The organism is Prescottella soli, from assembly GCF_040024445.1.
GTDB classification, from domain to species: Bacteria; Actinomycetota; Actinomycetes; order Mycobacteriales; family Mycobacteriaceae; genus Prescottella; species Prescottella soli.
Genome location: NZ_CP157276.1, coordinates 2,853,798 through 3,084,483, shown reverse-complemented (window position 1 = coordinate 3,084,483; position 230,686 = coordinate 2,853,798). Strand labels below are relative to the sequence as shown.

The 230,686-nt window shown below is 69.2% G+C and carries 213 protein-coding genes, 3 tRNA genes and 1 pseudogene (2 of these 217 only partly in view); 121 read left to right on the top strand and 96 right to left on the bottom strand.

Annotated features, from left to right (window positions below; genetic code table 11):
- The 3 genes from ABI214_RS14405 to ABI214_RS14395 form a co-directional block, all read right to left on the bottom strand.
- Positions 1-560, bottom strand: the start of a protein-coding gene (locus tag ABI214_RS14405) for a hypothetical protein (protein ID WP_408586951.1). 1,111 nt of this gene lie to the left of the window's left edge; only the first 560 of its 1,671 coding nucleotides appear in the window; its start codon is at positions 558-560; its stop codon lies beyond the left edge, outside the window.
- A gap of 90 nt (positions 561-650) precedes the next feature.
- Entirely contained in the window at positions 651-2,273 is a 1,623-nt protein-coding gene (locus ABI214_RS14400; protein ID WP_408587040.1) for a hypothetical protein, read from the bottom strand.
- A 142-nt stretch (positions 2,274-2,415) separates the two neighbouring features.
- On the bottom strand, positions 2,416-4,560 hold the full coding sequence (locus ABI214_RS14395; protein ID WP_348603214.1) for a transglycosylase domain-containing protein: 2,145 nt from the start codon (positions 4,558-4,560) through the stop codon (positions 2,416-2,418).
- 175 nt (positions 4,561-4,735) lie between these two features.
- Between ABI214_RS14395 and ABI214_RS14390 the strand changes: the two genes are divergently transcribed.
- From ABI214_RS14390 to ABI214_RS14375, 4 genes are all read left to right on the top strand, one after another.
- Positions 4,736-5,137: a GntR family transcriptional regulator gene (locus ABI214_RS14390; protein WP_348603213.1), complete on the top strand. Its 402-nt coding sequence runs from the start codon at positions 4,736-4,738 to the stop codon at positions 5,135-5,137.
- On the top strand, positions 5,134-5,991 hold the full coding sequence (locus tag ABI214_RS14385; protein ID WP_348603212.1) for an ABC transporter ATP-binding protein: 858 nt from the start codon (positions 5,134-5,136) through the stop codon (positions 5,989-5,991). The genes ABI214_RS14390 and ABI214_RS14385 overlap by 4 nt, the downstream gene beginning before the upstream one ends.
- A complete protein-coding gene (locus tag ABI214_RS14380) occupies positions 5,988-7,058 on the top strand; it encodes an ABC transporter permease (protein ID WP_348603211.1) in 1,071 nt (356 codons plus the stop codon). Before ABI214_RS14385 ends, ABI214_RS14380 begins: the two co-directional genes overlap by 4 nt.
- A gap of 367 nt (positions 7,059-7,425) precedes the next feature.
- Positions 7,426-8,955, top strand: coding sequence for an MFS transporter (locus ABI214_RS14375; RefSeq protein ID WP_408586955.1), 1,530 nt, complete (start codon positions 7,426-7,428; stop codon positions 8,953-8,955).
- Positions 8,956-8,997: 42 nt separating this feature from the next.
- On the opposite strand, the gene ABI214_RS14370 is transcribed toward ABI214_RS14375, so the two are convergent.
- The 7 genes from ABI214_RS14370 to ABI214_RS14340 all read right to left on the bottom strand — a co-directional run bounded on the left by ABI214_RS14370 (position 8,998) and on the right by ABI214_RS14340 (position 16,930).
- Positions 8,998-11,295 carry a transglycosylase domain-containing protein gene (locus ABI214_RS14370; protein WP_348603210.1) on the bottom strand — a complete coding sequence of 766 codons (2,298 nt, stop codon included), beginning with the start codon at positions 11,293-11,295 and terminating at the stop codon, positions 8,998-9,000.
- A 240-nt stretch (positions 11,296-11,535) separates the two neighbouring features.
- Complete coding sequence (locus ABI214_RS14365) at positions 11,536-11,733, bottom strand: hypothetical protein (protein ID WP_348603209.1); 198 nt, start codon at positions 11,731-11,733, stop codon at positions 11,536-11,538.
- Position 11,734: 1 nt separating this feature from the next.
- Positions 11,735-12,706 carry a carbohydrate ABC transporter permease gene (locus ABI214_RS14360; protein ID WP_348603208.1) on the bottom strand — a complete coding sequence of 324 codons (972 nt, stop codon included), beginning with the start codon at positions 12,704-12,706 and terminating at the stop codon, positions 11,735-11,737.
- Complete coding sequence (locus tag ABI214_RS14355) at positions 12,706-13,797, bottom strand: carbohydrate ABC transporter permease (RefSeq protein WP_431357151.1); 1,092 nt, start codon at positions 13,795-13,797, stop codon at positions 12,706-12,708. The genes ABI214_RS14360 and ABI214_RS14355 overlap by 1 nt, the downstream gene beginning before the upstream one ends.
- Positions 13,798-13,833: 36 nt before the next feature.
- Positions 13,834-15,120: an ABC transporter substrate-binding protein gene (locus ABI214_RS14350; protein ID WP_348603207.1), complete on the bottom strand. Its 1,287-nt coding sequence runs from the start codon at positions 15,118-15,120 to the stop codon at positions 13,834-13,836.
- Positions 15,121-15,252: 132 nt separating this feature from the next.
- Positions 15,253-16,335: an ABC transporter ATP-binding protein gene (locus ABI214_RS14345; RefSeq protein WP_348603206.1), complete on the bottom strand. Its 1,083-nt coding sequence runs from the start codon at positions 16,333-16,335 to the stop codon at positions 15,253-15,255.
- Positions 16,336-16,435: 100 nt separating this feature from the next.
- A complete protein-coding gene (locus ABI214_RS14340; protein ID WP_348603205.1) occupies positions 16,436-16,930 on the bottom strand; it encodes a nitroreductase family deazaflavin-dependent oxidoreductase in 495 nt (164 codons plus the stop codon).
- An 87-nt stretch (positions 16,931-17,017) separates the two neighbouring features.
- Between ABI214_RS14340 and ABI214_RS14335 the strand changes: the two genes are divergently transcribed.
- The 4 genes from ABI214_RS14335 to ABI214_RS14320 all read left to right on the top strand — a co-directional run bounded on the left by ABI214_RS14335 (position 17,018) and on the right by ABI214_RS14320 (position 21,570).
- Positions 17,018-17,812 (top strand): LLM class F420-dependent oxidoreductase, encoded by a 795-nt coding sequence (locus ABI214_RS14335; RefSeq protein ID WP_348603204.1) that lies wholly within the window; start codon positions 17,018-17,020, stop codon positions 17,810-17,812.
- Between the two features lie 15 nt (positions 17,813-17,827).
- Complete coding sequence (locus ABI214_RS14330; protein WP_348603203.1) at positions 17,828-19,630, top strand: ABC transporter substrate-binding protein/permease; 1,803 nt, start codon at positions 17,828-17,830, stop codon at positions 19,628-19,630.
- Positions 19,631-19,633: 3 nt separating this feature from the next.
- The gene (locus ABI214_RS14325; protein ID WP_348603202.1) at positions 19,634-20,365 is read left to right on the top strand and encodes an amino acid ABC transporter ATP-binding protein; all 732 of its coding nucleotides are present in this window, start codon (positions 19,634-19,636) and stop codon (positions 20,363-20,365) included.
- Positions 20,366-20,514: 149 nt separating this feature from the next.
- On the top strand, positions 20,515-21,570 hold the full coding sequence (locus ABI214_RS14320) for a beta-mannosidase (protein WP_348603201.1): 1,056 nt from the start codon (positions 20,515-20,517) through the stop codon (positions 21,568-21,570).
- A gap of 91 nt (positions 21,571-21,661) precedes the next feature.
- Here ABI214_RS14320 and ABI214_RS14315 read toward each other — a convergent pair whose 3' ends face one another.
- Both ABI214_RS14315 and ABI214_RS14310 read right to left on the bottom strand, forming a co-directional pair.
- Positions 21,662-23,128, bottom strand: a complete 1,467-nt coding sequence (locus ABI214_RS14315) for a glycosyltransferase (RefSeq protein ID WP_348603200.1) — start codon at positions 23,126-23,128, stop codon at positions 21,662-21,664.
- Positions 23,125-24,591, bottom strand: a complete 1,467-nt coding sequence (locus ABI214_RS14310; RefSeq protein WP_348603199.1) for a hypothetical protein — start codon at positions 24,589-24,591, stop codon at positions 23,125-23,127. Before ABI214_RS14310 ends, ABI214_RS14315 begins: the two co-directional genes overlap by 4 nt.
- Before the next feature lie 496 nt (positions 24,592-25,087).
- On the opposite strand from ABI214_RS14310, the gene ABI214_RS14305 reads away from it, so the two are divergent.
- The 7 genes from ABI214_RS14305 (at position 25,088) to ABI214_RS14275 (ending at position 33,238) form a co-directional block, all read left to right on the top strand.
- Entirely contained in the window at positions 25,088-27,052 is a 1,965-nt protein-coding gene (locus ABI214_RS14305) for a hypothetical protein (RefSeq protein ID WP_348603198.1), read from the top strand.
- A 134-nt stretch (positions 27,053-27,186) separates the two neighbouring features.
- The gene (locus ABI214_RS14300) at positions 27,187-28,788 is read left to right on the top strand and encodes an ABC transporter (RefSeq protein WP_348611626.1); all 1,602 of its coding nucleotides are present in this window, start codon (positions 27,187-27,189) and stop codon (positions 28,786-28,788) included.
- Between the two features lie 127 nt (positions 28,789-28,915).
- Positions 28,916-31,006 carry a PhoX family protein gene (locus ABI214_RS14295; RefSeq protein WP_348603197.1) on the top strand — a complete coding sequence of 697 codons (2,091 nt, stop codon included), beginning with the start codon at positions 28,916-28,918 and terminating at the stop codon, positions 31,004-31,006.
- 117 nt (positions 31,007-31,123) lie between these two features.
- Positions 31,124-31,630: a COG4315 family predicted lipoprotein gene (locus tag ABI214_RS14290; RefSeq protein WP_348603196.1), complete on the top strand. Its 507-nt coding sequence runs from the start codon at positions 31,124-31,126 to the stop codon at positions 31,628-31,630.
- A gap of 92 nt (positions 31,631-31,722) precedes the next feature.
- Positions 31,723-32,280, top strand: coding sequence for a sigma-70 family RNA polymerase sigma factor (locus ABI214_RS14285; RefSeq protein WP_348603195.1), 558 nt, complete (start codon positions 31,723-31,725; stop codon positions 32,278-32,280).
- Entirely contained in the window at positions 32,270-32,944 is a 675-nt protein-coding gene (locus ABI214_RS14280; protein ID WP_348603194.1) for a zf-HC2 domain-containing protein, read from the top strand. Before ABI214_RS14285 ends, ABI214_RS14280 begins: the two co-directional genes overlap by 11 nt.
- Before the next feature lie 75 nt (positions 32,945-33,019).
- A complete protein-coding gene (locus tag ABI214_RS14275; protein ID WP_348603193.1) occupies positions 33,020-33,238 on the top strand; it encodes a hypothetical protein in 219 nt (72 codons plus the stop codon).
- A 16-nt stretch (positions 33,239-33,254) separates the two neighbouring features.
- Here the strand turns inward: ABI214_RS14275 and ABI214_RS14270 are convergent, their stop codons facing one another.
- From ABI214_RS14270 to ABI214_RS14260, 3 genes are all read right to left on the bottom strand, one after another.
- Complete coding sequence (locus ABI214_RS14270) at positions 33,255-33,989, bottom strand: glycoside hydrolase family 25 protein (protein WP_348603192.1); 735 nt, start codon at positions 33,987-33,989, stop codon at positions 33,255-33,257.
- An 82-nt stretch (positions 33,990-34,071) separates the two neighbouring features.
- The gene (gene ggh / locus ABI214_RS14265; RefSeq protein WP_348603191.1) at positions 34,072-35,409 is read right to left on the bottom strand and encodes a glucosylglycerate hydrolase; all 1,338 of its coding nucleotides are present in this window, start codon (positions 35,407-35,409) and stop codon (positions 34,072-34,074) included.
- Positions 35,410-35,425: 16 nt separating this feature from the next.
- Positions 35,426-36,442 carry a PHP domain-containing protein gene (locus tag ABI214_RS14260; protein ID WP_348603190.1) on the bottom strand — a complete coding sequence of 339 codons (1,017 nt, stop codon included), beginning with the start codon at positions 36,440-36,442 and terminating at the stop codon, positions 35,426-35,428.
- 101 nt (positions 36,443-36,543) lie between these two features.
- Between ABI214_RS14260 and ABI214_RS14255 the strand changes: the two genes are divergently transcribed.
- The 3 genes from ABI214_RS14255 to ABI214_RS14245 are packed head-to-tail and all read left to right on the top strand — an operon-like array spanning position 36,544 to position 37,962.
- The gene (locus ABI214_RS14255) at positions 36,544-36,891 is read left to right on the top strand and encodes a hypothetical protein (RefSeq protein ID WP_348603189.1); all 348 of its coding nucleotides are present in this window, start codon (positions 36,544-36,546) and stop codon (positions 36,889-36,891) included.
- A gap of 14 nt (positions 36,892-36,905) precedes the next feature.
- Positions 36,906-37,256, top strand: a complete 351-nt coding sequence (locus ABI214_RS14250) for a hypothetical protein (protein WP_348603188.1) — start codon at positions 36,906-36,908, stop codon at positions 37,254-37,256.
- A gap of 22 nt (positions 37,257-37,278) precedes the next feature.
- Entirely contained in the window at positions 37,279-37,962 is a 684-nt protein-coding gene (locus ABI214_RS14245; RefSeq protein ID WP_348603187.1) for an SDR family oxidoreductase, read from the top strand.
- Positions 37,963-37,993: 31 nt separating this feature from the next.
- Here ABI214_RS14245 and ABI214_RS14240 read toward each other — a convergent pair whose 3' ends face one another.
- Both ABI214_RS14240 and ABI214_RS14235 read right to left on the bottom strand, forming a co-directional pair.
- Positions 37,994-38,542: a HutD family protein gene (locus ABI214_RS14240; protein ID WP_348603186.1), complete on the bottom strand. Its 549-nt coding sequence runs from the start codon at positions 38,540-38,542 to the stop codon at positions 37,994-37,996.
- A 315-nt stretch (positions 38,543-38,857) separates the two neighbouring features.
- On the bottom strand, positions 38,858-39,229 hold the full coding sequence (locus ABI214_RS14235; RefSeq protein WP_348603185.1) for a nuclear transport factor 2 family protein: 372 nt from the start codon (positions 39,227-39,229) through the stop codon (positions 38,858-38,860).
- Positions 39,230-39,392: 163 nt separating this feature from the next.
- Here ABI214_RS14235 and ABI214_RS14230 point away from each other — a divergent pair, with 163 nt between their 5' ends.
- Positions 39,393-40,904, top strand: coding sequence for a lipase family protein (locus ABI214_RS14230; protein WP_348603184.1), 1,512 nt, complete (start codon positions 39,393-39,395; stop codon positions 40,902-40,904).
- Positions 40,905-40,976: 72 nt separating this feature from the next.
- Here the strand turns inward: ABI214_RS14230 and leuS are convergent, their stop codons facing one another.
- The gene (gene leuS, locus ABI214_RS14225; protein ID WP_348603183.1) at positions 40,977-43,817 is read right to left on the bottom strand and encodes a leucine--tRNA ligase; all 2,841 of its coding nucleotides are present in this window, start codon (positions 43,815-43,817) and stop codon (positions 40,977-40,979) included.
- Between the two features lie 114 nt (positions 43,818-43,931).
- Between leuS and ABI214_RS14220 the strand changes: the two genes are divergently transcribed.
- Together ABI214_RS14220 and ABI214_RS14215 are read left to right on the top strand one after the other, a co-directional pair.
- Positions 43,932-44,327 carry an SdpI family protein gene (locus tag ABI214_RS14220; protein ID WP_348603182.1) on the top strand — a complete coding sequence of 132 codons (396 nt, stop codon included), beginning with the start codon at positions 43,932-43,934 and terminating at the stop codon, positions 44,325-44,327.
- 17 nt (positions 44,328-44,344) lie between these two features.
- Positions 44,345-45,325: a DUF1648 domain-containing protein gene (locus ABI214_RS14215; protein ID WP_348603181.1), complete on the top strand. Its 981-nt coding sequence runs from the start codon at positions 44,345-44,347 to the stop codon at positions 45,323-45,325.
- Positions 45,326-45,378: 53 nt separating this feature from the next.
- Here ABI214_RS14215 and ABI214_RS14210 read toward each other — a convergent pair whose 3' ends face one another.
- Positions 45,379-46,221: a LysR family transcriptional regulator gene (locus tag ABI214_RS14210; protein ID WP_348603180.1), complete on the bottom strand. Its 843-nt coding sequence runs from the start codon at positions 46,219-46,221 to the stop codon at positions 45,379-45,381.
- Positions 46,222-46,305: 84 nt separating this feature from the next.
- On the opposite strand from ABI214_RS14210, the gene ABI214_RS14205 reads away from it, so the two are divergent.
- From ABI214_RS14205 to ABI214_RS14195, 3 genes are all read left to right on the top strand, one after another.
- Positions 46,306-47,292, top strand: coding sequence for a bile acid:sodium symporter family protein (locus tag ABI214_RS14205; RefSeq protein WP_348603179.1), 987 nt, complete (start codon positions 46,306-46,308; stop codon positions 47,290-47,292).
- Positions 47,293-47,402: 110 nt separating this feature from the next.
- Complete coding sequence (locus ABI214_RS14200) at positions 47,403-48,791, top strand: glutamate decarboxylase (RefSeq protein ID WP_408586966.1); 1,389 nt, start codon at positions 47,403-47,405, stop codon at positions 48,789-48,791.
- Between the two features lie 47 nt (positions 48,792-48,838).
- Positions 48,839-49,450 (top strand): AAA family ATPase, encoded by a 612-nt coding sequence (locus tag ABI214_RS14195; protein WP_348603178.1) that lies wholly within the window; start codon positions 48,839-48,841, stop codon positions 49,448-49,450.
- A 43-nt stretch (positions 49,451-49,493) separates the two neighbouring features.
- Here ABI214_RS14195 and ABI214_RS14190 read toward each other — a convergent pair whose 3' ends face one another.
- The 4 genes from ABI214_RS14190 to ABI214_RS14175 form a co-directional block, all read right to left on the bottom strand.
- On the bottom strand, positions 49,494-50,099 hold the full coding sequence (locus ABI214_RS14190) for a YqgE/AlgH family protein (protein ID WP_348603177.1): 606 nt from the start codon (positions 50,097-50,099) through the stop codon (positions 49,494-49,496).
- Between the two features lie 64 nt (positions 50,100-50,163).
- The gene (locus tag ABI214_RS14185; protein ID WP_348603176.1) at positions 50,164-50,424 is read right to left on the bottom strand and encodes a YgaP family membrane protein; all 261 of its coding nucleotides are present in this window, start codon (positions 50,422-50,424) and stop codon (positions 50,164-50,166) included.
- A 29-nt stretch (positions 50,425-50,453) separates the two neighbouring features.
- Positions 50,454-50,789: a rhodanese-like domain-containing protein gene (locus tag ABI214_RS14180; protein WP_348603175.1), complete on the bottom strand. Its 336-nt coding sequence runs from the start codon at positions 50,787-50,789 to the stop codon at positions 50,454-50,456.
- Positions 50,790-50,889: 100 nt separating this feature from the next.
- Positions 50,890-51,582, bottom strand: a complete 693-nt coding sequence (locus ABI214_RS14175; protein WP_348603174.1) for a TetR/AcrR family transcriptional regulator — start codon at positions 51,580-51,582, stop codon at positions 50,890-50,892.
- A gap of 140 nt (positions 51,583-51,722) precedes the next feature.
- Between ABI214_RS14175 and ABI214_RS14170 the strand changes: the two genes are divergently transcribed.
- Complete coding sequence (locus ABI214_RS14170) at positions 51,723-52,670, top strand: NAD-dependent epimerase/dehydratase family protein (RefSeq protein WP_348603173.1); 948 nt, start codon at positions 51,723-51,725, stop codon at positions 52,668-52,670.
- 9 nt (positions 52,671-52,679) lie between these two features.
- A complete protein-coding gene (locus ABI214_RS14165) occupies positions 52,680-53,984 on the top strand; it encodes an MFS transporter (RefSeq protein WP_348603172.1) in 1,305 nt (434 codons plus the stop codon).
- Between the two features lie 4 nt (positions 53,985-53,988).
- Here ABI214_RS14165 and ABI214_RS14160 read toward each other — a convergent pair whose 3' ends face one another.
- The 10 genes from ABI214_RS14160 to ABI214_RS14115 all read right to left on the bottom strand — a co-directional run bounded on the left by ABI214_RS14160 (position 53,989) and on the right by ABI214_RS14115 (position 63,335).
- Entirely contained in the window at positions 53,989-54,510 is a 522-nt protein-coding gene (locus tag ABI214_RS14160) for a hypothetical protein (protein ID WP_348603171.1), read from the bottom strand.
- 23 nt (positions 54,511-54,533) lie between these two features.
- On the bottom strand, positions 54,534-56,270 hold the full coding sequence (locus ABI214_RS14155) for an alpha/beta hydrolase (RefSeq protein ID WP_348603170.1): 1,737 nt from the start codon (positions 56,268-56,270) through the stop codon (positions 54,534-54,536).
- Positions 56,267-56,584, bottom strand: a complete 318-nt coding sequence (locus ABI214_RS14150; RefSeq protein ID WP_348603169.1) for a hypothetical protein — start codon at positions 56,582-56,584, stop codon at positions 56,267-56,269. The genes ABI214_RS14155 and ABI214_RS14150 overlap by 4 nt, the downstream gene beginning before the upstream one ends.
- Positions 56,585-56,771: 187 nt before the next feature.
- Entirely contained in the window at positions 56,772-57,503 is a 732-nt protein-coding gene (locus ABI214_RS14145) for a glycerophosphodiester phosphodiesterase (protein ID WP_348603168.1), read from the bottom strand.
- A 154-nt stretch (positions 57,504-57,657) separates the two neighbouring features.
- Positions 57,658-58,764, bottom strand: coding sequence for a sulfate/molybdate ABC transporter ATP-binding protein (locus ABI214_RS14140; protein ID WP_348603167.1), 1,107 nt, complete (start codon positions 58,762-58,764; stop codon positions 57,658-57,660).
- Positions 58,761-59,567 (bottom strand): ABC transporter permease, encoded by an 807-nt coding sequence (locus tag ABI214_RS14135; RefSeq protein ID WP_348603166.1) that lies wholly within the window; start codon positions 59,565-59,567, stop codon positions 58,761-58,763. The genes ABI214_RS14140 and ABI214_RS14135 overlap by 4 nt, the downstream gene beginning before the upstream one ends.
- Positions 59,564-60,361, bottom strand: coding sequence for a molybdate ABC transporter substrate-binding protein (modA, locus tag ABI214_RS14130; RefSeq protein ID WP_408586972.1), 798 nt, complete (start codon positions 60,359-60,361; stop codon positions 59,564-59,566). Before modA ends, ABI214_RS14135 begins: the two co-directional genes overlap by 4 nt.
- A complete protein-coding gene (locus ABI214_RS14125; RefSeq protein WP_348603165.1) occupies positions 60,358-60,765 on the bottom strand; it encodes a TOBE domain-containing protein in 408 nt (135 codons plus the stop codon). Before ABI214_RS14125 ends, modA begins: the two co-directional genes overlap by 4 nt.
- 79 nt (positions 60,766-60,844) lie before the next feature.
- Positions 60,845-61,840, bottom strand: coding sequence for a cytochrome c oxidase assembly protein (locus tag ABI214_RS14120; RefSeq protein WP_348603164.1), 996 nt, complete (start codon positions 61,838-61,840; stop codon positions 60,845-60,847).
- 40 nt (positions 61,841-61,880) lie between these two features.
- A complete protein-coding gene (locus ABI214_RS14115; RefSeq protein WP_348603163.1) occupies positions 61,881-63,335 on the bottom strand; it encodes a CCA tRNA nucleotidyltransferase in 1,455 nt (484 codons plus the stop codon).
- 112 nt (positions 63,336-63,447) lie between these two features.
- On the opposite strand from ABI214_RS14115, the gene ABI214_RS14110 reads away from it, so the two are divergent.
- From ABI214_RS14110 to ABI214_RS14090, 5 genes are all read left to right on the top strand, one after another.
- Positions 63,448-64,002 carry an NUDIX hydrolase gene (locus ABI214_RS14110; protein WP_348603162.1) on the top strand — a complete coding sequence of 185 codons (555 nt, stop codon included), beginning with the start codon at positions 63,448-63,450 and terminating at the stop codon, positions 64,000-64,002.
- A gap of 68 nt (positions 64,003-64,070) precedes the next feature.
- The gene (locus ABI214_RS14105) at positions 64,071-66,482 is read left to right on the top strand and encodes a glycoprotein (RefSeq protein WP_408587043.1); all 2,412 of its coding nucleotides are present in this window, start codon (positions 64,071-64,073) and stop codon (positions 66,480-66,482) included.
- Between the two features lie 434 nt (positions 66,483-66,916).
- The gene (gene murJ / locus ABI214_RS14100) at positions 66,917-70,645 is read left to right on the top strand and encodes a murein biosynthesis integral membrane protein MurJ (protein WP_408586975.1); all 3,729 of its coding nucleotides are present in this window, start codon (positions 66,917-66,919) and stop codon (positions 70,643-70,645) included.
- Between the two features lie 59 nt (positions 70,646-70,704).
- Entirely contained in the window at positions 70,705-71,286 is a 582-nt protein-coding gene (gene sigM, locus ABI214_RS14095; RefSeq protein ID WP_348603159.1) for an RNA polymerase sigma factor SigM, read from the top strand.
- 64 nt (positions 71,287-71,350) lie between these two features.
- A complete protein-coding gene (locus ABI214_RS14090; RefSeq protein ID WP_348603158.1) occupies positions 71,351-72,109 on the top strand; it encodes a hypothetical protein in 759 nt (252 codons plus the stop codon).
- Between the two features lie 6 nt (positions 72,110-72,115).
- Here ABI214_RS14090 and ABI214_RS14085 read toward each other — a convergent pair whose 3' ends face one another.
- Complete coding sequence (locus ABI214_RS14085) at positions 72,116-72,745, bottom strand: helix-turn-helix domain-containing protein (protein WP_348603157.1); 630 nt, start codon at positions 72,743-72,745, stop codon at positions 72,116-72,118.
- A 91-nt stretch (positions 72,746-72,836) separates the two neighbouring features.
- Between ABI214_RS14085 and ABI214_RS14080 the strand changes: the two genes are divergently transcribed.
- The 8 genes from ABI214_RS14080 (at position 72,837) to ABI214_RS14045 (ending at position 80,143) form a co-directional block, all read left to right on the top strand.
- On the top strand, positions 72,837-73,364 hold the full coding sequence (locus tag ABI214_RS14080) for an NmrA family NAD(P)-binding protein (protein WP_348603156.1): 528 nt from the start codon (positions 72,837-72,839) through the stop codon (positions 73,362-73,364).
- A 32-nt stretch (positions 73,365-73,396) separates the two neighbouring features.
- A complete protein-coding gene (locus ABI214_RS14075; protein WP_408587045.1) occupies positions 73,397-74,584 on the top strand; it encodes an NADH:flavin oxidoreductase in 1,188 nt (395 codons plus the stop codon).
- A gap of 139 nt (positions 74,585-74,723) precedes the next feature.
- Positions 74,724-75,851 (top strand): ABC transporter permease, encoded by a 1,128-nt coding sequence (locus ABI214_RS14070; RefSeq protein ID WP_348603154.1) that lies wholly within the window; start codon positions 74,724-74,726, stop codon positions 75,849-75,851.
- Entirely contained in the window at positions 75,848-76,579 is a 732-nt protein-coding gene (locus ABI214_RS14065) for an ABC transporter ATP-binding protein (RefSeq protein ID WP_348603153.1), read from the top strand. Before ABI214_RS14070 ends, ABI214_RS14065 begins: the two co-directional genes overlap by 4 nt.
- 31 nt (positions 76,580-76,610) lie before the next feature.
- Positions 76,611-77,204 carry a TetR/AcrR family transcriptional regulator gene (locus tag ABI214_RS14060; RefSeq protein ID WP_348603152.1) on the top strand — a complete coding sequence of 198 codons (594 nt, stop codon included), beginning with the start codon at positions 76,611-76,613 and terminating at the stop codon, positions 77,202-77,204.
- Positions 77,205-77,427: 223 nt separating this feature from the next.
- Positions 77,428-78,417 (top strand): thioredoxin-disulfide reductase, encoded by a 990-nt coding sequence (gene trxB / locus ABI214_RS14055; protein ID WP_348603151.1) that lies wholly within the window; start codon positions 77,428-77,430, stop codon positions 78,415-78,417.
- A gap of 47 nt (positions 78,418-78,464) precedes the next feature.
- Complete coding sequence (trxA, locus tag ABI214_RS14050; RefSeq protein WP_280763965.1) at positions 78,465-78,788, top strand: thioredoxin; 324 nt, start codon at positions 78,465-78,467, stop codon at positions 78,786-78,788.
- 152 nt (positions 78,789-78,940) lie between these two features.
- Positions 78,941-80,143, top strand: a complete 1,203-nt coding sequence (locus ABI214_RS14045) for an N-acetylmuramoyl-L-alanine amidase (protein ID WP_348603150.1) — start codon at positions 78,941-78,943, stop codon at positions 80,141-80,143.
- Positions 80,144-80,183: 40 nt separating this feature from the next.
- Here the strand turns inward: ABI214_RS14045 and ABI214_RS14040 are convergent, their stop codons facing one another.
- The 4 genes from ABI214_RS14040 to rsmG (ABI214_RS14025) form a co-directional block, all read right to left on the bottom strand.
- Entirely contained in the window at positions 80,184-80,873 is a 690-nt protein-coding gene (locus ABI214_RS14040; RefSeq protein WP_348603149.1) for a GNAT family N-acetyltransferase, read from the bottom strand.
- Positions 80,874-81,088: 215 nt separating this feature from the next.
- The gene (locus ABI214_RS14035) at positions 81,089-82,243 is read right to left on the bottom strand and encodes a ParB/RepB/Spo0J family partition protein (protein WP_348603148.1); all 1,155 of its coding nucleotides are present in this window, start codon (positions 82,241-82,243) and stop codon (positions 81,089-81,091) included.
- 2 nt (positions 82,244-82,245) lie between these two features.
- Entirely contained in the window at positions 82,246-83,271 is a 1,026-nt protein-coding gene (locus tag ABI214_RS14030) for a ParA family protein (protein WP_348603147.1), read from the bottom strand.
- Positions 83,272-83,341: 70 nt separating this feature from the next.
- Complete coding sequence (gene rsmG / locus ABI214_RS14025) at positions 83,342-84,022, bottom strand: 16S rRNA (guanine(527)-N(7))-methyltransferase RsmG (RefSeq protein ID WP_348603146.1); 681 nt, start codon at positions 84,020-84,022, stop codon at positions 83,342-83,344.
- A gap of 661 nt (positions 84,023-84,683) precedes the next feature.
- On the opposite strand from rsmG (ABI214_RS14025), the pseudogene ABI214_RS25500 reads away from it, so the two are divergent.
- A pseudogene (locus tag ABI214_RS25500) lies at positions 84,684-85,588 on the top strand (esterase/lipase family protein).
- Positions 85,589-85,637: 49 nt separating this feature from the next.
- On the opposite strand, the gene rsmG (ABI214_RS14010) reads toward ABI214_RS25500, so the two are convergent.
- The 6 genes from rsmG (ABI214_RS14010) to rpmH all read right to left on the bottom strand — a co-directional run bounded on the left by rsmG (ABI214_RS14010) (position 85,638) and on the right by rpmH (position 89,075).
- The gene (gene rsmG, locus ABI214_RS14010) at positions 85,638-86,321 is read right to left on the bottom strand and encodes a 16S rRNA (guanine(527)-N(7))-methyltransferase RsmG (RefSeq protein ID WP_348603143.1); all 684 of its coding nucleotides are present in this window, start codon (positions 86,319-86,321) and stop codon (positions 85,638-85,640) included.
- Between the two features lie 97 nt (positions 86,322-86,418).
- Positions 86,419-86,988 (bottom strand): protein jag, encoded by a 570-nt coding sequence (locus tag ABI214_RS14005; RefSeq protein WP_348603142.1) that lies wholly within the window; start codon positions 86,986-86,988, stop codon positions 86,419-86,421.
- A 21-nt stretch (positions 86,989-87,009) separates the two neighbouring features.
- Positions 87,010-88,116: a membrane protein insertase YidC gene (yidC, locus tag ABI214_RS14000; RefSeq protein ID WP_348603141.1), complete on the bottom strand. Its 1,107-nt coding sequence runs from the start codon at positions 88,114-88,116 to the stop codon at positions 87,010-87,012.
- A gap of 75 nt (positions 88,117-88,191) precedes the next feature.
- Positions 88,192-88,530, bottom strand: a complete 339-nt coding sequence (gene yidD / locus ABI214_RS13995) for a membrane protein insertion efficiency factor YidD (protein WP_348603140.1) — start codon at positions 88,528-88,530, stop codon at positions 88,192-88,194.
- A complete protein-coding gene (rnpA, locus tag ABI214_RS13990; protein WP_348603139.1) occupies positions 88,527-88,904 on the bottom strand; it encodes a ribonuclease P protein component in 378 nt (125 codons plus the stop codon). The genes yidD and rnpA overlap by 4 nt, the downstream gene beginning before the upstream one ends.
- Before the next feature lie 27 nt (positions 88,905-88,931).
- The gene (gene rpmH / locus ABI214_RS13985; RefSeq protein WP_005516618.1) at positions 88,932-89,075 is read right to left on the bottom strand and encodes a 50S ribosomal protein L34; all 144 of its coding nucleotides are present in this window, start codon (positions 89,073-89,075) and stop codon (positions 88,932-88,934) included.
- 689 nt (positions 89,076-89,764) lie between these two features.
- Here rpmH and dnaA point away from each other — a divergent pair.
- The 17 genes from dnaA to ABI214_RS13900 all read left to right on the top strand — a co-directional run bounded on the left by dnaA (position 89,765) and on the right by ABI214_RS13900 (position 110,101).
- The gene (dnaA, locus tag ABI214_RS13980; RefSeq protein ID WP_348603138.1) at positions 89,765-91,357 is read left to right on the top strand and encodes a chromosomal replication initiator protein DnaA; all 1,593 of its coding nucleotides are present in this window, start codon (positions 89,765-89,767) and stop codon (positions 91,355-91,357) included.
- Between the two features lie 694 nt (positions 91,358-92,051).
- Positions 92,052-93,236 (top strand): DNA polymerase III subunit beta, encoded by a 1,185-nt coding sequence (gene dnaN / locus ABI214_RS13975; protein WP_348603137.1) that lies wholly within the window; start codon positions 92,052-92,054, stop codon positions 93,234-93,236.
- Between the two features lie 82 nt (positions 93,237-93,318).
- On the top strand, positions 93,319-94,242 hold the full coding sequence (gene gnd / locus ABI214_RS13970; RefSeq protein ID WP_348603136.1) for a phosphogluconate dehydrogenase (NAD(+)-dependent, decarboxylating): 924 nt from the start codon (positions 93,319-93,321) through the stop codon (positions 94,240-94,242).
- Positions 94,242-95,468, top strand: a complete 1,227-nt coding sequence (recF, locus tag ABI214_RS13965) for a DNA replication/repair protein RecF (RefSeq protein WP_348603135.1) — start codon at positions 94,242-94,244, stop codon at positions 95,466-95,468. Before gnd ends, recF begins: the two co-directional genes overlap by 1 nt.
- Positions 95,465-96,010 (top strand): DUF721 family protein, encoded by a 546-nt coding sequence (locus tag ABI214_RS13960; RefSeq protein ID WP_348603134.1) that lies wholly within the window; start codon positions 95,465-95,467, stop codon positions 96,008-96,010. Before recF ends, ABI214_RS13960 begins: the two co-directional genes overlap by 4 nt.
- Positions 96,011-96,124: 114 nt before the next feature.
- Positions 96,125-97,048 (top strand): metal-dependent hydrolase, encoded by a 924-nt coding sequence (locus ABI214_RS13955; RefSeq protein WP_348603133.1) that lies wholly within the window; start codon positions 96,125-96,127, stop codon positions 97,046-97,048.
- Positions 97,045-98,166 carry a PDR/VanB family oxidoreductase gene (locus ABI214_RS13950; RefSeq protein WP_348603132.1) on the top strand — a complete coding sequence of 374 codons (1,122 nt, stop codon included), beginning with the start codon at positions 97,045-97,047 and terminating at the stop codon, positions 98,164-98,166. The genes ABI214_RS13955 and ABI214_RS13950 overlap by 4 nt, the downstream gene beginning before the upstream one ends.
- A 24-nt stretch (positions 98,167-98,190) precedes the next feature.
- Positions 98,191-99,114 carry an alpha/beta fold hydrolase gene (locus ABI214_RS13945; RefSeq protein WP_348603131.1) on the top strand — a complete coding sequence of 308 codons (924 nt, stop codon included), beginning with the start codon at positions 98,191-98,193 and terminating at the stop codon, positions 99,112-99,114.
- A 231-nt stretch (positions 99,115-99,345) separates the two neighbouring features.
- Positions 99,346-101,382 (top strand): DNA topoisomerase (ATP-hydrolyzing) subunit B, encoded by a 2,037-nt coding sequence (gene gyrB, locus ABI214_RS13940; protein ID WP_348603130.1) that lies wholly within the window; start codon positions 99,346-99,348, stop codon positions 101,380-101,382.
- Positions 101,383-101,570: 188 nt separating this feature from the next.
- A complete protein-coding gene (locus ABI214_RS13935; RefSeq protein ID WP_348603129.1) occupies positions 101,571-104,297 on the top strand; it encodes a sensor histidine kinase in 2,727 nt (908 codons plus the stop codon).
- A gap of 17 nt (positions 104,298-104,314) precedes the next feature.
- A complete protein-coding gene (locus ABI214_RS13930; RefSeq protein ID WP_348611617.1) occupies positions 104,315-104,734 on the top strand; it encodes a roadblock/LC7 domain-containing protein in 420 nt (139 codons plus the stop codon).
- Between the two features lie 8 nt (positions 104,735-104,742).
- The gene (locus ABI214_RS13925; protein ID WP_348611614.1) at positions 104,743-105,117 is read left to right on the top strand and encodes a DUF742 domain-containing protein; all 375 of its coding nucleotides are present in this window, start codon (positions 104,743-104,745) and stop codon (positions 105,115-105,117) included.
- A 16-nt stretch (positions 105,118-105,133) separates the two neighbouring features.
- Entirely contained in the window at positions 105,134-105,685 is a 552-nt protein-coding gene (locus ABI214_RS13920; RefSeq protein ID WP_348611611.1) for a GTP-binding protein, read from the top strand.
- Positions 105,686-105,893: 208 nt separating this feature from the next.
- On the top strand, positions 105,894-108,407 hold the full coding sequence (gyrA, locus tag ABI214_RS13915; protein WP_348603128.1) for a DNA gyrase subunit A: 2,514 nt from the start codon (positions 105,894-105,896) through the stop codon (positions 108,405-108,407).
- Positions 108,408-109,718, top strand: a complete 1,311-nt coding sequence (locus ABI214_RS13910; protein ID WP_348603127.1) for a DUF3566 domain-containing protein — start codon at positions 108,408-108,410, stop codon at positions 109,716-109,718.
- 75 nt (positions 109,719-109,793) lie between these two features.
- Positions 109,794-109,867: transfer RNA gene (locus ABI214_RS13905), tRNA-Ile, on the top strand.
- Positions 109,868-110,028: 161 nt separating this feature from the next.
- Positions 110,029-110,101, top strand: a tRNA-Ala gene (locus tag ABI214_RS13900).
- A gap of 132 nt (positions 110,102-110,233) precedes the next feature.
- Here ABI214_RS13900 and ABI214_RS13895 read toward each other — a convergent pair.
- Positions 110,234-110,608: a nuclear transport factor 2 family protein gene (locus ABI214_RS13895; RefSeq protein WP_348603126.1), complete on the bottom strand. Its 375-nt coding sequence runs from the start codon at positions 110,606-110,608 to the stop codon at positions 110,234-110,236.
- 353 nt (positions 110,609-110,961) lie between these two features.
- Between ABI214_RS13895 and ABI214_RS13890 the strand changes: the two genes are divergently transcribed.
- From ABI214_RS13890 to ABI214_RS13875, 4 genes are all read left to right on the top strand, one after another.
- A complete protein-coding gene (locus ABI214_RS13890) occupies positions 110,962-111,516 on the top strand; it encodes a hypothetical protein (protein WP_348603125.1) in 555 nt (184 codons plus the stop codon).
- Between the two features lie 287 nt (positions 111,517-111,803).
- Entirely contained in the window at positions 111,804-112,334 is a 531-nt protein-coding gene (locus tag ABI214_RS13885) for a hypothetical protein (RefSeq protein WP_348603124.1), read from the top strand.
- A gap of 604 nt (positions 112,335-112,938) precedes the next feature.
- Entirely contained in the window at positions 112,939-114,174 is a 1,236-nt protein-coding gene (locus ABI214_RS13880) for a TetR/AcrR family transcriptional regulator (protein WP_348603123.1), read from the top strand.
- Positions 114,175-114,202: 28 nt separating this feature from the next.
- Positions 114,203-115,459: a lipase family protein gene (locus tag ABI214_RS13875; RefSeq protein WP_348603122.1), complete on the top strand. Its 1,257-nt coding sequence runs from the start codon at positions 114,203-114,205 to the stop codon at positions 115,457-115,459.
- A gap of 3 nt (positions 115,460-115,462) precedes the next feature.
- On the opposite strand, the gene ABI214_RS13870 is transcribed toward ABI214_RS13875, so the two are convergent.
- Positions 115,463-115,645, bottom strand: a complete 183-nt coding sequence (locus ABI214_RS13870; RefSeq protein ID WP_280761671.1) for a hypothetical protein — start codon at positions 115,643-115,645, stop codon at positions 115,463-115,465.
- 58 nt (positions 115,646-115,703) lie between these two features.
- On the opposite strand from ABI214_RS13870, the gene ABI214_RS13865 reads away from it, so the two are divergent.
- Together ABI214_RS13865 and ABI214_RS13860 are read left to right on the top strand one after the other, a co-directional pair.
- Positions 115,704-116,225, top strand: coding sequence for a peptidylprolyl isomerase (locus ABI214_RS13865; RefSeq protein WP_348603121.1), 522 nt, complete (start codon positions 115,704-115,706; stop codon positions 116,223-116,225).
- A 15-nt stretch (positions 116,226-116,240) separates the two neighbouring features.
- Positions 116,241-117,143, top strand: coding sequence for a rhomboid family intramembrane serine protease (locus tag ABI214_RS13860; protein ID WP_348603120.1), 903 nt, complete (start codon positions 116,241-116,243; stop codon positions 117,141-117,143).
- A 10-nt stretch (positions 117,144-117,153) separates the two neighbouring features.
- Here ABI214_RS13860 and ABI214_RS13855 read toward each other — a convergent pair whose 3' ends face one another.
- A complete protein-coding gene (locus ABI214_RS13855) occupies positions 117,154-117,621 on the bottom strand; it encodes a PH domain-containing protein (protein ID WP_348603119.1) in 468 nt (155 codons plus the stop codon).
- Between the two features lie 107 nt (positions 117,622-117,728).
- Entirely contained in the window at positions 117,729-117,992 is a 264-nt protein-coding gene (crgA, locus tag ABI214_RS13850; RefSeq protein ID WP_348603118.1) for a cell division protein CrgA, read from the bottom strand.
- Between the two features lie 170 nt (positions 117,993-118,162).
- Here crgA and ABI214_RS13845 point away from each other — a divergent pair, with 170 nt between their 5' ends.
- Positions 118,163-118,927: a DUF881 domain-containing protein gene (locus ABI214_RS13845; protein WP_348603117.1), complete on the top strand. Its 765-nt coding sequence runs from the start codon at positions 118,163-118,165 to the stop codon at positions 118,925-118,927.
- Between the two features lie 44 nt (positions 118,928-118,971).
- Positions 118,972-119,637, top strand: coding sequence for an aminodeoxychorismate/anthranilate synthase component II (locus ABI214_RS13840; protein ID WP_348603116.1), 666 nt, complete (start codon positions 118,972-118,974; stop codon positions 119,635-119,637).
- Positions 119,638-119,692: 55 nt separating this feature from the next.
- Here ABI214_RS13840 and pknB read toward each other — a convergent pair whose 3' ends face one another.
- From pknB to ABI214_RS13805, 7 genes are all read right to left on the bottom strand, one after another.
- On the bottom strand, positions 119,693-121,624 hold the full coding sequence (pknB, locus tag ABI214_RS13835) for a Stk1 family PASTA domain-containing Ser/Thr kinase (RefSeq protein ID WP_348603115.1): 1,932 nt from the start codon (positions 121,622-121,624) through the stop codon (positions 119,693-119,695).
- Positions 121,621-123,003: a serine/threonine-protein kinase gene (locus ABI214_RS13830; RefSeq protein ID WP_348603114.1), complete on the bottom strand. Its 1,383-nt coding sequence runs from the start codon at positions 123,001-123,003 to the stop codon at positions 121,621-121,623. The genes pknB and ABI214_RS13830 overlap by 4 nt, the downstream gene beginning before the upstream one ends.
- Before the next feature lie 4 nt (positions 123,004-123,007).
- Positions 123,008-124,495: a peptidoglycan D,D-transpeptidase FtsI family protein gene (locus ABI214_RS13825; protein ID WP_348603113.1), complete on the bottom strand. Its 1,488-nt coding sequence runs from the start codon at positions 124,493-124,495 to the stop codon at positions 123,008-123,010.
- Positions 124,492-125,937, bottom strand: a complete 1,446-nt coding sequence (locus ABI214_RS13820; RefSeq protein ID WP_348603112.1) for an FtsW/RodA/SpoVE family cell cycle protein — start codon at positions 125,935-125,937, stop codon at positions 124,492-124,494. Before ABI214_RS13820 ends, ABI214_RS13825 begins: the two co-directional genes overlap by 4 nt.
- Entirely contained in the window at positions 125,937-127,370 is a 1,434-nt protein-coding gene (locus tag ABI214_RS13815) for a PP2C family protein-serine/threonine phosphatase (protein WP_348603111.1), read from the bottom strand. Before ABI214_RS13815 ends, ABI214_RS13820 begins: the two co-directional genes overlap by 1 nt.
- The gene (locus ABI214_RS13810; RefSeq protein WP_348603110.1) at positions 127,367-127,834 is read right to left on the bottom strand and encodes an FHA domain-containing protein FhaB/FipA; all 468 of its coding nucleotides are present in this window, start codon (positions 127,832-127,834) and stop codon (positions 127,367-127,369) included. The genes ABI214_RS13815 and ABI214_RS13810 overlap by 4 nt, the downstream gene beginning before the upstream one ends.
- 163 nt (positions 127,835-127,997) lie before the next feature.
- Positions 127,998-129,305, bottom strand: coding sequence for a DUF3662 and FHA domain-containing protein (locus ABI214_RS13805; RefSeq protein ID WP_348603109.1), 1,308 nt, complete (start codon positions 129,303-129,305; stop codon positions 127,998-128,000).
- Positions 129,306-129,502: 197 nt separating this feature from the next.
- Between ABI214_RS13805 and ABI214_RS13800 the strand changes: the two genes are divergently transcribed.
- Positions 129,503-129,585: transfer RNA gene (locus ABI214_RS13800), tRNA-Leu, on the top strand.
- Between the two features lie 124 nt (positions 129,586-129,709).
- Here ABI214_RS13800 and ABI214_RS13795 read toward each other — a convergent pair.
- Positions 129,710-130,120: a RidA family protein gene (locus tag ABI214_RS13795; RefSeq protein WP_348603108.1), complete on the bottom strand. Its 411-nt coding sequence runs from the start codon at positions 130,118-130,120 to the stop codon at positions 129,710-129,712.
- 83 nt (positions 130,121-130,203) lie between these two features.
- Here ABI214_RS13795 and ABI214_RS13790 point away from each other — a divergent pair, with 83 nt between their 5' ends.
- Together ABI214_RS13790 and ABI214_RS13785 are read left to right on the top strand one after the other, a co-directional pair.
- Positions 130,204-130,599, top strand: a complete 396-nt coding sequence (locus ABI214_RS13790) for a winged helix-turn-helix transcriptional regulator (RefSeq protein ID WP_348603107.1) — start codon at positions 130,204-130,206, stop codon at positions 130,597-130,599.
- 119 nt (positions 130,600-130,718) lie between these two features.
- The gene (locus ABI214_RS13785) at positions 130,719-131,555 is read left to right on the top strand and encodes an alpha/beta fold hydrolase (protein ID WP_348603106.1); all 837 of its coding nucleotides are present in this window, start codon (positions 130,719-130,721) and stop codon (positions 131,553-131,555) included.
- Positions 131,556-131,632: 77 nt separating this feature from the next.
- Here ABI214_RS13785 and ABI214_RS13780 read toward each other — a convergent pair whose 3' ends face one another.
- Complete coding sequence (locus ABI214_RS13780; protein ID WP_348603105.1) at positions 131,633-132,088, bottom strand: MarR family winged helix-turn-helix transcriptional regulator; 456 nt, start codon at positions 132,086-132,088, stop codon at positions 131,633-131,635.
- Between the two features lie 184 nt (positions 132,089-132,272).
- On the opposite strand from ABI214_RS13780, the gene ABI214_RS13775 reads away from it, so the two are divergent.
- The 6 genes from ABI214_RS13775 to ABI214_RS13750 all read left to right on the top strand — a co-directional run bounded on the left by ABI214_RS13775 (position 132,273) and on the right by ABI214_RS13750 (position 145,335).
- Complete coding sequence (locus ABI214_RS13775; protein WP_348603104.1) at positions 132,273-133,715, top strand: MFS transporter; 1,443 nt, start codon at positions 132,273-132,275, stop codon at positions 133,713-133,715.
- 617 nt (positions 133,716-134,332) lie between these two features.
- Positions 134,333-138,919 carry a glutamate synthase large subunit gene (gene gltB, locus ABI214_RS13770; RefSeq protein ID WP_348603103.1) on the top strand — a complete coding sequence of 1,529 codons (4,587 nt, stop codon included), beginning with the start codon at positions 134,333-134,335 and terminating at the stop codon, positions 138,917-138,919.
- Positions 138,912-140,363 carry a glutamate synthase subunit beta gene (locus ABI214_RS13765; RefSeq protein WP_348603102.1) on the top strand — a complete coding sequence of 484 codons (1,452 nt, stop codon included), beginning with the start codon at positions 138,912-138,914 and terminating at the stop codon, positions 140,361-140,363. The genes gltB and ABI214_RS13765 overlap by 8 nt, the downstream gene beginning before the upstream one ends.
- Before the next feature lie 220 nt (positions 140,364-140,583).
- On the top strand, positions 140,584-142,386 hold the full coding sequence (locus ABI214_RS13760; protein WP_348603101.1) for an Ig-like domain-containing protein: 1,803 nt from the start codon (positions 140,584-140,586) through the stop codon (positions 142,384-142,386).
- A 22-nt stretch (positions 142,387-142,408) separates the two neighbouring features.
- Positions 142,409-144,151 carry an Ig-like domain-containing protein gene (locus ABI214_RS13755; protein ID WP_348603100.1) on the top strand — a complete coding sequence of 581 codons (1,743 nt, stop codon included), beginning with the start codon at positions 142,409-142,411 and terminating at the stop codon, positions 144,149-144,151.
- Between the two features lie 269 nt (positions 144,152-144,420).
- Entirely contained in the window at positions 144,421-145,335 is a 915-nt protein-coding gene (locus ABI214_RS13750) for a cutinase family protein (RefSeq protein WP_348603099.1), read from the top strand.
- 25 nt (positions 145,336-145,360) lie between these two features.
- Here the strand turns inward: ABI214_RS13750 and ABI214_RS13745 are convergent, their stop codons facing one another.
- Complete coding sequence (locus ABI214_RS13745) at positions 145,361-145,882, bottom strand: DoxX family protein (RefSeq protein ID WP_348603098.1); 522 nt, start codon at positions 145,880-145,882, stop codon at positions 145,361-145,363.
- A gap of 212 nt (positions 145,883-146,094) precedes the next feature.
- Entirely contained in the window at positions 146,095-146,682 is a 588-nt protein-coding gene (locus ABI214_RS13740) for a DUF732 domain-containing protein (RefSeq protein ID WP_348603097.1), read from the bottom strand.
- Between the two features lie 336 nt (positions 146,683-147,018).
- Here ABI214_RS13740 and ABI214_RS13735 point away from each other — a divergent pair, with 336 nt between their 5' ends.
- Positions 147,019-147,963 carry a hypothetical protein gene (locus ABI214_RS13735; RefSeq protein WP_348603096.1) on the top strand — a complete coding sequence of 315 codons (945 nt, stop codon included), beginning with the start codon at positions 147,019-147,021 and terminating at the stop codon, positions 147,961-147,963.
- Between the two features lie 58 nt (positions 147,964-148,021).
- Here ABI214_RS13735 and ABI214_RS13730 read toward each other — a convergent pair whose 3' ends face one another.
- Genes ABI214_RS13730 through ABI214_RS13720 form a run of 3 tightly spaced genes read right to left on the bottom strand, consistent with a single transcriptional unit; the run spans position 148,022 to position 151,143 of the window.
- Entirely contained in the window at positions 148,022-148,825 is an 804-nt protein-coding gene (locus ABI214_RS13730; RefSeq protein ID WP_348603095.1) for an SDR family oxidoreductase, read from the bottom strand.
- On the bottom strand, positions 148,822-150,483 hold the full coding sequence (locus tag ABI214_RS13725; protein WP_348603094.1) for an FAD-binding dehydrogenase: 1,662 nt from the start codon (positions 150,481-150,483) through the stop codon (positions 148,822-148,824). Before ABI214_RS13725 ends, ABI214_RS13730 begins: the two co-directional genes overlap by 4 nt.
- Positions 150,484-150,486: 3 nt before the next feature.
- Positions 150,487-151,143, bottom strand: a complete 657-nt coding sequence (locus tag ABI214_RS13720; RefSeq protein WP_348603093.1) for a TetR/AcrR family transcriptional regulator — start codon at positions 151,141-151,143, stop codon at positions 150,487-150,489.
- An 81-nt stretch (positions 151,144-151,224) separates the two neighbouring features.
- Here ABI214_RS13720 and ABI214_RS13715 point away from each other — a divergent pair, with 81 nt between their 5' ends.
- The 4 genes from ABI214_RS13715 to sigJ all read left to right on the top strand — a co-directional run bounded on the left by ABI214_RS13715 (position 151,225) and on the right by sigJ (position 154,321).
- On the top strand, positions 151,225-151,719 hold the full coding sequence (locus ABI214_RS13715; RefSeq protein WP_348603092.1) for a hypothetical protein: 495 nt from the start codon (positions 151,225-151,227) through the stop codon (positions 151,717-151,719).
- Positions 151,720-151,775: 56 nt separating this feature from the next.
- Positions 151,776-152,069, top strand: a complete 294-nt coding sequence (locus tag ABI214_RS13710; RefSeq protein ID WP_348603091.1) for a putative quinol monooxygenase — start codon at positions 151,776-151,778, stop codon at positions 152,067-152,069.
- 117 nt (positions 152,070-152,186) lie between these two features.
- The gene (locus ABI214_RS13705) at positions 152,187-153,422 is read left to right on the top strand and encodes an NAD(P)/FAD-dependent oxidoreductase (RefSeq protein WP_348603090.1); all 1,236 of its coding nucleotides are present in this window, start codon (positions 152,187-152,189) and stop codon (positions 153,420-153,422) included.
- Positions 153,419-154,321 (top strand): RNA polymerase sigma factor SigJ, encoded by a 903-nt coding sequence (gene sigJ / locus ABI214_RS13700; protein ID WP_348603089.1) that lies wholly within the window; start codon positions 153,419-153,421, stop codon positions 154,319-154,321. Before ABI214_RS13705 ends, sigJ begins: the two co-directional genes overlap by 4 nt.
- Positions 154,322-154,333: 12 nt before the next feature.
- Here sigJ and ABI214_RS13695 read toward each other — a convergent pair whose 3' ends face one another.
- Both ABI214_RS13695 and lysX read right to left on the bottom strand, forming a co-directional pair.
- Positions 154,334-155,011 (bottom strand): DUF998 domain-containing protein, encoded by a 678-nt coding sequence (locus tag ABI214_RS13695; RefSeq protein WP_348603088.1) that lies wholly within the window; start codon positions 155,009-155,011, stop codon positions 154,334-154,336.
- 7 nt (positions 155,012-155,018) lie between these two features.
- Entirely contained in the window at positions 155,019-158,378 is a 3,360-nt protein-coding gene (gene lysX / locus ABI214_RS13690; RefSeq protein ID WP_408587000.1) for a bifunctional lysylphosphatidylglycerol synthetase/lysine--tRNA ligase LysX, read from the bottom strand.
- Between the two features lie 85 nt (positions 158,379-158,463).
- Between lysX and ABI214_RS13685 the strand changes: the two genes are divergently transcribed.
- On the top strand, positions 158,464-158,697 hold the full coding sequence (locus ABI214_RS13685; RefSeq protein WP_127917901.1) for an RNA-binding S4 domain-containing protein: 234 nt from the start codon (positions 158,464-158,466) through the stop codon (positions 158,695-158,697).
- 33 nt (positions 158,698-158,730) lie between these two features.
- On the opposite strand, the gene ABI214_RS13680 is transcribed toward ABI214_RS13685, so the two are convergent.
- Positions 158,731-159,528: an enoyl-CoA hydratase/isomerase family protein gene (locus ABI214_RS13680; protein WP_348603087.1), complete on the bottom strand. Its 798-nt coding sequence runs from the start codon at positions 159,526-159,528 to the stop codon at positions 158,731-158,733.
- Positions 159,525-160,958, bottom strand: a complete 1,434-nt coding sequence (locus ABI214_RS13675) for an acyl-CoA synthetase (protein ID WP_348603086.1) — start codon at positions 160,956-160,958, stop codon at positions 159,525-159,527. Before ABI214_RS13675 ends, ABI214_RS13680 begins: the two co-directional genes overlap by 4 nt.
- Before the next feature lie 145 nt (positions 160,959-161,103).
- On the opposite strand from ABI214_RS13675, the gene ABI214_RS13670 reads away from it, so the two are divergent.
- On the top strand, positions 161,104-161,841 hold the full coding sequence (locus ABI214_RS13670; RefSeq protein WP_348603085.1) for an IclR family transcriptional regulator: 738 nt from the start codon (positions 161,104-161,106) through the stop codon (positions 161,839-161,841).
- 12 nt (positions 161,842-161,853) lie between these two features.
- Here ABI214_RS13670 and ABI214_RS13665 read toward each other — a convergent pair whose 3' ends face one another.
- On the bottom strand, positions 161,854-162,504 hold the full coding sequence (locus ABI214_RS13665) for a winged helix DNA-binding protein (protein WP_348603084.1): 651 nt from the start codon (positions 162,502-162,504) through the stop codon (positions 161,854-161,856).
- 287 nt (positions 162,505-162,791) lie between these two features.
- On the opposite strand from ABI214_RS13665, the gene ABI214_RS13660 reads away from it, so the two are divergent.
- The 9 genes from ABI214_RS13660 (at position 162,792) to ABI214_RS13620 (ending at position 173,151) form a co-directional block, all read left to right on the top strand.
- Positions 162,792-163,985, top strand: coding sequence for a Rieske 2Fe-2S domain-containing protein (locus tag ABI214_RS13660; RefSeq protein ID WP_348603083.1), 1,194 nt, complete (start codon positions 162,792-162,794; stop codon positions 163,983-163,985).
- Positions 163,986-163,987: 2 nt separating this feature from the next.
- Positions 163,988-165,040: a 2Fe-2S iron-sulfur cluster binding domain-containing protein gene (locus ABI214_RS13655; protein WP_348603082.1), complete on the top strand. Its 1,053-nt coding sequence runs from the start codon at positions 163,988-163,990 to the stop codon at positions 165,038-165,040.
- Positions 165,041-165,093: 53 nt separating this feature from the next.
- Positions 165,094-165,972, top strand: coding sequence for a VOC family protein (locus tag ABI214_RS13650; protein ID WP_348603081.1), 879 nt, complete (start codon positions 165,094-165,096; stop codon positions 165,970-165,972).
- A 5-nt stretch (positions 165,973-165,977) separates the two neighbouring features.
- Positions 165,978-167,294 (top strand): amidase, encoded by a 1,317-nt coding sequence (locus ABI214_RS13645; RefSeq protein ID WP_348603080.1) that lies wholly within the window; start codon positions 165,978-165,980, stop codon positions 167,292-167,294.
- Positions 167,287-168,621 (top strand): M20 family metallopeptidase, encoded by a 1,335-nt coding sequence (locus tag ABI214_RS13640; RefSeq protein ID WP_348603079.1) that lies wholly within the window; start codon positions 167,287-167,289, stop codon positions 168,619-168,621. Before ABI214_RS13645 ends, ABI214_RS13640 begins: the two co-directional genes overlap by 8 nt.
- A complete protein-coding gene (locus ABI214_RS13635; RefSeq protein WP_348603078.1) occupies positions 168,618-169,373 on the top strand; it encodes an aspartate/glutamate racemase family protein in 756 nt (251 codons plus the stop codon). The genes ABI214_RS13640 and ABI214_RS13635 overlap by 4 nt, the downstream gene beginning before the upstream one ends.
- Positions 169,374-169,381: 8 nt before the next feature.
- Positions 169,382-170,221, top strand: coding sequence for an alpha/beta fold hydrolase (locus tag ABI214_RS13630; RefSeq protein WP_348603077.1), 840 nt, complete (start codon positions 169,382-169,384; stop codon positions 170,219-170,221).
- Positions 170,218-171,711, top strand: coding sequence for a flavin-containing monooxygenase (locus ABI214_RS13625; RefSeq protein ID WP_348603076.1), 1,494 nt, complete (start codon positions 170,218-170,220; stop codon positions 171,709-171,711). The genes ABI214_RS13630 and ABI214_RS13625 overlap by 4 nt, the downstream gene beginning before the upstream one ends.
- Positions 171,712-171,849: 138 nt before the next feature.
- A complete protein-coding gene (locus ABI214_RS13620) occupies positions 171,850-173,151 on the top strand; it encodes an alpha/beta hydrolase family protein (protein ID WP_348603075.1) in 1,302 nt (433 codons plus the stop codon).
- A gap of 1 nt (position 173,152) precedes the next feature.
- On the opposite strand, the gene rraA is transcribed toward ABI214_RS13620, so the two are convergent.
- Genes rraA through ABI214_RS13600 form a run of 4 tightly spaced genes read right to left on the bottom strand, consistent with a single transcriptional unit; the run spans position 173,153 to position 175,726 of the window.
- Positions 173,153-173,623, bottom strand: a complete 471-nt coding sequence (gene rraA / locus ABI214_RS13615) for a ribonuclease E activity regulator RraA (RefSeq protein WP_348603074.1) — start codon at positions 173,621-173,623, stop codon at positions 173,153-173,155.
- A 60-nt stretch (positions 173,624-173,683) separates the two neighbouring features.
- A complete protein-coding gene (locus ABI214_RS13610) occupies positions 173,684-174,064 on the bottom strand; it encodes a DUF5313 family protein (protein WP_348603073.1) in 381 nt (126 codons plus the stop codon).
- A gap of 25 nt (positions 174,065-174,089) precedes the next feature.
- A complete protein-coding gene (locus ABI214_RS13605; RefSeq protein WP_348603072.1) occupies positions 174,090-175,127 on the bottom strand; it encodes a phosphotransferase family protein in 1,038 nt (345 codons plus the stop codon).
- Between the two features lie 14 nt (positions 175,128-175,141).
- Positions 175,142-175,726, bottom strand: a complete 585-nt coding sequence (locus tag ABI214_RS13600) for a TetR/AcrR family transcriptional regulator (RefSeq protein ID WP_348603071.1) — start codon at positions 175,724-175,726, stop codon at positions 175,142-175,144.
- A gap of 141 nt (positions 175,727-175,867) precedes the next feature.
- Between ABI214_RS13600 and ABI214_RS13595 the strand changes: the two genes are divergently transcribed.
- The 10 genes from ABI214_RS13595 (at position 175,868) to ABI214_RS13550 (ending at position 184,262) form a co-directional block, all read left to right on the top strand.
- Positions 175,868-176,695 (top strand): sugar phosphate isomerase/epimerase family protein, encoded by an 828-nt coding sequence (locus ABI214_RS13595; protein ID WP_348603070.1) that lies wholly within the window; start codon positions 175,868-175,870, stop codon positions 176,693-176,695.
- 90 nt (positions 176,696-176,785) lie between these two features.
- A complete protein-coding gene (locus tag ABI214_RS13590) occupies positions 176,786-177,649 on the top strand; it encodes a CoA transferase subunit A (RefSeq protein ID WP_348603069.1) in 864 nt (287 codons plus the stop codon).
- A complete protein-coding gene (locus ABI214_RS13585) occupies positions 177,646-178,404 on the top strand; it encodes a CoA-transferase subunit beta (protein WP_348603068.1) in 759 nt (252 codons plus the stop codon). The genes ABI214_RS13590 and ABI214_RS13585 overlap by 4 nt, the downstream gene beginning before the upstream one ends.
- Positions 178,401-179,486 (top strand): NAD(P)H-dependent flavin oxidoreductase, encoded by a 1,086-nt coding sequence (locus ABI214_RS13580; RefSeq protein ID WP_348603067.1) that lies wholly within the window; start codon positions 178,401-178,403, stop codon positions 179,484-179,486. The genes ABI214_RS13585 and ABI214_RS13580 overlap by 4 nt, the downstream gene beginning before the upstream one ends.
- 30 nt (positions 179,487-179,516) lie before the next feature.
- Positions 179,517-180,392, top strand: a complete 876-nt coding sequence (locus ABI214_RS13575) for an SDR family oxidoreductase (RefSeq protein ID WP_348603066.1) — start codon at positions 179,517-179,519, stop codon at positions 180,390-180,392.
- Positions 180,385-181,170: an SDR family oxidoreductase gene (locus ABI214_RS13570; protein WP_348603065.1), complete on the top strand. Its 786-nt coding sequence runs from the start codon at positions 180,385-180,387 to the stop codon at positions 181,168-181,170. The genes ABI214_RS13575 and ABI214_RS13570 overlap by 8 nt, the downstream gene beginning before the upstream one ends.
- 27 nt (positions 181,171-181,197) lie before the next feature.
- The gene (locus ABI214_RS13565; RefSeq protein ID WP_348603064.1) at positions 181,198-181,647 is read left to right on the top strand and encodes an FAS1-like dehydratase domain-containing protein; all 450 of its coding nucleotides are present in this window, start codon (positions 181,198-181,200) and stop codon (positions 181,645-181,647) included.
- Positions 181,644-182,051 (top strand): MaoC/PaaZ C-terminal domain-containing protein, encoded by a 408-nt coding sequence (locus ABI214_RS13560; RefSeq protein ID WP_348603063.1) that lies wholly within the window; start codon positions 181,644-181,646, stop codon positions 182,049-182,051. The genes ABI214_RS13565 and ABI214_RS13560 overlap by 4 nt, the downstream gene beginning before the upstream one ends.
- Positions 182,048-183,028: an NADPH:quinone oxidoreductase family protein gene (locus ABI214_RS13555; RefSeq protein WP_348603062.1), complete on the top strand. Its 981-nt coding sequence runs from the start codon at positions 182,048-182,050 to the stop codon at positions 183,026-183,028. The genes ABI214_RS13560 and ABI214_RS13555 overlap by 4 nt, the downstream gene beginning before the upstream one ends.
- A gap of 34 nt (positions 183,029-183,062) precedes the next feature.
- Positions 183,063-184,262 (top strand): acyl-CoA dehydrogenase family protein, encoded by a 1,200-nt coding sequence (locus ABI214_RS13550; protein ID WP_348603061.1) that lies wholly within the window; start codon positions 183,063-183,065, stop codon positions 184,260-184,262.
- A gap of 52 nt (positions 184,263-184,314) precedes the next feature.
- On the opposite strand, the gene ABI214_RS13545 is transcribed toward ABI214_RS13550, so the two are convergent.
- The 4 genes from ABI214_RS13545 to ABI214_RS13530 form a co-directional block, all read right to left on the bottom strand.
- Positions 184,315-186,156 carry an AMP-dependent synthetase/ligase gene (locus ABI214_RS13545; RefSeq protein WP_348603060.1) on the bottom strand — a complete coding sequence of 614 codons (1,842 nt, stop codon included), beginning with the start codon at positions 186,154-186,156 and terminating at the stop codon, positions 184,315-184,317.
- 97 nt (positions 186,157-186,253) lie between these two features.
- The gene (locus tag ABI214_RS13540; protein ID WP_348603059.1) at positions 186,254-187,885 is read right to left on the bottom strand and encodes an ABC transporter permease; all 1,632 of its coding nucleotides are present in this window, start codon (positions 187,883-187,885) and stop codon (positions 186,254-186,256) included.
- Positions 187,882-188,781: an ABC transporter ATP-binding protein gene (locus ABI214_RS13535; protein WP_348603058.1), complete on the bottom strand. Its 900-nt coding sequence runs from the start codon at positions 188,779-188,781 to the stop codon at positions 187,882-187,884. The genes ABI214_RS13540 and ABI214_RS13535 overlap by 4 nt, the downstream gene beginning before the upstream one ends.
- Positions 188,778-189,413, bottom strand: coding sequence for a TetR/AcrR family transcriptional regulator (locus ABI214_RS13530; protein WP_348603057.1), 636 nt, complete (start codon positions 189,411-189,413; stop codon positions 188,778-188,780). The genes ABI214_RS13535 and ABI214_RS13530 overlap by 4 nt, the downstream gene beginning before the upstream one ends.
- A gap of 185 nt (positions 189,414-189,598) precedes the next feature.
- On the opposite strand from ABI214_RS13530, the gene ABI214_RS13525 reads away from it, so the two are divergent.
- The 9 genes from ABI214_RS13525 to ABI214_RS13485 all read left to right on the top strand — a co-directional run bounded on the left by ABI214_RS13525 (position 189,599) and on the right by ABI214_RS13485 (position 201,113).
- Entirely contained in the window at positions 189,599-191,197 is a 1,599-nt protein-coding gene (locus ABI214_RS13525; protein ID WP_348603056.1) for an acyl-CoA synthetase, read from the top strand.
- 138 nt (positions 191,198-191,335) lie between these two features.
- Entirely contained in the window at positions 191,336-191,863 is a 528-nt protein-coding gene (locus tag ABI214_RS13520; RefSeq protein ID WP_348603055.1) for a hypothetical protein, read from the top strand.
- A gap of 69 nt (positions 191,864-191,932) precedes the next feature.
- The gene (locus tag ABI214_RS13515) at positions 191,933-192,859 is read left to right on the top strand and encodes a hypothetical protein (RefSeq protein WP_348603054.1); all 927 of its coding nucleotides are present in this window, start codon (positions 191,933-191,935) and stop codon (positions 192,857-192,859) included.
- A 73-nt stretch (positions 192,860-192,932) separates the two neighbouring features.
- Positions 192,933-194,486, top strand: a complete 1,554-nt coding sequence (locus tag ABI214_RS13510) for a succinic semialdehyde dehydrogenase (RefSeq protein WP_348603053.1) — start codon at positions 192,933-192,935, stop codon at positions 194,484-194,486.
- A 95-nt stretch (positions 194,487-194,581) separates the two neighbouring features.
- Positions 194,582-195,241 (top strand): response regulator transcription factor, encoded by a 660-nt coding sequence (locus ABI214_RS13505; protein WP_348603052.1) that lies wholly within the window; start codon positions 194,582-194,584, stop codon positions 195,239-195,241.
- Positions 195,238-196,947, top strand: a complete 1,710-nt coding sequence (locus ABI214_RS13500) for a hypothetical protein (protein ID WP_348603051.1) — start codon at positions 195,238-195,240, stop codon at positions 196,945-196,947. The genes ABI214_RS13505 and ABI214_RS13500 overlap by 4 nt, the downstream gene beginning before the upstream one ends.
- Before the next feature lie 117 nt (positions 196,948-197,064).
- Positions 197,065-197,742 (top strand): GAP family protein, encoded by a 678-nt coding sequence (locus ABI214_RS13495; protein ID WP_348603050.1) that lies wholly within the window; start codon positions 197,065-197,067, stop codon positions 197,740-197,742.
- Between the two features lie 29 nt (positions 197,743-197,771).
- On the top strand, positions 197,772-199,319 hold the full coding sequence (locus tag ABI214_RS13490) for a carboxylesterase/lipase family protein (RefSeq protein WP_348603049.1): 1,548 nt from the start codon (positions 197,772-197,774) through the stop codon (positions 199,317-199,319).
- A 147-nt stretch (positions 199,320-199,466) separates the two neighbouring features.
- The gene (locus tag ABI214_RS13485) at positions 199,467-201,113 is read left to right on the top strand and encodes a DHA2 family efflux MFS transporter permease subunit (protein WP_348603048.1); all 1,647 of its coding nucleotides are present in this window, start codon (positions 199,467-199,469) and stop codon (positions 201,111-201,113) included.
- A gap of 89 nt (positions 201,114-201,202) precedes the next feature.
- On the opposite strand, the gene ABI214_RS13480 is transcribed toward ABI214_RS13485, so the two are convergent.
- Complete coding sequence (locus ABI214_RS13480) at positions 201,203-201,640, bottom strand: SPW repeat protein (RefSeq protein WP_348603047.1); 438 nt, start codon at positions 201,638-201,640, stop codon at positions 201,203-201,205.
- A 529-nt stretch (positions 201,641-202,169) separates the two neighbouring features.
- On the opposite strand from ABI214_RS13480, the gene ABI214_RS13475 reads away from it, so the two are divergent.
- Entirely contained in the window at positions 202,170-202,712 is a 543-nt protein-coding gene (locus ABI214_RS13475; RefSeq protein ID WP_348603046.1) for a hypothetical protein, read from the top strand.
- A gap of 52 nt (positions 202,713-202,764) precedes the next feature.
- Here ABI214_RS13475 and ABI214_RS13470 read toward each other — a convergent pair whose 3' ends face one another.
- Complete coding sequence (locus ABI214_RS13470) at positions 202,765-203,625, bottom strand: SDR family NAD(P)-dependent oxidoreductase (RefSeq protein ID WP_348603045.1); 861 nt, start codon at positions 203,623-203,625, stop codon at positions 202,765-202,767.
- A gap of 238 nt (positions 203,626-203,863) precedes the next feature.
- Between ABI214_RS13470 and ABI214_RS13465 the strand changes: the two genes are divergently transcribed.
- The 3 genes from ABI214_RS13465 to ABI214_RS13455 all read left to right on the top strand — a co-directional run bounded on the left by ABI214_RS13465 (position 203,864) and on the right by ABI214_RS13455 (position 206,259).
- Entirely contained in the window at positions 203,864-204,391 is a 528-nt protein-coding gene (locus ABI214_RS13465) for a hypothetical protein (RefSeq protein ID WP_348603044.1), read from the top strand.
- 66 nt (positions 204,392-204,457) lie between these two features.
- On the top strand, positions 204,458-205,486 hold the full coding sequence (locus tag ABI214_RS13460; RefSeq protein WP_348603043.1) for a hypothetical protein: 1,029 nt from the start codon (positions 204,458-204,460) through the stop codon (positions 205,484-205,486).
- 17 nt (positions 205,487-205,503) lie between these two features.
- Positions 205,504-206,259 (top strand): hypothetical protein, encoded by a 756-nt coding sequence (locus ABI214_RS13455; RefSeq protein WP_348603042.1) that lies wholly within the window; start codon positions 205,504-205,506, stop codon positions 206,257-206,259.
- Positions 206,260-206,269: 10 nt separating this feature from the next.
- Here ABI214_RS13455 and ABI214_RS13450 read toward each other — a convergent pair whose 3' ends face one another.
- The 5 genes from ABI214_RS13450 to ABI214_RS13430 are packed head-to-tail and all read right to left on the bottom strand — an operon-like array spanning position 206,270 to position 209,651.
- Positions 206,270-207,223: a copper resistance D family protein gene (locus ABI214_RS13450; protein WP_348603041.1), complete on the bottom strand. Its 954-nt coding sequence runs from the start codon at positions 207,221-207,223 to the stop codon at positions 206,270-206,272.
- A gap of 8 nt (positions 207,224-207,231) precedes the next feature.
- Positions 207,232-207,783 (bottom strand): copper resistance CopC family protein, encoded by a 552-nt coding sequence (locus ABI214_RS13445; protein WP_408587020.1) that lies wholly within the window; start codon positions 207,781-207,783, stop codon positions 207,232-207,234.
- Positions 207,780-208,433 carry a YcnI family copper-binding membrane protein gene (locus ABI214_RS13440; protein WP_348603040.1) on the bottom strand — a complete coding sequence of 218 codons (654 nt, stop codon included), beginning with the start codon at positions 208,431-208,433 and terminating at the stop codon, positions 207,780-207,782. The genes ABI214_RS13445 and ABI214_RS13440 overlap by 4 nt, the downstream gene beginning before the upstream one ends.
- A 44-nt stretch (positions 208,434-208,477) precedes the next feature.
- Entirely contained in the window at positions 208,478-209,005 is a 528-nt protein-coding gene (locus tag ABI214_RS13435) for a hypothetical protein (RefSeq protein ID WP_348603039.1), read from the bottom strand.
- 16 nt (positions 209,006-209,021) lie between these two features.
- A complete protein-coding gene (locus tag ABI214_RS13430; RefSeq protein WP_348603038.1) occupies positions 209,022-209,651 on the bottom strand; it encodes a DUF6474 family protein in 630 nt (209 codons plus the stop codon).
- A 210-nt stretch (positions 209,652-209,861) separates the two neighbouring features.
- Here ABI214_RS13430 and ABI214_RS13425 point away from each other — a divergent pair, with 210 nt between their 5' ends.
- Positions 209,862-211,418: a TM0106 family RecB-like putative nuclease gene (locus ABI214_RS13425; protein WP_348611605.1), complete on the top strand. Its 1,557-nt coding sequence runs from the start codon at positions 209,862-209,864 to the stop codon at positions 211,416-211,418.
- A 423-nt stretch (positions 211,419-211,841) separates the two neighbouring features.
- On the opposite strand, the gene ABI214_RS13420 is transcribed toward ABI214_RS13425, so the two are convergent.
- The 7 genes from ABI214_RS13420 to ABI214_RS13390 all read right to left on the bottom strand — a co-directional run bounded on the left by ABI214_RS13420 (position 211,842) and on the right by ABI214_RS13390 (position 222,738).
- A complete protein-coding gene (locus tag ABI214_RS13420) occupies positions 211,842-212,609 on the bottom strand; it encodes an SDR family NAD(P)-dependent oxidoreductase (RefSeq protein ID WP_348603037.1) in 768 nt (255 codons plus the stop codon).
- A 91-nt stretch (positions 212,610-212,700) separates the two neighbouring features.
- On the bottom strand, positions 212,701-213,888 hold the full coding sequence (locus ABI214_RS13415; RefSeq protein ID WP_348603036.1) for a VWA domain-containing protein: 1,188 nt from the start codon (positions 213,886-213,888) through the stop codon (positions 212,701-212,703).
- Complete coding sequence (locus ABI214_RS13410) at positions 213,885-216,113, bottom strand: DUF5682 family protein (protein WP_408587049.1); 2,229 nt, start codon at positions 216,111-216,113, stop codon at positions 213,885-213,887. The genes ABI214_RS13415 and ABI214_RS13410 overlap by 4 nt, the downstream gene beginning before the upstream one ends.
- The gene (locus ABI214_RS13405) at positions 216,092-217,195 is read right to left on the bottom strand and encodes an ATP-binding protein (RefSeq protein ID WP_348603034.1); all 1,104 of its coding nucleotides are present in this window, start codon (positions 217,193-217,195) and stop codon (positions 216,092-216,094) included. The genes ABI214_RS13410 and ABI214_RS13405 overlap by 22 nt, the downstream gene beginning before the upstream one ends.
- A complete protein-coding gene (locus ABI214_RS13400; protein ID WP_348603033.1) occupies positions 217,192-218,610 on the bottom strand; it encodes a DUF5691 domain-containing protein in 1,419 nt (472 codons plus the stop codon). Before ABI214_RS13400 ends, ABI214_RS13405 begins: the two co-directional genes overlap by 4 nt.
- Entirely contained in the window at positions 218,607-219,896 is a 1,290-nt protein-coding gene (locus ABI214_RS13395; protein WP_348603032.1) for an SWIM zinc finger family protein, read from the bottom strand. The genes ABI214_RS13400 and ABI214_RS13395 overlap by 4 nt, the downstream gene beginning before the upstream one ends.
- Before the next feature lie 151 nt (positions 219,897-220,047).
- Positions 220,048-222,738, bottom strand: coding sequence for a hypothetical protein (locus tag ABI214_RS13390; protein WP_348603031.1), 2,691 nt, complete (start codon positions 222,736-222,738; stop codon positions 220,048-220,050).
- 149 nt (positions 222,739-222,887) lie between these two features.
- On the opposite strand from ABI214_RS13390, the gene ABI214_RS13385 reads away from it, so the two are divergent.
- The 5 genes from ABI214_RS13385 to ABI214_RS13365 all read left to right on the top strand — a co-directional run bounded on the left by ABI214_RS13385 (position 222,888) and on the right by ABI214_RS13365 (position 226,290).
- Complete coding sequence (locus ABI214_RS13385; RefSeq protein ID WP_348603030.1) at positions 222,888-223,475, top strand: hypothetical protein; 588 nt, start codon at positions 222,888-222,890, stop codon at positions 223,473-223,475.
- A gap of 1 nt (position 223,476) precedes the next feature.
- Positions 223,477-224,118 carry a DUF6308 family protein gene (locus ABI214_RS13380; RefSeq protein ID WP_348603029.1) on the top strand — a complete coding sequence of 214 codons (642 nt, stop codon included), beginning with the start codon at positions 223,477-223,479 and terminating at the stop codon, positions 224,116-224,118.
- A gap of 65 nt (positions 224,119-224,183) precedes the next feature.
- Positions 224,184-224,399, top strand: coding sequence for a hypothetical protein (locus tag ABI214_RS13375; protein WP_348603028.1), 216 nt, complete (start codon positions 224,184-224,186; stop codon positions 224,397-224,399).
- A 76-nt stretch (positions 224,400-224,475) separates the two neighbouring features.
- Entirely contained in the window at positions 224,476-225,303 is an 828-nt protein-coding gene (locus tag ABI214_RS13370) for a hypothetical protein (protein ID WP_348603027.1), read from the top strand.
- A gap of 60 nt (positions 225,304-225,363) precedes the next feature.
- Positions 225,364-226,290 (top strand): hypothetical protein, encoded by a 927-nt coding sequence (locus ABI214_RS13365; RefSeq protein WP_348603026.1) that lies wholly within the window; start codon positions 225,364-225,366, stop codon positions 226,288-226,290.
- A 36-nt stretch (positions 226,291-226,326) separates the two neighbouring features.
- Here the strand turns inward: ABI214_RS13365 and ABI214_RS13360 are convergent, their stop codons facing one another.
- The 4 genes from ABI214_RS13360 to ABI214_RS13345 are packed head-to-tail and all read right to left on the bottom strand — an operon-like array spanning position 226,327 to position 228,223.
- A complete protein-coding gene (locus tag ABI214_RS13360) occupies positions 226,327-226,695 on the bottom strand; it encodes a hypothetical protein (protein ID WP_348603025.1) in 369 nt (122 codons plus the stop codon).
- 16 nt (positions 226,696-226,711) lie between these two features.
- Positions 226,712-227,239, bottom strand: coding sequence for a DUF3558 family protein (locus tag ABI214_RS13355; protein ID WP_348603024.1), 528 nt, complete (start codon positions 227,237-227,239; stop codon positions 226,712-226,714).
- A gap of 55 nt (positions 227,240-227,294) precedes the next feature.
- On the bottom strand, positions 227,295-227,666 hold the full coding sequence (locus ABI214_RS13350; protein WP_348603023.1) for a hypothetical protein: 372 nt from the start codon (positions 227,664-227,666) through the stop codon (positions 227,295-227,297).
- Positions 227,667-227,683: 17 nt separating this feature from the next.
- A complete protein-coding gene (locus ABI214_RS13345) occupies positions 227,684-228,223 on the bottom strand; it encodes a DUF3558 domain-containing protein (protein WP_348603022.1) in 540 nt (179 codons plus the stop codon).
- 168 nt (positions 228,224-228,391) lie between these two features.
- Between ABI214_RS13345 and ABI214_RS13340 the strand changes: the two genes are divergently transcribed.
- Together ABI214_RS13340 and ABI214_RS13335 are read left to right on the top strand one after the other, a co-directional pair.
- Positions 228,392-229,030 carry a PadR family transcriptional regulator gene (locus ABI214_RS13340; RefSeq protein WP_348603021.1) on the top strand — a complete coding sequence of 213 codons (639 nt, stop codon included), beginning with the start codon at positions 228,392-228,394 and terminating at the stop codon, positions 229,028-229,030.
- On the top strand, positions 229,027-229,485 hold the full coding sequence (locus ABI214_RS13335; RefSeq protein ID WP_348603020.1) for a hypothetical protein: 459 nt from the start codon (positions 229,027-229,029) through the stop codon (positions 229,483-229,485). Before ABI214_RS13340 ends, ABI214_RS13335 begins: the two co-directional genes overlap by 4 nt.
- Here ABI214_RS13335 and ABI214_RS13330 read toward each other — a convergent pair.
- The 3 genes in view from ABI214_RS13330 to ABI214_RS13320 are tightly spaced (at most 2 nt apart) and all read right to left on the bottom strand, a layout consistent with a single transcriptional unit that may run on beyond the window.
- Entirely contained in the window at positions 229,477-230,016 is a 540-nt protein-coding gene (locus tag ABI214_RS13330) for a hypothetical protein (protein WP_348603019.1), read from the bottom strand. The two genes, ABI214_RS13335 and ABI214_RS13330, sit on opposite strands and share 9 nt — an antisense overlap.
- Positions 230,017-230,018: 2 nt before the next feature.
- The gene (locus ABI214_RS13325; protein WP_348603018.1) at positions 230,019-230,639 is read right to left on the bottom strand and encodes a response regulator transcription factor; all 621 of its coding nucleotides are present in this window, start codon (positions 230,637-230,639) and stop codon (positions 230,019-230,021) included.
- Positions 230,636-230,686, bottom strand: the 3' portion of a protein-coding gene (locus tag ABI214_RS13320; protein ID WP_348603017.1) for a sensor histidine kinase. 1,098 nt of this gene lie beyond the right edge of the window; 51 of the gene's 1,149 nt are visible here — the last part of the coding sequence; its start codon lies beyond the right edge, outside the window; it ends in the stop codon at positions 230,636-230,638. Before ABI214_RS13320 ends, ABI214_RS13325 begins: the two co-directional genes overlap by 4 nt.

Sequence of the window (230,686 nt, the reverse complement as noted above, 5' to 3'; positions counted from 1 at the left end):
CCGCCGAGCAGCTGCTTGCCGCCGCCGGTCCAGATCGGGGCACCGAATGCGGACGTCCAGTTCCACGTGAGCGGGGTCTGCGACGCGTTGTCCATCGTGTAGATCCAACCGTCGGCGTCGATTGCAGCCAGCTCGTCGTCGTCGGCGGAGATGCCGACCAGCCTGCCCCGCAGGCACTCCGGCAGCGGCGCGTATCGCCAGGGCTCCGTGTTGCCGCCGGTCCACGATCGCGGCCGGGTCAGCAGCGCGCCGTCGACCAGGGAGAAGTCCCAGAACTTGTTGAACTGCGTTGTCTGCGTGCGCAACTCGACCGACGACGGAGCGTTGTTGCCCACGAACACAGGAAGGTTGACGAGACCGTCGCGCGCGCCCATCGAGGGCAGGCCCGGGGGCAACTGCGCGGTGCCGAACGGTACACACGACGCCGGTCCGCTCGATGCGGGCTCCGCAACGGCGACGGGCGCCGTCGTCACCAACCCGGCGACCACCGCAGCGCACGCGAGGGGCGCACGGAGACGAAGACGGGACGGGAAACGCGTATGGCGGGCACGATCACTCACGCTCTCGGATATATCAGCCGACCGACCGTTTGTTACATTTCAACACCCGTGTGTGACGCACACCATTCGCGAACTCGTAACCTCGCCAGGTCAGCGCACCACCAGGTCGTGGTCCGTGGCACTCAGGGTAATCGGGGCAATCCGCTTGTCGCGCATCCAATCCCGCACGAAAGCGTCCAGCACCGGATCGCCGCCGCGGGAGTCGAACGCCGACTGCGGGATCTCGATCGCACCCACGAGATGCCGTGGCTGCGAATCCAGTCCGGCACCCCGCGGCGCGAACCGCAGACCGTCCGCGGTGTGCACGACCACCGGGATCCGCGTCCCGTCCGGCGCCGTCACCGTGGCCTCACGCGTCGTCGCGACGGGATCGAAGTGATCGATCGAGAGCCGGTACCCGGACGGACCGGCCTGCAGCCCAGCCTGATCGAGCAGACGCGGATCGATCAGCGAATACGGCAGACCCACGTCGATGAGGAACTGCCCGTCGACGAGCGTGTCGCGAGCGGGGAGCGACGCGGACAGGTTCCACGGCGCCGGTGGCGCCAGCGTCTCGGCGGAACGGTCCCGCGGCGAGTTCTCGAGCGGCGTGCCCGGCAGGTCGGCCCCGGTCGCGGTGAATTCCCACGTCGGCGCGTTCAGGTCCTTGTGCCAGAAGCCCGTCGAGCCGTCGTTCCTCCCCGCGACCCGCAGCTCCCGGGCCCCGGGTCCGACCCCGGTCGAGTGCACGCTGATCGCCGAGGTGATCTCTCCGGGGATCTTGGGCTGACGCACCCAGTCCTGCGCCGGCAGCCGGATCGCCGCGTAGTCCCGATCCAGGTACTCCGCGAACAGGTTCGGGGCGGTCGGCTTGCCGTCCTGGCCGTCCCAGCTGTAGCGGAAGAACACCGAATCCGAACCGGCGGCATCGAAATCGAAGCTGCGCGTGAACATGTCGCCGTACTCGTTCGTCACGAACGTGGTCGACCCCGCCGACGACAACGCGACCGACCGGAACCGCCCACCGAGCGGTCCACCGATCTCGTAGCTGTCGTCGTTCGGCAGCCACGGGTCAGCGTACGTGATCCGGCTGCCGTCCCCGGTGAGCGACGGCACCATCGTCATCTTGCCCAGCCCCACATGGTGGATGCGGCCGTCGGCGTCGACGTAGGTCTGGTTGTCCCAGGGAGACGAGACGCTGAGCGCCCAGGTGCCCGACGCCTGCCCGGCGACGCGTTGCCCCTCCCCGAACCACAGCGGTGCCCCGAACGCCGACGTCCAGTTCCACAGCAGCGGCGCGTGGGCCACGTTGTCCATCGTGTAGATCCAGCCGTCCGCGTCGACGGCGATCAGTTCGTCGTCGTCCACCGAGATGCCCACCAGGCGGTTGCGCAGGCACTCGGGCAGCGGTGCGTACCGCCACGGCTCGGTGTTCGCACCGGTCGACGCCCGCGGCCGGGCGAGTAGTGCGCCGTCGACCAGGGAGAAGTCCCAGAACCCGTTGAACTGGGTTGTCTGCGTGCGTAGCTCGACCGACGCGGGCGCGTCGGCGCCGGTGAACACGGGCAGCATCTCCAGCCCGTCCCGCGCCCCGGTCGCCGGCGTGCCGGGCGGAAGCTGCGCGGTGCCGAACGGGACACAGGACGCCGGCCCCGTCGCCGGGTCGGCGCCGGCGACCGGCGCGGAGACCAGGAGCCCGGTCACCGCGGCGGCGGCCGCCAGCGGCGCGCGCAGACGGGATACGGACGACGTACGACGACGCGCAGATTCGGACACGACCACGAGTAGACCCTCCGTTCATTGAAACTTCAATCAGAGATAGGCCACGTGCGGCGTGGAACTTGACCCATGTCACTACCGCGGGTCGCCCGCCGGATCACCCCGGCAGGGTGATCTTGACGCCCGGCAGGATCTCGATGACACGACCCGGCGGCGGGGCCGGCAGCTGCGGCATCGGCGGCAACTGAGGCAGCGCCGGCGGGCTCGCCGCGCCCGGGGCGGGGGTGGGCGTCGCCGTACCCGAGCCGACACCCGTGTAGGCAGGAACACCGGCCTGGCCGCCGATCGGAGCCGGCCACGGGAACTTCTCGACCGGGGCGTCCTCGAGCGCACCGTCCATCGTCTTCTTCCAGATGTCCGCCGGCAGACCCGAGCCGTACACCAGCCCGCCCCAGCTGTTCTCGATCGCCTTCGCGTCGGCCGTGCCGACCCACACCGCGGTGGACAGCTGCGGCGTGTAGCCGACCATCCACGCGTCCTTGTTCTTTCCGGTGTCGCCGAGCTGCGCGGTGCCGGTCTTCGTCGCCGACGGGCGACCGCCGGCCAGCCCGTGTCCGCGCGAGTACGCCGCGATCGGCAGCATCGCCTGGGTGGTGTTGTCGGCGACCGCGGCGTCGAGCCTGCGCTCGCCCTCCGACGCCGGACGGTCGAGCAGCACCACGCCGTCCGCCGTCACCACCTTCTGCACGAAGTACGGCTGGTGGTAGATGCCCGACGCCGCGAGCGTCGCGTACGCCGACGCCATGTCGATGGGCCGGGACAGATACTGGCCCAACACGATTCCGTTCTCCGGCGACTCACCTTCCTGCGTGAGCGTCGGGTACTGCCAGCCGGGGACCGTCTCGGGGATGCCGGCCTGGTGGGCGGCGTCCGCGATCTTCTGGGCGCCGTCGTCCATCCCCAGCGTCAGCCGGTAGAAGCTCGTGTTGAGGGAGCGCTTGAGCGCCTCGGCGATGGTGCACTTGCCGCACGACTCGCCCTCGACGTTGTTGATCGTCACCCCGTAGACGGAGAGCGGGGAGCTGTCGTACGTCTGGGACAGCGGAATGTCCTGCTGCAGTGCCGCAACCAGGCCGAACACCTTGAACGACGATCCCGTCTGCAGGCCGGCCTGCGCGAAGTCGAAGCCCTTGCCGTCCGCGCCGCCGTAGTAGGCCCGCACCGCACCCGACTTCGGATCGATCGACACCACGGCGGTCCGCAGATTCTCCGGTTCACCCTCGAAGGTGTCGGCGACGGCGTCGATCGCGGCCTGCTGTGCCCTCGGATCGATGGTCGTGGTGATCTGGAGGCCCTCGGTGTTGAGGTCCTGCTCGCTCACCCCGGCAGCCGCGAGCTCGCGCAGCACCTGCGCGCGGATGAGCCCCTCCGGCCCCGGCGCCTCGCCCGAATCCGCCGCCGGGGCGGCCGGCAGCGCGGACGGGAACTCGATGGACTGGCGTTCGGCCGACGAGAGCGCCGACATCGACACCATGCCGTCGAGCACGTAGTTCCAGCGCGCCTTCAGCGCCTCGGGGTTCGTGACGGGGTCGAGGCTGGACGGGCTCTGGATCACCGCGGCGAGCACCGCCGCCTCGCTCACCGTCAGGTCCGCGAGCTGCTTCCCGAAGTACGCGTTGGACGCGGCGGCGATGCCGTACGCACCGCGACCGAAGTAGATCGTGTTGAGGTACGCGGCCAGGATCTCGTCCTTGGACCACTCGCGGGCCATCTTCGACGAGATGACCAGCTCCTTCATCTTGCGGCTCACCGACCGCTCGGATCCGACCAGCGTGTTCTTGACGTACTGCTGGGTGATCGTGGAGCCACCGCCGGCGCTGTCGCGACCGAGGACGTTGTCGCGCGCGGCCCGCGCGAACCCGGAGATCGAGAAGCCGGGGTTGGTGTAGAAGTCGCGGTCCTCGGCGGACAGCACGGCGTTACGCACCGGCAGCGGGATCTGGTCGATCGAGACCTCGGTCCGGTTGCCCTCCGGCGGCACGATCCGGGCGATCTCGGTGCTCCCGTCGGCCGCGAGGATCGTCGACACCTGGTTGGTCTTCATGTCGCCCGGGCGCGGCACGTCTGCGTCCTTGTACGCGACACCGAAGGCGACGAGCGGCGTGACGATGAGCAGGACCAGCACACACAGGCTCACCCACAGCGCGATCCGGCGGCCCTTGCGGCGAGGTTTCCGGCGTTTGGCCTTCGGGTCCGGCGCAGTCTTGCGCTTGGCGGCGCCGCCGGTGTTGGTTGAATTCACAATCGAACTTCCGTCCCAATCAGTACACTCGTCCGAATTTTCGCACTGCCCAGTGCGCTCGGGCCGCATTTGCCGCGACACGCAGTGACCCCCGCAAACCTCCCGAACAGGTTGACATCGGGCGGCGACCAGTGCAACCTCTATTTCACTATTGTTGTAGTGAAATGGAGATTCGATGGTGGAGTTCCACATCAACCGTCGATCCGGGATCCCCGCGTACGTCCAGCTGGTGCTCCAGGTGAAGCAGGCCCTGCGGCTGGGCGACCTGAAACCGGGCGACCGACTTCCGACCGCGAAGGACGTGGTCGCCGCCGTGACGATCAACCCCAACACCGTGCTCAAGGCCTACCGGGAACTCGAGAACGAGGGACTCGTCGAAGCCCGGCCCGGGCTGGGCACGTTCGTGACCCAGTCGCTGCTCAAGCCCGGCATGGCCGAACGGCAGGCGCTGCAGGCGGAGCTGGCGACGTGGGCACGTCAGGCCGCGGCCGCGGGGCTCGAGCGGTCGGACCTCGAGGCCCTGGTGACGGCGGCATTGGACAGCGAATTCGGCGAGGACACAGGAGAGTTCACATGAGCGAGGCAGGCAGCGCGCTGACGGTGCGCGACGTACACAAGAAGTTCCGCCGAACGGAAGCACTGCGGGGCTGCTCATTCGACGTCGAGCGCGGCAGCATCACCGCGCTCGTCGGCGCCAACGGGGCCGGCAAGTCCACACTCATGTCGATCGCCGTCGGCCTGCTCGAGCCCGACGCCGGAGAGGTGACGGTGCTGGGACGCAGCCCCGGCCGAAACGGGATCGTGCCCGGACTCGCCTACGTCGCGCAGCACAAGCCGCTGTACCGCGGGTTCACGGTCGCCGACACCCTCCTGTTCGGCGAGAAGTCGAACACCCAGTGGGACAACGACTATGCGACCTCACTGGTGACCGAGGCCGGGATCCCGCTGTCGGCACGCGTGAAGACGCTGTCGCCCGGACACCGCACCCGCATCGCGCTGGCACTGGCACTGGGCCGCCGCCCCGATGTGCTCCTGCTCGACGAGCCACTGGCCGAACTCGACCCGCTGGCACGACGATCCGTCGTCCGCACGCTCATGGAAGACGCCGCCGAGCGCGGCACCACCATCGTGCTGTCGTCCCACGTCCTGTCGGAGGTGGCCGAGATCGCCGACCGGCTGGTGATCCTCGGAGCCGGCCAGGCCCGGCTCACCGGGGCGCTCGACGACCTCCTCGACGGGCACTACCTCCTGACCGGCACATCCGACCCGTCCGACGTCATCGGCACCGGCGCGGTCGTCGAGTCGAGAGGACGCACCCACCTCGTGCGCGGTCCGCGCCCCACGGCCGGCAACGGCTGGCGCGTGGCGCCCCCGAACCTCGACGACATCGTCCTGGCCTACCTCACCACCATCAACGAAGAGGCAGCATGATCTGGGTTACCTGGCGGCAGCATCGGACGACGATCCTGGCCGCGGTCGGCGCGATCCTGGCACTGACAGTCGTGGCACTCGTCTGCGGACTGATTGTCCGGGCATCCGAGAACCCAGCGGCATTCGGCAACATGTTCCGGTGCACAACGGCCGATGACTCGCGCACCTGCTGGGCCGCGTCGACGCTCACCACGATCAGCCTCGTCACGGTGACGTTGCCAGTACTACTCGGTGTGCTCGTCGGAGTCACCGCGTTCTCCCGCGACATCGAGCGCGGAAGCCATGTCCTGGGACTGACCCAAGATGTCAGCCGCACGCGCTGGTATTGGATGCGGGTGCTGGTCGTCTTCGGTCCCGTCACCGGCGCAATGGCGCTCCTCGGGTCGGCCCTCGAATGGTCCTTCACCCCATCGGAGTCGTCGAACCTCGCGTTCGGCACAGGCCGGTTCACCGGCGGTCACTCCCAGTTGACCTTCCCCTTGTTCCAGTCCTCAGGACTCGTCGCGGGGGCGTACACACTGCTGGCGCTGATCCTCGGCAGCTGCGTCGCACTGCTGCTCCGCAACACGCTCGGGGCAATGTCGGTGACGGTGATCGCGATGGCGGCGGTGCTCGTCGGATTCCAGGCCGGGGCCCGACCGCACTATGCGGAGGCGACCGTCGACAGCCATGCGCTGGACTCGCGCACCGGACGCTACGTGTCGTACGAGCCCTCCAACGACGGCTTCGCGTCGTGGATTCTGAGCTCGGGTCTCGTCGATGTCGGCGGTCGGCCCGTCCGGATCGACTACGACACGTGCGATCTGTCCTACTGGTCCTCCGAGGAGAACGAACGGCCCGACGAGACTCTCGCCGCCTACAACGCCCGGATGGACGCAGTCTGGGCTGCGCAGGAGCGACAGTACACCGACTGCCTCCGCGAACACGGCGCCGACCACTACGAGGTCCGCTACCACTCCGACAGCCTCTTCCGCCGCTTCCAGCTGACGGAAGCCGCACTGGCCCTCGCACTCTCAGCCCTGCTGCTGATCCCCTCGATGTGGGCGCTGCGCAGACTGCGCCCCTGACGCACCGCCCGATCGCCAAACAAACGCTCGACGCCGGATACCGGCGTCGAGCGTTTTCTTGTACGGCGCGTGGCAATTCCGACAAATCGCTCGAATACGACCACTTGTGGCACTCAGGCGCTCAATAGCGCTGACGGCGAGGCGAATTCGTTAGGTAGAGCACCGATCTGATCGCGGCCACGAATTGTCCCACTGAACGGGCATGTGACTGGCGTCACTGTTTGGACGCCAGTGTGATGTGAGGGCACCGTCAGCCGGCCGAGGGTGCCACGGTGGGCGTGGTCGCACGTCCATCTGCTCCAGAGACTCCCCCCTGCCCGAAAACACTTGGGCCTGTTTCTTATTGGCATCTGAAAGGATTCCACGGATGGTCACCACCCACTCAGACGGCGAGATGTCGCCGCCCGTCGCCCCGACGGTTGCCACCCGAGAGGGGGGTTGGACGCCCCGACTCGTCCTCTCCCTGGCCTCGCTCGTGCTGCTACTCGAAGTGCTCTCCGTCAGCTACCAGATGGTTTCGACCGCCCTGCCGGAGATCGCAGGGCACTACCAGACCACCCAGGGTGCCTGGATGCTGACGGCGTTCCTGCTGGTGGGCGCGGTGGCCGCGCCTCTCCTCGGCAAGTTGGCCGACATGCACGGCAAGCGCCTGATGCTGCTGGCCTGCGTCGCAGTGTCCATCGTCGGCTCGTTCGTCTCCGCGATCGCACCGAGCTACGGCGTCATGATCGCCGGCCGTGCGATGGCCGGCCTCATGGTTCCGACGCTGTTCCTCAGCTACTCGCTCATCCGTGACGTCTTCCCGGCGAAGTCGGTGGCACTCGCTGTCAGCATCGCGACCAGCGGCATGGGCCTCATCGCGGTTCCCGCACCGTTCCTGACGGGCTGGCTGCTCGACAACTGGGGCTTCCGCAGCATCTTCTGGTTCTTCGTGATCTGCCTGGTCGTCATCGGCGCTCTCATCATCCTCTCGACCGACGAATCCAATCTGCGGACGCCGGCTCGCCTCGACTTCGTCGGCGCACTACTCCTCGGCGCCGGTGTCGCCGGCGTGCTCGTCGCCGTCAGCTTCGGCCCGACATGGGGCTGGAAGGCCGGCTCGACCCTGGCCTTCCTGATCGGCGGCCTGGTCCTGCTGGCAGCGTGGATCGTGTCTGCGCGGATGCTGCGTGATCCCCTCATCGACCTCGACGTCCTCAGCCGCCGTCCCATCCTGCTGACCACGCTCGGCGCGGGCCTGGTCTACGGCTGTAGCGCCATCTTCACGATCCTGCTCCCGATGATGGTGATGACCCCGGAGGTCCTGGGCCTCGGCTACGGATTCGGTGTCGACGCAGAAGGTTTCGCAATGTTCAACGCCCCGATCGGCCTGATGGTGGTCATCGGTGGCCTCATCGTCGGCATGCTGGTCGGACGCAACGTCCGCCCGCGGCCGCTGATGATCATCGGCCTGGTGCTCATGGCTGTCGCCTTCGCGCTCGTCTCGAACATCCACGACTCCAAGCCGACGCTGATCCTGTTCGCCGGCATCTTCGGCCTCGGTATGGGCATGGGCTACGCGGCCATCCCGAACCTGCTCATCGAGGCCGTCCCGCCGCAGCTTCAGGCCAGCACCGCGTCAGTCGTCGCGCTGTCCCAGTCGATCTTCCCCGCGATCCTGCCGGTCATCGTCTTCACCGTGATGAACAACTCGCACATCGCGCCGATCCCGCCGGAGATGACGGGCGGCTACACGTTCTACCTCGAGTCGGGCTTCCAAGTGGCGTTCATGATCGGTGCGGTCGTCGCGGTCATCGGTGCCGTCGTCGCCCTGCTGCTGCCCCGCCGCATCGAGCAGGTGCAGGTTCCGGGCGACGCAGGCAGCGCAGCCGACACCGTGTTCGTCGGTGGCCACTGATCGCCCTGCTGTCTTCCGAGTTATCCACTCGGCGAATCGAACTCAGCCCGGGAGCGGAATAGTCACCCCGGGGAGGATCTGAATCCCCGGCGCCGGCGCGGGCGCCGGTGCCGGTGCCGGTGCCGGGGGTCGGGGAGCGGGAGCAGGCGCCTGCGGAGCGGGGACAGGCGCCTGCTGCTGTTGTGGCACAGGAGCATTCCACTGCTGTTGCGGTGGAATGCTCTGCTGTTGGGGGACCGGCGCCTCCTGCACCGGTGCCTGTGTCCGTGCCGGGGGAGCGGACCACTCCGGCTCCTCCTCAGACGTCTGCGTGGACCGCTGCCGGGTCGGCGCCTGCTCGGTGTAGCCCTGTTCGGTGGTGCCGACCGCGGAGTTTCCGGCCGAGGAGGAGCCGGTCGAGGGGGTACCCGTCGACGGCGCCCCGGACTGCTGGGGCGACGCGAACTGCTCGTTGGCGGTGCCCGCCAGTGCGCCGTCCATCGTCTCCTTCCAGATGTCCGAGGGGAGACCGGAGCCGTATATCGCTCCGCCCCCGCTGGTCTCGATGGCCTTGCCCTCCGCGGTCCCCACCCACACCGCGGTGGACAGCGACGGCGTGAACCCGACCATCCACGCGTCCTTGTTCTCGCCGGTGTCACCCAGCTGCGCGGTGCCGGTCTTCGCGGCGGACGCCCGGCCGCCCGCGAGATTGTGGTTCCGCGAATAGCCGGCGATGGGCACCATCGCCTGCGTGACGGTGTCCGCGATGGCCGGATCGATCCGCTGTTCGCCGTCGGACGGTTGGCGGTCGAGCAGGACCCGGCCGTCCGCGTCGACCACCTTCTGGACGAAGTACGGCGGGTGGAACTTCCCCGACGCCGCGAGCGTCCCGTACGCCGACGCCATGTCGATGGGCCGGGTCTGGTACTGACCCAACACGATTCCCGTCTCCGGGGGACCACCGAGCTGGGTGAGGCTCTCGTGGTCGACTCCCGGGATCTGCTTGGGGATGCCGGCCTGGTGGGCGGCGTCGGCGATCTTCTGCGCGCCGTCCTCCATCGACAGCGTCAGCCGGTAGTAGCTGGTGTTGAGCGACCGCTTCAGGGCCTCCGCGAGGCTGCACGTCCCGCAGGTGTCGCCCTCCACGTTCTTGATGGTCAGGTCGCCGACCGTCAGCGGCGCGCTGCTGAACTGGGTGGTCAACGGCACCTTGTCCTCGAGGGCCGCGACCGCGGCGAAAACCTTGAACGACGAGCCCGTCTGCAGCCCGGCCTGCGCGAAGTCGAAGCCCGCACCCTCCGCGCCGCCGTAGTACGCCCGCACCGCCCCCGACCGGGGGTCGATCGACACGACCGCCGCCCGCAGCTGGTCGGGCTGCTTGGCCAGGGTCCGGTCCACCGCGTCCACCGCGGCCTGCTGCGCCTTCGCGTCGATCGTCGTGGTGATCTGCAGCCCGCCGGTGTCGAGGTCGCGCTGGCTGATCCCGGCCGCCTGCAGTTCCTGAGCCACCTGCGTCCGGATCAGCCCCTCAGGTCCCGGCGCGACGTCGGACGGCGGCGCCGGCAGCACCTCCGGGAACTGGGTGTTCGCACGCTCGGCGGCGGCGAGCACCCCCATGTCGACCATCCCGTCGAGCACGTAGTTCCACCGCGCCCTGAGCCCGTCCGGGTCGGTGGCGGGATCGAGCGCGGACGGACTCTGGATCACCGAGGCCAGCACCGCGCCCTCCGCGAGCGTCAACTGGTCGACCGGCTTGCCGAAGAACGCGTGGGACGCCTCCCCGATGCCGTACGCGTTGCGTCCGAAATAGATCGTGTTGAGGTAGGCCTCCAGGATCTCGTCCTTGGACCACTGGCGCGCCATCTTCGCCGACACCACGAGTTCGCGGGCCTTGCGGATCACGTTCCGGTCGGTGCCGACCAGCGCGTTCTTCACGTACTGCTGCGTGATCGTCGAACCGCCGCCGGCGCTCGCGCGCCCCAGCACGTTGTCGCGCCCGGCCCGCAGGAACCCGGAGATCGAGTACCCGGGATTGGAGTAGAAGTCGCGGTCCTCCGCCGAGAGCACCGCATTGCGGACGTACCCGGGGACCTTCTCGAGCGGCACCTCGCTGCGGTTGCCCTCCGGTGGCACCACCTTCGCGACCACCGTCGAACCGTCGGACGCCAGGATCGTGGCCACCTGGTTGGGACGCATCTGCCCCGGGCTCGGGACATCGGCCAGTAGATACGCGGCAACCAGCAGGACCAGCGGCGCGATCACGATCAGTGCGACGATCCGCAGGGCGGTGCGGCGGCGGGATCGGTGGCCACGCCGGGGCCGTCGGGGTTTATCGGGCTTCGTGCTGCTCGTGGGATTCACGCGCGTGAGCTTCCGGTCCGCAGGCGGCGACTCAACCGGTCCCCAACCGGGGTCAGTCGAATCCGGTCGTCCCTCGATCGTTGCACTTCGACGCGTGGACGGCACGCCAATCACCGGAGGAGCGAGGACGGACGCGACATACCCGACGCGCTGCCATCACGTTTTGCGCACTTATCGCTGCCCCGAGGGCCCGTTCAGCACCGATAAGTGCGCAAAACGCGGGAAGGGGGAGTGCCGGGGTCAGCTCCGACGATGCAGCACGATCGCGCCGCCGAGCAGGACGACGCACGCCAGCAGCACCAGCGACGCCGTCACCGACGGCTCGCCGCGCACGATCGGGACGACCGCCGCGACGAACGACATGAAGGTGAAGAAACCGAGGATGCCGATGAGCATCTCGAGGGACTGGCGTCCCCGTGACGGCCTGCCGGAGGGCATGTCAGCTCTTCACGCCGCCCGCGGTGAGACCGGAGACGATGCGGCGCTGGAACACGAGCACCATGATCACCAGCGGGATCGTCACGATCGTGCCGGCGGCCATGATCGCCGCGTACGGCTGCTCCCACGCGTTGGCACCCGCGAACCGGGCGATCGCCACCGTGACCGGTTCGGTCTTCTCCGTCGACAGCAGGCTCGCGAGCATGAACTCGTTCCACGTCGCGATGAACGCGAGGATCGCCGTGGTGAACAGCGCCGGCGCGGCCAACGGCAGGATCACCAGGCGGAACGCCTGGAAGCGGCTCGCGCCGTCGATCCGGGCGGCCTCCTCGAGTTCCCACGGCAGGTCCGCGAGGAACGACGTGAGCGTGTAGATCGTCAGCGGCAGCACGAACGAGATGTTCGGGATGATCAGCGCCTGGTACTGGCCGATCCAGCCGAAGTCGCCGAAGAGCTGGTACAGCGGCGTCATCAGCGCGACGGTCGGGAACATCGACGCGCCCAGGATGACGCCGGTGACGATGTACTTGCCACGGAACTCGATCCGGGCGAGCGCGTACGCGGTGAACACACCCAGGAGCAGACCGACGGCCGTCGTCACCGCGCCGATGACGAGGCTGTTGACGATCGCGCCGAGGAAGTCGTTGCCCTTGTCGGTGGCCAGCGCGGCCCGGAAGTTGTCGAGCGTGAGGTACGTCGGCCACGGCGTCGTGTCGAAGGTGTGGTCGGAGCGCCGGAACGCGGTGACGACCATCCAGTAGAACGGCGCCAATCCCCAGATGAGGATGATCGCGACACCGAGATAGGTGCGCGCGGCCTTTCCGCGGTCGGTGCGACGGCGCGGCTTGCTCGGGGCCGGTGCGGCGACCGGCGGCTCGGCGACGGCCACCGAGGTCGACGTCGACCGCTCGACGGCAGCCTCCGGACCGACCTCGTGATCGTCGAGGTCTTCGGGCTTGCTGTGGCGTCCCATCAGTGATCAGCCCCCTTCCGCTGCTCGTCCTGGGTGCGCACCGCGTTGGCGCCGAGGAACTTCACCATCACGAACGCGACCGCGAAGATCAGCAGGAAGATCAACGTCGACAGCGCCGACGCGCTCTGGAAGTGGCCCTGCCGGATGTCGGCGACCACCAGGATCGAGAGCGTCGTGTTCGGGGTGGCACCGGAGGTGCCGGACAGGATGGCGGGCAGGTCGTACATGCGCAGCACGTCGAGAGTGCGGAACAGCACCGCGACCATCAGCGCCGGCTTGACCAACGGCAAGGTGATCTTGGTGAACCGCTGCCACGCGGTTGCGCCGTCGACCTTGGCGGCCTCGTAGACGTCCTGCGGAATCATCTGCAGGCCGGCGAGGATCAGCAGCGCCATGAACGGTGTCGTCTTCCACACGTCGGCGATGATGACCGCGAACCGCGACGCCCACGGGTCGGTGGTCCAGGCGATCGAGGTGCCGAGCAGCTTATTGGCGATGCCGTTCTCGGCGAAGATGAAGAACCACAGCTTCGCGGTGACCGCCGTGGGAATGGCCCACGGGATCAGCACGCTCGCGCGGAGCAGGGAGCGCCCCCAGAACGTCTTGCCCATGATCGTCGCCATCCACAGACCGAGGAGGACCTCGATCGTGACGGTGACGACGGCGAAGAAGAGGGTCACGCCCAGCGCGGGCCAGAAGTCGTGCGCCAGGGTGCCGGGCGGACACGAACCGGCGCCGGCGCCGCAGTCCTGCACGAGCCATTGCAGGTAGTGCTTGAATCCGGCAAACCCGCCCTGGACGAAGACCCCGGTGTCGGGGTCGACGTGCTTGTTGTCCTGGAAGGACAGGATCACCGCGCGGATCACCGGGTACACGATGACGACGGCCAGGATCGCCATCGTCGGCGCGATCAGCCAGATCGGACGCAGGTCGCGCTTGCGCGGCGCGCTCGTCGGAGTTTCGTCGTCGTGACCCGTGCGCCCGGAACCGGGCGCCTCGCGCTCGGAAGCGCGGTCGCCGTGGTCGGAGTCGTCGACTCCGACCACGGCGCGGGCCTCGTCTGCTCGCCTCAGCTCAGCAGAGTCAGCCATCGTGCGTTACCTGATCTCTCGTGATCGAACGGGTGCCTACTGGTTCGCGGCGGTGATCGCTGCGGCCATGTCGGTGGCGGCCTTGTCGACGGTCACCGCACCGGTGAGCGCCGAGTTGGCATTGTCCTGGATGGCCTTCGAGACCTGCTTGTAGTTCGGGGTGACCGGACGCGGCTTCGCGTTCTCGAGGGCTGCCTTCAGCGCGGGCAGGTACGGGTACTTCGCCTGCAGGGCGGGGTCGTCGTAGACCGACTTCAGGACCGGCGGGAACGACGCGTCCGCGAACGACATCTGGTTCTCGTCGTTCTGGACGAACGCGATGAAGTCACGCGCGGTCGCCTTGTTCTTGGAGAACACGTTGATGCCGTTGTTGTAGCCACCGAGGGTCGACGCACCTGCGCCGGCGGGGCCGGCGATCGGCGCGACGCCGACGTTGCCCTTCACCTTGGAGCCGTCCTTCTGCGCGTTGTCCCACATGTACGGCCAGTTGTAGGCGTACATCGCCTCGCCGCCGACGAACGCGAGGTTGGTCTCCTCCTCGGTGAAGCCGGTGGAACGCTTCGCGATCTGGCCACCCTGGTAGGCGTCGACCAGCGCCTGCATGCCGGCCTTGGCCTGCGGCGACGTGACCTCGGGGGTCTTGCCGTCGGAGCCGACGACCGCGCCGCCCCACGAGTTGATGAACTGCGTGGTGTTGACCGTCAGGCCCTCATACTGCTTGAGCTGGGTGACCATGCAGTCCTGGACGCCCTTGTCCTTGGCGACGGCGCAGCTGTCGGTGAGCGCCTTCCAGTCCGCGGGCGCCTGCGGCGTCAGGTCGGTGCGGTAGTACAGCAGCTGCGCGTTGGTGTTCTGCGGACCCGCGACCAGCTTGCCGCGGTAGGTGGCCGTCTCGACCGTCGACTGCAGCAGGTTGGTGGTGTCGATGGCCAGCGAGCCCTCGAGCGGCTGCAGCCAGCCGTTCGCGGCGAAGCCGGCCGTCCAGACGACGTCGAGCGCCATCACGTCGTAGTCGGAGTTACCGGCCTGCAGCGACTGGACGAGCTTGTCGTACTGGTCGTCCGCCTCGCCGGGCAGCTCCTTGAGCGAGACCTGCTCGTTCGGGTGCGCCGCGTTCCACTTCGCGATCACCGGCTGCAGCTTGTCGGTGTCGTTCTTGCCCATAGCGAACGAGATCGCGCCGCGGCCGTCGAGGTTCTGCGTGGCAGCGTCGGCGGCGCTGGTGCCGCCCCCACCGTTGTCACTCGAGCAACCGGCCAGCGCGAGCAGCGTGACAGCCGAGGCCGCAACCGCAACCCTCGTACGCGTATTGAAAGAACGCATGGTCCACCTTTCAGATAGACGTCTCCGGCCCTGCGGACAAGAGCTCCACCGGACCGAGGCATATGTCGCCGCTCACTCTCGCACGAACGGGACCCGATTTCGGTCATTACCCCCAGACTGGATCGGTCAGGATCACCCCAGGCGACGACCGTCGGTAACGGAGAACAGGTGCACCGCGGACGGCTCGACGTGCAGGTTCACGCGGTCACCGCGGCGCGGGGGCTTCCGCCAGTCGGCCCGCGCGACCAGCTCGTGCTGTCCGGGTCCGCCCAGACCGGTGCGCCCGTACACGAAGGCGTCCGCGCCGAGTTCCTCGACGACGTCGACGTCCATCTGGATGCCCTCGCCGTTCGGCGCCAGCTCGAGGTGCTCGGGCCGGATGCCCAGCACGACCTGCCCCTCGGGGATCTCGGCGATGGTTTCACGGGAAACCGGGATGACCGTCTCGCCGATCACGACCCCGGCGTCGCTGACCGGCAGGGTCAGCAGGTTCATCGACGGCGAGCCCATGAATCCGGCGACGAACTGGTTGACGGGTCGGGTGTAGAGCTCACGCGGCGGGGCGCACTGCTGCAGGATGCCGTCCTTGAGGACCGCCACCCGGTCGCCCATGGTCATGGCCTCGACCTGGTCGTGGGTGACGTAGACGGTGGTGGTCCCGAGTCGGCGCTGCAGCTGCGCGATCTGGGTGCGGGTCTGCACGCGCAGCTTCGCGTCGAGGTTCGACAGCGGCTCGTCCATCAGGAACACCTGCGGCTGCCGCACGATCGCGCGGCCCATCGCGACGCGCTGCCGCTGGCCACCGGACAGCGCCTTGGGCTTGCGGTCCAGGTACGGCTCGAGGTCGAGCATCTTCGCCGCCTCCTGCACGCGGCGCTTGATCTCGTCCTTGGGTGTCTTGGCGAGCTTGAGCGCGAAGCCCATGTTCTCGGCCACCGACATGTGCGGGTAGAGCGCGTAGTTCTGGAACACCATCGCGATGTCGCGTTCCTTGGGTTCCTGCGCGGTGACGTCCCGGTCGCCGATGAGGATGCGACCGTCGTACACCTCCTCGAGGCCCGCGAGCATGCGCAGCGAGGTGGACTTGCCGCAGCCCGACGGGCCGACGAGCACGAGGAACTCGCCGTCCTCGATGTGCAGGTCCAGCTTGTCGACCGCGGGGGTCGTCGCGCCCGGGAAAAGGCACGTGGTCTTGTCGAATGTCACCGAAGCCATGTGGAGCGGTCCCTTCACCGGCAGGAACGTGCCGGACGATCCGAGTGAGGGTGCACGGGTGTGCGGGGCACAGCATAGGCATACGCGGCGGCGCGAATCATCACCCGCGCACGGGCCGCAGCCGCACGAAATGAATGTTCCGGCCCGCCTCACGGAAGTCGGCCTCGCTGCCGTCCACCTCGAAGCCCATCGTCGAGCACAGCCGCGCCCCGAGTCCGGGGTGGGCACTGCCGTAGTGCGCCATGAGCTCGCCGCCGGCATCGGCGTCCAGGAACTCGGCGTCGACGGCGGTCGTGTCCCGACCCACCTGGGCGCGCGCCCGAGGATGTGCGTGCAGGTTGCGGTACCAGTCCGACGTCGTCCCGAACCCGGCGGCGACCACCCAGCCGTCGGGCGCGCCGTGGCGCACCTCGTCGTGGTTGACCACTTCGAGGACCACCTGCCGCGTCCGGCCGCTGCGGCGCCCGACGTGTTCGACAAGTACGAACCGGCGCCCGAGCAGCGCACCGAGATGCCACCGGTAGAGCGTGATGGGCATGCGGAAGAACCGCCGCTTCCAGCCGGTGGGCGGGTTGGGGCGCTCGGTGATCCGCACGTCTCCCAGTGTGCGCCTCCAACTGCGTGCAGCGGATCGATCGCGGGGATACCGTGAGATGCGAGTCCCGGCGCGAAGGAGTTCCGCATGACCCGTCCCGTGCGTATCGGCATCCAGTTGCAGCCCCAGCACGCCCCCGACTACGGCATGATCCGCGACGCCGTGATGCGCGCCGAGGACGCCGGCGCCGACGTCGTCTTCAACTGGGATCACTTCTTCCCCCTGTACGGCGATCAGGAGGGCGCGCACTTCGAGTGCTGGACGATGCTCGGCGCGTGGGCCGAGCAGACCGAGCGGGTGGAGATCGGCGCGCTCGTCAGCTGCGGCGGCTACCGCAACCCGGACCTGCTGGCCGACATGGCTCGCACCGTCGACCACATCAGCGGCGGACGGCTGATCCTCGGCATCGGCGCCGGCTGGTTCGAGAAGGACTACGACGCGTACGGCTACGAGTTCGGCACCCCGGGAGCGCGGATCAAGCTGCTCGGGGAGTACCTGCCGCGCATCACCTCCCGGCTCGGCAAGCTCAATCCCGCTCCGACGCGCGACATCCCGATCCTGATCGGCGGCAGCGGCGAGAAGAAGACGCTGCGCCTGGTCGCCGAGTACGCCGACATCTGGCACGGCTTCGGTGAGCGTGACGAGTTCGTCCGCAAGTCCGCGATCCTCGGCGAGCACTGCGGCGACGTCCAGCGCGATCCGCACGAGATCGAGCGGTCGACGTGGTGGCCGGGCGCGGATCTCGCGCCGGCGTACGTCGATGCCGGCGTCACGCTGTTCACCACGAACTGCAGCGGACCCGACTACGACCTCACCACGCTCCGCGAGGCGATCGCGTGGCGCGACGAGCACACGCCACCGCAACTGTCCGGACTCGCGTAGACCGGGACTGCCCCGATGTCCGCCGCCGCTTCCCGATCCCGAGCGGCGGCGGTGCTGCTGGTGATCCTCCTTCCGGTGCTCGCGCTCGCGGCGTGCTCGTCCGGCCGGAACACGTCGGGGACCACCGATCTGTGCGCGCCGCCCGGCGTCGACAGCGCATCGGCGCTGCCCGCCAACCTCGACACCGCAGCCGCGACGGCCGCCGAGGACAAGTACACGACCCCGAACACGCCGCCGCTCACCGACATCGACCCCACGAAGCTCGGCCTCGTCAAACCCGGCACGCTCACGGTCGGGACCCTGTCGGACGCGCCGCCGAGCATCTGCGTGAACTCGCACAACGTGTTCACCGGCTTCGACAACGAACTGTTGCGGGCCGTCGCCGCGAAGCTCGGACTGCAGGTGGAGTTCGTCGGCACCGACTTCGCGGGGCTGCTGGCACAGGTGGCCGGCCACCGGTTCGACGTGGGGTCGTCGTCGATCACCACCACCGACGCCCGCCGGGGACTGGTCGGCTTCACCAACGGCTACGACTTCGGCTACTTCGCGCTCGTGGTGCCGAACGGCAGTGCGATCAAGGGCTTCTCGGATCTGAATTCGTCGGTCCGCATCGGCGTCGTGCAGGGCACCGTGCAGGACGACTACGTGGTCAACACCCTCGGTCTGGATCCGGTCAAGTTCCCGGACTACAACACCGCCTACGCGAACCTGAAGACCGGGCAGATCGATGCGTGGGTGGCGCCGTCGCAACAGGCGGAGGGCGCGATCAAACCGGGTGATCCCGCGTCGATCGTGCAGAACACCTTCAGCCTCAACAACTTCGTGGGCTGGGCGGTCGCGAAGGACCACCGGCCGCTGATCGACGCACTCAACTCGGGACTCGACGCCGTCATCGCCGACGGCACGTGGGCGCGGCTGTACTCGGACTGGGTGCCGCGTCAGCTTCCGGCCGGCTGGAAGCCGGGCAGCAAGGCCGCACCGGAACCCGTGCTCCCGGACTTCGCGGCCATCGCCGCGCAGAAGGCAACCACATCGGAACCGTCGACCGCCGAGCCGAAGTCGACACTGCAGCAGCTCGGGGAGACCTTCTTCGACTGGGAACTGTACAAACGCGCGTTCCCGGATCTGCTGCGCACCGGCCTGCCGAACACGTTGATCCTGGCGTTGTCGTCGGGCATCGCGGGCACGGTGATCGGCATGCTGCTCGCGGTCGCCGGGATCTCCCGAACCCGCTGGCTGCGTTGGCCGGCCCGCGTCTACACCGACATCTTCCGCGGGCTACCCGCGGTGGTGATCATCCTGTTGGTCGGACTGGGTCTCGGCCCGGTCGTCAGGGGACTGACCGGCAACAACCCCTACTGGCTGGGCGCCGCGGCGCTGTCGCTGCTGGCCGCCGCGTACATCGGCGAGATCTTCCGGTCGGGCATCCAGAGCGTCGAACCCGGCCAGATGGAAGCCGCTCGCGCCCTGGGCTTCTCGTACCGGCGCTCGATGTCGCTCGTGGTGATCCCGCAGGGCGTGCGCCGGGTGCTGCCGGCCCTGATGAACCAGTTCATCTCGCTCATCAAGGACTCGTCGCTGATCTACTTCCTGGGCCTGCTCGTCACGCAGCGGGAGCTGTTCGCCGTGGGCCGGGACCTCAACGCGCAGACCGGCAACCTGTCGCCGCTGGTCGCGGCCGGCCTGTTCTACCTGGCACTGACCATCCCGCTCACGCACCTGGTGAACTACATCGACCGGCGCCTGCGCACCGGACGCGCCGACACGTCCGGCACGCTCGACGACCTCGAGCAGTCGATCATCGTCGAGGGGGGCTGACGCATGCCCGATTCCGTCTCCCTCACCGGCACCGGCCTGCACCTCGCGTTCGGCGCCAACCGGGTCCTGCGCGGGGTGGACCTGCACGTCGACGCCGGCAAGACCGTCACGGTGATCGGGCCGTCGGGCTCCGGGAAGTCCACTCTGCTGCGGGTGCTCAACCGACTCCACGAGCCCGACGCCGGCGACGTCCTCCTCGACGGACGCTCGGTGCTCCGCGACAACCCAGACCTCCTGCGCCGGCGGATCGGCATGGTGTTCCAGCACTTCAACCTCTTCCCGCACCGCACGGTCGCCGACAACATCGCCCTCGGGCCGCGCAAGCTCCGGAGGATGTCGAAGGACGCGGCCCGCCGACTCGCACTCGACCAACTCGAACTGGTCGGCCTGGCGCACAAGGCCGACGCGCGTCCGGGGAACCTGTCGGGCGGACAGCAGCAACGCGTCGCGATCGCCCGGGCACTGGCGATGCAGCCGCAGGTGATGTTCTTCGACGAGGCGACGTCGGCGCTCGATCCCGAACTCGTGAAGGGCGTGCTGGCGCTGATGACCGACCTCGCGAAGGGCGGCATGACGATGGTGGTGGTGACCCACGAGATGGGGTTCGCGCGGTCGGTGTCGGACACTGTTGTGTTCATGGACCGCGGCGCGGTGGTCGAGTCGGGCGCGCCCGACCAAATGTTCGACAGCCCCGAAACGCCTCGACTGCAGACCTTCCTGTCCGAAGTTCTCTAGAGTTGTCGCCCGGATGGGTCCGAACATCGTGGACAGCCGGGGAGGTGCTCGCAACCCGTCCGGGGTCCACGCCTTGACGAAGCGAGGCTGCTCTGAAAAGGACACCGAGTTTGAGATGGATACTGATAGCTCTGCTTTCGGTGGTGACGATGGCCAGCTGCGGGGCCGGTCTGGCCCCACAGGCGCAGGCACAGGGCCGGGTTTCGGCCGCGTCGGACGGCCTGTATCTCGACGGTGAGAAGTGGTGGCCGGCGGGTTTCAACGCCTACCAACTGTCGACGAACTGGGCGATCAACCGCGGCTGCGGCGGCATGGTCGATCTGCCCACCTACTTCGAATCCCTGCCGCCGCATTCGCTGACGCGCTTCGACGCGTTCCAGGAACTCGCGATCAACAAGTTCACCGGTCAACTGGACTTCACCGCGATGGACGCCGTCTTCGCCGAGGCCGAGCGCACCGATCAGATGATCATCCCGGTGCTCTCCGCGCAGGACGGCGCCTGCGAGAGCGAGAAGTTCAAGGACCGTTCGTGGTACGTCGGCGGCTGGAAGACCGACGACGAGAACGGCACGCGCCTCACGTTCGAGGACTGGGTGAAGACCGCGGTGGACCGGTGGAAGGACTCACCGGTGGTCGCCGCGTGGGAGTTGGTAGGCGAACCGGATCCCGGTGAGTGCGTGAACGGGAACTGCGACTGGTGGGTGCGCACGTGCCCTCCCGACGCCGCCCAGGTGCTGCGCGACTTCATGGAAGAGGCCGGCTCCGACGTCAAGGCGATCGCACCGAATCACCTGATCACCGCGGGCCTGATCGGCGGCGGCCAGTGCGGCACCGGCGGCGACGACTACCAGTACGTGAGCGAATCGGAACACGTCGACTTCGTGCAGTACCACGACTACGGCGCCGACGGCATCCCCCTGCCGGGCGATCAGTGGAACGGCCTGGCTCGACGCATCGATCAGGCAGAGGCGGCCGGAAAGCCGTTGCTGGTGGCGGAGATCGGCGAGAACGCGGGCTCGTGCAAGACGCTGCCGGCGCGCGCGGCGAGCATCGGGCAGAAGATCACCGGCCAACGTGCGGCCGGCACCGCAGGAGCGCTGCTGTGGGCGTTCGTGCCGGATCCCCGGCCTGGCGAGTGCACGATGGACATAGGTCCGGACGATCCACTGTTCCCGCTCATGGCCGGGTTCAACACTCTCGGGTAGAGACTCTCACGTTTTGCGCACTTATCGGTGCCGGGGGTGCGCGAGGAACACCGATAAGTGCGCAAAACGCGGCACGAGGGGGCGGGTCGGTTCAGGTGCCGGCGGGCGCGTCGGACGTCCCCAGTCCGTGGAAGGTCTTCTCCCAGTACGACGGATTGCGCAGCAACTGCCAACAGCCCTTGGCGGCGGCGATGCTCATCATCAGCCAGTAGATCGGCACGGTGACGCACGCGAGCAGCAGGTGCGAGTTGCCGCTCTCGCGGCAGCCGACGATGTTCATGTAGATCGCGGCCGCGTTGCCGAACACGAGCGAGACCAGCGCGCCGTAGTAGATGTAGGGCGGGAACACGTCGGCGACGATCAGCGGCTGCCCCAGCAGCCACGTGAACGTGATGAACCAGAACACCAGGTTGAGGCACGCGATGATCGGTGTGCCCGCGAGCAGCAGCGTGAACCGGATGAAACTGGCCGGGCCGAGCGCGCGCCAGGCCGCGAGAGGCTGGCGGGTGTGCACCAGCCACGACTGCAGATAGCCCTTGTACCAACGAGATCGCTGCCGGATCCAGTTGATGGGGTCGCTGTTGGCCTCCTCGATGGTGGTCGAGTCGAGGACAGCCGTCGAGTAGCCGGAGGCGGCGATCCGCACGCCGAGGTCGGCGTCCTCGGTGACGTTGTGCGGATCCCAGGCACCGATCTCGTCGAGCACCCACCGCTTCAGGTGATTCGACGTGCCGCCCAAGGGGATCGGCGACCGGGACTTCATCAGCCCGGGCAGCAGGAAGTTGAACCACACCGCGTACTCGGCGGTGAACCAGCCGGTGAGCAGGTTCTGACGGCCGTTGTCGTACGCGAGCTTGGCCTGCACACACGCGACATCGTCGGGCTGCCGGGCGAACGCGGCGACGACGCGGCGCAGCTGCAGCGGATCCGGCTTGTCCTCGGCGTCGTAGATGGTGACGATCTCACCGGTCGCGAAGTGCAGACCGTAGTTGCACGCCTTGGGCTTGGTGCGCGGTTGCGCCTCCGGCACCAGGACCACCGTCACGATCTCGCCGCCGGGAACCGAGATCGCGTCCCTCGCGGCCTCGACGGTCCGGTGATCGTCCTCCTCGAGCAGCAACAGCACCTGCAGCTTCTCGCGCGGGTACTCGAGCGCGGTCATGCCCGCGACCAGGTCATAGATCACCTCGGTCTCGTCGTAGGCGGGGACGAGGATCGTGTACGTGGGCAACTCGTCGTCCGGGATCGCCCGGGCCTCCTCGTCCGAGACGGTGACGATGGCGTCCCGGTCGAGTCCGCGCGCGAAGATGATCAGCCGGTCGATCATGGTCGCGACGTAGGCGAGCGTGCACACCGCGATGAGCACGGTGAAGGTGCCGATCGGGAAGAAGACCGCGCACCCCACGACGACCAGCGCCAGCGCGAGGGCGAGATTGCGCTGCCACGGCACGAACGCGACGGCGGCCGACGCGAGTGGGTGCCGCTCGCGCAGGCCGTCGACGGCGTCGTGCAGGGCGCAGGCCTTGAACTCGTCCGTCACGGTCCAGTCGGTGGTCATGCCCCGTCCGCCTTCCACTGCGCGTCCACGAGTTCGGATCCCGCCACCGTGAGCATGTCGCGGTCCTTGTACTCCGAGTTGTCGTCGACGGTGACCGCATTGCCGCGGATCAGGACGTTGAGCGTGTTGGTGACGTCCGAGGCCATCGACGGTGTGGGGTGCGGGAAGATCGCGTCGGGGCGGTGGTCGTCGACGGTGATGAGGTTGACCCGCTGGCTCACGTCACCGCGCGTCCACGTGAACGACAGCAGGCTCCACGTGAGCAGCGCCTGCTCGTCGACGATCGTCGACAACTCGCCCTGCACGCCGTGCCCGAGATCGACAGGGACGGTGGGGCTGCGGCGGGCGTCCTTCAGGCGGTACAGCGTGTCCGTCGGGTAGACGGTGAGGGTCGCGGGGCGATGGGTGTCCAGCGCGTCGATCACGACGCGGCGGGGTCGCGATTTCGAGTCCCAGTCGGGGTTCCCTTCGTCCGCGACGATCGTCTGCCGGGTCAGGGTCGCGCGGCGGCCGAAGAACCGGGCGGCCCAGTCGAATTCCTCGACGTTCTCCTGCGTCCACCCGTCCGGCACGACCAATTGCGCTCGTGCGTCGGGCGGGCCGGCGGCGACGACGGTCGACGGCGGGTCGGGCAGCGGAACGAGCGAGAGGACGAAGGCGACCGCGACGACGACCAACCCGGAACGGACCAGGCCCGTGCGCACCGCGGTGGGGCGCTGCGGCGCAACCGAGTACGCCGCGCGGCGGTCGGTGAAGTAGTACCCGTGCTGCAGGTACATCCCGATTCCGACGGTCACGGCCGCGACCGCGGCGGGCGCGAACTGCAACACCGGCCGCGGGGCGTCCGGGAACAGGAACAAGACGAGCGCGAGGACCGCGAGCCCGACGACCACCGTCGCCACCGCACCGACGACGCCGCGTCGTCGGGTCCGTCCTACCGCGATGCCGGTGGCCGCCGCGGCGAGGAGCGTCAGAACGACGCTCACGTGCTGCGACTGTCCCCCCAAGGCCACCACCGCCATGCGGTAGGGGAGCGGCGCGATGAGCAGGAGCATCAGCCATACCGGCCAGAACCGGCCCACGGGCCTGAGCCCGAACAGCAGCACGGCGGCGCCGACGACGAACAGCAGCCACGACAGCATGTCGATCCGGAGGAGGCTGAACTGCTCCTCGTACCGGGGGAGAAGCAGCCACTTGACCGCGACCGAGACGATCAACGCGATTCCGCCGACGAGGCTGTCGATCTGACGATCGTGGATGGGCAGTTCGTCGGCGCGCCGCCGGGCGATGCCGATAGCCGCGACCGCGGCGAGGAACGGCATCACGAAGATGTACCCCAGCAGGTCACCGCCGCGCAGGTCGTCCACGGTACGGATCACCGACGGCCAGAAGGCGGCCAGCGAGCAGCCGGCGATGACCAGCCACCGCACCAGGATCGATGCACTCGTGAACGAGGCTGTCACCGAACGCTTCCCACGAGCGACGGGCGGGCGCGGCGCGGGGCGGGCGGGAGGGGCAGTGACGTCGCCGGGCGCGGACGTGCCGACGCCAGGCATGGCATGCGTCATTGTCGATGTCCTCCCCGCGCACTCGAACAGATGTGCTGTCGTGACGATTTCGCGATCGGCGAGTGCCGCGGTCCGTACCGGCTCGTTTCCTACCCCATACTGACTCATCTCCTCCGCGACCGAAGTGTTACCCGCAGTGACGGGTGTCGCTTCGTGACCAACCTCTCCGAATGACATCGATGAAACTTCAAGTCTTGACCAGTCGTTTGTTTGGACTACATGGTTAGATGGGACGCGAACGAAGGCCCGCGCTATCGCCGGTCCATCGGACCACGGCGTCGCACAAAGAGTTTCAGGGTTTCGGGTGCCCTCCCTTCGTTCAGCCGACCGTCGTCGATCCGCTCGACCGGATACCGGCAAGCACAACGACGGACCGATCTGGGGAGAACTCATGGCAGGAACCGGGGCGCACCCCCGCGCGCCACGTCGTCGCACACTCGCGGCGCTCGTCACCGGCACGCTCGCGGCGATCACCGTCCTCCTCCCGGGCATGGGCACGGCGTCGGCACAGGACTCGGCCGACGCCACCGTCGTTACCGGACACTCAGTTCCGTTTCCCGAGCTGGGGCGCCCCGCCGACATCCGGTTCCCTTCGGACTCGGCGCCCGTGACGGTCACGCTTCCGGTCCCCGACGGCCTGGAGGCCCAGCGGCTCACCGGAACTCTCAGCACCCCAACGGACTTCCGACGGGGCTGGCTCGAGGTCCGCTCCGACGAGCGGGTGGTGCAACGCATCGACCTCCCTGCCGCCGACGAGGCCGGGGTCCCGCTGTCGGTGCCGCTCGACGGCCTGACCGTGACCGATCGTTCGGTCACCCTCACGATCACGAGCCACTACATCCCGATCGACGACCGCTGCTACGACCGCAGCCAGTTCGCGCCGCTGACGCTGCGCGATGCCGCGGTGACCTACGGTGGTGTCGAGAAGCAGCCGACGTCCCCCGCGGAGTTCCTGCCGCCGATCCTGCGCAAGCTGACGATCTACGCGGCCGACGCGTCGTCACAGGCCGACCAGAACGCCGCGCTCACGCTGAGCACCGCGGTCGTCAACCACTACGGCAGCCAGCCGACCCGCATCGACGTGGCGGCACTCCCCGCGCCGGGCGCCGTGCCGGACGTGGCGCCCGCCCTGTTCGAGCGCAGCATCGTCGTCGGGGGCTCGACCGAGGCCGGGATCGGACTGCAGGGCACACCGGCCGGTGCCCCGGTCCTGCGGATCACCGGGAACGAGAACGCGCTGTCGTCGCAGGTGGATCTGTTCGTCGCCAATCTCGACGGCTACGCGGCCGCGAGCCGCGCGATCGCGGCGCCGGACGTCAAGGTCCCCGAGGTGGCGCAGGACGTGGTGACGCTCGAGCAGCTGAAGATCGGATCCCTGACGGCGTCCGGACTGGGCCACATCGAGGTGCCGATCGAGGTCAACCAGACCCGGCTCGGACGGCCGATCCGCGACCTCTCGGCGCACCTGTTCGGCACCTACGTCCCGCTGCCACAGTCACGCAGCGGCATCCTCACGGTCGGAATCGGCGGGACGCCGCTGGCGAGCGCGCCGCTCGACGCGTCTGGGAAGTTCGACGTCCAGGTGAGCGTGCCGAACAACCTGCTGTCCCGGTTCATGACGCTGACGGTGGCGCTCGACATCACGGGCGACTTCCAGTGCGGCACGAGCAACGCGTCGTCGCTCACCGTCGATCCGCGCAGCACCGTCTCGTCGAAGCTCGCGGCTCCACCGCTGCCCGGCGGCTTCGCGTCGCTCCCGCAGACCCTGCTGCCCACCGTCGACGTCGGCCTGGGCGACAACGCCCTCGGCGACCTCCGACGCGCCAACCAGCTGCTGGTCCAGATGCAGCGCATCAGCTACCTCCCGCTCCAGCCGCGGGTGCGCCCCACGACCGAGGCCGCGACCGGCACACTGCCGGCGATCCTCGTCGCAGCCGACGGCAACCTGCCGCAGTCGGTTCGGCAGCCGCTGGCGTCGGCCGACCCGGCACTGCTCGCGCTGCAGGGTGTCACCGGGTCGACCCCGTACGGCACCCTGCAGGTGGTCGAGCAGGGCAACCGCACCCTCCTCCTCGCGACGTCCAACGGGGAGCCCCGCGATCTGGACGCGCTGCTCGGCCGGCTGGACGCCGATCCGTCGCAGTTCCCGCGGCTCACCGGCGACGTCCTGATCGGCCCACGTGATGCCCAGCCGTTCGCGATCGGCGTGAACATCACCGATATCGCCGCCCAGGCCGACGCCGAGGACGATTCCGGTATCGGGGTCGGGACGATCGCCGCGATCGTGGCCGGGACGGCGGTCCTCGCCGTGATCGTGGTCGGCACGACGGTGTGGCTGCGCCGGCGCCGGACGTGACGGCGACGACCAACCTGCGTCCGGCGCCCAGCGACGGCGCCGGCCGCCCTCGGGCGACCGGCACCGCGGGAGCCCGCAAGCCGTGGGCGCTCTACGGCGTGCTGTTCGCCGCCTACGTCGCGGTGGGCGTGTGGATGAACGTCGGCGTGGGGTTCATCTTCACCGACTCCCTGTCGCGCGTCGCGGCGGTCTCGGGCGTGCTGCTGAGCCGTGACCCGCACCTCGCGGCGATCGGATTCGTCTTCACGCCGCTGACCGCGTTCGCGCAGCTGCCGCTCGGATTCCTCGGCCACTGGTTCCCCGAGTTGCTGCGCTGGAACCTGACGGCCGTAGTGATGTCGGCCGCGTTCATGGCCGGAGCCGTCGTCCAGATCCGCGGGATCGCGCGCGACCGTGGTTGCTCCACGGTCCTGGTCGTGGTGCTGACGGCGTTGTTCGCCCTCAACCCGATGATCGTGATGTACGCGGCCAACGGCATGAGCGAAGCACCGTTCGTGTTCTTCGTGTGCTGGGCGGTGCGCCGGCTCATCCGGTGGATGCGCAGCGACGGCGTCCACGACCTCATCGCCGCCGGCATCGCACTGGCCCTGGCCTATCTGACGCGGTACGACGCGATCGCGCCGATGATCGTGGCCGGTGCGCTCGTCGGACTGGTCACCGCGGTCCGGTACCGCCCCAGCGCGCGGCCGGGGCGCGGCGACCGGTGGTGGGCGGCCGCCGTCGACGTCGCGCTGGTCGTCGGTCCCGGCTTCGCCGCCTTCGCGGCCTGGTCGTTCACGAGCTGGCTGATCACCGGCACTGCGTTCCAACAGTTCTCGTCGGTGTACGGCAACAGTGCGATCCTCGAACAGTCCGGGGCCGGAACCTCCACTGCGGCGGAGCGGGCGGTGTTCTCCCTCACGGAGATGGCGGTGCTGGGACCGGCCGTTCCACTGCTGCTCGTCGCGGCCGCGGTGCTGGCGTATCGCCGGCGGGATGCCGAGATCCTGGTGCCGTTCGCGGTGTTCGGCGCGGTTCTCGGTACCCAGTCGCTGCTGTACCTGATGGATTCGACGTTCCCGTTCCTGCGGTTCTACATCACGATCATCCCGTTCGCGTTCGTGCTCGTGGTGCTGCTCGCGCCGAGTCGTGCGTCCGTGATCTCCCATCGCCCAGGCCGTTTCGCAGCGGCACCCCGGACGATCCCCCCGTACCCCGGACCGTCGCCCCTGGTCGCACTCGCGGCGTGTCTGCTCGTCGGGTCGACCGCGATCACGACCGTCGCGATGGGCAACGCGCGTCTCGCGGCCCTCGAACACTCGATCGCGAGCGCGATCGTGCCGGGTCGGCAGGACCCCGACGAACTGGCGATCCTGCGGACGTTCGGCGCTGAGTTACGCATCGCCGACTATCTCGACAGTCTCGACCTGCCGGAGGGCTCGGTGCTCCTCGACACGGTCGAGGGGTTCGCGGTGGTCACGGCGTCGGAGAACCCGAAGCAGTTCGTCGTCACCTCGGACACCGACTTCACGAAGATCCTCGACGACCCCGCTGGGCATGGCGTGCAATACATCCTGGCGGTACCGAACACCAAGCGCGGTGTCGCGGACGCCGTGAACCGCCGGTACCCGACGATGTTCGAGACCGGCTCGGGCGGCGTCGGCGCGCTCGTCCTCGAGATGCGCAACGACGGCGGAACCGAGCCCGAGATGTGGCGGCTCTACCGGGTGACCGGCCAGCTCACCCCCGGTGGTTGATCGGCGGCACGCATCCTCCGACCACTGTTCTCCCACTGTTCACCCGGGCGTCGTCGGTCACTCGTTCCCGATCTCTACGGTGCGAGCGGTATCCGCCTTGTCCGTAATAGACCTCGGGAGTCCCACGGTGAGCCTCAAGCCCCTCGCACTGTTCGTCAAGCACGACGGTATGTCGTCGCGCGCCTCGATCACCTGCCAGTACAAGTGCGGAAATGCCTGCGCGCACGACGTTCCCAACGATTCGAACGGCGAGTACTTCGGCGACATCGTGCGCGGTGCCGTCTCCCGCCGCGGCGTCCTGCGTGGCGGCGCGGCCGCGGTCCTCGCCGTCGGCGCGGGCACGGCCCTCGCGGGCAGCGCGGCCGCGGCACCCGGGTCCGTCGATTTCGGTTCCCTCGGAACCGGTTCCGCGTCGGGTTCGGCCGCAGGTCCGATCCCCGGCACCAACTTCGCCCCGGTGGCTCCCAACAAGGAGGACGCCCTCGTGACCCCGGCCGGCTACGAGCAGGCCGTCGTGATCCGTTGGGGCGACCCGCTGTTCGCCGACGCTCCGGCGTTCGACTTCGACAACCAGACCGCGGCAGCGGCCGAGAAGCAGTTCGGCTTCAACAACGACTTCGCGGGCCTGCTGCCGATCCCGGGCCTGACGAACTCCTACCTGCTCGTGGTCAACCACGAGTACACCACCGAGCCGTTCATGTTCCGCGGCTACGACGCCGCGAACCCCACGGAGGAGCAGGTCCGCATCGGCTGGGCCAACCACGGCCTCTCCGTCGTCCAGGTCCAGGGCGACGCGCGCTCGGGCAAGCTCACGCCGCAGTTCGGCCCGTTCAACCGCCGCATCACCGCGCGCACCGAGTTCGTCGTCACCGGTCCGGCCGCGGGCAGCCCGCTGCTGAAGACCTCCGCGGACCCGACCGGCACCCGCGTGAAGGGCACGCTCAACAACTGCTCGGGCGGCCTGACTCCTTGGGGCACTGTGCTTTCCGGTGAGGAGAACTTCAACCAGTACTTCGCCAACGGCGGTCGGGTCACCGACCCGACGGCCGCCGCGCGCCTGAAGCGGTACGGCATCGGCGGCAACGCGTCCGAGCGCAAGTGGGAGCGCGTCGATTCCCGCTTCGATGTCGTCGCGGAACCCAACGAGGTCCACCGCTTCGGCTGGGTCGTCGAGGTCGACCCGTGGGACGCGTCGTCCACGCCGGTCAAGCACACCGCGCTGGGCCGCTTCAAGCACGAGGCCGCGACCATCCACGTCACCGCGGACGGCACCGTCGTCGCTTACAGCGGCGACGACGAGCGCTTCGACTACATGTACAAGTTCGTCTCGTCCCGCAAGATGCAGCGCGGTGCCAGCCGAACCGCGATGCGCCACAACATGACCCTGCTCGACGCCGGCACCCTGTACGTCGCCAAGCTCACCGGCAACGAGCCGGGTGCGATCGACGGTTCCGGCACGCTGCCGCCGTCGGGCGTGTTCGCCGGCACCGGTCAGTGGATTCCGTTGCTGCGCACCGGTGAGGACGGCCGCGGCGAGTCCCTGGTGGAGGGCATGAGCGCCGACGAGGTGGCCGTGTTCACCCGCCTCGCGGGCGACAAGGTGGGCGCCACCAAGATGGACCGCCCCGAGGACTTCGAACCCAATCCGCGCACCGGCAAGGTGTACGTGGCGCTCACCAACAACACCAAGCGCGGCACGTCCGGCGAGGCCGCCGCCGACGAGGCGAACCCGCGCAACAACAACAAGAACGGCCAGGTCCTCGAGATCGACGACAACCACGCGGGCACCTCGTTCACGTGGAACCTGCTGCTGGTGTGCGGCGACCCCGCGACCGCGGACACCTACTTCGGCGGCTTCGACAAGTCGCAGGTCAGCCCCATCTCGTGCCCGGACAACCTGGCGTTCGACTCGTACGGCAACCTGTGGATCTCCACCGACGGCAACGCGCTGAAGTCCAACGACGGCCTCTTCTCGGTGGTGCTCGAGGGGGAGCGGCGCGGCGAGACCAAGCAGTTCCTCACGGTACCGCTGGGCGCCGAGACGTGCGGCCCGATCGTCGACGAGAAGCGCGTCATGGTGTGCGTCCAGCACCCCGGCGAGACCGACGGCGCCAGCGCCGACGCGCCGTCCTCGCACTGGCCGGACGGAGGCAGCGCGCAGCCGCGGCCGTCCGTCGTCGCCGTGTGGAAGTCCGGCGGCGGGCGGATCGGCATCTGACGTCCCTCGATCCGCGGCGGTGAACGCCCGCCGCGGACGATCCGTATTCCCTCGTGCCGGCCGCCCCTCCTGGGCGGCCGGCACGACTCGCATCAGGCGGAATACGAACGGAGATCGATGATGGCGAAGAGGGCGATTCTCGCGGCGCTCGGTATCGGCGCGGCGGTGGTGGTGACGGGGTGCAGCTCGTCCGCCGAACCCGCGGCGCCCGCGGACGGAACCTCGTCCTCGGCCCCGCAGTCCACCGCGGCCCAGGCGGCCGCCGAGTCCACGACCGCGCCGGCGGCCGGGCCCGAACTCGTGGCCCGGGACACCGCGCTGGGCACGGTGCTGACGGACGGCGACGGCTTCACGCTCTACACCTTCGACGAGGACACCCCCGCCGAGATCACGTGCGTCGGCCAGTGCGCCGAGATCTGGCCGCCCTCCCTCGGGGCGCCGCAGGCCGCGAATCCACTGCCCGGCAGCCTGGGCACCATGGCCCGGCCGGACGGCTCGCAGCAGGCCACCTACGACGGCCACCCGCTGTACCGGTTCGCGAAGGACACCGCACCCGGCCAGACCAGCGGCGACGGCGTCAAGGGCACGTGGCACGTCGTGGTGGTCGATCCGGCCGCCGGGTGAGGACACGGGCACACTGAACGCCGCGGCCGCCGCGCCCGTACACCCCGGGGACGTCGGGCGGGCCGGCGGCCGAGGGTTCGGGAGGTGAGGGTGTGCGGCTACGTATCTCGCGCAAACGCGCGGAGCGACCGGTCGACGGCTTGGACGACGACTCGGTCCTGCGGGCCGCCTACGACGACCACGGCCGCGAACTCTTCGCGCTCGCCTACCGGTCCCTGGGGGACCGGGGTCGGGCGGAGGAGGCGGTGCAGGAGACGTTCCTCCGGGCCTGGCGCAGCGCCGATCGATACGATCCACAGCGGTCCACACTGCGTACCTGGCTGTACGCGATCTGCCGCAACGTGGTGATCGACGCGAGCCGGGCCCGGGCCGCCCGTCCCCAGCTCGTCGACTCCGAGCCGCCGGACCTCCCCGTCGAGGAGCGCCCCCTCGAGCAGCTGCTGGTGGGGCTGCAGGTCGAGGAGGCGCTCCGGCGGCTGTCCGAACAGCACCGCGTGGTGCTCGTCGAGGTGCACCTGCGCGACCGGCCCGCCACCGAAGTCGCCGCGCAGCTCGGCGTTCCCGTGGGGACGGTGCGCAGTCGCGTGTACTACGGGCTCAAGGCGCTCAGGCTGGTACTGGAGGAGATGGGGTGGCACGGTGACCAGTGATCGCTGCCGGCAGATGCACACCTGGCTGGGGATGTACGCGCTCGGGCGCCTCGACGAACCGGAGGCCGTCGCACTGCGGGCCCACGTGGACGGCTGCCCGGACTGCAGGGACGAACTGAGCGAGTTGGTCCCGATGGCGTCGGTCCTCTCGCTGGCGGACCCGGCGCGGCTCGCCGAGCCGGTGCCCGCACCGCCGCCGACGCTGCCCGCGGCGATCCTCGCGACCGTCGAACGCGAACGCGGCCGACGTCGTGCCCGCCGACTGGGTCTCGTCGCCGCGGCGGCCGCAGCCGCCGTCGCCTTGGTGACCGGCGGGTTCTTCCTGCACGACGTCGTCCCCGACGCCCCCGACGCCCCCGCGGGACAGGCGGTGGCCTTCAGCGTCGTATCGACCGGGGTGGAGGCGTCGGCGCGGGTGGAGAACCGCGCCTGGGGAACCGGGATCAGCCTCGACGTCGCCGGCCTGCCCCCGGACCGGACCTACAATGTCTGGCTCGCGCGCGCCGACGGAAGTCGCATGAACGCAGGCAGTTTCATCGCCCAGGGCAACCGGACGATGTCGATGGATCTCGCGGTGGGACTGCCGATGTCCGACGCGACGACGCTCGGCGTGAGCGCCCTGGGCGACGAGCGCGCGCTGCTGCAGGCGCCGCTCGGCTACTAGGACGTCCAGCCGTTCGGTCCTTCGCGGAGCGAACTGTCGGGTAGCGTGCCTGGCGGGGAGAACGCAGGGGGAGATATGCGTGATTTGTTGTACGACGTCGGCCGCGAAAGCCGCCACTGGAACCGCCGCCTTCGGCTGCGCAGGCTGCGGGCACCGCTGCTCTTCATGGCGCTGTCGGTGATACCCGGGCTGATCTCGTTCCGCGTGTACCAGTCGGTCCTGGAGGCGGCCGTGGTCACGATCCTGACCGTAGCGAGCGTCGGAGCGGCTGCCGTCGTGTTCCGGCCACGTTGAGTCGGTGGCGGGTTCCTCAGCTGCCGAAGAAGTTCCGCGCGTACATGTTGATGTCGCCCATCGACCCGCTGTAGACGTTGAGGTCGACGTTGCCGTTCACGCCCGGGATCCGGCCGCTGTCGGTGTACTGCCAGAACGCCCAGTTCTGCCAGCCACCCGGTAGCGGCCCGGGTTCGTTGCGGCCGTTGTAGTCGGCGATCCACAGCGGGTAGCGCGTGAACTCGTTCGTGTTGGCCATCGCTGTGCGCCAGAAGTTGGGGTAGGTGTAGATGATCGGCGTGCGACCGGTGAGCGACTGCACCGTGTTGAGGTAGCGGTGCGTCCAGTCGATCAACTGCGGCGCCGCCAGTCCGCCGGTGGCCTCCAGGTCGAGCACGGGCGGCAGTCCACCGAACTGGTTGACCGCCAGCGCGGTCGCCGCGAAGAACGCTGCCTGCGCCTCGGGGGAGGCGGACGGGTCGGCGTAGTGGTAGGCGCCGCGCGCGACGCCCGCGAGCCGCATCGAGAGGGAGTCCTGCGCGAAGAACGGGTTGGTGTAGAACAGCCCCTCCGTCGCCTTGACCATCGCGAAATCGTGTCCGGCAGACCGCACCTGGAACCAGTTGATCGGGGATCCGGCGGAGTGCTGCCACGACGACACGTCCGGGCCTTGTGGATTGGCCGCGGCCACAGCCGGGCCCGCCACACTCACCGCCCCCGCCAGGAGCACTGCTGCGACACGGACGATGGATCGGCGCGAGATACTCGGCATCGCACGAGACTAAACGACTTCCTCACCGCGCGCGGCGATTTCACACCAATGTTCATCTCCCAGGCACTTCCCAGAAAGGGTGTCAACCCAGCCAGTCGAGCACTGCGGCCGCCGTCCACGACTGCTGCATGCTGCCGAGCGGCCGTCCCGTGAACGGCTCGTAGTATTCGGCGAAGCTGCCGTCGGCGGCCTGTCGCAGACCCTCCGCACGCAACATCGACGATCGTTCCGCCCACCCGCGTCGCGCGAACGCCCACGAGAACAACCACGTCATCACCGGCCACACCGGCCCCCGCCAGTACTCGCGGGGACGGAAGTCACGCGAGACCGGCGACGTCGACGGTGGGACTGCGTACCGCAGATCGGGGTGGGTGCAGAACCGCGGGCCCTCGAAGACGTGCATCAGGTGTCGCTCCACGTGCCGGTCGAGCCCGCCGCACAGCAGGGGAGCGAACATCGCGATCGTGTCGGTGCCGATCCAGCGGCCGCTGCGTACGTCGAAATCGCGTGCGGCCCCGCTCCGCTCGTCCGTCGTGGCGACGACACCCCGACGGAAGTGGTCCGCCCAGTGATGCAGTTCCCGCACGTCGGCATTGGGTCGCGAGTGCTCCTCCCCGATCACGGCGAGCACGTCGCACGCGAGTGCGAAGATCGCGCTGACGAAGACGTCCTCGACCGCGAAGCTCATCTTGTCGGCCAGCGCGTCGTCGTCGTAGCGGACGCTCTTCATCTCCTCGAGCAGCCACAGGTAGCGGTCGTACTCGCCGTTGGTGGGGCGCTGCGAGGTGTCGGTGACGACCGTGACGTCCTCCCGGCGATACGGCGGAACAGGACCGGGAATCACGTTGGCGTACGCGACATCCCATCGGGGCGAATTGTCCATTCCGGACTCCCACCCGTGGTACAGCGTGATGCGGCCGTTCCCGTCGCGATCCCGGGCGTGGGCGAGCCATCGGTGCCACCGCATGAGGTCCGTCCAGCGGCGGTCCAGGAACTCCTCCGCAACCGCCCGGGTGCTGCGGCCGTGCCGGCGGGCGTGGTCGAGGATCCGCTGCACCGCGATCGCATGCACTGGCGGCTGCGTGATGCCGGAGGTGTCGACGCCGATCGGCGCGTAGCCGGCCAGCTCCCGGCACTGCCAGCGGGCCGGTCCGGGGAAGTAGCCGTCGACCCCGTTCGCGAACACGATGTGCGGGATCATCCCGTTGCTCCACTGCGCCGAGAGCAGCGTGTCGAGTTCGGTCACCGCCCGCTCGACGCTCAACGGCGCCAGCCCGACGGCGACGAACGCCGCGTCCCAGCTCCACATGTGCGGGTACAGGCGCGGCGCGGCGGTGGTCATGGTCCCCAGGTCGTTGCCGCGCAGCAGGTAGGCGGCACGAGCCGCGAGCTGGGTCGGCGTGAATCCGGGGTCGATCATCGTCCCATTCTGCGACTCACCCGGCGAACGCGCGCGTCCAGGCGAGCAGATCGTCGACGGGCCAGGTGTTCACGACCCGCTCGACCGGGACGCCGCACCGGATGGCACGCTCGCAACCGAGGCCCTGCCACGCCAGCTGTCCGGGCGCGTGGGCGTCGGTGTCGATCGCGAAGAGACAGCCGCTGTCGACGGCGAGGTCGATCAGCCGGCTGGGCGGGTCGCGGCGCTCGGGCCGGCTGTTGATCTCGATGGCGACGTCGTGGTCGCGGCACGCCTCGAACACCTTCTCGGCGTCGAACTTCGACTCGGGACGGTTACCGCGGCGGCCCTCGACGAGCCGGCCCGTGCAGTGGCCGAGCACGTTCACCCGCGGATTCCGGACCGCCCCGAGCATACGCCGGGTCATACCGCCGCGATCCGCGCGCAGGTGCGAGTGCACGCTCGCCACCACGACGTCCAGTTCATCCAGAAGATCCGAATCCTGGTCCAGCGCACCGTCATCCAAGATATCGACCTCGATTCCGGAGAGGACCCGGAACGGCGCCATCTCCCGATCGAGGTCGTGCACCGCGGCGAGCTGCTCGCGCAGCCGCTCGGGAGACAATCCGTTCGCGACGGTCAGCCGCGGCGAGTGGTCGGTGAGCGCGCAGTACTCGTGGCCGAGCGCGGCGGCGGTGCCCATCATCTCGCCGATCGGGCTGCCGCCGTCGGACCAGTCCGAGTGCACGTGCAGGTCGCCGCGCAGCGCCGGTTGGAGGTCGCCGCCGTACCCGATCGGCTGGGCGGACTCGCGCAACTCCCGCAGATACTCGGGCACGTCCCCGGCCACGGCCTGCTCGACGATCGCCGCGGTCTTCGCGCCCAGCCCCGGCAGAGCGGTCCAGCCACCGGTGCGCTGACGCGCCTCCCGCTGCCCCGCGGTGAGCCCCGCGACCACGTCCGCGGCCCGCCGGTACGCCTTCACCCGATACGTGTCGGCGCGCCCACGCTCGAGCCAGAACGCGACCTCCCGCAGCGCTTCGACCGGATCCATACGTTCATCGTGCACCCGCACGCGAGAAGCGGGTGCCTATCGAGCGGACCAGTGACATGCTTGGTACGAGAGCTGACATTTCCGGCTCGAAAGGCACGACGATGAGCCAACAAAAGAACAGACAGCAAAGATGGGTGCTGGTTGCGGCCGTGGCGCTGGGGGCAGGACTGCTCGGCGTCGCGATCGCCGGATGCGACTACGACATCGATTCGAATTCCAGACTCACGACCACCAGCGAAACGAGCACTCCCGAGAATCCGAGCGGGCTACAGCTGACCAATTCGTTCGGCTATATACCGACACACGGGCCGGCACTCGAAACCGCACCGATCGAGCCCCAGGGCGGCGCCATCGACGGCGACCCGTTCGAGCTCGGCGGCGGTACGCTGCTTCCTGAGCACGATGTGCTACTGCCCACCGGGGCGACTCTCACCACACCCACAGGTTGACCAGGGGTGATGTCATGGTTCAACAGAACAATCGATCATTGCCGCGGCGAATCGCGATCTTCCTCCTCGCGGCGGCCACCGTCCTGACGCTCGGCACCGCCGTAGCCGGCTACCACCGGTCGTCCGACGTCAGCACGAATCAGGGCTACCCGCAGACGCAAATGACGTCGGCAACCGACCAAACCGGTCTGCAACAGACGGATTCGTTCGGCTACATCCCCCAACACGAGACGACACTGCCGACCAACGGGATGGGTCCGGGCGGACAGGGGTTCGGCAACGGTCCGGGCGGGAACCCGGGCCCGCCGCTTCCCGGCGGTCCGCAACTGCCGGCCGCGGCGACACTCACGACGCCCACCGGATGATCTTGCGTCTACCCTCGGGGGCATGGCTTCCCCGCACCCCACCGCCCTGGTCACGGGCGGAAGCCGCGGCCTCGGTGCCGCCATCGCCCGTGAGCTCGCGCCCACCCACCAGCTGATTCTCGGCGGGCGCAGCGCCGAGTCGCTCGAGCCCATCGCCGGGGAGTTGGCCGCCGCACCCTGGCCCGTCGACTTGACCGACTACGCGGCCGTCGCCGCGGCCGTCGCCGACATCGACCGGCTCGACGTGCTGGTGCACAACGCCGGTGTCGCCGAACTGGGGACCATCGAGCAGACGTCCGTCGACGCGTGGCACCGGACGCTCGAGGCCAATGTCGTCGCGGTCGCCGAGTTGACGCGCCTGCTCCTGCCCGCTCTGCGGGCCTCGCACGGCCACGTCGTGTTGATCAACTCCGGGTCCGGGTTGCGCGCCAACGCCGGTTGGGGCGCCTACGCGGCGAGCAAGTTCGCGCTGCGCGCGTTCGGCGACGCTCTGCGCCTCGAGGAGCCCGCGCTGCGCGTTACCTCGATCCACCCGGGACGCATCGACACCGACATGCAACGCGAGATCGTCCGCGCCGAGGGCGGCGAGTACGACGCCGACCAGTTCCTCGCCCCGGAGACCGTGGCGCGTGCGGTCCGGAACGCCGTCGAGACGCCGCGGGACGCACATCCCACCGAGATCGTGCTGCGGCCGATCCCGAGGTAACCGTTCGGTGCCCGCCTCGGCCTCGTGGCAGTCAGGGATGCAGCGTCGTGATGGTGAGCACCGCACAGGGATCGGTCATCTCGAACGCATCGACGCACCCGGGCGGGAGCAGCACTGCGTCCTCCGTCACCGGGTCGACGAGGATGAGCAGCGCATCGGGATCGGCGACCGCGGGCGGTTCACCGATCCGCACCGTCGCCGTCGCCCGGCCGCGCCGCGCCATCACGTTCAGCGCCCGGGTGGGCGTCTCCACGCGGCACTGCGGCGCCCACTCGCCCGGGAACGCAAACGTCTGCAGCGGTTCGACGACATGGCGCACCACGCCGGTCTCCGAAGCCTCCGACGCGAACGGTGCCCCGCTCAGCTCGATCGGTACCGCACCGACCGGTATGAAGAACCGGTCGTATCCATCGATCACCGAGAATGTCGACGACGTCGGCTCGTCGGCGATGCTCACCCGCCACAGGTCGGTCTCGGCAACTACCTGTGTAGTGCCCTGACCATTGCGCCAGCGCACCGACTCCCGGTCGTCGCGGGTGGTCCAGCGCGCCTTCGATCCGGGCGAGTACGGGTCGTTCACAGTGCCTCCGTGGCGATTCGTGTCGAAGGATTCCGGTTGCCAGTCCCCGCTCCACGCTGAACTTGCACACCCGGCTTCCCATCCAGGGTTGTATATACAACCCGCTTCGGTCAACCGGCTGTCCACACCGTCGACAGGACGAACGCCCCGTCGACACGCCCGCGAGCATGCCGAGATGCTCGAATCACACACCACCCCAACGGTTCCCGCCAACCGGAGGGCAGTGCACTGCGTAGACGGACGACGGTGGGGGTGTGTTCCGGCGTCGCCGTGACGCCGGAACACACCCCCACCAGGAGCGGAGCTGCCGTCTCGTCAGCTGACGGTCATGTCCTCCTGCGCCCAGTACGCCCGGGTGCTGGTGATCTTGGCGTCGTCGTCGAACGTCATGACGTCGATCGGCTCGACGACGTAGGTCTGGTCGCCGGCCTTGGTGGTGACACGGAAGTGGAACGCGGCGCTGTTGCCGGCGACGCGGATCGTCAGCAGTTCGGCCGTCTGATCCATCGACTCGATCGCGGTGAAGAACGAACGGATCTCCTCGACGCCGCGCTTGGGCTCGGTGCCGACCGGATCCTCGACCGTGGCACCCTCGGCGAACAACGCGGCCACCGCGTCGGCGCTCTTGCCGCTGATCGCCTTCATGTACGACGCGACGGTGTTCTTGATGTCTTCTGCGGATGCCATGATCGCTGAACCTTTGCTCGTGGAACGAATTTCGGTGCTCTTGCGGCGGGGAGCGTAACCCGCCTCACACACCCGGCACACCGTTCGGTCCCGCCCACCGGACACTCCCGACAATCCACCGAAGCAGAGCGAGCGTCGCAGGGGCGCTGCTACCGTCCCGCGCATGTCAATCCAGCTTGGGGGTATCTGGGGTCGGGCGTTCGTCGCCGCACTCGCGGTGACAGTCGTGGTCGGAGGTGGCGCCGCAGGCACGGCCGCGGCCCAATCGAGTGGCAGTGCTCTGCCGAACACCAGTGTCGGCGGACTGGGATCGACCGGCAGCGCCGCGGGACAGGGGTCCGTCGGACCCGGCTCGTTGACCGACGGCACGGGCTCGGACGGCACCGGCTCGAACGGCACCACGCCGATCACCGGCTCGCTGGGAACGGCGTCGTTGGCCAGGTCGGCGTTCGGTTCCTGGATTCCGGGCTCGGTCGACTCGTCGGTGTCGCCACCGGATCTGACGCCGCCCGTCCTCGAGACGCTGCGCGACGACATGCTGCCGTCGCCGGTCGGGGATCCGTTCTTCGACGAGTACCCACCCGGTCTGCCCGGCATGGCGAACGGGCAGGTCATCACCGTCCGCGACGTGACACCGGCCGCCCGATCACTGCCGATCGCGCCGGTGCGCGAGGTGAGGCAGTTCAAGGTGAAGTCCACCGACGCGAACGGGACACCGTCGTTCGCGACCGCAACCCTCGTCATTCCCGCCACGCCGTGGACCGGTCCGGGACCGCGACCGGTCCTGGTCAACAACGTGCCGATCAACGGACTCGGGCGGGCCTGCACCACCTCCCACACCATGGCGAACGGGGTCACGCCGTCGACGAACTTCATCGAGTTGCTCCGGCCCGTCACGACGAAGGCCGAGGAACGCGGCTACGCGGTACTCATCCCGGACCACGAGGGCCCCCGGATGGCGTACGGGGAACCGTACGTCGCGGGGCACGCGATCCTCGACACCATCCGAGGCATGCGCAACGAGTACCCCGCGGAGTTCGGCACCAGCAAGATCGCGATGATGGGCTACTCCGGCGGCGCGATCGCTACACACGGCGCGGTCAAGCTGATCGATTCGTACGCACCGGAATTGGCTCCCGCCATCGTCGGCGCCGCATTCGGGGGAGTGCCCGCCGACTTCGAGATGCTCGGACGCACCATGAACGGCAACCTCGCCAGTGGACTCTTCCTCGCGGCGGTGCTGGGGATCTCGCGGGAGCACACCCAGATCCTGCCCGTGATCAACAACCTCGGGCAGCAGCTGGGAATCTCCGGCATCAAGGACATGTGCGTGAACAACCTTGCCGTGATCGGCCTCCTGAACGCGCCCATCGAAGCACTCGCGAACGTCAAGAATGCGCTGAATTCCCCTGTCGCGCACGACATTTACAACATCACAAAGATGGCAGGCATCAAGTCCGGCACCCCGCTCTACATCTACAACGGCGGTCAGGACTTCTGGATCCCCGCCCTGGGTGCCCGCAACCTCTACGACGAGCAGTGCGAGCTCGGGGTCCGCGCCGTGTACCGGCAGGTGCCGGGCGAGCACGCGCTCGGCGAGTTGATCGGCAACCCCGGGGCGTTCGACTGGGTCGACGCCCTCTTCCACGGGAAGCCCGCACCCGACGAGTGCTGAGCCACCCCTCCGACGACTGAAGGGTCCCTTCACGCGCTGCGAGCGCGCGAAGGGACCCTTCAGCTGTTGCGACTAGAGAACGACGTTCACCATCTTGCCGGGGACGACGATCACCTTGCGGGGATCCTTGCCGCCCAGCAGCGCGACGATCTTCTCGTCGGCGAGGGCGATCTTCTCGATGTCCTCGCGGGCCGCGTCGACCGCGACGTTGATGCGGCTGCGGACCTTGCCGTTGACCTGGATCGGGTACTCGACGGTGTCCTCGACCAGCCACTTCTCGTCGGCGGTCGGGAACGGGCCGTGCGCCAGCGACTCGGTGTGGCCCAGACGCGACCACAGCTCCTCGGCGAGGTGCGGCGCGATCGGGCCGAGCATGAGCGCCAGCGGCTCCACCGCGGAGCGCGGGGCGCCGCCCGGGTACTCCTTGGTGAGGTGGTTGGTGTACTCGATCAGCTTGGCGACGGCGGTGTTGTCGCGCAGCGCCGCGTAGTCCTCGGCCACACCGGCGATCGCCTTGTTGAGCGCGCGCAGCGTGCCCTCGGACGGCTCCGCGTCGGTGACGCGCAGGTCGCCGGTCTCCTCGTCGACGACGACGCGCCACGCGCGCTGCAGGAAGCGGTGCGCGCCGATGACGTCCTTCGTCGCCCACGGACGGGAGGTGTCCAGCGGACCCATCGCCATCTCGTAGACACGCAGGGTGTCGGCACCGAACTCGTCGCAGATCTCATCCGGCGCAACGGAATTCTTCAGGCTCTTGCCCATCTTTCCGTACTCACGCTTGACCTCGGCGCCCTGGTAGAAGAACTTGCCGTCCTCCTCGGTCACCTCGGCGGCCGGCACGTAGACGCCCCGCTCGTCGGTGTACGCGTACGCCTGGATGTAGCCCTGGTTGTACAGGCGGCGGTACGGCTCACTGGAGCTGACGTAGCCCAGGTCGAACAGCACCTTGTGCCAGAACCGCGAGTACAGCAGGTGCAGCACCGCGTGCTCGACACCGCCGACGTACAGGTCCACGCCACCGGGATCGTTGGGGCCGTGGATGTCCGGACGCGGACCGGTCCAGTAGGCCTCGTTCTCGGGGGCGACGAACTGCTCGCTGTTGGTGGGGTCGATGTAGCGCAGCTGGTACCACGAGCTGCCTGCCCACTGCGGCATCACGTTGGTGTCGCGGCGGTAGTCCTTGAGTCCGTCACCGAGGTCCAGCTCGACGTTGACCCAGTCGGACGCCTTCGCCAGCGGGGGAGAGGGCTCGGAGCTGGCGTCGTCCGGATCGAACGACACCGGCGCGTAGTCCTCGACCTCCGGAAGTTCCACCGGCAGAGCCGATTCCGGAAGCGGATATGCGACGCCGTCGGCGTCGTACACGATCGGGAACGGCTCGCCCCAGTAGCGCTGGCGCGCGAACAGCCAGTCGCGCAGCTTGTACTGGATGGTGCCGGTGCCGACGCCCGCCGCCTCGAGCCGCTCGATGACGGCCTTCTTGGCGTCGGCCACGTTCAGGCCGTCGAGGTACTCGGAGTTCACGAGCGGTCCGTCGCCGGTGAACGCCGACTCGGACAGGTCGCCGCCCTTGATGACCTCGACGATGTCGAGGCCGAATGCGGTGGCGAACTCCCAGTCGCGCTGGTCGTGACCCGGAACGGCCATGATCGCGCCAGTGCCGTAGCCGGTGAGCACGTAGTCGGCGATGAACACCGGCAGCTCGTGCCCGTTGACCGGGTTGACCGCGTAGACGCCGAGGAAGACGCCGGTCTTCTCCTTGTTCTCCTGGCGCTCGAGGTCGCTCTTGGCACCGATCGACGCCCGGTACGCCTTGACGGCGTCGGCCGGGGTGGCCGCGCCACCGGTCCAGCGCGGGTCGACGCCCTCGGGCCACTCGGCCGCCACCAGCTGGTCCACCAGCTCGTGCTCGGGGGCCAGCGTCACGTAGGTGGCACCGAACAGGGTGTCCGGGCGGGTGGTGAACACCTCGATGTCGTGGCCGTCGGCCGCGAACTTGACCTGGGCGCCGTGCGAGCGTCCGATCCAGTTGCGCTGCATGGACTTGACCTTGTCCGGCCAGTCCAGGTACTCGAGGTCGTCGACCAGGCGGTCCGAGTACGCGGTGATGCGCATCATCCACTGCTGCAGGTGCTTCCGGAACACCGGGAAGTTGCCGCGCTCGCTGCGGCCGTCCGCGGTGACCTCCTCGTTGGCCAGCACCGTGCCCAGGCCCGGGCACCAGTTGACCATCGAATCCGAGTGGTAGACGAGGCGGTACGAGTCCAGCACCTTGCTGCGCTCGACCGCGTCCAGCGACGCCCAGTCCCGTCCGTCGTCGAGAGTGCGCTCACCCGAGGCGAACTCGGCCTCGAGCTCGGAGATGCGGCGCGCCTTGCCCTGCGCGGTGTCGTACCAGGCGTTGTAGATCTGCAGGAAGATCCACTGCGTCCAGTGGTAGAAGTCGACGTCGGTGGTCGCGACGGAGCGGCGCTCGTCGTGGCCCAGGCCCAGGCGGCGCAGCTGACGCTGCATGTTCGCGATGTTCGCCTCGGTCGTGGTGCGCGGATGCGTGCCCGTCTGCACCGCGTACTGCTCGGCCGGCAGACCGAAGGCGTCGTAGCCGAGGGTGTGCAGGACGTTGTGACCCTGCATGCGGTGGTAGCGCGCGAAGACGTCGGTGGCGATGTAGCCGAGCGGATGCCCGACGTGCAGGCCCGCGCCCGACGGGTACGGGAACATGTCCTGGACGAACAGCTTGTCGGCGGGCACGTCACCGGCGAGCGGGCCCACCGGGTTGGGGGCGTTGAACGTCCCGCGCTCGCTCCACAGGTCCTGCCAGCGCTGCTCGATCCGGCCGGCGAGCTCCGCGGTGTAGCGGTGCTGCGGCGTCGAGTCGTCGGGGGATGAGGCTTGCTGAACTGGCTCGGTCACTGTGGTCGCTATCTACTTGGATGACGGGAATTCCGTCAACCAGGGTAAAGCCTGGTCGGTCCCGGCGAACACCCAGGAACACGCCCTCCTCATCGCGGGGCTTATCGTGGATGCGTGGTCATCCTCGCTGTCGTGCTGTTCATCGCCGCTGTTGCTCTCGGGGCCCTGGGCGTCGCCGGACTGACCGGTCGGCTCAAGCGCAACCGCTGGGCCGGGGTCCGTACCCCGCAGTCGCTGCGCGACGACGAGACGTTCGCGCTGGCCAACAAGGTCGCCGCCCCCACCATGCTGGCCGCGGCCGGTGTGCTGGTCATCGGCGGTGTCGCGGCGATTCTGTTCGACGGCGTCCTCCCGGTCGTCGCGGTGGTCGTCGCCGCCCTGGCCGCCCTGTTCACCGTCGCCGCCGGCGGCAACCTCGGCTCCAAGGCCGCGGGCGCGCTGCCGGAAACCAGCGGCTGCGGCACCTCCTGCGGCGCCTGCAGCCTCAAGGGCGCGTGCGAACCGGCCTGACTGGTTGAATCCCGGGTGTGACCACACCCACACCGAGCCCCCGCGTCTTCGATCCCGCCGGCGTCGTCTTCGGCGTCGTCGTTCCGATGCTCGCCGCGGCGGCCGGCGTCGTGCTGACCTACGTGCTCCTGCCTCGGCTACCCGAGCAGATCGCGACGCAGTGGTCGGGAGACACCGCCACCAGTTTCATGAGCCCCACCGGCAGCGCGTGGTTGGCCGGCGTGATGGTGGTGATCGTCGGTGGCGGCTGCAGCGGAATCGCCGCACTCGCACAGGCCCAGTTGATGACGCGCCGGATCATGCTCGTGATCGGCCTGACAGTGGTCGGGCTGATCGTCGCCGTGCAGATCGCGATTCCCATCCAGCAACTCGACATGACGACACCCACCGACGCTCCACTACCCGTCGACGCGATCGGTGCCGGTCTCGCCTTCGGCGCGGTCGCCGGGATGGTCGGCGCGTCACTGCTCCGGGACTACCGGGTCCGTGCCGTCGCCACCGAGGCACCGTCGGCGGACCTGCCTCGCAGTGCCGTAGAGCTGCCGATCACCGACCAGGTGGGTATGAGCGCGTCCGGCCTCATTGCGACGGCCATGGTCCTCGCAATGCCCGCGGCGTTGTTGTGCTGGTTCGCGGACTCCTGGTGGTTGATGGGCGTGTACCTGCCCGTGGTGCTACTCACCGTGGTTCTGCTGCAGTTCCGACTGGTCGTCGACGCCGACAGCATCCGCGTGCAGAACATGGGCATGTCGGCGATCGAGTACGGCACCGAGGAGGTGCTGGGCGCGAAGGTCACGCACCTGCGCCCGTTCCAGGATTTCGGCGGATGGGGGCTCAAGGCGAAGGGCCGCGGCAACTACGGCGTCGTCACCCGCACGGGACCGGCCGTCGTGATCACGTTCGCCTGCGGGAATCAGCTCACCGTCACCACCGCGAGGGCCGAGGAGGTCGCCGGTGCGCTCAACACCCTCGCCGACCGGCGCCTGGCCCGGTCGTGACTGTCACAGCCCCTGAACGTCCCCACTCCTGAACGTCACAGCACTCCTGAACGTCACAGCGCCGACGCCCGGATCGCCTCCATGAGCGCCGTCTCGGGGCCGCTGGGCGTGCTCGACCGGCCCATCAGCACGAACTCGACGTCGCCCGGGGCGGGCAGGCCGAAGCGATCGCCGACGGGCCGCAGCTCGGTGGGCAGCAGCGAGTTCGCGTGCACGATGAACCCCAGACCGGCCAGCACGGCGGCGCGCAGCCCCGCTCGACTGTTGGCCAGGCAGGTGATCCGACTCGGCAGCCGCGCCGACTCGAGGGCGCCGAGTGCGCACGCGCGGGTGATGCTCGGCGGGGGATAGACCACGAGCGGGACCGGGGTGGACGGATCCCACTGGGACTCGGTCGTCCCGCCCCACACCAGTCGGTCGCGCCACACCAGCTCCCCGTGTGTCTCGCCGGGCCGGCGCATCACGAACGCGAGATCGAGGTCCCCGGCACGCAACTGCGCGTGGACCGTGCGGCTCAGCCCGACCGTGAGCTGGAGGTCGACGAGGGGGTGCGTCCTCCGGAAGTCGCGCAGGATCTCCGGCAGCCCCTTGGCGACCAGATCTTCTGCCGCGCCGAACCGGAGCCTCCCGGTGAGCGTCGAGCCCTCGAAGTACCGGCTGGCCCGGCCGTGGGCGTCGAGGATCGAACGGGCGAACCCCACCATCGCGGTGCCGTCGGCGGTGAGTTCGACAGTGTGCGTGTCGCGCGCGACGAGCACGCAGCCCGCCGCCTGCTCGAGCCGCGCGATGTGCCCACTGACGGTGGACTGGCGCAGACCCAGCTGCCGAGCGGCAGCGGTGAACCCGCCCGTCTGCTCGACGGCGAGGAACGTCCTGAGGAGAACCGGATCGAACATGGCTCCTGGATATCACGCAACGTGATCACAGTTAACGGATTGAACGGCTTTCATGATCAATTCGGGGACATATACCGTTGACCGGTGAAGTTTCTGAGCAGGTTCTACATCGACGGATTCATCCTGGCCATCGTCGCGGTGGCGGTCCTCGGCAGCCTGTTCCCCGTTTCCGGCAGCGGTCAGACGGTGCTCGACTGGGCCACCAAGATCGCGATCGGATTCCTGTTCCTGCTCTACGGCGCGCGCCTGTCGCCGGCCGAGGCGCTGCAGGGCCTCAAGCACTGGCGCCTGCACTCGGTGGTGTTCGCCGCGACCTTCGTGCTGTTCCCGCTCATCGGCCTGGCGCTGCGGATCCTGGTGCCCACCGTGATCACCGACGAGATGTACACGGGCATCCTCTACCTGTGCCTGGTGCCGTCGACGGTGCAGTCGTCGATCGCGTTCACCTCGATCGCGCGCGGCAACGTCGCGGGCGCCATCGTCAGCGCGTCGTTCTCGAACCTGCTCGGCGTCTTCGTCACGCCGGTGTTGGTGGTCCTGCTGATGAACACGACCGGTCAGGCGACGGTCGATTTCTCGTCCGTGATCGACATCGTGCTGCAACTGCTGCTGCCGTTCCTGATCGGCCAGCTCATCCGGCCGCTCGTCATCGACTGGCTGCAGAAGTACGCGCAACCGACCAAGCTGGTCGACCGCGGCTCGATCCTGCTGGTCGTGTTCTCGGCGTTCAGCGAGTCGATGAACGAGCACGTCTGGAGCACCGTGACGGTGCTCGAGGTCCTCGCGGTGGTCGTGGTGTGCTGCGGCATCCTGGCCGCGGTACTCGGCATCACCGCGTTCGCCGGCAAGAAGCTCGGTTTCTCGCTGCCGGACCGCATCGTGATCGTCTTCTGCGGCTCCAAGAAGAGCCTCGCAACGGGCCTGCCGATGGCATCGGTGCTGTTCGCCGGTCAACCCGTGGGCCTGATCGTGCTGCCGCTGATGATCTTTCATCAGATCCAGCTGATCGTCTGTGCCGCGATCGCGCAGAGGTTCGCGAAACGGACCGATCCGGAGCCGGTCACTTCCTGACCGCCCGCTCGTTCGCGCACGCCGCCGCGGCACCTGCGGTTCAATGGAATGGACTGTTCCGGTGTTGTCGTGTTGTCCGAGGAAATGCAGACGTGCTTTCGGAGGCGAACGTGAGCAAGAGTCACCCCGACGAGTCCCGCGATCTCATCATGCCCGCCTACACGGGCCGACTCGAAACGAATCCCGTTCCCGCCCTGCGCCTGCCCGACGACCCGATGGACTCGCGCGCGGCCTACCGGTTCATCCACGACGAGCTGATGCTCGACGGCAGCTCGCGGCTCAACCTCGCGACGTTCGTGACGACGTGGATGGACCCCGAGGCCGGCGTGCTGATGGCCGAGACGTTCGACAAGAACCTCATCGACAAGGATGAGTACCCGGCCACGTCGGCGATCGAGCAGCGCTGCGTCAACATGGTGGCCGCACTGTTCAACGCGCCGGGATTGTCCAAGACCGATCCCGCGTCGGCGACCGGCGTCTCGACGATCGGCTCGAGCGAGGCCGTCATGCTCGCGGGGCTGGCGATGAAGTGGCGCTGGCGGCAGGCGCGCGAGCGGGCCGGCTTGGACGCGTCCAGACCGAAACTGGTGATGGGCAGCAACGTTCAGGTGGTCTGGGAGAAGTTCTGCCGCTACTTCGACGTCGAGCCGGTGTACCTGCCGATGGAGCCGGGCCGGTACGTGATCACCACGGAGCAGGTCATGGCGGCGGTGGACGAGAACACAATCGGCGTGGTCGCGATCTTCGGCACCACGTACACCGGCGAACTGGAACCGGTCGAGGAGATCGCGAATGCGCTGGACAAGCTCGCGGCGGACGGCGGGCCGGACGTCCCGGTGCACGTCGATGCCGCCAGCGGCGGGTTCGTGGTGCCGTTCCTGCATCCGGATATGGTGTGGGACTTCAGGATTCCACGTGTCGTCTCGATCAACGTGAGCGGCCACAAGTACGGCCTCACCTATCCGGGCATCGGGTTCGTGCTCTGGCGCGACGCCGAGCGCCTGCCCGAGGAACTGGTGTTCCGGGTGAACTACCTCGGCGGCGACATGCCCACGTTCACGCTCAACTTCTCGCGCCCCGGCAACCAGATCGTGGGCCAGTACTACAACTTTCTGCGGCTCGGCCGCTCCGGCTACCGGAGCATCATGCAGACACTGCGGACCACCGCGATGTGGTTGAGCACCAACCTTTCCGAGGAAGGTACCTTCCGGATCATCAGCAACGGCTCGGACATCCCCGTCATCGCGTTCGAACTCGCCGACGAGGAGGGGTTCACGGTCTTCGACGTCTCCCACGAACTGCGTGCCCGCGGCTGGCAGGTACCGGCCTACACGATGCCCGCCGACGCGACCGACGTCGCGGTCCTGCGCATCGTGGTCCGCGAGGGCTTCAGCGCCGACCTGGCCCGGCTGCTCTTCGACGACGTCGTCAACGTGTGCACCCACCTGCGCGAGGAGAACGTCGCCATCCACTCGGAGGCCCGGCACTTCGCGCACTGACCGCGTGCATTCCCGTTCCGGGCTGTCGCCGACATAGACTCGGCGCTGTGCTCGTGTGGATCAACGGCGCGTTCGGCGCGGGAAAGACGCAGACGGCGTACGAGTTGCACCGACGCCTCCCCACCGCGCACGTCGCCGATCCCGAACTGATCGGGTTCGCGGTCCATCGGATGCTCCCGACCTCGGCGCGCGGCGACTTCCAGGACCGGCCCCAGTGGCGCTCTGCGGTGGTCGCGACGCTCGCCGACGCGGTGGCGGCCAACGACGGACCCGTCATCGTTCCGATGACCCTCGTGAATCCGGATTACTTCGACGAGATCATGTCCGGCCTGGCGGCCGCGGACGTCGAGGTGCGGCACTACGCGCTGACCGCCTCGCCCGACACCCTCCGACAGCGGCTGCGGACACGTAGCGGCTACTGGCTGGGACGTGCGGTGGGGCGGGACGAGACCTGGGCGATGCAGCAGATCGACCGCTGCGTCGCGGCCCTGCAGTCGGAGCGGTTCGCAGAGCACGTCGCCACCGACGATCGCGCCATCGACGAGGTCGTCGAGGACATCGCCGCACGCGCGGACCTGCCGCTCGCGGGAGCCCGCATGAGCCGGGTTCGCTACCAGGTGCGACGAGCCGCGGTGGGAGTCCGGCACATTCGTCTCTGAGGCGAGTCTGCTCCTGCGGCCGCGCAGACGGCGCGGGTTCAGGTCAGTTCAGGTCGACGTCGATGGGGTGCGTCGCGAGCAGCGCGAGCGGCATGGGCTGCCGACGCAGCACCTGACCCCAGACGTCCACGCGGGGCGGGCTGACGACGTCGGAAGCCAACGCGGACAACACGATCCAATCGTCGTGCTCGATCTCGGAGTCGAGCTGACCGAACGTCCAGCCCGCGTAGCCGGCGAAGATCCGCAGCCCCTCGATCACCGGCGCGATCGTGTCGGGGTCGGCGTCGAGGTCCACCATGACGACGCGGCCGTCGATGCGACGCAGGCCGTCGACCCCCGTGATGTCCACTCCGGTGCGCAGCGTCGCCAGGCACAGCGCAGCGTCGCGGGTGACCGGGCCGCCGACGTAGATCGCCTTGGGATCGGACGCGAGGTCCGCCCACTGCGGCAGCACCTCCTGCACGGAGGTGTCGCTGCGGCGATTGATGACGACGCCGAGACTGCCGGCGTCGTTGTGTTCGATCATGTAGACGACGGTCCGGCGGAACGTCGGTTCGAACAGTTCGGTCGACGACACCAGCAGGGTGCCCGGCCGCACCGCCGGCTGAGCCGGGGCTGTGCGGTCCTCAGGGTCCTCCGAGTGCGCCACGGGGTCATCATCTCATCGACGCGGCCCTGGCGGGAGATGCGAACCGCGATCGGCCGTGTCGTGCCTAGGCCGCCTCGGCCTCGCTGCGCGGCGCCGGAACCGGGCACGACGCGGCGCGGGGCACGCCGAGCTTCTGCAGGAGCAGGCTCATCGGGCACCAGCCGACGACCCCGTAGAGGACGAGGTTCGCCGAAGCGAAGGCGGTGAGACCGCGCCACCTGGGCGAGTGCTTGCGGCCGAGCAGCAGGCTCGCGCCGACCACCGAACCGCCGAGCAGCGGAACGATGCGCTCGATGGACCAACCGGAATGCTTGGGCAGTGCCATTTCCAGATCTCCTCGTGGATGTGTGGGTGTCAGGCGGTGATCTCCAGGCCCGCACGTCGCCACGCGTCCATGCCACCACGCACCGAGTACGCCTCGGCGCCGGCGCGCGCGAGCACGCGGGCCGCGGTGGCCGACCGCCCGCCGGACCGGCAGATCGCGACGACCGGCCGATCGCCGACGGCGTCGGGGCCGCGTTCGATCACCTCGTGCAGCGGCAGGTGTGTCGCGCCGGGCGCGTGCCCCGAGTCCCATTCGGGAAGGGACCGCACGTCCAGCAGGACCGCGCCCCCTTCGACGAGGTTCCGGGCCTCGTGGACGTCGACGACGCCGTACGACTTGCGGAAGAACTTCGACAGTAGGGCCACCCTGCTCGCTTTCTCCAGACCCCCGAGGGGGTCGTTCGATCCACACTGTATACCCCGAGGGGTATAGGGGTCGACGTGTCGTCGACCACGTTTCGACGCCTCAGACCAGCCCCAGGACCTCGTCGAGAACCACGAGATGATGCCCGAACAGCGCCGCGGGATCGGCGAAGGTGTCGGCGCCATACTGCCCGAACACCTCGAAGTTCACCGCACCGAACAGCGCAGCCCAGCCCATCACGCCGCGGGCGAGGAGGCCGTCGGGCACGGTCAGGCCCATCTCGCCGCGGATGCGGTCGAGGTCGAGCTTCAGTCCCGGGTCGATCGGCGTCTCGGGCAGCACGACCCCGCCAGCCCTGTACGCGGCCTCGAGGATGCCCACCATCGCGACGACGACCCGGGTGCCGGGACCGGTCGTGCGCTCGGCCGGCGCGTGATACCCGGGCACCGGGCTGCCGAACAGCAGCGCGTACCGGGCGGGCTCCCGCACGGCCCACGCCCGCACGGCGCGGGCGAGCGCGTGCATCCGGCCGCGGTGGTCGTCGGCCGGGACCGCATCGACGGCGGCGTCCACCTCGCCGCCCAACTCGGTGTAGCCGTCGACGACCAGCAGCGTGAGCAGCTCGTCGCGGCTCGCGACGTATCGGTACACCGCCGACGAAACCACCCCGAGGTCCCGCGCGACCGCCCGCAGCGACAGCGCGGCCGCGCCGTGCGTGGCGAGGTGTTCGCGTCCGATGCGGGTGATCTCGGCGAGCGTCTGCTCGCGGGCGCGTTCGCGCGGGGTGACGGTCATGGCCCCACCCTGCCCGAGAAGCGAGAGCACTGTCAACAAAAGAGAGCACTGCTCTTGACACCGCGCGGGCAGGCGCGCATTGTGGAAACAGAGAGCAGTGCTCTCGATTCTGGAAATCTCCTCGAGAAAGCGAGCACGCCATGTCGAATCCGCAGGTAGTGACCGGGGCGGGACCTGTCGGCTGGACCGTCGCCGAGCAACTGGCCGACGCCGGCCACGACGTGCGGGTGCTGACCCGCTCGGGCAGCGGGCCGGTCCATCCGCGGATCGAACGCCGGAAGGTGGACGTCTCCGATCCCGCGACCCTCGCGCCGGCGCTGGAGGGTGCCACCGCGGTCTTCCACTGCATCCACGGCTCCGCGTACGACGCCCGCGCCTGGGAGCGTGAACTGCCCGCCGCCGAGCAGGTGGTGATGGACGCCGCGCAGCACATCGGGGCCGTCGTGGTGTTCCCGGAGAGCCTGTACTCGTACGGCCGCCCGGCCGGCCCGATGACCGAGGACAGCCCCCGGGACGCGAGCACCGGCAAGCTCGGTGTCCGCACCCGGCTGCTCGCGGCCCGCGCCGCCCACCCGGTCCCCACGGTCAGCGTCGTCGCGTCCGACTTCTTCGGACCGCACGTCCGCAGCGCGCATGCGGGGGAGCGGATGGTGCCATCGGTCCTGGCGGGGAAGACCATTCGCGTGATGGGACGCGCCGACGTGGTCCATTCGTTCACGTACGTGCCGGACCTGGCGGCGGCGATGATCGCCGCGGCGCACGACGCCCGGCTGTGGAACACCGTGGTGCACGCACCCACCGCGCCCGCGGTGACGCAGCGGCAGATGGTCGAGGCCTTCGCGGACGCGGCGCAGGTGCCCGCACCGAAGGTGGGGACGCTGCCGGGGTGGCTGCTGCGCACCGTCGGCACGGTGCACCGCCCCACCCGGGAACTGGCCGAGACGCTGTACCAGTTCGAGGCCTCGTTCGTCATGGACTCGCACCGCAGCGAGCAGGTGCTGGGCCTGGCGCCGACCCCGTTGGACGAGGCCGCCGCCGAGACCGTCCGGTGGTGGCGGAACGAGCTGACGGCGCGCGCCGACCGATAGGGTCACGGTGTGCGCAGATGGAGTTCGGTCCGGGGGTCGTGGGAGGCCGCCGCGACGACGCTGCGCCACTCGCCGGGCCTCGCGCGCCTCACGGCGGTCCGGTTCGCGAGCCAGTTCGGCGACGGGCTGTTCCAGGCGGCGCTGGGCGGCGCGATCCTGTTCAACCCCGAACGCGAGACCGAGCCGCTCGCGATCGCGGCCGGCTTCGCGGTGCTGCTCTTGCCGTACTCGGTGATCGGCCCCTTCGCGGGCGCGCTACTCGACCGCTGGGACCGCCGCGCGGTGCTGCTGTGGGCAAACCTGCTGCGCGGCAGCCTCATCCTCGTCATCGCGGCCCTCCTGATCGCCGGGGCGGGGGAGACGCCGCTGCTGATCCTGGCGCTCGCCGCGATCGGCGTCAGCCGGTTCGTCCTCGCCGGAGCTTCGGCGTCCCTACCCCACGTGGTACGTCAGAGTTGGCTGGTGCCAACCAATTCCGTACTCGCCACCGCCGGGTCGTTGTTCTCGGCCCTCGGCGCCGGAACCGCCGTCACCATCATCGGGGTGGTGGGGGAGGGCGACCTGGGCTCGGGTATCGCGGTCGCTGTCGGCGCCCTGGGGTCGGTGATCGCGGCCTGGGCGGTCAGCGGTTTCGCCCTCCACGCCCTCGGACCAACCGACGTGGAACCTGGCACGGCGCAGACGCTCGCGACCGTCAACGCGGTCCTCGCCGGTCTGCGCACCGGCGCGACGGCGGTGTGGGAGGCCCCCGGCGTGACCACGACGATGATCGGAATCGGCGTCCATCGCATCGCGTTCGGCATCAACACGCTCCTGATGGTGCTCATCCTGCGCCACCCGACGGCCGCGTCCCCGCTGCCCGCCGGCCTCGCCGGATTCGGTGTCGCGGTGGGTGCCACCGCCGCCGGCATGCTGCTGGCGGCGCTCGCGACGCCGTGGCTGATCCCCCGCCTGGGACGCGCGCGCACCGTCACCGTGGCGCTCGTCTTCGCGACCGTCGTGCAGGCCACGCTCATCGCGTCGCTGTCCCAGCCGCTGCTGCTGGTGGGCGCGTTCCTGCTCGGGTTCGCCGGTCAGACCGTCAAGCTCACCGGCGACGCGGCGATGCAGATCGACATCGACGACGACCGCCGCGGGCAGGTGTTCGCGCTGCAGGACACGGTCTTCAACATCGCGTTCTGCGCGTCGCTCGCCGCCGCGGCCACCGTCGTCGCGCCGGACGGAGAGTCACTCGGGCTGGTCCTCGTCGCCGCCGGCATCTACGCCCTCGGTGTCGTCGGGATCGCGATCAACTCCCGCCGCACGGTCGCCTGAACACTCACGCCCCACCCCGGTGCACCGTGTCGAGGCGGCCGTCGCCGTCGGTGTCGGTCAGCCGCACCGACAGCCGGTCCGGGTCCTCCTCGGCGACCAGCACGGTGTCGTACCGGGCGCCGTCGCGCGTCGAGACCAGTACCACGTCCGGCGAGCCGTCACCATCGAAATCCACGACGGCGTCGTCGGTCGCACCGTCACCGTCGTGGTCGACGCTGCGCCACCCCGACGGGGCCGGTGGCGGGGTGGACGGGACCGGCTCCCGCGGCACCTCCTGCGCCCAGACGCCGCCGCGCGCCGGATCGGCGAACCAGCGGACCGACGACCGCCCCACGTCCAGGACAGCGCGGTCGACGACACCATCGCCGTCGACATCCCACATCGCGTCGTCGAGCAGGCCGTCGCCGTCGAAATCGAGACGCACCGAATCGAACTCGCCGTCCCCGTCGAGGTCCAGATCCGCCGCCGACGACCACACGGTCGGGTCGCCGTCGCCGGTGCCGAACCAGTACTCGAGTGCTCCCATACCTGGATGGACGCGGGGCGGCGTCAATCGGTTCCGCCCCGGGGTCCGGCTACGACGATCGCCCGGTCCGGGAGACCGGCGACGACCACCGCCAGGTTGTAGCCACTCGTGCGCAGGTGTCCGTCGTCCCCGACGCGCGGGTACTCGCTGTGCCCGGCGGCCCCGTCGCGGCGCACCCCGTCGGGTGTCGTGACGGCGTCCGTCCCGAGGTGCGTGAATCCGTCGGTCGCGTACGGTCCACCACCGAACGGCCCGGGGCCGAACCGGTTGAGACGCGCGATCACGTCGCCGACCGCGGTCATCTCGTACGCGTGCCGCGACCCCAGTCCGAGGTCGCTCGGCGAGCGCACGTCGACCAGACCGGGCGACCCGTAGACCACGAGGTCGTCGACCGGATGCCGGCCGGGTTCCCGGAGCGCGAGGCCGGTGGTGACGGAGCCGTACGAATGCCCGATGGCGGTGATGTGTGGGTCCGACCCGGTGTGCGCGACGTCGAGGCCGTCGTAGAAGCGGGCGAGCGCTCGGGCACCCGCGCGGGCGCGATCCTCCTGTGCCACAGCGAGTCCGCCTCGGGCGGCGTCGGTGACGCTGCCCGACGTCCGCGGCGGGTCGTAGCCGATCCACGCGATGGCGGACACGGTCTCGCGCCCGCGCCCCGGCGTCGCCCGGAGCTGGCGCTGCGCTTCCTGCCGCAGCGCGTCGGCCTCATCCGTCATCGAACCGAGCGTCGCGCGCACACCGGCGTTCATTCCGGGGGTGGTCACCGCGATGTGGTCGGCGGTGTCCGGATCGCCCACGGCCACCGCGGCCCGGACCTGCTCACCGGAGCGCGCGTCGAGGACCAGCAACCGCCGCTCCGGGTGGTCGAGCAGGGCACGTTCGATCGCGTCGAGGTCCGCGAGCCGCCCCGCCACGTCCGCCAGCACGCCCCGCGCCGCCTGGTCGGCGAGGCCGCCGAAACCGGAGGCCCGGTCGATCAGGGATCGGCGCGCCTCCTCCAGCGCGGCGCGCTCGGCCGGAAGCCGGGCGAGGTTCGCGCGGTGCCGGGCCTCGGCGGGAAGTCCGTCCCGGTCGCCGATCACGGCGGGGGACGTCTCGAGCAGCAGTTGTCGCTGCGACGCGGTCATCGAGTCCCACCACGCATGATTGTCCGGCGCGCTCGCGGACGCCGGTGGGGCGGGTGGAACCGTCTGCACACCAATCCATCCGGTGCCCGGATCGCCCTCGCGCGGCAGTTCCGCGAACGCCGCATCGATCAGTGACCGCGCCCGCCCGTCGGCCGCACCCAGATCGCCGAGCGCCGCCCCGATCAGGACCCGATGCTGACCGGCCCGACGCTCGAGCACGGCACGGGCGAACAACCCGTCCATCCCCGACTGCACGAACATCGGGACCATCGCGGGCGACACCCGAACCGCACCGTCGTCGCCGACGTCGAACCCTTCCGTCCGCGCGGCGTCGACGGCGGCGAGCACGGCGGCCCGGGCGCGGTCGAGGCCGTCCGCCGCGGCGTCCGCCGCCGTCGCCGCCCCGTGCAGGACCGATGCCGTCCGCGTTCCGAGCGCGAGGATCTCGTCGGCCCGCGCCCGCCCCGCGTCGGCGGCGCTGCCGCCCCAGTGCTCCCGGGCGGCCTCCACCGCCAGCGCGAACGCGCCCAGGTCCCGGTCCAGGACACCGGCGCCCCGCCGCCACTCGTCGGCCTGCCGGGCCAGCGCGGCGGGAGCCCACGACCGCGCCTGCGACACGGTCGCCGCCGTCACCGGCCGTCACCCGCCACCCGGAGGGCGCGCCCCACCTCGACCAGGCGCCGCGCGGTCGCGTCGTCCACACGCGTGTACTCGTCCGCCGACCGATCCGCGGTCGTCGCCCACCGGCGCAGACCGTCGCCGACGACCGCCACCGCGCGGGCCGCCGCGCGACTACCCGCACCGCACGCGGCGACCGTCTGCGATCCGAACATGGCCGTATCTGTCAGCGCAGCAACAGGTTTCGCCGAGTCGACACCGTCACCGAGCAGCGACACGGCCCGCGCGGTGTCGACGAGCATTCCCGGGTCGACCCACACCTCCGACATCGGCATCCCCCCGTTCGCTTGTTCCCTCCGAGCCGGACGCTACCCGACCGGGCGGGACCGAGGAGCACTCCGACGGGGGGTTATCCACAGCCTGCGCCGGCGCCGTCCACAGCTGTGGACAACCCCGTGCATCGACCGAATGTCACACGCGTTCAGTCCAACTGGACGCCTGTGACATTCGGCCAGTTCACCGCTGGGCGTCGAGCCACCCGGCCAGCCGGTCCGGGCGGTCGGTGATCACACCGTCCACGCCGGCGTCCACCAGCCGCCGCCACTGCACCGGATCGTTCGCGGTCCACACCATGGTCTGCAGCCCCGCGGCGTGCAGCTTCGCGACCACACCGATGTCGTCCTGCACGAATCCGACATACGGATTGCACGCCGCCACCGCGAGTTCCGCGCACAACGCCGAGACCTCGTCGTCGACCGTGACCACCAGCAGGCCGCGCGGCACGTCGGGGGCGACGTCGGCGAGCGCCCGCACGGTCGGCACGTCGAAGCTCTGCGGCAGGACGCGGGGAAGGACCGGCCCCAGATCCTCGAACATCCGCTGCACCTGATCGGGCGCCCACACGCCCTTCAGCTCGAGGAGCAACCGCAGGTGGGGGTGCGCGACCATCAGGTCCACGACGTCCGTCAGCAGCGGCACCCGCTGCCCGGCCGTCTCCGTGGCGAACCCGACACCCGCGTCCAGGCCGCGGATCTGCTCGGTGCCGAGGTCGGCGACCGCGCCGGACCCGTCGGTGGTGCGGTCGACGGTGTCGTCGTGTATCACGACGGCGGTGCCGTCGCGATCGACGTGCACGTCGATCTCGATCATGTCGGCGCCGGCCAGGACGGCGGAGCGGAACGCGAGCATCGTGTTCTCCGGTGCCACCGAGGAGTTTCCGCGGTGCGCGATGATCAGCGGTCGGTTCACGGGTTGGGGATCCCTCCTCGAAGGCGGTCTGCGGACGCGATGCGCGACGGCGTGAAAGCTATGGAAGGCAGGTGACGGACGGCGGCGGACCCGATGAACCCGGACCGAATACGGGGCGAAGAACAGGCGCTTCGCGAGACCCGCACGCGGTTCGCTAGACGCCCGGGGCGGGACCGCCCGGATACACCGCCACCTCGGTGGCCTTGACCGCGAACCACACGTCGTCACCGGGGGCGAGGTCGAGTTCCGCGACGGCGGCGGCCGTGACATCGGCCATGAGCCCGGGGGAACCGTCGCTGTGGTCCTCGGCGCGCACGCGGATGGCGTGACCGTGCCCGCCCGGCCCCTGCCGGCCCTCGATCTCCGCGATCCGCACGCGGAACATGTTGCGCGGGCTTCCTTCCGGGTGGATTCGGTGGATCGCGACCGCGGCCGGAGCGAACACCGCGACGGCGGGGTCACCGGGGACGCAGCCGTCCTCGGTGATGCCGTGGACGGGCCCGGCGACGGTGTCCAGGCCGTCGGCGCCGACCTTGCCCGACAGCAGGTTGATCCCGGCGATCCGCGCCGCGAAGCCACTGCGCGGACGGGTCAGCACCCGGTCCACCGCCCCCTCCTCGACGATCCGCCCGCCGTCGACCACCACCGCACGGTCGGCGAGCGAAAGCGCGTCCAGCACATCGTGAGTCACGAGGATCGCCGTGCGGTCGGCGGTACGCAGGACGCGGCGCAGCAGCGACCGCACAGCCGGGGCGGCGCCGACGTCGAGGGCGGCCATCGGTTCGTCGAGCAGCAGCAGTCCGGGTTCGGCGGCCAGCGCCCGCGCCACCGCGACCCGCTGCGCCTGACCGCCGGACAGCTGCCGCGGCCGTCGGTCCGCGAGCGCGACCGCGTCCACCTCCTCGAGCCACCGTGTGGCAGCCGCGTACGACTCGCGACGGCCCCGCCCGGCGCTGCGCGGCGCGAACGCGACGTTCTCCCGCACCGTCAGGTGCGGGAACAGCAACGGCTCCTGGGCGAGCAGCCCCACCGATCGACGGTGTGGTTGCACCGCAACATCACTCGCGGTGTCCGTGAGGACGCGGTCGTCGAGCACGACACGGCCGGCGTCGGGACGCAGCAGACCCGCGACGACGTCGAGCAGTGTGGACTTGCCCGCACCGTTGGGCCCGAGAACGGCGAGCACCTCGCCCGGCGCGACCGCGAGTTCGACGTCGAGGCCGCGTGACTCGACGCGCGCGCGCACCTCGAGGCCGGTCACAGCGCACCCGCCGCGCGTCGGGTCCGGGCACCGAGGACGATCGCGACGGCCACGACGACCAGCACCAGCGACAGCGCCACCGCGGCCTCCGGGTCGGTCTCGCGTTGCAGGTAGATCTCGAGCGGGAGCGTGCGCGTGACACCCTGCAGGCTGCCGGCGAACGTGAGAGTGGCCCCGAATTCACCCAGCGCGCGGGCGAATGCGAGCACCGCGCCGGACACCAGGCCGGGCAGCACCAGCGGCACCGTCACCCGGCGCAGCACGGTGGTGGGCGGCGCTCCCAGCGTCGCGGCGACGTCCTCGTAGCGGCGTCCGGCGGTGCGCAGGGCACCCTCGAGGCTGATCACGAGGAAGGGCAGCGCGACGAACGTCTGGGCCAGCACCACCGCGGTGGTGGAGAAGGCGATGTGGATGCCCGCGACCTCGAGGTGGCGGCCGATCAGCCCCTTCCGGCCGAACGTGTAGAGCAGCGCCAGACCGCCCACGACCGGCGGCAGTACGAGCGGCAGCAGCACCAGCGCGCGCAGCGCCGCCAGGCCCGGGAACCGGCACCGTGCCGACACGAGCGCCATCGGCACCCCCAGCACGACGCACAGCAGCGTGCTGACCGACGCCGTCTTCAGGCTCAGTCCGAGTGCGGCCAAGGACGATTCGGATGTCACCAACCCGACGAAGTTGGACCAGTCCACCCCGACCAGCATCGCCACGAGCGGCAGCACCACCAGGAGGCTGCCCACGGCCGCGGGAACGAAGATCCAGGCCGGGAGTCCGGCCGGGATCCGCCCCGGCGGCCGGCCGATCACGGCGTGCCGAATCCTGCGTCGGACAGGACCCGCCGACCCTCGGGGCCGATGACGAGTGCGACGAATTCTCCTGCCACGTCCCGATGTTCGGACTTGTTCAACACCGCGATCGGGTAGGTGTTGACGACCCGCACGGCTTCCGGAAACGGGATGCCGGTGACCTTGCCGTCCGCACCGGCGACGTCCGTGACGTAGACCAGTCCGGCGTCGGCCTGGCCGGTGACGACCTTGCCGAAGACGTCGGTGACCGAGGACTCCTCGCTCACCGGGGACAGTCGCACCCCGGCCGCGTCGGCGACCCTGCGCGTCGCGGTGCCGCACGGCACCTGCGGCGCGCAGACGACCACGTTCACGCCGGGCCTCGCCAGGTCCGCGAAGGACGTGATGTTCGCCGGATTGCCCGGCGGGACAGCGATGGTCAGCACGTTGGTGGCGAAGTTCACCGGGTCGGTCGCCGTCAGGCCAGCGCCCCGCGCCTTGGTCATGTTCGCCGTGTCCGCGGACGCGAAGACGTCGCCCGGCGCGCCCTGGTCGAGCTGCGTGAACAGATCGGACGAGCCGCCGAAGTTGAACACCACCCGGGTCCCAGGGTGCGAGGCCTCGAAGCGCCGACCCAGTTCGGTGAACGTCGACCGCAGCGACGCCGCCGCGAACACCGTGATCGACTCGACGGGCTGGGTGCCGGGCTCGGTGCCCGGCTGGGTGACGGCCTCCGTCTCGCCCGAACTGCAGCCGGCGACCGCCGTCGCCAGGACCGCGACGAGCGCCACGACCGCTACCCGCAGGCGCCTCACGACGATGCCCCCGGCGTCTCGACGATCACGGTCGTCGCCTTCACCACGGCGACCGCGACACTGCCGGGCTCGAGCTTCAACTCCTGCGCCGACTCCGAACTCATGAGCGAGACGACCGAGAACGGTCCGCACTGCATCTCCACCTGGGCCATGACGCCGTCGGCGACCACCCGGGTGACCAGCCCGACGAAGCGGTTACGCGCCGAACTGCCCACGCCGAGCGGGTTTTCGGGCGCCGGCGCCGCGTTGGCGCGGGCGAACTCCGCGAGCTGCTTACCGTCGACGACCATCCGGCCGGCGTCGTCCTTGTGCGCGTCGAGGGTGCCGGCGTCGACCCACCGGCGGACGGTGTCGTCACTGACACCGAGCAACTGGGCCGCATCGCGTATCCGAATGTCGGGCATCCACGAATTCTAGATCCGCAGATGCGGGACCAACAATCGATCCGATCCGAATCTGCGATTCGGTCATAGGGACCGGTCGCTACCGCCCCGATTCGCGTCGAAACCGCTCCTGGATCTGCGGATCGTTCTCCCACCACAGCTTCGACATCGGCGCCTGAGCCGGCGCCTCGGTCGCATGCTGGGTACCGGCCGCTGCACCGTCCGCATCCTCGGCCTGCTCGAGTTCGTCCAGCTCGGCGTCGATCGCGGCCGCGTTCGCGCGTTCGTCGACGGTGAAGGCACGCATCAGCACGAGCAGGAACGGAATCCCGATCGCGTCACCGAGCAGCCACAGGATTCCCGCACCGATCGACTGGTCGGTGCGCGGACTCGGTCCCCACGTGCGTTGGAACTGGCCGTAGTACTCCGCGGCGATCTCGGGCCCCAGCCAGATCACGATCCCGAGAATCCCGTCGCCGAGAACCTCCGCGATGGTGATGCCCATCGAGATCAACTGCGGGTACCGGTGGGGGACCGGATCGACCTGGATGCGGGAATAGAAATAGGCGAAACCGATCGCGACGAGGGCGAGCCTGGTGAGCTGGTCGACCCACTCGTTCGTGAGGACCGCCGGATACCAGGGCGTCAGGTAGAGCAGCCACGGCGTGACGAGGACCGCGATCGACGTCGTCGCCGGGTAGGTCAGCATCCGCGCGGCCCGGCCGGCCAACACCGCGTCGAGCCGCGCCCGCCCCGGGTAGCCGAGCGCGTCGCGCAGCACCGTGACCGGCTTCCCGAGGGCCAACCCGAACGGCACCACCATGAACAGCAGCACCACCTGCAGTGCCCGCACCCAGAACAGGGTGTCGGCGTAGACGCCGATGAAACTGAGCGCGGTCAGCAGCCACAGCGCGCACCCGAGGAGCAGGAAACAGCTACGACGTCCTGGTCCCACCCCCGCGCCGCGGCGTGCCGCCACCACGTTCGCCCGCCAGTACGCGGCGCCGATCGCTCCCACGACAACGAGGGTGGGAACGTCCCAGTGCCACGAGGTCGCCGCGGTGGAGAGCGTCAAAGGGGCGTCGACGAAAGCCACCGCCCCATTGTGCGCCGGTGGAGCCGCCGAAGCTCGTTGATCAACCCTTCGGCTGGTCCGCCCACCACTTCAACAGCTCGGCCTCCGCCTCGTCACGGTCGAGGGGACCGCGGTCGAGCCGCAGCTCCTTGAGGAACTTCCACGCCTTGCCCACCTGCGGGCCGGCGGGAATGCCGAGCAGCTCCATGATCGCGTTGCCGTCCAGGTCCGGGCGCACCCGCGCCAGGTCCTCCTGCTCGGCGATCCGGTCGATCCGCACCTCGAGGTCGTCGTAGGTGGCCTGCAGCGCCGCGGCGCGGCGCTTGTTGCGGGTGGTGCAGTCGGCACGGACCAGCTTGTGCAGCCGAGGCAGCAGGTCGCCGGCGTCGGTGACGTAGCGGCGGACCGCCGAATCCGTCCACTGCCCCTTGCCGTATCCGTGGAACCGCAGGTGCAGGAACACGAGCTGGCCGACCTCTTCGACCATCTGCTTGGAGTACTTCAGCGCCCGCATCCGCCGTCGCACCAGCTTCGCGCCGACCACCTCGTGGTGATGGAAGCTGACGCCACCGCCCGCCTCGTTGCGCTTGGTGTCGGGCTTGCCGATGTCGTGCAGCAGCGCGGCCCAGCGCAGCACCAGGTCCGGGTCGCCGTCCTCGAGATCGATCGCCTGCTTGAGCACGGTCAGCGAGTGCCAGTACACGTCCTTGTGCTGGTGGTGCTCGTCGATCTCGAGCTTCATCGCGGGAATCTCGGGGATCACCCGCTCCGCGAGCCCCGTCTCGCACATGACGTTGATGCCGTCGATCGGGTACTCGCCCAGGATCAGCTTGTCGAGCTCCGTGCGTACCCGCTCGGCGGTGATCCGGTCGATCTGCCCGGCCATGTCGACGATCGCCTGATGCACCCGCGGCGCCAGGGTGAACCCGAGCTGCGAGACGAACCGGCATGCGCGCAGCATCCGCAGCGGATCGTCGTTGAACGAGATCTCGGGCGCCGCCGGGGTGTCCAGCACGCCCTCCAGCAGCGCGCCCATACCGTTCAACGGGTCCACGAAATCGAACGAGCCGTCCGCGGCGATCCGCACGGCCATCGCGTTGACCGTGAAATCGCGCCGGACCAGGTCCTCCTCGAGCGTCGTGCCGTACCGCACCTCGGGGTTACGGGTGACGCCGTCGTAGGTGTCGGTGCGGTACGTCGTGATCTCGATCTGATCGTCGCCCTTGGCCGCGCTGACGGTGCCGAAGGCGATGCCGGTGTCCCACTGGTTGTCGGCCCAGCCGCGCAGGATCTCCTGCACCTGCTCGGGACGGGCCCCGGTGGTGAAGTCCAGATCGGTACCCAGACGGCCCAGGACCGCGTCGCGCACGCTGCCACCCACCAGGTACAGCTCGTGTCCGGCGGCGGCGAACCTGGCCCCCAGCGGGGTCAGGACGTCCGACAGGGCGCTCAGGGTCTCGCGCGCACCGCGGAGCAGTCGGGCACGCCGTTCGGCGTCGGAGGTGGGGGCATTCACGTCAGCAAACCTTACCGAGGTCGACAAATAGCGGAATGCGCATGCAGTGGCCCCTCACCCATGCGGGCGTGGGAGTCCGGCCGCTCCTGATTTGTCAACTACGATCGATGAGGTGTCCGCCGCCGAACGTGCAAACCGCAACCGCCGCTCCTCGCGGCGGCGCGGCGCGGGCGCCGGGTCCGCCACTCCGCACATGCGGACCGTGCGCGAAACCTCCGCCGGAGGACTGGTCGTCGACGGCCTCGGCGGCCCCCAGGACAAATTGTGCGCCGCCCTCATCGGACGCACCGACCGCCGCGGGCGCCTGCTGTGGTCGCTGCCGAAGGGCCACATCGAGCAGGGCGAGACCGCCGAACAGACCGCGATGCGCGAGGTCGCCGAGGAGACCGGCATCCGGGGTGCCGTCGTCGCCTCCCTCGGCAGCATCGACTACTGGTTCGTCACCGAGGGCCGGCGGGTCCACAAGACCGTGCACCACTACCTGATGCGGTCGCTCGGCGGTGAGCTGTCCGACGCCGACATCGAGGTCACCGAGGTGGCCTGGGTGCCGCTGTCGGAACTCGACTCCCGCCTGGCCTACGCCGACGAGCGCAAGCTCGCGGAGATCGCCGGCCAGCTGATCGCGGACATGGAACCCTCACGCACCAGGGGGTCCGACGCGGAATGACAGTGGCATCGCGTCCGGCATGGCGACGATCCGGTGCCACCGTTCTCACGGCGCTGACGCTCGTCCTGATGCTGATCAGTGCCGTGCTGCTCGGCACGATCGGCGCCGGTTCCGCATCCGCGCAGACCACGACGTCGACCGGGCCCGGAACGGGATCCGAGACGACCACGTCCACCACCCGGGCGCCGGTGACCAAGTCCCGGGCGCAGCCCGAGTTCCTGAACCTGCACATCGACGACGTCACGCCGACCACGGTGACGACCACGACCGAACCCGTCGTCACCGTCACCGGGACCGTCACGAACGTCGGCGACCGCCCGGTCACCGACATCGGGGTCCGGCTCCAGCGGGCCCCCGCGGTGGCCTCGAGCCTGGAGCTGCGCACGTCGCTGGAGCTCGATCAGGGCGAGTTCGACGTCGTCGGGCCATTCGTCGAGGTCACGGACAGCCTCGCCGAGGGGGAGCGGAAGCAGTTCACGCTGTCGCTGCCGCTGCGCTCGCTGACCGGGTCGTCCCTCGACATCACCGCACCCGGCGTCTACCCGCTGCTGGTCAACGTCAACGGCACCCCCGCCTACGGCGGACAGGCGCGCCTCGACGACGCCCGCTTCCTGCTCCCGGTGCTGGGTCTGCCGCACGTGTCGGGCACCACGGACAGCACCCCGCAGGGTTCGGCCTCCACCTCGCCGACCGCCCCGGTTCCCCCGGACACCTCCGACCCGCTGGCGGTCACGATGTTGTGGCCGCTCGCCGACGAGCCACAGCTGGCCGCCGGGATCCCCGGATCGGTCAACGAGAAGGTCCGGCTGGCCGACGACGACCTCGCGGGCTCCCTCTCGAAGGGCGGCCGGCTCGACCAACTCCTCGGTGCCGCCGAGATCGCGACCGGCCCCGACATGGACCGCGACCGCCGGCTCACCGACAGCATGTGCCTGGCCGTCGACCCCGACCTGCTGATCACCGTCAGCAACATGACCCAGGGCTACCTGGTGGTCGACGACCCGGCGAATCCGACCGGTTCCGCCCACGACGGCGTGGGACGTGACGCGGCCGCGGCGTGGCTGGACCGGCTCGAGACGCTCGCCCGGAAGATGTGCATCACCGCGGTGCCGTTCTCGCAGGTCGACCTCGCCGCGCTGAGCCGGTTGGGCGACGACACCCTGACCCGGAGCGCGCTGGAGTCGCCGGCCGACATCGTCGACTCGATCCTCGGCGTGACCTCGCTGCGGCACGTGACCTGGCCCGACGCCGGCGTCCTCGACGAGTCGTCGGCACAGATGCTGCACGGGCTCGGGCCCACCACGACGCTGCTGGCCGCGAATGCGGTCGAGTCCACGCCGTCGTCGGCGCGGAAGGTGACGATCGCGGGTGGCGGCGAGGACGCCGTCGACGCCGCCCTCTTCGACGTCTCGGCGGCCGCCGCGCTGGCCGCGGTCGGCTCCGACCCGCAGACGCCGTCGTACGTTCCCGAACGCGCGCGCTACAACCTGGACCGGGACTCGCGCACGGCCCGCCTGCAGGACGCGTTGGGCGCGGTGACGTGGCTGTCGCTGCAGGGCTCGGGCAGTTCGTCGGGCGCCACCGCGTCGAGCCGCACGTCGGACCGGTCGATGCTGATCGTCCCGCCGCAGCAGTGGTCCGCCGACGGCGACGAGGCCTCCGCGGTCCTGTCGACCGTCGCCACCCTGCTCCGGTCGGGTCTCGCGACCGCACGCCCCCTCGAGCGGGTCGCCGAGCAGCGGCCCACGACGGCGGACGTCGCCGATCTGGCCTACCCGCAGAGCGCGATCGTCGACGGCACCCCCGAGTCGATCGAATGGGGCGTCGGGATGCAGAGCCCGCGCATCGACCAGATGAAGCAGGCGCTGGTCGAGGACCCGCAGGTGCCGCTGACGCCGACCCGGTTCATGGCACCGCTGCGCGAGGACCTGCTGCGTTCCATGAGTCTGTCGGGCCGACGGGACCAGAGCACCGCGACGGCCACCGCTGCCGAGCAGGACGCCCACACACGCGTGGGCAACGTCGCCCACGCGATCGACGGCATGTACGCGGCGGTCACGATCCTCGCCCCGGGCGGCGTGTACACGCTCGCGTCCGAGCAGAGCCCGCTGCTGCTGGTGGCCCGCAACGACCTGCCGGTGGCGATCACCGTGCAACTGCAGGTCGACGCCCCCGATGGGGTGCGGATCACCGACATCGGGCCGCAACAGCTGCCGCCCCGCGGCAGCCGGTCGCTGCAGGTGCCGGCCGAGATCTCCGACTCGCGGACCATGGTGGTCGATTTCTCATTGACCACCGAAAGCGGCCATGAGCTGGGCGAACAGACTTCGGTCACGGTGCGGTCGAATGCATACGGGCAAGCTTTGGCGATAATTACCGCGTGTGCTGGTGCACTCCTGCTGCTCCTCGCCGGGCGCCGACTCTGGCACCGGTTCCGGGGCCAGCCGGATCGAGCCGACGAAGGGTATGAACGTCAATGACCGAGAACTCTCCCGGCGAGGGCTATCGGTCGTCGGCGCGGCCGACCCCACGGGACCCGGGGACCTCGCAGCCGCCGCGGCCCCGGCCGACGCGTGACCAGGGACAACCACCGATGCCGCCGGGCTCGCGGCCGCAGAACCCGCCGCGGCCCATGCCGCCGCGTGGCACGCGGCCCGTGCCGCCGAGCGGTCCGCGCCCCGTGCCCCCGCCGGGCGCCCCGCGGCCCGTGCCGCAGAACCCCCCGATGCAGAACCCGCCGCGGCCGCAGCCCCAGGGTGGTCCGCACCGGATGCCGCCGCGCTCGATGCCGCCGAACGGCCCGCGGCCGATGCCGCCGGGTGGTCCGCGTCCCGTCCCGCAGGGTGGACCCCCGGGTGGTCCGCGCCCCCTGCCTCCGCGCCCGATGCCGCCCCGGGTCGGTCCGCCGGGCCCCATGCCTCCGCGGCCGACACCGGCACCTGCACCGGCACCGGTGACACAGAAGCAGCCGCAGACACAGCCGCAGGCTGTCGCCGAGAAGGAACCGCAGAAGAAGAGCCTCCTCGCGGCCACGGGGTCGATCGCGATCGCGACGCTGATCAGCCGCATGACCGGCTTCCTCAAGCAGCTGCTGCTGCTGACGGCGCTCGGCCCGGCCGTGGCCAGTGCGTTCACCGTCGCCAGCCAGATCCCGAACATGATCTCCGAGCTGGTGCTCGGCGCGGTGCTCACGGCGATCGTCGTGCCGGTGCTGGTCCGGGCCGAACAGGAGGACGAGGATCAGGGCGCCGCGTTCATCCGAAGACTCTTCACGGCGGCGCTCGCGCTGCTGGGTACGGCGACGCTCTTCGCGACCGCTGCCGCGCCGCTCCTCACGACCTACGTCTTCCTGCCGAAGGACGGCGAGGTCAACACGGAGCTGACCACCGCGCTGGTCTTCCTGCTGCTGCCAGCGGTCCTGTTCTACGGACTCTCGGCGCTGCTCACCGCGATCCTGAACACCCGGCAGGTGTTCAAACCGGGCGCGTGGGCGCCGGTCCTGAACAACCTGGTGGTGCTCGCCATCCTCACGGCGTACTGGCTGCTGCCCGGCGAGATCTCACTCGACCCGGTCAGCATCAGCGACCCGCACGTGCTGCTGCTCGGCCTCGGCGTGACCGCCGGTGTCGTGACGCAGGCCGTGAGCCTGCTGCCCGCGATCCGCAAGCAGGGCGTCTCCCTGCGCCCGCTGTGGGGCCTCGACGACCGTCTCAAGCAGTTCGGCGGCATGGCCGTCGCAATCGTGCTGTACGTGCTGATCAGCCAGCTCGGCATGATGTTCGCGACGCGCGTCTCGGCGCACGCCGACGAGGCCGGTCCGGCGATCTACTCCAACGCGTGGCTGCTGCTGCAGCTGCCGTACGGCGTCCTCGGCGTCACCGTCCTGACCGCGATCATGCCGCGGCTCAGCCGCAACGCGGCCGACGACGACACCCCCGCCGTCGTCGACGACCTGTCCGTGGCGACCCGCCTGACGATGATCGCGCTGATCCCGGTCATCACGTTCTTCACGTTCGCCGGTCCCCAGATCGGACAGGCGCTGTACGGCTACGGCAACTTCGGCACCGGCAACGCCGAACGGCTCGGCGAGGCCGTCAGCTGGTCGGCGTTCACGCTCATCCCGTACTCGCTGGTGTTGATCCACCTGCGCGTGTTCTACGCGCGCGAACAGGCGTGGACCCCGACGTGGATCGTGCTCGGCATCACCGGTGTGAAGATCGCGCTGTCCGCGCTGGCACCGGTGCTCGCCTCGGACAGCCAGCAGGTGGTGGTCCTGCTCGGTGTCGCGAACGGACTCGCGTACGTGGCCGGTGCGTTCATCGGTGGGTTCCTGTTGCACCGCAGCCTCGGCGATCTGAGGATGGCGAACGTCGGCAAGACGGTGTGGGTGGTGCTGCTCGCGTCCGCGGCCGGCGCGGTGGCGATGTTCGCGGCGGACACGCTGCTCGGCCTCGACCGGCTGTCGGAGTCGTTCGGCGGCCCCGGCGCGATGATCCGCGTCGCGATCACCGGATCGCTGATGCTCGTGGTCACGTTCATCCTCATGTGGCTCGCGAAGGTGCCCGAGGTCGTCGCGATCACGGTCGCGGTCCAGCGGAGGATCCCGGGGCTGCGCAGCCGCGGTGGCGCGGGAATCGACGAGACGCCGGCCGCGGTCGCGGTGGGATCGTCGTACGAGCCTGATACCGAATTGATTCCGGTGATCCGCGACCTCCCGCGGGCCCTCGATAGACCGGACGGTCTCCCGTACCCTGGACGCAGCGAGGCATACGTCGGTGGGGACTATATTCCCGACGAGTTCATAGAAGGAGCGCGTGTGAGCGACGACGACGGTGCCGACAAGAAGTCCGGCACGGCGACTGACGTCGAGAACGGCACCACGAAGGTGGCGGACACGGCCGCCGCGGACACGACGGACGACCAGTCCACGACGCCGCCCGCTCCGAACGACACGGACGAAACCAGCTCTGCTGCAGCGACTTCCGATGACGCGGCGCGTGAACGCGAACGCGAACGCCGCCGCCGTCGCGACCTCAACGTCGACACCGGCGTCTTCCCGATCGGTTCGCCGCAGCTGCCGCCGCTGCGCGTGACCGGCGCCGTTCCGGAACCGCGCCGCCTGCGCGGACCGCAGCTGATCGCGGGTGCGTCGGTGGCCGGTGGCCGCTACCGGCTCCTCGCGCCGCACGGCGGTGCCCGCGGGCTCCAGTTCTGGCAGGCACTCGACATCAAGCTCGACCGCGAGGTCGCGCTCACGTTCGTCGACGCCGAGCAGCGGGCCGAGGGGCCCGCCGCGACGGGTCCCGACGGCCCCCAGGCGATCCTGTCCCGCACCCTGCGCCTGGGCCGGATCAACTCGCCCGGCCTCGCCCGCGTCCTCGACGTCGTGCGTGGCAGCTCGGGTGGCATCGTCGTCGCCGAGTGGACGCCCGGCCGGTCGCTGAAGGAGATGGCCGAGACCGAGCCGTCGCCGATCGGTGCGGCCCGGGCGGTGCGCGCGCTCGCGTCGGCCGCGGAGGCCGCGCACCGCGGCGGCAGCGCGTTGTCGATCGACGACCCCGACCGGATCCGCATCAGCACCGCCGGCGACGCCGTCATGGCGTTCCCGGGAACCCTGTCCGACGCCGACCCGGCCGCCGACGTCAAGGGTCTCGGCGCGATGCTCTACGCCCTGATCACGGCTCGGTGGCCGCTGGGCGAGCCGGGCGCCGAGTCGTCCGAGGACATGCGTCCGGCCGACCGTGACCCGTCGGGCCGGCCCGTCGAACCGCGCGCGGTGCGCCCGGAGGTCCCGTTCGAGATCTCCGCGGTCGCGGTGCGGGCACTGGGCGGCGACAGCGGCATCCGCGCGGCCGCGACCGTGCAGCACATCCTCGACCAGGCGACGGTCGTGGACCAGAAGACCGATCTCATGCCGGCGCTGCGACTGGGCCAGCGGGTGCCGGGCAGCGACAGTCACGCGCTCGCCGATCCCGAGGCGGTCGCGGCGGAGAAGCAGAAGTCGAACCGCACCCTCATCGCGCTGGTCTCGCTGGGCGCGCTCACCGTGCTCGTGCTCGCGCTGATCGGCTGGTGGCTGGCGAACCTGCTGGCGGGCGGCAACTCCGACGAGCCACTGACGAACCAGAACCTCGGCCTGACGACGTCGGCGGAGGCGTCCGAGACGTCCGCCGCGCCCACGTCGGCGGCGCCGCCGCCCGCGACGGGACCGGTGAAGCCGGCGAGCGCGACCGTGTTCTCGCCGCAGGGCACGCCCGACAACGCCGCCAACGCCGGTCTGGCGATCGACGGGAACCCGGCGACGGTCTGGAACACCGACGCCTACTTCCAGCCCTTCCCGGCGCTCAAGCCCGGCGTGGGTCTGATGGTGACGCTGCCCGACGCCGCGAAGCTCACGAGCATGCAGATCACGTCGCCGAGCCCGGGGACGCAGGTGGAGATCCGCACCGCGCCGTCGCCGAACACTTCGCTCGACCAGACGCGGGTGATCGGCAACGCGACGCTGCAGAACGGCGTGACGGACATCCCGCTGAAGGCGGACGACGCCACCAAGAACGTCCTCGTGTGGATCACCGGGCTGAGCACGACGGGCGGAAAGAACCAGTCCGGGATCGCCGAGGTGGCGTTCACGGCCGCATCCTGACCGGATTCGCGCCGGTCCCGAACGGGACCGCCGGGCAACCGATCGGCTAACATCCGCCGGTGCGAATCTTCAGGGGGGTCGCCAAATCTGGTCTGTCGGATGCAGAACTCTTGGCAGCGCACGCGTCGGGTGACGGGGGCGCGTTCGCGGAGTTGCTGAGCCGGCACTACGACCATCTTTGGCATGTTGCGAGAAGAACGAGCTACACCGTCGAGGACGCGGCCGACGCGCTGCAGGAGGCGCTGCTGTCCGCGCACCGCACGGCGGGGTCGTTCCGGGAGGACGCGGCCGTGCGCAGCTGGCTGCACACGATCGTGGTGAACGCGTGCCTCGACCGGATCCGGCGGAACCGCGCCCGACCGACGGTGTCGCTGTCGTCCGACGAGACCGTCGATCCACGCGACGAGCGGGACCACATCGCGGAGCGCGAGACCGCGTTGCTCGTCGACCGGGCGCTGCTGCGGCTGCCGCCCGAGCAGCGGGCCGCGATCGTCGCCGTCGACATGGAGGGGTATTCGGTGGCCGAGGCCGCGCAGCGGCTCGGTGTGCCGGAGGGGACGGTCAAGAGCCGCTGCGCCCGCGCCCGCGCCAAGCTGGCCTCGCATTTGGAATACTTGCGTGATGTAGGGAACCGATCTTGATCTCCCCGCGTCTGAACCAATTGAAGGCACGATCGTGCCCCGGAACCCGCGGGTAGGAGGTGAGATGGCGGTCCACGACGGCGCAGAAATGCTCGGCCCCCCGTTCTCGGCGGAACTGCTCGCCGACCTGCACGCCGGCGTCCTACCCGACGATGTAAGCGCCCGCCTGTGGCCGCTCGTGCGGCAGGATTCCGACGCACTCGCGGTACTCGACGCCCTCGACGCCGTCTCGGCGCGCCTCGGCGAGGTGGGGCGCGATCACAGCATCGGGACCCCGGTTCCTCCGGAGATCGCGGCTCGCATCAATTCAGCCCTGGAACAGCAGGATGCCGGCTCGGCCGGTGCGGTCACGTCGTTGAGGGACGCACCCTCGCGACGACGTACGGCGACGTGGCTGACCGTCGCGGTCGCCGCGACGGCCGCCGCCGTCGCCCTCGTGTTCGCGCTCACCGGACTCGACGACGCCGACTCGACGGCTCCTGCGGTGATCGCGACACCGACGTCCACGACGTCGGGGGATCCGGTCGCCGACCTCGGCAGCGACCTCGACGGCAACCAGGTGCTCGCCCTGCTCCACGGCGCGAAGGGTGGGGCGGACGTCGGACGCCTCGCCGACCCGCAGATCCGCGGCGCCTGCCTGCAGGCCAACGGGATCGAACCAACGACACCCGTGCTGGGCGCCCGGGCCGTGCGTTTCCGCGGCGGCGACGCCGTGCTCATGCTCCTCGCCGGACCGCACCCACCGGCCCTCACCGCGCTGGTCGTCGGCACCGACTGCGACGCCACCACTCCGGACCTGCTCACGCAGGCCGAAATCGGCTGAGCGCGTCTACTTTTCGTCCGCCCTCGCGGGCCTGTCCGCCACCGGCACCAGCAGTTCCCGGATGCGGGCACGCAGTTCGGGTGTGTCGTCCTCCTTGGCGATGAGGCTCGAGAACAGCGCGGCCCCGGACGCCAGCACCAGCACCGCCTTGGCGTCCAGCAGGTCGCGTGTCCGCTGCTCGTCGGACGCCGCACCGTCCGCGCCGGCGCCGTGCGCGGCGAACAGTTCCGCGGCCGGCCCGCCGAATCCCTGCCACAGCGCGGTGCGTAGGTCCTCGTGGTCGCGCAGGGCCGCGAGCAGGCCGGGTGCCGCCTCGCGCACGTCGGGCCGGGAGAACAGCTGCGCGCTGCCGGTGATCACCCAGTCGATCCAGCCGGTGCGGTCGGTGCCCTCGAACGGCTCGAGGTCGGGTGTCGCGCCCAGGAGGGCGTCGAGCACCAGGTGCGCCTTGGACGCCCAGCGCCGCGACAGCGCCGCCCGGCTCACCCCGGCACGCGCGGCGATCCCACGCATGCTCAGCTGCTCCCACCCGACCTCCAACAGCATTTCCCTGGTGGCGGCCAGGACGTCGGCGTCGATTCGGGGATCCCTGGGGCGTCCGGTACTGGAGGCGCTATCGGTCACGTGTGCATTCATCGCCACGAATTGTCGAACAAGACGGTTCGCTCGCGCCATTCCTTCGTTTACGAGTCCAGTGGTACCGTAATAGAGATCGACGGGAGGTGGCATGAAGGTCGCGGTCACGGGAGGCACCGGCTACCTCGGTGCGCACACCACCCGGGCGCTGCTCGTGGACGGTCACGACATCCGCCTGCTGGTGCATCCGGACGAGCCGGCGTCCGTCGTGCCGTCGCTGTTCGGGGCCGCCGCCGACCGCATCGCCCGCGCGTTGCAGGACGCGGGCGCGCCGGTGGTCATCACGTACCCGTCGAGCGTCGTCGGGCCCGGGCTCGGCGGCATGCGCGGGGTGACCGCCACGGGGTGGGCGCCCATGGTCGCGGCCGGTGTCGCCCCGCGGATGCGCGGGGGCATGCAGATGATCGACGTGCGCGACGTCGCCGACGCACTCGGGGCGGTACTGCCGGTCGGCGCCGGGCTGAGCTACGAGGCGGCGTGGCTGCTCACCGCGGCCACGCCGACCGACGGCTCGCGGACACTGTCGGAACTGGGCCTGACATGGCGCCCGGTGCGCGCGGCCCTGTCCGCGTCGGTGCGCGCCCCGGTACCCGGCGCTCCGGAGGGGATAACGCCGTGAATCCGACGGGGCCGAGGACGCCGGCGGCGGCGATCTGGGCTCCCACCCGGCTCGGCCCGCTGACGCTGCGGAACCGGATCATCAAGGCCGCCACGTTCGAAGGCGTCATGCCGCACGGCCGGGTCACCGACCAGTTGATCGATTTCCACGCCGAGGTCGCCCGCGGGGGAGCGGCGATGACGACCGTCGCCTACTGCGCCGTCTCGCCCGGCGGCCGGGTGCACCGCCACTCCCTCGTTCTCGACGGCCCGACGGGGCGGGACCTGCGCCGCCTCACCGAAGCCGTGCACGCCGAGGGCGCGCTGGCGGCCGCGCAGATCGGACACGCCGGCCTCGTGGCGAACCAGATCTCCAACCGGACACGCTCCCTCGCGCCGTCCACCCGAATCAGCGCTCCGGCAATGGGTTTGGTGAAGTCCGCGACGAACCGGCAGCTCGAGCAGGTGGCCCGGGACTTCGAATCGGCCGCGCGGATTGCCACCGCCGCCGGGTTCGACGCCGTCGAGGTGCACCTGGGCCACAACTATCTGCTCAGCAGCTTCATGAGCCCGAACCTCAACAAGCGCACCGACGTCTACGGCGGCAGCGTGGCGGCGCGGTCCCGGTTCCCGCGCGAGGTACTCGAACGGGTCCGGGCCGCCGTCGGCGACTCCGTCGCGGTCACGGCGAAGTTCAACATGGCCGACGGTGTCCCGCACGGACTGTGGCTCGACCAGAGCCTGCAGATCGCCCGGCTCGTCCAGTCCGACGGCTGCGTCGACGCGCTGCAACTCACCGGCGGCAGCTCGCTGCTCAACGGCATGTACTACTTCCGCGGCGAGGTTCCGATGTCGGAATTCATTGCGGCGCAATCGAAACTGGTGGGACTCGGGCTCAGGGTGTACGGGCCGCACATCCTCCCGACCTACCCGTTCGAGGTGGCGTTCTTCCTCCCGTTCGCCAGGCAGTTCCGCGAGGCGCTGTCGATGCCGTTGATCCTGCTGGGTGGCGTCAACCGACTCGACACCATCCGCACCGCACTGGACGAGGGCTTCGAGTTCGTCGGCATGGCCCGCGCGCTGCTGCGCGATCCGTACCTGCCCGAGAGGTTCCGCACCGAGCACGTCGCCGAGGGCATGTGCATCCACTGCAACAAGTGCGTGCCCACGATCTACAGCGGGACGCGGTGCGTCGTCCGCGAGGCGATCCGGGAGAACAGCGGCCCCGAAGCCCGCCGGTAGTTCACGACGAGACCAGCGTCACCCCCAGGTTACCGACACGGTGTTGGTATATTTGCCGACAGGCCGTCGGGAAAATCGGACATCCGGGAGTTTTCCTTCGTCGGCTGCATCGACAGATCACACCGACCAGGAGTCAAAAATGTTCCTCGCCCTGCGGGAGCTGCGGTTCGCGCGATCCAGATTCGGCCTGATGGGCGGTGTCATCGCCCTCATCTCCGTGCTGATGGTCCTGCTGTCCGGCCTGTCCTCCGGCCTCGTCGAAGACGGCGTCTCGGGCCTGAAGTCCATGCCGGTCGACGGGTTCGCGTTCAACGAAGGCACCAAGACCGACTCTGCGTTCTCGCGCAGCATCGTCACCGACGAGCAGGTCGACGCCTGGCGCGCACAGCCCGGCGTCGCCGAAGCGCAGCCGTTCGGCAACATGCTCGTCAACGCCCACAACGAGGACGGCGTACCCGTCGACTTCGCGCTGTTCGGCGTCCCCGCCCATTCGTTCCTCGCCCCCACGGCCGCCGACGGCACCGGGCTGGGCGAGCCGGACGGCATCGTCATCAGCAAGAGCGCGCTCGACGCGGGAGTCGACCTCGGCGACACCATCACGATCGACCGTCTCGGCACCGAGCTGAAGATCGTCGGAGTCACCGCCGGCAAGCAGACCTTCGGCCACGTCGACGTCGCCTACCTGCCGATCGACATGTGGCGCCAGCTGCACTCGGGTGTGCGCCCCGGCGAGCCCGTCCCCGCCCAGGCGATGACGGAGTCCACCGCGGTCGCCCTGAAGACGAAGCCCGGCGCCACGCTCGACTACGCCGCCGGCGATGCCGCCGCGGGGACGTCGACGGTGTCCCTCGAGGACTCGTTCCAGTCCTCGCCGGGTTTCAGCGCCGAGACGATGACCCTCGACCTCATCAAGGTGTTCCTGTACGCCATCTCCGCGCTCGTCGTCGGCGCCTTCTTCACGGTGTGGACGATCCAGCGCAAGCACGAGATCGCCGTGATGCGCGCGATGGGCGCCTCCACCGGCTACCTGCTGCGCGACGGTCTGGCCCAGGCGTTCATCCTGCTGCTCGGTTCGGTCGCTGTCGGTGCCGCGGTCGGCTACGGCTTCGGCTCGTTGATCGGCGGGGGAGTGCCGTTCCTGCTCGAGCCCGCCGCGGTGGCGGTCGCCGCGGTCCTGCTGATGGTCCTCGGCCTGATCGGTGCCGCGATCGCGATCGTCCGGATCGCGTCGGTCAATCCGTTGAACGCGCTGGGAGGCCAGCGATGAGCGCCAGAAGGGACTCTGCTGTGACCACTGCGACCGATACGGGCACCCGCATCGACACCGCCGCCCTCGAGATCGTCGACGCCAATCTGCGGCTGGGCGACGGCGAGCAGACCGTGACGGCCCTCGACGCCGTCAGCCTGACCGTCCGCCCCGGCGAGATGGTGGCCGTCGTCGGCCCGTCGGGCTCGGGCAAGTCGAGCCTGCTCGCCGTCGCGGGCGCGCTCACCACCCCGGACTCGGGCAGTGTCCGCGTCGGCGGCCACGACCTGCTGTCGATGAAGAAGGCGGAGGCCGCGAGGTTCAGGCTCGAGCACATCGGGTTCGTGTTCCAGAGCGGCAACCTGATCCCGTCGCTCACCGCGGCCGATCAGCTGCGCCTGACGTCGCACCTCGGGAACACCAAGGGCAGGAAGTTCCGCGATCCGATCGCGCTGCTCGAGCAGGTGGGCCTGGGCCACAAGGCCGACCGCCGACCCGACCAGCTCTCCGGCGGCGAGCGGCAGCGCGTGGGCATCGCCCGTGCCCTGATGTCGACGCCGTCGCTGCTGCTCGTCGACGAGCCGACCGCCGCCCTCGACCGGGCCCGCAGCCACGAGATCGTGCAGCTGCTCGCGCGGGAGACCCGGGAATCACTGGTCGGCACGGTCATGGTCACGCATGACTACGATGTGCTCGACTATTGCGACCGGGTGGTCGAGATGACCGACGGCCGGCTCACGCCCCGGTAGTCCGGTACATCCCAGCGAGCGAGGAGGGCACGTGCCGCGGATCAATGCACCGACAGTCGGTGAACACCGAGCCGCGCAGAAACGTGCCCTCCTCGACGCCGCCCGGGAGGTGCTCGCCGAGGGCGCGACCGAGATCCCGTCGTTCGGGGAGGTCGCCGCCCGCGCCGGGCTCGCCCGGTCGAGCATGTACCAGTACTTCAAGTCCCGTCAGCACCTGCTCGACGCACTGATCGAGGATGCTTTCCCGCGCTGGTCGGCCCGCGTCGCCGCATCCATGGCCGAAGCCGCCGACCCCGCGGAGCGCGTCCTGGCGTACATCGACGCCAACCTGAACCTCGTCGCCGAGGGCGAGCACGCCATCGCGACCGCACTCGCGCAGATCGCGCCCGGCCCGGAACTCGACGCCAAGAGCCGCGCGATGCACGAGGACCTCTACACGCCGCTGTCCGACGCGCTCACCGAGCTGGGAGTGCAGGACGCCGCGGCCATGTCCGAGTTGATCAACGCGGTGCTGCACGCCGCGACCCGGCAGGTCGAGCGGGGGGAGGACGTCGAGCACGTGCGACGGACCGCCGCCGACCTCGTCCGACCCTTCGTGACGGAGCTCGCCGGGCCCGTCGGCTGACCGCCGGACGCCGCCGCGAGCCTATGACTCGCTCCACATCGGCGGTTCCACGTGAAACGTTCGACAGCGCCGGTCGAGTGCGCCGGCCCGACGCTGGGAACAACACCCACTAATCTGTTGTTGACCTGACCGACTCCGCGAGCTGCGCCGCACCGGCGAATTCGTGTGAGCAGCAGCGAACGACAGCAGCGCAGGACAGCTTCAGAAGGACAGGAAGGCCCGAATGACTACTCCGACCACGGTCCGTGATCTCATCATCGTCGGCTCGGGACCGGCCGGATACACCGCCGGTGTCTACGCCGCCCGCGCGGAACTCGAGCCCCTCCTGTTCGAGGGCACCCAGTTCGGCGGCTCGCTGATGACCACCACCGAGGTGGAGAACTTCCCGGGCTTCCGCGAGGGCATCATGGGCCCGGACCTGATGGACGAGATGCGCGAGCAGGCCAAGCGCTTCGGTGCCGACATCCGCACCGAGGACGTCGAGGAGATCGAGCTGTCCGGCCCGGTCAAGACGGTCGTCGCGAACGGCGAGACCTACTACGCCCGCGCCGTCATCCTCGCGATGGGCGCCGCCGCCCGCTACCTCGGCATCCCCGGTGAGGAGAAGCTCCTCGGCCGCGGTGTGAGCGCCTGCGCGACGTGCGACGGCTTCTTCTTCCGCGACCAGGACATCGTCGTGGTCGGTGGCGGTGACTCCGCGATGGAGGAGGCCACCTTCCTGACCAAGTTCGCCCGCAGCGTCACCCTCGTGCACCGCCGCGAGGAGTTCCGTGCCTCCCGGATCATGCTCGAGCGCGCCAAGGCGAACGAGAAGATCCGCTTCGTCACCAACGCCGAGCCGGTCGAGGTCCTGGGCGAGAACAGCGTCACCGGCCTGGCGATCCGCGACACCGTCACCGGCGAGCAGTCCACGCTCGACGTGACCGGCATGTTCGTCGCGATCGGCCACGACCCGCGCAGCGAGCTCGTCAAGGGCCAGGTCGACCTCGACGAGGCCGGCTACGTGCAGGTGCAGTCGCCGACCACCGCCACCTCCGCGGAGGGCGTCTTCGCCGCCGGCGACCTGGTGGACCACACCTACCGCCAGGCCATCACCGCCGCAGGCACCGGCTGCTCCGCGGCGATCGACGCCGAGCGCTGGCTGGCCGAGCAGGGCGACGTCCCCGGCAACACCCTCGCGGCCGCGGGCGAGCCCGTCGCCGTCGACGCCTGATCCGCTCCACCCTCAACCCGATCCGGACCAGATCCCAGGAGGATCCCGTGGCGAACACCATCACCATCAGCGACGACTCGTTCAAGCAGGATGTCCTCGAATCCGACAAGCCGGTGCTCGTCGACTTCTGGGCCACCTGGTGCGGACCGTGCAAGATGGTCGCGCCGGTGCTCGAGGAGATCGCCGGTGAGCACGCCGACAAGCTCACCGTCGCGAAGCTGGACATCGACCAGAACCCGAGTGCGGCCGGTGAATTCAAGGTGATGTCGATCCCGACGATGATCCTGTTCCAGGGCGGCCAGCCGATCAAGACCATCGTCGGGGCGAAGGGCAAGGCGGCGCTCCTCAAGGATCTCGCCGAGGTGCTCTGACCCCTCCGCGCCCTGTCCGGTAAGTCCGGAATCCGGCCACAGTGTGACCTGACTGCCACCACAGCCTTGTCACACTGTGGCCTAGTGGATTGTCGATGCGACGGGGCCGTCTGAGAGAATCGATCGACGTCCGCTACGAAAGGCCCGCGAGCATGCAGCTACTCCGTCACGGCGACCACGGCCCCGCCGTCGCCGAGATCCGGGGTACTTTGACCGGCCTGGGATTCCTCCACAACGGTGTGGCGGAGACGCACCGCGAGACCGTCAACGGCTCGCACTGGGTGGCCCCCGACGCCGTGTTCGACCACCACCTCGATTCCGCGGTCCGCGCGTTCCAGCAGCAGCGCGGCCTGCTCGTCGACGGCATCGTCGGCCCGGCGACGTACCGCTCCCTCAAGGAGGCGTCGTACCGGCTCGGTGCCCGCACCCTCATCTACCAGCTGTCCGCCCCGCTGTACGGCGACGACGTCGCGCACCTGCAGACCCGCCTGCAGGACCTGGGCTTCTACATCGGGCGCGTCGACGGCTATTTCGGCCCGCAGACGCACGAGGCGCTGAGCTCGTTCCAGCGCGAGATCGGCATCGCCGCGGACGGCATCTGCGGCCCGGCGACGCTGCGGTCGCTGGAGTTGCTCGGCACCCGCGTCTCGGGCGGTTCGCCGCACGCGATCAGCGAGGAGGAGCTGGTCCGCAGGTCGGGTCCGCAACTGAGCGGTAAGCGGATCGTGATCGATCCGGGCCTCGGCGGCCCGGACAGCGGCCTGATCGTGCGGACCCCGAACGGGCCGATGAGCGAGGCCGAGATCCTGTGGGACCTCGCGAGCCGGCTCGAGGGGCGGATGGCGGCGACGGGCATGGAGACCTTCCTGTCGCGTCCACATCACGCCAACCCGAGCGAGGCCGAGCGTGCCGAGACGTCCAACGGGTTCGACGCCGACCTCATGATCTCGCTGCGGTGCGACAGCCACGCGAGCCCCGCCGCGAGCGGTGTGGCGAGCTTCCACTTCGGCAACTCGCACGGTTCCACGTCGATGATCGGGCAGATCCTCACGGGCTTCATCCAGCGCGAGATCGTTGCGCGAACTCCGTTGCGGGACTGCAGAACTCATGGTCGTACCTGGGATCTGTTGCGGCTCACCAAGATGCCGACGGTGCAGGTCGACATCGGTTATCTGACAAGCGATTCCGACGTCGCCGTGCTCACCGATCCGCGTCTGCGCGACACGATCGCCGAGGCGATCCTCATCGCGGTCAAGCGGCTGTACCTGCTGGGCCAGGACGACGCGCCCACCGGGACGTTCACGTTCGCCGAACTGCTCGCCGAGGAACTGGCGGACGCCGAGCGCGGCCGCTGACGTCGCGCCACAGGCGACGGGACGGGGCCCGTAGAGGGTCCTAGCAGACCGCTACGGGGCTTCGTTCGCCGATGTCGACCATCGACAGGGCCGCGGACTCCAGGAGCCGATCCAGGGCCGCCTCGACGTCCGCCTTCCACAGGTGGTCGCGGTCGAGTTCGAGTCGCAGGCGCGGGAACCGGTGATGGGGTGCGACCACCTCGAATCCGACGTCCTCGAGGAAGTCGGCGCTGATCATGCACTCCTGCGGGGAGCATTCGCGGGCCGCGGTGGCCGACGGGACGCCGCTCACCGCGCGGTCCGCGTCGGCGCGGATGCCGAAGGCCTCGAGCGCCCGCACGCCGCGGCGCACCAGATCGGCGACGGCGGCCTGGATCAGGGTCGCGCCCAGTCCGTACTCGTCGCCGATGGGTTCCAGTCGCATCGTCGTGAGCAGGACGGCGTCGGCACTGACGGGGGAGGTGGGGAACAGGTCGGCGCGCGGCACCATGCTCGGCGGGGCGTACAGAGCGCAGCCGGCGGGTTTGTCGTCGACGAGGGCCACCTGGCCGCAGGAACCCCATTCGAGCATGACCATCGACAGCCATGCTTCCTTCTCGAACTCGGGGTCGTAGAAGTCGCGCGAGGTACGGACGGCGGCCGGATCCATCTCCCAGAAGACGCATCGCCGGGCGTGGGAGGACAGCTTGTCGAGACCGTCCAGAGTGAGTGACGTGACGCTAGTCGACACCGTGTACGCCAGCCTCCATGCCCCCAGCCTCCATGACCACTCGGGGAGTCACACCCGCCTCGACGGAACTATCCCCTCCAGAATAGGGGATAGTTCCGTCCTCAGCGCGGCAGCGCATTTTGCCGCCGAACGGGTAGGAGGGGCAATCGCTTTCGGATGCCGGTGCGGAACCGGACCCCTCCAGCCACACCCGTAACGTCACTGTGACGTATCGGTCAGTTGTCCGACTGCTTCTCCATCATCGTCACGATGCGCTCCAGGTCGTCGACCGACCCGAACTCCACGACGATCTTGCCCTTACGCTTGCCGAGGCTCACCGTCACCCGGGTGTCGAACGAGTTCGACAGGCGTTCCGCGACGTCCTGCAGACCCGGCATCTGGATCGGCTTCCGCTTCACCGGTGGGGTAGGGGAGGGGCCCTCGCGGTTGGCGAGCATGACCGCTTCCTCGGTCGCCCGGACCGACATGCCCTCCGCCACGATGCGGGCGGCGAGGACCTCCTGGGCGTCCGCGCCGGCCTCGAGGGACAGCAGGGCGCGTGCGTGTCCGGCCGACAGCACGCCGGCCGCCACCCGGCGCTGCACCGGAATCGGGAGCTTGAGCAGACGGATCATGTTCGTCACGACAGGGCGGGAGCGTCCGATCCGCGCGGCCAGTTCCTCGTGGGTGACCTCGAACTCCTCGAGCAGCTGCTGATACGCGGCCGCCTCTTCGAGCGGGTTGAGCTGGACGCGGTGGATGTTCTCCAGCAGCGCGTCGCGCAGCATCGACTCGTCGGCGGTCTCGCGGACGATCGCCGGGATCGTCTCGAGCCCGGCGATCTGGCTGGCGCGCCAGCGACGCTCACCCATGACGAGCTGGTACTGATCGGGGCCGACCCGGCGGACCACGATCGGCTGCATCAGTCCGAACTCGCGGATCGAGTGGACGAGTTCGCCCAGAGCCTCCTCGTCGAAGACGGAGCGGGGCTGCTTGGGATTCGGCTCGATCAGCTGCGGCGCGATCTCGTGGTACACCGCCCCGGCGGGGGAGAGGGGTTCCTCGTCGATGCGGACCGGCGGCGCCGGGGTCGGGGCGGTCGCGACGACCTCGGCGGCGTCCTTCGCCGGCTGCTTCGCGGACTCCGCGGTGTCCTTCGCGGTCTTGCTCGCGGCCGACTTCGCGGCCGTCTTCCGCGGGGCCTTGGGCGCCGGCTTGGCCGGAGCGGCGGCCACCGTCTCGTCGCCGTCGACCGGGGTGGCCGTCGGAGCGGAGGTGCCGATGATGACATCCGCGGCCGCGTTCCCCAGCCCCGGTCCGCCGTTCGCAGGCCCGGTCGGGATCAGTGCCGCGAGCCCACGACCGAGTCCGCCCTTACGTGTCTGCGCCATCTCTACTGCTCCTGCGTCGTGGTGGACATGCCGCGTGCCGCGAGTTCCCGGCCGGCATCGAGATAGCTCATCGCGCCCCTCGATCCGGGGTCGTAGTCGAGGACGGTCATCCCGTAGCCGGGCGCCTCCGACACCTTCACCGAGCGCGGGATCACCGCGCGCAGGACCGCGTCGCCGAAGTGCTTGCGCACCTCCTCGGCCACCTGGTCGGCGAGCTTGGTACGCGCGTCGTACATCGTCAGCAGGACGGTGGAGACGTGCAGCTCCGGGTTCAGGTGGGCCTGCACCAGCTCGATGTTGCGCAGCAGCTGCCCGACGCCCTCGAGTGCGTAGTACTCGCACTGGATCGGGATCAGCACCTCCCTCGCCGCGACCATCGCGTTGACGGTGAGCAGTCCCAGAGACGGCGGGCAGTCGATCAGGATGAAGTCGGCGTCGAGGTCGGAGAGGGCCGCCGGGGAGAGCGCGTTCTTGAGTCGGTTCTCGCGCGCGACCATCGACACGAGTTCGATCTCGGCGCCGGCGAGATCGATCGTGGCGGGGATGCAGTAGAGACGCTCGTTGTGCGGGCTCTGCTGAATCGCTTCCTTCGCGGTCACCTCGCCGAGGAGCAGTTCGTAGCTCGACGGCGTCCCCGACGTGTGCGGGATGCCGAGCGCGGTGCTCGCGTTGCCCTGTGGATCGAGGTCGACGACCAACACCGTGAGCCCCTGGATCGCGAGCGCCGACGCCAGATTCACCGTCGACGTCGTCTTGCCGACGCCGCCCTTCTGGTTGGCGATCGTGAACACCCGCCGCTGCGGCGGCTTCGGCAGCGTCACCGAGCCGGGGTGGAGCACCTGACTCGCGCGCTGCGCCGCCGCGCCGATCGGGGTGTCCGCGAGGGAGATTCCCGCGTAGGGGGAGGAGTGGGCAAAGTCCTGATCTCGACTGCCGTCCGTCGAGTCCGGCGGGGTGGCAGCTTCACGTGAAACCGCCTCCCGTGAAACCGTTTCACGTGAAACGGCGGATTCAGCTCCTGCCGACATCTACTGCTCCTTCACTTGATGACCACTCATGACGCAATTCTCAACCCTCGAGCCCTCGAAAGCCCGTAACTCAGCGGTGCCGGCGACCGTGTTGGGCAACACGCTCCGCGCTCACCACGATCGTCGGCACCGGCAGTGCATCGTCACCGCACTCGACGACCTCCAGCTTGCCAGCCCCCAACCGCGCAAGGGAAGCGCGATCCCGGGAAACCTCCTCCGCCGCACTCGAACCCTTCAACGCGAGCATCCGACCGCCGACACGCACCAACGGCAGCGACCACCGCACCAGCTTCTCCAGCGGCGCCACCGCACGGGAGGTCACCACATCGGCACCCCCTACCTCCTGCACCACCCCAGACTGTTCCGCACGGCCACGCACGACCGACACGTTCGACAACCCCACCGAATCCACGAACTCCTGCAAATACACCGACCGACGAAGCAGCGGCTCCACCAACGTCACCCGCACATCCGGCCGCGCAATCGCCAACGGAATCCCCGGCAACCCAGCCCCCGACCCCACATCCACCACCGACTCACCGGCCCCCACCAACTCACCCAACACCGCGCAATTGAGCACATGCCGCACCCACAACCGCGGCACCTCCCGCGGACCGATCAGCCCCCGCACCACACCATCGGACGCCAACGACGCGTGATACGCCTCCGCCAACCCCACCCGCTCACCGAACACCCGCCCCGCCGCACCGACAACATCCCACTGCTCATCAACCAGTTCCACGTGAAACATCCTCCCCAACCCACCACCACACAACCAAGTCGGGCACCGTATTTCGTGTCACCCGTGCGACGTGGACCGGGATCGACGGGGGAGGGGAGGGGTTCGCGCGGCGGCGACGGGATGCGGGCCCGCGGGTTCCACGTGAAACACGGGCGCGATCCACGCGCGTCCGCGCACCGGCCGAACCCCTCGGATACGGACGGCCCGCGCCGATGTTCCGGCGGGCGAATCGGTACTGCCGAGTCGAGCGGCTCGACGATGCGATGTTTCACGTGAATCGTCGTCGACACCACCGGAGCTCGGTACGCCTGGGCGGGTCCTGCGCCGCCGCGGTACATCCGGATCATCGGCGAGAAGGCCCGGACGGGCGGCCGGACAGCTTCCGCGGTCGCCCGTCGGGGCGGTTCGGTCAGCGACATCGAAATTGACTGTCACAGTGACGAAACGGTCCAGGGTCCCGGCAAGGGCCTCGACGCCGAACGAATGGCCCACTCTGAACAATTCACATTTCTCGTTGCGGCACAGCATGTTTCATGTGAAACATCGGAACTCGGAATGCCGCCCCTCGGCCGCAGGCGCTCCCGTACCGTTCGGGTGAGCAAATCGAACGGGGAGGGGAACCGATGAGGCACGAACGAGGTATCGGGGCGGTTGGCGAGTCGCCGTCGGACTGATCGTCGCCTGGGTCGCGGCGGTGTTGTCGCCCACGACGGGCAACGCCGCGCCGACGTACCCCGTTCCGTACTACCTCTTCGTGCAGGACGAGTTCACGAACCCGGGCGGCTCCGCCGCGGGGTCCAACGACTGGTCGTGCCGCCCCAGCGTGGAGCATCCCAACCCCGTCGTGCTCGTGCACGGCACGGGCGCGAATCGCCTCAACATGGGGACCACGTTCGCGCCGCTGCTCGCCAACGAGGGCTACTGCGTCTTCGCGCTCACCTACGGCAACTACGCGGACCAGCCGTACCCGATCAACGCGATCGGGGGGGATGGGGTACGCGGAGGACAACGCCGCACAGGTCGGTGCTTTCGTCGACGAGGTCCTCGCGGCGACCGGGGCCGCACGGGTCGACATCCTCGGCGTCTCGCAGGGCTCGTCCCAACTACTTCGTGAAGTACCTCGGTGGCGCCGCGAAGGTCGACAAGTACGTGCCCCTGGTCCCACTCTGGAACGGGATGCTGGGGACGGGACCCAACGGTGACGGACGATGGTTGCTCGACCTGGCCCCCGACGACGCGCGCGGACTCATCCCGTTCTGCCAGGGATGCCCCCAGTTCCTGCCCGGCTCCGAGTTTCTCGCGAAGATGCATGAGGACGGGGTCTACGCACCCGAGGTGACCTACACCAACATCATGACCCGCTACGACGAGCTGATCCTGCCGTACACGAGTGGCTACGTCGAGGAGCCCAACGCGACCAACATCGTGGTTCAGGACGCGTGCCCGCAGGACTTCTCGGACCATCTCGCCCTCGCCGCGTCGCGCGTCGCGGCCGGGCACGTCCTCAACGCGCTGGATCCGGCCCACCCGCGGCCGGTGCCGTGCGTCCCGGTGCGTCCGTTCGTGGGCGGCTGACAGAATCCGGTGGGGGAGGGGAGGAGCGGAACCCCACTCGGCGTCGGGGTCAGTGCCGGCCGCGGTGACGGTGGTGTGCGACGCGTTCGGCCCGCACCACCACCGTCGGCACCGGCAACACCCCGCCACCGCACTCGACGACCTCGAGCTTCCCGGCTCCCAGTCGCGACAACGCGGCGCGATCCCGGGAAACCTCCTCCGCCGCACTCGAACCCTTCAACGCGAGCATCCGACCGCCGACACGCACCAACGGCAGCGACCACCGCACCAGCTTCTCCAGCGGCGCCACCGCACGGGAGGTCACCACATCGGCACCCCCTACCTCCTGCACCACCCCAGACTGTTCCGCACGGCCACGCACGACCGACACGTTCGACAACCCCACCGAATCCACGAACTCCTGCAAATACACCGACCGACGAAGCAGCGGCTCCACCAACGTCACCCGCACATCCGGCCGCGCAATCGCCAACGGAATCCCCGGCAACCCAGCCCCCGACCCCACATCCACCACCGACTCACCGGCCCCCACCAACTCACCCAACACCGCGCAATTGAGCACATGCCGCACCCACAACCGCGGCACCTCCCGCGGACCGATCAGCCCCCGCACCACACCATCGGACGCCAACGACGCGTGATACGCCTCCGCCAACCCCACCCGCTCACCGAACACCCGCCCCGCCGCACCGACAACATCCCACTGCTCATCAACCAGTTCCACGTGAAACATCCTCCCCAACCCACCACCACACAACAAGAGAAAGGACCGCGGGTCCCGGCCGTGCGGCCGGGACCCGCGGTCCTTGGTGTCCGGACGAACCGTTGAGTCAGTCCTTGATCACGACGACGCGGCGGTTCGGCTCCGCGCCCTCGCTCTCGCTGGAGACACCGTCGACCTTCGCGACCGCGTCGTGCACGATCTTGCGCTCGAACGGCGTCATCGGTGCGAGCTCCTCGCGCTCACCGGAGGCCAGCACGCGCTCCGCGGCGGCCTTGCCGAGGGCGCTGAGCTCGGCCCGGCGGCCGGCGCGCCAGCCCGCGACGTCGAGCATCAGGCGGCTGCGCACACCGGTGCTCTGCTGGACCGCCAGGCGCGTCAGCTCCTGCAGCGCGTCGAGCACCTCACCCTTGCGGCCGACCAGCTTCGACAGGTCCTTGCCGCCGTCGATGCTCACGACGGCGCGATCACCCTCGACGTCGAGATCGATGTCACCGTCGAAGTCCAGGACGTCGAGCAGCTGCTCGAGGTAGTCGCCGGCGATCTCGCCTTCCTCGATCAGATCGTCCTCGGTGTCGGTTTCGGTGTCGGTGTCGGTGTCCGCATTCTGAGTCTCGAGTACCACGTCCGCGCTCTCCCTGTTCGCACCGTCCTGCGCGGTGTCCTGGTCACTGGTCATCGTCGTTCTCTCTTCTCGAGGTCAGCGCCGCTTGCGCTTGTTGCTCTTGGGGCGGTTGGCCGCGGGCCGCGGCTTGGGCTTCGGACGCTGCGTGCTCGAGGCGCCGGGACTCGTACCCTCGCCGGCACCGGGCGACTCGGCGGACTCGTCGTCCGGCTCCGTCTCATCCGCGACCGACCCGGGCGCCGTGGCGGCGGACGGGGCCGCCTGTTTGCGCGTGTCCTTCTTCGGCCGCGCACCGGGCTTGGGCGCGTTGTCGGCTCGACGCTCCAACACGGCCTGCTTCTTGGCGGCCTCCTCGGCGTCGATCCTGCGGAAGACGATGTGCTGCTGCGCGTAGGTCCAGATGTTGTTCGACACCCAGTACAGGAGGATGGCGATCATCAGGAACGGACCACCGACGAGGACGCCGAGCGGGAACACCCACAGCGCGAGCTTGTTCATGATCGCGGACTGCGGGTTCGCGGCGGCGGCGGCACTCTGACGGGCGACCGATGCGCGCGAGTTGAAGTGGGTCGCGATGGAGGCGATGATCATGAGCGGGACGGCGACGGCCGCGATGTTCGCGATGGTCGGGACCGTGCCGTACGCACCGAACGACTCGAGCTGCTCCTTCGGCATCGTGATGTACGACGAGATCGGGGCACCGAACAGACGCGCGCTCAGGAACGACTGGACGTCGTCGGGGCTGAACACATAGTTCGCAGTGTTCGCGTTGTCCTCGATCGACATCCCGAGGCCGCCGTAACCGGTGCCGGTCCGGTTGAACGAGCGCAGGACATGGAACAGACCGATGAACACCGGTGCCTGCAGCAGAACCGGCAGACAGCCCATGACGGGATTGAAGCCGTGTTCCTTCTGCAGCTTCTGCATCTCCACCGCCATGCGCTGGCGGTCCTTGGCGTACTTCTTCTGCAGTGCCTTGATCTGCGGCTGCAGTTCCTGCATCTGCCGCGTCGTGCGCACCTGCTTGACGAACGGCTTGTACAGGATGGCGCGCAGCGTGAACACCAGGAACATCACGGACAACGCCCACGCGATGCCGTTGTCGGCACCGAGGAAGAAGCCGAACACCTTGTGCCAGACCCACAGGATCCCGGACACCGGATAGTAAATGAAGTCGAGCACGGCTCTAAGCACTCCTCTGTTCGTCCACGTTCACCACTCCGTGGTGCTTGGCAAGTTCTGGGCGAGCGGTGCGCGTCATTCCTGGCTCACATGGTGGATGTGCCGGCCGCGACGTTCCGGGACCGGATCCCATCCTCCAGGGTGCCAGGGCGCGCACTTGACCAACCGCACGACAGTGAGCGCCGAACCCTTGATCGCGCCATGCGTGCGCAACGCGTCGACCGCGTACTCACTGCACGTCGGCGTGAACCGGCACGTCGGCATGCGGAGCGGGGACACATAGGTTCGGTACAGCTCGATCAGAAAGATGAGGACGCGCGCGGGAAAGCGTCGCAGCGTCGTCCAGAGGCCCCCCGCGAACGACGAAGAGCGCGGACCGGATTCGGTCCGCGCCTCGTCGTGTTCGATGCTCATACCGGATTGCCTTCGCCAGCCAGCAGATCCAACTTCCTGAGGACGGATCGCAGCTGTTTGTCGAGTTCCCGGGAACTCGCGGTCGCCGATCCCGGCAACGCGCGGATCACCACATCGGTGTCGACCGGAACGGTGTCGACCAACCCGGCGCAGATATGACGAAACCGGCGAGCGACTCGATGTCGAATCACCGCCGGCCCGACAGCCTTGCTGACGACGAGCCCGAAACGGGGCCCGCCGCTACTCACCAACGAGTCCGCCGTTTCACGCCCGAGAGCGTGAACGACGAGATCTCGCCGACCCATTCGACGCCCACGACGCACCGTTTCGGAGAAATCCGAGCGTCGGCGCAGGCGATACGGCTCAGGTAACACCCCGAGCTCCCGAATTCAGGTTCGGAATCAGGCGGTGAGCTCGGCGCGGCCCTTGCGGCGACGCGCCGAAACGATTGCACGACCCGCACGGGTCCGCATACGGAGACGGAAGCCGTGAACGCGCGCGCGGCGGCGATTGTTCGGCTGGAACGTCCGCTTGCCCTTGGCCACGGTCAACACTCCTCGAAGTTAGGTGACGCCGGTCGGCGTCGGTCTGTCATTTCATCGGAAACTCGTGATCACGCGGCGGCGTCGGGAAACCGACCTCCGGCCAGCGTGCATCCTCCACCATCGGGTGACTGTTCGAGGGTACTGACAGCCTCGAGAGAGGTCAAACCGGGACCCGTCGCATGCGGCCGCGGCGACACGCCACGACCCCGAAATCCTTGCATCGACTACGGCGTTGTGCGACGCGCGCCCGTTTCGCGCCGAATCCCCGGAATCGGCGTGAACAAACCTTCCGGTTGTTACCGTCCGTGCATGGCACAGCCGAAGCCCCGTACGCTCGAGCCGCAACGCGGTGGCGTGACGCGCGGCAGCGTTCTCCGAGCGAGGCTCGAGAACCGGGACTGTAAGACAACTAACACCCACGCCCGCGGCCCGAGTTGGCGCAGGTAGCGGCTGGCCAAGCATCGGCCACCGCATATCACCAGGTGAGAGGATCGAGGATCCCCCTCACGCGGAGATTCCGAGCCGGCGAGCCCCAGCACTCGAGCGTTGTCCACATCTGTGGATAATTGTGTGGAAACACAGCTCGGGTGGCATATTCGTTGCCCGGTAAGGGGTCCAGCCTCACCGGAGGAGCTCGACAGACACACACCACGGCGGCGGGTCGGCACAGGCCCGGGGAGGACACAACAGTGAACGACGATCCGAACGCCTTGGCGAATGTCTGGCGCGACGTCGTTGCAGAGCTGACCTCCGCATCCGACGGCGCGGCCCTGACCAAGGCACAGAAGGCATGGCTCGCGCTGGTCAGGCCGCTGACCTATGCACAGGGCTTCGCGCTGCTGTCGGTGCCGTCGCCGCTGGCGCAGGAAGCGATCGAACGCGACCTGCGGGAACCGATCCTGCGGGCCCTCAATCTCCATCTCGGGCAGAAGGTCGAGGGCATCGGCGTCCGCATCGCCGCACCGGAGGACGTCGACGAGCCGGACGAGCCCGCCGAACCCGTCTTCCAGGACACCGCCTACGCGGACAGCGCGTTCGGCGACAGCGCGTACGGCGACAGCGCGTACGGCGACAGCGCGGCCACGGTGCGCCGGCGGCACCTGGCGATGGGCACCACGGACGCCGCGGCGCCGGAACTGGCCGAGCACGAGGAGGTCGACGACGACCGGGAGGCGCTGGCCAGCGTCCACGAGTCGTGGCCGTCGTACTTCACCAAGCCGCCCGCTGGTCCCACGACCGGATCGTCGGGCAGCAACAGCCTGAACGCGAAGTACACGTTCGACACGTTCGTCATCGGTGCGTCCAACCGGTTCGCGCACGCGGCGGCGGTCGCGATCGCCGAGGCGCCCGCCCGGGCCTACAACCCGCTGTTCATCTGGGGGGCCTCGGGGCTCGGCAAGACGCATCTGCTGCACGCCGCCGGCCATTACGCGCAGCGCCTGTTCCCCGGGATGCGGGTGAAGTACGTCTCCACCGAGGAGTTCACGAACGACTTCATCAACAGTCTTCGTGACGACCGCAAGGTCGCCTTCAAGCGCCGCTACCGCGAGACAGACATCCTGCTCGTCGACGACATCCAGTTCATCGAGGGCAAGGAAGGCATCCAGGAAGAGTTCTTCCACACCTTCAACACCCTGCACAACGCGAACAAGCAGATCGTGGTGTCGTCGGACCGCCCGCCCAAGCAGCTGGCCACACTCGAGGATCGGCTGCGGACCCGATTCGAGTGGGGACTGATCACCGACGTCCAGCCGCCCGAACTCGAGACGCGCATCGCGATCCTGTCGAAGAAGGCGCGGATGGACCGCATGAATGTCCCGTACGACGTCCTCGAGTTGATCGCCAGCCGCATCGAACGCAACATCCGCGAACTCGAGGGGGCCCTGATCCGGGTGACGGCGTTCGCGTCACTCAACCGCCAGGCCCTCGACCTCAAGCTCGCCGAGGTGGTGATGCGGGACCTGATGCCCGATTCGGCGGCACTCGAGATCAACGCGTCGACGATCATGGCGGTCACCGCCGAGTACTTCAACACGTCGATCGACGACCTGTGCGGCCCCGGCAAGGCCCGCCCGCTCGCGCAGGCCCGGCAGATCGCCATGTACCTGTGCCGCGAACTCACCGACCTCTCGCTGCCCAAGATCGGACAGACGTTCGGTCGGGACCACACCACGGTCATGTACGCGGACAAGAAGATTCGCAAGGAAATGACCGAGCGTCGCAAGGTGTACGACCAGGTCCAGGAGCTCACGGCGCGCATCAAGCAGCGCTCGAAGAGCTGACGCCGGCCCACGCCTCGAGACGCGAGCGCTCGAGCTGGAGCCTCGAGCTGGAGCCTCGAGGTGAAGCCCTCGAGCTGGGTCCTCGAGGTGGAGCGCTCGAGCGGGGCGCCTCGAGCTAGACCCTCGAGGCGCCCGCCGGCGCCCCCGATCACTGACATCCGCACGGAACTTTCCGTGCGGATGTCATGTTTCACGGTGACTCGAGACACGATCCAAAAGTACTCACACCTGTGGATAGGTGTGTGTATACCGCCGTGCGGCTAGTGTGTAATCGTTGTGGACAACCGGTGGACAAACGGTGCAGAACCGGTGGACAGCTGGGGACTGTCTCGAGGTATCCACAGATTGGTCCGGTTTGTCCTCGAGTGCGTCCTCGAGAAGTCCCCATGCCTCGAGTAGGTGGGACCTGCGGCTTCGGGCGTCCATCCACAGATTCCACAGTGCCTATTACTGTGATTGAAGTCTTCTCGAGAGAAGTTCTTTGAAAACAGGCGCTGTGAACAACCGGCAGGGAGCCGCCTGTTCACAGCCCGCCTCGAGGTGTCTCGAGGCGCCGGCGTCCGCTTTCCAACACGGCCGGTGAACGCATACGGTGTCCCCTGGCCGCTGTGTCAGACTGCTAGCGCAGCCTTTGCAGACTTCGTTCGCAGCTGCTGCCGATACGACCGTGCCTACCGAGAGGAACACCCGAGCGATGGAGCTTGGAAGCATGAAGTTTCGCGTTGCTCGGGAGGACTTCGCCGACTCCGTGGCCTGGGTCGCGCGCAGCCTGCCGTCCCGGCCGCCCGTGCCGGTTCTCGGCGGTGTGCTGCTCGGTGCCGACGAGCAGGGCCTGACCGTTTCCGGCTTCGACTACGAGGTTTCCGCGCAGGTCCGCGTCTCCGCGGAGGTCACCACCACCGGTCAGGTGCTCGTCTCGGGCAAGCTGCTCGCCGACATCACCCGCGCGTTGCCCAACAAGCCCGTCGACGTGACCGTCGACGGCACCCGTGTCCTGATCACGTGCGGTACTGCCAAGTTCTCGCTGCCGACCATGCCGGTCGAGGACTACCCGCAGCTGCCCGCGCTGCCGCAGCAGACGGGCTCGTTGCCCGTGGACCTGTTCTCCGAGGCCGTCAGCCAGGTCGCCGTCGCGGCCGGCAAGGACGACACCCTCCCCATGCTCACCGGCATCCGTGTCGAGATCGAGGGCACCAACGTCGTGCTCGCGGCCACCGACCGGTTCCGGCTCGCGGTCCGTCAGCTCGAGTGGATGCCGACCGCCGGCGACACCTCTGCGGCCGTGCTGGTGCCGGCCAAGACGCTGTCCGAGTCCGCGAAAACGCTGGGTGGCAACACGCTTTCCCCCGTCGGGCTCGCGCTGGGCGCCGGGTCGTCGGTGGGCACCGAGGGCATGCTCGGCATCGTCGCCGACGGCCGACGCACCACGACGCGTCTGCTCGACGCCGAGTTCCCCAAGTTCCGTCAGCTGCTGCCGGCCGAGCACACCGCGATGGCGACCGTCGAGGTGGCGCCGCTGGTCGAGGCGATCAAGCGCGTGGCCCTGGTCGCCGAGCGCGGCGCCCAGGTGCGACTCGAGTTCAACGGTGACGGGCTGCTGCTGTCGGCCGGTGGCGACGACGCCGGCCGCGCCGAGGAGTCCCTCGAGGCCGTTTTCCAGGGCGAGCCGCTGATCATCGCGTTCAATCCCGGCTACCTCATCGACGGTCTGTCGTCGCTGCACTCGGACCGGGTGCTGTTCGGCTTCACCACGCCGAGCCGTCCCGCCGTGCTGCGTCCGGCCGGCGAGGAGGAGCCCGAGCGCGGCGAGTCGGGCACGTTCCCGGCGCCCGAGAGCGAGTACACCTACCTGCTGATGCCGGTCCGCCTCCCGGGCTGATCCGCGCGTCGGGCGACCGGCGCCGCCCCGAGGTCACTTCGGAGCCCCGCTCGAATCACCACTAGTGGAGGGACATCTCACGATGCAGCTCGGACTGGTCGGACTCGGCAGGATGGGTTTCAACATGCGCGTCCGGTTGCGGGCGCGGGGGCACGACGTCGTCGGCTACGACCCGCGCGCGGAGGTCACCGACGTCGCCTCGCTCGCCGAGCTGGCGTCGTCGCTGGCGGCGCCGCGGATCGTGTGGGTGATGGTGCCGGCCGGGGAGATCACCCGGAGCACGATCGCTGAACTGGCGGCGGTGCTCGAGCCGGGCGACCTCGTGATCGACGGCGGCAACTCCCGCTACACCGACGATCGGCCGCACGCGGACCAGCTCGCCGCCGAGGGCATCGGATTTCTGGATTGCGGTGTCTCCGGTGGTATCTGGGGTCTCGACGAGGGATACGGGCTGATGGTCGGCGGCGCGGACGCCGACGTCGAGCGGGCGATGCCGATCTTCGACGCGTTGCGCCCGGAAGGCGAACGCGCCGGTGGCTTCGTGCACGCCGGCCCGGTCGGGGCCGGGCACTACGCCAAGATGATCCACAACGGGGTCGAGTACGGGCTGATGCAGTCGTACGCCGAGGGGTACGAGCTGCTCGAGGCCGAGGACCTCATCACCGACGTGCCCGGCGTGCTCGAGGCGTGGACACACGGCACCGTCGTCCGGTCGTGGCTGCTCGAGCTGCTGGTGAAGGCGCTCGCCGAGGATCCCGGGTTCGCCGAGATCGCCGGGTACACAGAGGATTCCGGTGAGGGACGCTGGACGGTGCAGGAAGCACTGGACCATGCCGTGCCGGCACCGGTCATCTCCGCGGCGCTCTTCGCCCGGTTCGCGTCGCGGCAGCCCGACTCGCCGGCGATGAAGGCGGTGTCGGCGCTGCGGAACCAGTTCGGCAAGCACGCCGTCCGGCGAGTCGGAGGATCGGGTGCCACCGACCAGGGAACGGCGACCGAAGGCTAGTGTTCGTCCGCAAGTTCTCCCTCCGTGACTTCCGGTCGTGGGACGCCGTCACGGTCGACCTCACGCCCGGCGCCACCGTCTTCGTCGGACGCAACGGACACGGCAAGACCAATCTGCTCGAGGCGCTGGGCTACCTGTCGACGCTGTCGTCGCACCGGGTGTCGAGCGACGCGCCGCTGATCCGGGCGGGCGCGGCGCAGGCGTACGCGGGTGCGCTGGTGGTCAACCACGGCCGCGAACTGGGCATCGACATCGAGATCAACGACGGGAAGGCCAACCGCGCCCGGATCAACCAGTCGCCGGCGCGGCGGCCGCGGGAGATCGTCGGCATCCTGCAGACGGTGCTGTTCGCCCCCGAGGACCTGTCGCTGGTGCGCGGCGACCCGGGGGACCGGCGCCGGTTCCTCGACGAGCTGCTCACCTCCCGGATCCCCCGGATGGCCGCGGTGCGCGCGGACTACGACAAGGTGCTGCGGCAGCGGTCGGCGCTGCTCAAGACCGCGAGCGGCGCGTTGCGGCGCGGCGCACGGTCGTCGGACGGTGCGAGTGCCCTTGCAACACTTGATGTCTGGGACGGGCATCTGGCGGCCCACGGCGCCCAGTTGCTGGAGGCGCGGCTGCGGCTGGTCCACGACCTGGCGCCGCACCTGGTGACGTCGTACCGGTCGCTGGCGCCGGAGTCGCGTCCGGCGTCGGTGCGTTACAAGAGCAGCCTCGGCGCCTCGCTTCCGCCCGAATTGCTCGATCCCTCGAGGACACCCGAGCGGGACGACGTCGAACTGCTGGAGGCGAGCTTCCTGCACGAGTTGTCGGTGATGCGGCAGCGGGAGATCGAGCGCGGGGTGTGCCTCGTCGGCCCGCACCGCGACGACCTCGAGTTGTTCCTCGGCGACCAGCCCGCGAAAGGTTTTGCCAGCCATGGTGAATCGTGGTCGTATGCGTTGTCGATGCGGCTCGGCGCCTTCTTCCTGCTGCGTGCGGACGGCAGCGACCCGGTGCTGATGCTCGACGACGTCTTCGCCGAGCTGGACCGCAAGCGCCGGACCGCGCTCGCGGGCGTCGCCGCCGCGGCCGAACAGGTCCTCATCACCGCGGCCGTGCCGGAGGACGTGCCCGACGAGCTGTCCGCCACCCGCTTCGGGGTGGCGGCCCACGACACCGACCATGGGCGGATCTCGCAGATCACCCCCGTCGTCGGGACCATCACGACAGGAGGGGACCGGTGACCGGCCACGAACCGGAGCAACCCGAACTGAAGGGCATCGACCTGGCCCGACGTGCGCTCGAGGAGGCGCGGGCGGCGGCCAAGGCGAACGGCAAGTCCGTCGGGCAGGGACGCAAGTCGCCGCGCGGCGGCGGCGTCCGTGCGCTGCGGTCGCGTCGCCGTTCGTGGTCGGGGGCGGGCCCGGACGACCGCGATCCGCAGCCGTTCGGCGCGCTCGTGAGCGCGGTGTCGAAGCAGCGCGGTTGGTCGTCGCAGGTGTCGGAGGGCACCGTGCTGGGCCGGTGGGCCGACGTGGTCGGGCCGGACATCGCGTCGCACGCGGAGCCGACGGGTCTGCGGGACGGCGTGCTGAGCGTGTCGGCGGAGTCGACGGCGTGGGCGACGCAGCTGCGGATGATGCAGGCGCAGATCCTCGCCAAGATCGCGGCGGCGGTGGGGCACGGGGTGGTGAAGTCGCTGCGGATCACCGGTCCCACCGCGCCGAGCTGGCGAAAGGGCGAACGGCACATTCCCGGCCGGGGTCCGCGGGACACGTACGGCTGACCCTGGATTTACCTATAACCGACTGTTACAGTTACGGCTACTTCGTCGAGTGAACTGGGTCACGATGCTGCCGCGGGACGGCGGATCGACCTGCGCGAGTAGCTGGGAGCAGTCATGGCGGTCACCTCCGTAGTGCACACACCCGCGACCGGGCCGGACCAGCTCGAGCCCGATCACATCCTGTTGCAGGCCCGGAACGTCGAGTTCGACTGGTCGGACCTCCCGATGCACTGGATGCCGGGCGATCCGTTCACGACGCACGTCTTCAACGTCCTGCACCTGCTGCTGCCGGCCGGCGAGGAGTGGTTCGTCGCCACCTACAAGGAGGCGCTCCCGCTCATCGACGACGAGAAGCTGCGCGAGGACGTCGTCGGTTTCATCGGCCAGGAGGCCATGCACGCGGGCGCCCACACCGGCGTCCTCGAGCACCTGAAGGCCAACGGGCTCGATCCGACGCCGTACACCGACCAGATGCACTGGGCGTTCCAGAAGCTGCTCGGCCCCAAGCCGCTCGTCGGTCGGCGCGCGCAGAACCACCTGATCGAGCGGCTCGCGATCATCGCGGCCGTCGAGCACATCACCGCCTTCCTCGGCGACTGGGTGCTCAACGCCGACGGCCTCGACCGCGCCGGGATCCACCCGACCATGCTGGACCTGTTGCGCTGGCACGGCGCCGAGGAAGTGGAGCACCGCAGCGTCGCGTACGACGTGATGCGCTACTTCGACAAGCGCGAGTCGCGGCGGATCCGCACGCAGTTGATCGTGACGCCGATGATCGTGTGGCTGTGGGTGCGCGGGACCCGCTTCCTGATGCGCAACGACCCCGAACTGCAGAACTGGGCGCCGAGCCGGCGCCGCCCGCGCTACTCCGACTTCCGTGCCTCCGGCCGTCGTGGAACCCTGCCCACCACAATCGAATTGGGCCGGCGCATGTCGGCGTACTTCCGTCGCGACTACCACCCCGGCAAGGAGGGTTCGACGGCGCAGGCCGTCGCGTATCTGGCGGCGTCCCCGGCGGCACGGGCGGCCGCGCGGTGAGGTTTCCCCGGGTGCGCGACCTCCTGACCCGCCCGGACGCGCTGACGCGACCGGCGCCACCGGCCGACCTGCAGGGCCGCGATCACCCCGACCGGGCGATGGCGATCGTCGAGGCCGTCGCCGACAAGTACCTGCGGGTGCTCGCGGCGTACGACTATGACCCCGCCGTCGCCGGGCACAACCCGGACGCCGCGATGACGCTGATCGTCACCGGGCGCACGATCGTCGCCGCCGACGAGAACGTCGCGGCGGTGACGTTCGCGGCCGTCGACGGCGGCGACCTGCCCGCCTGGCAGCCCGGATGCCACCTCGACTTCCACCTCCCGTCCGGCCGCCGGCGCCAGTACTCGCTGTGCGGCGACCCGGCCGACCGGCGGCACTACCGGATCGCCGTGCGGTCCATCCCCGACGGCGGGGGCGGGTCGATCGAGATGCACGGGCTGACGCCCGGCACCACCGTCACCGTGCGCGGGCCCCGCAACGGCTTCCCGTTCGTCCCCGAGGGTCGCGCGCTGTTCGTCGCCGGCGGCATCGGCATCACGCCGATCATCGCGATGGTGCGGGCCGCTCGCCGGACCGGAATGGATTGGCATTTCGTCTATTCCGGGCGCTCCCGCGAGTCCATGCCGTTCCTCGACGAGATCGCGACGTGGGAAGCGGATCGGGTGTTCGTGCGCCCCGACGACGAGTTCGGCCTGCCCACCGCCGACGACCTGCTGGGCCGGGCCCCGGCCGGGGGCGCGGTGTACTGCTGCGGACCCACACCGATGCTCGACGCGATCCGCGGCGGCTTCGCCGACTCGGGCGCCGCGGCGATGCACTTCGAGCGGTTCGGGCCGCCGCCGGTGCTGGGCGGTGCGCCGTTCGAGGTGCAGTTGGTGAGCACCGGCGAGGTGCTCGAGGTGCCCGCCGACGAGTCCGCGCTCGCGGTGATCAAGGCGCGGCAGCCCGGCGTCGGCTACTCGTGCCAGCAGGGTTTCTGCGGCACCTGCAAGGTGCGGGTGCTGTCGGGCACGCCGGACCACCGCGAGAACCGGCTCACCCCGCAGGAACGGGAGGACCACATGCTGATCTGTGTCTCCCGCGCCGACGGCGGCCGTCTGATCCTCGACCTCTGAATCGTCCGACCGGGAGGAAATTTCATGAGTGCGCTTGTGGCGCAACCGCGTTTCGTGTCCAACGGCGACATCCGGCTCGCGGTGTACGAGCAGGGCAACCCCACCGGCGAGACGCTGGTGCTGGTGCACGGCTGGCCCGACACCCACGACCTGTGGCGGCACGTGATCCCGCACCTGGCGGACCGGTTCCGGATCGTCAGCTACGACACCCGCGGCGCCGGCGCCAGCAGCGCACCCGGCGCGGTGTCGGCGTACGCGCTGCCGCTCCTGGCGCGGGACCTGTTCGCGGTGATCGACGCCGTCAGCCCCGACGCCCCGGTACACGTGCTCGCCCACGACTGGGGCGCGGTGGAGACCTGGGAGGCGGTGTGCGAGCCGGGGGCCGAGCAGCGGATCGCGTCGTACACGTCGATCTCGGGGCCGAACCTCGACCACCTGGGCACGTGGATGCGGCGTCGGCTCGCGCAGCGGCGACCCGCGGGTCCGCTGGCGCAGGCCGCGGCGTCGGCGTACACGGTGCTGTTCCAGATCCCCGTCGTCGGCACACTGCCGTTTCGGCTGGGCCTGTGGCGGATCTGGCCGACGTTCCTGAAGTACTTCGACGGCCTGGACCCGACGCTCGTGCGCCCCGCGCCGACGCTGGCGACAGACATGGTGACCGGCCTCAAGCGGTATCGGGCCAACATCCGGCCGCGGCTGCGTCACCCGCGGGAACGCCGGACCGACGTGCCCGTCCAGTTGGTCCTCAACGGCCGTGACAAGGCGGTTCGGCCCGTCGGGTACGAGGACACCGAACGGTGGGTTTCGGACCTGCGGCGACGGGAACTGCCCGCAGGTCACTGGTCACCGATCTCACACGGTGCGGACGTGGCCCGACTCACCGCGGCGTTCGTGGATGATCTTGCCGCCGGAGGCGCGACGGACAGCGATGTGGCCGGTTCTGCCTAAGGTTTCACCCGCCGGAGGCTGAGAAATCGCGTCTGCGGGGCAATCAGGGGTGTGTTAGGCGCCCTGCATGTCGGTACCTACACGTAAGATGGTCGAGTAACTAGCGGCGAATCTCGACACACCGCTCGCGGTGCCTCGTTGTGCGTGGCGGCCAGCTGATGTGGCCACCCTCTTTCGAAGCGCAGTGTAAGGCCGTGTCGGCACACTTCGGAGAAGGAGAGCTACCCACCCGTGGCTGCCCAGAAGTCAGACAAGAGCAACACCTACGGCGCTTCCTCCATCACCGTCCTCGAAGGGCTGGAGGCCGTCCGCAAGCGACCCGGCATGTACATCGGTTCCACCGGTGAACGCGGCCTGCACCACCTGATCTGGGAGGTCGTCGACAACTCGGTCGACGAGGCGATGGCCGGCTACGCGAGCAGGGTCGACGTCACGATGCTGGAGGACGGCGGCATCCAGGTCGTCGACGACGGCCGCGGTATCCCCGTCGCGATGCACGCCTCCGGTGCCCCCACCGTCGAGGTCGTCATGACCCAGCTGCACGCGGGCGGCAAGTTCGACTCCGACGCCTACGCGGTGTCCGGCGGCCTGCACGGCGTCGGCATCTCGGTCGTCAACGCGCTGTCGACCAAGGTCGAGGTCGACATCAACGTCGACGGCTACAACTGGTCCCAGACGTACGACCACGCCAAGCCCGGCCAGCTCGAGCAGGGCGAGCCGACGTCGGCGACCGGCACCACCGTCCGATTCTGGGCGGACCCGGAGATCTTCGAGACCACCACCTACAACTTCGAGACGGTCGCGCGTCGTCTGCAGGAGATGGCGTTCCTGAACAAGGGCCTGACCATCACCCTCACCGACGAGCGCGTCGCCGAGGACGAGGTCACCGACGACGTCGTCAGCGCCACCGCGGAGGCCCCCAAGACGGCCACCGAGACGGAGGAGGAGGCGGCCGCGCCGAAGGCGCCCAAGGTCAAGTCCCGCGTCTACCACTACCCGGGCGGCCTCGAGGACTACGTGCGGTTCATCAACCGCACCAAGCAGCCGATCCACAACTCGGTCGTCGGCTTCACCGCCAAGGGCACCGGCCACGAGCTCGAGATCGCGATGCAGTGGAACTCCGGCTACTCGGAGTCGGTGCACACGTTCGCGAACACCATCAACACCCACGAGGGCGGCACCCACGAGGAGGGCTTCCGCGCGGCGCTCACCTCGGTGGTGAAGAAGTACGCGAAGGACAAGAAGCTCGTCAAGGACAAGGATCCGGAGCTCACCGGCGACGACATCCGCGAGGGTCTCGCGGCGATCATCTCGGTCAAGGTCGCCGAGCCGCAGTTCGAGGGCCAGACCAAGACCAAGCTCGGCAACACCGAGGTCAAGTCGTTCGTGCAGAAGGCATGCAACGAGAACATCGCACACTGGTTCGAGGCGAACCCCGCGGATGCCAAGACCATCGTGACCAAGGCGGTGTCGTCGGCGCAGGCGCGTACCGCCGCCCGCAAGGCCCGCGAGCTCGTCCGCCGCAAGAGCGCGACCGACATCGGCGGCCTGCCCGGCAAGCTCGCCGACTGCCGCTCGAACGATCCGAGCAAGTGCGAGATCTACATCGTGGAGGGCGACTCCGCAGGCGGCTCGGCCAAGTCCGGCCGCGACTCGATGTACCAGGCGATCCTGCCGCTGCGCGGCAAGATCATCAACGTCGAGAAGGCCCGCATCGACCGCGTCCTCAAGAACGCCGAGGTCCAGTCGATCATCACCGCGTTCGGCACCGGCATCCACGACGAGTTCGACATCAGCAAGCTGCGCTATCACAAGATCGTGCTGATGGCCGACGCCGACGTCGACGGTCAGCACATCGCGACGCTGCTGCTGACGCTGCTGTTCCGATTCATGCGTCCGCTCGTCGAGCAGGGCCACGTGTATCTGGCGCAGCCGCCGCTGTACAAGCTCAAGTGGCAGAAGGGTGCCGCGCCGGAGTTCGCGTACTCCGACCGCGAGCGCGACGGCCTGCTCGAGGCCGGCCTGTCCTCGGGCAAGAAGATCAACAAGGACGACGGCATCCAGCGCTACAAGGGTCTGGGCGAGATGAACGCCAAGGAACTGTGGGAGACCACGATGGACCCGAGCGTCCGCGTCCTGCGCCAGGTCACCCTGGACGACGCCGCGGCCGCCGACGAGCTGTTCAGCGTCCTCATGGGCGAGGACGTCGAGGCACGTCGCAGCTTCATCACCCGCAACGCCAAGGACGTCCGCTTCCTCGACGTCTGAGTGAGCTGATGCGCCGAGCCGGGCAAATGTGATTCCAATCACTTCTTTGCTCGGCTCGGCGCCTCTAGACTCCGGGGCGGCCTTGGAGTCTGCCTCAACTCCCTCCGGCCAAACTTGTTATGGGGTCCGGGGGAGGGCACGAGTGTGACAACTTGCGCCGGGCCTGGGGTGGAAAGCGAGCTTGGACGATGAAGACCCAAACGGCGCCTGGCAGCAGGCTCAGGCGGCTGTGGAACCTCGAGGGCTGGGGCCTGCGTTGGAAGGTCACTGCGGTGGTCGCGCTCCCCATCACCGTCGCGACGGTGCTGGGCGGTCTGCAGGTGCAGGACCAACTCAGTCGCGCGATCGATTACGGTGCGGCCGCGGACCGGGTCGGCGGTGTTCCGGACATCGTCACGCTCGCCACCGACTACGGTCTACTCTCCGCCGGCTACGCGGTCAATACGTTCAAGCCGTCCGACATCACGGACTTCAATGAATCGGTCGTCGCGGCTCGAGCCGCCGCCGACAATCCGGCGTTGCCCACCGACCTGGCCGACACGGTGCGGTCCTCGCTGGCCACGATCGAGAGCCTCGTGGCCGACATCAAGTCCGGCACCGTGGCCCGCCCGGACCTGCCCGCCGAGACCGCGAAGGTCGTCGCCGACCTGATGCACGTCGTCGACGAGATCGTCGGCCCCATCGATGACCCCGCCGTCATCGTCGCCTACCGCCAGCTCCTGGACCTGGGGTCCGCGCAGAAGAGCCTCGCCGACCAGGTCGCGGGCATGATGAAGCACATCATGGACCCGACGGTGCCGCCGTACGACATGATCGCGGCGTCGGGCGCCGAGCTCGCGACGGTCGACTCCATGATGCGCGCGTACCCCGAACAGGCGCCTGTACTGGAGCAGATTCGGGAATCAGCACAGGCGCGGTACAAGCTGGTCACCACCGCCAAGCTCGGTCAGATGCCGCACGTCGAGCTGCGTGAGCTGATGATGGCCAGCGTCGCCAACTACACCACGCTCGTCGGGCAGACATCCACCGCCATCGCCGACACGGTGGTCGCCCGCGCCGACGAGACGAAGACGTCCGCGATACAGGCCGCCGCGGTGGTGCTCGTGACGCTGCTCGCGACGGTCTTGCTGGGTGTGCTGGTCGCGCGGTCACTGATCCGCCCGATTCGTCGGCTCCGGCGCGGAACGCTCGAGGTTGCCAACGCCGATCTTCCCGACGCGATCGAACGGATCAAGGTCGGCGACAGTGACGCGGTCACCGAGTTCGACCCGATCCCCGTGTACACCACAGAGGAGATCGGCCAGCTCGCGCGGGCCGTCGACGACATGCACGGCCAGGCGCTCCGGCTCGCCGGTGAGCAGGCACACCTCCGACTCCAGATCGGCGACATGTTCGAGACCCTCGCCCGGCGCAGCAAGTCGCTGGTCGACCAGCAGCTGGGTCTGATCGAGAGCCTCGAGTTCGAGGAGAAGGACCCCAAGCGGCTCGAGAGTCTGTTCCGGCTCGACCACCTCGCGGCCCGCATGCGCCGCAACGGCGACAACCTGCTGATCCTCTCCGGCAACCGCGTCCGCCGCGCACAGTCCGAGCCGGTCCAGCTCGGTGACCTCGTGCGCGCCGCGATGTCCGAGGTCGAGGACTACCAGCGCGTGCAGGTCGGGTCCACCCCGCAGGGCGCGTTGAGCGGTGCCGCCGCGGCCGACGTCGTGCATGTGATCGCCGAACTCCTCGACAATGCGCTGCGCGCCTCGCCGCCGGGCAGCGTGGTGCGGATCACGTTCGCCCGCTCGGTCGACGGCGGCGTGCTGATCGAGATCGCCGACAGTGGAATCGGTATGCCCACCGAACGCTTCGACGAGGTCAACGAGCGTCTCGCGTCGGGTGGCATGGTCGGTCCGGAGACGGCCCGGCACATGGGCCTGTTCGTCGTCGGTCGTCTCGCCGCCCGCCACGGACTCACGGTCCGCCTGCGGCCGACGCACGAGGGACCGTCCGACCAGGGCGTCACCGCGAGCGCGCACCTGCCCGCCACCCTGCTGGTCTCGCCGGTGGAGATGCCGTCGACCGGTCCCTTTCCGCGCATCGACACCGCGGGGCTGCCGCAGGTGAGCATCGTCCCGTCCGGGGCGATGCCGAAACTGGTCATCGATCCCGTCCGGCAGGAGCCCACGCCCGCGGTGAATCCGGCCGCCGTCCTGCCGCAGCGGACTCCGGGCGCGATGGCCCTTCCGCAGCGGACGCCCGGTGCGACGGGCCTGTCGCAGCGGACTCCGGGCGCCGGCGGTCCCGCACCGGTTCCGGCGGATCCGGTCCCGGCGCAACACGAGTCCGTGCAGCAGTACGCGGCTCCGCCACCCGCGCCCGTAGCCGAGCCGACACCGCCGCCGGTGCCCGAACCGGTCGCGCCGGTGCCCGCCGGCGGCGACTCGGCAGTGCCCGCGCACGCCGAGGCGGTCGACGACTCGCCGCGGGTGCGGCGTCACCGCTACCTGGGCAACGCCGCCAAGACCGCATCTTTCTTCCAGGCTCGACCGAATCCAACTGCGTCCCAGGATGTTACGTCCACCGGGACGCCGATCTTCTCCGGCATGGTCACGGACTGGCTCACAGACCCGACCGAATCCGGGAACATCGGAAAGTTCGAATGGACGTCCGCGGCCGACGAGGGATGGACCGCGGCCCATCGGGCCGGCGAGGCGTCCGTGGAGTCCCGGACAGAATCCGGCTTGCCGCAGCGCAGCCCGGGGCACCGGCTGGTGCCGGGCGCAGTCGACGTCGGTGACCAGGGCGCGGCCCGTCGACGGCTGCGCGACCCGGAGGCTGTCCGGGAGAAACTGAGCCGCCACCAAAAGGGAACTCGTGACGGCCGCGCAGCGAGCTCGGCCGACCGCGCCAGCATCGGAGGAGACAGATGAGCATCGATCAGGGATTCATGTCGAACGGGGAGTCGGGATCCGGTGGCGCCCGCTCGCTCGACTGGCTGGTCTCGAACTTCGCCAAGGAGATCCCGGGCGTCTCGCACGCCGTGCTGGTGTCCGCGGACGGCCTTCTCATGGCGAACAGTGCGCACCTCCCGATCGATCGTGCGGAGCAGCTCGCGGCGGTCACCTCCGGACTCGCCAGCCTGTCGGTCGGAGTGTCGAACCTCTTCGACGGGGGCGGCGTCCTCCAGTCGGTCGTCGAGATGCAGCGCGGCTATCTGTTGCTGATGAGCGTCGGTGACGGATCGCACCTGGCTGCGCTGACCTCCTCGTCGTGCGACATCGGGCAGGTCGGCTATGAGATGGCGCTGTTGGTCGAGCGGGTCGGCAGTTCCGTGGAGGCCACGCCGCGGTCGATGCTCGGAACCTGACCGTGGACATGAACAACGAGTACGACGAGGCGAGCGTGCGCGGACCGAATCTGGTGCGCCCGTACTCGCTCACCTCGGGCCGGACGAAGCCGGCGGTGGAACTGGCGCTGGAGGCCCTGATCCAGGCACTGCCGCTGAGGGACTATCAACTCCCGGACCTGGGGGACATCGAGGCGACGATCATCGCGCTGTGCGCGCAGTCGCCCTCGCTCGCCGAGATAGCCGCCCGAGTGGGCGTGCCGATCGGTGTGGCGCGGGTGCTCGTCGCTGATCTTGTCGAGTCCGGTCACCTGCGGATTCTGGCAACCCTCCAAGACGACGCCAGCGACACGGAACGTCGCGAACTTATCGAAAGGGTCCTCGGTGGACTACGCAACATCTAGCGAGCAGCGCGCCCGGGTGACCTCGACCAAGATCGTCATCGCGGGTGGCTTCGGCGTCGGCAAGACCACGCTGGTGGGCGCGGTGTCGGAGATCGTCCCACTGCGGACCGAGGCGATGGTCACCAACGCCTCCGACGGTGTGGACAATCTCACCGCCATCCCGCAGAAATCGACCACGACGGTCGCGATGGACTTCGGCCGCATCAGCCTCGCGCCGGACCTCGTCCTGTACCTGTTCGGAACGCCGGGCCAGCAGCGGTTCTGGTTCATGTGGGACGACCTCGTCCGCGGCGCGATCGGGGCGATCGTGTTGATCGACACCCGCAGGCTGGAGGAATCGTTCGCGGCCGTCGACTACTTCGAGGCCCGTAACCTGCCGTTCGTGGTCGCGGTCAACGAGTTCGACGATGCTCCGCAGTATCCGCTCGAGGAGATCCGGCAGGCGCTCGCGGTATCGGCGAACGTGCCGATCGTGTCCATCGACGCCCGCGATCGGGAGTCGGCGAAGGGCGCGTTGGTCACGATCACCGAGTACGCGCTCACCCGTCTCGGCTCGACGGTCGGGTAGTACCCGGCCGTTCACCACCTCCACCGGGGCACCCGACTCGACGTGGAAGGCCGGGCAATCCGCGAGTGCTGCCGGGTCTGGCTGACCTGCACCTATAGACTTGACGGGTTGCGTGTGCGTGGCGCCGGAGCCTTCGAACTTCGACGGTCCGCACGCCCGGGGTCCGCAGGCTCTACCAGGACCGTTTTGCTGAGAAGAAGAGGAGCCGATGACTGACACCACGTTGCCGCCGGAGGAACCGGGGCACGACCGCATCGAGCCGGTGGACATCCAGCAGGAGATGCAGTCGAGCTACATCGACTATGCGATGAGCGTGATCGTGGGCCGCGCGCTGCCCGACGTGCGCGACGGCCTCAAGCCCGTGCACCGCCGTGTGCTGTACGCGATGTACGACAACGGCTACCGTCCGGACCGCGGCTACGTGAAGTCCGCCCGCCCGGTCGCCGACACGATGGGTAACTACCACCCGCACGGCGACAGCTCCATCTACGACACCCTCGTGCGCATGGCGCAGCCGTGGTCGCTGCGCTACCCGCTCGTCGACGGCCAGGGCAACTTCGGTTCACGCGGCAACGACGGCGCGGCCGCGATGCGTTACACCGAGTGCCGGATGACGCCGCTCGCGATGGAGATGGTTCGCGAGATCGACCACGACACAGTCGATTTCGTTCCCAACTACGACGGCAAGACGCAGGAGCCGACGGTTCTGCCGAGCCGGATCCCGAACCTGCTCGTCAACGGTTCCGGCGGTATCGCCGTCGGTATGGCCACCAACATCCCGCCGCACAACCTGCGCGAGGTCGCCGAGGCGATCTACTGGGCGCTCGACAACCACGAGGCCGACGAGGAAGCCACCCTCGAGGCCGTCATGGAGCGGGTCAAGGGACCGGACTTCCCGACCTCCGGCCTGATCGTCGGCGGCCAGGGCATCCAGGACGCCTACCGCACCGGCCGCGGCTCGATCCGCATGCGCGGTGTCGTCGAGATCGAGGAATCCGATCGCGGTGCCACCCAGATCGTCATCACCGAGCTGCCGTACCAGGTCAACCCGGACAACCTGATCACCTCGATCGCCGAGCAGGTCCGCGACGGCAAGATCGCCGGCATCTCCAAGATCGAGGACCAGTCGTCCGACCGCGTGGGCATGCGCATCGTCGTCGTCATCAAGCGTGACGCCGTCGCCAAGGTGGTGCTCAACAACCTCTACAAGCACTCGCAGCTGCAGACCAGCTTCGGCGCGAACATGCTATCCATCGTCGACGGCGTCCCGCGGACGCTGCGCCTGGACCAGATGATCCGCTACTACGTGGCCCACCAGCTCGAGGTCATCGTCCGGCGCACCCGGTACCTGTTGCGCAAGGCCGAGGAACGGGCCCACATCCTGCGCGGTCTGGTCAAGGCGCTCGACGCCCTCGACGAGGTCATCGCGCTCATCCGGTCGTCGCAGACCGTCGACGTCGCGCGCACCGGCCTGATGCAGCTGCTCGAGGTCGACGAGGTCCAGGCCGACGCGATCCTCGCGATGCAGCTGCGTCGCCTGGCCGCCCTCGAACGCCAGAAGATCATCGACGAGTTGGCCGAGATCGAGCTCGAGATCGCGGACCTCAAGGACATCCTCGAGAAGCCCGAGCGTCAGCGCCAGATCGTCAAGGACGAGCTCGCCGAGATCGTCGACAAGTACGGCGACGACCGTCGCACCCGGATCATCGCGGCCGACGGCGACGTCACCGACGAGGATCTCATCGCCCGCGAGGACGTGGTCGTCACGATCACCGAGACCGGCTACGCCAAGCGGACCAAGACCGACCTGTACCGCTCGCAGAAGCGTGGCGGCAAGGGCGTCAAGGGTGCGGAGCTCAAGCAGGAAGACATCGTCAAGAACTTCTTCGTCTGCTCCACGCACGACTGGCTGCTGTTCTTCACCACCAAGGGCCGGGTGTACCGGGCCAAGGCGTACGAGCTGCCCGAGGCCAACCGCGCCGCGCGCGGCCAGCACGTGGCGAACCTGCTGGCCTTCCAGCCGGACGAGAAGATCCAGGGCATCATTCACATCAAGTCGTACGAGGACGCGCCGTACCTGGTGCTCGCGACCCGCAACGGCCTGGTGAAGAAGTCCAAGCTGGCCGACTTCGACTCGAATCGGTCGGGCGGCATCGTCGCGATCAACCTGCGCGACGAGGACGAACTGGTCGGCGCGGTGCTGTGCTCGGCCGAGGACGACCTGCTGCTCGTCTCGGCCAAGGGACAGTCGATCCGCTTCGCCGCGACCGACGAGGCGCTGCGCCCGATGGGCCGCGCGACGTCCGGTGTGCAGGGCATGCGGTTCAACCAGGACGACGAACTGCTGTCGCTCAACGTGGTTCGTGACGAGACGTACCTCCTGGTGGCGACGTCGGGCGGCTACGCCAAGCGGACCCCGATCGAGGACTACGTTGCGCAGGGTCGCGGTGGAAAGGGTGTTCTCACCATCCAGTACGACCCGAAGCGTGGCACCCTGGTCGGTGCGGTGATCGTCGACGACGACGACGAGCTGTACGCGATCACCTCGGGTGGCGGTGTCATTCGCACCGCGGCCAAGCAGGTGCGCAAGGCCGGCCGGCAGACGAAGGGCGTGCGGTTGATGAACCTCGGGGAGGGTGACACCCTGCTCGCGATCGCGCGTAACGCCGACGAGCCCGAGGAAGGTGCTGCGGGTTCGTCCGATGGAGCGAAGGAGTCCTAGTTGAGCACTCCCCGAAAGCCCGGCGAGCAGGGCAACGGCGCCGAGGGCGACAAGCCCGAGCAGGAGGTCGCCAAGCCGTCCACTGCCGCTGAGGCCGTGGAAGCTCCGGCGCCCACGGTGGCCAAGGAGTCACCGGACGCCGCCAAGCCGGCCGACGCCCCCAAGGCTGCGGCGGCCCCCAAGGCTGCCGAGGCCCCGGAGTCCAAGGACGCCAAGGCATCCCAGCAGCCCTCGGGGCCGGCGGACCGCAAGCCGGCGGCCGCCTCGACCGACGCCGCCAAGGGCGCGGATCCGCAGAAGCCCGCGGGAGACAAGCCTGCGGCGCCGAAGCCACCGGCGCAGAAGCCGGGGGCGCCGACGCCGCCGTGGCAGCGGGGACAGCAGCAGGGCGCGCCGAAGACCGACGCGAGCCGGCCGGGCGCGCCCGTGGCGGGACCGGCAGGGGGCGGCAAGCCGCCCGCCGCGTCCGGTCAGCCCGGCAACACCGTCGGTCGGCCGGGCAACAACGGCGCCGGCAAGCCGCCGACGTCGGCCCGGCCGGTCGTCACCGGCACCGCCGCCCCGAAGCCACCGGCCCCGCCGACGCAGCAGCCGGGCGCGCCGGCCCAGCATGCCCAGCCGAGCAAGCCGGTGGTGACCGGTACGGCCGCGCCCAAGCCGGTCGTGACGGGCACGGCGGCCCCGCAGCCGCCCACCCCGAACCCGGCGCCCGCCGGGCCGGCGGGAGGCGGGGCCGATCGGCGGGCGGCGTCCAAGGCGGCCGCCCAGTCGAAGGCCGCGGTCATCGACGGACCCACCCGCAGCATCGCTCGTACCGATCTGGCGAAGGACATGCCGGACCTCTCGGAGGTCAGGCACCCGTCGCCGGCACCCAGCGCGGGAGCGTCGGCACCCACCGGTGCCTTGCGCAAGGCGGCCACGGCGGCCCTCACGGCGTCCGCGCCGGCCGACGGAGAGGGCTTGCGGGCCACGGTTCAGCTGCGCCGCGTCGACCCGTGGTCGACGCTCAAGGTGTCGCTGGTGATTTCGATCGCCCTGTTCTTCGTGTGGATGGTGGCCGTCGGCCTGCTGTACGTCGTGCTCGACGGTATGGGCGTGTGGGACCGGCTCAACAACGCCTTCACCGAGATCATCAGCGATTCGAACAGCGGCGGGCTCGTGACGTCCGGCCAGGTGTTCGGCTACTCGGCCCTCATCGGGCTGATGAATGTGGTGCTGTTCACAGCCCTCGCGACGATCGGTTCGTTCATCTACAACCTGTGTTCCGACCTTGTCGGCGGTGTGCAGGTTACGTTGGCCGACCCGGACTGACCAGGTAAAACAGTGCCCTGCCGGAGCCGTTTTGGTATCTGCGGGTTCGGTGGGGTACTGTTCTGCCTGGTTCAAGGGCCTATAGCTCAGGCGGTTAGAGCGCTTCGCTGATAACGAAGAGGTCGGAGGTTCAAGTCCTCCTAGGCCCACTCCACGTGCCGACGAAGGGGTAGCCATCATGAAGGTCATCCTGATCGCGGGAGCCGGATTGCTGGTTGCACTCGGACTCGCCAAGTTGCTCTCCAAGCGACGCGGAACCGATGTCTGGCACGAGGTCACAAGCCGCTGAATCCTCGGAGTCAGTGCAGACGGGGCCTTAGCTCAGTTGGTAGAGCGCTGCCTTTGCAAGGCAGATGTCAGGAGTTCGAATCTCCTAGGCTCCACACCTGAAAGACGCCATCCCGATCGGGACGGCGTCTTTTTCTTTTGTCCGACACCAGCCTTCGATCCCGGCCGTCCGGAGCCTGCTGCGCGCGGGACGCAGATCTGCGCGCAGCAGGGTGTCCGAGGTCGGCTCAGCCCGTGATCATGTCCTCAGGGCCCCACACGGCGCGCATGCTGACGATCTTGCCGGCGTCGTCGAACTCCATGATGTCGATCGGGGCGATCTCGACAGTCTGATCGCCCATCTTGGTGACCAGACGGAAGTGGAAGGCCGCCGTGTTCGCGGCGATGCGCAGCGTCACCAGCTCGGCCTCCTGCTCGAGCGGTTCGATGATCGCGTAGAACTCCCGGATCGACTCCGGGGTCGTGCGAACCGGGCTGCCCACCGGATCCTCCACCGTGGCGCCCTCGGCGTACAGCGCCAGGACGTCGTCGGCGGTGCCGGACGCGACCGCCTTGATGTAGTTCTCGACAGTGCTGCGGATGCTTTCGGGTGATGCGGCCATGCTGCTCCTCCTGGCTAGAACTTGTTTCAGTCGCGAGGGTAACCCAGTAGCACCGTCGCAGGGTCCGATACCCCTGGTGCCTGCACCTTTTCGGGAACGCTCGAGACTTCCACTGGAAAACGGACATTCGACCTACTCGTTCGGATACGATCACCGCGATCGCCGTCCCGTGCCCCGGCACAGGGCGGAATGTCGGGGGAGGCGGAACGGCTCTGCACTCGGAGCCGTGCGCGGGTTCAGTGGTTGCCGGAAACGGTCGGACCACGTCCCACAGCTGTCGGGGCTGTCTCAGCGCATGCCGCCGGATGCTGCATGCGCTCGATCTGTGGTGACGATCGAGGCTGAGGTGGTAGGTGGCACGCTTCGGGTGGGCCGTGGAGGTCGGCTCGCAGCTGAAGAAGCGAGCGGTGGCGGTCGGCGTCGCAGTGCTCGCGATCTTCGGCATGGTCCAGACGGTCGGCACCAGTGCGGCGTTCGCCGATACGGCAGTGGCTCGGAGCAGCTTCTCGAGTGGCGCGTCCCATCCGACGCCATTGGTACAGAACATCAGCTGCTCCACCCGTGACGTCTGGGGTGGGGCGAGGACGGTTGCCGACATCTCCTGGGGTTCGCCGCCGACGTCACAACTCCGCCCAGGGCAGTCGTACGGCTACCGCATCAAGGTTGTGCAGGACGCCGGTGACAGCAACGTGACGGCCGATACGACGACCAACGGAACCAGACACACCCTGACGCCACCGCCCGAGACACCCGCCGGGCGACCGGTGGTGCTACCTAACGGCGGTACGGCGGAACTGGTGGACGTCGTCGATCGAAAGGTATTGATTCGCAGAGGGAGCGAAGAAGTGTGTCGGGTGAGCGTCGATGATTCCACGAGCTCTCGCTCGCCGACGACACTCTCCGGCTGACGACCGGAGCGACGGAGTGAGCGGTCGACGTCGAGACCTGTGCGATAGCGCAGATCCGCGAGACCGAGCCGGTATTTCCGCCGATCAGCACGCATTTAGCTCATTCGGTGCGGGAATGTGAGAACCGGGATCGGTGCCGGATCTCGTTGGCTAGGGTGGGGCCAGCCCGTTTCCCCGACACCTCGGGAGCTGCCATGAAGCTCGGGAAGATTGTTGCCACAGCTGCATTCGTCGCGACGGCCCTAGCAGTTGGGACGGGAACAGCTTCGGCGGAACCGGCTGCGATCGTGGCTCCAGCGGCCACTGCGCACGGTTCCGACCAGGGCGTCGGATACTCGACGGCGGCGGACGTGCCCGGCGGCACGGTCACGACCGTGCTCGACGCCGGCACCTTCCGTATCGATGCCGACGGCAGCCAGGTGAGCGTCGTCCGTGACGACGGTGTCGTCGTCGGTGCGATCCCGTTGGCCTACCGACTCGACGGCCGGATGTTCCCGATCGCCGGTAGCGTGGGAGACGCCGGGCGGACATTGACACTGAATCCTCAGCAGAATCCCTTGCCGCTCAATCAGGTTCGCATCGACGATCCCGTCGCGCAGCAGAAGCTGATCGAGGAGGCGCAGAAGAATCAGACCGGCGCGATCATCGGCAACGTCGTCGGATCCTTCGTCGGGCTCGTGGTCGGGTGCATCGTCGGTGTGATCGGCGGCTGTATTCCGGGCGCGATCATCGGCAGCGTCGTGGGTGCCTTGATCGGCATGGACATCCAGGGCGGTCCGCCGATGCGTCAGGCATTCATCGACTTCATAACCCCTTGATACCCAACGTCTTCCGAAGACAGCCCGGCGTCGATGACGCCGGGCGTCAAATTGTACCCTGGTGTATTCCAGCGAAAATGGGTGCACGAACGTCCATTTGACGCTCAAATGGACGTGTGTATGAACTTGCGCGAAGACCTCTCGGGGCGGTCTCTCGCGGCACGACGAGGGCATGGGGGCGGATCGGTGCTGCGGCATGCGATCCGAGGTCGGCGGCTTGTGTCGGCGGGGGCACGGTCATCGAGATCGCCCGTGTTCTGCGCCCGAATGGCCAGTTCCTGTTCTGCGAACACGTACGCTCTGATGACTCGGCGGCGGCGAGGTGGCAGGATCGCCTGGCCGGGCCGTGGTCGGTGTTCGGGCAGGGATGCCGGGGCAACCGCAGCACCCTGTCATCGATCGAGCGGACGTTCGGGGGCGTCCAGGTCGATCGCGGCGAGTGGCAGGGGGCGTCGGTCCTGGTCCGTCCATTGATGATCGGACGGGCCGGGCAAGGAGAAACAGAGGTCGGTCGTGCCGAACGCTCGACCGAGAGTTATGACAGGCGACCTGAGGTCGTGGAATCGGGGGGAACGAAGTGACTCGAAAGGGAAGGGCTGCGGCATTGTCCGCCGGCCGTGGACAGGACAAGCCGGACAAACGTGCCGAAATCCTGGCCGCGACGTCGGATCTGTTCGCGGCCAAGGGATACACGGGTACGTCGATGCGGGACATCGCATCCGATACCGGCATGCTGGCGGGGAGCCTCTACTACCACTTCGATTCGAAGGAGGCTCTCGCCGCGACGATGGTCCGCGCACTGCGTGACGACATCGTCGCCGCGACACAACGACCGGCGGTGCCGTCGGACTCGCCGACCGAGGCCATCCGCCGATTCGCCCTCGACATCGCCGATGCGTCCGCGCGGCATCCCGGTGCACTCCAGGTCTGCCTGGGAGTGCCGGAGACGAAGGACAACGATCTGGCGAAGCTGCTGACCTCCGAGCCGAAATGGTCGGAGAAGAAGTGGACCTCGCTGGTGCGTGACGCCGTGGACGCGGGTCTGGTGCGACCCGAGGTCGACACGCGGATCCTGCGGGAGGTGCTGCGGGTCGCGGAGACGTACAGCGCGACGCTGGCGCCCACCGGGTTCGCGGCCCGCAAGGTCGCCGGTTGCACGGTCGACCTGATGTTCAACGGCCTCGCGACCAAGCCCGCCGACAGCGACCTGTCGGAATCGGACGCTGCCCGCGTCGCGCGTAAGGTGATCGCGTCCTGGGATCGGGAGAACCCGATGGCGCTGTCCGACAAGCAGGATCGGATCCTCGACGCGGCCCGGTTCGTGTTCGCCGAGCGTGGCTTCGACGCCACCACCACCCGCGACATCGCAAACGCCGTCGGCCTGACGCAGGGCAGCCTCTACCACCACTTCGACTCGCGGGAAGCCATCCTCGTCGCCATCCTGCAGAGCTTCTCGTCGCGGATGCGCGCGGCGCACCAGGAGATCGGTGCCGCCGGTGGGACACCGCTCGAGACGGTCGATGCGCTCATCCGGATGCGCAGTGCGGCCGGCAAGCGTTTCGAACCCGAGGTCACGATTCTGAAGTCGTGGGCGATGCTCGTCAACAACGACCACTTCGATTTCCTCATGATCGACGGCCGAAAAGTGCTGCAGGTGTGGGACACCGCCTTCACCGCGGGCGTTCGCGACGGCAGCATCACGATGCCCGGCTCGAGTCGTCTCGTGTTCCAGTGCCTCGGGGAAGTCCTCTGGTGCACGCACGGACTACCGCGGATCTCGGCCGAGCGCCTGACGCGGTACAACGTCGAGACCATCCTGTGGGGTGCCTCGCCCAAGTAACGGAGAACACGCGATCGGGGAGGTCGGCATGATCGGAAGATGGTGTGCCGCAGCGGCGGCGGTGATCGGCATGGCAGTGGCCGGTAGCCCTGCCGCGACCGCGGAGGTGGACTTCTACCAACCGCCGCCGACCCTCCCCGGCGCGGCCGGGGACGTGATCCGGACCGAACCGATGCCGTTGGTGTGGCAGGTCGGCGCCTTCCCCGCGAAGGCGACGCGAATCATGTATCGCAGCAACGACACCCACGGATCCGCGAACGCGGTCACCGGCACCTTCTTCGACCCGGCCGTGCCGTGGAACGGCCCGGGACCACGGCCCCTGGTGAGCCTGGCGCCCGGGACACAGGGGCAGGGCGACCAGTGCGCCCCGTCGAAGACGCTGGGAACGGTGCTCGCGTACACGCCGCCGTCGGACGTGATCGCGTCGTACGAGGTGGTGTTCGTCAACGCGCTGCTGTCACGGGGCATCGCCGTGGTCGTGACCGACTACGAGGGTCTGGGCACGCCCGGCATCCACACCTACGTCAACAGGGCGTCGGAGGCGCACGCGGTGCTCGACGCGGCTCGCGCGGCCGAGCGACTACCCGGCACCGGCATCGCACCGGACGGGCCGGTGGCGCTGTGGGGCTACTCGCAGGGCGGCGGGGCGTCGGCGGCCGCCGCGGAACTGCAGCCCGAGTACGCGCCGGAACTCGACGTGCGGGGCGCGTACGCCGGCGCCCCGCCCGCGGACCTGTCCGCGACGCTCGGACAGATCGACGGCACCATCCTCACCGGCGCGATCGGTTACACCCTCAACGGGATCATGCAGGCGTACCCCGAGGCGCGGCCGATGGTCGAGGAACTGATGAACGACCGCGGCCGCCAGATGCTGGCCGACGTGCAGAACCAGTGCGTCGGCGAAACCCGCATGACCTACGGCTTCCAGCACACGTCGTCGTTCACGAGGACCGGCGAACCGCTGGCAGCGGTGGCGGCCCGGGAGCCGCTCGCGAAAGAGTTGATCGCCGAGCAGCGGATCGGTAACCGCACGCCGACGGCGCCGGTGCTGATCGAGTCCGGCGTCCACGACGACCTGGTGCCGTTCGGGCAGGCGCGTCAGCTCGCCGACGACTGGTGCGCCCAGGGGGCGACGGTCCAGTTCAGCGAGAATCTGCTGCCGCCGATCAGGCCGGGGGCCGGCATCAACCACGCAGCCCCGTATCCGCTGGGATCACCCGAGGCGCTCACCTGGATCACCGACCGGTTCCACGGCGTGCCCGCGCCCGGCAATTGCCGCCCGTGAGTGTTACTGCGGGCGAGGATCGGTCAGCGACGGCGGACGGGGTGCGACGGGCGGCATCTCGGGACGTCGGGTGAGCGCGACGGCGGCGGCACCCACGGCGGCCGCCGCGGCGCCGAGACCGATCAGCACCCGCCGGCGGCCGGACGAGGACGTCGGGACGGAAGCACGCTTGGTCGCACGGGTCATGGCTCCACTCTTGCACAGCTCGTGGGCGGCGCCCGGACCGCAATGGCACCATAGGGGGGTGACTTCACAGACTGCTACCGCAACGCTGCACACCAACCGCGGCGACATCAAGATCGCCCTGTTCGGTAACCATGCGCCGAAGACCGTCGAGAACTTCGTCGGCCTGGCGGACGGTTCCAAGGAGTACTCCACCCAGAACGCGCAGGGCGGCGCCTCCGGCCCGTTCTACGACGGCGCGGTCTTCCACCGCGTCATCGACGGATTCATGATCCAGGGCGGCGACCCGACCGGCACCGGTCGTGGCGGCCCCGGCTACAAGTTCGGCGACGAGTTCCACCCCGAGCTGCAGTTCGACCGCGGCTACCTGCTGGCGATGGCCAACGCCGGCCCGGGCACCAACGGCTCGCAGTTCTTCATCACCGTCGGCCCGACCCCGCACCTGAACCGTCGCCACACCATCTTCGGTGAGGTGCTCGACGAGGAGTCGAAGAAGGTCGTCGACGCCATCGCCACCACGGCGACCGACCGCGGCGACCGCCCAGTCGACGACGTCATCATCAACAGCATCACCATTTCTTAAGACGAGGATTCACACATGACGAACCCCGGCTGGGGTGGTGCGGCGAGCGAGGGCACCCCGCCACCTCAGCCGAGGTGTGTGCACCACCCCGATCGCCCCACGGCACTCTCCTGCACCCGGTGCGGCCGCCCGGCCTGCCCGGACTGCCTGCGTCCGGCATCTGTCGGACACCAGTGCGTCGACTGCGTCGCCGCCGGACAGCGCGACACGCGCCAGGCCCGCACCGTCGCCGGGGCCCAGGTCCGCACCCAGGCGCCGACGCCGCTGCTCACCTACCTCCTGATCGCCGCCAACGTGGCGATCTTCGCGGTCACCGCGGTGCAGTCGCGCAGCTTGCTCGACAACCATCTGTCGTCGCCGCTGTTCTTCGACTGGGTCCTGTGGGGACCCGCCGTCTCCGCCGGCCAGTACGTCCGCATCCTCACCAGCGGGTTCCTGCACATCGGGCTGATGCACCTGGCCGTGAACATGTTCGCGCTGTACGTCATCGGCCGCGACATCGAACTGGTCCTCGGACGAGCCCGCTATCTGGCGGTGTACCTGATCTCGCTGCTCGGCGGATCGGCCTCGGTGCTGCTGCTCGCCCCGATGGCGCCGACGGCAGGCGCGTCCGGCGCGATCTTCGGCCTGCTCGGCGCCCAGGCGGTGATCCTGCTGCGGCTCCGGCGCAGCCCGACGCCCGTCCTCGCGGTCATCGCGATCAACATCATCATCAGCCTCACCATCCCGGGCATCTCGCTGTGGGGACACATGGGTGGCCTGGTGGCCGGCGCCGCCGCGACCGCCGCCCTGCTCTACGCCCCGTCCGCGGTCGGAGCGAAGGACGCAGATCGGGTGCGGACTGCGGGATGGGCCGCGCTGGGGTCCGTCGGCCTGTTGACGCTGATCGTCACGGCCGCGGCAGTAGCGGCGATCTGACGACGGCCGGTCAGTCCTCCGGCACGAGACCGTGCACGGACAGGGCGTCGAACACGACTGTCGGGTCCTCGCCCAGGTCCCACCGGCCGAAGATCAGCAACCGCTCGGTGCCGTCGGGATCGAGCGCGTCGATCTCGAGCATCGGCACCCGCCGCCCCAGACGCGGATACCGCACGATGCGGATCCGGGTGACGTCGTCGCGCCCGTAGACCCGCCGACCCCGCACCCGCGTCGCGACGATCGACGGCGCGCCCCCGGCCCGAACGATCGCGAGCTTCGGCCGCTGCCGGGCGCCCAGCCCCGCGAGCACGAACAGCGCGACTGCCGCGATGGCGGCGAGGAATCGTCCGGGCGCGTCGAGTCCCAGGAGCAACGCAGCGGCGATCATCACGATCCCGCTGGCCGCGAGGGCCGCTACCGCGCCGAGCGGGGTGGACCACTCGAGGGACGGTTCATGATCGACTTCATCCTCAGGCATGTGTACAGATCCCCCTGTTATCCACAGGCGTTATCCACACTGGGGATGAATGACACGTGTGTAATTGCACGGGTGTGCGCAAACTGACCGGCCTGCAAAGTTCGAGTTCAGCGCCACCGCATGGTCATGATCAGGCCCACGACCATGAATCCGAAGCCGATCAGGAAGTTGTACGCCCCCAAGTCGTTCATCCATGCGAGGTTCTCGCCGGCCAAGTAGTACACAATCAGCCACGCCAGCCCGACGAGCATGAAACCGAGCATCACCGAGATGTACAGCGCGCTCGACGGCCCCGCCTTGACCTTCACCGGGGTGCGGTTCGCGGGATTGATCGTGTAGTCGGTCTTCTTCCGGACCTTCGACTTCGGCATGACGTCCTTGTCTCGTGTGGATGGGAGAACGCGATCTGGTGCCCGGATCGGTCCGGGCGGACAGGGTAGATTCGGCACCACCTGTTGTGAAGTACACGCTAACCCAAAAAAGCACAGCCGGGACCGGTCGTTCACGTACCGATTCTCCGAGGTGGAAGTGGTGGTAGAGGGTGCCCGACGTCGAAACGCAGCCGCAGGGCTCGAACCCGCGGTTCGGTTTCTGGTCGGTCGCCGTCCTGGTCGTCTGTCTCGTCGCGGGACTGCTCCTCGCCACCACCCGCGAGGTCTCCCACGGGAACGAGCTGCGGGCCGCCGACTCGACCCGACTGTCCGACCTGGTGCGCCGCGCGCAGGTCGACGTCGACAACGCTGCCGCCGCTCGTGACCAGCTCGCCACCGAGGTCGAGGACCTGCAGGAGAGCGCGGCCGGCACCGACAGCGGGGTGGCGAAGGCGCTCGCCGACAGTCGCGAACTCGCTGACGCCGCGGGCCTGACCCCGCTCAGCGGTCCCGGCATCGTCGTCACCCTCACCGACGCGCCGCGCGACGCCGACGGCAAGTACCCGGCCGGTGCGTCACCCGACGATCTCGTCGTCCACCAGCAGGACGTGCAAAGCGTCCTCAACGCGCTGTGGACCGGCGGTGCGGAGGCGATCGCCATGCAGGACCAGCGGATCGTGAACACGTCGGCCCCGCGGTGCATCGGCAACACGCTGCTGCTGCACGGCCGCACCTACAGCCCGCCGTACATGGTGACCGCGATCGGGGACCCGGCCCGTCTGGCCGCGACCCTCGCGAACGAGCCCGGGATCAGGACGTTCAAGCAGTACGCCGTGCGGTACGGACTCGGATACACCCAGCAGGAATCGGAGCGCCTCACCGTTCCCGCGTACACCGGGCAGTTGCACACCGAGTACGCGCAGCCGGTCGCGTAATCCCTGCGCACCGACCGAGATCCCGCAGGCACTACCCTCGATCCATGCGCATTCTGGTCGTCGACAACTACGACAGCTTCGTGTTCAACCTGGTCCAGTACCTGGGTCAGCTCGGAACGCAGGCCGAAGTGTGGCGCAACGACGACCCGCGACTGACCGGGGAGGACGCCATCGCGGCCGCCGCGCGCGAGTTCGACGGCATCCTGCTCAGCCCCGGTCCCGGCACCCCACAGCGCGCGGGCGCGACGATGCCGCTGGTCGGTGCATGCGCCGCGGCGCGGACCCCGCTGCTGGGCGTGTGCCTCGGCCACCAGGCGATCGGTGCCGCGTTCGGTGCCACCGTCGACCGGGCGCCGGAACTGCTGCACGGCAAGACCAGCCTCGTCCACCACAACGACACCGGCGTGCTCGCCGGGCTGCCCGACCCGTTCACCGCGACCCGCTACCACTCGCTGACCGTCCTCGAGGACACCATCCCCGCCGAGCTGGAGGTCACCGCCCACACCGACAGCGGCATCGTGATGGCGATGCGGCACCGCGAGCTGCCGATCCACGGCGTGCAGTTCCACCCCGAGTCGGTACTCACCCAGGGCGGTCACCGGATGCTCGCGAACTGGCTCGGCGTGTGCGGGCAGGCGCCCGCCGAGGCCCTCGTCGCGACGCTCGAGAACGAGGTCGCCCGGTCGCTGGGAGACGCGCTCACCCGCTGATCCGAAAACGGCGGTGTGGTCCCCGTCGGGGACCGCACCGCCGTTTCTCACGCTCCTACCGGGGGATCCCCAGTTCGCCGACGGCCACCGTCAGCTGTGCGTTCTTCGCGACGTCGCTGCCCGGCGGCTGCGTCTGGCCGACGACCTTGCCGACCAGATCCTTGTCGAGGGTCGGCTGCTTCGTCTGCGACAGCTGGTTCGACGAGCCCGTCCAGCCGGCCCTGCGCAGCGCGTCCACGGCCTGCGACACCGACATCTCCGTCAGGTCGGGCATCGTGAAATGCTTGCCGTTCGACACCTGGAGGCGGATCGTGTCGCCCTTCGCCGCGGTCGCCCCGCCGGACGGCGAGGTGGAGATCACCTCACCCTCGGGCTTGCCGGAGTCGACCTTCTCGACCTGGACCTTGAACCCGGCGCCCTCGATGTTCGGCTGCGCGATGTCGATCGTCTGGCCGATGACGTTCGGCACGCGCACCTGCTCGGGGCCCGAGCCGAGCGTGATCGCCACGGTGGAATCGAGGTTGATCTTCGCGCCGGCCGACGGCTCCTGACTGACGACCATGTCGAGCTGGCTCGCATCCGACGCCGCACGGTTCACGTCGGAGTCCAGCCGCAGGCCGGCCGCGCCCAGCGCCTTCTCCGCGTCCTCCTGCGACAAGCCGGCGAGCTTGGGCACCTGCACCTGCTCGGGGCCCGACGACACCTGCAGCGTGACGCTGCTGTTCTCGTCCACCGACGTGCCCGCCGCCGGGTTGGTGCCGATGACGTTGCCGTTCGCCACCACCGGGTCGGGCCTGGTCTGAATGGTCGAGTCGAGCTTCGCGTTGCGCAGCATCGTCTCGGCCTCCTGCACGCTGCGGCCCGCGACATTGGGCACCGACACCTTCGTCGGTGTGGACAGCAGCGAGGCCGCGAACGCGCCGATGATGCCGACCACGACCAGCACGGCGACCGCGACCAGCACGTTGCGGGTCGTGTTCCGCTTCTTCGGAGGATCCGCCGGCGGAATCACCGTCGGCGCGGCCGTCGCCGTCGCCGTGCGCGCCGGCTCGGCCTGGTAGCCGGAACTGGTGCTCGTGGCGGTGTCGACGGCACCGAGGATGGTGGTGCGGTCCTCGTCGGTCATCACCATCGGCGCGCTCGGACGCTGACCTCCGAGCACCCGCACCAGATCGCTGCGCATCTCGGCGGCGCTCTGGTAGCGGTTGGCCGGGTTCTTGCTCATCGCCTTGAGGATCACCGAATCCAGTGCCCGCGGCACCGCCGGATTCACCAGCGACGGCGTCTTCGGATCCTCCCGCACGTGCTGGTAGGCGACCGCCACCGGTGAATCACCCTTGAACGGGGGCTCACCGGTCAGGAGTTCGAACAGCACGCAACCGAGCGAGTAGACGTCCGAGCGGGCGTCCACCTGGTCGCCGCGGGCCTGCTCCGGCGACAGGTACTGCGCGGTGCCGATCACGGCGGCGGTCTGCGTCATCGTGCTCTGCCCGTCGGCCATCGCGCGTGCGATACCGAAATCCATCACCTTCACCGCGCCCGCGCGGTTGATCATGATGTTGGCGGGCTTCATGTCCCGGTGCACGATGCCGTTGCGGTGACTGAAGTCCAACGCCGCGCACACGTCGGCGATGACCTCCATCGCCCTCCGCGGAGCCATCGGCCCCTCGGCGCGGAGGATGTCGCGCAGCGTGTCACCGTCGACGTACTCCATGACGATGTACGGCAGCGGACCGGCGTCCGTCTCGGCCTCGCCGGTGTCGTACACCGCGACGATCGCCGGGTGATTCAGCGCGGCCGCGTTCTGCGCCTCGCGGCGGAACCGCAGGTAGAACGTGGGGTCGCGGGCCAGGTCGGCGCGCAGCACCTTGATCGCGACGTCGCGGCTGAGCCTCAGGTCCCGTCCGAGGTGCACCTCGGACATGCCACCGAACCCGAGAATCTCGCCCAGCTCGTACCGGGAGGAGAGATTGCGCGGCGTCGTCATTGCTGTCCTTGCGTGGCCGTGGTTGTCGTGGCCGTTGTCGTGGTGGTCGTGGTCTCGGGCTCGGTTGTCGTCGTCGTGGTCCGCGGCGGCGTGGTGGTCGTCGTGGTCCGCGGCGGCGTCGTAGTCGTGAATGTCGGCGGCGGCGGCGTCGTCGTGGTTGTCGTCGTCGTGGTCGGCGGGGGTGTGGTGGTCGTCGTGGTCTGCGGCGGCACGGTGGTCGTCGTGCGGGTCGTCGTCACCGGCGTCCGGCTCGTCGACGTGACCGCCGGCGCGGACGGCTTGTCGCCTCCGCCCCCGAAGAGCAGCAGGCCGAACGTGACGATCGTGGCGAGCGCGAGCAGACCGCCACCGGCCCACGCGAGCGCCTTCTGGCCGCTGGTCCAGCCGGAACCACTGTCACCGTCGCCCGGCGGCGGCGCAACTCGGCCGGTGTCACCGGAGTAGTTGCGCTGCTGCGTCGGCATCATCGCAGTCGGCCCCGCGGCCGCGACCGGCGGGACCACGCGCGTCGCGGCCGTCGGCACGCGACCCGGTGGAGGTGGCCGGCGTCCGGCGCGGACCGCGGCGACGGCGTCGGCGAACTCGCCGCCGTTGGCGTAGCGCCCGGCCGGGTCCTTCGTCAGCGCGATGTCGATGAGCTCACGGATCGGCGCCGGTAGATCGGCCGGCATCGGCTCCGGCGGCTCCTGCACGTGCTTCATCGCGACCGTCAGGGTGCCGCCGCCGCCGAACGGGCGGCGGCCCGACAGCGCCTCGTAGCCGACCACGCCGAGCGAGTACACGTCGCTCGCGGCGGTCGCCTCCTGGCCCAGCGCCTGCTCCGGGGCGATGTACTGCGCGGTGCCCATCACCATGCCGGTGCGGGTGACCGGGGAGGCGTCGACCGCCTTCGCGATGCCGAAGTCGGTGATCTTCACCTGCCCGGACGGGGTGATGAGGATGTTGCCGGGCTTGACGTCGCGGTGCACGACACCGGCCGAATGCGCGACCTGCAGCGCCCGTCCGGTCTGCTCGAGCATGTCCAGGGCGTGCGGAACCGACAGGCGGCCCACGCGCGCGAGCACCGCGTTGAGAGGTTCGCCCGCCACCAGTTCCATGACCAGGTAGGCGAGGTTGGCACCGGCCTCGTCACGGGTCTCGCCGTAGTCGTACACGCCCGCGATGCCCGGATGGTTGAGCTGCGCGGTGGTACGGGCCTCGATGCGGAACCGTTCGAGGAACTCCGGGTCCGACGAGAACTCGGCCTTGAGCACCTTCACGGCGACGCGGCGGTCGAGGCGGCTGTCGGTGGCCTCCCACACCTGACCCATGCCGCCGGTGGCGATCAGCCGCTGCAGGCGATAGCGGCCGCCGATCACCGATCCGTTCGTCAACGACATCCCCTCATCCCCTCTGCAATCCCGCCGCGATGACCGCTCGTCCGATCGGGGCCGCGACCGAGCCGCCGGTCGCGGCGAGCGCCCGGTCGCCGCCGTCCTCGACGATGACGGCGATCGCGACCGTCGGATTCTGGGCCGGCGCGAACCCGATGTACCAGGCGTGCGGCGGGGTGTTGCGCGGGTCGTTGCCGTGCTCGGCGGTGCCCGTCTTGGACGCGATCTGGACACCCGGGATCTTGCCGCCACCGGCAGTGTTGTTCTCCGAGCCGATCATCAGCTGGGTCAGCGTCGCGGCCACCTCGGGGGACACCGCGCGACCGACCGACTTCGGCGACGTGGTCGCCAGGTTCGACAGGTCCGGGCTCTGCAGCTGCGACACCAGGTGCGATTCCATCCGCATGCCGCCGTTCGCGATGGTCGCGGCGATCTCCGCGTTCTGCAGCGGCGTCAGCGCGACGTCCCGCTGGCCGATGCTGGACTGGCCGAGCGCGGCGTCGTCGGGGATGGGCCCGATCGTGCTGTCGGCCACCGGGATCGGGACACCGGGCGTGTTGGGGCCGATGCCGAACGCCTTCGCCTGCTGGGCGAGCGCGTCGGCCCCGGTCTTGATGCCCAGCTCGACGAACGCGGTGTTGCACGAGCGCGCGAACGCCTCCCGCAGCGAGGCCGTCGGGCCGCCGCCGCACGTGGTGCCGTTGTAGTTCTCGAGCGTCGTCGACGTGCCCGGCAGCGTGATGTTCGGTGCCGCGGTCAGCTGCTCGTCCGGGTTCGCGCCGTTCTCCAGTGCCGCCGCGGTGACGACGACCTTGAACGTCGAACCGGGCGGGTACGTGGCGGACACCGCGCGGTTGAGCATCGGCTTGTCCGGGTCGGCGCTCAGTTCGTCCCACGCCGCCGCGGTCTCGGCGCCGTCGTGGCCCGACAGCCGGTTGGGGTCGTAGCTGGGGGTGCTCGCCATCGCCAGGATGTTGCCGGTGCTCGGCTCGATCGCGACCACCGACCCCGTGTAGCCCTTCGCGGTCAGCTCGTCGTACGCGACCTGCTGCATCACCGGATCGATCGTGCTGACGACGTTGCCGCCGCGCGGATCGCGTCCCGACACCAGGTCGAAGAATCGGTCGCTGAACAGGCGGTTGTCGGAGCCGTTGAGGACCGGGTCCTCGGCCTTCTCCAGCCCGGTGCTGCCGTACTGCATCGAGTAGAAGCCAGTGACGGGCGCGTTCGCGAGCGGGCTCGACGGCGACGCCGGGTTCGGCGGGTACACGCGCAGGTACTTGTAGCGGTCGTCGGTGGGGACCGACGCGGCGAGCACCTGCCCGCCCGCGGAGATCTGGCCGCGCTGGCGCGAGTACTCGTCGAGCAGCACGCGCGAGTTGCGCGGATCGTTGCGCAGGTCGTCGGCCTTGATGACCTGCACGTAGGTGGCGTTGGCTAGCAGCGCGGCGACCATCACCATGACGGCCAGCGCGACGCGGCGGAGCGGTGTGTTCATTGGCGACCCAGCATTTCCGTCGGAGCGTCCGCGATGGGAGCAGGCCCCTTCTTCACGGGCGCCGCGGGGGTGCGGGCGGCGTCGGAGATCTTCATCAGCAGTGCCAGTAGCAGGTAGTTCGCGAGCAGCGACGATCCACCGTACGACATGAACGGAGTGGTGAGACCGGTGAGGGGGATCAGCTTCGTCACACCGCCGACGACCACGAACAGCTGGATCGCGATCGTGAACGACAGTCCGGCCGCGAGCAGCTTGCCGAAGCTGTCGCGGACCGCGAGCGCGGTGCGCAGCCCACGCACCACGAATATCAGGAACAGCATCAGGATGGCCGCGAGACCGATCAGGCCCAGTTCCTCGCCGATCGCGGCGATGATGAAGTCGGTCTTGGCGAACGGCACCTGCGACGGTCGCCCGCTGCCCAGGCCGGTGCCGGCGACGCCGCCGGTCGCGAGGCCGAACAGCGACTGCGAGATCTGGTAGCCGGTGTTCTGGTAGTCGCCGAGGGGATCGATCCACGTGTTCACGCGCACCCGGACGTGGCTGAACATCTGGTACGCGAAGAAGAACCCGACGATCAGCAGCGCGCCGCCGATCAGCAGCCAGCCGACCCGCTCCGTGGCGATGTACAGCATCACCAGCACGGTGCCGAAGATCAGCAGCGACGTGCCCAGGTCCTTCTCGAACACCAGCACGCCGACCGAGACGATCCACGCCGCCAGGATCGGGCCCAGGTCGCGGGCGCGGGGGAGGTCCATGCCGAAGAAGTGGCGGCCGGCGGTGGTGAAGAGGTCACGCTTGGCGACGAGGACCGCGGCGAAGAAGATGATCAACAGGATCTTCGCGAACTCGCCCGGCTGGATGCTGAACCCGGGCAGCTTGATCCAGATCTTGGCGCCGTTGACCTCGGAGAACCGGGACGGCAGCAGAGCCGGGATCGCCAGCAGCACCAGACCGGCGAGGCCCACCGTGTAGCTGTACCGAGCCAGCAGTCGGTAGTCGCGCAGCAGCACCAGGACGGTGATGAACCCGGCGATCGCGAGCGCCGTCCACAGCACCTGCTGGGTCGCGTCGGGGGAGGGGACCGGCAGTCCCTGGTGCATCGCGGAGTCGGCGTCCGCGAGGTCGAGTCGGTGGATCAGGACCAGTCCGAGCCCGTTGAGCAGGGCCACGATCGGCAGCAGCAGCGGGTCCGCGTAGGGAGCGAAACGCCGCACCGCGAGGTGCGCGACGAGGAACATCACCGCGTACGCGATCCCGTACTTCGCCAGATCCCACGTGAGGGTCTGCTCCTGGCTCGCCTCGACCAGCACCAGCGACATCGTCGTGATCGCGATTGCGCAGCACAGCAGGACCAGTTCGGTGTTCCTGCGGTTCGACTGGACGGGCGCGGCGGCGAAGCCGCTCGGCGGGCTGGGGAACGGCGCGTCGGACGTGGTGGACATCAGCTACCGGTCCTGCAGTTCTGGCCCGGGATCTGTTCGATCGGCGCCGGTGTCGGGGTGGCAGGGGGCGGAGCCGCGGTCGTCGGCGCGGGCGGCGGTGCCGGCTCGCCGGCGGGTGCGGGTGCGGGCGCCGGGGCCGGTGTCGGAGTAGGCGTCGGCACGGGCGTCGGTTCCGGCACGCACAGCGGCAGCAGGTCGTTCGCGGCCAGTCGACGCATCTGTTCGGTCGCGTCGTCCTGAGAACCCGACGGCAGACCGGCGCGCACCTGCTCGCGAGCCGACGGCTGCAGGTCGTCGACCTTGAGCACGCGACAGTCGCTCGGCCGGGTGTTCGGGTCGACGATCGTGAGGATGCCGCTGTCGGTGATGCAGCCGACGAGCGCGCTGTCCTGCAGCGAGTAGCCGAGGACCGACCCGGGGACGCCCCGCAGCACGGTGACCTGTTCGTCGGACGCGCCGACGTAGTAGTAGTTGCGGATCATCGAGCGGCCCACGACGAGGCCACCGGCGACCAGCACGACCAACCCGAGCACGATCAGCGTCCAGCGCAGCTTGTGCGACTTCTTCGGGGGTTCCTCGGGGACCGGGGTCACCCGCTTGGGGGCAGCGCGCGGCGGCCGCATCGCCGCGGCCCGGCCGGCCGCGGTGTTCGGCGGCGGCGTCTCCTCCTCGTCGTCGGAGGCGGCGCCACCGACGATCGGATGACTCTGGCCGTAGTCGAGGTCGATGACGTCGGCCACGATGACCGTGACGTTGTCGGGTCCGCCGCTGCGCAGCGCCAGTTCGATGAGCCGGTCGGCGCACTCGTCGTGGGTGCCCTCCCGCATCGTGTTCGCGATCGTCTCGTCGCTGACCACGTCGGACAGGCCGTCGGAACACAGCAGGTAGCGGTCACCGGAGCGCGCCTCGCGCATGATCAGCGTCGGCTCGACCTCGTTGCCGGTGAGAGCCCGCATGATGAGCGACCGCTGCGGGTGCGTGTGGGCCTGCTCCGCGGTGATGCGGCCCTCGTCGACGAGGGACTGCACGAACGTGTCGTCGCGGGTGATCTGCGTGAGCTGGTCGTCGCGCAGGAGGTAGGCGCGCGAGTCGCCGATGTGGACCAGGCCCAGCTTGCTGCCCGCGAACAGGATCGCCGTGAGCGTGGTGCCCATGCCCTCGAGCTCGGGATCCTCCTCGACGTGGTCGGCGATGGTCGCGTTGCCCTCGCGGGTGGCGGCGTCGAGCTTGCCGAGCAGGTCCTCGCCCGGCTCGTCGTCGTCGAGGTGTGCGAGGGCGGCGATCATCAACTGCGATGCGACCTCGCCGGCCGCGTGGCCGCCCATCCCGTCGGCGAGCGCGAGCAGGCGGGCACCGGCGTACACGGAGTCTTCGTTGTTGGCGCGAACCAGACCGCGGTCGCTGCGGGCCGCGTAGCGCAGAACAAGGGTCACGGGCGTAGCTCGATCACTGTCTTGCCGACGCGCACCGGGGTGCCGAGCGGGACGCGGACCGCCGTGGTGACCTTGGCCCGGTCCAGGTAGGTGCCGTTGGTCGAGCCGAGATCCTCGACGTACCAGTCGGCGCCGCGCGGCGACAGGCGTGCGTGCCGGGTCGACGCGTAGTCGTCGGTGAGCACGAGCGTCGAGTCGTCGGCACGACCGATGAGGACCGGCTGGCTGCTCAGCGTGATGCGGGTGCCGGCAAGCGCGCCCTGCGTCACCACCAGGTGCTTCGCGACCTTCTGCTTGCTGAGCGCCGGCAGCACCGACGGGCGCCGCGTGTACCGCGACGCGACACGTCCGCCGCCCGCCCCCGCGTAGACGTCGTTGCGCAGGGCCCGGATCACGGCCCACACGAAGAGCCAGAGCAGCAGCAGGAAGCCTGCTCGCGTCAGTTGGAGAATCAGTCCCTGCACTGCTCGACACCTCCTTCGGGGGCACGGTCGCGCGGATGCGCAGCCGGGGCATTCTCAGCTGGCTGCATCATATGTGGAAGCCTCCGACAGCGATCATGATCCGGAGCCGCGCCCGGTGTCCCGAGGCGCGGTTCCGTGTGTAGGCGGAGGGTGTCTGCAGTGGTCAGAGGATGCGCACCAGGATCTCGGAGTGTCCGGCGCGAATCACGTCACCGTCGGCGAGCTGCCAGTCCTGGACCTGCGCGCCGTTCACGGTGGTGCCGTTGGTGGACCCGAGATCGGAGAGCATCGCGACCTGACCGTCCCAGCGGATGTCGAGGTGCCGGCGCGAGACGCCAGTGTCGGGCAGGCGGAACTGGGCCTCCTGACCGCGTCCGACGATGTTGTTGCCCTCGCGCAGCTGGTAGAAGCGCCCGCTGCCGTCCTCGAGCTGCAGCGTCACGGTGAACGTGCGCCCCGCCTCGGGCGCGTACCCGGCCTGGTAGCCCTGGTCGTAGCCCTGCTGGCCGTACGCCTGGTTGTACCCCTGCTGGTCGTAGGACCCTTGCTGGTCGTAGCCCTGCTGGTCGTAGCCGTAGCCCTGCTGCTGCTGGCCGTAGCCCTGGTCGTAGCCGCCCTGCTGGTCGTAGCCGCCCTGGTAGCCCTGGTCGTAGCCGGACTGGTTGTAGTCCTGGTGGTAGCCGGGGTACTGGCCCGGGTACGGCTGCTGCGCGTCGTACTGCTGCGCGTCGTACTGCTGCGCGTCGTACTGCTGGTTGTACCCCTGCTGGTAGCCGCCGCCCTGGTAGCCGCCCTGCTGCGGGTAGCCCGCGTCCTGCGGGTAGCCGCCCTGCTGGGGCGCGCCGCCGTAGCCCTGGTCGTAGCGCTCGGTGTACCCCTGCGGGTAGTCCTGCTGGTAGCCCTGCGCCTGATCGTGACCCGGGTGCGCGTTGCCGTTGCGCGACTGATCGTGGTCCTGGCCGCGATCCTTGGGGTCGCGTCCTGGCTCGTAGCCGGAGTTCTGGGTCATGGGGCCTGCTCCTGGGTTCGGTGAAACGGGTACGGGGGCACGTCCCGCTCGGGGACCGGGTCCGGGTTCGCCGGCGTTGCCGCGGCGTGCGTCCGGATCGACCGATCCCGTCGTGCGGAACTGCCCGGTGTGCAGTGTCGGGGACGGCTCGAATCGGACTTCGATGTCACCGTACGTCTGCCACCCCTGTTCGCGGATGTATCCCTCGAGGTGTCGGGCAAAAGATTTCACGGTCAACTCGTGATCCGAGGACAGCTTCTCGTGATCGGACTCGTTGATCGTGATCACGTAGCTGTTGGGGGCCAGGTAGTGGCCTCCGTCGAGTTGTTGGACGCGGTCGGCCGCCTCAGCCTGCAGCGCGGATTCCACTTCCTGAGGTACGACGCCCCCGCCGAAGACGCGCGCGAAGGCGTCACCGACAGCCCCCTGAAGCTTGCGCTCGAAACGTTGAACGATCCCCACGGCATGAACCTAGCTGTTGTTTGTTCACGGTCAATCTGCGTGTCGCGGCCGCAATGCTCGCCGCTACCGCCTCTGCATGATATCTGGACGCCTATTCGGCGCGGGGTCCGCCCGCGTTCCGGGGGCCACTTTTCTGGCCTCTACCAGCACGAATCGTCATTTTTGCGACGTGCATGCTAGTGTTTCCAACGTCGCTCGGGCGAGTGGCGGAATGGCAGACGCGCTGGCTTCAGGTGCCAGTGTCCTTCGGGACGTGGGGGTTCAAGTCCCCCTTCGCCCACAACGGGCAGTTCCACGAACTGCGACGAACGAGGTCACGAACTCGAAAGAGTTCGTGACCTCGTTTTCGTTGACGGGTCGGTCGGAACCCGTCGGTTCCGGTACGCGCGAGGCGCGGAATCCGGTCAGTCGATGACGGCGGTCGCCTCGACTTCGACGAGCACGTCCGGCTCGAACAAGTAGTCCACGCCGATGAGCGAGGCCGGCGGCATCGCCGGCGGAAGCCCGATTTCCTCGGCGACCTGCTCGACACCTGCCATGAACTCATCGATCTTCTCGGGCTTCCAACCCGTGACGTAGAAGGTCAGCCGCAGGACGTCGTCGAAGGTCGCACCCGCCCCTGCCAGCCCCGTTGCGGTGTTGCGCAACGCCTGGGCGACCTGCCCCGCGAGATCGTCCGCGGACACCGGAGTTCCATCGGCGAGCCGCGCAATCTGCCCGGCGACGTGGACGTGTCGGGTTCCGGATCCGACGGCGACGTGGTGATACGGAGTCGGCTGCGTCATGCCCGCGGGGGTGAAGTACTGAACTGCCATTGGAGTCTCCTCAGAAATACCGAACTGATGGGTATAACTTTGATACCTGGTATACGAAGGTCACTTCAACGAGACTTGGTGCCATGCGCGATACTCCCCGGACCACTTCCCAGACCGTCGGCGGCGAACTCACGGTTGCCCCGCCACACCGGGAGCTGCTTGATCAGATACTCGACAAGTGGTCGTTGGCGGTGCTCAACGAGCTGTGCGAGCGCCCGAGCCGGTTCAACGAACTGCGCCGCGCGATCCCCTCGGTGACACAGAAGTCGCTGACCGCCACTCTGCGTCGACTCGAACGCAACGGCATCATCGAGCGCGAACTTCTCAGCTCCCGCCCGGTCGCCGTCGAGTACCGGATCACCCCGCTCGGGAAGACTCTCCGCCACCCCGTCGACGTTCTCCTGGACTGGGCCGAAATGCACATGTCCGAGATCCACGACGCGCGCACGCGCTTCGATGAAGAGTCGGAACTCGTCTGACGCGCCGGACGCCATTCGGACGTGGTGGCCCGCACGTCGTCCGCGACGGGAACAACTCGGTCGTGCGGCCGAGCTTGTCTCAATAGGATCCAGGCGTGTCTGCGACAGAACCTGAGACGGTGACGGTCACCTTGGCGTCGGGGCGAGTGCTCGCGGGAGCTGCATTCGGCCCCGAAAGTGCTAGTCCCGTTCTTTTCGTGGCGGGCGCAGGCACCGGCAAGAGCATGTGCTTCGGCGTGGATCAGCTCGGTCCGGCGGGTCTGCGTCTGCTCACGATGGACCGCCCTGGCATGGGTGGTTCCTCACCCGACGAGGGCAGAAGCGTCGCCTCGACGGCGCAGGACTACCGCGCCTTCGTGTCCTCGGTGACCGGGATGCGCAGCCCCCACCTTCCGGTTGTCGCGAACTCGCAGGGGGCGCTCTTCGGATTGGCCATTGCGGCCGCCGGCTGGGCCTCGTCGTTGACGCTCGTGTCGCCGGCCGACGAAGTCGCATACCCGGCGATCCACGACATGCTTCCGCCCGAAGCCACCCGTTTGTCGGACATGGTTCGGGACGACCCGCAAGCGGCGACGGAGATGCTGGGTTCGTTCACGGCCGAAGCCATGGAGAACATGGTTCTCGCCGGCTCCGACCAGGGCGACAGGGCCTTCTATCTGAGCGCGTCGTTCAACGCCATGTATCGCACAGCGTTGGCCGAAGGCTTCGCCGGCAACGCGCCCGGCTACGTGCGAGACACGTTGATGGCGATGGCGCCCTGGCCTGTCGACCTGGGCAGCATTGCATGCCCGGTACGCATTCTGTTCGGCGCGGAAGACCGCGTGCACTCGCCCGACCTCGGCGAGATGCTGAGCGCCCGGATCCCCACTGCCGTACGGCAGGTGATCCACGGAGAAGGTGGTTCGCTCCTCTGGACGCGACCAGAACTCACCCTCGCGCCACTTGCCGTCCGATGAAAGGTGTTGTCGGATAGCCTGATTCGGAGTGAAACGTACCCGCTACGCGTCAGGTGGGGGAGTGCGGCCTCGTGGCGTCACGGCCGTGGCCACGGCCGCCTGTCGAGTCGCTCGATGTCTTTGTTGAACCGCTCGAGGTAGGCCGCGAAGGCGGCGACGTCGTCGGGTTCCCAGCTCTCGAGCACCCGGTCGAGGGCGTCGATGCTCCCGGCACGTTCGGCGTCGAGCCGGCTCTGTCCCTCGGGGGTGATGCGGTACTTGCGGGCCATGCCGCCGTCGGGGTCGGGGATGCGTTCGACGAGTCCGGTGCCCAGGATTGCCGTGGTCTGGCGGTGCAGTGTCGAGGTGTCCAGGCCGAGGGCGTCGCTGAGCTGTCCGATGGACATGGGGCCTTCCATGCTCAGGCGGCTGAGCAAGATGTATGCGCTGGTGTCCAGGTGCCCGGTGCTGCGCCGCGGCCGCGGGCTGTTGAGGCGCAGGTGTCGGCCCAGCACCATCGTCTCGAACTCGATCAAGTGCGTGGGCTTGTCCATTCCCATCCTCTCGCAACCCGCATCGGACGCTCAGGTGTCCGACGTATCCCTCATTGTGCCTGCCGGAAACGGACAAACTGCCCACATGGGCCCCGGATGTGACGCATCTTGTTGCATCTTGCAATCAAGTTGTACTCTGCAACCAATTTGCATCATGCAATCTACTGACTGAGGAGGGCCACGCGTGGAGAGTTCCGCGTCCACCGACCGCTCGAGCGGCGTCGTCACAGTGCTGGCGGCCGCCGGCATCGTGGCGGCACTCATGCAGACCCTGGTGGTGCCGCTGATCGGCGACCTGCCGCAGATCCTCGACACGACGGCGTCCAACGCGTCGTGGGTCATCACCATCACGCTGCTGGTCGGGTCGGTCGCGACGCCGGTCACCGGACGCCTCGGCGACCTGCTGGGTAAGCGGCGCATGCTGCTGTTCTGCGCGGTGCCGCTGGCGCTCGGATCCGTCACGTGCGCCCTCGCGACGTCGCTCGTGCCGATGATCGTCGGCCGCGGCCTGCAGGGCCTGGGCGTGGGCATGGTGCCGCTGGGCATCAGCGCGTTGCGCGAACTGGTGCCGCCGCAGAAGCTGGGCTCGTCGATCGCTCTGATGAGCGCGACGATGGGCATCGGTGGTGCGCTGGGTCTGCCGCTCGCGGCGTTGGTCATCCAGAACACCAGCTGGCGGGTGCTGTTCTGGGGCTGCGCGGTGCTCAGCGTCCTGATCGGCGTCCTGATCTGGCGCTTGATCCCGGCCACGCCCGCGCTCGCTGCGGGTGGACGGTTCGACTTCGTCGGTGCCGTCGGTCTCGGCGTGGGGCTGGTGTCGCTGCTGCTGGCCGTCTCGAAGGGCGGTGTCTGGGGCTGGGGGAGCGCGTCGATCCTCGGCCTGTTCGCGGCTGCGGTGATCGTGCTGCTCGCGTGGGGATGGTGGGAGCTGCACACCGCCGACCCGCTGGTCGACCTGCGGGTCACCGCGCGCCGGCAGGTGCTGCTGACCAACGCCGCATCGATTGTCGTCGGCTTCTCGATGTACGCGCAGTCGCTGATCGTTCCGCAGCTCCTGCAGCTGCCCGAGGCCACCGGCTACGGCCTGGGCCAGTCGATGCTCGCCATGGGTCTGTGGATGGCCCCCGGTGGTTTCGTGATGATGGCGATCTCGCCGCTCGGGGCGAAGCTGTCCGCGGCGCGCGGCCCCAAGATCACGCTCTTGGTCGGTGCCCTGATCGTCGCGCTCGGTTACGGCTCGTCGATGGTGCTGATGGGCTCGGCCTGGGGCCTGATGCTGGTGGTCGCCATCTGCGGCGCCGGCACCGGCTTCGCGTACGGTGCCATGCCGGCACTGATCATGAGCGCCGTGCCGCCGTCGGAGACGGGCTCGGCCAACAGCTTCAACACCCTGATGCGGTCGGTCGGCACGTCCGTCGCCGCCGCCGTCGTCGGTGTGGTGCTCGCGCAGATGAGTGTCGGGATCGGTGGCGGCCACACCGTTCCGACCGAGGCCGGGTTCCGCACAGGTCTACTGATCGGCTGCGGTGTCGCCCTGGTTGCCGCCGCGATCGCGGCCGCGATCCCCGGACGCAAGCCCGCGACGACGGTCGTGGAGGTGGACGAACCGGTCGCCGCGAAGGTCTGAGCTGGGCGTTCGTAGTGCCGGATAAGGGTCTCCGACAAGGATTCCCGATCCCGGCGAGTCAAACGTCCAACAGATGCTAATGTTCGTCCTGCACTGGCCGCAGCTGTCTACTCGCTGCGGCCAGTAGCTATTTTTGCACCGGAATCCCGGGCTTCTCCGATGTTTCACGCGAAACGCGTATCCGGTGGGACCCGTCCCCTCCGCAACGGGCCCGACATCGCAGCGATACGCAGGCGCAGCGCGGTCGTAGGACGATCGTGTCGATGCCGCAACACATCGCGGCATCGGCGACGAAACATTCGCTCTAGGCTGTGACGTGCGCTGCATTCGCCCAGTAGGCGGGAGGAAAACCACAGGTCACGGGGTGGAGAGGGGAGCCTTGCTTGCGTCTCTCCCAGGGTTGTGAATTAACATTTTCTCAACACGGTGGACTCACGAACGTCTGATACGCCCCAGAGCAACGTCGCCAGGGTGGACGTCAGTCCCGTGCCGAGGCTCAATGAGGAGCCCTTCTCGGTCGGTGCCGAACACAGTGTCGTGTCGGTACATGCTCTGCAGTTGTATGGCCATCAGCGCTGCTGGTCGTCGGTGCATTTACGCATACGAAGGCAGTAGGTATGAAGCATCTTCCCGGGCCCCAGGGGCTCTACCACCCGGCAAACGAGCACGACGCGTGCGGCGTCGCGTTCGTCGTCGACATGCACGGTCGCCGCAGCCGCGACATCGTCGAGAAGGCGATCACGGCACTGGTCAACCTCGAGCACCGCGGCGCCGCGGGCTCCGAGCCCAACACCGGTGACGGCGCCGGCATCCTGCTCCAGGTCCCGGACCGCTTCCTGCGTGCCGTCGTCGACTTCGAGCTGCCCGCCGAGGGTGCGTACGCCACCGGCATCGCGTTCCTGCCGCAGGGCGACGCCGCTGCCGACGAGGCCGCCGCGGGTGTCGAGAAGATCGTCGCCGAGGAGGGCCTGACGGTTCTCGGCTGGCGCGCGGTTCCCACCGACGACTCGTCGCTCGGTTCGCTGGCGCAGGCCGCGATGCCGACGTTCCGTCAGGTGTTCATCGGCTCGGCCGACGATTCGGTCACCGGCATGGACCTCGAGCGCCGTGCGTACGTCGTCCGCAAGCGTGTCGAGCACGAGCTCGGTGACGGCGGCGCCGGCGAGGACGGCCCGGGCCGCGAGTCGGTGTACTTCCCGAGCCTGTCGGGGCAGACGTTCGTCTACAAGGGCATGCTCACCACCCCGCAGCTCAAGGGTTTCTACTTGGACCTGCAGGACGACCGGCTCGAGAGCGCGCTGGGCCTGGTGCACTCGCGCTTCTCCACCAACACGTTCCCGTCGTGGCCGCTGGCGCACCCGTTCCGCCGCGTCGCCCACAACGGCGAGATCAACACCGTCAGCGGCAACGAGAACTGGATGCGGGCCCGCGAGGCGCTCATCAAGTCCGACGTGTTCGGTGAGGGCGCGCTCGAGAAGATCTTCCCGATCTGCACCCCGGGCGCCTCGGACACCGCGCGCTTCGACGAGGTGCTCGAGCTGCTGCACCTCGGTGGCCGCAGCCTGCCGCACGCCGTGCTGATGATGATCCCGGAGGCCTGGGAGCGTCACGAGAGCATGGATCCGGCCCGCAAGGCGTTCTACGAGTACCACTCGGCGCTCATGGAGCCGTGGGACGGCCCGGCGTCGGTGTGCTTCACCGACGGCACCGTCGTCGGCGCCGTGCTCGACCGCAACGGCCTGCGTCCGTCGCGCGTGTGGGTCACCGAGGACGGTCTGGTCGTCATGGCGTCCGAGGTCGGCGTCCTGGACATCGCGCCGGAGAAGATCGTGCGCCGGATGCGCCTGCAGCCGGGCCGCATGTTCCTGGTCGACACCGCGCAGGGCCGCATCATCTCCGACGACGAGATCAAGTCGGAGCTCGCCGCCGCGCACCCGTACCAGCAGTGGGTCGACGAGGTCCTGGTCCGGATCGAGGACCTGCCGGATCACAAGTACACGTACATGACCCACGACCGGGTCGTGCTGCGCCAGCAGATCTTCGGCTACACCAACGAAGAGGTGAACCTCCTCGTCAAGCCGATGGCCGCCACCGGTGGCGAGGCGCTGGGCTCGATGGGCACCGACACCCCGATCGCGGTGCTCTCGGCCCGGCCGCGGATGCTGTTCGACTACTTCCAGCAGCTGTTCGCGCAGGTGACCAACCCGCCGCTCGACGCGATCCGCGAGGAGATCGTCACGAGCGTGGGCGGCACCATCGGACCCGAGTCCGATCTGCTGGACTCGTCGATGTCGCCGTGCCGCCAGATCGTGCTGCAGCAGCCGATCCTGCACAACGACGACCTGTCGAAGCTGATCCACCTCAACGACACCGCCGGTTTCCCGCACTTCCGCAGCGTCGTCGTGCGCGGCGTGTACCCGGTCGCGGAGGGCGGCGAGGGCCTGCGCAAGGCCCTGGACACGGTGCGCGAGAAGGTTTCCGAGGCCATCGCCGGCGGTGCCCGCATCATCGTGCTGTCGGACCGCGAGTCCAACGAGAAGTACGCGCCGATCCCGTCGCTGCTCCTCACCTCCGCGGTGCACCACCACCTGGTGCGTGAGAAGACCCGCACCAAGGTCGGCCTGATCGTCGAGTCCGGTGACGCCCGCGAGGTCCACCACATGGCGGCGCTGCTCGGCTTCGGTGCCGCGGCGGTCAACCCCTACATGGCGTTCGAGACGATCGACGAGCTGATGCAGAGCAACCAGCTGCCGGGTCTGACGCTCGACAAGGCCGTCGCGAACTACATCAAGGCCGCCGGCAAGGGCGTGCTGAAGGTGATGTCGAAGATGGGCATCTCGACGCTCGCGTCGTACACCGGTGCCCAGCTGTTCCAGGTGATCGGCCTGTCGCAGGAGCTCGTCGACGAGTACTTCACCGGTCTGCACTCCAACCTGGACGGCATCGGACTGGACGAGATCGCCGCGGATGTCGCTGTGCGGCATGCCAATGCGTACCTCGACCGTCCCGAGCTGCGGGCGCACCGCGAGCTCGAGGTGGGCGGTGAGTACCAGTGGCGTCGTGAGGGCGAGTACCACCTGTTCAACCCGGACACGGTGTTCAAGCTCCAGCACTCCACCAAGACCGGCCAGTACCAGGTGTTCAAGGAGTACACCAAGCTGGTCGACGACCAGTCGGAGCGCCTGGCGTCGCTGCGTGGCCTGTTCAAGTTCAAGGCCGGTCTGCGCGAGCCCATCTCGATCGACGAAGTGGAATCGGCGGAGTCGATCGTCAAGCGGTTCTCGACCGGCGCGATGAGCTACGGCTCCATCTCGGCGGAGGCGCACGAGACCCTCGCCATCGCGATGAACCGTCTCGGTGCCCGCTCGAATTCCGGTGAGGGCGGCGAGCATCCGTCGCGCTTCACGCCGGACGAGAACGGCGACTGGCGCCGGTCGGCGATCAAGCAGGTCGCGTCGGGTCGCTTCGGTGTCACGTCGCACTACCTGACCAACTGCACCGACATCCAGATCAAGATGGCGCAGGGCGCCAAGCCCGGTGAGGGTGGCCAGCTGCCGCCGCACAAGGTGTACCCGTGGGTCGCCGAGGTGCGTGGCTCCACCCCGGGCGTCGGCCTCATCTCGCCGCCGCCGCACCACGACATCTACTCGATCGAGGATCTGGCGCAGCTGATCCACGACCTCAAGAACGCGAATCCGCAGGCGCGGATCCACGTGAAGCTGGTCTCGGAGATCGGTGTCGGCACCGTCGCCGCGGGTGTGTCGAAGGCGCACGCCGACGTCGTCCTGATCTCGGGTCACGACGGTGGCACGGGCGCGTCGCCGCTGACGTCGCTCAAGCACGCGGGTGCGCCGTGGGAGCTCGGCCTGGCCGAGACCCAGCAGACGCTGCTGCTCAACGGTCTGCGCGACCGCATCGTGGTCCAGGTCGACGGTCAGATGAAGACCGGCCGCGACGTCGTGATCGCGACGCTGCTCGGCGGCGAGGAGTTCGGTTTCGCCACCGCACCGCTGGTGGTCTCGGGCTGCATCATGATGCGCGTGTGCCACCTCGACACCTGCCCGGTGGGCGTGGCGACGCAGAACCCGGTGCTGCGCAAGCGTTTCGCGGGCAAGCCCGAGTTCGTCGAGAACTTCTTCATGTTCATCGCCGAGGAGGTGCGCGAGCTGCTCGCCGAGCTGGGCTTCCGCACCCTGCAGGAGGCCGTCGGTCAGGTCGACGTCCTCGACACCACCGCGGCGCTCGAGCACTGGAAGGCGTCCAAGCTGGACCTGTCGCCGATCCTGCACAAGGTCGAGTCCGCGTTCGCGGACCAGGACCTGTACTGCTCGGGCACCCAGGAGCACGGCCTGGAGAAGGCGCTCGACCAGCAGCTGATCGAGCAGGCCCGCCCGGCCCTCGACAAGGGCGAGGCGGTCGCGTTCGCGTCGGAGATCACGAACGTCAACCGCACGGTCGGCACCATGCTCGGCCACGAGCTGACGAAGGCCTACGGCGCGGAGGGCCTGCCGGACGACACGATCGACATCACGTTCAGGGGTTCGGCCGGCAACAGCTTCGGTGCCTTCGTGCCCAAGGGCATGACGCTGCGGCTGCAGGGCGACGCCAACGACTTCGTCGGCAAGGGCCTCTCGGGTGGCCGGATCGTCGTCCGCCCGCCGCTGCAGACGGCCGAGGGCTTCGTGCCCGAGGAGAACATCATCGGCGGAAACGTGATCCTGTTCGGTGCCACCACGGGTGAGGCTCTCATCCGCGGCATCGTGGGTGAACGTTTCGCAGTCCGCAACTCCGGCGCCACCGCTGTCGTCGAAGGTGTGGGCGATCACGGTTGCGAGTACATGACCGGCGGCAAGGTGGTCATCCTCGGTAAGACGGGACGCAACTTCGGTGCCGGCATGTCCGGTGGCGTCGCGTTCATCTTCAACCCGGACCGTGATTTCGGGGCCAACCTCAACACCGAGTTGGTCGATCTCGAGGATCTCAGCGTCGAGGACTTCGGGTGGCTGCACGGCGCCATCGAGCGTCACCGTGACGAGACCGGATCCGAGGTTGCGGCTCGGATCCTCGCCGACTGGTCGCACCAGAAGGCTCATTTCGCGAAGGTCATGCCGCGCGACTACAAGAAGGTCCTCGTCGCTATCGAGACCGCGAAGAAGAACGGAATGAACGTGGACGACGCAATCATGGAGGCAGCTCGTGGGTGATCCAAGCGGCTTTCTGAAGCACACGTCGCGCGAGCTGCCCATCCGCCGTCCGGTGCCGCTGCGCCTGATGGACTGGAAGGAAGTCTACGAGGACTTCAAGCCCGAGACCCTCCAGAAGCAGGCCAGCCGGTGCATGGACTGCGGTATCCCGTTCTGCCACAACGGTTGCCCGCTCGGAAACCTGATTCCCGAGTGGAACGACCTGATCCACAAGGATCGGTGGCGCGAGGGCATCGACCGGCTGCACGCGACCAACAACTTCCCCGAGTTCACCGGCCGGCTGTGCCCGGCGCCGTGTGAGGCGGCGTGCGTGCTCGGCATCAACCAGGACGCGGTCACCATCAAGCAGGTCGAGGTCGAGATCATCGACCGCGCCTTCGACGAGGGCTGGGTCCAGCCGGTGCGCGCGTCGCACATCACCGGCAAGAAGGTCGCCGTCGTCGGCTCCGGCCCGGCGGGTCTGGCTGCCGCACAGCAGCTCACGCGCGCCGGCCACTCGGTGACGGTGTTCGAGCGTGAGGACCGCATCGGCGGCCTGCTGCGCTACGGCATCCCCGAGTTCAAGATGGAGAAGCGCCACATCGACCGTCGCCTGGCGCAGATGGAGGCCGAGGGCACGGTGTTCCGCACCGGCGTCAACGTCGGTGTCGACATCACCGCCGAGGAGCTGCGCGAGCAGTTCGACGCGGTCGTCCTCGCCGGCGGTGCCACCGAGGCGCGCGACCTGCCGATCCCGGGCCGCGAGCTCGACGGCATCCATCAGGCGATGGAGTTCCTGCCGATCGCCAACCGGGTGCAGCTGGGCGACCTGACCGAGCCGACCATCACGGCGAAGGGCAAGAAGGTCGTCATCATCGGTGGCGGCGACACCGGTGCCGACTGCCTCGGCACCAGCCACCGTCAGGGCGCCGAGAGCGTGCACCAGTTCGAGATCATGCCGCGCCCGCCGGAGGCGCGCGCGGACTCCACCCCGTGGCCGACGTACCCGCTCATGTACCGCGTGTCGTCCGCCCACGAGGAGGGCGGCGAGCGGGTGTTCTCCGTCAACACCGAGGAGTTCGTCGGAGTCGACGGCAAGGTGACCGCGCTCAAGGCGCACGAGGTCAAGATGGTGAACGGCCGTTTCGAGAAGGTCGAGGGCTCGGACTTCGAGCTCGAGGCCGACATCGTGTTCCTCGCGATGGGCTTCGTCGGCCCCGAGAAGCCGGGTCTGCTCACCGATCTGGGCGTCGACCTCAACGAGCGCGGCAACGTCGCCCGCTCGTCGGAGTGGGCCACCAACGTCGACGGCGTGTTCGTCGCCGGCGACATGGGCCGCGGTCAGTCGCTGATCGTGTGGGCCATCGCCGAGGGTCGCTCGTGCGCGGCCGCGGTCGACAAGTTCCTCGAGGGCTCGACGGCGCTGCCCACGCCGATCGTGCCGACCGCTGCGCCTCAGCGCTGATCCTGGCGGGGACCAGCGTCGTTCCCCGCCGCCAGGGCTCGAAGGCCCCATTCCACGCTTCGCCTCGCGTGGAATGGGGCCTTCGTCTGTTCTGCCCGAACTCTTTTGGACAGGTGACCAGAAAACGGGTTTACAACGATCCTGCAACGGCTACAGTGCCGCACATGTGATGTATGACACATGACCGCCGGTCGGGAGGCGGACGACCTGAGGAGGATCAGTGCTTTCGTCAACCCTTCGTAGACTCGCGACACCGGTGCTCGCCGCCGGCGCCGCCGTGGCGGTGATGCTCGGCGCCGGTGCCGGCATCGCCGCGGCAGCCGACCCGCCGCCCGCAACGACGGGCGACCAGCCGAACGACAACCTCAGGTGGAATCTGAGCCTGACGGCGGTGAACGGCACTACGGTCAACCCCACCCAGCCGGGCGTGAACGTCGTCCGACCGGGTGACACCGTGACGTACACCGCCAAGATCTGGAAGACCGCCGGAATCGGTCGGTACATGACCGCGATCCGACAGATCGCGCCCGCGGGCTTCCAGTACGTCTCGCACACGATCAGCAAGCAGTCGACCGTCACCGACGAGGGCGCGGCCGGCGTCAAGGCGACCTGTTCCGGGGGCGGCTGCAACTCGGTTCCGATTCTCGGTACCAAGGGCTACCTCGACAATGTGAACTTCGACGTCACCTACAAGATCCCAGCGACCCAGGCCCCGGGCGACTACAACGCCGGCTTCGTGTTCGACGTCTACGCGTTCTCCACCCAGTCGGGCAGCAACCCGGCCGGTGCGTGGGTCCGCGTCGAGGACCCACGCGAGCACACGACCACGACGATGACGGCGCCCGCCTCGATCGGCAAGGGCAGCCCGGCGACGCTCACCGCCACGGTCTCGCCGGCCACCGCCACGGGCACCGTGCAGTTCTTCGAGGGTGCGAACCCGATCGGCGACCCGGTCGTGGTGAGTGGCGGTACCGCCACGCTGTCTCATGCCTTCGACACGATGGGCACCCACTCCGTCTCCGCGAAGTACACCGCTACGGGACTGTTCCACGACTCCGAGTCCGGAGCGCAGCAGGTCGAGGTCGGCCCGTCGACGACCACCACGTCGGTGACCGTCCCGGCCACGGCCGAGGCGGGTACGACGGTGCCGCTCGAGGCCACCGTCTCCCCGGCCGGTGCCACGGGCACCGTGCAGTTCGTGGTGAACGGTGCCAATGTCGGCAACCCGGTTCAGGTGAACGCCGAGGGCAAGGCCACGTTGAACCACCTCTTCACCGATCCCGGTGACTTCGCGGTGACCGCGAACTTCGTCGGCGGCTTCGGCTACGCCGACTCGGCCGCCACGGCCCAGCACGTCAATGTCGCCTACGGTGCCTGGCAGACCACCACCGTGGTCGTCGAACCGGTGAGCGCCGAGGCCGGCAGCCCGGCCAACCTGATGGCGACCGTTCGCCCGATTCCCGCCGGCGGCACCGTCACCTTCTCCGTCGACGGCACCCCGATCGGCTCGTCCGAGGTGGGCACCGCCGACGGCGTCGCGGTGCTGGCGCACACGTTCGACACCGCCGGCAGCTACCAGGTTGTCGCCAACTTCGGTGGCACCGAGGGCTTCTCGGCCTCCACGTCCGCGCCGTTCACGGCCACGGTCGCCCCGACCGCGCCCGTGCTCACCCCGGTGAACGCGGACCTGAAGGTCCAGGGCCTGTCGGTGGTCGGCCAGACGGTCACGATCACCGTGGACGTCGACCCCGCCACCGCGCAGGGCACCGTCCAGTTCTACAAGGGCGCTGAGGCCATCGGCGCACCGGTGGCGATCGTGGACGGCAAGGCGTCGATCACGACCACGCTCGACGCCGAGGGCACGCAGGTGCTCAGCGCGAAGTTCCTCGGCGGCGCGGGCTTCCGGGACACCGTCTCGAATCCCGTGGTGCTGAACGTGTCCGCTGCGCCGGAGACGACGGATCCGGGCGCTGGAAGTTTGGGCTCGCTGAGCGGGCTGTTCACCGGATCGCTGGGGGGCTGACGAGATGAGTGCAGGAGGATCGATGAGTTCCAAGCTGTACCGCTACATCGCGCCGGTCGCGGTGGGCGCGACGGTCGTCGCGGGCGCCGGCGTGCTGGGTGCGGCGACCGCATCCGCGGGGACGACGACGACACCGTTCAACAACGCATGTCTGGCGACGCCGTCGTCGAGTCTGGCCGGTGGGCCGCAGACTCAGGTGCAGGCGGCGTCGGTGGAGGTCGACGCACCGACCAGCGTGGCGCCCGGTGAGGAGTTCGTGGTGACGATCTCGCCGCCGCCCATCTCGCTGGCCAACGATCTGGGTTCCGGCGCGAGCCTGGCGAACATCTCGCGGCTCAAGATCGACGTGGCGATGCCGGAGAACGCGCAGTTCCTCGGCGCCGAGGTGGTCGCGGGTACCGCGTCGGGCATCACGGGTGTCGAGCCCAACGTCCTCGTCGTCAACGAGCAGGGCAATGTGGACCCGAACGGGCAGATCATCCGCCTGTCCGGGAACAACCAGACGATCGGCAACGGCCCCAGTTCCTCGAAGAGCTCCGAGGGCGGTATCAAGGCCAACGCGTCGGGAACTACCACGACGTTCCAGTTGCCGAAGGTCAAGGCCCATCTCAAGGCAGGCGCGGCCGGGGATATCTCGATGAAACTGCGCACGGCCGGAAACGCCGGCCAGTTCGGCAACGACGCCAACTTCCTGACCTTCCTGCCCCGGGCCAATGCGCCGATCATCGGCACCGTCTGGGCCCCCACCCAGTGCTCGCCGCGTGATACCTCCGGCGGCCCGCTGAACGGGGGGGCCGGTCCGCTGGCCACGATCCAGATCCAGCGGCAGGCGGTCGCGACCGTCACCCACCTGGACGGCCCCAGCGCGGTGACCAACGGCGGCGCGTTCACGCTCAGTGCCACGGTCGTGCCGACCCCGGACACCGGACAGGTGCAGTTCACCCGGAACGGTGAGGACGTCGGGGCGCCGGTCGATCTGGTGAACGGCAAGGCCACGCTCAACGAGACGCTCGACGTGGACGGTGACTACGCGTACGCGGCGAAGTTCCTGGGCGCGCAGTTCTTCAGCCAGTCGTCCGGCTCGAAGACGGTGACGGTGACCTCGCAGGACATCCAGACCACCACGTCGGTCACCGGACCGGCTCAGGACGCCTACCGCGACCAGCCGGTGAACCTGACCGCCAGGGTCGAGCCGGGGGTCTCCGGTGGCACGGTGACCTTCGAGGTGGACGGCGTCGCGGTGGGTACGGCCGACGTCAAGGATGACGGCGCCGCCGTGCTGCCGCACACGTTCGACACCAACGGCACTCACCGGGTGATCGCTCGCTACTCGGGCGCCGCGGGGGTTTCCCCGTCGGTCTCGACGCAGTACCCGGTCAGTGTCACCGAGGCTCCGGCTGCCGCCGTGGCCACCACGGTGACCGTCGATCCGGTCGCATCGACCGCCAAGGGTTCGCCGGTGACGCTCACCGCGCGTCTCCACCCGGCCGACGCGCGCGGCACGGTGCAGTTCAAGCTCGGCAACGTACTGCTCGGCGGGCCTGTTCGGGTGGACGCGAACGGCGTCGCGACCCTGACGACGTTCTTCCAGAACCCGGGCGATTTCGTCGTCACCGCCCAGTTCACGGCCGACGCAGGCTTCATCGACTCGGCCGCGGCACCCGTGAACGTCACGGTGACCGGTAACCCGGACACGCTGCCGGGGACCGACGGCCCGGGAAGTCTCGGTAGCTTGTCGGGGCTGTTCGGCAGCTTGGGAGGCTGATCTGAGTAAGGCAGCGGGCCCCCTCGATAATTCGAGGGGGCCCGCCGTTTTCGATTTGCCGCCAACCCGTTTCGTCGGCTCTGCGAAGGACCCCACACGGAACCGCCCGTCCGGTAACGTGCGTTTACCGATCGTGCACCGTCTCGACATCTGGTCCTGTCAGGATCAAGGTGTCGCGTCACCCGCAGGCGTTGTCACGGGAGGGGACGTCACGGCACGTGGTCATGGGGAAGTGGCCACCTGGATCGAGTGATTGGGGTGCGGTGTTGATGCGTGCGAAGAAGTCTTTGGCCGTGCTTGGTGCATGTGTCGCAACTGTTTTCGGTTCCGTGGTCTCTGTGGGGGCGGGAACGGCGCAGGCCGCGCCGGCGTGCCCGAACCTGCAGGTCGTCGCGATTCCGGGTACGTGGGAGACCACTACCGATCCCGGTGAGCATCGCGGTCCGGGCATGCTCGGCGCCGTCACCGATCGCCTGCCCGCATCGGTCGGCGTGGACTACGTGACGTATGCGGCGACGGCGTTCCCGTGGGAAACCGAGATCTACGGCGCGTCCAAGCGTCAGGCCGTCGACAATGCTCGCGGGATCATCGCGGACGTCGCGCAGCGGTGCGGCAACACCAAATTCGCACTCATCGGCTACAGCCAGGGCGCCGACGCCGCCGGCGACCTCGCGGCGGATATCGGTACCGGGCTCGGGGTGGTGCCGCCGTCGCGGATCGCGGCCGTGGGGCTGTTGTCCGACCCGCGCCGGTCGGAGGGCGACACGCTGGTCGGGCCCCCGGTGGTCGGTAACGGCGCCGGCGGACCGCGCATCGGCGGTTTCGGCCTGGTCACCCCGCAGACCCGCACTTTCTGTGCGGCCGGCGACCTCTACTGCTCCACCCCGAAGGACGACTTCGTCACGCGCATGGCCGGATTCCTGGCGCAGAACTCGTCGCCGGTGGCCCCGATGACCGGGCGGTACGTGCAGGAGGCGATGTCTATCGTCGACGACCTGATCGCGGCAGGTGGCATGCCCACTCTCCAGGCGCAGTCGTCCGACGGAGCCAACGAGGATCGTGTCGAGAAGTTGAACAGCTTCTACCGCTCGCAGGTTCACCAGGACTACGTGACGTACGTGGTCGATCCCTCGGGTGCGACGGCGACGTCGTGGCTCGCGAACTGGTTGCGTTCCGCGGCCTGACGCCGCCGTCCACCTGAGTGCGGGTTCAGGCGGTGGTCGCCGATGTGGTCTGCGGCTCGCTCCAGAACGCGGCGAGCTGGGCTGCCGCCGAACCGATTCCGACTGCGACGGCGGTGGCCGCCGCGGGCACACCGCTGAGGCGACGATCCATCCCGAGCGCCCGGTCGACGCTGTACTTGCCCGGGCCCAGCGCGGCGAGGGCGGCGGTGGCGGCGCCGAGGTTCAGAACGAACTCGTAGCCCTCACCGGTGATGAAGAAGCCCTTCCGCATGTGCACGGATCGCGCGGCGACGGCCATGGTGCCGATGACAGCTGCGGCGGAGAGCGGCGTTGCCGCCCCCGCCACGAGCAGTGCGCCGGCACCGACCTCGACGACGGCACTCGCCTGGGCCTGGAGTCGGGGGCGACGGAATCCGATCGAACCGAACCAACCGGCGGTGCCGTCCAACGTGCGTCCGTGCCGCATTCCGTGGGCGATCATCGTTCCGCCGATCGTCGCGCGGAGGATGAGCCGTGCGACGTCATGACCCTTTCCTTCACGCCGCACGGTCCGCACCCCTCGGGTCGTTCTGCCGAGTGGATCCGCAGCGATTGCTTGACGTCGGCCGCATCGCAGCCGAACGGCGATATCGCACAACACTGTTCATGCATACTCCTGTCCGGGTTGGTATCGGATCGATCAACCTATCGTCCAGGGGTGCCGCCGGGATCTCTCCGTCTCAGTGAGGGGGAATCCCACCCTCGGGCCGGTCCGGCCGGTCAGCAGTACGTCCGCTCCGCGGTGGAGACGTAGATCTCGGCGATCTGGGTCGGGGACAGCGGCAGGAGTTGTGCGTAAGCCTTTCCGACGGAGTCGAATTCGACGAGCACGTCCGCACGGGAGTCGCCGCGGGCCAGGGCCTCGCACGTGCCCTGCGCGTACAGCACCTCCGCCGCGTCCATGCCGGTCGGTGGAATGCCGGCCGCCCGCAACGCCGAGAGGTAGCGCTGGCCGCGTTCGCCCGCGCCGGCCACGACCTGCTCCGGGGAGCGGGTGTCGATCTCACCTGCCGCGGGGGTAGCCGGACGCGGGGCCGGAGGCGGCACGGTGGTCATCGGTAGCGGCGCCACCGTCGTGGTGGGCGGGGGTGCAGGGGCGGTCGGCGACTCCGATGCCGGCGCGGGCACCGTGGACCCGGCCGGTGTGGCTTCTGGCGGCGCGGTCGTCGTCGTGGTGGTGGCACTCGCAGAGGCTGCAGCCACGTCGTGCCCGGCGTGCTCGGATTCGGGATCCTGTCCCCCGCACGCGGCGAGGAGCAGCGCTCCCGCTGCCGCGACAACGGCGGTAACTGCACGTGTGCTCGTCATGAGGAGACAGTGTGTCATGTTGAACTACTGACTGGTAGACCCTGAAAGTTCCGGCGGCGAAAAGTCGTGAGTTTCGTATTTGTCGGTACGTCCCTGTGATATAAACCACTCCAGCTGTTACCTCACGTAACAGTCGAAAGTGTGCGGAGTTTCCCGCGAAGGCGCTGGTAGAGGCGCTGAGTTGGTGTGACTCTCGGTGTCGTGGAAGGCATGCCGTTCCCGGCGCGAAGCGATTCAGCGTGATTCGCGGCGGGCAAGCGTTCGCCGCTGCTCGTCCCTCTACGCGACCACAAACGTGGCCGCGTACATCGAAAGCTCGATAACTGAGGAGAACGCGTGAAGAACGATTCGAGTGTTTCGCGGCGTCGCGTCGGGGTGCGTGCCGCCGTGGTGGGAGGTGCGGTCGGCGCCTCGATGGCATTGATTGCGCCCTTGGCGGCCGCGGCGCCCACCACCGTCCCGGTTCCGGGCGGTGCCGTCTGCGATCCGACGCTCACGGAGGCGTGTCTGTCCGTCGTCGTCCGGAATGGCACCTTCGCCAACAACGGCTTCAACCTGCCGATCGCCGACGGCGACATGATCATCGCCGGCAACCTCGGTGACGTGGACTTCATTCCCCGCGACGACGGCCACCACGGCGTCTACAGCAAGCCCCTGACCGTCCCCGGGGGCGTGCTCGGAATCGATCTTCCGTTCGACAATCTGTTCGGGCTGGCAGGGGTCACCTCCACGGTCGAGGCCGTGGACGTGCCGGTGTTCAATGGCATCATCACCGACTTCGACATGACGCTTCCGGTGCGGCTGAAGATCGACAATCCGTTCCTCGGGGACAACTGCTACATCGGAACCGCTGACAACCCGGTCGTGTTCGAGTTGAACAAGTCGAACCCGATGAACGATCTTCCGACGACGGACATCGATACTCCGTACCCGGTGGGGACCGCGGCGCTCGACAACATCCAGAACACGGCCGCCGATTTCGCGCTGCCCGGTGCCACGGGGTGCGGTCCGTTCGGCGTGCTCAACCCGATCGTCAACTGGCGGGCCAAGGTTCCGGCGAACTCCGGCACCTCGCTGAAGACGGTGTCTACGGGCTTCCTGTTCCCGGCGCCCGCGGGCGGCACCGATCCGCTCGACGGAACGGGCGGGGATACGGGTTCCAGCGGCTCGAGTGGGTCCAGCGGCTCCAGCGGCTCCAGCGGGTCCAGCGGGTCCAGCGGTTCGAGCGGATCCAGTGGTTCGAGCGGGTCCAGTGGTTCGAGCGGTTCGACCGGTAGCTGAGGCTCTGTGACGGGGGCGTCCTGCGGGTTCGTCGGAGGCCGGCAGGACGCCCTCGCGGTCACTTCAGCCCGTGGAAGCGGGCCATCATCTTCTCGGTGAACGCCCGCGGTGCGAGTCGGCGGACCGTGAACACGAGCGGTGCCATGTTCCCGACGGCGTAGAGCGGCTTGGGCTTGTCCGCCTCGATCGCCTTGACCACCAGGTCGGCCACCGTTGCCGCCTTGATGCCGCGATCCTCGTTGCGCTGCATCGCTTTCGACACGATCGTGTAGTCGCTCGTGTAGGGGGAGCCGTCGGCGATGTAGCGGGTGCGGCGGTCGCCGATGCCGGTGGCGATGGTGCCGGGCTCGACGGTGGTGAGCCACACACCGAACGGGCTCAGCTCGCGCCGCGCTGCCGCCGCGAAGCCCTTCAGCGCGCACTTCGCGGCGACGTACGACGACCGGAACGCGAGCGGGAAGCTCGCCAGCATCGAGCCCACCATCACCACGCGGCCGTAGCCGCGCCCGCGCATGCCGGGCAGCAGCAGCTGCGTCAGCTGGATCGCGCCCAGGACGTTCACCTGGAACAGCCGGTCGATCGCGTCGAGCGGTAGCTCCTCGAGCGGCCCCATCTGGCTCTCGCCGGCGTTGTTGACGAGGACGTCCACGTCGCCGGCCGCGCGGGCGCACGCCTCGATGCTCGCCCGGTCGGTGAGATCCAGGGCCACGTACTCGACGCCGGGTACGCGTGAACCATCGTGCAGGGCATCGGGATTGCGTGTGGTGCCGAGGACGCGGTAGCCGCGGGACACCAGTGCGCGGGCGACCTCGAGGCCGATGCCGGACGACGCGCCGGTCACCAGCGCGGTGCGGGGACTCATCCGAGGCTCCGGCCCAGGGCCCGTCCGGCGGCGCGTCCGGAGAAGATGCAGCCGCCGAGGAAGGTGCCCTCGAGCGCGTTGTAGCCGTGGACGCCGCCGCCGCCGAACCCGGCGACCTCACCGGCCGCGTACAGGCCGTCGAAGACGCTGCCGTCGGGCCGGATCACCTGCGAGTCCAGGTTGGTCTCGAGGCCGCCGAGAGTCTTGCGGGTGAGCAGGTTCAGCCGTACCGCGATCAGCGGCCCGTGTGCGGGATCGAGCAGCCGGTGCGGCTTGGCCACGCGAATCGCCTTGTCCGCAAGATAGGTTCGTGCGTTGCGGATGGCCATCACCTGCATGTCCTTGGAGTAGGTGTTGTCCATCTCGTTGTCGCGGGCGACGATCTCGTGCTCCACCTGCGCGTAGTCGAGCTTCGCGTCGGGGGTGAGCGCGTTCATGCCGTCGACGAGGTCGCGGAGGTTGTCGCGGACGACGAAGTCGACGCCGTGCTGCTTGAACGCCTCCACCGGTCCGGGCGCACCCTTCTTGACCCGGCCGAGCAGGAGCTTCATGTCCTTGCCGGTGAGGTCGGGGTTCTGCTCGGAGCCCGAGAGCGCGAACTCCTTCTCGATGATCGACTGGGTGAGGACGAACCACGTGTGGTCGTGCCCGGTGCCCAGGATGTGCTTGAGCGTCGCCAGAGTGTCGAAGCCGGGGAACAGCGGCACCGGCAGGCGCTTGCCGGTGGCGTCGAGCCACAGCGACGACGGGCCGGGGATGATCCGGATCGCGTGGTTGGGCCAGATCGGATCCCAGTTGACGATGCCCTCGGTGTAGTGCCACATGCGATCCCGGTTGACGATGTTGCCGCCGGCACTCTCGGTGATCTCGAGCATCCGGCCGTCGACGTGCGCGGGCACACCGGTGATCATCCGCTCCGGCGCGCGGCCCAACCGGTCGACGGGCCAGTTCTTGCGCACCAGTTCGGGATTGCCACCGATGCCGCCGGACGTCACCACCACCGCCTGCGCGCGCAGCTCGAATTCGCCCGTGGGCGTCCGCGACGACTTCACACCGCGAGGCTCGGTCGACGGCTCGAGCACCGTGCCGCGCACACCCACGGCGGCGCCGTTCTCCACGATCAGCTCGTCCACCTGGTGCCGGTAGCGGAAGGTGACCTGCCCGCGGGCGGCGGCGTCGAGCACCGGTTCGCGGAACACGCGAACCACCTCCGGGCCGGTGCCCCACGTGATGTGGAAGCGCGGCACCGAGTTTCCGTGGCCGGTGGCCAGTCCGCCGCCGCGCTCGGCCCAGCCGACGTTCGGCATGACGCGCAGCCCAAGGTCGTGGAGGTAGGCGCGTTTCTCGCCGGCCGCGAAGTCTACGTAGGCCTCGGCCCACTGCCGCGGCCAGTGGTCCTCGCGGTCGCGGTCGAATCCGGCGCTGCCCAGCCAATCCTGCAGGGCCAGTTCGCGGGAGTCCTTGATGCCCATGCGGCGCTGTTCGGGACTGTCGACGAGGAACAGCCCGCCGAGCGACCAAAATGCTTGTCCACCAAGGTTTTCCACGTTCTCCTGGTCGACGACGAGGACCCTGCGGCCCGTCTTGACCAGTTCGTGGGTCGCGACCAGACCTGCGAGTCCCGCTCCGACGACGATGACGTCGGCTTGTTCTGCCACGGCCTATCTCCTGTCCGTATCGGTGCTGCTGTAACTGCTGACGACGGTGACGAACAGGCGCTGGCGCGCCTGCCGGACCGCCTCGTTCTCGGGTTCCATGAGGACCTGCACGGCGGTGCCGTCGTGGATCGCGACCAGCGCCCGGCCGAGGGCCTGGCGGTCGGTGACGTGCCGTCCAGCGGTGGCGAGGGCGTCCTCGACGATCGGCATGATCGTGTGCAGGATGGCGTCCTCGCGCGCGGCCATGACCCGTTTGAGGACGGGGTTGCGCAGGGCGTGGGCGGTGAACTCCGCGGTGATGCGGTACCAGGCGTCGTCGACGGGGATCGCCGCGAGGACGCGTTCGACGGCGGTGTCGAGCGTCAGCGACGCGGGCCGGGCGGCGGCGTCGGCCAACGCGGTGCGGATGCCGTCGAGCATCACGGACGAGCGCTGCTCCCACATCGCCAGGAACAGCTCGTCGAGGGAGGTGAAGTTCGAGTAGAAGGCGCCGCGCGTGTAGCCGGCGCGGTCGCACACGTGCTCGACGGTGGAGCGGCCGAAGCCCTCCTCGGCGAACACCTCGCCGGCGGCGTCGAGCAGGCGCTGGCGGGTCTCCGCGCGACGCTTGGTGACCCGTTTGGGGCGCGGCGTTTCGGTCGCCAGGTCGGACGTCTGCACTGGTCATCCCCGCTTTCCGGTTACCGGGAACCCGTTCGATACAAAACTGTATCCGATGGGGGCGCGCGTAGGGTCGAAATTGTGCACGTCTGGTACGTGAGTTACGGATCGAACATGTCGCGGGCCCGGCTGGACTGCTACCTGCATGGCGGGTGCCCGGTCGGCGGCGGGCGCACATATGCCGGGGCGCGGGATTCGAGCGAGCCCACGGCCCGGATCGGCGTCCGGCTGCCGGGCACGGTCTATTTCGCGGGCCAGTCGCTGGTCTGGGGTGGGGGCCGGGCGTTCTACGACCCCGACCTGCCAGGCGATACCGCCGCGTGCGGGTACCTCGTGTCCGGTCAGCAGTTCGACGACATCCTCGCGCAGGAACCGCCGTGCTACGACCGGGTCCTCGACGTCGGGGAGCGCGACGGTGTTCCCCTGCGCACGTTCACGTCCGTCGTCGGGCGTGGCGACGTCACCCCGACCGAGCCGTCGGCCGCGTACCTCGCCACGATGACGGCGGGACTTCGTGAGGTGTTCGGCTGGAGTTCCGAACGGGCACATGCGTATCTGCGGCGATTACGGCCCTGACCAGGGTACGGTCGGGAGGCCGCACATTGTGTCGGCGCTCACAGAAGAGGGGATCGATGTCGAATCTGCATGTCGTGGCGACCATTCCGGCCAAGCCCGGATCCGAGAACACGGTCCGTGCCGCGCTCACAGCGCTGACGGAGGCCAGCCGCAAGGAGGACGGCTGCGTGTCCTACGACCTGTACGAGTCGACGATGGCCGCGGGCACGTTCGTGACCGTCGAGGTGTGGACCGACCAGCACGCGCTCGACGCGCACATGAAGGCCCCGCACATGCGTGAGGCCGCATCCACCTTCGGCGCGCACCTCGCCGCCGCGCCCGGTATCCACCCGCTGCGCCCCATCGCCTGACCGCGATTCATGTAACGAGAGGGTGGCGTGCGCCACCCTCTCTCACGTTTCCGGGGCCTGTCTCGTCAGAGATGACGAGAGCCCGCAACCGGCGGGCGGGAGGCACAGGAGACAGTCATGACGAAGTCGCATCGGTCGCCGGGGCACCGGGTGGTCGTCGTCGGCGCCGGATACGCGGGCGTGCTGGCGGCCAATCGCATCCTCTCGAGCCGTGGACGTCTCCGCGGTGAGGACCCCGCACGGGACTGCCGCGTCACCGTGATCAATCCGCGGGACGAGTTCGTCGAGCGGATCCGGCTGCACGAGGTGGTGGCGGGCACCCGCCCCTCCGCCGCGGTACCGCTGTGCGAGGTGCTGCACCCCGACGCGGAGGTGCTGGTCGGCACAGTCCAGGAGATCGACCCCGCCGGGCGACGCGTCCGTGTCGTCGGCGGACACGACACCACGGTCGTCCCGTACGACACCCTCGTCTACGCCGTCGGCAGCAACACGTCCCGCTCGGTTCCGGGCGTCGAGGAGCACGCCCACCACGCTGGTGATCCCGTCGGTGCGGCGGAACTGCGCCAGGCGCTGGCAGCGCTCGCACCCGCGTCGGTGGTGCGGATCGTCGGGGGCGGCGCGACCGCCGTCGAGATCGCGTCCGAGATCGCCGCCGCCCGCCCCGACCTCGGCGTGGACGTCGTCGCGGCCGGGGAAGTGCTCGGGTTCATGCGACCCGCCGCGCGCAGCCGCATCCTGAAGACCCTCGACGGGCTGGGCGTCACGTGGCGCGAGGACGCGCGGGTGACCCAGGTCGGCGAGCGCGAACTCGAGATCGCCGACGGCCGCGTGCTCGGCTTCGACGTGTGCGTGTGGGCGGCCTCGTTCGAGGTGCCCGACCTGGCCCAGCGCAGCGGCCTCGCCACCGACGCGGCCGGCCGGTTGCGCGTCGACGCGACGCTGACGAGCCTCGACCACCCGGACATCGTCGGCGCCGGCGATGCCGTCGTCGCACCCCCGGAGGTCGGGTCGCACCTGCGCATGGCGTGCGCGGTGGCGCTGCCGCTCGGCGGCCATGCCGCGGCCACGGTGCTCGCCCGGATGCGGGGCGAGGAGCTGCCGGTGCTGTCGGTCGGGTTCGCCGCGCAGTGCATGAGCCTGGGCCGCAAGACCGGCTACTTCCAGTTGGTGCACGCCGACGACACACCGCGTCCGATCGCACTGTCGGGGCGGCTGGGTGCGACGGCGAAGGAGGCGATCTGCAAGATGACCGTGGACAAGCTGCGGGCCGAGCGGACCCGGCCGGGCGCATACAAGGCCCCGAAGGGGCCGAAGCCGCTCGCGCGGACACCGATCGAGGAGGAGGCGCGGTGAACTTCACGCGAGGGTCACGCGACCACGAGCAGCTGTTCGGTGTCGCCTACCGGATGCTCGGGTCCGCGCACGACGCCGAGGACGCCGTGCAGGACGCCGTGGTCCGGTGGCAGCAGCTCACCGACGGCGAGCGGGCGGAGATCCGGGAACCGGTCGCGTGGATGACGCGGGTGGTCAGCCGAATCTGCCTGGATCAGTTGGGCTCCGCGCGGGCTCGCCGAGAGTCGTATGCGGGGATCTGGCTGCCCGAGCCGGTCCCCGGCACGGTCGGCCCGGGGTCCGTCGGCGGCCGACCAGCGGACCCGGCCGACGCGGTCACGCTGGACGAGTCGGTGTCGGTGGCGCTGCTGCGAGCGATGGAGTCGTTGACGCCGGGGGAGCGCGTCGCGCTGATCCTGCACGACGTGTTCGGGCTGTCGTTCGCGGAGATCGGGGACATCGTGGGCCGCAGCCCGGACGCGTGCCGGCAGCTCGCGTCCACCGCCCGCCGGCACGTGCGCGCGGCGCCGCGGTTCCAGGCCGACGACGCCCAGCGCCGCCGCGCGGTGCTCGCGTTCTCGGAGGCTTGCACGACGGGAGACCTCGAGGCGCTGCTGCGGGTGCTCGCACCGGACGTGGTGTCGCGCGCGGACGGCGCCGGCATGGTCGGTATCGCCCGGGTGCCGGTCGTGGGTGCCGAGCGCGTCGCGAAGTACCTGCTCGGCATCGTCGCGGTGAGCGAGGCTCAGGGCCGGCCCTTCGGCACGCGGTTCGAGACGGTCAACAACCGGACCGGGCTGGTCATCGTGGCCGACGAGCAGGTGATCGCGGTCCTGGACCTCGGCGTCGAGGACGGCCGCGTCCGCGAGATCGCGATCATCATGGCGCCGGACAAGCTGCGGAGCTGGACCACGTCCTGACGCCTTCGCGTTTCACGTGGAACCGGACACCCCGTGCAGGTCTCCCCAGGTCTGGTCGCTCAGTACCGTCGCGGCGACCAGCACCATCCACCCGCTCATCGACAGCAGTTCGACGCGCTGCGCGAAGCCGAGCCAGGCGTGGCTTCCCGACGGGTCGTCGACGCCGACGAGCATCCACAGAGTGCCGATCAGGAACAGCACCACGACGGTGAGGCCGCACCACCACATGGCCCGCGGCGCGCGGTAGACGAAGATCGCGATGATGAACGCGACCGCGGAGACCACCGCGGCCGTCACCGACACGGTGCTCGTCAGGGCGTGCCACTGATGCGTGAGCGGCACCTGCGCCGCCTCGCACGCGGGCTTCGAACACCGCAGGGGGAGCCGTGAATCGGCGATGGTGCCGACCGCGAACACGCCCAGCGCGAGCCAGCCGACGGTGGTGAGGAACCGTCGAGGCTCGATCGTGAGGCCGAGCACCGCCGCGACGGTCAGCACGATGCCCGTCAGCAGATCGCCGCTGCGGTAGAGGATCCCGTGCGTCTGGTCCGTCGCGGCGAGCTGGCTCGCGAAGCCCTCGAACGGGTTTCCGCTCGGACTGAGGAAGAACGCCAGAACCCACGACGAGTACAGGACCGCACCCGCGATGAGGAGTGCGGCAACGGCATAGCGCCGTACCGTAGATGACACCGTGACCTCAGTTCCGGGGCTTCGCGAACGGGAATGCGAGGGACTCGCGGATGCTACCGCCGGTGATCAGCATGACGATGCGATCGACGCCCATCCCGAGTCCGCCGGTGGGCGGCATCGCGTGCTCGAGGGCCTGCAGGAAGTCCTCGTCGAGTTCCATCGCCTCGGCGTCACCGCCGGCCGCGAGCAGCGACTGCTCGGTCAGCCGCCGCCGCTGGTCGATCGGATCGGTCAGCTCGCTGTAGGCGGTGCCCAGTTCCATGCCCCACGCCACCAGGTCCCACTTCGCGGCGACGCCGGGGATCGTCGGGTGCGGCCGGGTCAGCGGCGACATCGACGTCGGGAAGTTGGTGTAGAACGTCGGGAACTCGGTCTGCCCTTCGACCAGGTGCTCGTACAGTTGCTGCGCGACCGCGCCGGCGTCCCAGGACTTGTTGTACTCGATGTCGTTGGCGTCGCACAGCTTCCGTAGTTCCTCGAGCGACGTCTCGGGCGTGACCTCGACTCCGAGCTTCTCGGCGATGGCGCCGTGCATCGTCTTGACGGGCCACTCGCCGGAGATGTCGACGGGGACGAGTTCGCCGTCCGGCCCGGGGCGCATGATGGTCTGGCTGCCGTGCGCGGCAACGGCCGCGTTCTGGATCAGCTCGCGGCACACCACCATCATTCGTTCGTAGTCGCTGTGCGCCTCGTATGCTTCGAGGATCGTGAACTCCGGGTTGTGCTTGAAGTCGACGCCCTCGTTGCGGAACACGCGCCCGATCTCGAACACCTTCTCCATGCCCGCCACGCACAGGCGCTTGAGGAACAGCTCGGGCGCGATGCGCAGGTACAGGTCCAGGTCGTACGCGTTGATGTGGGTGACGAACGGGGCCGCGTTGGCGCCGCCGTGGATCCGCTGCAGGATCGGCGTCTCGACCTCGAGGTAGTCCCGGCCGGACAGCGTGTCGCGCAGTGACTTCACGATCGCGGTGCGCGCGGCGAGCAGTCGACGCGACTCCGGATTGATCGCCAGGTCGACGTAGCGTTGTCGCACCTTCGTCTCGGCGTCGGTCAGGCCCTTCCACTTGTCGGGCAGCGGGTGCAGGCACTTGCCGTTCATCCGCCAGTCCGTCGCGAGCAGCGACAGCTCGCCCTTGCGGCTGCGACCGATGGTGCCGCTGACCTCCATGAGGTCGCCGAGGTCGAAGTCGCCGGCGAACTGGTCGAGGCGGTCGCCGACGCTGGTGCGTTCGATCAGCACCTGGATGTCGCCGGACCAGTCCCGCAGCACCGCGAAGGCGACGCCGCCGTACGTGCGGATCCGCAACAGCCGCCCCGCGATACGCACGCGCGTCCCCTCGGGTGACGCGGCGGCCACGGCCACCGTGTGGGTCGGGGGATAGGCGACGGGGTAGGCGTCGACGCCCTCGTCGGCGAGTCGGGCGAGTTTGTCCAGCCGCACCCGCACCTGCTCGGGACGGCGGGGACCCGCCGGTTCGGGCGACGCGAGCCCGGCGCCGGTCTCGCAAGCGGCCACGATGTCGGGTGCGCTGCCGTCGGCGTGCAGGATTCCCGAGTCCGCCAACGCCTCCGGTACGGCGGTGCGGGTGCCCGTGTGCGCGGACGCGGACACCTTCGTGTGTCGCCTGAACGAGGGGAGGGTCAGGAAGCCTTCGGCGACGGCCGACGCGATGCCCACGCGGGGCAGGTGCCGGTTGTCGTCGAAGCACAGGTAGCGCGGCGCCCACTCGGGCAGATACTTGACGTTGGAGCGGTACAGTGCCTCGAGCTGCCACCAGCGCGAGAAGAACAGCAGCATCGACCGCCACATCCGGAGGATCGGACCGGCGCCGATGCGCGCGCCCTCCTCGAAGGTGGATCGGAACACCGCGAAGTTCAGCGATACCCGGACGACACCGAACTCGTCGGCACGGGCAGCAAGTTCGGTGACCATGAACTCGACGACGCCGTTGGGGGCGTACGGGTTCCGACGCATCAGGTCCAGCGAGACGCCGTTGGGTCCCCAGGGCACGAGGGAGAGCATCCCGAGAACGCCCCCGTCCTCGCCGACGGCCTCGACCAACAGACAGTCGCCGTCGAGCGGGTCGCCGAGTCGGCCGAGAGCCATCGAGAACCCCCGTTCGGTCTCGGTGTCCCGCCAGTTGTCGGCGCGCGAGATGACGTCGGCCATCTCCTGTGGCGGTATATCGCGGTGGCGGCGGATCCGGGCGGTCACGCCCTGCTTGCGGATGCGGTGGACGGCCTGCCGTACCTGTCGCATCTCGCGACCGTTGAGGGTGAAGTCGCGGGTCTCGAGGATGGCCTCGTCACCGAGTTGCAGCACCGACAGGCCGCCACGCTTGTATGCGGTGGCGCCGGCCTCGCTCGCGCCCATCACCGCGGGTGCCCACCCGTACTGCGAGCAGAGCGAGAGCCACGCGTCCACGGCGTGTGGCCACGCCTCCGGGTTGCCGATCGGGTCGCCGCTGGCGAGGCACACACCGAGCTCGACGCGGTACGTCACCGCGGCCTTGCCGCTGGGCGCGAACACGACCGCCTTGTCGCGACGGGTCGCGAAGTATCCGAGCGAGTCGCCTCTGCCGAAGCCGTCGAGCAGTCCGCGCAGGGCGGATTCGTCGTTTCCGGTCAACGCGTTCGACGCCCGCTGCGACCGGAACAGCACGATCACAGCGGCCAGCAGCGCGAGCGCGCCGAACAGACCCAACAGTGTGTTCACGAACGCGTGCGGATGCCCGTCGAACTGCTCGTTCTCGACCACGGACAGGGCCGTGACGCGGTTGAGCGCCCACAGGAAACGCTCGCTCCGCGGCAGCGTGCCCGGGAACATCTCGACCAGGCCCCAGCCGAGCAGGGTTCCGACGGCGAGTCCGGCGACCAGGACGCCGAGTGCCTTCCAGCCTGCGCCGCGTCGGACGTGGGTGTAGAACTCCTTGCGGGACGCGATGAGGATCCCGACGACGACGAGATGTACCGCGCAGGCCACGGCGGCGCTGACGTTCTTGTCGATCGCCGCCTCGAGTGCGTTGACGATCGCGAACAACGCCATGTAGATCGTCAGCAGCCACCAGGCGATGCGTTTACGGCTCGCCAGGGCCGCAGCCACCAGCCCCACGACCACCGCCCACGACAGGCTCGTGTCGGGCGCGTCGAAGTAGTAGTTGTTGACGTACAACCGCGGTGTGTGGAGGAGGAACCGCAGCGCGGGCGACAGGCTCCACAGGAAGACCAGCACGGAGTACACGCCGAGAATCAGGCCCGCGATGTGCGGGACCTCGGCGAGGCGTCCACGTTTCGGTGCGAGCGGTGTTCCGCGTTCTTCCCGCTTGTCCGCCGCGTCGACCGGGGTACCGGTGCTGGTGGCCATCAACGTCCTCTCGGTTACAGCGTCGTGTCTTACTCCAGTGTGAGGCGTTTCCGAGCTGTTTGGGGAGAGGGGGGAAGATGGAGTCATGTCTGACGCTGTTGACGAGGTGCCGATCCGTGACGAGTCGATCCGCCTGGGTCAGTTCCTCAAACTGGCGAACCTCATCGAATCGGGCGCTGAGGCCAAGGGTGTCATCGCGGACGGGCTGGTGAGCGTCAACGGCGAGGTCGAGGAGCGACGTGGCCGGCAGTTGCGCGACGGTGACGTCGTCGAGATCGGCGGCCTGGCCGCACGGGTGAGCGCCCCGACCGCCGACTGACGGGACGCGTTCGCGCTCACGAGGACGGACCGATCACCGGCGCACAGTGTGTAGGCCCGACCCTGTGAACTTCGGCTGCGTACCGGAGAGAAACGCGTCGAGGCCGATCTGCAGATCCGGGTTGGGAGCGCCGGTCCAGTACCGTTCGAGCTCGTCGTCGATCCCGCCTCGCGTGGTCGCGTCGATCATCTGCTTCGCGGCCCGCTGGGTGATCGAGGACCTCGAGGCGATCGTCTCCGCGAGGACCGACGCGCGGGTGTGCAGGTGGTCCTCGGGTACGACCTCCGCGACGAGGCCCACCCGCAGAGCGGTCTCGGCGTCCATCCGGTCACCGGTGAGCACGAGGTGTTTCGCGGTGGCGGGCCCGAGGGTGTGGACCAGTCGCGTGATCGTCCGGGCCGGGTAGATCACACCGAGCTTCGCCGGTGTGACCGCGAACTCGGCGTCCTCGGCGGCCACCCGGATGTCGCACGCCAGCGCGAGCTGTGCGCCGCCGCCGATGCAGTATCCGGAGATGGCCGCGACCGTCGGCTTGGGGAAGGCGGCGAGTGCCTCCTCGGCGTCGGTGACCCGATCCTCCATCCGGACACCGGACTTCCGCGCCGAGCGCAGTTCACGGATGTCCATCCCGGCGCAGAAGTGCGGTCCCGCGCCGGCCACCACCACCACGTCCACTGCCGGATCGTCGGCCAGCCGCCCGAGCCCGGTCGTCAACTCCTCGAGCATCTTTCCGGTGAGGGCGTTGTAGCGGCGGAGATTGTCGATCGTGACGGCGGCGACGCGCTGCTCGATCGTGATCCGGATCCGACCCGGATCGGCGGGCGTACTCACCTTCCCGCCCGGTAGTCCTCGACGAGGAGCTTCTTCTGCACCTTGCCCATCGCGTTGCGGGGCAGGACGTCCACGGCGCGGATCTCGCGGGGACGTTTGTGGATCGACAGAGTCTGCGCGACGAAGTTCGACAGTTCGCGGTGATCGTCGCAGTCGCCGACGACGTAGGCGACGATCCGTTGTCCGAGATCGTCGTCGGGCACGCCGACGACCGCGGCTTCCCGGACGTCGGGGTGGTTCAGCAATGCCTGCTCCACCTCGCCGGCACCGATCCGGTAGCCGCCGGACTTGATCATGTCGATCGACTCGCGCCCGACGATGCGGTGGAAGCCCTGCTCGTCGACGACGGCGATGTCGCCGGTCTTGAACCATCCGTCGTCGGTCATCGATTCGGCGGTCTTCTCGAAGTTGCCCAGGTACCCGTCGAAGAGGGTCGGGCCCGCGATCTCCAACTGTCCGAGCGTTTCTCCGTCGTGCGGTACCGGGTTGCCGGCCTGGTCCCGCAGCCGGGTCGCCACTCCGCGGAGCGGCAGCCCCACCCAGCCGGGTCGGCGCTCGCAGTCGAACCGGGTGCTGAGCGTGATGATGGTCTCGCTCATTCCGTAGCGTTCGATCGGAGCGGAGCCGGTGAGTGCCCGCATGCGCTCGAAGACGGGCACCGGGAGGGGAGCGCTGCCCGAGACGAGGAGCCGTGCGGAACCGAGCGCGCGGGCGACCGCCTCGTCGGCGCACACCCGGGACCACACTGTGGGGACGCCGAAGTAGAGCGAACCACCTTCTGCTGCATAGGATTCCGGCGTCGGTCGGACCGTGTGCACGAGCGGGGAGCCGTGTCGGAGTGCGCCCACGACGCCGAGGATGAGTCCGTGCACGTGGAACAGCGGAAGCCCGTGCACGAGGGTGTCGTCCGGGCCCCAGTCCCACGCGTCGGCCAGTCCGTCGAGCCCCGCCGCCACGGCCGAACGGGAGAGCACGACGCCCTTCGGGGCCCCGGTGGTTCCGGAGGTGTACATGATCATCGCCGCGGAGCCGAGATCCGGCTCGCGGTGGGTCGATCCCGATCGCGCCCGTGAATCGACCAGGACGGAAGGGAGGGCGACGTCCTCTCGGTAGGCGCCGAGCCAGAGCTGCGCGCCCGAGTCCTTCAGGATGTGATTCCGTTCGGCCGGGCCCGAATCCGGCGGCACCGGGACCGCCGGCACACCCGCCATCAGGCATCCGGTCACCGCGATCACCGTCTCGATGCTCGCTGTCGCGTCGATGGCAACGCTTGTGGCGCCGGTGATCTCGTCGGCCACGGCGGCTGCCGCCGAGATCAGCTCGGATCGGGTGAGCGCGGCGTCGCCGACGCGGACGGCGTGGCGATCCTCGCCGCCGTTGCCGGGATCGGCGAGCGACGTCAGCAGCGGTCGAGGCATCAGGGTGGTCATCGGTGGAGGGTCCTTTCTCGAAGTCCCTACCGGACGGTGTCGAATCACGGTCGGTCCGCATTGTGGACCGACGTGCTACATTGTGGTCCGGCTAACGTATAGCCCGCGATGCTCGCCGTCAACCGACGCGTGTGAAAGGTCTTGAATGAACAGTGTTCTCACCGCGCTCCGGGTCTTCGAGGAGGTCGCGGCCGCGCAGCCCGTCGGACTGTCGGAGCTGAGTAAGCGCCTCGACGTTCCCAAGAGCACGGTTCAGCGGTGCCTCAAGACCCTCGCCGACGCCGGCTGGTTGCGCCCCGCGACGGGCGACGCGGGACGCTGGGTGATCACCGGCCGGGCCTTCAGTCTGGGCAGTGCGATGTCGGCCGGCGACGATCTGCGCGACGTCGCGCTTCCCGAGCTGAGCCGGTTGCAGGCCGAGACCGGAGAGACCGTCCACCTGGCGGTTCCGGACGGAAGCGAGCTGGTGCTGATCGAGCGCCTGGACAGCGCTCACCAGCTGCGGGCCTTCCTCCCGTTGGGGACGCGGTTGCCCCTGCATGCGGCGTCGACGGGCAAGGCGTACCTCGCGTCGTTGCCGGACGCCCAGGTCGAGGAGTTCCTGTCGGCCGAGCTCGCCCCGCTGACCGAGCGCACCGTGACCGATCCGGCGGCGCTTCGTCGGGAGATCGCGGAGATCCGCCGCCGCGGGTACGCGGTTACCGACCAGGGGCTGCACGACGGGATCGCGGCCGTCGCGGTCGCCCTGCGCGGGCGGGGTGGAGCCCTGCGCGGCTGCTTCAGCGTCTCCGGTCCCGCCTCGCGGCTGACCCCGGATCTCTACGAGGTGTACGGCGAGAAGGCGCTGGTCGTACGCGACGCGATCGAGCGGTTCCTGTCCTGACCGGACCGACCGTCAGGACTGGGTGCGCTTGCTCCGCGAGCGGGTCTTGCCGGCGGTCTTCGGCGGCGCGTCCACGGCCGCGGACTCGTCGTCGGGCAGGGGCTCGAACAACACTGCGGTGTTGATGGCGGCGATCTCGCGACTGGCCGCCTCATAGAGCCCGGTGAGGACCTGCATCGACCGCACCGCGTGATGCATCTTGGTGGTGATGTCGCTCAGCTCCTCCAGGTTGGAAACGAGCGTCTGCCGACGCAGTTGCGCGTACCTGTCGGTGATCTCGCGCCCCTTCTCGGTGACGGTGAACACCGACGACGTCCCGGACTTCGTCCGTTCGAGCAGCCCCATGCTCACCAACTTGCGCAGGTTGTACTGGAGATTCGGCAGGTCGTCCCGGTTGGTCAGCTGGGCGATCGTGGCGGTGTCCTTCGATCGCTCCTGCATGCGCACGACGTGCAGCGCGACCACCTCGTTGAACGCCAGATCGAGATCGGCGGACACGCGAATCGCCTGCACCGCGAAACGCTGGAACCCGCCCTCCACCTGGAGGATTGCGAACTCGAACGCCGTCAGCGCCTCCTCGTAGGCGTTCTCCGCGAGGTGCCAGCGCCGTCCCGGCGCGAGCGACTCGGGCTGTCCGGGTGACGTGGGCTCGGTGCTGCTCATCTTCTCCGTCGCTGTTCGCTCGGCGTGGACCTGGCGGCGCGGCATCCGAAATCGATACGCGCTGTGGTGCAACGGTATCAGGGCCAATGAAGGCAAACATTGAACTGATTCATAGATCATTCATAAAATTTCTATTGACACTCCATGGACAACTGATACTGTGACTCGCAACACCGCGAGTGTTTCGACTTCTCAGAACGTGCGGCCCACAGCCCGGGCCCCGCACATCCGGCGCAGATCTACGCAGCTGACAGCCACATCCCATCTCAGACCACACGGAGGTCTCGATGACCACTACTTCCCACAGCGGCTCGTCCGCCGGGGTCACCCGGCAGTACGCGCCCTACGTCAAGGCGGACTGGGGCTACGCCAACCACTGGTATCCCGCACTGCTGTCCGACGAACTCGAGGACGGCACCGTCAAGGGCATCACGATCGGCGGCCACGACATCGCCGTCCGTCGTTCGGCCGGCAAGGCGTACGCGATCTCGGACCGCTGCATGCACCGCGGCGTGAAGCTGTCGGCCAAGCCGATGTGCCTGTCGGAGGGCACCATCACGTGCTGGTACCACGGCTTCACGTACGGCCTCGAGGACGGCAGCCTCACCACGATCGTCGGCAACCCCGACGATTCGCTGATCGGCAAGGCCGGCATCCGCACGTACCCCGCCGAAGAGGTCAACGGCATCATCTATGTCTTCGTCGGCGACGAGGACTACGGCACCCCGCCGCCGCTGAGCAGCGACCTGCCCGCGCGAGTCACCAACGACCCCAACGACAATCCGGTGCCGCACCTCCTGGACGAGGGCATCGTGATCCGCGGCATCCACCGCAAGCTGGTCGGCAACTGGCGCCTGGCCGCCGAGAACGGCCTCGACCCGGGACACCTGCTCGTCCACTGGGACAACCAGATCCTGGTGGCGCTCGACCGGGCGCTGCCGCTCGGCGTCAACGCCCTCACCGATTCGGCGACCGAGGAGATCGACATCCCGGACGGGCCGAAGGGCGTCATGAACCGGTACGACCGCCCGGACCTCTACAAGCCGGTCCTCGACAACCCCAAGGTCAACATGAAGGCGCGCGGCACGGTGCCGCACTACTTCCGTACCTCGCTGTGGGTTCCGGGTGTCCTCATGGTGGAGCACTGGCCGATCACGGACGTCGTCCAGTACGAGTTCTACGTCCCGATCGACGATCACCACCACGAGTATTGGGAGATCATCGCGACTCGGGCCACCACCGACGAGGACATCGCCGAGTTCAACTTCAAGTACGACAACTTCATGCTGCCGCTGGCGCTCGAAGGCTTCAACAACAGCGACGTCTTCGCCCGCGAGGCCACCGAGGAGCACTACACGAGGTTCGACGGCTGGAACAACGAAGTGCTGTGCGACATGGACTACTCCATCGTCGCCTGGCGCAAGATGGCGGCGCGCCACCCGCGTGGCTTCTTCGAGTCGCCCTTCCAGGACGAGGACTGACCATGTCCATCGCCCCGATCGACGCAATTCCGGAGTATGCAGTGACCACGAACGACGTCCACCTCAAGTTCACGGACGGGACGAAGACCATTTCGGTGCCGGCCGGCACCACGATTCTCGAGGCAGCGAACGCGGCCGGTGTCCGACTGGTGAGTCAGTGCAAGGTCGGTACCTGCGGAACCTGCGTCGGTCGGGTCGCGTGCGGCGAAGTGATGATGCCCGAGGGCAGGGTCTACTCGCTACGGCAGGAGGAGATGGCCGCCGGCCATCGACTCCTGTGCCAGTCGCACGCATTCGCGGACTCCGAGGTGGAACTGGACTACCCGGCCTCGATGCTGGACGAGCATCCGGTGATCGCCACGACCGCGAAGGTCGGTGCGGTCAGCCGGCTCGGTGAGTCGGTGGTCGAGCTGCAGCTCAAACTCCCCAAGTCGGTGCGGTTTTCGTTCCGTGCCGGTCAGTACGTCCGGATGCGGGTCCCCGGCACCGACGAGTGGCGCTCCTACTCGATGGCGTCGGGGGAACGCGACCGGAAGAAGCTCTCCTTCACCATCAGGGTGCTCCCGTCCGGCGTGATGTCGGACTACCTCCGCAGCAGTGCCGCGGTCGGCGACCAGATCGAAATCGAAGGGCCGATCGGAGGCTTCGGGCTCGGAGAGGATTCGGGTCCGAAACTGATGATCGCCGGCGGAACCGGTCTGGCGCCGATGCTGTCGATGCTGGAGACCCTGCAGACCGCGCGCGACGATCACCCGATCAGTCTCGTGTTCGGCTGCACCCGCGGGGCCGACCTGTTCCACCTCGACGAGCTCGACGCGCGCCGGAGCTTCATGCGGAACCTGGCGGTCCGGGTCGTCGTCGACGAGCCTGTCGAGATCCCCGACGTCCTGGTCGGGAATCCGGTCAGCGTCCTGACGGCGGATGACGTCGCGCATCCGCAGACGTCCGCGTACCTGTGCGGCCCTCCGGCGATGTTGCAGGCCGCCGAGCAGCGCCTGCTCGAACTCGGGATGCCGGCGGAGCGAATCCACGCCGAGCAGTTCCTTCCCAGCTAGATCGCGATCGAGCTGCGCCGCGACGCGGTTCGACTTCCGAACAGAGGCAAGAGATGAGTATTTCCCGTCTGGGCGCCCTGAGCGTCGACGTCACGGACATCGAGGCGTGGCGCCACGTGCTGGTCGACCTCCTGGGCCTGCACGCCCGGCCCCGCGAGTCCGATCGGGACCCGCTGTTGATCCGCATCGACGATCACCATCACCGGATCGCGCTGTACCCCGCGTCCGAGGACCGGATCCGGTCCATCACGTGGGAGGTCGACAACCTCGAGGAGCTCCGGGCGATCGCAGAGCGCGTCGACGCCGAGGGCATCGCTGTGGAGTGGATCTCCACGGGTGCGCCGGAGGAGCGGATGGCGGTGGCGGCCTTCCGCTTCGTCGACGCCGACGGGTTCCCGAACGAGGTGTGCTTCGGCCCTACGATCGATCACCTGCCGTTGGCACAGGGCGGCGTGATCAGCGGCTTCGTCACCGGTGAGCTCGGCCTGGGCCACGTCGTCCTGATGTGCAACGACTACCCGAAGGCGGTCGACTTCTACACCCGGGTCCTCGGATTCCGGTTGACGGACTACATCGTGTGGGACGGTGCGGACGCCACGTTCCTGCACTGCAATCCGCGTCACCACAGCCTGGCGCTGATGAACGAGTGCTTCAGCTTCCAGGGCGGGGACTTCAACCATCTGATGCTCGAGGTGGCATCGCTCGACGACGTCGGCCGCGCCTACGACATCGTCAACGACGCCGCCATCTCGCTGCAGATGACCTTCGGCCGGCACACCAACGACGGGGTGACGTCGTTCTACCTGCGCACCCCTTCTGGATTCGCTATCGAGATCGGCTACGGCGGCGACCTCGTCGACTCCGACGGCTGGGAGGTCAAGACCTTCCGTTCGCCGTCTCGCTGGGGTCACGAACCCCAGAAGGCGGAGTGAGCGGGATGTCAGTCGTCTCCTCGCCTTTCGCGGACATCCTGACCGACGAGCACCTCAGTTCCGCCGCGGTCGAACACTGTCTCGAACGCATCGATGCCCGGGACCACGCGATCAAGGCGTGGGCCCACCTGGATCCCGATCTGGCTTTGGCGCAGGCCCGGTCCCGCGACGCCGAGCCGCGGCGCTCGGCACTGCACGGAATCCCGTTCGGCCTCAAGGACATCATCGAGACCGGGGATCAGCCGACCGGCTACGGCTCCGAGCTGTGGACGGGTTGGCGTCCGGAGCGGGACGCCGAGGTGGTGCGGCGCCTGCGCCGGGACGGGGCCGTGATCCTCGGGAAGACCACCACCACCGAGTTCGCCACCTATCGTCCGACGGAGACTCGGAACCCGCACGGGTTGGGGCACACTCCCGGCGGCTCGTCGAGTGGTTCGGCGGCCGCGGTGGCGGACGGCCAGGTGCCGTTGGCCCTCGGCACGCAGACGGCCGGCTCGGTGCTGCGCCCGGGCTCGTTCTGCGGCGTATTCACCCTCAAGCCGACGTACGGCCGGTGGCCGTTCGACGGGGTGCTCCCGGTGGCGCTCACCCTCGACACCGTCGGCGGGTTCGCCCGCCATCCCGCATGGTTGGGCGCCCTGGACGAGTCCCTCGCCTCGGACGGGGTGCACACCCCGGACACCGTGATCCTGCCGGCGCTGCGGGACATGCGCGTGGGCGTGCTCCGCCCGCCGTGGGCGGACCGGGCGACCCCCACCGCCGCGCGCATGCTCGAGGAGTTCCGTTCGGGCATGGGCGAAGTGGTGGCGGACGTCCGCGACATCGAGGTGCCGGCGCATCTCGCGGAACTCGACGACGCGCACACCCTCCTCATGGCGGCCGAGGCGTCCGCGGCCCTCGCCGAGCGGATCCACCGTCCCTGTCCGGAACGGATCAGCGACCAGTTGCACGCCTTCCTCCTCGCCGGCCGGACCGCGCCGGCGAGCGAGATCCAGCGGGCGCGTCGGGTACTGCGTTCTGCGCGAGCGTTCGTGGACCGGGCCTTCGCGGACGTGGACCTGCTGCTGACCCTCGCGGCGCCCGGCGAGGCGCCGGCGGGACTGGCGAGCACGGGCGATCCGGTGTTCAACAAGCTGGCCAGCGTGAGCGGCTGTCCGGCGGTCGGGTTGCCCACCGGGCGAGGCGCCTACGGGCTGCCGCTCGGAATCCAGCTCATCGCGCCGGCACACGCCGACCAGGCGCTGGTTCGGGTGGCCACCAGCCTCACTGACGGCGTCGGACTGGCGGCGCGCCCGGAACCGGAGGAGGACGAACGTGACTGAGCCGGAGACGACGGTACGGCTGCTGCTCGACGATACGCGTCGGGAGATGTACGAGAAGGTCTGCTCCAAGCTGGATCCGGACCGGTTCCGCGACCTGCTGGTCGACCTGATCGACATCCACAGCCCGACGGGCCAGGAGCGGGCCGCGTCCGAGTTCATGGCGACCCACCTCCGGGATCGGGTGGGGATCGACGCGCGATACCAGCCCGTCTCGGAGAACACCGGCAACGCCGTCGGTGAGCTGTGCGGAACGGGCGGAGGAAGCCGTCTGCTGCTGTACGCGCCCATCGACACCCACATCGATCCCGAGTCGGATGTGCCGTGGGTGGGGAAGTCGTTGCGCCCCGACATGATTCCCGAGGCGAAGGTCGACGGCGATCTCGTGATCGGACTGGGCGCCTCGAACCCGAAGTGCATGGTCGCCGGACTCACCGAGGTGATGAACGCGGTCGTCGACGCGGACCTCCCGCTGATCGGGGACCTCGCGATCGGATTCGCCGGCGGCGGCATGCCGGTGACGATGAGCGGCCGCGACCACGTGGGCATGAGCAGCGGCGTGTTCCACATGCTCACCCACGGCATGATGCCGGACCACGCGGTCGTGCTGAAGCCGTGGTGGGCGGTGTACCCCGAGGAACCGGGAATGTGCTGGTTCAAGGTGTCGGTGCGCGGCACGTTCGGCTACGCGGGCATCACGCGGGGCACGGAGGGCTTCCGCTCGTCGATCGTCCCGGCCGCGACCGTGATCCAGGAGATCGAGCAGTGGCTGCCGCAGTACACCGCACGGAACACTTCGGGATCCACCCTGCCCGAGGGCTGGATCTCGGCCGTGCGCTCCGGCAGCCCCGACAAGCCGGCGTTCCCGTCGGCCACCACGGAGGTCTACCTCGACGTCCGGGTCAACCCACGGGTCACCCCCGCCGACGTCCGGCACCAGTTCGCGGAGATGATCGCCGATGTGCGGCGTCGTCACCCCGACATCGAACTGGACTGGGAGACGTACGGCTCCCTCCCCGGCGGCATGACGGATCCGTCGAACTGGATCATCCAGTCCTGCCGTCGCGGTTGGGAGGAGGTCGAGGGCCGGCCCTACGAGACGACCCCGCTGCTCGGCGGCCAGACCGACGGCACCCTGATCCGTCGTCTCGGAATCCCCTGTGCCCGAATTGGTTATCCCTGGCCGCCCGCGACCGCCCCCGACGAACTGAACGAGGGGCTGGGCGGCATGGGCGTTGCATCGGTGTCCGACGTGATGATGGCGACCCGTGCGGTCGCCTACGCCGTCGTCGACACCCTCACTCGTACCAGAGAGGAACTCGAACTGTGAATCGTGTACTGAACATCGTGCCGGTCCCGGTGCCGCCGGAGGCATTGGACGCGTTCGCATCCCAGCTCTCCGGTGACTTCGTGCACCCGGCATTCGAGAACGTCTTCGTGTCGGCCCGCGCGGGTGGCGGCGCGCTCGACAGCGCCTACGAGACCACGCTCGCGGACGCCTTCGTGCTCGACGCCGGATGCCGGGCGGAGGAGCAGGGGTACGCAGGCGTGTGCGTCAACTCGATGAGCGATTCCGCGCTCGCGGCCCTCCGGTCGCGGTTGACGATCCCGGTCGTCGCACCGAGCCAGGCCACGATGCTGCTCGCGTGCCTGCTCGGCAAGCGGTTCTCGGTGGTGACGATGTGGCCGCAGTGGCACGAGCTCTACCACAAGGCGGCGCGCGAGAACGGGCTCACCGCACGCCTGGCGTCGGTGCGCGACATCGGTGTCCGCCCCGACGCCGCCGAACTGCTGGCCGGCAAGGAGGAATTCGTCTTCGCCGCGCTCGAACGCGAGGCCCGGGCCGCGGTGGAGGAGGACGGCGCCGACGTGATCGTCCTGGGTTCGACGACGATGCACCAGAGCCACGCCTACCTGTCGTCCGTGCTCGACGTTCCGGTGCTCAATCCCGGTGTCGTGGCCTACAAGATGTGCGAGATGCTGGTGCAGACCGGACTCGCGCACAGCAAGCGTGCCTACCCGTCGCCCGAACGACCGCAGGACGATCTGCTCGCGGCCGTGGCGTCCGTCTTCCAGAGCTAGGACTCGACATGACAACCGACATCAATCCCGAGATCGGGAAGAGTCTGCGGACCGGATCCTTCGACACCAACTATCACGACGTCGGCACCGGCGACCCGGTGTTGCTGCTGCACGGTTCGGGAGCGGGCGTGTCCGCCTGGGCCAACTGGCGCGGTCTGATTCCTGTTCTCGCAGAGAACTTTCGAGTGATCGCACCCGACCTGGTCGGATTCGGCCACACCTCGCTGCCCGAGCCTGCGCGGTTCGAGATCTTCGATACGTGGATCGACCAGATCCTGGCGCTGCTCGACGGGCTGGACATCCCGAAGGTGCACGTGGTGGGCAACTCCTTCGGTGGCGGTCTGGCGTTGCACCTCGCGACACGGTTCCCGGACCGGCTGGGTCGCATCGTCCTGATGGGGGCCGGCGGCGTGAAGTTCGACTTCACCCCGGAACTCGACGCGCTGTGGGGCTACACCCCGTCGGTCGAGAACATGAAGAAGATCATGGACATCATGGCGTACGACCGGTCGCTCGTGACGGACGAGCTCGCCGAGTTGCGTTACCGCGCAACGATTCGCCCGGGCGCTCAGGAGGCGTTCGAGATGGTGTTCCCCGAGCCGCGGCAGCGCCACCTCGACGCCCAGATCGTGCCCGACGACGCGCTGGCGAAGATCGAACACGAGGTGCTCATCCTCCACGGCCGCGAGGACCGGGTCGTTCCGGTGGCGGCGTCCCAGCACATGTTCGACACCATCCCCAACTCGCAGCTGCACGTGTTCGGGAAGTGCGGCCACTGGACCCAGATCGAGCACGCCAACCGTTTCCAGCAGCTGGTGGGACAGTTCCTCGGTGAGGCACTCGCGTGAGAGTCGCGATCATCGGCGCGGGTGTCGCGGGCCTGTCCTCGGCGAAGGTGCTCGGGCAGTTCGGCTTCGACGTCACGGTGTACGACCGCACGCCGGACGTCGGCGGGGTGTGGAGTGTGACGCGTCGCTACCCGGGGGTGACCACGCAGAACAACAAGGGCACCTACGCCTTCTCGGACTTTCCGATGCCGAGGGACTATCCCGAGTGGCCCACTGGAGAAGAGGTGCAGCGGTACCTGGCCGGGTACGCCGAGCACTTCGGGTTGGAGCCGCACCTGCGCCTGGGCACCGAGGTGACCGCGGCCGTCCAGGACGAGGACAGCGGGGCCTGGTCGGTGACGTCCCGTGACGTCGGGTCCGGCCGGGTCGACGAGCAGCAGTACGACCGGCTCGTGATCGCGAACGGCATCTTCTGCGACCCCTTCGTGCCCCCGTATCCCGGCGTGGCGGACTACGAGCAGGCCGGCGGGCGACTGTGTGCTGCGTCCGACTTCCACAGTCTCGGGGACGCCGCGGGCAAGGACATCCTGGTGGTGGGCTACGGAAAGTCGGCGTGCGACGTCGCCGAGGCACTCAGCGAGGTCTCCGCCTCGATGACGGTCGTGGCCCGCGAAGTCACCTGGAAGATGCCGCGGAAGCTCGGAAACGTAGTGAACTACAAGTACATTCTGCTCACTCGACTGAGCGAGGGGCTCTTCGGGCACATCGATCAGCGTGGATTCGGACGCTTCCTCACCGGTCCCGGTCGCTTCCTGCGCAACGGACTGCTCGGCGCCGTCCAGTCCGTCGCACGGAAGCAGTTGCTCCTCGATCGAGTCGGACTGGTGCCCGAGGGCTCGTTCGAGCGGATCGTCCGGCACGCGGTGAGCCTGGCGACGGAGCAGTTCTACGAGAAGGTGGCGGACGGCACGATCGGGGTGCGCCGCGGAACCGTCATCTCCGCGCTGCACGAGAAGGACGGCAAGCCGGTCGCAGAGCTCAGCGACGGCACCGTGGTGCCCGCGGATGTCGTCGTGTGCGCCACCGGCTTCCAGCAGCGGGTGCCGTTCCTGACGGAGGAGATGCAGGACCGGCTGACCGACGACGAGGGCAACTTCCTGCTCTACCGGCAGATTCTGCCGCTCGACGTCCCGAATCTGTACTTCGTCGGATACGGCTCGTCGCTGTTCAGCCCGCTCAGCGCCGAGGCCGCCGCACTGTGGACGGCCGATCACATGCTCGGTGGCACGCAGTTGCCGGCGCTCGAGGAGCGGCGCGCCTTCGTGCGGATGCGGCTGGACTGGATGATCGAACGCAGCGAGGGCAAGCCGGCCCGCGGCACGAACATCATTCCGTTCTCGTTGCGGCAGGTCGACGAGGTGCTGGACGAGATCGATGCGAACGTCGGGCCGCTCACCCGACTGTCGCAGTGGTTCCTGCCCGCGCGTCCCGCGTCCTACCGGCACTCGACCCAGGTGCTGCTGCGCCGCCACGGGAGGGGCGGCCGGTAGCGCGTCCCGGGCGGGGTCGACGGATCGATCCGTCGGCCCCGCTGTCTGCGTTCGCGCTCGTCGGCGACCGGGCATACTGATGTTCGACGGCGTTCTCGTCGGTGAGAACGGCACTCCGCGGGTGGACGGAGGAACACCATGGCCGAGATGACGGTGACCGCGAGTGCGCTGACGATCATGCTGTCCCGCGGGGAGAAGGTTGCGGGGCTGCGCGGCGACATCACCATCCCGCTCGGGTACGTCCGCGACGTCGACGTCGTCGCCGACGCCTTCGCGAACATACGCGGCATGCGTGCGCCGGGTCTCGCGGTTCCCGGTCGGGTCCGGATCGGCACGTGGCGCGGCGGGGGACTGCGGACGTTCGCCGTCGCCCACCGCGGCGTGCCCGCTTTGCGGGTGCACACCGTCGGCACCGCGGCCGGCGCGGACTTCGACCGGTTGATCGTCACCACCCCGGATGCGACGGCCGTCGCGCAGCGGGTGCGCGAAGCGCTGTCGGCGGGGCGGCCCGAGTTCACCGAGCGGGAGGTGACCTTCGAATCCTTCGACGGGACGACGCTGGCGGGCATGCTCGCGGTGCCGAGCGGGGGAGAGTCGGGTCCGGTGGCCCTGGTCCTGGGCGGCTCCGGTGAGATCGATCGGGACGGCGACCACCCCCGGATGCCGATCGGGGTCAGCCGGGCGATCGCGCACGCACTGGCGCGGAACGGGGTGGCGTCGCTGCGGTACGACAAGCGTGGCGTCGGCGCGTCGGGCGGCGACTACATGACCGCGGGGTTCGGCGACAACCTGGCGGACGCCGCTGCCGCCGTCGAATGGCTGCGCACGACAGGGGAATTCGTACGGGATGCGGTCGCGGTGATCGGTCACAGCGAGGGCGCCTGTCTGGCGATGTCCCTCGGTGCCCGCGACGGCGGCGCGCCGGCGGCGGTGGTGCTGTTGGCCGGGCCCGCGGCGACCGGGCGGGCCGTGCTGCTGTGGCAACTGGGCAAGGCGGTCGACGGACAGCCGCGTGCGGTGCGGTCGATCCTCGGGTTGCTCCGGATCGACGTGCAGGCCAGGCAGCGCAAGGCCTTCGACAAGCTGGCGCACAGCGAGGGCGACGTCGCACGCCTCGGCACGCGCAAGGTGAATGCGCGGTGGTTCCGGGAGTTCCTGGAGTTCGATCCGAAACCACTTCTACGGGAGAACTATTCGCCGGTACTGGCCATCACGGGCGCAAAGGACATCCAGGTCGATCCGGACGATCTCGCGGCGATCGCCGACCTCGTCCCGGGCAACGTGGACACCGTGCGGGTCCCGGATCTGACGCACCTGCTCCGACGGGATCCGAACCCGCCGTCGCTGGGCGTGTACCGGAAGCTCGTGCGCGAACCGGTGGACGCCGAGGTGCGGTCGCTGGTGGCCGACTGGACCGCCGGCCACCTGCGACGCGTCTGAGTCAGCGGACGACGACGCCGTCGTCGTCGCTGTAGACCGTCTCGCCCGGGTTGAAGGTGACGCCGCCGAAGGAGACCGGCACGTTCTTCTCGCCGGAACCGGTCTGGGTGCTCTTGCGCGGGTTGGTGCCGAGCGCCTTGATGCCGATGTCGAGGGTGCGCAGGATCGCCGAGTCGCGCACCGCGCCGTTGACGATGACGCCCGCCCAGCCGTTGGAGACGCCGCGCCCGGCGATGATGTCGCCGACCAGGGCCGTGTGCACACTCGCGTCGCCGTCGACGACCAGGACGCCGCCGTTGCCCGGCTCGCTGAGGGTCTGCTTGACCAGCAGGTTGTCCTGGAAGCACTTGATGGTGGTGACCGGTCCGGAGAACGCTGCCCGTGCACCGAACTGGATGAACTGGGTGTCGCAGCTGCGGATCTCCGGGCCGATCTCGTCGGCCAAGTCGGCGGTGGCCACCGGCTCGCTCATGGTTACTTCCCTTCGTCGGTTCACCCGGTACCCTAGTTGACCGGTCGGTAACTTGGCTGGTCAGCCGCGTCCGTGACGCCGCTCGTAGTCGTCGCGGATCCGCTCGGCGCGACGCTGCACCTTCTCGGCGACCAGGTCGGGGTCCAGTCCGTGGCTCTCCAGCCGGTGCCGGCGGTACACCCGCATCAGCGCGATCGCGAAGTACACCAGCGGGAGGAACAGCAGCGCCATCATCGCCAGCGGAACCCAGACCGGGCCGGGGATGAGCAGGAACAGCGCGAGGATGGGCAGCACCGGGACCGTGAACCGGATCAGGTAGCGCGCCGAGGCGCCGGGGCCGACGAGATCGTTGCGGACCCAGTCCTGCAGCGACGGCGGCAGCGTCCGCCCGAACTGGTATCCCACGTACTGCCCGAAGGTGGGGCGTTGAGGTGCCGACATGGGTCCCAGGGTAGAACGGCCGAGTTCAGAGCCGTTGCGCGTACCGCCACGCCTGGGCCGCGAGCCGCTCGGCCTGGGCGCCGAAGGACTCCGGGGAACGGTCGCTCGCGCCCATCGCGCCGCGCAGGGTCCGCGTGTAGACACCCTCGACGATGCACGCGATCTTCCACCAGTTGTAGGCGATGTAGAAGTCGATGTCGGGCACCGTGTCCGGTCGTACGGCGGCGAGATACTGCTCGATCAGTGCGTCGCGCGACGGGAATCCGGGCACCCGGGTGGGCGGATTCTCGAGTGCGCACACCTCGTCGTCGGGGTGGGCCCAGTACGCGAGGAGCTGACCGAGGTCCGCGAGCGGGTCTCCGACGGTCGCCAGCTCCCAGTCGAGGATGCCGCCGATCGTGCCGTCGGGGGAGAACAGGCAGTTGTCGAGGCGGAAGTCGCCGTGGACGATACGTGCGGGTCCCTGCACCGGGATGCGTTCGACCAGTCGGTCGTGGGCGCGGCCGATGTCGTCGAGGACGCGGACGCGGTCCTCTGCCCAGTTCGTGGACCAGCGCCGCAACTGCCTGGACACGTAGTCGTCACGATCCGCGAGTTCGCCCCAGCCGACGTCACGTGGGTCGACGGCGTGCATGTCGGCGAGCGCCCGCACCAGTGCGGTTGCGACCGCCGGCCGGTGGTCGTCGGGCACCGTGGCCGTGACGGTCTCGGGGTCCCGGAGCACCACCCCGTCGATGTGGTTCATCACGAAGAACGGTGCACCCGTGACGGCGTCGTCGTCGCACCTGCCGGCAACGAGCGGCGCCGGGACCGGGGTCTCCCGCAGACGGTCGAGCACCTCGGCCTCGCGCAGGACGTCGTGGGCACGCGAGTGCGCCATGCCGAGCGGCGGCCGCCGCAGGACCCATCGGGCGCCGGGTTCGTCGGTCGCCAGATAGGTCAGGTTCGAGCGGCCGCCGGCGATGCGCTCGAGGCGCACCGGTCCGCGCACACCGTCGATGTGCTCGACGAACCAGGCCGAGACCGCTTCGTCGCGGATCCCGGTATCGGTGAGACTGCTCATCGCAAACCTTTCTGTCAGGACTTGGCCTGGACACCTTCCAGGAACACCGACACGACGGAGTCCGCGAGCTGGTCGATTCCGAAATCGCCGGTGGGGGTGAACCAACGCAGTGACAGCCAGACGGCGTCGCGAATGAGCCCGTACAGCAGTTCGGCGGGGAGATCGGAGCGGAACGCGCCGTCGGCGATGCCCTTCTCGATCACCGTCATCCAGGCTTCCTTGGTGGTCCGGGCGGCCGCTCGGATCTTCCTGTGGGAGGGAAGTTTACGGAGATACGTCCCGTTGTTCTGGTAGATCTCCGACGCGTGCGGATGGGCCTGGCTGACGCGGAACGACGCCTTGACCAGTTCGTCGAGACGGGTCCGCGGGTCGCTCGTCGACTCGAGGATCTCCTTGTACTCGTGGGTGAGGTCGTCGAGGTAGCGCGAGACGATCAGGTCGGCGATCGCGTCCTTCGACGGGAAGTAGTGATAGAGGCTCCCCGACAGGATGCCCACACCGTCCGCGATGTCGCGGACCTTGGTCCCCGCGATGCCCTTCGTCGCGAACAGCTCTGCGGCCTGCTCCATGATCAGGGTGTGGCGCTCCGACCACTCCATGTCTACCTCCGTGTGCGGGACTGCTGGTGACCGGCGCGGATCGCCGGTTCGGAACGAGACTATACGGCGCATCAAACATTTGCTACATTGCGACGGCGCCACGATGTGGACATCGTCACCTGCACTGCGACAGGAGGATTCGTGCATCAGTTGTCTCGGGTATCGTCCGCTGACGGACTCCCCGCTCTCAGTATCTGCCTGGCCGCGACGGCCGAACGGCCCGTCGAGGAGTCGTTGGCGATGCTGCGCCGCATCGGGGCGGACCGGTTCGGGCTGCTCGCCGCCACCATGACGCGTCAGGGCTGGCGGGAGTCGATCGAGGCGATCGAGGCGGGTGGCCTGCCCGTCGAGTTCGTCGCGGGTGGGGTTCGTGCGATGGCCGACAACGACGCCGGCTGGGCCGCGAACATCGCCAACCTGCGGCAGGCCGTCGATGCCGCGGTGGAAATGGGCGCTTCCACGGTGTGTTTCACATCCGGCGGGTCCGGGGCGCTGTCCTGGGAGGACGCCGCCTCGGCGGTGCTCGAGCGGTTCGCGCCGTTCGTGGATCGTGCTCGCGAATGCGGGGTGGACCTGGCGCTGGAGAACACGATGTCGATCCGGTCGGGGATCAGTTTCGTGCACTCCGTCGCGGATGCGGCGGAACTGGCCCGCATGTTGGGTGTCGGACTGTGCGTCGACCTGTATTCGGCGTGGCAGGAGCGCGGACTGATGCGCACGCTCGCCGACAACCTCGACCTGATCCGGCTGGTGCAGATCGGTGACCACCGGGTCGAGGCCACCTCGGTGCCGGACCGGTGGGTGCCGGGGGACGGGCACATACCGCTGGCGCGAATGGTGCGTGAGGTTCGCGAACTGGGTTACGCCGGCGTCGTGGACCTGGAACTTCTCGGCCCGGCGATCGACGAGGAGGGCGCCGAGAGTGCGCTGGCCCGCGGTCTGAAGTGGATGCGCGAGTACGTGCCGTGATCGGGCCGTGCATCGCGCAGCAAATGTTTGATACATCCACCGGTTCCGGTCTCCGGGAGCCGGTGGCACATCGACGAAGGATGGAACAAATTGTCGGACAAGACAATGACTGAGAAAGAGGTGGTCGGCCGGCTCAGGTCCGGAATGACCATCGGGATCGGCGGCTGGGGATCCCGGCGGAAGCCGATGTCGCTCGTCCGGGAGATCCTGCGGTCGGACGTCGACGATCTCACCGTCGTGTCCTACGGCGGCGCGGACGTGGGTCTGCTGTGTGCCGCGCGCAAGGTGCGCAAGGTCGTCTTCGGATTCGTCTCGCTCGACTCGATTCCGCTCGACCCGCACTTCCGCGCCGCCCGTCAGGAGGGCCGGATCGAGGTCAGCGAGTACGACGAGGGCATGCTGCAGTGGGGCCTGTACGCCGCGGGGATCCGGTCGCCGTACCTGCCGACGCGGGCCGGCCTGGGCTCGGACGTCATGCGCGTCAATCCCGAGTTGCGAACGGTCACAGACCCGTACGGTGACGAGACGCTGGTCGCGATGCCGGCCATCCCGCTCGACGCGGCGCTCGTGCACATGAACCGGGCGGATGCCCACGGCAACGCGCAGTACCTGGGTCCGGACCTGTACTTCGACGACCTGTTCTGCATGGCCGCCGAGCAGGTGTACGTCTCCTGTGAGCGCATCGTCCCGACGGCCGAACTCACCGCCGAGGCCCATCCGTCGACGATTCGGATTCCCCGCCTGCTGGTCTCGGGAGTGGTCGCCGCACCCGGGGGTGCTCATTTCACTTCGTGCATCCCGGACTACGACCGCGACGAGGCCTTCCAGCGGGAATACGTCTCGGCGGCAAAGGACCCGGAGAAGTGGCAGGCCTTCGTCGACCGCTACCTGGCGGTCCCGGAAGCGGAGTATCAGCGTGCGGTGCGCGACGAGCGCGAGGAGGCTTCGGCATGAGTGCAGCGACGCGAGCGGAAGTGTGCGTGGTGGCATGCGCCGAGGCGTACCGCGGCAACGGTGAGGTGATCGCCAGCGCGTTCGGAACCATCCCGGCGATCGGGGTCCGCCTGGCACGGCACACGTTCGAGCCCGATCTCGTGGTCTCCGACGGTGAGGCCAGCGCGGTCCGCGGCACGTGGGCCGTCGGCGGCGCCGCCGAGGGCGACGTCGAGGCGTGGCTGCCGTTCAACCAGATCTTCGATCTCGTGTGGAACGGCAAGCGCCACATCATGATGATCCCCACCCAGCTCGACACGCACGGCAACTGCAACATCTCCGCGATCGGCGATCATGCGCAGCCGAAGGTGCAATTGCTGGGCGTGCGCGGTGCCCCGGGCAACACCGTCTACCACCCCACCAGCTACTGGGTGCCCAAGCACAGCACCCGGGTGTTCGTGCCCAAGGTCGACATGGTGTCGGGCGTAGGCTACGACAATGCGCGCAAGGCGGGGCCGGCGGCCACCCGCTACCACGAACTGCGAAGGGTGGTCACGGATCTGGCGGTCCTGGACTTCACACCCGACACGGGCCGGCTGCGGCTGGTGTCGGTCCATCCCGGCGTCACGGTCGACGACGTCGTGGCCGCCACGGGATTCGACCTCGTGACCCCGGACTCGGTTCCGCAGACCCGTATTCCGACCGCAGAGGAACTCGAACTGATCCGCATGGTCATCGATCCACGAAACCTGCGCGACAAGGAGGTACCCGCGTGACCATCCTCGAATCGAACCGCAGCGCGCTGCACACCCGACTGTGCGACCTGTTCGGGGTGAAGTACCCGATCGTGCAGACGGGTATGGGCTACGTCTCCGACGCCAAGCTCACCGCGGCCACCGCCGAGGCCGGCGGTCTCGGGATCATCGCCGGCGGGATGCTCGGCTACGACGAGCTCGAGCAGGCGATCAACTACGTCAAGGACCGCACCGACGCGCCGTTCGGCGTGAACCTGCGCGCCAACCAGGAGGACGTCGGCAGACGCCTCGACCTGCTCATCCGCTCCGGCGTCAAGGTGGCGTCGTTCGCGCTCGCACCCAAGCGGGACCTGATCGCGAAGCTCAAGGACGCCGGGTTGGTGGTCGTGCCGTCGATCGGTGCCCGCCGGCACGCGGAGAAGGTGGCGGAGTGGGGTGTCGACGCCGTCGTCGTGCAGGGCGGTGAGGGCGGCGGTCACACGGGCGCCGTCCCGACGAGCCTGCTGCTGCCGCAGGTGGTCGACGCCGTCGACATCCCGGTGATCGCCGCCGGTGGCTACTTCGACGGGCGCGGCCTGGTCTCGGCGCTCGCGTACGGCGCCGACGGCATCGCGATGGGAACCCGGTTCATGCTGACCAGCGACTCCCCAGTGGCGCGGGCCGTCAAGGACGTCTACCTGTCGAAGTCCGTCAACGACACGGTCGTGACGCTCGAGATCGACGGCGTGCCACAGCGGGTGCTCCGGGCCGGCACCATCGACCAGCTCGAATCCACCCGGGGGCCGCAGCGCGTGCTCCGCGCGGCGCGCAATGCCGTTGCCTTCCAGAAGCTCTCGGGGACCCCGTGGAAGGACATGATCCGCGAGGGTCTCGAGATGAAGAAGAGTCACGAACTCGGCTGGCGCCAGGTCGTCATGGCCGCCAACGCGCCGATGCTGTACCGCTCGGCGCTCGTCGACGGCAACGCCGACATCGGTGTGATGGCGACCGGTCAGGTCGTCGGCCTGATCGACGACGTGCCGAGTTGCGCCGAACTGATCGATCGCATCGTGGCCGAGGCGGAGGCGACACTCGCGCGCCTGACCCGCGCCGACGGTGCGTAGCAAATATTTGATGCAGACAGGAGGACGACGATGAACCAGCTCGACAATCGTGTGATCGTGGTGACCGGTGCGGGCCGCGGGATCGGCCGCGAGCACGCGTTGCTGGCCGCCGCGGAGGGCGCCCGCGTGGTCGTCAACGACACCGGTGCCGGTCCGGACGGCAAGGGATCGGACCCGGCGTTGGCGGTGCGCGTCGCCGACGAGATCACCGCGGCGGGCGGCGTCGCGGTCGCGAACGCCGCGGACGTCACCACGATCGAGGGTGCGAACAGCCTGCTCGACACCGCCCTCGGCAGTTTCGGCGAGGTGCACGGACTGGTCAACAACGCCGGCATCCTGCGCGATCGCATGTTCGTCAACATGGCCGAAGACGAGTGGGACGACGTCATCACCGGACAGCTGCGGGCGACGTTCGCGCCGTGCCGGATCTTCGGTGCGCACTGGCGCGACCGATCCAAGGCCGGCGACGACGTCAATGCGTCGATCGTGAACGTGTCGAGCACCTCCGGCCTACTCGGTGCCGTCGGCCAGAGCAACTACGGTGCCGCCAAGGCCGGGATCGCGTCGCTGACGGTGATCCTGGCGCAGGAGTTGGGGCGCTACGGGATCCGCTGCAACGCCATCACCCCGGTCGCCCGCACCCGCATGACCGAGGACGTCCCGGGGATCAAGGACATGGTGGCCGTGCCCTCGGACCCGGAGGCGTTCGACGTCTACCACCCGGGCAACGTCTCGCCGGTCGTCGCGTACCTGCTCACCGAGCAGTGCCCCGCCAGTGGTTCGGTGTTCTACGCCAAGGGCGGCGAGATCCGACAGTTCCTCGGCTGGCAGTACGGGAAGATCATCGACAAGGGTGCCCGCTGGACCGTCGACGAGCTGGTGCAGGAGATGAGCGGCCTTGTCTGAGTTCACGACACCCACCCCGGGCCCGGCGCACGGTCTCGTCCAGGGCCGGTCCGTGGTCGTCACCGCGGCCGCCGGTACCGGCATCGGCTTCGCTGCGGCGCAGCGGTTCGCCGCCGAGGGGGCCCGGTTGACGATCAGCGACCGGCACGAGCGGCGGCTGGCCGAGGCGGCGGACCGGATCGAGTCCGAGTTCGGCTCGAGGCCTCTCACGATCGTGTGCGACGTGACCGACCAGCGACAGATCGACGACCTGATGGACGGTGCGGTCGCCGAGTACGGCGCCGTCGACGTGCTGGTGAACAACGCCGGCCTCGGCGGCACGGCGAGCGTGACGGACATGACCGACGACGAGTGGAACTCGGTCCTCGATGTCACGCTCACCAGCACCTTCCGCGCGACCCGGTCGGTGCTGCGGCACATGGTGCCGCGCCGCAGCGGTGTGATCATCAACAACGCGTCGGTGATCGGGTGGCGCGCCCAGGCCGGTCAGGCGCACTACGCCGCCGCGAAGGCGGGCGTGATGGCCCTGACCCGCTGCTCGGCGCTGGACGTGGCCGAGCACGGTATCCGCGTCAACGCGGTGTCGCCCAGCATCGCGATGCACGCGCACCTGGCCAAGGTGACGACCGACGAGCTTCTCGGACAACTCAGTGCGCGTGAGGCTTTCGGGCGCGCTGCCGAGCCGTGGGAGATCGCCAACGTGATGGTGTTCCTGGCCAGCGACTACTCGTCGTACATGACCGGTGAGGTCGTCTCCGTCAGCAGTCAGCACGCCTGATTCGATCCGCACATCCCTGGAGGGAACATGGCAAACGCAGACGCCGTCGGCACCGAAGGTAAGACCTACGACCTCGATGTCGAACGCGGCAAGATCCGGGAGTTCGCGGTCGCGACCTACTCGTCGAATCCCGACTATCTCGAGCGTGAGGATGCGGTGTCGCCACCGACCTTCCTCACCACCATCAACTTCTGGGCGCCGCCGGAAGGAAACCCCTGGAAAGCAGTTGAATTCGACGGCAAACGCGGGCTGCACGCCGAGCAGCAGTACGAGTTCTTCGGCCCGCCGCCCGCCGCGGGGACGCGGCTGCGCTGCACGTCCCGCATCACCGACGTCTACACCAAACAGGGCCGCCGCGGCGGCGAGCTGACGTTCGCGGTGATGGTCACCGACTTCGTCGACGACACCGGCACCGTCGTGGCCCGCGCAACCATGACCGGCGTCGAAACCGCCCGACCCGCAACGGAGGACGCATGACCACCACTCGGACCCTGCCGGCACCCTGGACGGTCGGACCGGTCACCCGGACCGACTTCGTCCGCTACCAGGGGGCGTCGGGAGACATGAACCCGATCCACCACGACCAGACGTTCGCGGAGGCGTCCGGGTACCCGTCGCCGTTCTCGGTGGGCATGTTCCAGGCCGGGCTGCTCGCGACCTACGCGAGCGACTGGCTCGGCGCCGAGAACATCCGGTCCTACCGGGTCCGGTTCCTCGAACAGGTGTGGCCCGACGACGTGCTCACCTGCACCGCGATGATCCTGCGGGAATACGAGGACGACGGCGTCGGCAAGATCGATCTCGAGCTCGACTGTGCCCGGCAGACAGGCGGACTCGCGGTCAAGGCGTGGGCGACGTTCGTCACCGGGGTGGCACCGTGAAGGCGCAGCTCTGTCGGGCCCTCGGCACGCCCGATACGCTCAGGTACGAGGACGTCGACCCTCCGACCGTCGGACCCGATCAGGTGCTGGTCGAGGTGCACGCTGCTGGCGTGAACTTCCCCGACGGGCTCATCGTGTCCGGCAACTACCAGACCAAACCCCCGCTGCCGTTCGTTCCCGGCTCCGAGGCGGCCGGGGTGGTGCGGGCCGTCGGTGCCGACGTCACCGGTATCGCCGTCGGCGCCCGCGTGCTCGCGTTCTGCGGCATGGGTGGCTACGCCGAGCAGGTGGCCGTTCCCGCGACCATGGTGTTCCCGATCCCGGATTCGCTGTCCTACACGGACGCCGCCGGATTCGCCGTCACATACGGGACGTCCTGCCACGGCCTGGTCGATCGCGCCGACCTGCGGGCGGGGGAGACCCTGCTGGTGCTCGGGGCGTCGGGTGGTGTGGGGCTGGCGGCCGTCGAGATCGGCAAGGCCCTCGGGGCCCGGGTGATCGCGGCGGCGTCGAGCCCGGAGAAGCTGGAGCTGTGCCGCGCGCGCGGCGCGGACGAGACGATCGACTACTCCAGCGAGGATCCGAGAGCGCGGATCACCGAGCTCACGGGCGCCGGGGTCGACGTCGTGTACGACCCGGTCGGCGGAGAGCACGCGCAGGCGGCGATCCGCTCGCTCGCGTGGGGAGGGCGGTACCTGACGGTCGGGTACGCCTCGGGCGACATCCCCAAGGTCGGGATGAACCGGCTCCTGGTCTCCTCGGGCTCCCTGCACGGCGTGTTGTGGGGAGCGTGGGCGAAACGCAACCCGGAACGCAACGCCGACAACATGAATCGGCTGTTCGGCTGGTACGAACGGGGCGTTCTCCGACCACATGTGAGCGAGACGTTCCCGCTGTCCGACGCCGCCGCGGCGCTCGACGTAGTGATGGGGCGTCGTGCGCTCGGCAAGGTCGTCCTGACGTCCGCCGCCGGATAGCCGCCTTCCACCCTCGAATCGAAAGGAACACCTGGTGGATCTGTCACCGAGTCCCGAAGCCCGCGAGATCATCGAGCGGCTCGAAAAGTTCATGGACGAGTACGTGTATCCCGCCGAGGCGGTGTACGCGAAGCAACTCGAGGCCGACGGGCCGCACAGCCACGTCCTGCCGCCGATCGTCGAGGAACTCAAGACCGAGGCCCGGCGGCAGGGCATGTGGAACCTCTTCCTGCCTGCGCTGTCCGGACTGACGCACCTGGACTATGCGCACATCGCGGAGGTCACCGGCCGGTCGCCGTACATCGCGCCCGAGGCGCTGAACTGTTCCGCGCCCTCGACCGGGAACATGGAGATCCTCCACATGTTCGGCACGGACGAGCAGAAGCAGCGGTGGCTCGAGCCGCTGCTCGACGGCCGGATCCGGTCGGGCTTCTCGATGACCGAACCGGACGTCGCGTCGTCCGACGCCCGGAACATCTCGACGTCGATCGTGCGCGACGGCGACGAGTACGTGGTCAACGGGCGCAAGTGGTGGACGACGGGTGCAGCGGACCCGCGCTGCGAGATCCTCGTGGTGATGGGCAAGACCGATCCGGAGGCCGCGCCGCACCGGCAGCAGTCGATGATCCTCGTCCCGGTCGCGACGCCCGGCGTCGAGATCATCCGCTCGCTGCCGATCTTCGGCTACCACGACCAGCAGGGGCACGCCGAGATCCAGTTCACCGACGTGCGCGTTCCGGTCGGCAACATGCTCGCCGGTGAGGGCGAGGGCTTCGCGATCGCCCAGGCGCGGCTGGGACCCGGCCGCATCCATCACGCGATGCGCTGCATCGGCATGGCGGAGCGGGGCCTCGAGTTGATGGTGCAACGGACCATGGCGCGCAACGCGTTCGGTGGCCCCATTTCCGATCAGGGCGTGGTCCGCACCTGGATCGCTGAGTCCCGCATGGAGATCGAGCAGGCCCGCCTGCTGGTGCTCAAGACGGCCTGGATGATCGACCGGGTGGGGGCGAAGGGCGCGCAGATCGAGATCGCCGCGGTGAAGGTGATCGGCCCGCGGGTCGCCAGGTCGGTGCTGAACCGGGCGATCCAGTGCCACGGCGGCGGCGGCGTCACCGACGACTACCCGATCGCCCGCATGTGGGCGAGCGCGCGCATCCTGGGAATCGCCGACGGTCCCGACGAGGTCCACATCCGCAGCGTCGCGCGTCACGAACTGCGGAAGTACCGGTAACTCCGCGCGACGAGTGACGTCAGGGATCGGCGGGCCGCGGCGGTGAAGCTGCTCAGCCGTACAGCTCGGTGATGCGGTCGGCGAAGTTGTCGACCACCTTCTTGCGCTTGAGCTTCATGCTGGGGGTGATCTCGCCGTTCTCGACGGTGAGTTCGCGCTCGAGGATGGTGAACCGCTTGATCTGCTCCCAGCGGTTGAGGCCGGCGTTGAGCTGGTCCACGTAGGCGCTCATCATCGCGACCGTCGGTCCGGCGGTGGCGATCTCGCGCAGCGGCCGGTCGCCCATGCCGTTCTCGACGGCCCACTCTGAGATCGCCTCGCCGTCGAGGCTGATGAGGGCGACGCAGTAGGACTTGCCCTCGCCGGACACGATGATCTCGCCGACGTACGGGCAGATGCCCTTGAACGTCGCGGCGATCGCCGACGGCGCCACGTACTTGCCGTTGGACGTCTTGAACATGTCCTTCTTGCGGTCGGTGATCCGCAGGAAGCCGTCGGCGTCGATGGTGCCGATGTCGCCGGTGCGGAACCAGCCGTCGGCGTCGAGCGCCTCGGCGGTGGCCTCGGGGTTGTGGTGGTAGCCGCTCATCACGCCGGGACCCTTGATCAGGATCTCGCCGTCACCGGCGATCTTGGCGTCGGTGCCGGGGATGACCCAGCCGACGGTCCCGAAGCGATACGCCGACGGCCGGTTGACGAGCGACGCCGCACTGGTCTCGGACAGCCCGTAGCCCTCGAGGACGACGATACCGACGGCGTCGAACCATTGCGCCACATCACGATCCAACGCGGCGGAGCCGGAGATGAAGAACTTCAGCCGGCCTCCGAAGCGTTCGCGGATGGTCCGGAACACCAGCCGGTCGGCGAGCGCGTGCTGAGCTTTCTGCATGCCCGACAACGGTTTTCCGGACTGCCGGGCCTTCGACGCGGCCAGTCCCACGCCGATCGCCCAGTCGAAGATCCGCTCCTTCACCCCGCCCTCGGCCTTCACGGTGCCGACGATGCGGGCGTACGCCTTCTCGAAGATCCGCGGCGCCGCACCCATGAACGTCGGCTTCACGACGGCGAGGTTGTCGACGATCTTGTCGACGTGTCCGTCGATGGCGGTCGGGAACCCGATCTGCAGCGGCAGTGTCAGCAGCACCTTGCCGAACACGTGCGACAGCGGCAGCCACAGGTATTGCAGGTCGTCTGCGTCGAGGATGCCGACCGCGTCGATCGACGCCGCCTCGTACGTCCACGCCGAGTGCGGCAGCCGCACCCCCTTGGGTCGGCCCGTCGTGCCGGACGTGTAGATCAGCGTCGCGAGGCTGTCCGGGGAGATCCCGGCGATGCGCACGTCGACGGCGTCGGGGCGCTCGGCTTGCAGTCGGTCGCCGAGCCGTTCGAGGTCGTCGAAGCCGATCACCCACTCGTCGTCGGGTGCGGTGCCGTCGATCAGCACCACCCGCTGGACGTCGGGCAGTTCGTCGCGGTGCTCGCGGAGCTTGGCGAGCTGGGCCTCGTCCTCTGCGACGACGATGCGGCTACCCGAGTTCGACACGATGAACGCGACGTCGGACGCGGTCGTCGAGGGGTAGACGGTGGTGGTCGCGGCGCCGGCGCACATCACCGCGAGGTCGGCGAGCGCCCACTCGTAGCGGGTGGCGGAGGCGACCGCGACGCGCTGCTCGGGCTCGACGCCGAGCGCGATCAGGCCCGCCGCCAGCGTGCGGACGCGTCGGCCCACATCGGACCACGTGACGCTGGTCCACACGTCCCCGTTCGGGTACCGGAAGGCCTCGGAATGTGGTGTCGCGGCTACCCGGTCGACGAACAGCTGAGCAACCGACGGCGCCCGCTCCTCGATCTTGGACCAGTCCACGACCTCGTCTGACGCGCGCGAAGCTGTCATGATTCCGAGTCTAGGAACCTCGCCGCAACCCCTGAACGGGAATTCACGGCACGGTTCGGTCTCGAAAGTGTGACGCCAATTCCCGTTCAGGGGATGGTCAGCGGAGGTCGCGCCGTCGCAGCGCGGCGAGCCCGACGGCCAGCAGCGCCGCGGCGATCAGCAGCAGCCACACGATCGGGGCGGCCTGGAACTCGCCGCCGGGCAGCCGCGGCAGGTGCAGGAACGGCACGAGGTCGAGCAGGGGCCGCGGGACGTCGGCGACCATGCCGAACACGTACAGCGCCATCATCGCGCCGAAGACACCCCACGCGGCGGGGGCGAAGCGCGGCAGCAGCCCGAACATCGCGACGGCGATCCCGGTCAGCAGCCACACGCCGGGCAGCTGCACCAGCGCGGCGCCGAGGACGCGCGGCACCTGTCCGCCGACGTCGTCGATCGACGTCCCGTACGCGATCCCGGCCGCGAGGCCCGCGATCGCGAGCGCAACGGCGGGGCCGACGAGCGCGAACACGATGTGGCTCATTGCCCAGCGTGGCCGTCCGATGGAAGCGGCCAGCACCGACTCGGCGCGGCCGGACTCCTCCTCGTCGTGCAGTTGGAGCACCGCGGAGATCGAGTACGCGCCGGCGAGGAGCCCGAAGATGGTGAACGCCAAGGCGATGAACGAGTCCTCGATCGCCTGCGCCCCACCCAGGCGGGCCAGCGCCTGCGTGACGGCCGTGCTGCTTCCCAGCTGATCGCTGACACCGTGTGCGGCGCCACCGATGACGAGCGCGAACACCGCCAGGCCGACCGTCCACGCGATCAGGAGTCCGCGTTGCGAGCGCCACGCCAGTCCGACGGGACCGGACAGCGACGGCGGCGACGTTGCGGGTCCGGGCCGTTCGGCGATGAGTCCGGCGCCGAGGTCCCGGTGCGCGAGCAGCCGGTAGGCGGCGCCGACGAGCGCGACGGTTGTGACGGCAGACAGCAGCAGCACCCACCAGCGTTCGTCGGCGTATGGGCGCAGCTGCTGGGCCCAGCCGATCGGCGACAGCCACGACAGCGTCCCCGATCCGGCGTCGCCCACGGCGCGCAGCAGGAAGGCGATCGCCAGCACCCCGAACGCGATGCCGCGGGCGAGCCGGGCGCCGACGCTCACCTGCGCGGTCGCCGCGGCGACGCCGGCGAACACGGCACCGGCCCCGAACACGGCTGCGCCGAACGCGATTGCGCCGGTCCCGCCGATTCCGATCGAGATCAGCCCGAGGGTGCCGACGACGGCACTGATCGCCGTTCCGAGCGCCGCGACGAGCAGCGCCGCGGTCAGGCCCGCGTACCGCCCGACCGCCGTCGAGTCGAGCAGTTCGGTGCGGCCCGTCTCCTCCTCGGTCCGGGTGTGCCGGATGACCGTGAGGATCACGGCGACCGCGACGAAAGTGAACAGGTAGCCGGCACGCCAGGTCGTCAGCGCCCCCACACTGGAGCCGAAGATCGGCCCCACCAAGGCGATTTCGGACTTCAGAGACGCGGTGGAGGCCGCGAACGCATCGAGCTGACTCTGGGTTGTGTACAGCCCCATGATCGCCTTGCCGTAGACGATCGGCAGCAGACCGACGGTGATCGACCACAGCGGCAGGATCACCCGGTCGCGTCGCAGGGCCAGGTGCATCAGCGCCCCTGTGCCGGTGAAATGCGAGGACGCCGAAGCCGCCGGGCGGACGGCGGTCGGAGCCGCGGTGGTGCTCATACCCGCACCTCCTCGGAGAGTTCGTAGTGCCGCAGGAACAGTTCCTCGAGCGTCGGCGGCGTGCTGACGAGGCTGCGCACGCCCGTGTCGCCGAGCGTGCGGATCAGTGCGCCGAGGCTGTCGGCGTCCACCTGACAGTGCAGCGTGCTGCCGTCGATCCGGATGTCCTCGACACCCGGAATCCGGCTGAGATCGCCTGGGTCGCCGGTGAGTTCGGCCGTGATCGACGTGCGGCTGAGGTGACGCATCGATGCGATCGAACCGCTCTCGACCGCCTTCCCGGCCCGGATGATGGTCACCTTCTCGCACAGCGCCTCGACCTCGGACAGGATGTGGCTCGACAGCAGCACCGTCACGCCGCGGGCGCCGGCCTCGGCGATGCAGTCGCGGAACACCTTCTCCATCAACGGATCCAGGCCCGACGTGGGCTCGTCCAGCAGCAGCAGCCGGGCACGCGACGAGAACGCGGAGATCACCGCGACCTTCTGCCGGTTGCCCTTCGAGTACGAGCGCGCCTTCTTGTGCGGGTCGAGGTCGAATCGTTCGATCAGGTCCGCCCGCCGATCCGGGTCGAGTCCGCCGCGCATCCGGGCGAGCAGATCGATGATCTCCCCGCCGGTCAGCGACGGCCACAGGGTCACGTCGCCCGGCACGTACGCGACGTCGCGGTGCAGGTCGACGGCGTCGCGCCACGCGTCGCGGCCGAACACCGTGGCGGTGCCGCCGTTCGTGCGCAGCAGACCGAGCAGCACCCGGATCGTGGTGGACTTGCCGGCGCCGTTGGGGCCGAGGAATCCGTGGACCTCGCCCTCGCCGACCGTCAGGTCCAGGCCGTCGAGCGCCCGGGTGGACCCGAACGTCTTCTCCAGCTTCTCGACTTCGATGATCGTGGTCATGCTCTCTCCTCGGTGTAGGCGTCGAGCATTGTCGAATCGGTGAACAGGCCCTCGGTGTAGGCCTCGAGGGCGGGGAGCATGATCTCGTCGGTCATCTCCCGGATCACGCGGGCGTAGTCCACCGAGCCGTCGGGTTCGGTGCGCATCTGCAGGAACAGCAGCGTCGAGCCGAGACTGTTCATCGCGAGATACCGGGCGCGCGCGGTGGGGTCGCGGCTGGGCCGCACTCGACCCTCCGCGACGCCGGCCTCGAGGTACTCCTCGACACCGGTAACCGTGTGCTCGAACAGCGATGCTGCGAGCTCACCGCCGGCCTGGAAGGACCGCACGAGGTACGCGACGAGTGGCACGTATCGGTCGATCTCGCTCAGGGAGGCGAGCATCCGGGCCGGTCCCGTCGAGGTGAGCACCTCGCGCTTCTCGGTGAGGATGATCCCGAGGACGTGCTCGTCACACACCGCCCGCAGGCCCTGTTTGGAGCCGAAGTGGTGGTTCACCAGGCCGGGGGAGACCCCGGCCTCGGTGGCGACCGCCCGGACCCCGGCGCCGAAGCCCTGCCGTCCGAACACCCGGATCGCGGCGTCGCGGATCCGGGCCCGGGTATTCAGGTCCCGATCCGCAGGAACGGCCATGGCTGAACACATGTTCAAAGTCTTACTCGCCTGTTCAACGGTCGCAAGGGGCCCCGCGCGGTCCTTATGGAATCTTGACGGGAAACCGGCACAAGGATTTTGGCCCCATCAAACGCTCGACTGTGTTAGCTTGCCGAACGAATGGGCCCGTGATCCGGGTCACTGCACAGTGAGGATGGACCTACGTGACGCTGAACATCGCCGACCTGTACGAAGCCGTCACGGACGCGATTCCCGATCGGGTGCCGGTGGTGTGCGGGGACGAGCGCCGCAGCTACGCCGAGCTGGACCGGCGGGCCAACCGGCTCGCGCACCATCTCGAGTCGGTCGGGGTGCAGCCGGGCGGGCACGTCGCGATCCACATGCGCAACCGCATGGAGTACGTCGAGGCGCTGTTGGCGTGCCTGAAGATCCGCGCCGTTCCCATCAACGTCAACTTCCGCTACACCGACGCCGAGTTGGTCTATCTCTACACGAACTCCGACAGCGTGGTGCTGATCGTCGAGAACGAGTACCTCGAGCCGGCCGGGGCCGCGCTGCCGCAGGCGCCCGGCATCGGGCACGTCGTCGTGGTCGGCGAGCACGAGGGGATGCCCGCCGGCTACGACGGTGTCACCGTCGCCGACTACGAGGAGGCGCTCGCGGCGCAGTCCGACGCCCGGGGCTTCGGGCCGCGCAGCGCGGACGACCACTTCGTGATCTACACCGGCGGCACCACCGGCATGCCCAAGGGCGTCGTGTGGCGCCACGAGGACTTCTACTACGCCGCGCTGTCCGGCGGGAACATCGGTGGTGCGTCCCGGCATTCGGTCGAGGAGGTCGTGGCCGGCGCCGTCGCCAACACCGAACCACAGGTCTACCTGCTGATTCCACCGCTCATGCACGGTGCGGCCATCTACTCGCTGCTCACCGCGTTCTTCATGGGCGCCCCGCGCGTGCTCACCCGCACCTTCGATCCCGTCGAGGTGCTCCGCCTGATCGAGGCCGAGAAGATCGCCGGCATCACCGTGGTCGGGGACGCCATCGCCCGGCCCATCGCCGAGGCGATCCGCGAGCACGGCGCCCGCTTCGACCTGAGCTCGCTGAAGCTGATGGGCTCCGGGGGTGCGCTGTTCTCGCCGAAGCTCAAGGACGAACTGCGCGAGATGGTCCCGGGTCTGGTCATCAAGGACGCCTTCGGGGCGTCGGAGACCGGCAACGACGGCATCGTGGAGTTCGGCGACGACGGCACCAAGCGAATTCGCCACAATCCCAACATGATTCTCGTGGACGAGGCGTTCCGGCCGATCGAGCCGGGCTCCGGCGAGGTGGGCTACCTCGCGCGCACGGGTCATGTCCCGGTCGCGTACTACAACGACGAGGCCAAGACCGCCGCGACGTTCCCCGTGGTCGACGGGGTGCGGATGGCCGTGCTCGGCGACATGGGACGCATGGAGGCGGACGGCACCATCGCGCTCCTCGGTCGCGGTTCGACGTGCATCAACTCCGGTGGCGAGAAGGTGTATCCGGAGGAGGTGGAGCAGGCGCTCAAGACGCATCCGGCGGTGCTCGACGCGCTGGTCGCCGGGGCGCCCGACATCCGGTTCGGCGAGAAGGTCGCCGCGGTGGTCCAGTTGCGGTCCGGCTTCGACGACGCCGACACCGTCGAGATCGCCGAGCACTGCCGCACCCACGTGGCGGGCTACAAGATCCCGCGGTCCGTCGTCGTGGTCCCGGCGATCCGGAGGTCCCCCAGCGGAAAGGCGGACTACCGCTGGGCGAAGGAGGTCGTCTCGGCCGTCTGAGCCGGGATCGGAGGGTTCCTCGAACGAGCGAAATTGTGGACAAGCGTCCAATTGTTTGTTGAAATGAGTCGCTTCGAACGCATCTCGACCGCCGTTTCGGTAGCCCGTGTTTTTCGTACAGCTCACCGGAGGAACCAGTTGCGCAGGACGGCAGCAGCGCTCGGCGTCGGCGCCATCGCGTGCGCGTCGGCGGCCGTTCCCGGATCGCTCGCCGGCGCGGCCTCGGCCGAGGCCAGCGGAACCACCGACGTGACGTTCACCGTCGCCGGAGAGGAAGGTCCACTCGAGTTGACCGTTCCGACATCAGCCCCGGTGGTCTGGGTGAACGGGCAGAACGAGTTCGGCGCCCCGATGGCGGTCTCCGCTGTGCGTGACCGCCGTCGCGGCATCGGACGCTCGGTCACCGTGTCCGCCTCGATCTCGGACTTCACCCATGGCGCCGAGACCATCCCCAGATCCGGCGTGACCTACACGGCAGGCGCCGAGACCATGGGCTTCCGCAGCACTGGGCCGCAGACGTTGGAAACGACCAAGCCTGTGGTCGGGATAGCTAGCAACAGTCGGCCGGACGTGACGTTCCAATGGACGCCGTCGCTCCGCGTCGACGCGTCCGACGGGGTGACGATCGGGGATTACAGTGCGATCCTGACCCATTCAGCCGTTTAGCCGACCGAATCCTCCCCGGTGGCGGCTCGTTCACACGCCCGCCACCAGGCATCCACGAAGGTGTGTTCCATGCGTTCTGTTCTGCGACAGCTGCTCACGCTGCTGGCCCTGGTCGCCTCGATCGGCGCGGCGTCCGTGACGGTGGTCCACGCCGATCCCGTATTCACCACGAGCGGAGGCGGCCTCGTCGGTGTCCGACTCCTGGATCCTTCGCCGGGGGTCGGTTTCGAGTCGCAGAACTACATCTTCGACAATGTTCAGCCCGGCGCCGCGATCAAGCGGCGCGTGGAGGTCTCGAACGACATCGACAAGCCCCGGACCATCGAGGTGTACACCGGTGCGGCGGCGAAGAGGGGCGACCAGTACACGGTCCAGGACCGGGGCACGACCAATCGCCTCACCGGCTGGACGAGTGTGGACAAGCAGACCCTCACGCTCGCACGCGGCGCGACCGCCGTGGTGACAGTGACGATCACCGTCCCCGCGGATGCACCCGTCGGGACCCAGTACGGGGTCGTCTGGGTGCAGGCCGCCGCCGACGGCTCCGGACTGTCGACCGGGTCCCGGGTCGGCGTCCGCGTGTATCCGACGGTGGTTCCCCCGAGCGGACAGACCGCGGACTTCACGATCTCCGGACTCACCGCCGAACGTGATTCCGCCGGCCGGGCCGTGGTGGTCGCCGACGTCCGCAACACCGGCAGCTGGGCGCTGGACCTCGACGGCGAGCTGACTCTCGTCGGTCCGGAGGGACTCACTGTCGGACCGGTGTACCCCGACGCCGCGACCATCGCGCGCGGCGCCACAGGCAAGGTGCGGTTCGTCATTGCCAACAGCGCCGATCTGCCGTCCGGGCCCTGGCAGGCGTCGGTGAAGCTGCGAAGCGGCCCGATCGAGCACGCCCACTCCGGCACGGTCGACTTCCCGGCGGCGGGGACCGGTACCGGCTCCCTCGGTTCCCTGGGCTCCCTCGGCGGCCTCGGCAGTCTCGGATCCTGATCCCTGTGACGGCAGCCACCGACGGGGTAGGTTGTGTGTAACTCGAAATCTACTCACCGGTAGGAGTACAAAAATGCCTGCTCCGTCTGCGGCGACTTTCGCCCGCCTCGCCGACCTCATCGCCATTCCCGACGCGGCGAACCGCCCGACGCGGCCGGTGGTCGAGGCCTTCACCGGACGCGAACTCGCGACCGTCCCGGTCGGCACCGCGGCCGACGCGATCGCGGCGGTCGAGCGGGCCCGCGTGGCGCAGAAGGCATGGGAGCAGCGGTCGCCGGCCGAACGTGCCCAGATCTTCCTGCGCTACCGCGACCTGGTCCTCGAGCACCGCGGCGCGCTGATGGACATGGCGCAGGCCGAGACCGGCAAGTCCCGGGCCTCCGCGCAGGAGGAGGTCCTCGACATCGCGATGACCTCCCGCTACTACGCCCGACTGGCCCCGAAGCTGCTGCGCCCCAAGCGCGTCCAGGGCATGTTGCCCGGGCTGACCAAGACCGTCGTCCGGCACCACGCGAAGGGCGTCGTCGGCGTCATCTCGCCGTGGAACTACCCGATGACGCTCGCGGTGTCCGACGCGATCGCGGCGCTGCTCGCGGGCAACGCCGTGGTGATCAAGCCGGACAGCCAGACCCCGTACTGCGCGCTCGCGTGTGTCGAGCTGCTCTACCAGGCGGGGCTGCCCCGCGATCTGTTCGCGGTGGTTCCCGGGCCCGGTTCGGTGGTCGGCACTGCGCTGGTCGAGCACACCGACTACCTGATGTTCACCGGCTCCACCGCCACCGGCCGGCTGCTGGCCGAGCAGGCCGGCCGTCGCCTGATCGGGTTCTCCGCGGAGTTGGGCGGCAAGAACCCGATGATCGTCGCGTCGGGGGCGAACCTGCGCGAGGTGTCCGACGCCGCCGTGCGCGCGTGCTTCTCGAACTCCGGCCAGCTGTGCATCTCGGTCGAGCGCATCTACGTCGAGGAGGCGATCGCGCCCGAGTTCATCCGGATGTTCGGCGAGCGGGTCCGGAACATCAGCCTGGCGCCCGGCTACGAGTTCGGCGTCGAGATGGGCAGCCTCGTCTCCGAGGCGCAGGTCAAGACCGTCGCCGGACACGTCGACGACGCGATCGCGAAGGGCGCCACCGTCGTCGCGGGCGGCAAGGCGCGCCCCGACCTGGGCCCGCTGTTCTTCGAGCCCACCGTGCTCACCGACGTCACCCCCGAGATGGAGTGCTACGCGAACGAGACCTTCGGCCCGCTCGTGTCGATCTACCCGGTCGCCGACGTCGAGGAGGCGATCGCCCGCGCCAACGACACCGAGTACGGGCTCAACGCGAGCGTGTGGGCCGGCAGCCACGCCGAGGGCGAGGCCATCGCTTCCCGGGTCATGGCCGGCACCGTCAACGTCGACGAGGGCTACGCCCCGACGTGGGGCAGCACCGCGGCCCCGATGGGCGGCATGGGCGTGTCCGGCGTGGGCCGTCGGCACGGCGACGACGGCCTCCTCAAGTACACCGAGGCGCAGACCGTCGCGACCACGCGCGTGCTCAATCTCGGTGGACCGCGGTGGCTTCCGGCCAAGGTGTGGGCCAAGGTGCTGCCGCCGTTCGTCAAGGCGATGAAGTACCTGCCGGGGCGGTGACCCGGCTCGATCCCGAGGAGCGGGCGCCGTACGGCCGTTTGTTAGCTATGCGCACGACATCTCGTGAAGGCGGTTGCACCCGCTAATCTCGTCGCGTGAGCGAAAGCGCGTGGGTGCGAAGGGCGCTGGTCGTCGAGGACCAGCCCCTGATGCGTTCACTGGTGGCCGAGGCGCTCCGGCACGCCGGATTCGAGGTGCACGACCGACCGTCCGCGGCACCCGCGCTCGCCGATTTCGACGAGATCGACCCCGACGTGCTGGTCACCGACATCGATCTCGGCACCCGCCCCAACGGGATGGAGCTGGCGACGATCGTGCACGCGCAGGCGCCGCACTGCGCGGTGGTGTTCCTGACGAACTATCCGCGGGCCGGAATCGCCCCGGGGGAGGGTGTTCCGGCCGGGTCGGTCTTCCTCGACAAGGTGGCGCTCGAGTCCGTCGAGGACCTGGTCGCGGCGGTGGAGTCGGCGCTGGCCGAGAAGCCGGTACCGCCGGGTCCGGCACGCGACGACAGCCCGGACGCGGTCCTCGAGCGGCTCACCCGCACCCAGCTCGACGTGTTGCGCTGCATCGCGCTCGGGTGGTCGAACGCCGAGATCGCCCGCCGCCGCGGGTCGAGCCTGCGCAGCGTCGAGAAGATGGTGACCCGCGTGTTCGACGCGCTGGGGGTCGGTCACAGCCCCGAACTGAACCCGCGGGTCGCGGCGGCGCAGCTGTACGTCCGACGCTTCGGGATGCCGGCGGAGATCGGTTGAGGCGTCCGTTTCCCTGGCTGGCGCGGATCGGCGGCAGCGCCGCCGTCACCCGCTGGTCGTGGATCCTGACCGCCCCGTTCGCGGTCACGGTGATGGGCAGCTACTCCGCGGCCCGCGGGCCGGCGGACTGGCCCACGTACTTCAGCGTGGCGGTGATGGTGCACCTGATCCTCGGCGTCGCCCTGCTGTTCGCCTGGCTCACCGTCCTGCGCCCCAACCGAACTCGCGCACGACCGGCGGTCGCCATCGCCGTCTTCGCCCTGCTCGGCGCGATGCGGCCGTTCCTGCTGGACGCGCTGATCGGGGTCCAGGGAGTGCCGACCGACCCCCGGAGCATGGGTGTACGGCTGATCATCAATGTGACCACCGGGATCGTCGCGCTCTCACTGGTCGCGATCCTCGTCGACTCCGTGCGCGAACACAACGCGGTGATGCGGCGGTTGCGGGCCGCGCGCACTGCGCTCGACACGCAGCGTCGCGTCGACGAGGAGTACCTCGCCGGGCTGGGCCAGCGGTGCGCGGACGACCTGGCCGCCCGGATCGATGCCGCACTCGCGCAGACCGATCGCGCGTCCGTCGACGCCGAGCGCGACGCGCGCCTGCTGCGCGGTATCTCCGAGGACATCGTGCGCCCTATGAGCCACGTGTTGTTCGACGACGCCACCCCGCCACCGGAGCCGGCGTCCCCGCCGCCCACCCTGACCCGACGGGAACGCGTGCGCGGTGTGCTGCAGGCTGTGCGACCGGCACCACTGGTGCTGCCGGTCGTGTTGTACACGGCGGTGATCCTGACGTTCCTGCTGACGAGCTACGGGCTGCGCGAGACCGCCCTGGAGGTGGTGGCGAGCGTGGCGGTGTGCGTGTGCGGGAACTGGGTGGTGCAACGCACCGTGGTCCGCATCCGGAGCGCGCCCCGGCGACTCGTGGTGATGGCGGTCGCGTACAGCGTCATCGCGGGAGTCACCGCGGTGATGTTATGGATCATTATCGGCGGCAACGGATTCCCGCCTGCCTTCGTCGTCCCCGGTGTCGCGTTCTATCCGTTCTCGGCGCTAGCGATGTCTCTGATCGCCGCCGCGAACGAGCAGCGCGGGGTCGAGGAGCGTCAGCTCGCGGACGCACTCGGTGACCGGAGCCGCCTCGCGGCCGAGGTGCACGGGCGGGTGATCGCCGCCCGGCGGCGACTGGCCCACGTGCTGCACTCGTCGGTGCAGGGCGAACTCGTGGCCACGGCCCTCGCGATGCGCGTTGCCCCGGGCGCCGTCGACGGCTCCGTCGGGGAGATCGTCGACCGCCTCCTGCGGGAGGTCGCGCGGGAGGAGCAGCGACCCACGGTGCGGTCCGATGCCCGAGCGCGGATCACCGAGCTGATCGGCATGTGGTCGGCCGCCGTCCCGATCCGGACCGACGTCGACGAGCGGGTGTGGTCGCTGCTGTCGGACAGCCCGGTCCGCCTCGAGCACGCGATCGACGTGCTGTCCGAGGGGTTCACCAATGCGATCCGGCACGGTCGCGGCGGGCCGCTGCACCTGCAGATGGCCGTCGATCCGCGAACCTCCCTGATCTGCATCGGAATCCGGTCACCCGGAGAGGTCGTCCGCGATCGTGGGGACGGGCTGGGGTTGGCGACGCTGTCGAGCCGGGTCGGCTCCGCCGAGCTTGTCGAGGAGCCCGGATCGGTGCTGCTGTCGGTGCGCCTCGACTGATCCCGGACGCCCCCGGGCGTCCGCAGAGAGATGTCGCAATACCCGAACATCGGACCGTTCCGGTGAATCGCGCTCCCTACCGTTGGATCCGGATCAACGAAGGGATGTGACGCCGGTATGGGAAATGCAGTGGCACAGCTGGTTCCGCTGGGAATCGAGATGGTCGTCAGTCCGGTTCCGCTCGCCGCTCTCATCGCGATCCTGCTGTCCGCGCGGGCGAAGACCAACGCCGCGATCTTCACCGCGACGGCCGTCACGGCGTCGGCCGTCGTCATCGGAATCTCGGCGCTCACCGCCGAGGAGGGGGCCGCGCGCGCCGATCACACGGGCCACGCGACACAGATCGTGTTCGCGACGGTCTTCGGGCTGGCGTTCCTGGCGCTGGCCGCCGTCAGCTGGCGCAGCCGCCCGCGGCCGGGCACCGTGGCGGCGGCGCCGTCGTGGATGGCGCAGATCGACACCATGAACGGCGCCAAGGCGATGGTCCTGAGCCTGCTGCTGACCGTGCCCAACGCGAAGAACCTGCCGCTCGAACTGCGGGCCGGGGCGGTGGTCGCGAACGCGCACCTGCCGATCGCCCAGGCGGCGCTGCTGACCGTCGGGGTCGCGGTGCTCGGCGGCGCCGGGCTGATCGTGCTGTCGGTTCTGGCGGCAGTGCCGTCGAAGCGCGTCACCGCCGCCCTGGGCGTGGTCAAGGACGAACTGATCCGACACAACGCCGCCATCATGACCGTCCTGTTCCTGCTGCTGGCAGGTCTTCAGGTCTCGCACGTCGTCACGGCACTCACCGCGTGACATCCAGCGATTCGAAGGAGGAGACACCCATGACTCTCATCGCTCCCGACACCGCCGTGGTCCACACGACCCACGGGCCGGTGCGCGGCACCGTCGACGGACCCGTCCAGGTGTGGAAGGGCATCCGGTACGCCGCCGCGCCGACCGGGACGCTCCGCTTCCGGGCACCGGTGGCGCCCGAGCCGTGGACCGAGGTGTTCGACGCCGACCACTTCGGTTCGGTGGCACCGCAGAGCCCGATGCCGGGGATGCCGCTCGGCGACGTGTGCAAGGACGAGGACTGCCTCTCTCTCAACGTGTGGTCGCCCGGGACCGATGGTGACCGCCGGCCGGTGATGGTGTGGATCCACGGCGGCGCGTACTTCCGCGGCGCGTCGAGCCAGCCGGTGTTCGACGGCCGCGCGCTCGCCGAGAAGGGCGACGTCGTGGTCGTGACGCTGAACTACCGGCTCGGGGTCTTCGGTTTCGGCGACTTCTCGTCGCTGAACACCGGCTCGCACCGCTTCGACACCAACGTCGCGCTGCTCGACATGATCGCCGCGCTGCGCTGGGTGCAGGCGAACATCGCGTCGTTCGGCGGCGACCCGGGCAGCGTGACGGTGTTCGGGGAGTCGGCCGGCGGCGGCGCGGTCACCACCCTGCTGACGATCCCGGCGGCGAAGGGCCTGTTCCACCGCGCGATCGCGGAGAGTTCGCCGGCCACGTCGGTCTACAACCAGGAGCGGGCCGCGCACGTGGCGCAGGTCTTCCTCGACATCCTCGGTGGCGCAGACGATCCCGTCGACCGTCTGCTGACCGCCGGCACCGACGAGTTGCTGGCGGCGTCCGACGAGTTGTTCGCGCGGATCCCCGCCGAGACTCCCGGCACGCTTGCGTTCGGTCCGATCGTGGACGGTGATCTGCTGCCCGACTACCCGGTCAACTCGTTCTGGAACGGCACCGCGGCCCGGATCCCGCTGCTGATCGGCACCAACAAGGACGAGTCGTCGCTGTTCAAACTGATGAAGTCGCCGCTGATGCCGCTCGACCCGGACGTCATCCGGGGCATGTTCGCCGAGATCGCGGCCGAGCACCCGGGCATCGAATTCCCCGACCAGGCCCGCATCGAATCGGCGTACTCGGGCCTGGAGACCAGGAACGACGCGATGGGGCTGACCCGTGACTTCGGGTTCCGCCTGCCGACGCTGTGGATCGTCGATGCGCACAGCCGCCACGCACCGACGTGGCTGTACCGCTTCGACTACGCGACCCCGATGCTCAAGGCTTTGAAGATCGGAGCCACCCACGCGACCGAACTGCCGTACGTGTTCGGCAACATCGCGCACGGGCCCAAGGAGATCACGTACCTGCTCGGTGGCCTGTCGACCGGCCGGAAGGTTTCGGCGCGGATGCAGCAGCGGTGGCTCGAGTTCGCGAAAGGTGGTGTGCCGGTTGGTCTCGACGGGGAGCCGACGTGGGACGCCTACGACCCGATCGGTCGGGCCACCCTCCTGATCGACAAGCAGGACTCGGTGGTTCCGGACCTGGACGGGCCCCTGCGGGCGGCGTGGGGCGAACAGGTGATCGCGTTCACCTGACGGGCCCGCGGGCCTGAGGACGGAAAATTCGTCCGAAAGTTGGAATTGCCCGGATCCCCGGCGGGTTCGGCCGGGGATCGCGGGTTCCCTCTGGTGAAATCGCAGTAGCGTCGCCGGAAGGGGCGCCATACGAGGAAGGCGCAAAACATGAGCGTGGAATCGTCTGACACCGAACCTCACGTGGGGCGCCGGGAGTGGATAGGCCTGGGCGTCCTCGCCGCCGGCCTGTCGTTGATCGTCGTCGACGGGACCATCGTCAACGTCTCGCTGCCGGTGATCATCGACGAGCTGGGCCTCAACCTCACCGACGCCCAGTGGATCAACAGCATCTACTCGGTGGTGTTCGCGGCGCTACTGCTCACTGCCGGCCGGCTCGGCGACCGGCTGGGTCGCCGGATGTTGTTCATCCTCGGTGTGGTCGTGTTCATCGGCGGCAGTCTCATGGCGGCCGCGTCGGAGAGTTCGACGGCACTCATCGTGGCCCGCGTCGTGCAGGGCGTCGGCGGCGCCTTCGTGCTGCCGTGCACCCTCTCGACCGTCAACGCGACCTTCCGCGGCCGCGACCGGGCGATCGCGTTCGGTATATGGGGTGCGGTGATCTCGGGCATGGCCGCCGTCGGACCGCTGCTCGGAGGCTGGCTGACCACATCGTTCACGTGGCCGTGGATCTTCCTCGTCAACGTCCCGATCGGCATCCTCGTCATCATCGGCGCCTTCCTGACCGTCCCCGAGACGCGGGCGAAGATCACGGTGCCCGGACTGGACGTGGTGGGACTGCTGCTCAGTGCAATCGGCTTCGGCGCGTTGATCTTCGCGCTCATCGAGGGCCAGACCATCGGGTGGTGGAAGCCGATCGCCGACCTGAACGTATTCGGCATGACCTGGCCGGTGACCGCCCCGATCTCGGCGACTCCGGTCGTCGCCGCCGTCGGTGTCGTCGCGCTGATCGGGTTCGTGGTGTGGGAGCGGCACCGGGCGAGCATCGGATACTCGGCCATTCTCGACCTGGAGCTGTTCCGGTTCCGCACCTTCAGCTGGGGCAACTGCACCGCGATGGCCGTCGCGATCGGCGAGTTCGGTCTGCTGCTGGTGCTGCCGCTGTTCCTCGTCAACGCGTACGGCCTGAGCACCCTCGGCGCCGGATACGTGCTCGCGGTGATGGCGCTCGGCGCCTTCGCGTCCGGTGCCGCCGCCCGCCATGTCACCGCCCGGTTCGGTGCCCCGCGCACCGTGATGCTCGGCCTCGCGCTCGAGGTGATCGGCGTGCTCGCGTTCGCGCTGTACCTGCGGCCGTCGTCGTCGACGTGGATGCTGGCGCTGCTGCTCGCGATCTACGGCCTCGGCCTGGGACTGGCGTCGGCGCAGCTGACGGGCACCGTCCTGGTCGACATCCCGCCCTCGGAGTCCGGCCAGGGGTCGGCGACCCAGAGCACCGTCCGCCAGCTCGGATCCGCGCTCGGCACCGCGATCCTCGGCACCGTGCTGTCGCTCGGGCTCGCGCACAGCCTCACCGACCGGCTCGAACCCGTCGCGCTGCCGCCGCAGGTGGAGACGCAGCTCGTCGACGGCACCCGCGACTCGGCCGGCGGCACCATCCCCGCGATCCGTGAGCAGGGCGAGCACGGCAAGCTCGGCCCGGCCGGACCCGAGACCGCCGACGCGCTGTCGGAGGGCTTCGCCGACGCCACCCGCTGGTCGCTGTTCGTCGCCGCCGGCTTCCTGTTCGTCGGTCTGGTGTCCGCCACGCAGCTGCAGCCGCGCAGGCGCGAGGAGGAGGCGGCGGCTCCGGCGTAGGCGCGACGGACACCATCAGTGGCGGTCGTGGAGTGCGCTGACCGCGACCGCCACCGCGGGTGTCGGTGTCGGTGTCGGATCGAATACCGCTACCTGCGCATCCCTCCTCGGGTCATGCCCATGCCCAGAAGTCCGGCTCCGAGGACGAGGACCACGGCGCCCACCACCACGTTCGACCAGATCATTCCCGGGCTGGTGCTCACGTTCCTGACCAGCCACGGAGAAACGATCAACCAGGCCCCCAGTAACGGGGCGACGAACGCAATGCCGTGGGTGCGCCCGAACGAGGTGGCGTGACCGACGGCCAGCAGCGCGACCGCAAGGCCGGCGAACAAGTTGCACATCATCAGCGACGTCTGCCCGCTGAACCCGACGATCCACGGCGATGCGGCCGCATAGAGTCCGGCCAGAACCATCAGTCCCTCGGCGAGCTGCGGAACGGGGCTCTCCCCGAATTCGTCGTAGCGGGCGCGAAGTTCGGCGATGTCTGGGTGGGTTTCCATCGACATGGACGGTGTTGTCGACATGACGGATCATCTCCTCGACGTTGTGTCCCAATATCGAGACTAGTCCGCTTTCACAGGCTCACGCGATGGCCGGAACGACCCGACCGGAACAGTGGGAGTGGCGAGAACCGGCGCCCGGTGGAGTCGAATTCCAAGCGGCCGTTCGGTTTTTGGAGGTGAGCTGTCGGTGCACGTAGGTGCGCTCCGGCCGTTCGAGTGCCATCCTGGAAGGGCTCGGACGAACCCCACGCGAGATGGGTGATCCTCCGGCGGCACGGACCGTCGCGAGCGCAAGGAGGTGAGGACATTCATGAGTTCTAGTCACAGTCCTCGCCCCATCGTCACCGAGTTCAGCGCCGCCTGACGCCGCAGCGCACGCGTCGACCTCAGGGAATTCACGTCTGCCCGCAGACAGCTGTGTGTCGTCGTGGCCGGCCGACGGGCGATGGGTGCCGCATGCATCGGCTTTTCGTTGCATCACTGTGCGATCGAATCGGATCTCCCCAGTGGGCAGCCCGAGGGTTGCCCGAGGACAGAAGAAGGAGTTCTCATGTCACGCGATTTTCTCTATGGCGTGCAGTCGCTTCCACGGAGCGAAGTGCCCCGGACATGGTCGAGTCGATCAGGTTCGATTCTCGACCTTCCCGCGCAGATCGACTTCGAAACCGCTAGTCGGACATATGGTCCAGACGATCGGGTTCGGCGGGATGGCCGTCGATCGAGCCTATCGCGAACCGTTCCGGACGAATTGCGAACCGTGCCAGATGAATTCGTATCCGCGACTTCCGCCGTCTCGGCCCGTGCCGCCGTTCCAGGGGTGGGTCGGGTGGTGTCCTCTGCGCTCGAGGGCGTTGCGCTGGCGGTGATGGTCGGAAGCCTCACCGGAACGATCACCGGCGCGGCTGTCGGAGGCTTTCTCGGCGGTGCCGGACCGGCTTTCACCGTTGCTCTCCTGCCCGAAGCCGCCGCGACATGCATCGGCGGCGCCTTGATCGGGGCACCGATCGGAGCGCTCGCCGGGACGGTCGCCGTCGGTGGTGGAGGACTGCTCGTCGCCGCGGCGAAGATCTTGGGCAGTCTCTCCTGGTCATAGGTCCGGCGAAGCGCCCTTGCGCTACCGCCCCGGCTCGGGGCCGCGAGATATCTCAGATTCCGGAGGCGAATCGTCGGTGTCGCGCGGCGTCGGCGCGTTCGGTGCTGATCGCATCGACCAGACGGGTCAAACGTCCGAACGTCGGTCCCATCCGCCGTGGGCGGTGGACGACGGCGTCACAGATGACCAGGCCGGCCTCCTCGGGTGTGAGTGCCGCAGTCTCGAGGTACTGCGCGTTGGGCGTGATCATCGCGGTTCGCACCAGCGGCATGTACACCGACGTGAATGTGATGTTCTCGTCCAGGGTTTCGGCCTGGAACGACGTGCAGACCTCGTCGAGCGCGGCCTTGGAGGCGACGTAGGCGGAGTACCCCGGGCCGCCGAACAGGTTCGCTGCCGACAGCACGTTGATCACCTGGCCGAAGCGGCGCTCACGCATGCCCGGAAGCACGCCCAGCATCAGCCGCACGGCTGCGTGGTAATTGAGCCGCATGGTGCGTTCGAAGTCGTGCGCCCGGTCGTACGACTGGGCGAGGGACCGGCGGATAGACCGTCCGGCGTTGTTGACGAGGATGTCGACGCCGCCGTGTTCGTCGAGGACCCGGCGCACCATCGCATCCGACGCGTCCCCGTCGTTCAGGTCGCACGAGTACGCGAATGCCTGACCGCCGCGGGCCGTCACAGCGTCGACTACGTCCTGCAGCTCCGGTTCGCGGCGGGCGACCAGCAGCACGGTGGCGCCGGCGGCGGCGATTTCGATTGCGGCGGAGCGGCCGATGCCCGACGACGCCCCGGTGATCATGACGCGCCGTCCTGCCACCGCCTCGGTGAGCGTGCGGCGCCGCCGCCGCGGGAACGGGCCTCGCGTGTCGAGCGCATGCTTGGCCTGGAACCACCACCCCGTCGACGTCATGGTGACGGATCCTATGCGACATCAAGCCGCTGATCGGGCGAGTTGTCCGTACCGGTGCGCCGCATGATCCGGGTCGCGGTCGACGGAAAACCGGTGCGGGCAAACAAACATTTTGTCGCTTCACCTCTGGACACTCGACCAACTGTCGAGTATCAATAATCGACCCCGTATCGAATCGGACCGTTCGGTTCGGAGCTCGGGGCTGTCCGCTCGACCCGAACGTCCCTTAAGAGGATTCATGCGCAAAATCACGCTTGCCGCTGCTGGAGTCGTCGCAGCCGCCGGACTGCTGGTTCCGGCAACGGTCGCGAACGCTGCCAACTCGGCCAACACCGACGTCACCTTCGTCATCACCGGTATGGGTGGCAGCCTGTCCCTGATCACCGGCGGTCCGGTCGGCACCATCGTTCCCGGGTCGGGCGGCGCCAGCGGCACGCTCACCACCGTCACGGTGACCGACTCCCGCGACGGCTCCGGACGCGCGTGGACCGCCTCCGCATCGTCGACCGACTTCGTCGGCCCCAACATGACGATCCCGAAGAGCGCGGTCAGCTACAACGCGACGGCCGTCGCCGGCGGGCTGTTGGGTGGCAACCTGGCCTCGACCGGCGCGCAGTCGCTGGACGCCCCCAAGGCGGTGGTCAATCGCACCGGGCTGAACTGGCCGACGGAAATCATCACCTGGACTCCGGCGCTCAAAGTCGACTACCAGGGCGGTGCCCCGATCGGGACCTACGCAGGCACCGTTACCGTCTCGGTCGCCTAGAGCATTCGGCACTCCCCGGCCGGGGCGCGCACCGCGCGCCCCGGCCGGCCCGCTAGAAAGTGATCCATGCGTCCCCTCTCCGCGCTGCGTAGCCTCCTCGCTGTTCTCGCCGCCGTTCTCATGGCGGTCGGGATTCCCGCGTCCGCGTTCGCCGAGCCCGACCAACCGGCGGGCGGTGCGCTCGACGGGTCGATCGGCATCCGTCTCGTCGATGCGCCGGTGGAACTCAAGGACGACCCTCGGGCGCTCCGGTACATCATCGACAACCTGCCCCCCGGAACCACCATCACGCGACATGTGATGGTGTCCAACAACACCGGCGCGCCGGCGAAGATCGACGTGTACGCAGGATCCGCACGGGTCGCCGACGGCTCGTTCGTGCTCGAGGAACCCGGCCAGACGAACCCGCTCACGTCGTGGACCACCGTCGACCGCCCGACACTCGAGCTCGACAACGGTCAGCAGGCCGAGGTGGCTGTGACGATCGCGGTCCCCGAGGACGCACCGGAGGTCGAGCAGTACGCGGTGATCTGGGCGTCGCACAAGACGCCCGCGAGCGACGGCAGCGGCATCACCAACGAGTCCCGCGTCGGCGTCCGCGTCTACCTGTCGGTGGGACCGGGCAACGGTCCGCCCGCCGACTTCACCATCTCCAGCCTCACCCCGCGCCGCGGGCCGGACGGCACCGCATCCGTCGTCGCTTCGGTCACCAACACCGGCGGCCGTGCAGTCGATCTCGCCGGCACCCTGAATCTTTCGGGCGGACCCGGAGGCCTGTCCGCCGGCCCCATCGACGGCGTGGTCGCAACCATCGCGCCAGGCGAGGACGGCGAGGTCGCCATTGCCGTGCCCGACAGCACCGCCCTGCCCGCCGGCCCCTGGAAGGCCGACGTGAAGCTCGGGAGCGGCATCATCAAGCACGACATGTCGGCGACGGTCACGTTCCCGGACAAGGGCGACGGCGAATCCGTCGGGGCGTCCGATTCCACGTCGTGGCCGCTCATCGTCGGGATCGTGGTGGCGGTGCTCGTCGTCGCTGGACTCGGTGCATACCTGGTGATCCGCAAGCGTCGTCCTTCGAGCGCGGAGCAGTAGCCATGTGGCGCAACAGGATGCCCCAGACCCTGCGTCTGTCGGTCGCCACCGCCGGCGTGCTGGTCCTCGTCGGGGCGCCGGTCGCTGCGGCGGCACCGTCGGATGTGACGACGACCGAAGAAGCGAGCACAACGACAGCAGCGCCGACGACCACGACCACCACGGCGCCGACGACGACCCCTCGCCGATACGTCGCCCAGCGTGATTCCTCGAACGACACGCCCTCGGCGACGAGCGTGACCTCGACGACGGCCGCTGCGCCCCCGTCGGCGCAGTCGACCACGCAAACGACGGCGACCACCACGGCGACCACCACGACGTCGGCGCCGTCGGCTCGCGCCGGCGTGTTCGAGACGGCGGCGCAGGGCCGGGCCGGCCTGTCCATCACCGTCGCAGGGGGCTACGGCACCATCGTCCCCGGGGCGGACAGGGCGAGCGGAACCCTGACCCTCATCTCCGTGACCGCCACTGGTGGTCTGGCGGGCTCGCCAGTCGATTGGACCGCCACCGCGTCGTCGACAGACTTCGTCGGCCCCAACGGCACTATCCCGAAGAGCGCCGTCACCTACACCGCGACCGCGATCGCGGGCAATGTGGGCGGTTCGACCTCGACGCCGACGCAGACACTCGAAACCCCGAAGACCGTCGTTGCCCGTACGGGCAGCATCTGGCCGTCCGAGACGATCACGTGGACCCCATCGCTCCGGGTCGACTACCCCGGCGGCGCCCCCGTCGGTACCTACAGGGGCACCATCACCGTCTCGGTCGCCTAGCCGTCGCGGATCAGGCGGTGGTCGCCAGTGCCGCCGCGAGTCCGAATGCGATTGCCATCACCGCCGATTCACCGACCGCGCGTCGCAGCGACGCGTCGGCGCTCATGCGGTGCCCGGCGGCGGGCGCGACCCACGTGCGGCGCAGCCACCACCCCGACGCGAGCAGGACCGCCAGCGCGGTCACCTTGGCGAGCACCACGCGGCCGTACCCGGTGGTGACGAGCGGCCCGAATCCGCCGAGGCGAATAGCGGCGTTGACGACACCGGTCGCCGCGAGCACCCACACGCACCGCCACGCGATCGTCGAGTAGCGCGGCAGCAGCGACGACCACGCCCCGCGGGAGCGGGCGGTGAGCGCCAACGCGACGAGCATTCCGAACCACGTCGCGGCGGCGAGGACGTGTCCGGCGTCGAGCAGGGATCCGAGCGTCTGCTGCGACATGTGGCCGCTGATCGGGCGGGCGATGAGTGCGAGCCCGGACAGCGCCAGCACGGGGGCCGCGGGCCACGGCAGGCTCCTCCGGAAGGCGACCGCGGCGACCACGGTGATCAGTGCGGTGCACACCACGGTCGCGGCGCCGAGTCGGCCCGCGCTGACCAGGCGGACGAAGTCGACGACGGTGCCCGGTGCCACCGTGAACCGAGAGCGACCCTCGGCCTCGGCGGCCTCGAGGACCACCAGCACGATCTCGGCGACCGTCCAGGCGCCCGCCAGCGCGGCGGTCATCTGCCACAGCAGACCGGAGTCGAGGGCGGGTCGGCGCTCGTCGCGTTGGAGCCACTGCCATCCGGCGAGCCCGAACACCGTCGCCCCGAGCCCGACGGCGAGCACCCGGATCACGCTGGTGGGGGAGGGGCCGTCCGGGGTGGCGAGCAGCCACGCGAGCCCGACACCCACCAGCGCGGTGAGAACGGCGGACAGCAGCCACGCCCGGCCGGCAGCGACCGTGCCCGCCGTCCTCATCGCCTCTGTCAGTTCTCGCCGCGCGGCTTGCGCAGCGCGAACCACAGGCCGCCGGCGACCACGACGACGCCGACGCCGACGAACACCCAGATCAGCGTGTTGCCGCTACCGGAGGATCCGTCCGAGCTGTCGGAGGACTGGCCTCCGCTCGCCTTCGGGCCGGGCGTGCCGGTGCCCTCCTGCGTCAGCGCGAACACCTGGGTGCCGCTGACGGGGTGGCCGTCGGCGGACGTGACGCGGAACGCGATCGTGTACTCGCCGACCGGGCCGAGACCCTCGAGGGGCACGCTGACCGAGTCGCCCTGGACCGTCGGGTTGCCCTTCGACCACAGGTTGCCGTCGGGGCCGACGACGGTGAGCGACGCGAACTTCTCCTGCAGCGCCTCGTTGAACCTCAGGCTCACACGCTCGGGTGCGGTCGCGATCTGCGCACCGTTCGCCGGGTCGCTGCCGATGACCGCGGAGTGCGCGGACGCCGTGCCGACGCCGAGCATCGTCGCGAGCATCGCCACGAAGCCGATCGCGATGACGCGGAAGCTGACTACCTTGCGACCGTTCATGCGCGACGGCTCCGGATCATCGCGGTGACGCCCAGCAGGGCGCCCAGCGCGCCCAGCGCCAGGCCGATGCCGCCGAGCCAGCGCGCGGTGGTGTCGGTGGTGTTCGTGGTCTCGGCGGCAGCGGGCATGTTGCCGTGCGCGTCGCCGTCACCGGTGCCGGCCGCGAGGGTCAGCGACGGGGCCGGGCTGTCGGGCTCGCTGCCGTCCGGCAGGGGCTGCTGGTTCCACTGCACGACCTTGCCGTCGCTGTACGTCTGGGTGGCGGGGAACTCCACCTTGTCCTGTTCGGGCAGCGGCCCGGCGGAGAGGACGAACTGCTGGAACTGGCCGGGTCCGACGCTCACGCCGGGGTTCGCGGTCCAGGTCACCGACGTCGCGGTCGCAGACGCCGGATCCTTCTGGACGGTCGACGTCCAACCGGGCATCGGCTCGGTGCGGGCCGACTTGAGGTTCGGCAGCTGCACCGTCACTGCCGTGGTGCCGGCGGTCTCGGACTCGCTGGGGACACGGAACGTGAGGACGGTGTAGCCGCCCTGCTCGGCGCCGGGCGCGGCGACCGAGACGTGTGCGGAGGCCACGCCGGTGGCCAGCAGCAGCGCGCTACCCGCGGCGCCCGCCGTCAGGAGGGCGCGGGAGAGGATTCGCTTCATTTCTTTCGGGTGTCTTTTCTGTGCGGAGTGTCCGGGTTCGCGGGTCAGGCGAACACCGGCGGTCCGCGCCGGGACAGGCCGGCGGCGAGCACAGCGAGACGGGGTGCACGGCGGCTGGGCGGCCGCGGTCGGAGGGGGCGCGCGGATTCGACACCGAGCACGGGTGGCTCCAGGGCGGCGCGCAGGACAGCGGTGATCGGCCCGTACAGCCGCTCCGCGGTGAGGATCAGGGCCGCGCAGACGACGGTGGCTGCCGCGTGCGCGGCGAGCATCGCGAGCGCGGGCACTCCGTGGTGGACGTGGGCGTCGGGCGCGAGCGTCAGCGCGAGGTGGCCGACGCTCTGCCCGGCGGCGAGCGCCACGAGCAGCGCCCACCGGCTGCGGCTGAGGACGGGCACGCCGCCGACGGCCGCGCCGACCCCGGCGCAGGCCGCGAGCAGCAGCGTCAGCGCCGCGGAGTCGGGGAGCCCGCCACCGCCGATGCCGTGCGCGGCGACGGCCAGCGTCGCCGTCGTCGCCCCCACCGCGCCGCCGCGGAGGGCGGCGGTGGGGGCGGGACGACGGACGGACACGGTGATCGAGAAGGGGTCAGCGCACGCCGAGGCGGGCCAGGATGTCGGCCTCGACGCCGTCGAGTTCCGCGGAGATGGCGTGGTGGGCCTGCTTGCGGCGGGCGGCGGGCATCTGCTCGGCCGAGCGGACGGCGGTGCCCAGGTCGCCGAGGCGGGCGCGGATCGCGGACGCGAACTGCTGGGTCTCGGCGTCACCGGGGTGGCGGGTGACGATCTCGTCGACGGACTTCTCGGCGCCGGCGATGCGGGCGGTCAGCTTGGCGCCGTGGCCGGTGTACTCGCCGAGCTGGTCGACGGCGATGCCCATGCGCTGCGCGCGCTGGGTGTCGATCTGGCCGCGCAGCGCGGTCGCGCCGCGGTACGCGATCGGGACGACGACGGGTGCGAGCAGGCGTGCGACGCCGAGGTAGCGGCGCAGCTGGGCGACGCTCAGGCCCTTCTCCGCGGCCTTGACGGCGGCCTTCTCCTGGGCCTTGAACGTGGCGATCTGGGCCTTGTCGACCTTCTTCTGCGCCTTCGCGTCGGACCGGTGCTTCTTGCGGTCGTTCTTGGCGCCGAGCTTGGCCTCGAGCTTGGCCCGGTGCTTGAGCGCCTTCGCTTCGGCCTTGCGCGTGGCACGCCGCTTACGTTTCTTGAACAACCCCACTGGAAAGGCCCCTCCATCTGGTGTTTCGGCGCGGGCGCGAACTGCGTCACAGCCTATCTGTGCTCGTTTTTGATCGCCGCTTTCGGCTTTACCCTAGGCGAGCACATAATCTTCCACATCGTGTGTTCCCCGATCGGCCCGCAGGACGGCGCCGGCACCGCGCAGGCGGCGCCGGCTACACGTGACGCTTCTGTCGCCCCGGCCCCCATCCTGCTCGAGCCCGGCGCGCTGACGCGGTGCCGCCATCGGATCCATCTCGACGCCACTTACCCCGACCAGCTCGTCGGGGTGCCCGAGAACACCGGCGTCAAGCAGCGGCAGGAGGCCGCGGCGGCGCAGCGCGAGGCGGTGCGGATCCGGCTGGCCGACGCCGACCCCGACGCCTGGGTGCGGATCGAACCCGACGGACCGGCCGGTCGCCGCGCCCTGGCGACCCTCGAGGCGTGCAGGAGCGGGGCCGACAAGATCTGGGGTGCGGTGCTGCCGTCCGAGCGCGACACCGGTCGGCGCGGACGCGTCGAGATCCTGCTGCGTGACGCCGACCGCGGCGGCTACATCCCCGTCATCGTCGTCAACCACAAGGTCACCGACCCGGGCAGCGGGGCGACCACGTCGGGACTGTTCGAGTGGGCGCCGGCCGTCGACGAGACCCGCAAGGTCCGCGCGCAGCTGCGCGACCAGATGCGGCTGGCGCACGTGTACCGGATGCTCGAGCGGCACGGGCTGGCGAGCCCGTCGCTGCTGGGCGGCGCCATCGGCTACGGCGCCGACTGCGTCCTCGTGCACGACCTGTCCACCGTGTTGGACGACTACGACCAGCGCTTCGCCGACCGGATCGCCGTCGCCCGCGGCGAGGTGCCGACGGTGCCGTCGCAGATCGGCGAGTGCCGCTCCTGCCCGTGGTGGTCGGGCTGCCGGGCGAAGCTCGAGGAGACCCACGACGTGTCGCTGGTGGCGTCCGGATCCCGCGCCGAGGTGCTGCGCGAGCGGGGCGTGCGCACCATCGAGCAGCTCGCGGCGTGGGAGGGCGACGCCCCGGAGGAGTGGCCGCACAACTCGTTCCACGACACCGTCGTCACCGCGAAGGCGTGGCTGGCCGGGGCGCCGCTGGTGCGACGCAACGAGACCGTCACGGTGACCCGGGCCGACGTCGAGGTGGACGTCGACATGGAGAGCTATCAGGAGCACGGCGCCTACCTGTGGGGCACGCTGCTCAACGTCGCGGGCACGTCGGTGTACCGGCCGTTCGTGAGCTGGGACCCGGTGCCCACCGTCGACGAGGCGCGCTCGTTCGCCGAGTTCTGGACGTGGCTCATGGCCGAACGAGCCGGTGCCGCCGCTGTCGGGAAAACCTTTGCCGCGTACTGCTATTCGCGGTCGGCCGAGGACAAGTGGCTGCTGGACTCGGCGCGCCGGTTCGCCGGTGTGGAGGGCATCCCCACCGTCGCCGAGATCCGCGAGTTCATCGACAGCCCGCAGTGGGTGGACATCTACCAGGCCGTCGGGGAGAACTTCGTGTGCCCGAACGGCAAGGGGCTCAAGAAGATCGCGCCCGTCGCGGGCTTCCACTGGCGTGACGCCGAGGCGAGCGGCGAGGCGTCGATGAGCTGGTACCGCGAGGCCGTCGGGTACGACGGAGAACCCGATCTCACCCAGCGTCAGCGGCTGCTCGAGTACAACGAGGACGACGTCATCGCCACCAAGGTGCTGCGCGAGTGGATGAGCGAGCGTGCGGTCGAAGAGATTCCGCACGAGTCGGACCTCTGAGTTTCATATCGGACATTACGCGCAATTTGTACTAAAAACCGACTGATTGTTACGGTTGATGCTCCGATGATGTCTACTCCTGAGCGGAGGTGAACACGCATGCTTCTCGGTTCTCTCGGACTGACCCTGGCCAGCCTGGTCGGCGGTCTCCTGGGCGGCCTCGGCAGCCTCCTGGGCATCTGAGTCGTCGTAGCAGCGCGCGCACCCCGGCCGTCGGTCGGGGTGCGTTGCTTTTCTCGAAAGATCCTCATGCCCAGACGCGTTCGCTCGTTTTGCGCACTTGTCGCGAGTTTCGTGCCCCCGGCCCCGCGCTTTGCGCGCTTATCGCGGGGGTTGGGGCCTGGGTTGCGCGTTTTGCGCTCTTGTCGCGCAGACGACGAACGCCCCGGCTCGGATGAGCCGGGGCGCCGTCGAGAGCGGGGACTACCGCGGCGCCATGCGCAGCGCACCGTCCATGCGGATGGTCTCGCCGTTGAGGTAGTCGTGCTCGACGAGGAACTGCGCCAGCTGGGCGTACTCGTCGGGCTTGCCGAGGCGCGACGGGAACGGGATGCCGGCCTCGAGGTTCTTGCGGTACTCGTCGGTGACGCCGGCGAGCATCGGGGTGTCGATGGTGCCGGGGGCGATGGTGTTGACGCGGATGCCGACCTGCGCGAGGTCGCGCGCCGCGGTGATCGTCATGGCGTGCACGCCGCCCTTGGACGCGGTGTACGCGATCTGGCCGATCTGCCCCTCGAACGCTGCGACCGACGCGGTGTTGATGACGATGCCGCGCTGGCCGGAGTCGTCGACCGTGGGCAGGTGCTGCATCGCGTTGGCGGCCAGGCGCATCACATTGAACGTGCCGAGCAGGTTGACGGTGATGACCGTGCGGAACAGCTCCAGGTCGTGCGGGCCGTTCTTCGACAGGATGCGGCCCGCCCAGCCGACACCGGCGCAGTTGACGACGGTGCGCAGCGGAACGCCCGACTCGCCGATCTTGTCGATAGCGGCCTGCACGTCGGCCTCGCTCGTGACGTCGGTGGGGATGAACGTGACGCCGGCCGGCACGTTGTCGCCGGCGCGCTCGATGGACTGGGCCAGGTCCAGGCCGAACACGGTGGCACCCGCGTCGGCGAAGCGCTTCGCGGTGGCGGCACCGAGCCCGGAGGCTGCGCCGGTGATCAGTGCCGCGGTTCCCTGGATTTCCACTGCTTTTCCCCTTCGGTCCGGGTCGACCACTTCGGTCGGCCGTGGTGAACTGCACCATAACGCGGCGACGGGCCGCGGCGCTGGCCGGTGATCACACCGGCCCACCCGACGCCGCGGCGAGATCGTGCCGGCGCGCCCACGCGGCGACGTCGCCCTGCTCGAGCGCCACGGCCAGCAGGTCCGGGAACCGGTCCGGGGTGCACGCGAAGGCCGGAACACCCAGTGCGGCAAGCGCTGCCGCGTTGTCCCGGTCGTATGCGGGCGCACCGTCGTCGGACAGCGCCAGCAGCACCACCACCTGGACGCCGGCGTCGCGCATCGCGGCCACCCGGGTCAGCATCTCGGCGCGGATCCCGCCCTCGTACAGGTCGGAGATCAGCACGAACAGCGATTCGGTGGGGCGGGTGAGCAGCGACTGGCTGTAGGCGATGGCGCGGTTGATGTCGGTGCCGCCGCCCAACTGGGTGCCGAACAGCACGTCCACCGGATCGGACAGCTTCTCGGTCAGGTCCACGACCGCCGTGTCGAACACCACCAGCGACGTGCGCAGCGCCCGCATCGACGCCAGCACCGCGCCGAACACCGACGCGTACACCACGCTCGACGCCATCGACCCGGACTGGTCGATCGCGAGGACCACGTCGCGCTGCACGGCCTGGGATCGGCGGCCGTAGCCGATCAGTCGCTCCGGCACCACCGTCCGGTACTCCGGCAGGTAGTGCTGCAGGTTCGCCCGGATCGTGCGGTGGAAGTCGAGGTCGCGCAGCTTGGGGTTGGTGGTGCGGGCGGCCCGGTTCAGGGCCCCGGTGACCGCGGTGCGGGTGGCCCGGGCCAGGCGTTCCTCGATCTCGCGGACCACCCGCTCCACCACGATCCGCGCGGTCGCCTTGGTGGTTTCCGGCATCACCCGGTTCAGGCTCAGCAGCGTGCCCACCAGGTGGACGTCCGGTTCGACGGCTTCGAGCATCTCCGGTTCGAGGAGCAGCTGGGTCAGCCCGAGCCGTTCCATCGCGTCGCGCTGCATCACCTGCACCACCGAGGTGGGGAAGTAGGTGCGGATGTCGCCGAGCCAGCGCGCCACGCGCGGCGCGGACCCGCCGAGACCGGCGCTGCGCCGCGAGTTTCCGTCGGCGGGGCCGGCGTTGTCGTACAGCGCGGACAGGGCGGCGTCCATCGCGGAGTCCGACGCCGACGCCAGGCCGCCGGTGGACTCCTCGGCGACGTCGCCGAGCAGCAGCCGCCAGCGGCGCATCCGTTCGTCGTCGATCGGTGTGCTCATGCCGAAATCCCCAGGATCAGGGCGGTGGCCGTGAGGGCGCGACCGCCGCGGTCGGTGTCGAGGGCGACGTCGGCGGCGGTGGCCCGCTGCCCGTCGCGCAGGATCTCGCCGAGCGTGCGCCGTTCCGCGGGGCCGAACCCGCCGAAGGTGCGGCGCAGCGCCGGCAGCGCGTCGAGGAACTCGTCGGCGTGCAGCCCGGACACCCAGGTGTCGATCAGCGCGAGCAGGTCCCGGTCGTGGACCAGCAGCAGTCCGCTGCCGCCGGCGAACCCGTCGATCCACCGGGCCTTCGCCGCGGCCGAGACACCGGCCGACAGCGCGCGGCCGACCCGGGCGGTGGTGTCGGCGGTGTCGAGGCGGCCGACGTCGCGCAGCAGGCGCACGGTGCGGCCGGTGAGCAGTCCGTCGACGTCGTCGCGTCCGGCCAGCGTCGTCAGGGTGTCGAGCCACCGGTCGGTCGACGCCGGGTCGTCGCGCAGGGTCAGCGCGGCGTGGACGTCGTCGAGCGCGCCGCGCAGCGCGTCCGCGGCGTCGGCGTCGAGGCCGGTGACCGCGGCGGGCAGGCCTGCACAGATGCGCACCAGCAGGGCGTCGACGACCCGGTCGAGGGCGGACAGGTCGGTGCCGCGCACGTCCCCGTACCGGTGGGTGCGTACCAGCGCCGGCAGCGCCGCCATCAGGTGTGCGACGTCGTGGTCGAGCGCGGCGGCCGTGTCGACCGCACCGAGCAGGTCAGCGACGGTGTCGCGCAGGTCGGCGAGCAGGGCCTGCTCGAGCAGGCCGGTCACCTCGGCCAGCGTCACGTCGGGCCGGGCGGCCCGGTCGCGCACGACGGCCTCGGCGGCGGTGGCGACGGTGGTGCCCCAGCGGGCCGCCTCCACCACCGCGACCGCGAGTTCGGGCCGCCAGCGCAGCTTCCACGTCTCCCGGAACGTGCCGGTCGAGCGCACCGTGGACTGGGTGGGCACCGCCCAGTCCACGTCGAGCAACCGCAGCCGGTGCAGCAGCTGCGACCGTTGCCGGTCGAGATCGGTGCGCAGATCCAGGTTCTGTTCCTTCTCGGACGGGGAACGCTTGAGCCGCAACGACTTCGACCGCGCCTGCAGATCGGCCTCGAGCGGCACGGTCGGGGTCGAGTCGGGGACCTCGCCGAGGGACTCGCCGACGACCAGGCGCCGCGTCACCAGGTCGAGCAGCAGTTCGTCGCCGTCGCACAGCACCGCGCGGGTGGCCTCGGTGACCTCCGCGAGACCCGGCAGTGGCCGATCCCGAAGCGCCGCAAGGGTGTCCGCGAGCCGGGTCGCCTCGATGACGTGTGCACTCGACACCGGCAGGTCCTCGGCCCGCAGCACCCGCGCCACCCGGGTCAGCCACCGCGCGACGGTGTCGTCGGGGGCGGTGAACAGGTGCTCGTACCAGCCGGGGGAGACGATGCCGGCGCCGTAACCGGACGCGACGGACAGCCTGGAGTGGGTCCACGGCACCCAGGTGAGCGAGGCCTTGACCTTGGGGAGTCCGCGCAGCAGTCGGGCGTCCGGCGCGGCCGGTCCGAGGCGTCCGGCCAGGGCGGGTGCGTGCATCGCCCCGCACACCACCGCGATTCGCAGCGCCCCCGCCTTGATCGTCGCGCGCAGCACCTGCCGCATGTGGGCCTCGCGCCGCGCGGTGTGGTCGTCGAGGTCGACGCCCTCGCGCAGCGCCGCCATCGCCTCGGTGATCGCGTCGAAGGCCGTGACCGGATCGTCTTCGTCACCGGGGTTCCGGGATTCGACGACGGTGTCCCACCACTGTTCGAAGTCCTCGTAGCCGGCCGCCGCCGCCAGCGCGGTCAGCGGATCCGGGCGGGCGGACGCGTCGGCGTCACGGTTCGCGGCGAGCGCCAGCGTCGCCGGCAGGTCGCAAAACCGCACGTCGGCGTCGTGGAACACCGCCCAGCGCAGCGCCTGCCACTCCGGCGAGAACACCGCCAGCGGCCAGAATGCCGCGCGCGCAGGATCGTTCGCGGCGTACCCGAGCAGTGCCACCGGTGGCCGCAGCTGGTCGTCCGCGGCGAGCGGGACGAGGGCGTCGGCGTCGGCCGGACCCTCGATGAGCACCGTGTCCGGTTCGAACGCGTCGAGCGCGCGCAGCAGCGCCCGGGTGGAACCGGGGCCGTGGTGCCGGATGCCGAACACCCGCACCTGCGCGCCGGTGGGGGAGTTGGTCACCCGGCCACCTCGCGGCACGCCCGGTAGAAGTCGTCCCACTCGGTGCGGTGGCGCACCACGGCCTCGAGGTACTCGGTCCACACCACCCGGTCGGCCACCGGGTCCTTGAGGACCGAGCCGAGGATGCCGGCGGCGACGTCCGCCGAGCGCAGGGTGCCGTCGCCGAAGTGGGCGGCCAGGGCGAGACCGTTGGTCACCACCGAGATCGCCTCGGCGGTCGACAGCGTGCCTGACGGGGACTTGACCTTGGTGCGGCCGTCGACGGTGACCCCGTCGCGCAGCTCCCGGAACACCGTGACGACGCGGCGGATCTCCTCCGCGGCAGCGGGCACCGGCGGCAGTTCCAGTGCGGCGCCGAGCTGTTCGACGCGGCGGACCACGATCGCGACCTCGTCGTCGGCGCTGGCCGGCAGCGGCAGCACGACGGTGTTGAAGCGGCGGCGCAGCGCCGACGACAGGTCGTTGACGCCGCGGTCGCGGTCGTTGGCGGTGGCGATGACGTTGAAGCCCTTCGCCGCCTGCATCTCGGTGCCGAGTTCGGGCACGGGCAGGGTCTTCTCCGACAGGATGGTGATGAGCGCGTCCTGCACGTCGGCCGGGATGCGGGTCAGTTCCTCGATCCGGGCGATGGCGCCGTCGCGCATCGCGGTCATCACCGGCGACGCCACCACCGCGGCGGGAGTCGGGCCCTCGGCGAGCAGTCGCGCGTAGTTCCAGCCGTAGCGCACCGCCTCCTCCGCGGTGCCGGCGGTGCCCTGCACCAGCCGCGTCGACTCGCCGGAGATCGCCGCCGCCAGGTGCTCGGACACCCACGTCTTCGCGGTACCGGGCACGCCGAGCAGCAGCAGCGCGCGGTCGGTGGCCAGCGTCGCGACGGCCACCTCCATCAGGCGCCGCGGGCCGATGTACTTGGGGGTGATGGCGGTGCCGTCCGGCAGCGTGCCGCCGAGCAGGTACGTCACCACGGCCTGCGGCGACAGCCGCCACGACGGCGGCCGCGGACGGTCGTCGGCCGCGGCCAGCGCCGCGAGTTCGTGCGCGTACTGCTGCTCGGCGTGGGGACGCAGCAGGGCCGGCTCGGCGGTCAGGGTGTCGGTCACGTCAGCTCCTGGTGAAGGTGTCGGCGGTGGGTGAGGATGTCGGCGGCGGCCGCGAACAGCGCCAGTCGGTCGAGGTCGCCGGTGCGGGTCGCGGCGTCCGAGAGCACCGACTCGAGGTCGAACGGGGCGCGGTGGGCGAGCAGGTCGACGGTGGGCCGCAGCGCCGCGGTCCGCAGGCGGGACGCGTACACCCCGGCCATGACCGCGGCGGCCACGTCGTGCGGCCACGGCGCCGCCAGCGCCGCGAGCAGGTTCGGGTCCGGCAGCGCGCCGTCGCGGGTGGCCCGCAGGCGCGCGATCAGGATGTCGCGCGGCAGGTGGGCCGCGACCTGCGCGTCGACGGTGCTGTCGCGGCGCAGCAGCGCCACGGCCCAGTCGGCGTCGCCCTGGTCGGCGACCGCCGCGGACCAGGCGGCCTCCAGCGCCGACGTGAACGGCTCGGCGACCGTCACGTGCGGCAGATTCTCCGGGGTGACGCCGATCTCGGTCCACACCGCGAGCGGTGCGGCCTGCACGACCAGGGACAGCCGGACGTCCGGGCGCGGCGCGCTGCGGTCGTCGAGGCCGTCCCGCAGCGCGGCGTCGTCGAGCCGTTCGGGCAGTGCCACGGTGACGACGCCGTCGGCGACGCGGGTCCACTCCCGCAGCCGCTGCGCCATGCGCTGCCGGTACGCGGCGCCCGGCAGGCGTCGCAGCACTCCCGCCGCGGCCTGCCGCACGCGCAGGCTGCGGTCGTCGAGGGCCTGCTCGAGCAGCGGCTCGTCGCCCACGCCGAGGCCGGTCGCGAGTTCGGTGACGAGGGCGGACCGCTGCTCGGCGTTCTCGGACCGCCAGGCGGCCGAGAGCAGGGCGGTCGCGGCGGCGGCGTCGGTGCACCGCAGCGCCGCGAACCAGCGCCGCCGCACGGCGGGGGCGCCGTGCCGCCAGTCCTCGTCGTCGTCCGGGTCCGGGGCGCGCAGCGGCGCCCAGTCGGGGTTGCGCGCGGCGAGCCACTGGCCACGCGGCCCCGCGAGCGCGACCAGTCCGTCCCGGTACTGGGCGAGCCGCACGGCGGCGCCGAGCAGGTCGACGACCAGGTCCGGTGGGGGCCGGAAACCCGCTGCGGCATCGAACCATTCGGGCAGCAGCGGGGAGTCGACCACGAGCAGGGACCGCAGCCGCGTCGCCGCAGCCTCCGGCAGCAGCGGCCGCGGATCGTCGAGGGCGGGCGCCGGCACCGACGCCGCGGTGGGCGCGCTCGCCCCGGCGAGGAACGCGGACTCCAGCGCCGCCGCCGCGAGCAACGTCGCAGCGGGGTCGCCGCCGTCGAGGGCGGACGCCGCGTCCGCGGTGTGCAGACCGTCGAGCGACACCGTCGAACGGGCGGTGCCGAGAAGTGCTGTCGCGGTGAGAGATTCCGGGTAAGGGCGGATCATGCGGCGATCACCGCGCCGGCGTCGAACACGGAGGCGGGCAGCAGAGCGGTGCCGTCCCAGTCGCCGCACACGGTGACCGGATGGCCGCCGGAGACGGCGAGCAGCTGCCAGCGCGACGTGTCGTCGCCGCCGACGGGCAGGGCCCGGCCGGTGCGGTCGACGACCTGCCACGTCCCCGCGGTGACGGTGGGGGTGACGTCGGCGAGGAGCATCGGCCACGAGCGGACCCACGGGTCGGCGGCGAGCGCGGCGGCGTAGCCGGCGAGGGCGGCGGCCGGGTCGGTGGCGTCGGGCAGGGTGGTGAACGGTTCCGGTGCCGCGTGCTGGGTGCCCAGCTGCGCCCGGAGCGGAGCGGCGCCGGGATAGAAGTGCAGATCGGCGTCGACCAGCGTTCCCGGAATCGGTGCGGCCGTGGTGAATTGGGCGCTGCCGTGCGCGAAGTCGAGGAGCAGCGCCCAGCGGCCGGAGTCGCGCCCGCGCAGCCACACCCGACGGGTGACCAGGCGGCCCTCGTCGGCAGTGCGGACCGCCAGCACCTGCCAGCGGTCGCGGACGGCGGGTTCGGCGCGCACCTCGTCGGCGCGGACGGGGACCCCGAGGTGCGTCTGCACCGACCGGTTCAGCGGCTCCGGCAGCCGGTCACGGTCGCGGAACGCGCGGATCAGCAGGTGCAGGCGCGCGTACTCGGAGAGCAGCGGAGCCGGCCAGTCCGGGTCGGTGGCGACGAGGGACGGCAGCGAGCGCAGGGTCGAGGCGACGCCCGGTGCCTGCGCGTCGACCATGCGGGCGGCGATGGCGTCGTAGGCGGCGGCATCGTGGGGGACGGAGCCGAGGCCGGCGACGATACGGTCGGTGAGCCAACGCTCCAGCTCGTCGAGACCGGCGGCGATCCGCTCGGTGCGGCGCTCGGCGGTGGCCGGGTCGGGCGCCGTCTTGGCGGGTGTCGCGGGCGTGGCGGCGGCGCGGGCCGCCCGGGTGGCGAGCCAGTCCGTGACGAACTCGGGGGCCTCGGCGACGGGCACGGCGCCGTCGGCCCAGCGCAGCAGCAGGCCGACGGCGTGCTTGCACGGGAACTTCCGACTCGGGCACGAGCAGCGGTACGCCGGGCCGGTCAGGTCGACGGCCGCCCGGTACGGGTTTTTGCCGCTGCCGCCGCACGAGCCCCACAGAGCGGTGTCGGTGCGGCCGGTGTCCGCCCACTTCGACGCCAGACCATGGGCAGCCGTCAGCGACGCGGAGTCGGGGGCGGCGGCCGCGACCTGCGCGGGGGACCAGGGTTCTGTCACGTCGGAAAAACGTACGGCAGATCCCCGACAAGTCGCCAAGCGTGCACGTCGATCGTGGGGACCGTCACGGCCGGCGCTACCGTGGTCGGCGGCGACGCCGGGCAGCTCCCGTGTGACACCTGGCCCGGGCCGCGATAGTCGCTCGCGATGGTCACTTGTGCGTGCGTCGGGACGAGCGGGCCGCCTTCTTGGCGGCGCTCTTGATGCTCGCCAGTTCGTCGCGGGCGAATCCGAGGTGATGCGCCGCGCGCATCCAGCTGTAAAGGTCCGATGCTGCGCGATGCCGGCCGAGCTGGGTGTAGCAGGCTGCCAGGTCGAACGCGGACCTGCGGGCTCGCTCGGCGATCGCGGCGTCCGGGGACATACCCGCGATGTCCAGGATCATTCGATGGGCGGCCGCCGTTTCGTGGATGCGGCCGAGTCCCGTCAGAAGTAGTGCCTTGTTGCGGAGGCATTTGATCCGGCGGAGCCGGCGCTCGGGCGAGTCGACGGACAGGTCGTGGATGCGGAGAGCGTGGTCATAGGCGGTGAGCGCGGCGACGGGGTCGCCCAGATCGTCGATCAGAACGGCGCGGTTGTAGGCGGCTACCTCGCGGGCGGTCACGATGTCGCCGTCGGACGATCCGTCGGAAAGTCGTTCGAGCGCCTCATAGGCCTCGATTGCCGCACGCTGCTCGCCGAGCCGGCCGAGCGCGATGCCGAGCCGCAGGTGACCGCGCGCCTGAACTCGGCGTGCTCGGGTGTCGAGATCGGGGCGACGCAGGGCGGCGCGGCGGGCGACGTCGACCAGCTCCTCCCACCGCCCAGCCTCGAGAAGGAGACCTCCGAGCACGTCCAGTGCCGCAAGCCCCAGCATGACGACGTTCGGATCCGGATCGGCGCCCGTCTCGGCCGCGATCGCCGAGAGGAGTGCTTCGGCGTCTGCGTGTCGCCCCTCGTCGATCGCGCTGTCGGCCCGGTACAGCCGTTCGCGCAGCTCGCGGTAGCGGGCTTCACCCGCCGAGGCAGGCACGCCGTCGGTGGGCGAGGAGATCGCGAGAATCCGTTGATTCTCGACCGCGAGCGCCACGGTGTCGCGGATGTCCGGGTCGTCACTGTCCCCGTGGGTCGTCTCCAGGCCCCGCAGCAGGGTGTCCGCCACCTGGCGTTCGCCTCGCTCCGCGGCGCGGGTCGCCTGCACGAGGCGCCGTCGGGCATCCAGGCGGCAGATGCGCACGTCCGAGTCGTCGACGAACAGGTCTGCGAAGCGCCGCAGGGCACCGTCGATCTCGGCGGGCTCGAGACCGGGCGACTGCCACACGGAGAAGAGTGCGTTCGCGGCCCACATGCGCGCGTCGGCATCGGTGTCCGAGGCGGCGCGATCGACCGTCTCGTTGATGACGCGGCGCGACTCGACGAGGTTGCCTGCCTCCCGCAGGAGACGTCCCTGCCAGTACATCGCCTGGACGATCGCGGCCCCGACACCGGGCACATCGGTAGCGGCTGCGAAGCGGGACGGCACCAGCGCCAGCGTCGCGAGGGCGTCGTCGCGCCGCCCGATGTCGGTGAGCCGAAGTGCCCGATCGACCATCGCCAGTGCAAGCGGCACAACGAGACTCGCGTCGTGCTCGTGCCCGGCGAACCGCACGTCGAGCCGCTCGTAGAGCCGCACGGCACCCTCAGGGTTCCCGAGCCGCGAGGTCACCTCGGCGAGGCGGGACGCCACGCGAACCCGGGCTGCCGCCGTGGCCGCGCTGGTGTCGGCGGCGAAAGCGTGGTCGGTGTGGGCCAGGACCTGGTGATCGGCCGGTGTCTCCGCGCCATGTTCACCAACCCGTCCGAACACCCACCACAGGATCGCCTCACGCGCAGGCTCGGACGGGCAGGTGGCATAACGGTCCACGAGTGCCGTGGTGTGAGCGACGGCGGCGAGTTCGCGATCGGCGTCGGGTAGGCGATCCAGCACCCGGTCGAGATATCGGGCCTGTTCGGTGACCGTGTCGAAGTCGGGTTCGATCGGCAGGCTCAGTGCGCGCAGTCCGTGAGCAATCGCCGTCGTCGCCGGTACACCGCGGCCGATCTCGTCATCGACGAGACGGAGGGACGCGGCATGCAGGATCGCGCGCGCCGAGGGAAGCGACTCGGCCTCTGCGACGACGCGGTGCATCAGCGCGATCGCGGACTCCGGGTCGTCCCCGCTGTCGTAGCGGATCTCCGCCGCCCGATGGAGCGCCGCGACGCGCAGAAGGCTCAACCGCTCGTCGGATTCCGAGGTGAGGGTGAGTGCCAGAGTCTCGAGTCCGACCGCCACCCGACCGCGATCCTGGCTCAGGTGCCCTCGCAGGATTTCGGCGGTATACATGGCCTCCGCCCGTGCCTGCCGCACGCCGAGCGGTTGATCGTTCCCGCCATGACGCTCCGCGAAGGACTCCGCCGCTCGTAACACGTCGACCAGCACGATCGCGTCTTCGGGCTCGTGCTGGTGAACCCACTCGATGGCCTCGAGTTCGGCCAGCGCGCGCGCCTCCCGGACGGCGTCGGCGTCGAAGCCGCCCGTCAGTTCGGCCATCCTGGCGATACGTCGCTCCACCGCATCGCGAGGTTCGAACGGAACCTCCAACCGGACGAGCATCCCGGTCGCCTGGGCTACGGCGATCGCTTCCCCGTCATCGGCGGCATGCCGGTGCGCGTTCAGCGTCAGGGCCAGGATTCGGTGCGCATGCTCCTGATCACCTGCAGCCAGCATCTCGCGGGCACGGCGCACGGCGTCACGAACCATCTTCGGTCCTTTCCGTGCGTCACCGACCGCGGCGAGTTCGCGGTCGACGAGCGTCACATGAATCGAGAACTGGCACCGGAGCATGCCGATGAGAATCTATCGGCCCGAATGCGCTCAGGTGCGCGGTATGTCGCGTGCAGTACGGGCGAGAGGGCGAGCGAGGAGACGATCACCGGGCTCCGTCCCGGTCGGGACGATTTCCTGTTCGTCGAGGACGGGTGCACGATCGTGCGGTGAACATCGCGATCAAGCCGTCCGCCAGCGCGGAGAACTTCCGCCTTCTGCAGAACGACCCGTTCTTCGAGGTCGTCGTCGATCTGGTCGCCGGCTACCTCGCGTCGGCGTTCGAGGACCCGGCCTCGGGCGAGGTGGACCAGTGGACCCTCTCTTGCCTCCCGGAGACGGGCAAGACCGCCGAGCGCGAACGTCTGTTCACGCTCAGTATCGGCCCGATGGAAGTGCTCTACGTGGAGCGGTACATGGAGAACGGGGAGACCGTCGACTTCCGCACCGTGCTGTACACCTCGCTGTCCGCGCTGATGCGCAGCACCGGATACAGCCTCGACGGACTCGCGATGGCGAATCCGTTGCTGCGCTTCAAGCAGACCGAACTCGCCTCCGCGGACGGTGACGGTGTGCTGATCGACTGGTTCCTCTCCGACGAGGGCGCCGACGACCAGTTCTTCGAGCTGCCCCTCGACGAGACGACGATCCGTCCCCTCGCCGAGCGACTGGTGAGCAAGGGCCGCGGCCCCTACGCGCAGTACCACAACCGGTTGTTCGCGCAGCACATCCTCGATGCGATGAACGAGGATGCCTGACATGACTATTCGGCTCCCGAAGGTTCTCGCCGCCGGCGACGACGATGCCGCGGTCGAGGTCCTTCGGGGCTACTTCACCGAGCCGCTCGTGAAGACCGGGTTCATCCGCAGCGGAGCCCGATGGGACACGTGGGACTCGACCGGCACCCGTGGCCGGGACGCGAACGTCTACACGGCAGACGACCTCGTCGCCGCGACCCTGTTGTCGGTGGAGGTGTCTCCCGACGGCGCGCAGATCCTGCTGCGCGAGCGCCGTGACGAGTTCACCGAGTTGCTCGTGGAGGTCGGTCCTGACCGCGATCTCGTCGACCAAACGTCCGAGCTGACGCCCGAGTCGCCGGTATGCCGGCTCGAAGCCGCACTGTGGACGGTCCCGAGCATCGGCCGTACCGTCGCGTCGAAGCTGATCGCACGGAAACGTCCGCGGCTGTTCCCGATCTACGACCGTGCCATCGGCGAGGTTCTCGGCACCAAGCAGGCGCACCTCGAACCCGTTCGGCAGGCCCTGCGCGCGAACGACGGCGAACTGCACCGTCGGCTCGTCTCGCTCCGGGCGCAAGCAGGCCTGGACGAGTCGGTTCCGGCCTCGAGAATCCTCACGGTCCTCGCCTGGATGCAGCTCAAGGCCCCGCGGACGACGTAACCGATGAGTTTCGCTTCTCCGTCCGGTCGATACCTGTGAGACGACATCGACCGAGGGAGGCACGCATGACGATCGACGAACTCGTCGTGCACGCATGGGATCTCGCCCGCGCCACCGGCCAGCCCTTCGAGTCCGATCCCGCGAGTGTGGAGGCCGGCCGCGAGGGTCTCTACGGACCCGTCATCCCGATCCCGGCGGACGCACCGGACCTCGACCGGCTGCTCGGATACGCCGGCCGCGATCCGCGCTGGGCGCCAGCCGAGCAGGTCGTCGGCGGGTAACCGCGGCCGGTGAGTCTGGGCGATCATGGATCGACACGACACGCGGAAAGGTCGATCCCTGATGGAGGAAGCAGCGATGGCGGAACGCTCCGCATCCGGCACTCGACAGCCGGTGGACTACGGCGAAGTGGAGGGCGCGGTCCTTCAGCCGCTGCCGGACGAGGGACACCGCGGTGTGAACCGCCTCAGCGTCGCGCTCATCAGCGACGCGGAGTCGTTCGATGCGCTGCTCGCGGCGTTTTGGCGGGTCGAGGCGGCGCATCGCCATGACGGCCGGTGCTTTCTGACGCTCGACGATCCGAACCAGTGCCTCTACACGAGCGGACACGCGCGCGCCAAGCATGATCTGGACGGGGACATCGCGTACCCGGACGACGACACCGACGACGCGCTCACCGCCTACGACACAGCGGTATTCGAGTCGGCCGGAGCGGCGCTCCGAGATCCGGACCGGGCTGTGCGGTGGGAGGACGTGGGCAACTCGCTCGTCACAGAGCCGAGCGACATCGAGGCGTTGGTGGCGCTCAATCGCGACCCGGGTCTGGTCGTGGACGACGTGCACGTGGTGCAGTGCCTGCCGACCGCGGACGATACCGATCTGCTCGCCGACCTCCCGAACGGCTACTTCGCCTGCGACTGGACGCCGTTCGAATGCCACGCGGTGGCGCGCCGAATGGGCGAGCGGCACGGGTACGCGCTGGTGGGGATCGGCGCGTCCATGCTCGGGTTCCTCAGCGTCCTCGATGCCGAGCAGCGAGACGTCGACGCTCTGATCGCCGATCTACGAGACCTGTACGGGCACAGTGACGCCGACGCCTGGACCGAACTCGCCGACGTGCTTCGGGGGTCGTCCGTGCTACTTCTCGGATACACGGAGGACTTCGCGGAGCTCACAGAGACCTAGGGCGTATCTGGCAAAGCCTTGGTCCAGTCGATGACCGCCCGTGTTCGATACGGTGATCGCATGCTCATTTCCGCTGACGTGATCGACGTCCTGGACCCGATGTCGGGTCTCGTTTTTGCTGGCGAGGCAGGCGGGCGTCTGACTTTCGCGCTGTGGCGAGACGGTGCAGTGCGTCTTCTCGACGACAGACTCGCCGAGAACTCGCAGCGAGAGCTCCCTCTGGAGGATGACGTCTGCGTCCTTGCGGCGTCCAGCCTCGATCTGGTCGTACTCGCCGCCGCCGGCGGGCTCGTCATCGCCGGAGAGGAAGTGGTCACGGTGCCCGGAATACCCGCCGACGCGGCTGCGCTGCTGGGCGGTCTAGTTGTCGTCGCTGTGCCGGACGGCGAGAGGCACCGGCTGCTCGCGCTCGATTCCGCGACCGGGGCGATCCTCGACGACCAGGCGATCGACGCCGACGATGCCCGCGCCTTCCTGTTTCCCCATCCGGCCGAAGACACGGCGATTCTCGAGCTCGCCATGGGGCAGGACGGCGTTCTCGCCTTCCGCGTCGATATCGAGGGATCGCGCCTACATCTGACCGAGATCCTCGCAGGAGAAGATCCAGTGATCGCGGGCTTCAGTCCGTCGGGCGCGAGGCTGCTTGTCACCCCGTATCCAAGCGATCCGGAGACCGTACGGATGCTGTCGTGGCCGGATCTGAAGGAGATCTCACGGCTCGACGCGAGTGACGTCGACGCCGCGTACGGTTTCGGGCTCGCCGGATGTTGGATCAACGACGACCGAGCCGCCGTGTACGCGACCGAGGACGCGTTGATCGTCACCGACGAGAACTTCGAATCGTCCGAACGCATCGCGCTGCCGATCGACTTCGGCGACGAGGGAGAGATCGAGAGCCTCACGCATTTGGGTTCGGGGAACGTCGCCGTCGGCGCGTGGACGCCAGCCGGTCGACTCACCCTCGTCGTTCGCCTCATCGAAGGATAGGCCGGGGGAGCGTTCCGAGGCCGCTGTGGTTGTGGCTCAGCGGCCGTGCTCGATCCCGGTGAACCTCTGCGCGTTCGATTCTTCGGTGGCGGTGAAATTCTGCGCGATCTTCTCGAACACGGACTGCATCTCCTCGACGACGGTGATGTGCTCGGCGAGCGCCTGGTCAAGGGGGTACTCGCCGCCCGACGCCTTCTGCTCGAACTTACGAGCCAGGGCCGTGCCGGACGGGAGGTTGCCGAAGCCGTCGATACGGCTCAGACCCGCTGCGCCGCGCTTGATCTGGTCGAGTTCCGCGACAAGTTCAGCGCAACGTCTCGCGCACCTCGCGGCAACGTCGGGTTCGAGGTAGAGCTCACCCGCGTCGATCTGGGCACCGAGTTCGCTCCACAGATTGCCGTTCATCGAATCGATAGTCCTGTCAGTGGGGGATCGATGGAGCGAGGATCTGGGCGTTTTTAACCGCGCGGGGGCACGGGCCTTCGGGTGGCGTCCTTCCGGTGAAATAGCCCGACTTGACCATCACGGTGTCGGTTCCGGATGTGAAGACGACATCGCAATACTCGTTGCGCTTGTCGGTCACCTCGCGGAAGGTGAAGGCTTCGCGGCCGTCCAGTTCTACCGGGGTGAAGTTTGTAAAGCGGCCATTTGCGCGGACATCGTCGAGGCCCTGCGCCGTGACGAATACGGTGATCGCTGAACCGTCACCGCCCCAGTCGCACAGATTCCAGCCTGGCTGCTTCACGCCCAGAATGTCCCGGGATTCAGACGCAGGATCCACCCCCGCCGCCCGCAACGCCTCGTCCGGAATGCTGCACGGATCGAACGCCGGCTCCCCGGCCTGCGGTTTCGTCGTCTCGGCCTGCCCTTCGACACTCGTCGATCCGCATCCCGCCAAGGCAATGACGGCGATGGCGGCCGCAACGGCGTGTCGTCCCACGTTCTTCATCCTTTCCAAACTCCGTGTCGAGCATCGAATTCCATTGGTGTGCTGTGGTTGTGCATCAACGTCCGTGCTCGATCCCGGTGAACCTCTGCGCATTCGACTCCTCGGTGGCAGCGAAGTTCTGCGCGATCTTCTCGAACACCGACTGCATCTGCTCGACGACGGTGATGTGCTCGGCGAGCGCCTGATCAAGGGGATACTCGCCGCCCGACGCCTTCTGCTCGAACTTGCGGGCCAGCGCTGTGCCGGAGGGGAGGTGGCCGAAGCCGTCGATGCTGGCCAGTCCCTTCGCCTCCTGCTGAAGGACCACGAGCTCGCGATGTAGTTCAACGCAGCGCGCAGCGCACTTCTCGGCGATACCCGGTTCGAGGAAGAGTTCGCCCGCATCCACCATCGCGCCGAGTTCGGGCCACGAGGGGTTCATCCACATGATCGTGTCCTTCGCGTTCAGCGGGGCAGGGACGGTTCGAGTAGCTGTGCGTTCTTGATCGCCTGAGGGCACGGGCTCTCGGACGGCGGCAGCCCCTTGGCGAAACTGGTTCGGAGCATCACGGTGTCCGGGCCTGCGGTGACCAGGACATCGCAGTGCTCGTTGCGGGTATCGGACTTCTCGCGGATGGTGAACGCGTCGCGTCCGGCGAGATCGACCGGGACGGGATCGACCGTGCGCTCATTAGCGAGGATCGCGTCGAGAGGCATTCCGGTGGCGAAGATCGTGACGAAGAACGAAACGTCCGGGTCGTTCCAACCGCACAGACTCCAACCGGGCTGCTTGACGCCAACGATGTCTCGTCTCGACGACGCCGGATCGACCCCGACCGTGCGCAGAACGTCGTCGGGGACGGTACATGGATCGAAGACGGGCTCACCTTGCTCCGGCGTCGGGGTAGTCGCTTGCCCCTCGACGCTCGTCGAACCGCACCCGACCAGAACCAGCGCTCCAACTGCTGCAAGAGCAGGAACACCCCACCGCCCCAGTGACCTCACGCTTCCCCCTCGTTTCACGACGATTCGCCCATTGGATCAGACGCACGCACCGCTCACGCGGTTCCACCGAAGATCCCGTCGTGGTCACCGGTGACCCACACCACCCTTTCCGAAGACACGATCACGATATATCGTGAGTGTGTCGGTTAAGAACGAAAGGAGAGACCGATGAGGAACATGAATCACCGGCGAGGGCCGGAACAGATGCACGGACACCCTGCCTGGGCTGAGGAGATGGGCCGGCAGCGCCGCCACCACCGCCCGTTCGACGGCGAGGATCCCCGCATGCGAGGTGGTCGCGGTCGTGGACACGGCGGACCCCGTGGACGCGGAGGGCCGCGCCGAGCGGGTCGCGGCGACGTCCGCGCAGCCGTCCTGCTTCTGCTGCAGGAGGACTCGATGTACGGCTATCAGCTGATGCAGACCATCACCGACCGGACCAACGGCGCCTGGCGTCCCAGCGCCGGCGCGATCTACCCCACCCTCCAGCAGTTGGAGGACGAGGGCCTGGTGCGGACGACCGCCGAGGGTGGCCGCAAGCTCGTCACGCTCACCGACTCCGGTCGCGAGTACGTCGAGCAGAACGCCGAATCCTGGGGCGACCCATTCGCATTCGCGGGATCGGGAACGGATCTGCGCGGCCCCCTGCACGATCTGCACGCCGCCGCCCGCCAGGTCCAGACCTCCGGAGACGCCGCCCAACTCGCGGCGGCCGAGAAGGTGCTCACCGACGCCCGACGCGCGCTGTACCTGATCCTGGCCGGCGACGAGGGGGACCAGACCGAGGCCGCGGACCCGGAGGCGTGACCGCATACTCCGGTCGGCCGCTGCGCCTTCCCGCTCCGCCGACCGTCGAGAACATGCCCGCACTCGCGCAGGCATGCTCGATCTCCGTGCGCGCCAACACCGGTCACGAACTCTCGTTCGCGGTCGCGTCCGCGCAAGAGGTCGACCTCTACCTCGGCGAGATCCGGGACCAGGAGGGCGGCAGCGACTACCTCGCCGAACTCGTCTTCAAGTTCGGTGCCTACCTCGGGGAACTGCTGGTCCGCCACGCCGGCGGGCGATGGGTCGAACCTCCCGCCGAACTCGGCGGGTGGCCCGGTGTCGCACTGTCGAACGGAACGTTCGCCGACCCGATCGGCAAGGCGTTCAAGCGGGTCGACAACGGCCCCGAGGACAGCGTGCGGTCCTTCGTCGACGTGGCCGCGGAGTTGCGCCGCCCCACGCCGAAGCGGCGCTGGTTCGGTCGGTCACGATAGACGTTGCGCCGAGAGGGGTTCGAAGTCGAAGTCGGATTCACCGGACATCGCCTCGGCCCTCAGCACCGGCGCCGCCGCATCCAGCGACGGCCCGAGCAGCCGTAGCGAGTTCATCTTCTGCGAGCAGTACACCGGAAATTCGCCGCGTTCATCGCGAACGGCGGTGTCCCACAGCAGCACATCCCCGTTCTCGCTGAAAGCGAAGACTCGGAGCGAATCGACCAGCGACCAGTCGCCGTCCGGCGCGATCATCCAGTCGTACTCCTCGTCCTGCCCGTCGCGGTAGGCCTCGTGGAGGTGCTCGGTGAGAATCCTGCTCCTGGCCTGCCAGCCGTCCGCGTAACCCGCGAGCACCGGCGGGTACACGAGCCACAGCCCGAACAGCCGGCCCCAGCCGAAGTCCCGCACGAAGGTGCGATAGGACTCCGGGAACCCGCCGCCGTCGGCGAATCGATACGTCTCCAGCACGTCCAGATCGACGTGCGCGAGGGTGGGCGAGCCGAGCACCCGGAGCGTGGAGAACCCGGCCATGGTCATCGAATCCCTTCCCGCCGCAAGGCGATCGAGACCGCGGCGGCCCGCGAGTCGACGCCGAGCTTAGCGTAGATGTGCGCCAGGTGAGTCTTCACCGTCGCCTCGCTGATGAACAACCGCTTGCCGAGTTCCTTGTTCGTCAACCCCTCCGCCAGCAGGCTCAGCAACTCGGCCTCGCGGGCCGTCAGCGCCTGATCGGGGCGCCGCATCCGGTCCAGCACCCGTGACGCCACCGGCGGCGACAGCACGCTGCGGCCCGCCACCGCCCCGCGGATCGCGCCGAAGATGTCCTGCGGTGCAGAGTCCTTCAGCAGATAGCCGATCGCTCCGGCGTCGAGCGCGCGCACCACGTCGGCGTCGGTGTCGTAGGTGGTGAACACCAGCACCGGTTGATCGGACCGTGCCGCACGAATCCGTCGGATCGCCTCCACGCCATCGATTCCCGCGCCGAGCGCCAGATCCATCATCACCACGTCCGGGGTGCGCTCCGCGGCCATCGTGAGGGCGTCCTCACCGGTGTCGGCCTCGCCGGTCACCTCGATGTCAGGCTGCGAATCCAGCAGTGCCCGCAACCCCGCCCGCACCACGAGATGGTCGTCGACCAGCAGCACCGAGATCACGACGCGCCGCCGGCCGGGATCTGCGCCGCCACGACGGTGCCCTCACC

Coding starts and splice junctions, on each gene's coding strand:
- ABI214_RS14390 (WP_348603213.1), top strand. CDS start 4,736: ATGGTGGAGTTCCACATCAACCGTCGATCCGGGATCCCCGCGTACGTC.
- ABI214_RS14385 (WP_348603212.1), top strand. CDS start 5,134: ATGAGCGAGGCAGGCAGCGCGCTGACGGTGCGCGACGTACACAAGAAG.
- ABI214_RS14380 (WP_348603211.1), top strand. CDS start 5,988: ATGATCTGGGTTACCTGGCGGCAGCATCGGACGACGATCCTGGCCGCG.
- ABI214_RS14375 (WP_408586955.1), top strand. CDS start 7,426: ATGGTCACCACCCACTCAGACGGCGAGATGTCGCCGCCCGTCGCCCCG.
- ABI214_RS14365 (WP_348603209.1), bottom strand. CDS start 11,733: ATGCCCTCCGGCAGGCCGTCACGGGGACGCCAGTCCCTCGAGATGCTC.
- ABI214_RS14360 (WP_348603208.1), bottom strand. CDS start 12,706: ATGGGACGCCACAGCAAGCCCGAAGACCTCGACGATCACGAGGTCGGT.
- ABI214_RS14355 (WP_431357151.1), bottom strand. CDS start 13,797: ATGGCTGACTCTGCTGAGCTGAGGCGAGCAGACGAGGCCCGCGCCGTG.
- ABI214_RS14350 (WP_348603207.1), bottom strand. CDS start 15,120: ATGCGTTCTTTCAATACGCGTACGAGGGTTGCGGTTGCGGCCTCGGCT.
- ABI214_RS14345 (WP_348603206.1), bottom strand. CDS start 16,335: ATGGCTTCGGTGACATTCGACAAGACCACGTGCCTTTTCCCGGGCGCG.
- ABI214_RS14335 (WP_348603204.1), top strand. CDS start 17,018: ATGACCCGTCCCGTGCGTATCGGCATCCAGTTGCAGCCCCAGCACGCC.
- ABI214_RS14330 (WP_348603203.1), top strand. CDS start 17,828: ATGTCCGCCGCCGCTTCCCGATCCCGAGCGGCGGCGGTGCTGCTGGTG.
- ABI214_RS14325 (WP_348603202.1), top strand. CDS start 19,634: ATGCCCGATTCCGTCTCCCTCACCGGCACCGGCCTGCACCTCGCGTTC.
- ABI214_RS14320 (WP_348603201.1), top strand. CDS start 20,515: ATGGCCAGCTGCGGGGCCGGTCTGGCCCCACAGGCGCAGGCACAGGGC.
- ABI214_RS14315 (WP_348603200.1), bottom strand. CDS start 23,128: ATGACCACCGACTGGACCGTGACGGACGAGTTCAAGGCCTGCGCCCTG.
- ABI214_RS14305 (WP_348603198.1), top strand. CDS start 25,088: ATGGCAGGAACCGGGGCGCACCCCCGCGCGCCACGTCGTCGCACACTC.
- ABI214_RS14300 (WP_348611626.1), top strand. CDS start 27,187: ATGAACGTCGGCGTGGGGTTCATCTTCACCGACTCCCTGTCGCGCGTC.
- ABI214_RS14290 (WP_348603196.1), top strand. CDS start 31,124: ATGATGGCGAAGAGGGCGATTCTCGCGGCGCTCGGTATCGGCGCGGCG.
- ABI214_RS14275 (WP_348603193.1), top strand. CDS start 33,020: ATGCGTGATTTGTTGTACGACGTCGGCCGCGAAAGCCGCCACTGGAAC.
- ABI214_RS14270 (WP_348603192.1), bottom strand. CDS start 33,989: ATGCCGAGTATCTCGCGCCGATCCATCGTCCGTGTCGCAGCAGTGCTC.
- ggh (WP_348603191.1), bottom strand. CDS start 35,409: ATGATCGACCCCGGATTCACGCCGACCCAGCTCGCGGCTCGTGCCGCC.
- ABI214_RS14260 (WP_348603190.1), bottom strand. CDS start 36,442: ATGGATCCGGTCGAAGCGCTGCGGGAGGTCGCGTTCTGGCTCGAGCGT.
- ABI214_RS14255 (WP_348603189.1), top strand. CDS start 36,544: ATGAGCCAACAAAAGAACAGACAGCAAAGATGGGTGCTGGTTGCGGCC.
- ABI214_RS14250 (WP_348603188.1), top strand. CDS start 36,906: ATGGTTCAACAGAACAATCGATCATTGCCGCGGCGAATCGCGATCTTC.
- ABI214_RS14245 (WP_348603187.1), top strand. CDS start 37,279: ATGGCTTCCCCGCACCCCACCGCCCTGGTCACGGGCGGAAGCCGCGGC.
- ABI214_RS14235 (WP_348603185.1), bottom strand. CDS start 39,229: ATGGCATCCGCAGAAGACATCAAGAACACCGTCGCGTCGTACATGAAG.
- ABI214_RS14230 (WP_348603184.1), top strand. CDS start 39,393: ATGTCAATCCAGCTTGGGGGTATCTGGGGTCGGGCGTTCGTCGCCGCA.
- ABI214_RS14210 (WP_348603180.1), bottom strand. CDS start 46,221: ATGTTCGATCCGGTTCTCCTCAGGACGTTCCTCGCCGTCGAGCAGACG.
- ABI214_RS14185 (WP_348603176.1), bottom strand. CDS start 50,424: ATGGCACTGCCCAAGCATTCCGGTTGGTCCATCGAGCGCATCGTTCCG.
- ABI214_RS14175 (WP_348603174.1), bottom strand. CDS start 51,582: ATGACCGTCACCCCGCGCGAACGCGCCCGCGAGCAGACGCTCGCCGAG.
- ABI214_RS14170 (WP_348603173.1), top strand. CDS start 51,723: ATGTCGAATCCGCAGGTAGTGACCGGGGCGGGACCTGTCGGCTGGACC.
- ABI214_RS14160 (WP_348603171.1), bottom strand. CDS start 54,510: ATGGGAGCACTCGAGTACTGGTTCGGCACCGGCGACGGCGACCCGACC.
- ABI214_RS14150 (WP_348603169.1), bottom strand. CDS start 56,584: ATGTCGGAGGTGTGGGTCGACCCGGGAATGCTCGTCGACACCGCGCGG.
- ABI214_RS14125 (WP_348603165.1), bottom strand. CDS start 60,765: ATGCCCGACATTCGGATACGCGATGCGGCCCAGTTGCTCGGTGTCAGT.
- ABI214_RS14105 (WP_408587043.1), top strand. CDS start 64,071: ATGCTGATCAGTGCCGTGCTGCTCGGCACGATCGGCGCCGGTTCCGCA.
- murJ (WP_408586975.1), top strand. CDS start 66,917: ATGCCTCCGCGGCCGACACCGGCACCTGCACCGGCACCGGTGACACAG.
- ABI214_RS14090 (WP_348603158.1), top strand. CDS start 71,351: ATGGCGGTCCACGACGGCGCAGAAATGCTCGGCCCCCCGTTCTCGGCG.
- ABI214_RS14085 (WP_348603157.1), bottom strand. CDS start 72,745: ATGAATGCACACGTGACCGATAGCGCCTCCAGTACCGGACGCCCCAGG.
- ABI214_RS14080 (WP_348603156.1), top strand. CDS start 72,837: ATGAAGGTCGCGGTCACGGGAGGCACCGGCTACCTCGGTGCGCACACC.
- ABI214_RS14070 (WP_348603154.1), top strand. CDS start 74,724: ATGTTCCTCGCCCTGCGGGAGCTGCGGTTCGCGCGATCCAGATTCGGC.
- ABI214_RS14065 (WP_348603153.1), top strand. CDS start 75,848: ATGAGCGCCAGAAGGGACTCTGCTGTGACCACTGCGACCGATACGGGC.
- trxB (WP_348603151.1), top strand. CDS start 77,428: ATGACTACTCCGACCACGGTCCGTGATCTCATCATCGTCGGCTCGGGA.
- ABI214_RS14045 (WP_348603150.1), top strand. CDS start 78,941: ATGCAGCTACTCCGTCACGGCGACCACGGCCCCGCCGTCGCCGAGATC.
- ABI214_RS14035 (WP_348603148.1), bottom strand. CDS start 82,243: ATGGCGCAGACACGTAAGGGCGGACTCGGTCGTGGGCTCGCGGCACTG.
- ABI214_RS14030 (WP_348603147.1), bottom strand. CDS start 83,271: ATGTCGGCAGGAGCTGAATCCGCCGTTTCACGTGAAACGGTTTCACGG.
- rsmG (WP_348603146.1), bottom strand. CDS start 84,022: ATGTTTCACGTGGAACTGGTTGATGAGCAGTGGGATGTTGTCGGTGCG.
- rsmG (WP_348603143.1), bottom strand. CDS start 86,321: ATGTTTCACGTGGAACTGGTTGATGAGCAGTGGGATGTTGTCGGTGCG.
- ABI214_RS14005 (WP_348603142.1), bottom strand. CDS start 86,988: ATGACCAGTGACCAGGACACCGCGCAGGACGGTGCGAACAGGGAGAGC.
- yidD (WP_348603140.1), bottom strand. CDS start 88,530: ATGAGCATCGAACACGACGAGGCGCGGACCGAATCCGGTCCGCGCTCT.
- dnaN (WP_348603137.1), top strand. CDS start 92,052: ATGGAGCTTGGAAGCATGAAGTTTCGCGTTGCTCGGGAGGACTTCGCC.
- gnd (WP_348603136.1), top strand. CDS start 93,319: ATGCAGCTCGGACTGGTCGGACTCGGCAGGATGGGTTTCAACATGCGC.
- ABI214_RS13955 (WP_348603133.1), top strand. CDS start 96,125: ATGGCGGTCACCTCCGTAGTGCACACACCCGCGACCGGGCCGGACCAG.
- ABI214_RS13945 (WP_348603131.1), top strand. CDS start 98,191: ATGAGTGCGCTTGTGGCGCAACCGCGTTTCGTGTCCAACGGCGACATC.
- ABI214_RS13935 (WP_348603129.1), top strand. CDS start 101,571: ATGAAGACCCAAACGGCGCCTGGCAGCAGGCTCAGGCGGCTGTGGAAC.
- ABI214_RS13930 (WP_348611617.1), top strand. CDS start 104,315: ATGTCGAACGGGGAGTCGGGATCCGGTGGCGCCCGCTCGCTCGACTGG.
- ABI214_RS13925 (WP_348611614.1), top strand. CDS start 104,743: ATGAACAACGAGTACGACGAGGCGAGCGTGCGCGGACCGAATCTGGTG.
- gyrA (WP_348603128.1), top strand. CDS start 105,894: ATGACTGACACCACGTTGCCGCCGGAGGAACCGGGGCACGACCGCATC.
- ABI214_RS13895 (WP_348603126.1), bottom strand. CDS start 110,608: ATGGCCGCATCACCCGAAAGCATCCGCAGCACTGTCGAGAACTACATC.
- ABI214_RS13875 (WP_348603122.1), top strand. CDS start 114,203: ATGATCGGAAGATGGTGTGCCGCAGCGGCGGCGGTGATCGGCATGGCA.
- ABI214_RS13870 (WP_280761671.1), bottom strand. CDS start 115,645: ATGACCCGTGCGACCAAGCGTGCTTCCGTCCCGACGTCCTCGTCCGGC.
- ABI214_RS13860 (WP_348603120.1), top strand. CDS start 116,241: ATGACGAACCCCGGCTGGGGTGGTGCGGCGAGCGAGGGCACCCCGCCA.
- ABI214_RS13855 (WP_348603119.1), bottom strand. CDS start 117,621: ATGCCTGAGGATGAAGTCGATCATGAACCGTCCCTCGAGTGGTCCACC.
- crgA (WP_348603118.1), bottom strand. CDS start 117,992: ATGCCGAAGTCGAAGGTCCGGAAGAAGACCGACTACACGATCAATCCC.
- ABI214_RS13840 (WP_348603116.1), top strand. CDS start 118,972: ATGCGCATTCTGGTCGTCGACAACTACGACAGCTTCGTGTTCAACCTG.
- pknB (WP_348603115.1), bottom strand. CDS start 121,624: ATGACGACGCCGCGCAATCTCTCCTCCCGGTACGAGCTGGGCGAGATT.
- ABI214_RS13830 (WP_348603114.1), bottom strand. CDS start 123,003: ATGTCGTTGACGAACGGATCGGTGATCGGCGGCCGCTATCGCCTGCAG.
- ABI214_RS13825 (WP_348603113.1), bottom strand. CDS start 124,495: ATGAACACACCGCTCCGCCGCGTCGCGCTGGCCGTCATGGTGATGGTC.
- ABI214_RS13820 (WP_348603112.1), bottom strand. CDS start 125,937: ATGTCCACCACGTCCGACGCGCCGTTCCCCAGCCCGCCGAGCGGCTTC.
- ABI214_RS13795 (WP_348603108.1), bottom strand. CDS start 130,120: ATGGCAGTTCAGTACTTCACCCCCGCGGGCATGACGCAGCCGACTCCG.
- ABI214_RS13790 (WP_348603107.1), top strand. CDS start 130,204: ATGCGCGATACTCCCCGGACCACTTCCCAGACCGTCGGCGGCGAACTC.
- ABI214_RS13780 (WP_348603105.1), bottom strand. CDS start 132,088: ATGGACAAGCCCACGCACTTGATCGAGTTCGAGACGATGGTGCTGGGC.
- gltB (WP_348603103.1), top strand. CDS start 134,333: ATGAAGCATCTTCCCGGGCCCCAGGGGCTCTACCACCCGGCAAACGAG.
- ABI214_RS13755 (WP_348603100.1), top strand. CDS start 142,409: ATGAGTTCCAAGCTGTACCGCTACATCGCGCCGGTCGCGGTGGGCGCG.
- ABI214_RS13750 (WP_348603099.1), top strand. CDS start 144,421: ATGCGTGCGAAGAAGTCTTTGGCCGTGCTTGGTGCATGTGTCGCAACT.
- ABI214_RS13740 (WP_348603097.1), bottom strand. CDS start 146,682: ATGACGAGCACACGTGCAGTTACCGCCGTTGTCGCGGCAGCGGGAGCG.
- ABI214_RS13730 (WP_348603095.1), bottom strand. CDS start 148,825: ATGAGTCCCCGCACCGCGCTGGTGACCGGCGCGTCGTCCGGCATCGGC.
- ABI214_RS13710 (WP_348603091.1), top strand. CDS start 151,776: ATGTCGAATCTGCATGTCGTGGCGACCATTCCGGCCAAGCCCGGATCC.
- ABI214_RS13705 (WP_348603090.1), top strand. CDS start 152,187: ATGACGAAGTCGCATCGGTCGCCGGGGCACCGGGTGGTCGTCGTCGGC.
- lysX (WP_408587000.1), bottom strand. CDS start 158,378: ATGGCCACCAGCACCGGTACCCCGGTCGACGCGGCGGACAAGCGGGAA.
- ABI214_RS13685 (WP_127917901.1), top strand. CDS start 158,464: ATGTCTGACGCTGTTGACGAGGTGCCGATCCGTGACGAGTCGATCCGC.
- ABI214_RS13675 (WP_348603086.1), bottom strand. CDS start 160,958: ATGACCACCCTGATGCCTCGACCGCTGCTGACGTCGCTCGCCGATCCC.
- ABI214_RS13670 (WP_348603085.1), top strand. CDS start 161,104: ATGAACAGTGTTCTCACCGCGCTCCGGGTCTTCGAGGAGGTCGCGGCC.
- ABI214_RS13665 (WP_348603084.1), bottom strand. CDS start 162,504: ATGAGCAGCACCGAGCCCACGTCACCCGGACAGCCCGAGTCGCTCGCG.
- ABI214_RS13660 (WP_348603083.1), top strand. CDS start 162,792: ATGACCACTACTTCCCACAGCGGCTCGTCCGCCGGGGTCACCCGGCAG.
- ABI214_RS13655 (WP_348603082.1), top strand. CDS start 163,988: ATGTCCATCGCCCCGATCGACGCAATTCCGGAGTATGCAGTGACCACG.
- ABI214_RS13650 (WP_348603081.1), top strand. CDS start 165,094: ATGAGTATTTCCCGTCTGGGCGCCCTGAGCGTCGACGTCACGGACATC.
- ABI214_RS13645 (WP_348603080.1), top strand. CDS start 165,978: ATGTCAGTCGTCTCCTCGCCTTTCGCGGACATCCTGACCGACGAGCAC.
- ABI214_RS13630 (WP_348603077.1), top strand. CDS start 169,382: ATGACAACCGACATCAATCCCGAGATCGGGAAGAGTCTGCGGACCGGA.
- ABI214_RS13620 (WP_348603075.1), top strand. CDS start 171,850: ATGGCCGAGATGACGGTGACCGCGAGTGCGCTGACGATCATGCTGTCC.
- rraA (WP_348603074.1), bottom strand. CDS start 173,623: ATGAGCGAGCCGGTGGCCACCGCCGACTTGGCCGACGAGATCGGCCCG.
- ABI214_RS13610 (WP_348603073.1), bottom strand. CDS start 174,064: ATGTCGGCACCTCAACGCCCCACCTTCGGGCAGTACGTGGGATACCAG.
- ABI214_RS13605 (WP_348603072.1), bottom strand. CDS start 175,127: ATGAGCAGTCTCACCGATACCGGGATCCGCGACGAAGCGGTCTCGGCC.
- ABI214_RS13600 (WP_348603071.1), bottom strand. CDS start 175,726: ATGGAGTGGTCGGAGCGCCACACCCTGATCATGGAGCAGGCCGCAGAG.
- ABI214_RS13585 (WP_348603068.1), top strand. CDS start 177,646: ATGAGTGCAGCGACGCGAGCGGAAGTGTGCGTGGTGGCATGCGCCGAG.
- ABI214_RS13575 (WP_348603066.1), top strand. CDS start 179,517: ATGAACCAGCTCGACAATCGTGTGATCGTGGTGACCGGTGCGGGCCGC.
- ABI214_RS13565 (WP_348603064.1), top strand. CDS start 181,198: ATGGCAAACGCAGACGCCGTCGGCACCGAAGGTAAGACCTACGACCTC.
- ABI214_RS13560 (WP_348603063.1), top strand. CDS start 181,644: ATGACCACCACTCGGACCCTGCCGGCACCCTGGACGGTCGGACCGGTC.
- ABI214_RS13545 (WP_348603060.1), bottom strand. CDS start 186,156: ATGACAGCTTCGCGCGCGTCAGACGAGGTCGTGGACTGGTCCAAGATC.
- ABI214_RS13540 (WP_348603059.1), bottom strand. CDS start 187,885: ATGAGCACCACCGCGGCTCCGACCGCCGTCCGCCCGGCGGCTTCGGCG.
- ABI214_RS13535 (WP_348603058.1), bottom strand. CDS start 188,781: ATGACCACGATCATCGAAGTCGAGAAGCTGGAGAAGACGTTCGGGTCC.
- ABI214_RS13530 (WP_348603057.1), bottom strand. CDS start 189,413: ATGGCCGTTCCTGCGGATCGGGACCTGAATACCCGGGCCCGGATCCGC.
- ABI214_RS13515 (WP_348603054.1), top strand. CDS start 191,933: ATGCGTTCTGTTCTGCGACAGCTGCTCACGCTGCTGGCCCTGGTCGCC.
- ABI214_RS13510 (WP_348603053.1), top strand. CDS start 192,933: ATGCCTGCTCCGTCTGCGGCGACTTTCGCCCGCCTCGCCGACCTCATC.
- ABI214_RS13495 (WP_348603050.1), top strand. CDS start 197,065: ATGGGAAATGCAGTGGCACAGCTGGTTCCGCTGGGAATCGAGATGGTC.
- ABI214_RS13490 (WP_348603049.1), top strand. CDS start 197,772: ATGACTCTCATCGCTCCCGACACCGCCGTGGTCCACACGACCCACGGG.
- ABI214_RS13485 (WP_348603048.1), top strand. CDS start 199,467: ATGAGCGTGGAATCGTCTGACACCGAACCTCACGTGGGGCGCCGGGAG.
- ABI214_RS13480 (WP_348603047.1), bottom strand. CDS start 201,640: ATGTCGACAACACCGTCCATGTCGATGGAAACCCACCCAGACATCGCC.
- ABI214_RS13475 (WP_348603046.1), top strand. CDS start 202,170: ATGTCACGCGATTTTCTCTATGGCGTGCAGTCGCTTCCACGGAGCGAA.
- ABI214_RS13470 (WP_348603045.1), bottom strand. CDS start 203,625: ATGACGTCGACGGGGTGGTGGTTCCAGGCCAAGCATGCGCTCGACACG.
- ABI214_RS13465 (WP_348603044.1), top strand. CDS start 203,864: ATGCGCAAAATCACGCTTGCCGCTGCTGGAGTCGTCGCAGCCGCCGGA.
- ABI214_RS13460 (WP_348603043.1), top strand. CDS start 204,458: ATGCGTCCCCTCTCCGCGCTGCGTAGCCTCCTCGCTGTTCTCGCCGCC.
- ABI214_RS13455 (WP_348603042.1), top strand. CDS start 205,504: ATGCCCCAGACCCTGCGTCTGTCGGTCGCCACCGCCGGCGTGCTGGTC.
- ABI214_RS13450 (WP_348603041.1), bottom strand. CDS start 207,223: ATGAGGACGGCGGGCACGGTCGCTGCCGGCCGGGCGTGGCTGCTGTCC.
- ABI214_RS13445 (WP_408587020.1), bottom strand. CDS start 207,783: ATGAACGGTCGCAAGGTAGTCAGCTTCCGCGTCATCGCGATCGGCTTC.
- ABI214_RS13440 (WP_348603040.1), bottom strand. CDS start 208,433: ATGAAGCGAATCCTCTCCCGCGCCCTCCTGACGGCGGGCGCCGCGGGT.
- ABI214_RS13415 (WP_348603036.1), bottom strand. CDS start 213,888: ATGAGCACACCGATCGACGACGAACGGATGCGCCGCTGGCGGCTGCTG.
- ABI214_RS13400 (WP_348603033.1), bottom strand. CDS start 218,610: ATGATCCGCCCTTACCCGGAATCTCTCACCGCGACAGCACTTCTCGGC.
- ABI214_RS13390 (WP_348603031.1), bottom strand. CDS start 222,738: ATGCTCCGGTGCCAGTTCTCGATTCATGTGACGCTCGTCGACCGCGAA.
- ABI214_RS13380 (WP_348603029.1), top strand. CDS start 223,477: ATGACTATTCGGCTCCCGAAGGTTCTCGCCGCCGGCGACGACGATGCC.
- ABI214_RS13375 (WP_348603028.1), top strand. CDS start 224,184: ATGACGATCGACGAACTCGTCGTGCACGCATGGGATCTCGCCCGCGCC.
- ABI214_RS13370 (WP_348603027.1), top strand. CDS start 224,476: ATGGCGGAACGCTCCGCATCCGGCACTCGACAGCCGGTGGACTACGGC.
- ABI214_RS13365 (WP_348603026.1), top strand. CDS start 225,364: ATGCTCATTTCCGCTGACGTGATCGACGTCCTGGACCCGATGTCGGGT.
- ABI214_RS13360 (WP_348603025.1), bottom strand. CDS start 226,695: ATGAACGGCAATCTGTGGAGCGAACTCGGTGCCCAGATCGACGCGGGT.
- ABI214_RS13355 (WP_348603024.1), bottom strand. CDS start 227,239: ATGAAGAACGTGGGACGACACGCCGTTGCGGCCGCCATCGCCGTCATT.
- ABI214_RS13350 (WP_348603023.1), bottom strand. CDS start 227,666: ATGTGGATGAACCCCTCGTGGCCCGAACTCGGCGCGATGGTGGATGCG.
- ABI214_RS13340 (WP_348603021.1), top strand. CDS start 228,392: ATGAGGAACATGAATCACCGGCGAGGGCCGGAACAGATGCACGGACAC.
- ABI214_RS13330 (WP_348603019.1), bottom strand. CDS start 230,016: ATGGCCGGGTTCTCCACGCTCCGGGTGCTCGGCTCGCCCACCCTCGCG.